This window comes from Adhaeribacter radiodurans, from assembly GCF_014075995.1.
Classification (GTDB): Bacteria; Bacteroidota; Bacteroidia; order Cytophagales; family Hymenobacteraceae; genus Adhaeribacter; species Adhaeribacter radiodurans.
Genome location: NZ_CP055153.1, coordinates 1,557,130 through 1,787,815, shown reverse-complemented (window position 1 = coordinate 1,787,815; position 230,686 = coordinate 1,557,130). Strand labels below are relative to the sequence as shown.

Here is a 230,686-nt window from a genome sequence, read left to right as displayed (position 1 = left end):
GACTTGTGGAACTGCCTTTGTGGGAAGAATATGCCGAACACCTTAAATCAGATATCGCAGATCTGAAAAACTTGGGTGGGCCGGAAGCTGGAGCTATTTCGGCGGGTAAATTTCTCGAATGTTTTACCTCATACCCCTGGATTCACCTGGATATTGCCGGTACCGCATTTCTTACTTCTCAGGATAATTACCGCGGTAAAAATGGTACGGGCTCGAGCGTGCGACTCATTTATCAGTTTTTAACAGAAATGATTAAGGACAATATTGATTAACCGGCAAAACGCTCAACTACATACTTTAAAGCCATTACATTCCTAAATCTGGTTTTCTAGATAAGTTATTTGAAATATCGAACCGCTTAGAACCTAAGACCTTCCATGCATAAACCAAAACTTAAAATAGGCATTACGCTAGGTGATTATAACGGCATTGGGCCAGAAGTAATTATTAAAACGCTCGCCGATGCCCGCATCTTAAATTTTTGTACTCCTATAATTTACGGTTCGGGAGCGTTAATCAATAAAACCCGTAAACTGCTGCAGGTCGAAAACTTTTCGTTTCAACAAATACGGCAAATAGGTGAATACGATCACAAGCGCGTAAATGTATTGAATTGCTGGGAAGAAGAACACGAATTAATTTTAGGAACGCCAACCCCTCAATCCGGGAAAGCTGCTTTGCAGTCTATTCAAGCGGCCAGTGCCGATTTAAAGGCCGGATTTATTGATGGTATTGTAACGGCTCCCATTGATAAAGATAACATTCAATCCGAAGAGTTTAAATTTCCGGGCCATACCGAATTTTTTACTTCTTATTTTGAAGCGCCGGAAAGCTTGATGTTTTTAGTAAGTGGTAATTTGCGGGTAGCTACTGCCACCGGGCACATTCCGGTAAAAGAAGTAGCTGCTAAACTCACTACCGAGCTGTTGCTGCAAAAACTAACTATTTTATTACAATCACTCCAAAAAGATTTTGGCATTCAAAAACCCCGGATTGCTATATTAGGCTTAAACCCGCATGCCGGCGAAAACGGATTATTGGGCACCGAAGAACAAGACATTATAATACCTGCTATTAAAACCTTAAAAGAAAGCGGCCATCTTTTATTTGGTCCTTTTCCGGCCGATGGTTTTTTCGGAACTCGCCATTACCAGCAAGTAGATGCTACTTTGGCTATGTACCACGATCAGGGCTTAATTCCTTTTAAAACTCTGGCTTTCGAAAATGGGGTGAATTTTACCGCCGGATTACCTGTTGTACGTACTTCTCCGGATCATGGCACTGCTTACAACATTGCGGGTGCGAACAAAGCTCAGGAAAGCTCTTTCCGCGAAGCACTTTTTCTGGCTATTGATATCATTAGAAAAAGAGCTACCGTATAAGCCTTAGCGGAATATTTTAATTTTTTTAATTAGAGATTAAATTACTAATTTTGCGCTTTGCAAAAAAATTGGCAGTCGTGAGAAAGATAAATGAGTTTGATATTCAAATTGCCACCCTTAGTAATAAGGTTCACGAGTACGATTTTGTTTTAGATAATAACTTTTTTGCGTTATTTGATCAAAATCTGGTGAATGGTGGTAATCTGCGGGCACATGTAATGTTAGACAAAACCGACCTTTTACTGCAATTTGAGTTTAAGATTACCGGAACGGTAAATGTAACCTGCGACCGCAGTTTAGATGAGTTTGATTATCCGGTAGAATTAGATGAATTGCTTTTGGTTCGGTATGGGGCTGTTGAAGCGGAATTAGACGATAATATTTTGCAGATACTACCGGGAACTCAGGCCATTAATATTGCGCAGCATTTGTTCGATTATATTGGTTTAGCTATCCCCATAAAAAAATTGCATCCCCGGTTCTACGAAGTAGACGAAGATCCAGACGCAGAAAACATCCTTATTTACTCCAGCGGCGGATTAAATCAGGATACAGATGACGAGGATGACGATGCAGCTGGTGACCCTCGTTGGGATGCCTTGAAAAAATTAAAATAATCTATAAGTAAAATAAATAAACAGTACAGTTTTTAGAAAATGGCACATCCTAAACGAAAGATTTCGAAAACCAGAAGAGATAAGAGAAGAACGCACTATAAATTAACTCCAAGTACACACATGGAATGTTCAAACTGTGGTTCACCGGTTCTATACCACCGCGTTTGTTCTGAATGTGGGTATTACAGAGGTAAGCAAGCTATTGAGAAAGAAGTAGCAGCCTAACCCTATGAGAATAGCCCTCGACGCAATGGGCGGTGACTTTGCTCCTGACTCTATTGTTCAAGGAGCAATTCTGGCTTCCCACGATTTACCGGAAGATGCCGAAATAGTATTGATAGGTCAGGAAGATGTAGTGCGGGAATGTTTACAAAAACACGGTGCTACCTCTTCCCGCATATCTATTGTACCTGCCAGTCAGGTTATTCAAATGGGCGAGCATCCTACTAAAGCACTTACCCAGAAACCAGATTCCAGTATTTCCAAAGGATATCAGTTGCTCAAACTGAAGCAGATTGATGCCTTTTGCAGTGCCGGAAACACGGGTGCTATGCTGGTGGGAGCTATGTTCAGCGTAAAAGCAGTAGAAGGCGTTTTTAGGCCGGCGAGTGCGGGATTCGTTCCTAAATTAGACGGTGGAACAGGCATTTTCTTGGATGTAGGGGCTAACGCGGAATGTAAACCTGAAGTTTTAGACCAATTTGGAAAATTAGGTTCCATTTATGCCCAGTATGTACTTGGTATTTCTAATCCTAAAGTTGGTTTAATGAACTTAGGCGAAGAAGAAGGCAAAGGTACAGTTACTTTGCAGGCCGCCCATCAACTACTCAAAAATAATCCTAGTCTGAATTTTATCGGCAACATTGAAGGCCGCGATTTATTCAACGATAAGGCTGATGTAATTATCTGTGATGGATTTATCGGAAACGTAATACTAAAACTATCCGAGTCCATATATGATATTTTACTGAGCAAAAACATTGTCGATCCGTATTTTGATAAATTCAATTACGAAGCAGTGGGAGGAAGCCCTATTTTAGGTATTAACGGAAATGCAATTATCGGACACGGTGTATCCAGTCCGACTGCTACCTGCAACATGTTGCATCTAGCCTACAAAATGGCTAAGTCGGGAATTACCGAACAGATTCAAAAAGAGTTCAGTACCTGATTTTTCCTTACGAACCAAGAAATCTGACTATGAGTAAAATATCTGCTGCTATTACTGGCGTAAGCGGCTACGTACCGGACTATGTTCTTACCAACCAGGAGTTGGAAACCATGGTGGAGACCAATGATGAATGGATTGTTACCCGTACCGGTATAAAGGAAAGAAGAATACTGAAAGAAGAAGGCCAAGGCACCTCGTATATTGTAAATTTTGCCGTTAGGGATTTGCTTCGAAAAACCAATACCCGTCCGGAAGAAGTTGAATTAATTATAGTTGCTACCACTACCCCCGATATGGTTTTCCCGGCAACGGCTAATTTAGTAGCAGCCGAAACCGGCTTGGTAAATGCCTTTGGGTACGATTTACAAGCAGCTTGCTCTGGTTTTTTATTTGCGCTTTCTACAGGTGCTAAATTCATTGAATCGGGCCGTTACAAAAAAATAATAATAGCCGGAGCCGATAAAATGTCTTCTATTATCAATTACGAAGACCGTACTACGTGTATTATTTTCGGCGATGGCGGTGGCGCCGTAATGCTGGAACCTAATTCAGAAGGTTTAGGAATAATAGATGAAGTGTTAAAATCGGATGGTACGGGCGCTCCTTACCTGCACATGAAGGCAGGAGGCAGCCGGCGACCAGCTACCCACGAAACAGTAGCCAATAAGGAACATTACGCCTACCAGGAAGGAACCACCGTTTTTAAATTTGCCGTAAAAGGCATGGCCGATGTAGCCGCCGAAGTAATGGACCGTAACCAATTAACTGGTGAAGACATTGCCTGGCTGGTTCCTCATCAGGCAAACAAGCGAATTATTGATGCTACTTCTGGCCGCATGAATATTGGTAGTGACAAAGTAATGATGAACATTGATCGTTATGGTAATACTACCAGTGGAACTTTGCCATTATGCTTATGGGATTATGAAAAACAACTCAAGAAAGGCGATAATATCATTTTGGCTGCTTTTGGGGGTGGTTTTACCTGGGGCGCTATTTACCTGAAGTGGGCCTACGATTCGAAATAATCATTTAAAAACGAATTAGAATAAATAAATTGAACGTAAATTAAAAGCCAAATTCAAGCTTTTTCAGAAAAGAAGATAGGCTTTTATTATTTAATATCTACTTAAAAATGGCAACTACTGCTGATTTCAAAAACGGTTTGTGCTTAGAATATAACGGTGATTTGTACATTATTACCGAATTCCAGCACGTAAAGCCAGGTAAAGGCCCAGCTTTTGTGCGGACTAAATTAAAAAATATAAAAACCGGTAAAGTTATCGATAACACCTTCAATGCTGGAGTTAAAGTTACTACGGCCCGAGTAGAACAACGTCCGCACCAGTTTTTGTACAAAGATGATATGGGATACACATTCATGGACACCAACACCTTTGAACAAGTAATTCTGGAGGAAAAAATGGTACCCTTTGCCGATTTGTTAAAAGATGGCCAGGAAGTAACTATTCTGTTTCATGCCGAAACGGAAACCCCGCTTACCTGTGAAATACCTCCTTTTGTGGAGTTAATGATTACTTATACGGAGCCGGGCATTAAAGGCGATACTGCTACTAATGCTTCTAAAGCCGCTATTGTGGAAACTGGCGCTACCATTCAGGTACCTCTCTTTATCAACCAGGATGAGTTGATTAAAGTAGATACCCGCACTTACACGTATGCAGAACGAGTAAAATAAATCTATGAAAGCCAAAGAACTTCAGGAACTGATTGACTTTATTGCAAAGTCAGGTTTAAATAAAGTAGATATTGAAACCGAAGAATTTAAGATTTCGGTAAAGCGTGAACCCGATTCTCCCAAAGTGCATTATTTGCCGGAACCAACCCGACCAGCGGTTTCAGCGGCACCCGCCACTCCATCTACACCAGCAAGTGTTCCAGCTAACCCGACACCTGTCAGTGCTCCTGCCGCGGCAACTACTAGTACCGAATCGAATTATTTAACGATAAAATCACCCATGATCGGAACATTTTATCGTTCTTCTAGTCCGGAATCCGACTTTTTTGTAAACGTAGGAGACGTTATTGCAAAAGGTGATGTGATTTGCATTATCGAAGCCATGAAGTTATTTAATGAGATTGAAGCGGAATTTGGCGGTAAGGTGGTAAAAGTATTGGTAGAAAATGCGTCACCAGTTGAATACGATCAACCTTTATTCCTGATAGATCCATCATAAACTAATTATGAATTAAATTTAGAAATTAGGAAAGATTTTGTCTTCGTAGTTTCTAATTTGGCAATTGCTTGAAAGGTACGTCCGATTATTTGTAACCCTATTATAGTGGATAATAAGAGGTAATTTAGTACCGTAAATAAGAACTTAAAAATTCAGCTTTTGCGTCAGTTTTAATTTCTAATTCATAATTTCTAATTCATAATTTAATAAAACTGTGTTTAAGAAAATTCTGGTTGCTAATCGCGGTGAAATTGCATTACGTATTATTCGTACCTGCAAAGAAATGGGCATTAAAACGGTAGCGGTTTATTCTACCGCCGATAAAGAAAGCCTGCACGTACGATTCGCGGACGAAGCCGTGTGTATTGGCCCGCCTTCCAGTACCTTATCGTATTTAAATATTCCTAATATTATCTCGGCTGCCGAAATTACCAATGCCGATGCTATTCACCCGGGTTACGGTTTTTTATCGGAGAATGCCGAATTTTCGCGCATCTGCCATGAAAATGGGATTAAGTTTATTGGCGCAACGCCAGCCATGATTAACGCCATGGGCGATAAATCTTCGGCCAAATCTACCATGAAAAAAGCGGGTGTTCCTACCATTCCGGGTTCCGAAGGATTGTTAAAATCGGTAGAAGAAGGTATAAAACTAGCCCATAAAATAAAATATCCGGTTATTATTAAAGCTACTGCCGGTGGTGGTGGGCGTGGTATGCGGATTATCAATAACGATGATGAATTTGAAAAAGCCTGGAACAGCGCGCGTACTGAAGCAAAAGCAGCTTTTGGCGACGATGGCATGTACCTGGAAAAGTTTGTAGAAGAGCCGCGTCATATTGAAATTCAATTAGTAGGCGATCAATTCGGAAAAGTATGCCACCTATCGGAGCGTGATTGTTCTATTCAGCGACGTCATCAGAAATTAATAGAAGAAACACCCTCTCCCTTTATTGATGAGAAGCTTCGGGAAGCAATGGGAAATGCCGCTATAGCAGGAGCATCTGCCATTAGTTACGAAGGCGTTGGCACCATTGAATTTCTGGTAGATAAGCACAAGAATTTTTACTTCATGGAAATGAACACCCGCATACAGGTGGAGCACCCCATTACCGAAGAAGTAATTAATTACGATTTAATCAAAGAGCAAATAAAAGTAGCTGCCGGAGTTCCTATTTCCGGAAAAAATTATTATCCGCAAATGCACGCCATTGAATGCCGCATTAACGCCGAAGATCCGATAAATGGTTTCAGACCGGCTCCGGGTAAAATTACCACTCTTCATATTCCGGGGGGGCATGGCGTGCGGGTAGATACGCATGTTTACGCTGGTTACACCATTCCGCCCAATTACGATTCGATGATTGCCAAGTTAATTGTTACGGCACAAACCCGTGAAGAGGCTATTGTAAAGATGAAGCGGGCGTTGAGTGAATTTGTAGTGGAAGGCGTAAAAACAACTATTCCTTTCCATTTAAAAATGATGGACGACGAAAACTTTAAAACAGGTAACTTTACCACTAAATACCTGGATACCTACGATTTTAGTAAACTAGCAGAATAATTACAGCTGATATACCTTTAAGCTTATAAAGTAAAAAGCCCGGTTTAAACCGGGCTTTTTACTTTATACATTGTTCGTCTTAAAATTTCTTTTCAAACCAGGCAAAATTAATTACTAAACGGCTTCTTCCTCCCCGGCCACAAGTTCTTCTAATTGATTATACCAATCTTCGCCGTATTTACGAATTAAAGGTTCTTTCAAAAATTGATAGACACGAACACCCAAATCCTGGCCAAAGCTGCAAGCGGCATTACAAATCTGCCATTTATCATAGTTTAATGCTTCAAAACCGTCGTATTTAGTAATTCGGATTGGGTATAAATGGCAGGAAATGGGCTTTCGCCAACTTATTTTCCCATCTAGGTAAGCTTGTTCAATCCCACACTTTAAAGTTAGATTATCGTCGTAAATGGCATAGGCACATTCGCGGTTACCTATAGTGGTGGTAGAAAAATCGTCTTCCCAATCTTTAATGTATAATCCTTGTTCAGCAATAGCTTTTTGTCCTTCCAGCGAAAGGTAAGGTTTAATAACTTCGTAATTTTCAGCTAAAATTTTTAGTTCTTCTTCTTCTAAAGGTGCGCCTAAATCTCCTTCTACGCAGCAGGCACCTTTACATTTCTCTAAATTACAGACAAAAAACTTGTCTTTTAAATCGTCGCTGATAACGGTATGCTCCAGAATAATCATTGTAAATGTATTTATCAAAAATACAAAGTTGCTACCTTTTTAGTTCGACTGCAATTTTTCGGCTAGCTTTTACCAATAACTTAACACACGTAAAGAAGATTGCTATTGTAAAGGATTTTTCTCTAATTGTTCAGCAATCAGCTTGTTTAATTAAGTTTATGGAAAGTAAAAACTTAGAATCGCTCCGGTACCCCATTGGTATTTACACGCCGAAACCAAACGTACCGATCGAAGAACTAAAAAAGTATATACAAGATATTACGCATTTACCCGCCCAATTGCGTAAAGCTGTTAAAGATTTAAGCGAGAAAGAATTAGACACTCCTTATCGGCCGGGAGGTTGGACAGTACGCCAAACCGTAAACCACATAGCAGATAGCCATATTAATAGCTATACGCGATTTAAGTTAGCTCTTACCGAAGATAAACCTGTTATTAAAACCTACGAAGAACACCTTTGGGCAGAACTAGAAGACGGTAAGTATGCACCTGTAAATATGTCTCTGCTCTTATTGGAAGCTTTGCATTTACGTTGGGTAATGCTACTGGAATCGCTTACCCCGGAGCAATGGCAGCGAGTATTTGTACACCCCACCTTAGGCGAAGTAAATTTAAGTAACGCTGTTGGCTTATATTCGTGGCACGGCCAACACCACGTAGCCCATATTACAGAATTAAGAAAACGAAATTTCGACCGTTAACTATTAAAAGGCAAAGGTCTAAAGCTAAAAAATTTACTTTTTACAGTTTTAAACGAGGTTCGGGGCTGGCGTATTGTGTGGTAAAGTCGCCTTGCAAATACTTGTAGTGCGCCGTTATCGCAATCATGGCAGCATTATCGGTACAGTACTCAAAAGCGGGGATGTAAACGTTCCACTTATAACGGGCGGCGCTTTCGATCATAGCCTTTCGCAAACCCGAATTTGCCGAAACGCCTCCCGCAATGGCTATCTCCCGGATTCCGGTATCTTTTGCGGCTTGTTTTAATTTTAAAAGTAAGGTTTGAATCAATGCTTTTTGAATGCTGGCACAAATATCCGCCAGATTTTCGGCAATAAAGTCTGGATATTGAGTTGTATTTTCCCGGAGGAAGTACAAAATAGAAGTTTTAATGCCGCTAAACGAAAAATCATAATCCGGCATATTAACAATGGGGAAAGTGAAGCGATCGGGGTTCCCAGTTGCCGCCGTGCGGTCCAGGAGCGGGCCTCCCGGATAAGGTAACCCAAGAAGTTTAGCCGATTTATCAAAAGCTTCGCCTACGGCATCGTCGGTGGTTTGGCCTAATACCTGCATGTCCAGGTAATCTTTTACCAATACAATTTGGGTGTGGCCACCACTTACCGTAAGGCACAGAAAAGGAAAAGAAGGTTTAGGATCATCGATAAAATGGGCCAGAATATGGGCCTGCATGTGATTTACCTCAATCAAAGGTAGATTTAAGCCTAAGGCAAATGATTTAGCAAATGAACAGCCAACCAGCAAGGCTCCCAATAAACCCGGACCACGGGTAAAGGCTACCGCATCTAAATCACTTTTTGTTATCTTTGCCGTAAGTAAAGCCTGCGACACAACAGGAATTATATTTTGTTGATGTGCCCGGGAAGCTAATTCCGGCACAACGCCGCCGTACTGTTTATGAACTTCCTGAGTGGCTACTATGTTGGCTACCACTTTACCGTGGCGGATAACAGCCGCTGAGGTATCGTCGCAGGAAGATTCAATTGCTAATATTGTAGGACCCAAAACCATTTGGAAAACGAAATAAATAATAAGTGGACTGGTGTATTTAAAACTACTCTCCGAATAGTTATCGGCCTGTTTTTATTCATTTTTTTACTTTTAGCTGGTTTAATTCTCGCCTTACGGCAACCTTCCATTCAAACCAGCGTGGTGCAAAAAGCCTCTACCTTTCTCTCGTCTAAAATAGGACACCAGGTAACCATTGGACGAGTGGATATTCGGTTTTTCAACAAAGTTATACTGGAAAAAGTAAAAGTTCTTGATCGGAAGAAAGAAGAATTATTTTATATCGGTGAAGCTGAGGCTAGTTTAAGCGGATTTTCTTTAAGTAACTACCGTAAATTAACCATTGAACAACTAAAGTTAGTTGATCCGCATGCCGCATTTATCCGATATAAAACGGCCGATTCGATGAATTTAAGCGTTTTTTTGGCTTCCATAAAAAAATTAATTAAATCTGATACTACCAAAACTGCCAAAGCTAAATTTGATTTTAAAATAAATTCCCTAGCTATTCAAAACGGCCATTTTCGCTACGAAAATCAAAAACGGGAGCCGGTTACTTTTGGTATGGATTACCAGCACCTGGATATTGATAGCATTAACGTAAAAATATCGGACATTGCTTTTTTAGGAGATACCATACAAACCCGCATCACCGACCTGCAAGCCCACGAGCATAAATCTAACGCTAATCTTAAAAATTTAGATGCACGCATGGTTTACGCGCCCACCTTTTGGGAATTTGCAGAATTAGATTTACGCCTAAATAACAGCAACCTGCGCCATTATGTCCGTTTTGATTATAAACGTTTCTGGAACTTTATTTCTTTTAACGATAGTGTTCAGGTAACCACAGCCCTCGATTCTTCGGCCATATTTTCAGATGATATTGCCATATTTGCGCCGCAATTAAAAGACTGGAACGAAAAAATTCTTATTTCCGGCGAAGCCAAAGGTTTTGTTAAACGTTTTAACGCTAAAAACATTGACCTTTATTACGGCGAAAAAACGCACATTGTCGGAAATTTAAGTGCCGATGGCTTGCCGCGTTATAAAGAAACCTTTGCGGATATAAAACTAAAACCTTCGGTAATACTAGCCCGGGATCTGAAAAAATTTATTCCAGCTAAAAATTATGCCTTGGTCGAGCGTTTGGGAACGGTAAAGTTAGAAGGCGATTTTTTAGGTTTTTATTCTGATTTTGTAGCGCATGGTTCTTTCGCTACAGCCTTAGGCAAGGTAGTGTCGGATATCAATCTTAAAATAAATAAAAATCCAGACTTATCTACCTACACGGGTTATCTTAAAACCGACAAGTTTGCTTTAGGCAAATTCATTGGAGATCCGCGAACCTTACAAGCTATCACAATGAATGGCAAAGTAAAAGGCACCGGTTTTAACCTGGCTTCTGCCCGTTTAAATTTAGATGCCACCATTCAATCGGTGGGGATATTAGGGTATAACTACCGGAACATTACTATTGATGCCACCTTAAGTCAGAAGTTAGTAGCCGGTAAACTTAAAATATACGATCCCAACGTCGAACTTTCGGCCGAAGGAACAATTAATTTAAGCCAGGCAAGTCCCACATTTGACTTAACTAGTAATATAAACCGGGCCAACCTGCAGGCTTTGAAGCTTCTAAACAAGAACTTTGTTCTACAAACCAATACTGATTTAAACTTTACCGGTTTAACCTTAGATGATTTACTGGGACAGGCTACTTTCCAAAACACAACCCTTACTTACGGTCAGGAAATTATTAATTTTGATTCGGTTGCCATTAAATCTGCCCGAACAAATGGCCAACGTTCTATCGATGTAAGCAGCAATATTCTGGATTTTTCGGCTACAGGCAATTTTGAGGTTTCCCGGTTTATAGCTGATTTTTCTACGTTTGTGCGGGAAGATATTTTAAGTTTTAAAAGCAACCAATCGGCTACTGAAACTTATTACCGTCAGAAAAAGACCTATACCGGTCCGGATTATGAATTAGGTTTAATCTTCCGTTTTAAGAAAGGCAACCCATTTCTAAAAGCATATGTACCAGAGCTATACCTGGCAGAGAACACTCTTTTTACAGGTAATTTCCGGCAAGGTCCCAACTCTATTTTTAACTTATACAGCCATCTAGATACCCTTATTTACGGTAAATACCGGTTTTACAATAACGATTTTGAGATTAATAATTCTAAGTTACAAACCAGTCCAACGGTATTAGCCGGCGTAGTTTTTTCTTCGCGGAACCAGCAGTTTGCGGCAGCGGCTCCCTCCGAGAACTTGTTTGTGGAAGGCATCTGGAACGACAGCACCATTAATTTTTCAACTAATATAGCGCAAACGGGTAGTAGCAATAAAGCTACCGTAACGGGTAATATTAGTTTTCCGCCGGATAAAGTTCAAATTGTTTTAGATCAATCCCAGATTAACATTTTGGGTAAACAATGGAACATCCGACCTAACAATAGCATTTTGATTGGCGGCGCCGGCAAAGAAATTGAAGTAAACGGCCTGGAATTGTTTTACGGGAACCAGAGTGTTAATGTAACCGGGCAGGCTTCGCGTCATCCGGAGAAAGAATTAGTAATGGAAGTAAAAAACTTTCAGCTCGAAAATTTGGTTCCGCTCCTAAATCAGCAAATCTATGGCGTTTTAAATGCCCGGGCATCGGCTTCCAACTTATTTAATAAATCCATTATCCTCAGTAAACTTACCGTCGACTCCTTGCGTCTGGATACTATTTATATCGGTGAAATTAGTGGTTTCACCGATTGGGACAAGAATGAAGATAAGATTAAAGTAGATTTAGGAGTTTTCAGAAGTAATATGCGGGTAGTATCTGTTACCGGCGATTACAATCCGCAATCTGAAGATAACCCGCTTAATCTTTTAGCGGTAATGGACGAAGCACCCATTAAACTGGTTGAGCCTTTATTAAAAACCTTATTTTCCGATTTATCGGGGATTATGGAAGGCAGGGTACAAATAAATGGCCGCCTGAACGGGCCGGTTCTCGTAGGTTCGGCGTTTGTGACCAACGGCCGTTTTCGGGTAAATTATTTAAATACCTATTATTCTTTTAGCGACCGAATTTACTTTACCGATAAAGACATTGCTTTCCGAAATATTAGAGTCCGGGATATGTTTAATAACTCGGCCACTATAGCTGGTATTATCCAACACCAGGGATTCCAGAACATGGAACTAAATTTAAAAGGCGATTTTCGGAAGTTTATGGTATTAAATACCACCCGGGCCGAAAACTCGCTTTACTACGGTACTGCAATTGCCACAGGTACGGCTAGCTTAACCGGAACTCCGTCCAATTTATTTATTACGGTAAATGCCCGCAGCGAAGGCGGTACCAAAATGTCGATTCCATTGGATGGCCAGCAAGAAGCCAAACGACAAAGTTATATTCAGTTTGTTAATCACAAGCAGAAGGATTCGGTAGCGACTGATTCTACGGTGGATGTTCCACGGGTAGATTTAGCTGGTATTAACCTTAATTTTAACTTAGGTATTACCGACGATGCAGAACTAGAAATAATTTTCGATGAAGAAACCGGTGATATTGTGCGTGGATCGGGTAATGGTCGTATTAATTTAAATATTGATACCCGCGGCGAATTTACCATGGATGGCCAAGTGGAGATTGTGAAGGGCTATTATAATTTTACCTTGTATAATATAATCCGGAAAGGCTTTAATATTAGACCAGGCGGCACCATTACCTGGAATGGCGACCCTTATGCCGGCATTATGGACCTTACCGCTACTTACACCCAACGAATTGTTTTACCTACCAGTATTACTCAGGAACAAAGTAACATCCGGTACCCGGTTACGGCAGTTATGGACTTAGAAGGCAAATTACTCGCGCCCGAAATTAAGTTGAACCTGGAATTTGAAGATACTCCCTCCACCTTAGAAACCCAGATAAACGCTTACCTGGCCGATATCCGCAACAATCAGGACGAATTAAACCGCCAAGTCTTTAATTTACTAATATTAAAACGTTTATCCGACCCAAGTAATACCGCTCAAGCTACCGTTGGTACTCAAGTAGATAATGCCCTGGGCTTAACCAGCAGCTTGAGTCAGGCTCTATCGAACCAACTTGGCAACTTAATCTCCCAACTAGATAGTAATTTAGAAATTGATATAGGGCTGGATGGCTTTTCTAACCAACAGATAAACGATTTACAACTTCGGTTGAGCTATTCCTTGTTTAAAGGCAGATTACGCCTAAGCCACGAAGGTGGATTACCAGGTAGTAATAATTACGCTAGCAATCCGAGTAACCCGAACTACACCCCAACTGGAGCCGAAGTGCCAGGATCGTGGCGGGCGGATGTTTATTTGCGGGCTGACGGAAAACTTCGTTTAAAATTAGAGTATAACATAACTCCGTACTCCTATTCTACTAGCCTGGGCCAGACTTCGGTGAGTAGTTTACGAGGCAGTATTTTACACACCGAGCGCTTTGATACCTTCTCGGAATTATTTGCCCGCCGTAAAATGCGCCGCCGCGATCGTAAAGCCACCGAAAAAATAATTATCGATTCCGACGAACGAGTAGGGCTTTAGCAGGTACCATTTACCATTTACCAATTACCATTTACCAATTACCTAGTACAATTTTTCAATCTTTATCTACTGATTAACAATGGTCTGATAGTAATAAAATTTTACTGAATCCTATTTATGATAAATGGAAAATGGTAAATGGCACCTGGTAAATGGTAAATGGTAAATGGTAAATGGTAAATGGTAAATGGTAAATGGAAACTGCTAAATGTTGAAATCTGAAGTATTTATTCTTAATTTTGCGGGGCAAAAGAATTATGGCAAAACACCCTAATAAACCTACCCGCAAAAAGAAGCTTGGCAGTTACCCGCACGCCATGGTTATTTTTACCATTACCCTGGCTCTTTTTGTAATTGGCTTATTCAGCACCTTGCTTATTCACGCGAGTAAATTATCTGATGTGGTTAAGCAAAGTATTGAAGTACAAGTTTATCTGGATTTTGATTTAACGCAAACGCAACTGACCCGCCTTAAAAACACCTTTTCGCAAAAAGAATACATTGCTTATTTAAACCAAATACCCCAAGTACGTTTCTTTTCGAAAGAAGAAGGTGCTAAAGAATTTATTCAAGAAAGCGGCGAAGATTTTATGGCTTTTTTGGGGGATAATCCCTTACGAGATGCTTATATCATCAACATCAATCCCGACTTTGCCGATTCAGAACACCTGAAAAAAATAAAAGCCGAACTAGAGGAAATAGATGGGGTATACGAAGTGCAATATGTAGCCAGCCTGATTGATTCTATAAATCAAAATCTTAAAAAAATCAGCATTATTCTGCTCAGCTTTGCGGGTATTCTGGTGTTGGTGGTAGTTATTTTAATTAATAATACCATAAAGCTGGCCATGTTTTCGCAACGATTCTTAATTAGGAGCATGCAATTGGTGGGAGCTACTGCCGGTTTTATTCAACGGCCGTTTATGAACCGGGCTGTATTACAAGGTTTTATCAGCGGTTTGCTCGCTTCGGGTATGTTGTTTGGTTTGTTAAGTTATGCCTATTACCAGATTAATGAGCTTTATTTACTGCGCGACGAAACCCAATTAATTATTCTGGCGGTTTTGCTGGTGATTCTGGGCATGGTAATTGGGTTTATCAGCTCCTTTCGGGCCGTTCGGAAATACATGCATTTATCCTTGGATGAACTTTATTAATTTTCAGATGCTAGATACCAGACCTTAATTTCTAGACCCAATTACTATTTTTTTAAATTAAACTAAAGTTTATTCTACTAAAATATAACCACAAAAATCTAATGTCTAATAGCTAATAGCTTGCGTCTAAATAGTATGGAAAATAAAAATGAGTTTGCCTTCGGCAGAAAGAATTACCTTTTATTGATTGTGGGTTTAGTAGTTTTAGCTATTGGATTTATTATCATGACCTTGGATACTGAACCTTACGGCGAAGGATTTTTGGGCATTACTTTAGGTCCCATCATTTTAGTAATCGGATTTATTATTGAGTTTTTTGCTATTATGGTGAAAGACCGTAAAAAAGCATAAATGAGTTTCTGGCACGCAATTATTCTGGCTATTGTAGAAGGCCTCACTGAGTTTTTACCCGTATCTTCTACCGGCCACATGATCATCGTTTCAAGTTTGATGGGCATTAATACTTCGGAGTTTACCAAAATGTTTACGGTAAATATTCAATTCGGGGCTATCTTATCAGTATTTGTTCTTTACCGCAAACGTTTTTTTCAATCCTTCGATTTTTATAAAAAACTGCTTATTGCATTTATTCCGGCAATAGTTATTGGTGCGTTGCTCAACGATGTAATTGATGCTATGCTGGAGAGTGTAGTTACAGTTGCTATTTCCCTGGTGTTAGGCGGTATAGTTTTACTATTCGTAGATAAATGGTTTAACAACGATCCGACGCACAGTACTCCTTCTACCAGGCAAGCTTTTGTAATTGGATTAGCGCAATGCCTTGCTATGATTCCGGGAGTTTCCCGGTCGGCGGCTTCTATAATTGGCGGTTTGGCGCAAGGCATTTCCCGGAAAGCAGCCGCCGAATTTTCCTTTTTTCTCGCTATTCCTACCATGTTGGCGGCAGCCAGTTATAAGTTTATCACTGATTTTTTACACCTGGATATTAAAGACGATATTCTTAAAATGAATACTACCAAAATTCAGGCAAGTCTGAACCAGTTATCGGCCCACGACTTACAGATTATCTTAGTAGGTAACCTGGTAGCTTTTGTGGTGGCAATGTTTGCCATTAAGTTTTTTATTAATTTTTTAACGAAATACGGGTTTAAGTTTTTTGGCATTTACCGCATTATTGTAGGCGTATTGCTGCTGGTATTTTTATTTTTTGGAATGGATTTGAGTGTATAGCATGCGGGAATATGATTTTGAAACAGGCGAAATTCTTTTATTAGACAAACCACTGCACTGGACTTCTTTTGATGTGGTGAAAAAAGTACGGAATCTGCTCCGGGTAAAAAAAATCGGTCACGCCGGTACTTTAGATCCTTTAGCTTCCGGCTTATTAATTTTATGCACCGGAAAATACACCAAAAAGATAGAAGAAATTCAAGCGCAGGAGAAAGAATATACCGGCCATTTTACTATTGGTAAAACCACCCCTTCTTTTGACTTAGAAACCGAAGTAGACCAGGTTTGCGATTACCAACAACTCACCGAACAAGATATAAGGGCAGCAGCAGCTACTTTTGTTGGGCAAATCAATCAGGTACCGCCTTTGTTCTCGGCCGTAAAAATTAATGGGGAACGGGCTTATACCCTGGCGCGCCGGGGCGAAGAAGCAGAAATTAAAGCCAAGCCCATTCACATCTACGCTTTTGAAATTACTAAATTAGAACTACCCCTGGTACATTTTCGGGTAGTTTGCTCTAAAGGCACGTACATTCGCAGCCTGGCCCGGGACTTTGGTCAGCAATTAGGGTGTGGCGCGCACTTATCCCAATTAATTCGTACCCGCATTGGAGAGTACAGTTTAGAACAAGCCCTCACGATAGCTGACATCCAGGCTATTCGCAAGTACCAACAAGAGCAACATGCAGGTAATTCGTAGCCTTTCGGAGTTTCCGGAATTAAGCCGGGCAGTAGTTACCAGTGGTACCTTCGATGGAGTGCATATAGGCCACCAAAAAATTTTACAGCGTTTAATTCAAATTGCCCAGCAAACCAACGGGCAAAGTGTGGTTATTACGTATTGGCCTCATCCGCGCCTGGTCTTACATCCCGAAACGCAAAATCTACATTTACTTTCCACCATTGAAGAGCGTATTGAGCAACTGGCCGTTTTTGGTATTGATTATTTGCTTATAATTCCGTTTACGCGGGAGTTTGCCAGCCTCGACTCTGAGCAGTTTATCACCGATATTTTAATAAAAACCATCCACACTAAAAAGCTGGTTATTGGCTACGATCACCGATTCGGTCGTAACCGTATGGGTAGTTTTGAATATTTGCGCCAGCATGCTCCCGAATTAGGTTTTGAAGTAGAAGAAATTCCTCGCCAGGATATTGATCATATGGCGGTAAGCTCTACTAAAATCCGGGTTGCCCTGGAGAATGGGGAAGTTAAGATTGCCAATACTTATTTGGGACGTTCTTATTCATTAAGGGGTACGGTAGTAAAAGGTAAGCAACTGGGTCGTACTTTAGGATATCCTACTGCCAACCTCGACGTTTCGGATCAGCATAAACTAATACCCAAACAGGGCATTTACACGGTAAAAGTTAAAATACAGCAACAAGTATGGGGCGGCATGCTGAGTATTGGTACCAACCCTACTGTAGGTGGCACGCAACAAACTATAGAAGTAAATATTTTTGACTTTGAAGGAGATTTATACGGTCAGGAAATTACTTTATTGTTCGTAGACCGCATACGGGATGAAGAAAACTATGCCAGTTTAGAAGAATTAATTTCACAATTGCACCGCGATAAAGAAACTGCCTTACACACCTTAAATCACGGCCTCTAACCTTTCCATAATCTTTTTAGAACTCTCTCCTATTTTACCAAGCTCAACTTAAAGTTAGTTTAACTTCTACCCTCAAGAATAAATCATTTAATCTGTAAATTTCTTATAAGCTGATTATTGCCTTGTTCTTAGGTCTAAAAAAGCAAACTCCTCGCCTTATAAACTTAGAAAAATATTGCTTTTTAATTTAGATATAAGAGTTAGCCCAAATAATGCTTTTTAGTGAAATTATGGGCAAAGCACCTTAATATTTAAGGGTGTTTTACCGATTTTACAAGGACAAGAACGCTCAACACCTATAAAGTTTAGTCACTTTCAAAAAACTTAAATAAATCCTAATCTATTTATCATCTTTTAAGGTTAGGTTTATTACAAATTTTACAAAAACAGTAATCTTACTTAATGCGTATTAAAAATTGTTTAATAAAACAGCTTTTAGTTTAGAACAACAATTTATTTTTTTAAACTTTAATCTAATTTTAATGTAGATTTAATTTTCTTTTAACTCGTTATTATTTTATTTGTGTTATTAAATAAATGGTTTTACTTAAATAGATAAATAAAATGAAGATAGATGGAAAGAGAGTAATAGCAATTGCCATAGTGGCATTTTTTAGTAGTATATCCTTTAGCTTTGCGCAACAGGTACCAGAACAGGATTTGAAAAAAAATGTAATTCCTATTTTAAACGGACTGGCTTACGTGCAGCAATTAGAGCCTAAAATGTATCAATACGACACCCGAAAATTTAATAAATTAAACCTACCTAGTGGTCAGCAATTTGGCTTTTTAGCCGATGAGGTACAAAAAGTATTGCCGGAGTTAGTAAGTTCCGAATCGCAGTCGTACATGGTGGGTAAAAACACCTATCGGAATTCGACCCTTAAAAATACGGATTTAGAAAGTATGATTCCGCTATTGGTGGCAGCCATTAAAGAACAACAAAAACAGATTGATGAATTAAAACGTCAATTAGAGGCAAGTGCTAAATAACTTTATTTAAATAACCTATAAATGGGTTATTAAGATTATCCTATAGAAAGCTTTTAGGCTGCGCTCAACTTAAAAAAGTTGAGCGTAACTTAAAAGCTTTTTTATTAAAAGAGACCAAGCACCCCGTTTGCTATTTTAAACGCTACTTAGATTATTTTTACGTATATGCTGCTAGGCGAAATTATTTTATTTATTAAAATAATTCCCTGTTTAATCCTCGCTTAAATCCCCCTAACTAATTAAAATTCTAGTTTTTCCTGCATATAGCCCCTCAAATTACCTTAAAGTAATTTTTGCTTGAACTGCTTTTCGAGCAACTAAACTGGGGTATTTTTTCGTAGGTACAAACCAGTGCTAGCCTCGTATTTTAATTTAAAACAACTATTAATTCTTCTTGCACCAGAAGTATTTAATAAAACATTCTTATGCTGATTGAAAAGAGAATTCCTTTTCAGTATTTATTTAATAAAATCAAGTAAGATGTTTTACGCTTGTTTTTCGTCTCCTTATTCTTCCAGATAGTTAAATATTTTTTTGCTGATTATCTTCCTTCCACACCCATCGCTCTTGCCTCTATTTGGGGTATGTCTATTTCCCTGATTCTGGCCTTTAAGTTAAATCACTCGTACGATCGGTGGTGGGAAGCCCGTAAAATTTGGGGCTCAATTGTAAACGATTCCCAAACTTTAGTTTTACAAGTAAAAGGTTTGGCGGATGAAAGTAGGTTTACCTAAGTAAAAAGCGTTTTAAAACAAATGGCCTTTCGTCAGATTGGTTGGTGTTATAGTTTGGGTAAGTCTTTACGGGGCCTTAATTCGCTAGCGGATGTAGATTAATTTATTTCTACGGATGAAAAAGCTTTTGTTCAATCGCAAACAAACAAACCTTTAGCTTTGTTAATGGGACACGTAAACGATATAAAATTGCTACAGCAAAATCAAGCTATTCATATCTACCAACAAGTTCAACTAGACCAAACCCTGGTACGACTCTGCGAATCAATGGGGCGAGCCGAAAGAATTAAGAATACGGTGTTTCCGGTTACTTACCGGATTTTAGTTCACCTTTTTATCTACCTATTTCTTATTACCTTATCGTTGGGTTTGGTGGAAACCATTGGGTTCTATGAAATGCCATATTTAATTGTGATTGCTTCTACTTTCTTTTTATTAGAACAAACGGCTACTTACCTGCAGGATCCTTTCGTTAACAGACCTACCGATACTCCTGTAACTGCTATTGCCCGGAATATAGAAATCAATATAAAACAACTATTACAGGAGCCTTCGGTTCCGGCACCCGCCGCTCCCGAAGAGTTTTACCTGATGTAAAATTTTGAAAACGCAAGGATTCTCAAACAAACCATGAAAACTCAAACCAAAGAATCGCAAAGCAACTTAACGCCCGATGAAGTCTTACGGATTTTAAAAGAAGGCAACTTGCGGTTTATAAACAACCTGAAAGCCAACCGCAATTTACTACAACAGGTAAACGAAACTTCGGAAGGTCAATTTCCTTTTGCGGCTATTTTAAGTTGCATCGATTCCCGAACTTCGGCCGAATTAATTTTTGACAATGGCCTAGGCGATATATTCAGCATCCGGATTGCCGGTAATATCCTAAACGAAGACATACTCGGGAGTATGGAATTTGCCTGCCGGGTGGCTGGTTCTAAACTGATATTAGTTTTAGGACATACCCGCTGCGGTGCTATTACGGGCGCATGTAACCATATTGAAATGGGCCATTTAACCACATTACTTAAAAAAATAGAGCCGGCCATTGAACTGGAAACACAAACTACCAGCAACAGAACCGGCGCAAATGAGGCCTTCGTACAAAATGTAACCAATAACAATATTTTTCTGACCATTAACCGCATCCGAAAAGAAAGCAGCATTTTGGCTGAACTCGAACAAGCTGGCCAGATAAAAATAGTAGGCGGATTATACGACGTAGAAACCGGTAAAGTAATTTTTTACGAATAATTTTCGCCTACTCCACTTTATTTTGTAATGCCAAACTGAGATTTCAATTAACAAAAAAATTTTATTTTCCTCCAGTGCTCAATTCTACTAAAACCGGGAAATGGTCCGACGGAAATTTACCGTGATAGGTATCTGTTAAAAGCCCCCATTTCTGCGCTTTAAAATCTTTGGTAGTGAAAACATGATCAATAATCTCATTACCATCAAGCTTTTTACCAAAAGCGTTAAACGAGGCATTAACGGCATACGGGTTTTTAACTTGTTTATAGGTATCGAAAAGTAAACCGGAGTTGGCTACTGCCTGGTACCATTCGCTGGTATGGTCGCCGTTAAAATCGCCGGTTAAAACTACGGGTTCCTGGCCGGCAATTTCTTTAATTTTACTGAGTATCAATTTACTGCTTTCTTTGCGGGCCTGTACGCCCTGGTGGTCGTAATGCACGTTAAAAAAGTAAAATTTCTTCTTGGTTTGCCCATCCTGTAAATAAACCCAGGAACATATACGATTGCAACAGGTAGCATCCCAACCCAGCGAAGGTTTATCCGGAGTTTGCGATAACCAGAAATCACCTTTCTTAAGCAATTTAAAGCGATCTTTCTTAAAGAAAATAGCCGAATGTTCTCCTTTCTCCTGCCCATCGTCGCGGCCTTTGCCGTAACGTTCGTACGACGGCAAAGCCTTACTAATATCATCTAATTGGTTTTTCAAACCTTCCTGGGTGCCAAAAATATCATAATCATGGAAACGTAATAAACTGGCTACGACTGGTGCCCGGTCTACCCATAAATTACCTACATCATTTGGATTATCGTACCGGATATTAAAAGTTCCTACAGTGAGTTGCTGCGCCCGGAGCAGTACCGGCAAACTACATAGCACAAACAGAATAAACAGAATACGGTGTTTCATCAGAGGTTTTCCTTTGGTAAAAAGTAAATTTTCTTAAATATATTATTTAAATTTTTACCTGTGGTTATCTCATTTTAAATCTATCCGCTTCAGAAGGTATGTTTAGACCGTAAAATTTAAAGAAAGCCTGAAAATGATAGAAAAAGTATATCCCAATCTTCTGGTCGAAGAATTACAAGGCGGTAACAAATAATTAGGTTGAAAATATAAGAAAGCAAAGAATACAGCCGCTAATTTAATAACAAGATGTTAGAGGCGGCTTAAAATAAAAGTAAACAGATAGTAGTTTAAGCTATTCTAGAAGAGCTTAAGAGTTACTAAATTAGTAAAATCAATCCGCCATAGTAAGTGGGCCGGGTTCAGTTACTAACTTAGAGGGCATACTAGCCACTTTTTCCCACCAGCGGGTAAAAGATTTTGTTTCTTTCAAAGGTACCGCTTCGCCAATCATAGGGTGAAGCAGGGGCATTTGCCGGCGTTGGGCTTCGGCGGTTACCCGAATAATAGGTTCATCCCAGGCGTGCAAGGCCAAAGAAAACTTGGCCCAATGAACCGGAAATAATTTGGTACTGCCCAAATCCTGCGCTGCTTGTACTACTTCTTCGGGCATCATGTGAATGTATTTCCAATACGCATTGTATTGTCCGCACTCCAGAATTGCCAGATCAAAAGGGCCATACGTGTCGCCAATTGTTTTAAAGTGCGTATCATAACCCGAATCGCCACCGATAAAGATTTTCATACTGGGCGTTTTTAGCACAAACGAAGTCCATAAAGATTGATTTCTTTTTAACCCTCTCCCCGAAAAATGCCGACCCGGTGTGGTATAGACCATAAATCCGTCTTCCAGTGGTACTTCTTCGTTCCAGTCTTTTTCTATAATGCGGTCGGGTGCATAGCCCCAGTACTCCAGGTGGGCCCCGGTGCCCAGTCCGGTAATTACTTTTATTACTTTTGGCTTCAACTTTAGCACTGTTTCATAATCCAGATGGTCCCAGTGATCGTGCGAAATTAGCAGATAATCGATATCCGGAATATCATCTACTGTGTACACGTCGCTACCCTTAAAACTAGGAGTGGTAAACTTAACCGGGGAGGCACTACCGCTAAAAATGGGATCTACCAGAATTCTTTTGCCGTCGAGCTGAATAAAATAAGAAGAATGCCCAAACCAAACAAGTACGTCTTGGTCTTGGGGTAAATTTAGTAAATCTGTTTTCTGGGAAGGCAAAACAGTTGCCGGCACATTGCGGCTGCTTTTATTAAAGAAGAATTCTTTCATTACCCGGTAATAAGAGGCTCCTTCGGCTAAATCAGGGGTGTAACTCAGGTTCTGAAACTTACCCTCTTTGAAATGAGGAGATTGTTTAATTCCTTCCAGGCGGGCGCCGGATGCGTGTTTACCGAATTTAGGATGTTGTAGAAAGAGCACGACACTTAACGTTAAGGTGGTTATACTAAGAAGTACAATCAAAATAATAGATTTAATAACTTTTTTCAAGATTATTCTTTCGTTGCATAACCACTTGAAGAAATAATTGTTTTCGCCGGAAAATTAAAGCGAGTATCCATAAGATTTTAAAAGCATATTATTGACTAAAGAATAACTTCTAAGAACTCTAGTCGGCAAAAGTTCACGGATCTTTATTGGTGAGACCTTACCTGGAACAATTCCTTAGCCCATTCTTAAATTTTCATTCCATTAAAGTTAATATGGGTAAAATACTGATAAATAGGTATTGCTTGTGTTCCAGCACTGGCTTATTTTTAGGTTCTTCCTATCTAACCAGCTTGGCGTATGAGTAATTCTAATCCCGATTCTGCCATTGAACAATCCTTAACCCAAATTAACTTAAAAGCTATTACCAAGGGCAGAACGTATTACGCCTCGCCTGCTGCCTGGGACGATGAAGTTCTTTATTTTCTTCTGGTAGACCGATTTTCGGATGCGAATGAATTTAATGGTTTTAACGATAAAAACGGCAATCCTATTCCACAGGGTACGAGAACAACCGATTTATTTGCTTTAACTGACAGTGGTAACATAGATAGAAATACCTGGTTTGATAATGGCAGAAATTGGTGCGGAGGAAACCTGGAAGGCCTGCGGGAAAAGCTCGGTTATCTTAAAAGATTAGGTATTACTGCTGTTTGGATTAGCCCCATTTTTAAACAAACCGAAGGCAGCAACAGCTATCATGGTTATGGTATTCAAAACTTTTTGGATGTAGAGGCTCATTTCGGTACCCGCAAAGAACTAAAAGACTTAATTACAGAAGCGCACCAACTAGGCATCCGGATAATACTGGACATAATTTTAAACCATGCCGGTAACATTTTTGCCTATAAAAACGGAAATCCCGAATATGAAAATGGGCAAGTTTACGAGGTAAACGGGTTTAAGCTGAATGAAAATGATCAGCAAGGTTCTTTACCGTTTAAAGAAATAGATCTAACGCTTCACCCACACGCCTGGCCGCATGGTGGCGTGTGGCCAAAAGAATTCCAAACTGCCGAAACCTGGACTCAAAAAGGGCAAATTAAGCAGAACCAATGGGATGCATATCCAGCTTATCTGGAAGGAGACTTTTATAGCCTGAAAAACATTAACCATGGTTATAGCGATAGCAACCTACCAGAGCAGGAAGTACTGCAGCATATTAAAAATTTTCGGCGCAACAAAACCCTGGAATACTTAGGAGAAGTATTTAAGTTCTGGATTGCTTATGCCGATGTGGATGGATACCGCATAGATACCGTAAAACACATGGACCCGGGAGCGGTACGATATTTTACCAATGTTATTCATGAGTTTGCGCAAAGTATTGGAAAAGAAAATTTTTACCTGATTGGTGAAATTACGGGCGGTAGGTCAAAAGCCATTAATTTAGTAGATGCGACCGGCCTTGATGCGGGTTTGGGCATTGATGATATTCAGGATAAGTTAGAGTTTTTGGCCAAGGGATGGCGGAATCCGGGAAATCCGGAGAATGACCAACAAACGGGCTATTTTGATTTGTTTAATAACAGTTTGGTAGATGGCAAAAATTCGCACCAATGGTACGCCAAAAGAATTATTACCATGTTCGACGACCATGACCAAGTAGGAACGAAACACAAGTTCCGCTACTGCGGCCAGGGAGGAGCAATTACTTCTAAAAGCTTGCCCCTGGCCTTGGCTTTAAATCTTACTACTTTAGGTATTCCCTGCCTCTATTACGGAACTGAACAAGCCTTTAATGGGGCAGATTTCCGGACGGGAGATGAAAAAGAAGATTATAGTGATACTTTCTTGCGAGAATGCATGTTTGGCGGACAATTTGGTTCTTTTCAAAGTGCGGGAAAACATTTCTTTAACGAAAGCCATGAGATTTACCGGTATATAAGTCAGATTTGTTTAATCAGAAAGCAACACATAGCACTTCGCCGGGGCCGGCAGTACTTACGCCAGGTTTCTTCTACCGGCCAGGCCAATGATTTTTATTATCCGACGATGATAGGCAACGAACTTAGATGGGTGGTTGCCTGGTCCCGGATTTTTGATAGCTCCGAATTGATTTGCGCCATTAACACAGATCTTACTACTTCCTTAACCATTTGGGTTACAGTTGATACGGATTTAACCCCGCCTGATACTCCAATAGAATGCTTATTTTCTACTGAAATAACTGATATCGGGAAAAATGTAACGGCAACAAATACTGATGAAAGAACTGTCATACTAATCACGATACCCGCCGCTGGTTTTGTAATTTATTCGAATAACAAATAAGCAAAAATTACTTATTTGGTGTATAAATGAAGCAGGTATAGAGATTAGTTATTCCCCATAGTATTTAGAGGTCCCCTATTAAAACCAAGGTTAAATCATAGGGGTACAAACCTAGCAGGTTTTAAAAACAGGAATGCAGCCGATAGAAATTTAAAACAGTTTTTCTACTTATTTCTGTCATCCTAAAAGAATCTAACCAATTGGGAGTGACTGCCGCAGAGTATGCAGATAATCGGAACAACTCCTTTTATCTGGTAGTTGGCAAGCATTAAACCTAAAGATGTACAATTATAGAATCAGACCAGGTTATGGAAGTAAAATGCTCCTAACCGAGTTCGTTAGGTGGGTGAGAAAGAAACCTTCTTGACTGACTTAAAAGAAGCTCTAAAGCAAATTGATTTAAAGTTTGGGGAGATGGAAGATTTATGGATGAATAACTAAGTTTTATTTCATCTGAATTCTTCAGAGGGAAATTTCTTACTGTCTAAAGATGTGTGGGGTTGTGCCTTTTTATTAGCAGACGAAAATCAGGAAGGAATTAAAAGAATTGACCTGCTTTTAAGCAAAACCGGAAATTACATAAGGGAGGAAGTTGACTTCTCTGAATATGAATTAGCAAAAAAATAACGACTTGCCAACACAAGCTAAAGCACACTTACGCGTGCCTTAGCCAAGTACGTTAAAAGCATAATAAAACTATTACCGCAATGTTATCCAAAATAAAAAAGCCTTTAATCATAATGATTAAAGGCTTTTGTGCAGAGAGAGAGGGATTCGAACCCCCGTAACTAATTACTCATTATCAATATCTTATCGTGGCATAAATTCTTTACTCACCGAATCACTCACCACTTCTAAATTACAAATAACTGCAAATGTTAGGACTCAAATTTACAGAATTATTTAAGTTTAACTACTTGTGGATAGAGTTATTAAAAAAGAATGAAGGAGTTTAAATTTGTAGTTTACAATATAAGGTTAAAGGAAGCTGATATTTTTAATAGTGGGTAAACTCTTAAAATAGTTTTACAACTATAAGATAAAGCTAAGAATAAAAGGAATTAAAATTAACGAAAAAGAAGCTTATTCGTCAAAAGAAAAAAGAATCATGGTCGAGGAAATTCGTTTTGTGTTACTTTTAAACTCTCTTTTATTCATAGCTTTATCTTATCTTTGTAAAGCTATTTTAGGAGTTTACCACTGCGCCCTCATGCTTCCTGTGATTACTTGACTCCTGCTCAGGCCCACCTCCGAGAAGGCCTACTGAATAAGCGCTGGCGAAAATACAAAAGAAAAAATCCTGTCAACCAGGAGTTGTTAATTGAGAAATTAAATAGAATTTTTACTGTTTAACCTGTAAAGCTATTTCAGGAATCTACCTAAAATAAGTATTGCGTTTTTTGTACCGAAGAGGGTTAATAGCTTTACTGCGGTTTTATCCATTGGGAAAATATAGTATATTCGTTTGCTCGCTTACCTTTAGCTATCAAGTACCATCAGGTAGGCACCTAGTAAATGCCTCTTGTAATGACAACAAAAATCAGATGGCAAAAAACAAACCCCTTATTCCCACTACCCTCGCGCCTTGGTTAACGGTCTCTCAATCAGTAAAGGCCATAGATTTTTATAAGCAGGCTTTTGGCGCTCAAGAATCGTATCGATTAGAACTCTCCGAGGAAGAACTAGTGGTCCGGCTTTCTATCCAGGGAGCGGAATTTTGGGTCAGTAGTGCGGCACCCCAAAAAGAAGAGGCGATAACTACGGTACTGGGAGGCGAAACTATTCGCTTGATCTTGACCGTTGCTGATCCAGATACCCTCTTTGACCAGGCCTTACAAGCGGGGGCTACTCCCATTTTTCCGGTAAGTGAAGAACATGGCTGGCGGTTAGGGCGAGTGGCCGATCCTTTTGGACTACATTGGGAAATCGGTTATCCTTTGCTGCCATAAAGAAATCAGACAATTGTCAATCTTAAAGAATAAGTAGGTCCACTTAAATGGGTTGATCTTTAGGATTATTTTACATAGGGAATTGGTAAACTCTTATTTAGCACCTTTACTTTACATAATCGCGACTATCGAACTATTTGGGAAAGGTGGAGCACTTCTCCTGGGAACCTATTCGTTCTAAGACGGGGTAGCCGACAGTGATTGTAAAAAGGGAAAGAAAGTTTCTTTAATTTAACCTACTTTTGAGAACCTGCCTGCCGCAGAAAAACACGAGAAAATATGGGCTTCTTTAATTTTTTTAGCCAGGATATAGCCATTGATTTAGGAACGGCCAATATCCTGATTATGCATCAAAATGCGCTCGTATTGGATGAACCGGCGATTATTGCTTTTAATTGTACCACCCAAGAAGTGCTGGCAGTAGGTCACAAAGCCATGCAGATGGAAGGTAAAACCCACGAAAATATTCGCACAGTCCGGCCTTTAATGGATGGGGTAATTGCTGATTTTAATGCCGCCGAACACCTGATCCGGGGTTTGATCAAGATGATCAATCTCCGCCAAGGTTGGTTTACCCCTTCCTTGCGTATGGTGGTCTGTATTCCGGCTGGGATTACGGAAGTAGAGAAAAGGGCCATCCGAGATTCGGCCCACACAGCGGGTGCCAAAGAAGTTTATTTAATTCAGGAACCCATGGCAGCGGCCTTAGGCATCGGCATTGACGTGGAAGAACCGGTGGGTAACATGATTATCGATATCGGGGGCGGTACGACTGAAATTGCGGTGGTGGCGATGAGCGGCATTGTTTGTGATCAATCCATTAAAGTGGCAGGGCAAACCTTCGATGCCGAAATCCTGCAGTATATGCGGCAACAGCATAACTTAATGATTGGCATTCGCACGGCCGAAAAGATAAAAATGGAAGTGGGCTCCGCTTTAATCGAATTAAATACACCGCCAGAAGATTATGCCGTCCTGGGCCGTGATTTAATGAGCGGCATTCCGAAAGAGATCAAAGTGAGTTACGTGGAGATTGCGCATTGCCTGGATAAAACGGTCGCTAAGATGGAAGAGGCGGTAATGAAAGCCTTGGAAATTACACCCCCCGAATTGGCGAGTGATATCTACCAAAACGGGATTTACCTGACGGGTGGGGGTGCCTTGTTACGAGGCTTAGATCAACGCATTGCCGCTATTACCAAACTGCCGGTGCACGTACCCGAAGATTCATTACGGGCGGTATCCCGTGGTACGGGCATTGCCTTACAAAATATCGGCCGCTTTACTTTTTTAATGCGGTAAACAAACACTTCTTAGGATAAGCACCTAACTTTTTAGAACCAATCACTCCAACCAGGCAAGATGGCTCATATTTCTCTGAGTGCATCGGAAAGACTTTTTCCCCACTTATATTCTCTTGGTTTACTTGCTGACCATTGTTATTAGAGAAATGTTCTCAGGTACTCATCTCTTAAATTAAAAGCCACTCTTAATTTAAGAGATGGGTTTATAAGGCAATTCTTCCACAAAAAATACCGGCTAGTACCAGGTCTATTTCCATCTTTTTTTCGGTCGTTTTTGAGATAAATTTCAGGATGTCCCCACCTATAAAATATTGACCATTTTATCTATATTAAAAAAAGCCAAGTGGTTAAAATTGCTTCTAACCGCTTAGCTTTTTTCGAATACAAAGCTCTTATTTAGTTAAGAGCAATTTCCATTGCTGATGCCGAGTAGGCGTTTGCAGTTGCAAAAAGTACAACCCTGCTGGTTTATTACCAGTCCGCCATTTTACCTGGTACGTTTGGTTGGCTTTTGCTTCCTCTTGAAACAAGGTAGTGACTTCCCGGCTTTGACTGTCATAAACTTTTACCGTTGCCGTTTGGGTTAGCGGTAAGGTAAAACTTACGGTTACTTGATCCTGGAAAGGATTAGGATAAGCTTGTACCTGTACTGGATAGAAGGAAGAAATCTGTTCTTCTGCTAAAATAGCTTCCCGGGCCGCTAAGATAGGCGTTGCTGCTGGCGCTACTTTCACCAGCCAGTAGTCGGTGCCGCCTTGACTCGGTTGGGTTCTATCGCCACTTACTCCGGAGTTGGAGCGACCACCCAAAAGCAAGCCGCCATCGTTGGTTTGAAAGATTGTTCTGAGTTCATCTTCGCCGCTGCCCCCATAGCGTTGGTCGGCTACTTTGTTGCCGTTGCCATCTACTTGCACTACCCAGTAATCACTCGCTCCTTGACTGGGCTGCGTTTTATCCCCACTTACACCTGAGTAAGAATAACCCGCCAAAAGGTAATTACCTTCGCCGGTGAAAGTACTGGCGCGTAGTTCATCGTCTTTACTGCCCCCAAAGCTGCTATCCCAAAGCTTTGTACCCTGCTCATCTAAATTTATTAACCAGTAATCTTTCCCGCCCTGGCTGGCTTGACTTTTATCGCCGGTATTGCCCGACTCACTTGTGCCCGCCAGGTAGAGATTCGCACCCTGGCTGCGCCCCACGGAGTAAGCTTCTTCCTGGCCGCTACCCCCGTAAGATTTCTCCCAAAGTAAATGGCCGTCTTTATCCGTTTTCACAGCCCAGTAATCACCTGCTCCGTAACTGGCCTGACTCTTATCGCCACTCTTGCCGGAGAGGGAAAAGCCGCCCAGGAATAGACCACCGTCCCGGGTTTCGGTAAAGCTGCCGAAAAGTTCATCTAAATTACCCCCGTAGCAGTGATCCCAGAGTTTAGTGTCATTCGCGCTTATCTTCACCAGCCAGTAGTCGGTGCCACCCCGGCTCGCCTGGCTCTTGCTGCCACTAGCCGGCGAGTCGCTGTAGCCACCTAGCACGTATTCGCCAGAATTAAGTTGGATGACCTTCTTGAGCTCATCGTAACCAGAGCCACCGAAAGTTTTATCCCACTGTTTATTGCCGCGAGCATTTATTTTCACGACCCAGTAATCCCGCTGGCCTTGATTGGCTTCGGTCTTATCCCCGCTCTTACCCGAATGGGAAGAACCGGCTAACAGATAACCTCCGTCCAGAGTTTGAATGACGCGGTTGAGGTAATCCTGATTGGAGCCACCATAACGTTTATCCCAAAGTTTTTTGCCGTTCTTATCGCTTTTGACAATCCAGTAGTCATTCTGGCCTTGGTTAACCAGGCTTTTGTCGCCGCTGTTATTGGAAACTGAAAAACCACCCGCGAGATAGCCACCATCCGAAGTTTTAATAACAGAAGTAAGTACATCGTGGTTTGCCCCGCCATAGCGCCTATTCCATTGCGCTGTATAAGATTTTCCTTCTTTTATTTTTATAATCCAATAATCAGTCGTTGGATCTCCATTTGTAGCGGGTTTACCTTTATTTTCTTCGGATTTATCGCCCTCTATGCTGGAATAAGAAGAACCTCCCAGAATATAGTTGCCATCACTGGTCTGTTGCACCGAAACGAAAAAGTCATCTCCAAATGTGCCAATAGTTTTATCCCACACTTTGCTGCCATCAGCTCTCAGCTTTACTAGCCAATAATCACTTCCTCCCAGGTTATCTTGCGTCTTATCCCCACTAATGCTGGAAATAGTTCTAACCCCCAGAATATACCCACCATCACTCGTTTGCTGCAGCGAATTTAAGGCCGGATTGAAGGATGGGTACCACTCTCCAAGCCCAAAGCCCTCAAATCCTTTTGTCCCTAAGGTTTTATCCCATTCTTTCGTACCATCCGCCTTCAGCTTCACGACCCAGTAATCACCCCTGTTATACCAAATGCTATTTTCAGAGTCTCGACTAGCTTCGGATTTATCGCCACTTTTGCCCGACTGAGAAATTCCTCCCAGAATATACCCTCCATCAGTAGTTTACTGCAAAGAAGTTAAATAATCTACACTATTTCCGCTAAAGGCTTTATTCCATTCTTTGCTGCCGTGGGCATTCAGTTTTACTATCCAGTAATCATCATTAGAACTCCCTCCTAAGAGATAACCACCATCGCCGGTTTGCTGGAGCGAGGAAACCCTATTACCACTGATAACTTTATCCCATTCTTTCGTGCCATCGGCTTGTAACTTCACTATCCAGGCACCAGGAGAAGCGTCAGATTTATCACCGCTTTTGCCAGATTCCGACCACCCCCTAGAATATAGCCGCCATCATTCGTTTGCTGCAACGCAATTAGTTCTTCCTTCCCGTCACTTCCAATTGTTTTGTCCCATTCTTTCGTACCATCGGCTTTTAGCTTTACTACCCAGTAATCAGCAAAGTAACATCCCAATTCGTTACAATCTCCTTTATTACCTTCCGTTTTATCCCCGCTCTTTGTCGAAGAAGAAGTGCCTCCCAGAATATAGCCGCCATCCCTAGTCTGTTGTACCGAGCTTAAGAAATCGCTTTCATTGCCCCCAATCGTTTTATCCCACAGCTTATTCACTATCGAGGCCGGCTCCACTAAAAAGGATTGAACAACCTCCGCTGGAAGATACGTAGCATTACCCGCCTGAATGGCTCTTACCGTAACTATACCTGTACCAGTAAGCGTAACAATATTGCCCTTTATTTTTGCTGGACCAGATACAATTGTAAAAGTGACCGGTAGGTCTGAAGTAGCCGTGGCGAAAAGAGAAAAGGGTTTGTCATTCAGGCTTTTATTGGAGAGAGGAGTAAATACAATTTTTTGGGGGAGAGCCGATCCACTATTATCCAGTCGCATTATCCAATAATCGGAGCCTCCCCGAGAAGTTTGGGAGGAATCACTTCTAGTGGTGGAGGCAGAAGAGCCCACCAGAACATAATTGCCATCTTTCGTCTGTTGAATAGAGGAGAAAAAGTCATTATAATCCCCCCCATAAGTTTTATCCCAAGTTATGTTACCTTCATTATTGAGCTTCATTACCCAGCCATCCGCAAATTCATCCCCAAGGTAAACCGAAGAAGGTCCACCCAAAATATAGCCGCCATCACTGGTCTGCTGGATAGTTATTATACTGGAAGAATTATTTCTTTTTAAAGTTGTATCCCAGTCGGTAGCACCATCCGCTTTTAGTTTTACCACCCATCCTAGGTTAGTAGGTACGTTAGAAATCTCTCTCTCTTTGTATCCTCCTAGAATAAACCCATTATCACTCGTTTGTTGAATCACAGATAACCATTCGTAGCCATCACCTGATATAGTTTTATCCCATTCTTTTGTTCCATCGGCTTTTAATTTTACAATAAAGGGTCCAATACGAAGTTCGCCAGAATGAGAGGCACCTAATAAGATATATCCCCCATCACGGGTTAATTGCATTTTCTCTAAATAATCGGAACTAACTTGCACCTCGGTTTTATCCCATTCTTTGCTGCCATCCGCCTTTAGCTTTACAATCCAGTAATCACTATAACATTGAGAAGCCTGCGTTTTATCACCACTTTTACCAGACCAGGAAGAACCCGCCAGAATATAGCCGTCATCACTTGTTTGATACACGGCGGTTAACCAGTCATAATTATTACCACCAATCGTTTTATCCCAATCTTTGCTGCCATCTGCTTTCAACTTTACTATCCAAAAATCCTCTTTGCCTTTACTATCCTCGGATTTATCGCCACCTTTTCCAGAAGCAGAAGTTCCTCCTAGAATATATACCCCATCTCTCGTCTGCTGAAGGGAAGATATGGAACCGCCGCTAATCGTATTATCCCATTCTTTGTTTCCGTCTGCGTTTAGCTTTACAATCCAACTTCCTGCAGCAGCTTCACTTTTATCTCCCAACTTTGCGGAATTAGAAGAGCCAATTACAATATACCCCTCATCGTTGGTTTGCTGCAGAGAAATTAATTTGTCATTTCTATCTCCCCCCAAAGTTTTATCCCATTCTTTCGTGCCATTTGCATTCAGTTTTACGATCCAGTAATCTGTCGTTCCTCTAGTCCCTCTATTTGCCTCGGTTTTATCCCCGCCACTGCCGGACGAAGAATTACCGCCTAAAATATAGCCCCCATCACTGGTTTGCTGAAAGGACCGTAATCCCTCCTCTCCCCTCCCCCCAATTGCTTTATCCCATAGATTTTTTTGGCCGAAGGTTATAGTCGTCAGGCCAAGGTGAAGTAACAAGATAAGGTAAAGGCCACGCCCTAAAAATATTATTTTCGCACGAAGTAGTATCTGGCAGAAAAGAGATAAAGTTGTTTGCATATGGGTAAGAGTAGTTTTATGTTCCGGAAACAGGAAAAGGAGCATTAAGAAAAAGAATTAGTAAACCTCTTCTTTTTGGTAAAGAAAGGTTACGGATACTTGCTCTTCTAAATATAAGTATTATTCTTAGAACAGATTAGCTATTTTAAATACAAGACTAGAGCAAAATAGCAGTGATAAGCTTAAAGCCAACTATTTATTCTAAAGCAGGAAAAACAACTACCGATAAGCTAAAAATAAACCTGCAAGAGACTTCGTAACTTATCAGAGAGAAAATATCGGATAACGGCAACTTTATCCGGCCTTGTTGAAAAATTTGGATTAGTTACTATGTTAAGAATGTTAAAAGTAATTTCTGTTGCTAGCGTTAAGTAAGGGTTTGCAATTGCAGCAAATACATACCCTTGGCATTACTATCCGATTAGCCTAGGAATAACTAGAAATCGCCCTGTCTTATAAGTCCAATTATATTAAGCAGATTGAGTTAATGCTCCTTCTAGTTTCATTTTAAAGGATACTTAGGGTATTCCTTAAAACACGTAGCTGGCAGAAACAGCTTCCGCTGGCTACGTGTTTCAATATTTACTTATTAAGGAGTACTTTCTGCGTATTTAGCTTAGTTGGGGTTTGCAGTTGCAGCAAATACATGCCAGCAGCTTTGTTGTCCGCCTGCCACTCTACCTGGTAGGTTTGCTTTGCTTTGGCTTCTCCTTGGTATAATGTTTTGATTTCCCGGCCTTGGCTGTCAAGGACTTTGACGATAGCTAATTGCGTTTGAGGTAAGCTAAAACGAACACTTAACTGGCCCTGGAATGGATTAGGATACGCCATCAAAGGAGTAAGCTCGGTCGGTTTAGTTACTTCTACAGTCAGGGTAGTCTCTCTGGCCGCTACGATGGAGGTAGTGGTAGGAGCTACTTTCACGAGCCAGTAATCCGTTCCGCCTTGGCTAGGTTGAGTACGGTCACCACTTACCCCGGAGTTGGATCTCCCCCCTAACAGTAAACCACCGTCTTTCGTCTGGGTTACCGTGCGCAGTTCGTCTTCTCCGCTGCCTCCAAACCGCTGATCTTGTACTTTCTGGCCGTTTTCATCTACCTCTACGACCCAATAATCTCCGGCTCCCTGGCTAGCCTGGCTCTTGTCCCCACTTACTTCCGAGTAAGACTGACCAGCCAGGATAAAATGCCCTTCGTCGGTGTAAGTGCTGGCGCGTAAAATATCATCTTTACTGCCTCCAAACCGTTTATCCCAAACTTTGTTTCCGGTAGCATCCAATTTTAATAACCAGTAATCCCGCATGCCTTGAACATCCTGGCTCTTATCACCATTGGCATTGGAGTTGCTCGTACCGGCTAAGTAGAAATTACCTCCGGAAATCTGCCGCACTGAGAAGACTTCATCCTGCGCATAACCGCCGAATGTTTTCTCCCAAATCAAGGTGCCCTCTTTATCCGTCTTAACGGCCCAATAATCCACGTCACCCCGGCTGGGTTGGGTTTTATCCCCGCTAATGTCCGAGAAAGAACTGCCGCCTAAGAAAAAGCCCCCATCACTCGTTTCAGTAAAGCTGCCTAGTACTTCTCCCTGCGAGCCGCCGTAGCGCTTATCCCAGAGTTGGGTGCCGGCAGAACTGATTTTAACTAACCAGAAATCATAGCCACCTTGGCTGTCTTGACTTTTATCTCCACTCGCCGGCTAAGTAGTTGTGCCTCCTAGCACGTACTCGCCCGAAGCGAGTTGAATTACCTTCTCCAATTCATCTTGCCCACTACCGCCCAAGGTTTTATCCCACTGCTTATTACCCGTGGCATCCACTTTCACCAGCCAGTAATCTCGGTCTCCCCGGCTCGCCTCCGACTTATCGCCGCTCTTTCCCGATAAAGAAGAACCCGCTAAAAGGTAGCCGCCGTCTTGGGTTTGGATTACCCGATTAAGGTAATCATCTTGGGTGCTCCCAAAGCGTTTTTCCCAGACTTTTTTCCCATTCTTATTACTCTTCACAATCCAGTAGTCGTTCTTGCCTTGGTTGCCCTGACTTTTATCCCCACTGACGCCCGAGTTGGTGTAGCCACCTGATAGATAACCTCCATCAGTTGTCTTGATTACAGAGGTAAAATTATCATTGCCTATGCCACCATAACGCATATCCCAATTTGAAGCAACGGGGTCTTCATCTACTTTTACGTTTACTACCCAATAATCCTGGATGTTCGAGTAACTATTATTTCTACTAAGTTCGCTTTTATTTCCCCCTATACCCGAATCAGAAGTACCTGCTAACACATAATTTCCTTCCGTATTATATAAAGCAATTGAAAGATAATCACCTTCAAAACCACCAATGGTTTTATCCCACTGCTTATTGCCATTCCCATCAATCTGCACAACCCAGTAGTCGTCTAAATAGTAACTGTCTGCCTCATTCTGCAAATTGTTTTCGCTCTTATCCTCCCCTTTATCGGAATCAGAAGTGCCTGCCAGTAAATAGTTTCCATTGGAAGTAGCCACTATTGATGTCAGTCTAGAGCTACCAAAATAGTTATCTTCGGCATCCTCACTGTAATAAGTATAAATGCCGCCATAGGTATTATCCCAAACTTTATTTCCCTTATTATCAATCTTCACCACCCAGTAGTCACTAAAGAAAGTAGCCTTTTCACCAGGTACACCATAACTTACACTCCATTCACTTTTTTCAGCACCTTTACCCGCATTGGAAGATCCGCCTAACAAAAAACTTCCATCCGGTGTAGCTACCAGAGCAGAAAGTTCAGAAGCCCCATAATATTCAATACATTCCTCCTCCTCATCAAAGCAGAAATCGTCGAAGTAGAAGTCTTTAGTACCGCCAAAGGTCTTGTCCCATACTTTACTCCCATTGACATCTATTTCTATGACCCAGTAATCTACAAATGCCCGCGCGGCTTGGCTTTTGTCTCCGCTTATTCCGGAAGCCGAAGATCCCCCGAGTAAATAACCACCACCTGTCGTATTAACTATAGCAGCCAAGTTATCAGCTTTATTGCCTCCGTAGGTTTTATCCCAAACTTTGCCACCAGCGGCATCTATCTTTAATACCCAATAATCCATATCTCCTTTACTTTCCTGGCTTTTATCTCCAGATTTGCCGGAAACGGAAGTGCCACCTAAAAGGTAACCGCCATCTTCGGTGGAGAAGATAGTTGTTAAATTATCGGCGTCGCTGCCCCCATATACTTTATCCCAGAGTTTATTACCATTTCCATCTATTTTAATCACCCAGTAATCCGTAGCACCCTTCAATACAGCGTCCTTGTCGCCGGACTTATCAGAATCAGAATGGCCACCTAATAAGTACCCCCCATCACTAGTAGCTATTAGAGTAGTAAGTTGGTCGTCGTGGTTGCCCCCAAAACTCTTATCCCACAGTTTTTTTCCTGCCTTGTCCGTTTTTACCACCCAATAGTCCAGCGAAAAATCACCAAATTCATTCGGTGTTCCTCTGTTACTTTCAGTTTTGTCCCCGCTGATACTTGATCGCGAAGAGCCACCTAGTAGATACCCGCCATCCGGCGTAGTAATCATCGCGGTAAGTTGGTCCGGATGATGACCACCAAAGGTCTTATCCCAAACAACGGTAGAAGGTACTATCACTTCAAAATTTTGCGTAGTATTCGCGGATAAGTAGGAGGCATTGCCCGCTACCGAAGCTTGAATTATAACCGTACCTGCGCCCGTTAGAGTGATTATTTTGTCTTTAACCGTAGCCGGCCCCGATATGACTTTAAAGGTAATGGGCAGACCGGAAGTAGCTTTGGCAATAAGCGCAAAAGGAGCATCGCCTAAGGTTTTATCCGGAATAGAATTAAAGGTAATAGTTTGCGATTTTTTTTCATCCAGTTTTACTACCCAGTAATCATCCCGATAGAAATTGCCATAATCTAAAGTAGCTCCCGTTTTATAGCCGCTAATTTCGGAATCAGAAGTGCCCCCTAAAATATACCCACCATCCCTGGTTTGCTGCACAACTTTTAAATTATCATCACTATCCCCGCCGTAGGTTTTATCCCAGGCTTTATATTGGGCGATCGTGAGGGTGGTGAAGCTCAGATGTAAGAAAAGGATTGCGGAAAGATGGAACCAACAGGAACGCAAAAGCTGGTTGCCACTCGCTTTTTTTAGATAAGGTAAAGGTGTTTTCATGTCCTATTTTGATTTAGTAATATTGTAAATAGCACTTTTGAAAGGCAATTATTGATCGATGGATTAAGATCTACTTACTACAAGGTACAACCTGATTCCTTTAAAGGAACCTGGTTGTACCTTGTAGATCTTTTTCTGTCTTTAAGGGTAAACACCTCTACCCCTCTAAGCTATACCAATTTTTGGGTATCTATCCAAGAAATTATCATATGCATAATGTGATAGCTTCACCTTTTAGGATAGAAAATAACAATTTTAAACCAAGTCGAAAATAAATCCTGATCCTGAAAAAGGCATGTATATGGCGTATTATACTCACTTTCGTTTTGATTATAAATTACCAGTTCCATCTCTTAATGCAGTAGGTTTATGATCTCTATATTCAGGATTGAGGCGTAGTTGTAATGATCAATAGCAGAAGAAATATATTGCTATTGATTTTTTTTACTATATAAGTACACTTACGTTCCATAGCGTAATTTAGCTATTGTTCGTAATCCGATTCTTTTAGTTTTCGGCGCTTCCAAATACTATATACTTCCGTTCCCTCCGGATCAATGCCCGATACTCCCAACTCGTAGACATCCAATACCTTCAGAAATTTCCACTTGTTAAAGTGGTAACTACTCGTTAAGATTTCCGCTTGGCTGTAGCGACCAAACTCTACCTGCGCTTTTTGGATCGCCTCACCCCTGTTTAAGGCTTTCACTAACACCATACGTTCCTCCGTTAGTCGTATACCTGTTGTCGTATCTAAATCATCAAATGTTGCCACGAACAAGCCCATGATGTTGTAATAAAGAGGCAACACACAAGCCTTGGGTTCAGGACCGGCCTCCGGTTGTATTTGGGGTAGTCCTTCCACCTGTTCCACATTCAGCCATTTAATTGTTTGATTGCTTTGCAGCCCAGCTATTTGTTGACCCGTTAACTGGCCAGTAATTCCACGGGGTTGATTTCGGCTTCCCACGATTTGATAATGGGTAGTGGGGTAAATGCTTTTTACTAATTTCAATTGCTTTCGGAAATAGTGACTAACTACTACCTTCCTTTCTTTAGGCGTTAGAGGCTTTAAACTCGCCAAATCCGGATAATAAGGAAAACTGATCCTAATATCCATTTTTCTATCCGCGTACTGATTAACTAAATCAGAGACAGTAATTCCGAAATCTTCTAATCCATTTATGTTCATGATGAGCTAGCGTTAAAAAAGGCTTTCGGAATGAAGTGGCTCCGAGAATCTATTTTTCAGAACCGACGAGCCAGAGCGGAACGAATATACACCAAATTAGTGATGCTGGAAGAGAAATAATTGTAAGAATCCCTGCTTTCTCTTTCTGAGCAACTCTCCCATTTAGACCTATTTAAGTGTTACAAGAAGGTTTGATTATATTTTTCCTATAACCAATAATATGATAAATAAGTAATTTACAGGTATAGGAAAAGATAAGCTGTAAATAGCTGCCTTTTCATTATTTAACATCCCGTTGCAGCATCTTACTAAGCAAGAAAGAGAAGTTGATGACAAAAGGGATGATAGAAAAATGCATAATTCCTATTTAACATGAACTGTGTTAAAAGTCAAGGTTTTTAGGTCGAAATTTTAGTATATCAGGCTGGTAAGGAATACCTGATTTAACAATGGCAAATGCCTGTTTCAAGAGCTTATTGCAGACGGCAATCAAAGCCAGTTTACCGTTTTTACCTTTCGCCACCAACCGCTCATAAAGGGCCTTGCACGCGGTATTCGATTTTTTAGCCGAGAAGCTGCACACATACAATTTGCTGCGGATTAAGTTACCGCCCATTTTGGTGATGCGCGTCTTCCCCCGGATGCTTGTACCCGAAGTGTACTCTCGAGGGGATAAGCCCGTTTTGGCAATCAGTTGACGATGATTATCTATTTTCTGAAAGCTGCCGGCAAATAAAAGCAACATGCCAGCCGTCTTTTTACCAATCCCGGGAATAGAAGAAAGTAATTGGATCTCCCTTTTAAAAGTATTCTCCAGAGTGGCTAGTAGCTTTTCCTGGATTTGCTTGACTTGCTTATCGAGCATTTTTAAAGTTTGCTTCAGGCTTTTCACGGCTAATTCGCTCACTACGGGTTGCCGCTCCAGAGCCGTCAGGGAGTTAATGACCATAGTCCTTTGCCGGATGAGCTGCTCGGTAACCTGTTCTAGTTGCCGGCATTCGACGATTACCGGCTCCTCGGGTTTCTAGGAAGCCACTTGGTTCTGTTCCCCGTAGCGCTTAATCCATTGAACATCCTTCTTGTCACTTTTACCTTTGCCTAAGTACATCTGGATGTAACGCTTAATGATAACGGGATTAACTACCGCTTGTTCATAAAGGAAATAAGCTAGGTGCAGGTAATATATACCTGTCGCTTCCATCACATACAGGCTCTCGGAGCTGCATTGTTTCACCAGCTTTTGAAAACCAGCTTTGTTATTACTGACTTCCAGGTGCTGCAGCTTATCCTCTAAGGAGAAGCATACCGCTAAGGTGTCTTTACTTACATCAATACCAATTACTTTTTGTTTGGCGGATAGAATCATAACTTGAAGTGTTAATCAAAGGGTAGACAAAAAAGAAAGAAGAGGAGATTATGGTAGCTTTCTCTATCCTGATGCAAGCTCTAAGGCTTAATGGAACTGTTCAAAGTAACCATAGGAAAAGGAAGGGGATTTTCATGTAAAACAGGCTCTTAGGACCTAATAAAAGTGACCATCTTGATCCTTCCTTTCTTCTCTTTTATCCCAATATAAGCATCAGAACAAACATAGGATAAAAGTGGTTATAGGATGACAAGACTTACAGTGAAACCCGAGTTCTCTAATTTTGGCATGTCTTAAAAATGTAAGGAGGCTAATCTAAACAACATTTCTGTCTAAAAACCGTCCTACTTAGGGGGAGGAGGGCTCATACTCTGGTGCTTTTGGTTATGATAAGAATAATTTTACTCTTTCTTCTCCTATTCGTCACCAAAATCTGTGCGGCACAAGAACCAGAGGAGAAACCCGAAGATAAACCTTATTTGAAATTAGGGGGTGCTGTTCGTTTTAACTATAATCTTTCTACCTGGAAAAAAGATCAGTTAGAACGGGCCGGGGACTTTGGCTATGATGTATTCCGCCTAAACGCTGAAGCCGAATTTAAAGGCATCAAACTAAATGCTGAGTTCCGATATTACTCCCAGGCCTTTGGTGGTGCCTTTCTGAAGCAGGGTTGGTTCCAACACGATTTCTCTGACCAATCCCAAATACAGGTTGGCCTGCACCAGGTGCCTTTTGGCATACAGCAGTACAATTCCAACAACTGGTTCTTTAACATGACCTATTATCTGGGTTTTGAGGATGACCACGACATGGGCGTGAAATATATTCATGACTCCAACCGATGGCAGTGGCAGGTGGCCTATTACAAAAGTGCCGAAGAGTTCGTGTTTGGCCCAGCGGAGCCTAGCCCCAACCGCTACTCTTATGACGTTACCGGGCGTAACAAAGAAAATAACCAATTCGATTTAAAACTGGTGCGACGATTAGGCGACAGCTTAGCTCATAAATTGGGCATTTCTATACAGGGTGGGCTACTCTATAACCTTGACACGAAACGCAACGGCACTCGTTATGCGGGTGCCGTACACTACGAACACCTGGCCAAGCATAGCCCCTGGAACATTAAGCTGCAAGCTATGCTCTACCGTATAAATCCTAAATATGCCACAGGGGCAGAGGTGGATTTGGTGGAGATGGGTGCTTATGGCTCGAATAATAATGTAGCCAATAGGGGAGAAATATACACGGCCGGTGTCTCTTACCATATCCCCATGGATACAAAGCTGCTGCAGGGCATAGATATCTACAATAACTATGGCTACTACAATAAACGCATAAGTGGTTATGAGAACGCCCACATGAACGTGCTAGGTGCCTTGTGGACGGCCGGGCCAATGTATATCTACACCGACGCCGCCTTTGGGTATAACCACCCTTGGCTAGGCCCTGAATGGATGAATGCCTTCGCGGCCGGTACCCCAGACGAAACGAAGTGGCATATGCGCTTTAATATTAATCTGGGATATTATTTCTGATTATTAAATACATCATGAATGATTAGACTAAGAAGTAACACACAAAAATCTTTAGGACTGGAGGTAAACGGTCCTGTATTTTGGTCCTCCATTTTTTTCCTGGTTGTAAGCATAAGCTTGGTGCTTGTGTTTCAGAAGAGTGCCGAGGCTTTCTTTAGCGAAGTGCAGGCAGCTATTACGACTAATATGGGTTGGCTTTTTATAATTAGCGTGAATCTCTTTGTGGCCTTTTGCCTGTTTGTGGCTTTTAGCCGATTTGGTTCAATAAGGCTAGGGGGCAAGACTGCTAAACCAGAGTTCACTACCTCGGCCTGGTTTGCTATGCTATTCAGCGCGGGCATGGGTATAGGCTTGCTTTTCTGGAGTATCGCGGAGCCCATTAACCACTTGCAGACTCCCCCACTCGGAGAGCCGGGCACTCCCGCTGCTGCCCGGCAAGCGATGAATTTCACTTTCCTGCATTGGGGGCTGCACGCCTGGGCTATTTATGCCTTGGTGGGGCTCGCGTTGGCTTACTTTACCTATAACCGGCAGCTACCACTAACGGTTCGCTCCGCCTTCTATCCTTTTTTAGGCGAGCGGATTCATGGCGTTGTAGGACACATCATTGATATTCTGGCGGTAATCGCGACGCTTTTTGGATTGGCTACCTCCCTTGGTTTTGGAGTACAGCAAATAGCGGCTGGCCTGAATCATGTTTTTCCTGCCATTTTAAATGATATTACAACCCAAATTGTACTTATTGTTATTATTACTGGTATTGCCACTGTCTCTGTAGTAACCGGGGTAGATAAGGGGGTTCGTATTCTGAGTGAATGGAATATTCGCATTGCCCTGTTTGTGCTGGTGGCGGTGGTGCTACTGGGGCCAACGGTTTTTATACTGGGTTCATACGTTCAAAACACCGGCTCGTATATCGGCAACTTTATGCAACTATCGTTCTGGAATGAAGCGTATTCAAACACAAACTGGCAGGGTACCTGGACGGTTTTCTACTGGGCTTGGTGGATATCCTGGGCGCCGTTTGTCGGTATATTTATTGCCAGAGTGTCTAAAGGTCGAACCATCAAGGAATTTGTATTGGGCGTGCTCATTGCCCCTTCACTCCTTTGTTTTTTATGGATGACCGCTTTCGGAAGTACGGCCCTACGCGAAACCCTGGCCGGCAACCCGGCTATTGCCGATGCGGTGGCAGTGGATATTTCTACTGCCCTGTTCATATTCTTTGAACAGCTGCCCTTCTCCACCTTTCTATCAGTAATAGGGGTTCTGCTGGTAACAGGCTTTTTTGTGACTTCCTCAGACTCCGGTTCGTTGGTAGTGGTAAGTCTTACTTCTGGTGGTAACCCCAATCCTTCGGTAGGTTTACGTGTTTTCTGGGCGCTAGCAGGTGGTGCGGTGGCCGCAGTACTCTTGCTTGGCGGAGGCCTACAAGCCTTGCAGACGGCTGTTATAGTTACGGGCTTACCTTTTGCTATTATACTTTTGCTGATGTGTTATAGCCTGTACCGTGGACTAAACGAGGAAGCCGAAGAAGAAGCAAAACTGGGCCAGACCCAAGAGCGCAAAGCTTATCAGCAACTAGTGGCCGAAATGCTGGCCAAGCGCGCCAAGAAACAAGATGCCGGCCTGCCCGAAGTCAGAAAAGATAATCCTGTACAACCAAACCCGGATACCCTATGATTACGATTGACGCCATGATGGTCTGCCTGGACCTGAGCGACATAGACGAGAAGCTGGTTGCTTTTTCCCGCTCCATCTGTGAGCGACTAAAGGTGCGGAAAATATACTTTGTGCACAACATTAAAGTATATGAGCTGAGCGATGATTTTAAAGAGTGGTTCGGAGACGTTGACCTTACCAGTGAGGTGGAAGGTAATATCCAGGATATTGTGGCGGAGCATTTTGGCACCATCACCGACCATGAAATACTCGTTAGTGAAGAGCCAAACACCGAAGTCATACTTGCCGACCTGGTAAAACGCTATCAGGTCAAGCTCACCATCCTCGGCAAGAAGATGAGCAACAAAAGTACCGGGGCTTTAGGTACAAAACTGTTGCGCGTATTGCCGTGCAGTATGCTGGTTCTCCCCGAAACGGCTCGTCTTAACATACAAAAAGTACTGGCACCGATAGATTTTTCTGATACCTCCGTGCACGCCCTCCGGTTAAGTAAGAATCTTTCTGACCAATTAGGATTGCAGCTGGAGATTATGCACGTTTACCGCCTCCCAAAACAGTTTTTTCCGTTAATCTCGGAGGATAAAGCTGTTAAAAAAGCAGAAGAAGTGGTAAAAGAAAAGTTTGCTGACCTGCAGAAAAGGCACCAGGAGATAGCCCGGGTTCCTTATACCTTGGTAAGAGCTGCCAATAAAAGTATAGCAGAACGCATTACCTTGCACCTGGAAAAAGGAGGCCACGACCTGCTGGTGCTGGGTCTGAAAGGCAATAACCCGCTGCCTTCGCTGAGCCTGGGCAGCGTGCCTACTGAGATGTACAACACCAATATCAACGTGCCGCTTTGGCTGGTGTATTCTGGAGATATTATTAAATAAATTAAAATGTGATTGTAACAAAAGAAGTGAACAGGGAAAGCAGCGAAGCATCATTTCTCCACTCCTGTTAACACCAGGTTGCTTATTCCTGTCACAACCATATCAACCCCTATCGCCCCCAGAAAAAAGCCATTGATGCGCAGGAGGAGTTCCATATTTTTATCAAAAGCGATTTGCAGCTTTTTAGAGTGCATGGCGTTGCGGATGCTTTTCATGCCCATGATGATGGCAAAGTTGATCAGCATGATAATAACCAGCGATAGTACGCCTTGCCACAATACCAGCTGCTCAGACATCAGTACCGTCAGCGAAATAGTACCTGCGCCCACCATAAAAGGCAAAGCGATTTCCGATGCCAAATCATGGAGGTCTCCTTTTATCTGGATAAATCCTTTTTTGCCCTGCACAATTAAGATATAGGCGAACGAAAAGAGTACAATGCCTCCGAATATGCGGAATGATTCGAAATTAATGCGGAACACTTCCTTAAAAACAAGGTCACCCAGCAGTAGAAATCCAAGAAAAATGCCAAAGGAAATGCTGCTGGCTTTTATAAATACTGATCGAAAATCATCATCAGACAAATCGCTCATAATAGGTCTCAAGTAAAGAAAGAGTGCAAAAGGGTTAAGCATAACCAAAAAACCAACGATAGCTGCAATCATAAAATTAGGTTGGATGTAGGAGTATTAATGTACGAATTTCCTAGCCAGCGGATATACAGAAAGCCCGTATAAGCTGTATGGAGTAGCCAACTGGTTTTTAGTACCAGCTGCGTAAATAGCCCAATAACTTATAAAGGCACCTTGGGATAATTGCCTATCTCCATTTCCTGGCCCTCCTTCGACTGAATCACCCGGCTTGGGCGATTACTTTTTGCTATTTGCTGCGCCCGTTCAATAGCAGTACTCTCTTCCTTTAAAGTTTCCATTACTATTTTGTTAGCATCAAGCACCTGCCATTGCCTCTTATCCTCACTCCAGGTAATTCTGTAAACAGTATCAGCTAGGTGCGGCTTGTTTCTTATCAGATCCAGGATGACTTTGCCATCGCTGTAAGAGCCATCCGGGTAAGGCATTGGCAGAACCGCAAAAAAGATATAATACATAGAGAAGTAGGTAAACTGGTAAGTTAACATACCCGCCTCTACGGTACCTGCTTGTACCAGGTACATTACTAGTACGGCTGTTAATGCATTGAAAAGAACTCCTCCTGAAAAGATGAAGATGTTAGCCAAGCGCTGATTGCGTATCAGACTATCGAAAGAGCAATGGCCATACCAAAAATAGTATTTCCGTACCTCCAGCAAGCCTAAGCGAAAAAGTACATCTCCCGAACCAACGGTTAACTTAATATTTTTACCTCCCATGAGCCAGGCAAAAAAAACATGGCCTACCTCGTGTAAAAAGGAAATTACGGGGAGCACCAGGAAAAAGGCCAGCACAAACTTCGGTATATCTTGCCATCCAAACATAATCTTATGGATTACGGTAATTAGGACTAGAATGGTGCTTATATGGCCTATGTTTGTGAAGAGACCCATGTGAAGGGCCACGAGGTTATCGTATCAAAAACGACGAGAAAATGAGAATGGAGGAATTACATAGTCATATCTTATATAAATAACTTATAGAAATATAACATGAGTTACCTCTAATGCAACATTGAAATAAGTTTTGGTTTACTTATAATTAATCTCAAAGTGCAAGTACCATTGTTTTGTTGGTGCTAAAAGGTAAATTCAGAACTTTAGGATGGCAATTTTTTTACTAAGACTTTATCAATCCTAGTACCATCTTTATCCATAATTTCCATTTCAAAACCATTGTAGGTGAACTTTTCTCCCGTATTCGGTAAGCGACTTAAATAATGAATGACAAATCCTGCTAATGTTAAGTATTCGGTATCGGATCGGGGAATAAGTTCATTACCCAATCCTTTGTTTAACTCCCAAATCGGGGTAGTTCCGTTTACTAAATAAGAAGTAGCATCGCGTTTAATAACATCCGGTTCATTGTTTTCATCTAAGTCTGGAATATCTCCTACAATGGCTTCCAGTATGTCATTTAAGGTAATAATGCCTTCGGCAGCCCCAAATTCATCTACTACAATCCCTAGGTACTGCTTTTGTTTTTTAAATAAAGCTAAAACATCCCAGGCATACATGGTTTCCGCAATGAATATGGATTTTTTTACTACTTCTAACAAGGATTTATGGTGGATGAGCAGATTCTCATAAAAGTCTTTAGTGGAAAGCGTGCCTATGATGTTATTGAATTCACCTTCACAAACTGGAAATTTGGAATGAACGCTATTTTTGATTTTTTCCTGAATATGTTCCAAAGGGTCATTTAAGAGTCATTTATATTAATCCATTCCGTTTCTAACCGATGGGTCATTAAACTTCTAGCTCTTTAACCAGAATAATGAAAAATATTTTGGTGCATTTCGGTCTCATTCCGGCATAATACTCCCTGCTTGCCGGCGGTTCTAATGATTTGGTGAACCTCATCCGGGGAAATTTTTCTTCGGGACTTTCTTTAATACTTAATAGCCGAATGATAGCATTCGTTGAGATGGAAAGGATCTTGACTAAAGGTAAAGTGAGAGTGGTAAATATTTGGATAATAGGCGCCACAAAAAGAGCAATATTTTCAGCATTCCCTAATGCCAGGGATTTAGGGATGAGTTCGCCAATGACAATGGAGAAATACGTAATGCTGCCTATCACTAAAATAATGGCCAAGGTATCCGCATAAGGAGCCAAAAAAGATACCTTGCTTAATACCTCTCGCATATCATCGGATAAGGCAGTTCCCCCATAAGCCCCTGAAATAATTCCAATTAAGGTAATACCCACCTGAACAGCAGAAAGAAAGTCTTCTGGTTCCTGGATAAGTTGTAGCAGTTTTTGGGCTTTTTTCCTACCTTCTTGAGCTTTTTGTTCAATCCGGTTTTTCGGACGGAGATGATAGATAATTCCGTAAGCGCGAAAAATCCGTTTAATAAAGTTAAAATTAAAATAATAATTATTTCCATGCTTTTGACCTCGTTTTGTCTCTTTAATTATTAGCCTTGCTGACTTTAATTAAGTTGACAAAATTTAAGTAGATAAATAGATGATCAGAAAAGTGCACAATGAGATTATTCCATTACTAATTGCAAAGAGAGCTTTGATGATATCACAGGTGAGTACTATTACTCTTGATTTTATAAGCGTAAAAGAAAATTGATTCAGTTGATCGGGTATGAAAAATTATTTAAAACAGCTAAGTCTGACATCTTATATTTGATACTAATGTCTTTTACTTTCGGGTAGCTTTTACTTGAAACAGCATGCTGCGGTTTTGATAAAGAACGGTATTCTGATCCTTTAATTTACTGCCCTGAATGGTCCCTTTCAGGATAAAGGGTATATCGCCATCCGGGATTTTTAACATACCTTCATAAATAAAGTTGGAGCCATTAATTTTGGCTTTCGTAATTTCAGTATCGCTGCCTAAACTGATTTCGTTCGAGGTGATGTGGCCCTTGTAGCCGGCGCTGCCTCCTCTCAGGATGGTTAATACTCCCGTAAGGGTTTCCCTCTGCTCATTCGTCATCACGTAATCCCAGGAACCACTCAAATCCGCGTGTTCAGTAGGTTTATTAGTGGTAGTGATCGAGTAGATAGAACTGCTACTGTCGTTTGCTGGCCAAATAGAAATGTAAAATGGGCTCATTAAAAAATAAAAGAGTACCACTAATGAACATTTAGAAACAATATAAGCCCGCATAGCCACAATAACCGCAAAACACTTCTTTCTTTAATCATGGTAGTAATTGCCCTCAGTTTAACATCCTAACAACTACTTTTCTTCCTAATGGCTGTAGTGATTCATTTGTTTCGCCAAAATACTGGATAAAAATCCGTTCTTTTTCAATACCCTGCAATTGAAAAAAATTAGCTACAGCTTCTACTCTTTTACGACTTAACAATAAGTTGTAGCTTGCAGATCCGGTTCGATCGGCATAGCCCGTGAGCTGTAGTTTTTGTTCTGGATTATTTTTCAGAAAAGCCGTGCAAGCCAGTAAGCTGTTGTAACTTTGTGATGGTATAGTGCTACTGTTTAAAGTAAAAAACACGTTTGTATTATAATTATTTTCTTCCCCCGGTTTTGGTTCTAGAGGTACGTTCGTAGTTGGTGGTGCAGAGCTTAATTGCTTTTGGAGTGACACGAATCGTTGCTGTAGACTGTCGTTTAAGTTAGCCTGGTCTTGCATGTACCGCATTACTTTTTTATCCAGAGAATCATAAAAAGTGTTTTGACGTTTTAGTTGCGCAGCTAAAGCAGTATCCTGGTTCATAACCGTATTTAAAGAATCAAAGGCAAAGCGTAACTCGCGGTTGTTTCGATTTGCTTCTTCTAAATTTTTTCGGTCCTTAACGAGTAAAACAACCGCATTGGTACCCACCGGATTAGTGGGGCGTCGGCTATTTTCATATACCGAATTTGTGGGTGGATATACCTGCCTGGTAGTAACATTAGGTTCTTCTTGCTGGTAGGGCAATGTGGTTCTTGCGGGTTTTTGTACAGGCGTGGGTTGATTTCGCCGAAGTACTGTTGCTCGCTTAGTTCTTAAATCATAATCTTCCAAAGCTTTTTCTCTGTTTCTAATGGCCCTTTCGTGAGCTGAATTTCTCTCCGATTTATCCTTTTCGGATATTTTATCAGCCAGTTTATTTTGAGAGTTAACATTAGCTTTTGATGTAACATAAAGAGTATCGGGATTCTGTTGAATAATCCGCTGCCGGTTTATAGAATCATTAGCAGTTAGTCGATTAGTATTGTCAGTTACTACTACAGTGTCCCGGATAATGACCATTCTCGGAGTTACGGTTTGTTTTTCCGGAGTTTCTAGGGAAGTAGAACGTTTAGCAAGTTTCTGTGAGATGGGGGCAACTTGCTCCGGGATAGTATCGGTAAATTGATTGGTGGTTGGTTGAATAGCACTTTTTGCTTGAACAGAATGCCTTAACGAAAGTGTATCTGCCACGTTAGCGTAAAAACGGGGAGCTTTAAAGGTAGATGGCTTAAAACCAAAATTATAGGCAAGCGAAATACCCGTATGTACAAAAGCATTATTATACTTATTTTGTTGAGCAGGTATTTCGTTTACGAACGACTTTACATTGTAAATAGCCTCGGCTTGTAAGTCGAGTTGCCACCTTTCTGCGAGTCGAATTTTAAATCCTAAGCCAAATGGTAGTACTTGCTGGTAGCTATTCTCATTTAAGAAAGGATTAGTTTGCTGATTAATGGTACTAATTCCGTATCCCGCAAAAAAGAACGGAGAAATTAAAGCTTCCGGGTTTAAGAGCCAACCATTATCGGTATAAAAGTAAAGTTTTACCGTACTCATTTGAGTTTTAGTTAAAAAGCTATTTCCCTGTGGTGCTAATCCTTTAATTTTTCCAAAAGAAGCACCCGCCGAAATACCCAATGTTTTACCTAAACTTCTCCCTATTTCCAGCCGATACCAGGAATTATCATCTGGTTCAATATAGGCAACCCCTTTCTTATTTGGGTTATAAAAATTTGCAAGTCCAGTATAGCCTTTCACCTGCCAGTAATACAAATTATGCTGGGCATTGGCTCCAAAGCAGATAAAGCTACTCATTAAAAGGAATAATAGTATCTTCATGATCAACGGTTTAAGTTAAGCCATAAATTGATTTCCATACTTAAACCAACAAAAGGCCGGATGTAAACCTTATCCAGATTCAGGTCGTTGGTAGCTGTACCCGTTACTTTATTTTGCAATACCGTAGCTCCTGCGTTAAACCGGATGAAGGGCAATATGCGGTAACCCAAGGCCAGGTAAACCGGACGATGAACTAAGGGTCCAGTTGCCACATTTCCATTCCCAAACTTCATGTTCTGTAAAAACACTCCTGTGGAAATACTGCTCTTAGCCCAGAATGTCGAAGAAAACGGCTCCTTGCCTAAGGGTATGGAAATACCCGCGTACGGTGCGGCATCGTAAGATAAATTATTGAAAGAGCCTGAATTATATACTCCTCCGTAACCCACGTTAATTGCTAAGGCGTTCTTTGTTTTCTGGGTGTTGTAATCACTTATTTTTTTACTATCGGTAATAGCGTACATCTGCACCCCGCCGTATTGCGAAACTTCCTGGTTTACCAATGTTTTTAGCGCCTCAATCTGATCTTGAGCGTAGCGTAGCCTTACCGATTTAATATTATCGTCTTCCTTAGTAAAAATATTAAACCGGGCTTTGCTTAATTTTAACTCTCCGATTTGTTTTAACTTTTGATACACTAAATCTGAAAATCCTGGGAAAGAATAATTAATCTGGTTCCGATGCAGCGATAGCCCTTGTTTCACAATGGCATTTAAATCACTTCGCATGGTTCTGGGATGCTCCAGCGCCGTAACACTGGCCCGGTCTACTTGGTACGACTGATCAATGTAAGCATTTAAGGCAGCATTAATCTGGCTAAGTACCTGTTGTTGCTGGTCTGTAGTAATTTTAGAATAATAATTCAGCAAAAGGGTATACTTTTCCCCACCTCGCAAAGGTTGATTTACTGGTATGGAGAAAATACCTACCGGGCTGGTGGGTCGTCTTTCCCAGGAGTTTTGGTAAAAAGGTGCTTTATCAGTATTAGTAGAATGAAAAATCTTTACTTCTACTATTTCCACATTGGGGGTAGTTTGGCCCGAAATTATGAATTTGCTTTCGGCCGGTAACGGCTGACCATCGTCAAAATAGGCGCGTTCATAATTAAAAGTCACAGTTTTGTAATGCGCCAAACCAGGTAGACTAACCATTAAAAAGGCAAATAGGAGATAGAATTTAAATTTCATATTCGTGCGAATAAAAAGAATAAAAAAGCCTTAATCCTCGATTAGGACCAAGGCTTATACAAAATTTAGGGCTTATGAAAATAGATGGCGGACGTTTACAACCCAAAACCAATGTAAATCTGTGCCACCGAGTTCTTAGAGTCATTAGTTAAGCTTCCGGCCAAACCACTGTTACCAATTTCGCGCATACCATAGTTATAACGAGCGCCTATAGTTAAGCCTCTTACATCAAAGCCAACACCACCCATTACTCCGTAGTCTAAACGGTTAAAATCATCGGTCTTTAACTCTTTAATGTCATTTGAATTTAAGTCCGAAGTTTTCAAGTCTTTCACGTTAGCGGACATTAAATAAGCTAAATAAGGCCCGGCGTGCACGTTTAAAGGACCAATGTTGATGGCTAAGGCAACCGGTACCTGGATATAGTTTAAATTAAACCGCACTTCTCCGGGTTCAATACCAAAAAGGTTTTCGAAGTCTGAGCCACCGTAAGTAATTTTAGAACCTACGTTGGAATAAAGAACTTCTGGTTGAATGGCTAAAAAGTTGGTAAGGGGCACTTTACCAAAAATACCAAAATGATACCCTACTTTCGCATTTTCGTCCTCGGCATTTGGTTGATCTACATAGAGCTGAGAAAAATTAAGTCCGCCTTTAATGCCAAACTTAGGTCCGGGATTATTATCCTGTGCTTGTACATGACTAGTAATTAGAAATAAGAAAATAGCAAGACCTATGCCTAATAATCTTTGAGAAAAATAATATTTTACCATGATTTTAAATTTTAAGTGTATTTAATTGATTCAGTATATTTATAATATATATAGAGCAAGTATTTAAATATTTATACATTTTAGTGTTAGTATCACTACTCAAAATACAAGAGCAATAATACAGCAGGTAAGCTGCGGCTTTGTTTAGCAGAATCTATTGCTGTGTTGCTAGGAACAAGGATTGTAAGCTCAAATCAAAGCATAATCAGAACCGCGGCCTTGGCCATTATCTTAACTAATGTATTGTTCAAGAAAAGCAGTAAGTACTCTCTTACTAATTAACTAGTATTAATTAGTAACAATTATTAAAAAGAGGATACCTGTGCTTTACACTAAAATTGGTTCCCAAGTGGTCTTAAAGAAGGCCTGTTTGCGCCTGTTTTGTCAGCTTATTTCGATACTAGACAGCTGAATGATGGACTTACTAAATACTTGACTTTCTCGTAATCCTTGATACTAAATAAATATTTACTAATTATTCTACATTTATATACGCACCGTGTAGTATAATTGTTTATTTATAGGACTTTTTTATAAATATAACTTTTATTTTAATTGTATTTTTCCTGTAAAGGATCAAAACTTTGGCTTCCCGAATCTGATCGGTTCTTTGGATTGAATCGGATTGCCAGGCAGGAACTGTTTTAGGTAAATAAATAAGAGTGGCTGGTAAATAACTGGCTTTTAGCCTATAAGCGAGGCCAATATACTAATTAAGAGTGGCTACAATTACGTTTTACTTTTTGCTATCTGACTTTTTTACTAGCTTATGGATAATTTTAACAATAAGCTTTTTCTGGAATTCGTGTAAGACCTTTGAAGCAAGAAAATAGTATTTACTAAAAGGTATTTACTAAAAGCAAGTACCTTACTTTCTTTAGCAGTGGTGTATAGGTTTTATTTGTTGTCCCTTTTCAACAAAATACCTCCTAATGTATTTTCTGGTTAGCTTTCCATTCCTTCTGTAACTGCTTGGCCGTTTTCCGGCTACCATCCGGGCTCCAGCCGGGTGGGCCCCACACGTACATTATTCTTTCGCGCCAGGTTTTTGCTTTTCTTACGTCTTTCCAGATATCGGTAAATTCATGAAAATTCAGGGTAATAGGGTTGTACCCCGTAGGAGGACGTAATACGCCGAATTGCGTCTCCAGTTGTTCATCCTTGTCTAAATACGTACCAAATAGCCTATCCCAAATAAGGAAAATACCCCCGTGGTTACGGTCCAGATACTCGATGTTGCGGGCATGGTGCACCTGGTGTACCCACGGATTGTTAAATATTTTACCGAACAAGCCTAATCTGGGTACCAAGGTGGTATGCAAAAAGAACTGGTATATCGAATTAAAAGACATGCACAGTGCAATCAATACCGGGTGAAAACCTAGCATTGGCATCCAGATCCAATAAACTGGCTTATAAAGGAAAATCGTCCAGCCGTTGCGAAAGGCCGTGCCTAAGTTGAATTTTTCCGAAGAATGATGCACCACGTGCGCCGCCCAGAATATTCGGATGGTATGACAGAAGCGGTGGTGCCAGTAAAAATTAAAATCATCGCCAATTACGCAAAGCACCCAAACCCACCAGGCCCAACCTAAATTGTCGTAGCCCAAGTATTCGATGCGAAGCGGTTCAAAAGTATTGTAGAACAAAAAAAAGATCCCAACTTGATAAGCCTTCGTTACAGTATTAAACACTGCGGCTCCTACGCCAACCCAGGTACTGGCGACTGAATCTTTGAAAGAATAAAGTTCGCGGTCTTCGCGGTAACTGATGTATGCCTCACCCAAAATAAGCAAAGCAAAGAGGGGCATAAAATAGGCAAAAGGATTAGGCATGTTATCGAAAAGAATCTCCATAGAAAACTAAGTGAAGGCCACGTAGTTTCTTTCATCATTTTATCTTTAAACAGCACCTAGAAAATAAAAATATTGAAGTAAAAACAATACTATAACCAAGACATGGAAAGTTTCTGTTTCCGGTTAAAAGATTTATGCCTTTTTGTATTAGGTTTTAATAAAAATGTGTTTAATAATTCTAGCTTTATTTTTCCAAGTTTTTTCTTTGATAGACAAAAAATAAGATTGCCAATGTTTAGAAACAAGTGGGGTTTTATTTTTTACATACGAAGCAAAATTAATTTTGATAAAAAAAATAGAATTTGAAGGTAATTTTCTCCGGACACTAAACGATTATGAATCATTAAGACAGGTCTTAAATTCTAAAAACAAGTAGAATAAATCTTAAATATCGTGATCCAATTTAGTATGTTCTTTTTTTACGGCATACTCGGCAGGTTGTATTCCATTGTCTTTTTCCCGAGAATAGACTAGGGTAAATTCTGCTCCGAGCAACAAAATAATAGAAGTATAATACACCCACACTACCAATAATACCATAGAACTGGCTGCCCCGTAAGTATCACTTAACGGATCGTATTGCAAATAAAGATTAATTCCATATTTCCCAATTACAAAAAGAACGGCCGTAACAATGGCCCCTATCCATACATTTGTCCAGCGTATTTTTACATCGGGTAAAACCTTAAAAATAGTGGCAAAGATAGCCGTACTGATTAAAAAGGAAACTAATAGATTACCTGCCATTACCAAAAAAATGGCAACACCCGAAAAAGCTTGCCGGATATAATCGTTCAAGAGTCCCAAAATAACTTCGATTGATAAGGATACCACCAGTAAGAATCCTAAACTAACTACCATGGCTAAGGAAAGAAGCCGGCTGATGATTAACTTTACCCAACTTTTACCGGGCTTGGCTTTTACCTCCCACATCGCGTTTAAGGCATTTTGCAACGCCACAAATACTGTAGTGGCAGCAAAGGCCATGGTACATACGCCCACTATGGTACCAAAGGTGTTGGAAGGCGATAGACTGGCATTTTCAATAATAGTTTGAATTTGCTCGGCACTATTCTGGCCCACAATGCCACTTATTTGGCTGACTACTTCCCCACGAACGGCTTCCTGACCAAAGGCAGCACCAGCTATCCGAATTATAATAATGAGTACCGCTGGTAAGGAAAAAATAGTATAAAATCCAATGATGGCAGCGGAATCCAGAGGGCTGTCCTGGGTAAATTTTATAAAAGTAAGCTTAATTAATTTCCAGGTTGGTTTAAATTGTATAACCATAATCGCTTACTGTAAACTAGAAAAGAGGGTTTCTTTAATTAAGATTTAAATTCCTGCCATCGAAACAAAAGTAAATCTGGTTAAGAAGAATATATATAATTACGGGCATTAATTGCTAGAAGTTAAAAGTTCTCTTTAATTAGGAATTTTCTTAATTCTGTTTGGTAATGTTCCGCATACCTAAACTATCAAATAATTCAGGCTAATTTTTGCACTAGTTTACTTAAGGTTAAACCCTGTATAATAATGGAAAACAGAACAACCATGTAGTTGATAGAAACAATCAGATTACGCTCCATCTCTGTTTCCAGCGAGAGAGCAAGCGCAATAGAAATACCTCCCCGCAAACCTCCCCAAGTCATTACTACTAAGGTATTCGCCGAGTATCTATCTTTAAACCGAAAAGCAAAAGAAGGTAAAGCCAGAGATACATACCGAACCAGAATTATAAGAGCGATTGAAATTAAGCCAACGTATATATAAGCGCGATGAATGGGAATCAGAACTAATTCTAACCCAATTAACTAACACAAACAAAATAGCATTCATAGTTTCGTCGATCATTTCCCAGAATTTATGAATGTAATCGTTGGTGGTTTTGGACATCGCTTCTAGGCTGCCTTTGTTCCCTATAAATAAACCAGCTACTACCATCGCTAAAGGGCCCTAAAAATGAAAAAGTGGAGCTAAAGCCGTGCCGCCCATCACCAGCGCTAAGGTTAATAGTACTTCTGTTTGATAGTGGTCAATGGATTTCAGCATCCGGAAAACCACGTAGCCGAGCAGTAAACCTAACAAAATGCCCCCACCCACCTCAGTTAACAATAATTCTAAAATTTCGATGGGTTCTATGTCACTGGCTCCTTGCCGGGCAAAATTAAAAAACGTTAAAAAGATAACTACTCCCACGCCATCGTTAAATAAAGATTCGCCGGTAATACTGGTTTCAACAGATTCGGCAATACCCGCTTTTTTCAGGATAGATAAAACAGCAATCGGATCAGTGGGTGAAATAAGAGCCCCGAATAGTAAACAGTAAATGTACGCAACAGGCTGATACAAATAAGGAAGCAACAAGTAAAGTAAAGAGCCTACCAAAAAAGTAGACAACAAAGTACCAACAGTAGCAAACACGATGATGGGGCGCCGGGCCTGGCGTAATTTCTCAATGTCGGTGTGAAGGGCGCCGTCAAAAAGTAAAAAACCCAACATAAAGTCTAACAAAAAATTAGAGAAATTAAGCTGGGTCAAACTTTTGCGAATAAAACTAACTCCTTCCGGAGCAATACTGCCGGCTAGTAATATCACCAGAGATAAGAGCAAGGCTAATATCATCAGGCCAATAGTACCTGGCAGTTTTAAAACTTTTATATTTAAAAAAGCCAGAACGGCAGATAAGGAAATAATAAGGGAAAACAACTCTAATAGATCCACAAAAATTTGCGTTTATACCTGACAATTACGGTGACGGTGATAATTTTAAAAATATTTACACGTTTACTTTCTCTAGAATAATTCCGCTCCAAAAAAGATGAAGCAAATTTTACAATTCTGAGGAAGCCTGTTCGGGAGATTTAATTAAAATTAGTTGGTTGTAAATTGTAAGTTAAGATGGCCGTACCGATGCGGCTATTAAATCCCATGATGGGGCTGGTCGTAATTAGTTGATTTTTTACCCGGTTAACTTGGGTAGTACTACCGGATAAGTAATTTTTATCTCCTACGGTGGCAAAATCTTTACCTTCCAGTTTTTTATTTGTGGCTGATATAATAATGCCTTTTTCATTCGTGATCACGATACTTTGGAAGTTCTTTTCTTTCACGAGCTCGTTGGCATATTGGTTTACCTGAGAAATATTCTTGTTCAACATTTCCGTCCGCACGGCCTACACGAAAGGCTTGGCCAAGAGAGTGAGATGTTCCTGGTGCGTGTTAATAATCATCTTGCTAGCCTGATCTTGTAACTGTTGTTTCTCAGTGGCGGCCTGTTTTTTAAAATTATTTAGTTGAACTGTTTTCCAAATCCAAATACCGGCCAGAAGAATTAAAAATACCACAGCCAGTATTAGTAAATTTCTTCGCTGAGTATGCGGCAATAAGGGGTTTTTAGTAGTATCTGTTTTTGCATTGCTTGTTTCCATAAGTATAATATTTTAGTTGTTTCTTTATATAGTACGATCATTAATAGTGTAAGCTTCCCGTTTTTAGAACTGGTTACAATTATAAATTCTAATTAAGGTGATACTACTTTACTAAGCTGCTTTTTTCTAGCATATTCAACGGGAGCCATTCCATTCAAAGCATCATGTGGTCTTTTATGGTTGTAATCCTCGAGCCAAGTCGCCGTAATTTCTCTTACTTCCTCCAGGTTTTCAAATAAGTAAGCATTAAGTACATTTCGGCGGAAGGTACCGTTAAACCGTTCTACAAAGGCGTTTTGCGTTGGCTTGCCGGGTTGAATATATTTAAATTCTATCCCTTGGACCTGACTCCATTCCTTCATTAAGCTAGCCACAAACTCTGGTCCGTTATCCATTCGGATCTGTTTTGGTTTTTCTCTTCGCTTTAATAGGTGATTCAGTACCCAAACTACCCGGTTGCTTTTCAAAGAAAAGTCCACTTCAATATGCAAGATTTCCCGGTTATAATCATCTAGCACATGGAAAGAGCGGAACTTTCGCCCGTTCAGCAAAGCATCACTCATAAAATCAATCGACCAAGTATAGTTCAATGTCTGCGGTACTTGCAGGGGCTGTTGGATGCGGGCGGGTAGACGCTTTTTCGCTTTACGACGCAGGTTTAAACCCAAAGCGGTGTAGATGCGATAAACCCGTTTATGATTCCAAAGATGGCCTTCTTTACGTAACCGTACATAGACCTTCCAAAAACCTTCTCGGGGATGCTGCTCGGCTTTCTGCCGTAAAGCTTCTTCCACCGGTTGGTCCTCTTTAACAGCTTGATAATAGTAAACCGACTTGCTTAAGCTCAATACCCGGCACGCCCTGCTGATGCCGGCTTGTGGTTGCTGGTAAACCTCTTCCACCAGCTGTCGCTTTTGGCAGGGCTTCAAAGCTTTTTTTCGATGATCTCCTTCGCTAATTTTAAGTCTAAGGCTAGTTCCGCATACATGGCTTTCAACCGCCGGTTCTCTTCTTCTAAATCCTTGAGCCGCTTCAGCTCGGTCGCATCCATACCGTTGTAACGTTGCCGCCATTTGTAAAAAGCCGCTTGACTCACTCCATGCTCTCGGCTAATCTCGGCCGCACTTTTACCATCCTCAAATTCCTTGAGAATTTTAGCAATTTGTTGGGGACTAAAGATCTTTCTTTTCATAAGTACTGTTCTAAGTTAAGTTTTTTCCTCTTCCTGAACAGTTCTATTTTTGGGGAAGCTTACACTTGCCCGGTATTCCCGTAAATCCTACGGCTTTGGGCCAGGCATTGACAAACAGGGGAATCGGATAAGCTTCTTTACCGGCCGCGGCCAGTTGCCCCACAAACTTGGTATACTGGTAGACGGAGAACAATTCTTCGGGTAAATAAGAAAAGACTTGGGGGTTTTTCTCCTCCACCACACTTTTCCCAAATACTTTCTCCCAACTGCCCGAAGCTTGGTAACCGTTCGCCTTCCAGGCAGTCTCCATCTCCGGCTGCAGTTTACCTTTATTGGCCGCCAAATAGCGCATTAAATCAGCCGGAACACCTTGTTGGTAAGCTTTAGTTGCCACTTCACTATAATCCCGCGGGTTATTAAAGATGCCTACTTCATTTTCCACTTGGGCCATAATCACGGTCTGGTGTTGCTCATCCACTTGCCGGATATGCTGCAGGAGAGTTTTGAAAGCCTTGGCATCGGCTTTTAAATTAGCTTCAGAGAAAACGGACAACAGGGGTAAGCGTTCGCCCTTGCTATTCTGGGCCCTGGGGTATTTAGCTGAATTGGTCTTTATCCAGGAAGGAACGTAAGTGGAATAGGTAGTCTTAAAAGCCCCAAACCAAAGAATACCCAAATGCAGGTTCTGTTTCCGGGCCCCGTAGATCAAGCTGTCCACTAAGGCAAAATCAAACTTGCCTTCCTCCGGCTCGATGAGTTCCCAATATACCGGGACCAATACTGTATTGAGGTATTTCTGCTTCATTTGGGCCCATACGGGTCGCATGTAAGCGGCTCCGGATACCGTGGAGTTATGCAGCTCTCCTCCCAAAACTAAAAAGGGCTTGTCCTTTACTACCAGTTGCATGGTACTTCCTTTTTTCTCCAAGTGAGGAGGTTTATAGGCTTGTGCAAAGACCAAATAACGAGTCAGGAGCAACAGGAGAAAAAGAGAAGAAAACCGCATGGTATGGATGATTAAGGCTTGTGGGAAATAAGAAGGCCGTCACCTTTTTAGCTGCTGAGAAAGATATTATTCTAGTCTCGTCCAATTTATCCAAAGTACAAATAAATTTAATCTTGTTAAAACTATCTGGTCATCAATTCATGTTGGGAAATTTCATCTTAGGAAACGACCTAAAAACGAGATGGAACATTGCTCCCAGTAGAACGACGTTTTAGAGGGAGGTACTTTCTCAAACTGCCATCTCCATAAATAAAAAGGCAAGTTGATTTTTGAGATGGATTCGCAGAGATAAATAATAGCCGGATTAAACCCGAGCCATCGGCCTATAAATTTGCCTTCTGCTCCCCTCACCCCCCAAATTTAGGGCTGAGTTGGGCGGTCAAAAAAACTTGCTCTTTTATCAATTAACGCTGAAAAGTTAATATCCAAGTCTTGATTGAGTTTTCTTTTCTTCTCATAGGATATATTAAGTTGTTGCACAAAAAAGTCTAATTCTTTCGATGCTTCTAGTAGACTTTTTGCCAGGTAGAGCCATTCACCTTCGGTTAATTTACCGCTTTTAATTAGCTGGGTAATTCCTAATATATTAGCAATAGGTCTGCGCATAATATGCGAAGTGTCAAATAACATTTGCTCAATGGAAGTTATGTAATCCACCAAGGAGGTTATATCTTGAGTAGCTCCATACCACATTGTTTTCCCATTAGTAGTATTTTCAGGAATAGCTCTAAGCCATCTCCATCTGATGGTATCATTTAAAACCACTCTGTAATAAACACTAAGAAAATCTTTTGTCTCATTCGCTTTCAAGAAAGCTTCCTTATATTTGATCTTATCTGGTTCGTATATTACTTCTAGTATTTTACTGGGATCATCTTCGAAATCCTTAAATTCAGCCGTGTAATTATAGGGGTCGTTTCCTTTGTTTAGGAAAAGAACTTTAATACCGCCATTGGATAGGATTTCAAACTGGTACGTGTTGGCTGGTACTTGGCTGGTAATTTTTTTTAATCGCGCAGCATCCGACTCGATTTGATCAAAAGCTTGCCACCGTTCGATAAAGATTCCTAACAACTGGGCGAGTACGAAAATTAATCTTTCTTCTTCATACAAGAATATAGAGCCGCCATAGGTAGGAATTTCTTGCAAATAGCAGACTTCTAAAAAGCCAAAATGAGTAGTAGCACTCATTATCTTTGCTTGCAGAAGCCATTCTGTTTTCTGGAAATTAGCAGTAGCAAATTCTTCCCCACTCGTTAGTACAATACGAACGGCGGTTACTTTGGGGTATTGCCAGCCCGCTTGAATAGCCGGTAAACAAAGTTTTAAATCGGTGTGAATATCGGAGTTTTGAAAGAATACTTCAATCACATTTAATATAGCAAGTTGTTCTTTTACTCGCTCTTTTAAATCATAAGATAACTTCTTACTTATTTCAATGGGATCGAAGGTCCAAATATAAAATGCATCATCTCCTGATCCAGTGGCGACGGCTTTAATGTCGGCGTAAATAGTCCTGCCTTCCTTACTTTTTACCCAATGCTTATGTTCGGTCTGGTAAACTTTTAGAAATTCCTCAAAGGAGAAACTAGTTTTGGGATGGAGATAATCTTTCAAGAAGGAATTATCAATAAAATCACAGAAATTTAACCCGGAAAATTCTAGTGCTTTGTTGTCTAATAAGGTAAGCGCTTGCTCGTTTATGAGTTTAATTTCTCCCTTACTGTCGGTCACAATTAAAGGCGTGGGAGCGAAATTAAAAAACTCTTTGTACAATAGCTCTGGTGTCATAGCCCGTCTCCTCTATTTCGCCGTAATTACCTAATGACTAAACGTAATGGTAGTAACGAATATACTTTATATTTTGACTTTTATAGATGAAGCGAAAGGAATATTATCTTTTACCTTACGGCTAAAACATTAGGAATAATCTTTATTAAGGACTTACTACAAAAGGAAATAAAAAATTTGTCATTATAACTAGCATCATGATAAATAGAAAGCTTTTATAACTTTTGTTCCTTTAGCTGCCCAAAAGTTAACTTTCAGAACCGACAACGAAACAACTATGAACCCCGAAATATTTCCTCGCCTCTCACCACATCCATCGAGTTAATTCTTTTCCTCTATTTTTGATTAGTATAGGGTGCGGGATACAAAATTCGCAGAGCATTAAAGACCGCTTGGTGCATAATAGTGGCGTGATCTTCCTGGGGTAAATAGTCGAAAAAGCAAGTAACACTTTTACTTTTAGAGCTCTTTATCTTTTCTGCTAGTAAATTGGCATCTACTTCCATTACTCGTGGAAGGTCCGTTGGGGTAAGCCCCTCTTTGCCAACGCCCAGGTAAACTTCTGTTTTTTGAGAAAAGCTATCCAGCAGAAGGGATGATGCCTGGTTTAATAAGGAGCCATTATCCCACCATAAACTAGGACTGATGATGATGTATTTATTAAAGAGGGTAGGTTTCTTGAATAAGATCTCCGTTGCTAGTAATCCTCCTAAAGATTGTCCGATAATCGTTTTGGCCGAATTTGCTTTATATTTTTTTTCAATAAAGGGTTGTAACTCTTTTTCTAAAAAAGAAATAAATTTATCGGAGTGCCCAGTAGTAGGGTATTTTTTTCTGTCCTTTTCAATGGTTGTTGAGAACGTGAAATCCCGGCGCCGGTCTACCGTCGCAATACCGACCACAATGGATTTGGGCACTCGGTGGATCCATTCAAAAGTAAGAAACTGAAAAAGTCCAACCACATGAATAAAGTCTTCGTCGGCGGAGCCGTCCAGTAAGTAGGTAACCGGATAAGTAAGAGTATCATTCTTGTTATAACCTTCCGGAAGGTAAATATTTAGTATCCTTTTTTCAGCTAACTCTCTTGATTGAATTTCATCTATGACCCCGAGCACAAACGGTTTGCTGTTGTCGGTTGGTGAGGTTTTCCTCTTTTGAGCATAAGCAATGGTGATGAAAAATAGCAGGATAAAACACGTGACTACTGTCCTCATGACGTTCTCTTTTGTATACTGAGTATGCTTAGTGGGTTGTTTTACATTTAGCTAAATGTAATAAGGAGATATACCCCCCCTAAACCTGTTATATAAACGTAATTGGATTGCGGAATATACTATTACTATACTATTTAGAGTAATCGAAATAGACGATTGGAAGAAGTAGCTAAGTTATGCTAAGGGTAAAGTACTAGAATAAATCTTCAAGAAAAGATTGGTTCCTATAATGTCTTTTATGTAAAATAAAGATCTTTTAATCAGTAGCTTTAGCTTTTTAATAATGATTTAGTACTACTTAAGGCGAGGGTCAAACTCATGCGCATTATCTTCTATAATTTTCAATCGGTTTGCCTCTGCATGCAAAGGGTTTATTAAGTAGTTCCATTCAAAAGGGGAATGAACAGATGGAACTCTCATTACCAAAAACTTATTTTCTTTGATCCATTGCTCGGTAAAAGTAACTAATTCTTTGGGATGCGGAAACGAATTCCAGTTACTAGGCAAATCGGAAATAGTGAGTTCTTTATGGCTAATATCATCTGGAATTTCAATTAGAACCAAATGATAGTTCTTGGGGATTGATTTCGTATTAGCAAGTACTTCTAACTTAGCTAAAGAAAAGCTCCCTGCCGTGTACAAAATGCGTGTTCCTTTTTCATGCCATCTTGCTGAGCCAAATAGTCCACCTGTTCCTGTAAGGTCTCGAACATACTCCTTTTTGGCTAAACGATAGACAATCATGAATTAAGAGTACATGCCATGTTCAATACTTACTAGTAAATCTAGCAACTGCTCTCTCCCAATAGATGAATCTAACCAATCAATTGGTCTTTCCTCCCCTAAAGCTGTGTTTTTGGTATACAACCATTCATTGAAGTCATTTTCATCTTCAAAGACCTCAATACCTTTAGCTATTACTTTAGAAACTTCATAAGCCGTCTCTGATTCTGCTTTTTTTAACTTACGATCTTCCTTGATATGCCGCTGCAGGGTGCTTTCAGATATTTCTAAGATACTGCTCATCATTTTATTAGTCAGATGTATCTTGTTCTGAATAGACTTTACAACGGCAATTGATACCGCACCTTCTCTAGAAGCTTTTATAAAGTCTAACCGGGTATGGATATCACGACCAATATTTTGGGCACCACCCATTATATTCATGATTGAATCTAGGGACATAATTTTTTATTCAAGTCAATTGACTGTGTTGTTACATTCAATTGAATGCAATATATTAATAAAACGTTTAATAAGCTAAAAAGTTTATTATAAACTAACTTCTCATTGTTCTGATCAAGAGTAATCTTAAAGCTATATATTAATTAACCTTTATAAATTTTACATTAGTTAAAGGCTGGTTCTTCCAAAGTAAATACTAGAGCTTCCAGCCAGCAAAAGCTAGCAGGAACCATCCAGAGAAGGGCAGAAATAGGTGGACAAAAAACCCTTCTATTTTTCTGATTAAAAAAGGTGGATTTGGGGCTATTTAGAGGCCTATAAAACCTGGGCAAAAAAGAGTAGTAAGGAATGTTCTTTATTTAGCGGAGCAGTTCATCAAATAGCAAGGTGACATAGTACAAGCCACCAATGGAAGGACCGGCTACCATCTGGTAATAGCTGTGGTTTAACAAGTTCGTGGCCCCTACTTTCACGAGCACTTTAGCCGAGGGGATTTTTACGTTTACCTGCGCATCCAGGGAGTGATAGGCCAGCACCGGGCCCGTACCTAAAGAAGATTGCCACAAAAAAGCCGCTTGCCAGTGCCAATTTACCTGGAACCCCACGTTTTTAGCTATAGTGGGATTACTTAAACTCAGATTCGTGATCCAGGTCGGCGTATTAAAGGCTTCTTCCAGGCCATCATTAAACGCCTTCCGGTGCAGTTTGGCGTAACTACCGTTACCCGCTAAAGAATAGTTGCGGTAAAAGTTATACTTTACTCCTAGCGAAGAACCGTAATTGTACACCGTACTAGTAGAATTGGTCCACAACCGGTAGCGCTCCTGCTTGCTGCGATCATACAAGTAAAAGGGCACCGAATCAGGGGGCACGCTTCTTTTGGTCACTTGGTTTACTTCCACTTGGGCCATGAAGTGGCGATACACGTTGAAGTAAAAATCCGCATCTATAGCTAAGCGATTATCTAGCGTCAGGCTTTTATAGCCGACTTCCCAGGAGTTGATGCGTTCGGGTTGAATATAATCGTAAGGGGACTTTTTTAATAGCCCGGCATTTTGCCTGATGGCCACTGGTAAGGCTACTCCCTGCTGATTCACTTGCTGGTTCACGGCCATTGTAAAAGCATCAATGGAAGTGCAGATATAGCTATCTTCGAAAATGCCGTTGGACATAACCGGTAAGCCGCCGACTCGTTTTACACCCCCGCTGTTAACGTTGGAAAAAGCTTCGAACAAAGAAGGAAACCGGTAACCGTTCTGGTAGGAAAGCCGGAAATAATGCCCTGGCAGCCCCTGGTAAACGGCCGCTATCCGGGGATTAAAGATCCCTTTGAAATATTCGTTCTGATCGTAGCGCAAAGCCGCCTGCAGGTGCAACCGATCCTGCAGCAGCTTTTTAGAAAGCTGCACAAATCCGCCCCCCTTGCGGTACAAAAGATTATGTCCCGCTTCTTTCGGATTGATAAAGTAATTGCCATCCGGAAATACCGAATACAAGCGGTAATCAGCCCCCACGAGTACGTCCATAAACTTGATCTGATTTCTTAGATCATACTGCCCTTCGGCGTGCAACAAGGTTGCTTTCGTGCGTAATGCAGCACCCACATCCCAGTTGTTAATACCAATAATCTGGTGCACCGCACTGTCATAGCGGGCCGTGCCGGGTTCTAAACGGCCCGCATCCGCTCCCGCCCGCGCTCGTTGGTGACTTTCGGCCACAGGGAACCCGGCAGATGTGCTTGCTAGGTAAGCAGCGCTGTAATCCTGAAACCACCGGCTGTCACTTTTGAAGCGCCGGTCTAGGTTCTCGGCTAAAGAACGGATGTTATACGAATCACCGGATAGCTCCCGCGTGAGATAAGCCTTTACCTGCAGCCGCTCCCCTTTCAGCTGCACCACGTGTTGACCCACGGTATAATCATCCAGGCGAAAGCGGTTGGTCCGTTGGTACACGTTGTCGGTCTTTCCCCACCGGTAACTATAAGCTACTTCCCAGTTGGGTGAAAAGCGGTAGTGCAGAGCGGCATCGGCTTTGAGGTTTTCCAGGGTATAATCGGTAATATCCTGCTCGTAGTACCCCGTGCGGGCGACCACGTAGTTTTTGCCGTTTAAAGTTAAGGTGCGCCGGTTCGGCCCTTCGTTGCCGTAGGAACTCACCGGATCCTGGGCCGGATTGTCAGTTTCCAGCAAGTTAACCGAGGCATTCCCCTTTGGATTCAAATCCATTGTTTGGAGGGCGATACAGTCGTAACCCCGCAGGTAGGAGACATTTACTTTAAAAGCCCAGCGGTTCTGAAAAGCTTTGGCGTAGCGGAAAGCCGATTCGGATAGCAGGTGCGCTTTGGTTTGACTGTCATTCACGTGATTGAGACCGGTGCGCTGGTAGACACTCACGCCCTGGTAGTCAAACGGACTTTTGGTAAAAAAGTTAACCAAGCCGTTTAACGAATTCATGCCGTACATAGCGGAGGCAGTACCCGGAGTAACTTCTATTTTTTCTAGATCTAACTCCGAAGGTCCGGCGGCATTGGCGATGGAAGCCCCGATCACCGGCGCTTGGTTGTCGACCCCGTCGACGAGCTGGAGAAAGCGCACATTGGTGGGATTGGTAAAGCCCCGCGTATTAGGCACCTTAAATCCCAGACTAGCGGTAGTCATCTGCACCCCTTTTACGCCTTCCAGCGCTTCGAAAAAAGTGGGTGCGGGCGTTTGGCGGAGTGCCCGGGCGTCCACTTGTTCAATGGTAATAGGTGATTCTAAGCTTTTTTCCACTACCCGAGAAGCGGTAATTACTACTTCCTGAGCTTGAATAGACAACGGGGTTAAGCCAAACTCTTGGAAAGTAAGAGTAGTGATTTCTTGCTTTAAATCATTGTAACCCACATAGCGAATCACCAGCTTAAAAGGGGGCTTTTGTTTGACCGGGAAGGAGAACCGGCCATTTGCATCAGCATGCGTGCCCGTTCGCGTACCCGCCAGAACAATTGTAGCGTAGGGTAGTGGTCGTTGTGTGGACTGATCGCGCACCTGGCCGGTCAGCACCGCAGAATCTTGTCCCCATAGACAAAAGCTATGGAGAAAAAAGAGAAATAAAAACCCGAGGGTACGCTTGCGCATGGGAAGAAGTGTTTGCCGATGACCGTTATATATCCCGAAACATAACGGTGAGCAAATTACAAGAAAGCGTTATAGTTTAAAATACATAACGCTTATTTTTTTGGAATCGTCTGAGAAAGATTTTGGGATTCCGTTTGCAGAAAAGCTTGGAATCGTTCTTGCAAGGCAGAATAGCGTAGAATGGCTTGTTGGCCCACTTCGGTCACGAGGGCACCCCCGCCTTTTTTGCCGCCAATCTGAGCCATCACTAAAGGGGTAGCCGCTTGCTGGTTCATGGAGGCGACTAAATCCCAGGCTTTCCGATATGACATCCCCATCGCTGTGGCAGCTTTCGAGATAGAACCGGATTCCTGAATTTTATGTAAAAGTTCAATTCGGCCAGGGCCGAGGAACCGGTCATCTTCACTTTCGATCCACAAGCGCCCGTTTACTCGGAAATTTAAACCGGGACTAAATAATTCTGTCATAGTGGCAAAGGTAAAAGAATTAATTACGAGGGGGTGCTGTACTCTAAATAGCGGTAACAGGTAGCCCGGGAAATTCCCAAAATTTTGGCGATCTCTTCAGGTTTATTACCCGCGGATAATAGTACTTTAGCGGAATTGGCTTTTTCTTGAGCGGCAGGCGATAAACCCGCGGGCCTCCCTCCTGCTCTACCGCGGGCTCTGGCTGCGACTAACCCAGCTTTAGTTCGTTCTTTGATGATCTCCCGTTCAATTTCCGCTAAAGAAGCAAAGATGTTAAAAGTAAAGCGACCGGTGGAAGTTGCCGTATTGATACCATCTTGTAAACTGTAAACTGACAAAGTCAATTCCCCTTTTCTGAAACTCGGCTACTAGGTCAATCAGGTCGCGTAAGGATCTACCCAAACGGTCCAGCTTCCAGACCACCACCGTATCACCAGAGCGAAGCTGCCCGAGCATTTTGGCTAGCTCCGGCCGTTTCTTGTTTTTACCCGATTTCTTTTCCTGGAAGACCAGCTCACAACCTTGCTTGGTAAGAGCATCTAACTGCAGTTCTAATTTTTGATCCTGGGTGCTCACCCGGGCGTAACCGATTTTCATATTTGTCTCACGAATACCATCTCAAATATACAAAATTACTTTTGATTGGTGAGATGCTCATTTAAGATGGTTTTTAGCTAAAAAAAACCTCTTTTCAGAGGCTTGACTTGTCCTGAAAAAAGTTGATCATTAAACAAGAGAAATCCAAGATAGATCATATTATATTCATAATTATTTAACTATATACGGAAACTAAATTACACGTGTTTTTGTATTTTTTAAACAGCGTTAAATAATAAAATTAAAAAAAATTATTTATAAATAAATTTTGCTACAAATTATAAATATAATTATTTAATGATGATTATGTTAAATTTTTAAATATTACATAATAATTTAAATATTAGCCAACATTGTTATTTATACATAATGTACCTTTACCGTCCTATTTACTTATTCAACAAATTAAATTATTCCTTACTCAAGCAAAGAACACTTAAATAATTATGAATCAAAAAATTTACAAAAAAACCATTTCTTGTCTGGCACTTTCTGCTTGTTTGACAATGTACAGCTGTCAAAAAGAAGAATTACAGCCTAGTACTGTAGCGGAAGCCTCTTCCATTTCGAATGCTACGCAAGCCAAAAACAAAATTGAAGGACAGTATATTGTCGTTCTTAAAAAGAGTAACTCAAAAGTAAATAGTATAGTTAATGCCTTAATAGCAAAGGGTATCCTAACTCCTATTAATTCATCTGATTTATTGGAAGGAGCTGTTAATGGTTTTGTGGCTAAATTAACACCTCAACAAGTAATTCGTTTGGAAAAACACCCGGATATAGCCTATATTGAACAAGATCAGTTTCTTACTTCTATGGCAGTAATGACCACAGACTCTGCTGCGGAAGAGACTTATATCGCTTTACCTGGAGAAACCGTTCCCCAGGGAGTAAGTATGTTGGGCTACGAAGATGGAACCGGTAAAACAGCTTGGGTGATTGATAGCGGCGTGGACTTAAATAACTCGGACTTGAATGTAGATGTAACTCGTAGTAAAAGCTTTCTTACTACCACCAGCGTGCAGGATGGTTTTGGCCATGGTACAGCTGTTGCTAGTATTATTGGGGCTAAAAATAACGGATCAGGGATTATTGGAGTAGCTGCGAATGCTTCGATTGTTGCCTTACGTGTATCAGACGATGCGGGCGCGGGAACCGTTTCCAATGCCATTAAGGCGGTTAATCAGGTGAACACTTATGGCAAAGCCGGGGATGTGGTAAACATCAGCTTAGCTTCTGGGGCTTCAGCTGCCTTTGATAGCGCCGTAAAATCGGTAGCGGCGAAAGGTATTTTCGTTGCTATTGCTGCGGGTAATAGCGGGGTGGATTGCAGCACTACTTCTCCCCAGCGCGTCAATGCTACGAATGTTTATACCGTTTCAGCAATGGATTACAATAAAAATTTCTGGGCTAGCTCTAACTTTGGAGCACCTGTTGACCGTTGTGCACCGGGAGTGAACATCATCGCTTTAAAAATAGGTAGTGGCACAAAACTGGTGACTGGTACTTCTTTTGCAGCTCCACACGTGGCTGGACTATTATTACTGAAGGGAAATGCCATGAGTAACCTTGGCTATGTAACCGGTGATAAAGACAGTACCCCTGATTTAATTCCGCACCTCTAAGATTGAAAAGTTGCATTAGCTTTTAAATACATAGAGCCACTATCAAGTGGCTCTATGTATTTAAAAGCTAATGCAACTTTTCAATCTTAAATGTTAAGAGGGATTACTGTTTTACAACTCGCTTGACTGTCTCGAATTGGGGACTACTAATTTTTAGTAGGTAGGTTCCCGTTGGAAGTTTCGCCAGATCAATACTAATAGTGGAGTCTGTTTCATTTTGGTGAACAGCTACTAATTTACCCTCTATAGTGAAGACTTCTACGATCTTTTTACCGTTATCTATTCTCGAAAAATCTAGCTTAACAACATCGGAGGTAGGATTAGGATAGATGTTTACTTCAACTGGTATCCGCACCGTCTTTGATTGTACCGCAATAATTTCACTGTATTCGTACTTTCCGTTAAAATCAACTTGCTTCAAACGATAGTAGTAAGTGGTAGCCAAGCTAACTTTGGCATCTAATAAGCTATAATCCGATTGTAGATTCGTTGTGCCTGCTCCGGCCACTTGGCTAATTGCTGTAAAGTTTATCCCATCTGTGCTTCTCTCTACTAAAAAGTGAGCATTGTTTTTCTCCGAAGCAGTAGACCAAGTTAGTAATACGCCTTCTGTCTGCATTTTACCTTCAAAACGCGTTAATGCAACTGGAAGTAGAATAATCAATCCATCCTGACGGAAAGCATACTCCCCGTTAGATGCAGTTTGTAAGGAAACACTGTGGCCACCGTTATCTATGTCAAATAAATCTACCAAACCATCCCGATCTGTGTCATGGTAATAACTACTACCCGGAGTTAAAAAGGCAGGATAATCCGGAGCCCAGGCTAGCCAATTAGGAAATCCGGACTCATCCACGTCCGAATTGACGTACCAGCCTTTGTTGTATTCTTCTTCAAAAACCCGGGCACGTTCAAATAAGTCATCAAAGGACTCGCCTTCCGCATCGTCATCAAAGGCTTCGACATAATCTCCCGAAAAATCATCATCACTATCGGTGTCCCGGTAATCAGGAAAACCATCGCCATCAATATCTATAGGAATAATAATTTCACCTCCCGTGGTACCATCATAACCATCACTAAGGCCATCAAAATCACCGTCCGTTCCTAAACCGTTCACATAAGCATTGGTGGCCTGGGATTCAAAATTATCCAAGATCCCATCATTGTCAGCATCAATATCAATATAATCACTTACCCCATCATTATCGGTATCGGGGTTAACCAAGGTAGAAACGCCGCTATCCGGGCTATCTTCAACCGCGTCCGGCAGCCCGTTTACGCCAACGCTTCCGATGAAGGTGGCTTTAGCCGCATCATAGATATTAGCTGGCGGCACGATACCCTCATTGGCCTCAATGGCATTTGGAATGCCATCTCCATCTTCATCTAGATCATACCCAGCAATCAAGCCATCTTCATCCATGTCAAAAGCATCGTTGATGCCATCATAGTTGCGATCCCGAAAACCACCGTAAAAGGGATGAACAAAATCAACATCTATATAATTAGGTATTCCGTCTCCATCGTCGTCACCTCTCGGATCAACCCCAAAGCTGCCTAAATCCGGAATTCCATCATTATTATCATCTACATCCACTGCATCCGGAATTCCATCTTGGTCCCAGTCGCCTAAAATAGTATATGTAATGGTATTCTCGGAAATTCCTCCCAAAGCATCCGTAGTTTCGATGGTAAGGTTGTAAGTACCCGGAATTAATAAGAACCGGTTATCTATCTCTAATTCTCCGTCGCTGTCTAAACGAACCCCGGCCGGTAAAGAACCATTAATAATTCTGGCATTTTCAATAGGTCCATCCGGATCCGTCACCTCCGCCAGATGTTCTCCCGTTTGATAGGCAAATAAATGCTTGCTAACGGCTAGTACCTGATAAGTAGCTTCTTGATCCGGGACAGTAATATGAATTACGGTACTATTGTTCCCATCCTTCGTATTGCCTCCGTTGGGATCAAACTCGTTAGCGGCATACTTATACCCTAAGCTATTTAGTATGCCGATGGCAGCGGGTTGCGCCAATAAAGTCAAATTCCTCGATTCATTTACTCCCAGGTTGCCAATGGTCCAAAGACCAGCCGCCGGATCAATAGTAGTGCCTGGGTCTGGCGTGCCACTACCAGGAACTAATTTTAAGCCGGGGGCTACTCCTGCTGCTATAACTACCCCGGTGGCTACATTCGGACCTAAATTCTTGGCAGTAATGGTCACTAGGTACTGACCGCCTACCGCATAAGGACCATCCACAATGGAACTGCTTACGGCAATATCGGCCGTAGCTACGCTTTGGATTGTCGCTGCCTGGCTATTATTATTAGGATTACTGTCGTATTGACCAACTAATGCAATGGAAGCGGTGGTGGTGTACGAAGCAGGAGAAGTTGGTTTTACCGTAAGTACCAAGGTTTGAGTGGTATTAGGCAATAGGTCAGTGCCAAGAGTCCAAATGCCGCTCCCTTCGTCGTAGGTTCCTACCGAAGGATCCGATCCCACTAAACTCAAACCTGTGGGTAACTTACCTAATATTTGCACTCCGGTAGCGGCATCGGTACCATTATTCTTCACGGATACAATAAGGGTAGTTATTTCTCCATTCGGTAGCGTTGTCCGGGCAGCGGTATTGGTAACTTGCAGTTCTGCTACTGGAACCACATTTACCAGAGCTACGGCGCGGTCATTCTCCGGCACTAAATCTGTTTGATCTTGGGAGAGTTTGGTACCGCCTAGATTCAGACGGCCAGTGGTATTAGGTTTACCTTTGACCACCAGGCTGATAGTCTCCCCAGCCGCTAATTCGCTCACCAGCCATTCGCCCGTTTGAGAATTATACCCTTTTCCGGGCTCCACGTAAGTAAAATCTATGGTACCGGTACGGGTATCTCTACCCACTAGGTTTGTAGCTTTGTCAGGTCCTTTGTTGGTTAACCGCATGGTAAAGGTAGCTTCCGTTAACCCTTTGTAGAAGATTCCATTCACATCACCGGTTACATCCACCGTTACCGCCACATCCGCCAATTTCTGAACCGTTAGAGAAGTAGAAGCCGAATTATTGTTAGGATTCGTATCTGACTCATTGGCCGAGACTTTTGCGGCAGCGAAGGTATAGTCTTTATTACCAATAGTGGTATTATCCACGTTCGGAGTAACTATGAGGGAGAGTTCCGCTACGCCGCTAGCAGAAAGGTTTCCTACCGTCCAGGTGGAACCATCATAGGAACCTATCTGAGGATCTGCCTGCTTTAATGTAAAACCAGCTGGTATTGGCACACTCACCTTTAGGTCAGTAGCCGCATCTTGGCCCGCGTTTTTTACCCGGGCCGTCAAAGTAATATCCTGACCGGTATAATAAGGCCCCGCTGACTTTAATACCGACACCTGGATATCCGCGGTAACTACTCCGTTGCCGGAAGTAATGGTGTTCGAGGCACTATTATTTCCGGTCACATCATCAAACTCGGTGTGCGTTTGGGTGGCAGTAGTTGTGATAACAGCGCTCTGATTAACCGTTGCTGTTAAAGTAAGTGTAGTTGAAGTGCCACTGGCTAAGGTGCCAATATTCCACGCCCCGGTACCGGAGGTATAGGTACCAGTAGTCGGAACCGCGTTGGTAAAGATTAAGCTAGTAGGCAATTTATCCGTTACTACCAGATTAGTAGCTGGGCTAGGTCCATTGTTTTTTACCGTCACCGTATAGGTAATTTGGTCTCCATTAGCATAAGTGGTTTTTATCGGAGAAGTAACCACATTGGTGACCGCTACTTCCGCGGTTGGTTTTACGGTTATAATACTAGTAGCCGCATTATTAAGACCATTGGAATCGTATTCAGAATGAGATTGGGAAAGAGTTAAGTTAATAGTTCCGGTAATGGTTGTTTTAGCCGTTAAAGTCAGAGTTTGGGTATTACCTGCAGGGATGGTGCCAATGTTCCAGGTTCCGGTGCCAGACCCCAAACCTACCGTTCCAACCGAAGCCGTATAACCAGTAAAGCTCAAGCCAGTGGGCAAAGCGCCACTTACGATTACATTCGTAGCATCATTTGGTCCATTGTTAATGGCCTGAATAGTATAAGTAATACTCCCGTTCTGATTAGGAGTGGCATTCGAAACCATATTCGTTACTGCCACATCCGACGCCGGCGCGATGGTGATGGTAGTAGCGGAGGTATTGTTGTTGGAGTTATCATCCAATTCATAACCCGTACGGCTGCCCAAATCGGCCGTAGTAGTGATGGAGCCTAAAGAAGATACTTTGGCTTTCAAGGTTAGAGTTTTTGTTTCATTTAGGGCTAAGGAGCCAACCGCCCAAGCACCCGTGGTAGCATTATAACCCGCTGGCGCTGTTCCTTCCAGAGTTAACCCGGTGGGTAGTTTATCCGTGACAATTACTCCTGTTGCAGTATTTGGTCCTAAGTTCTTAGCCGTGATCGTGTAAGTAACCAGATCTCCATTGCTATAGTTGGTTTTATCACTGGTATTTTTTACTTCTATATCTGCGGCGGACTGCACGGTAATCGAGGCGACAGCCTTGTCGTTAGCCGTAACATTGTCTGGTTCGGTGTGAGTTTGGGTGGCAGTCGTGGAAATAGTACCCAGTACCAAGGGCTTGGCCGTAATAGTTAAGGTTCTGGAAGCTCCGATTGCTAAGGAACCTATATTCCACACACCTGTATTAGCAGTATAATTAGCAGCATCGGAAGCACTGACAAACTCTAACTTACTAAGATCTAATTTATCCGTGACTTGTACATTGCTGGCCGCCACCGGGCCATTATTGGTAACTGTAAGGGTGTAGGTAACCGGTTTTCCGATAATGTACGGCGCGGGTTCCACGGTATTTGTTACGGCTATGTCGGCGCTACAATCATAAGTAAAAACAGCTGTTCGAGTAGAAGACTCCGTATAACCATACGTCCAGGTATTAACCGTTTTTAAGTCCCCGGCAGTAGAAGTGGCCGATCCCCACCGGTGCACACCTGCGGTAGAAACAATTCCATAAAGCTCGGTTTGCGGTGCTGGAAAAGCCGTAGTAGGTAAGTTAGAATCATCCCAAAAAAGTAAACTATTATAATTAGAACCCACCAAAGGACGGATATCCTGTGCCCGGAAACCATCGGCGTTAGCTTCAGCATCCCATACCGGAAAATGCAAGGAAGCACTGTTATTACGAAAGAAAAAGTTAAGGGAAGTATTTTTAGCCACTACCTGGCCTAAACCATTTAAGCCATTCCACTCTATGGTACGCATTCCTTTCGGCCCGGTAGATTCCACTAACACGTCAGCCGTTCCTGGCTGATACCCTTCCACTCCGTTGAGGTTAATCAATACGAGGAAGGTGCTACTTTCGCTGGTATTCAGCGTAAAAATAGCTTTTCCTCCATTGGTAGTGGTATTGCAGCCAAAAGAAAGGTTAACGGAAAAGGTAGGGGCCGTAGCACTAGGCCAGATAGTAGGGTCAGGATTGTTCACGAAATTAAATAATTCCGGGTAGTCCGTTTGACTGGTTTGACTTTTTCTTCTTTCGGTGATAGAAGTACCGGCCACGGTAATGGAGCCATATTGGTTGGTGACAAAGCGAAAGAAGTTCTGCGGGGAAAGACCGGCTAGTTCCACTTTCTTTACAAAGTACCTGTCAGGTTGATCCTCACTGGGAATGAGCGGGTACATGTTAAAATCTTTCGAGAATACGTTGTTAGTCCCCCCGGCAGAGAAAGACCATAACTTGCTCCGCATTCGACCGGGTTTTTCATTACCGGTAGCATCAATCACCGTAAAATCCCACAAATCGTAAACCGAAAATCGCCGTCCATCATCGGTCCAACTGCTTTCGCCTACTTGCGTGAATTCAACATAATAATCATAATCTACCGCCGTATTATTGTAAATACTTAGTGGCGTATAGCCATTGGTTACCGTTTTTCCATTTATGCTTCTATTAGGCCCATTTTCTGCTTCGGTGGCATTATCAATTACACCGTTCTGATTGGCTACTAATAACATATCTCTCGTGGAGCTAGTATTAGCGGTGAGGGTGTTGGCTTGTGAAAAGGCAGCATCATCAATGCCAGTCACGGAGTTGGTGCGACGTAAGGTGATGATGAGATTCGCCTGATTAGCGTTAGTCTGGTCATGAATAGCTCGGTGCACTCCGTAGAACAGTCTTTCCCCTGCTTTTACGCGAATGTACAGACGATGGTCTTTGGAGTAAGTAGCTCCATTACGACTAAAACCAGCGGGCTTGAGGAAACTAAGTGACGTAATAGCCACTCCAGTTGCACTGGGTAAATTGGCATCGTGGGCTAAGTAACCTGCTTTGTCATTAAGGGTGCTGGTTAAAGCTGCGGTAGATCTATTTGGTGTTAATTGTTTAGATCCTTCCCCGTATAAAATAAAAGGCAACAACAACAACAAAGTAAAAATTAGAGAGCGGAATTTTTGAACCATCGACTTCTATTTTGGATAAGTTGAGTCCACTAGTGGTCAAACTCGTAACTAAATTTTAATGATTTTAATTATCTACTAATTTTTATTACGTGTCTATGCTTCAAAAGTACAAATACATGCTACTAATTACAACTTTTACTTATCATCTATCCAATAACCTTAGTATGGCTTATTATCTGTTTAAAACCGATTTATGATATTATTATTGTTAAATAAGAATGATAGCATAAATAGATTTATATAAAAATAGTTATAAATATTATATGAATTGCAAAAATAATTTATACTTAATCTGATTAAGCAAAAGAATTAACAGGTTGTTAAATAATATAAATTGGCTAGTTAGTTTGCTTCTTTTCAAGAATTTTAAACATTAGACAGTAAGTAGTATTATTTGCAAATATCAAGTAAATTATTTTGGTCTTATAAGTACACTTATGATAAGTAGCCACTCTCTTATCCCAAGAAATTCGGTCCAGCAATCCGGATAACCTAACCTTTAATCCCTTTAGGGGCACAAGGAATATACAGCTTCTTAAAACTACTCCTTTTTCTCCTAAAATTTATCATTTTATTTAAATATTCGGCACTAAACATTGTTTTATTTAAATAAAATTTTGAACTTCATCTATCTTAATGAGTATGGTATATGAGTATTCTCCTTCCTTGGGATTGTAGGGTGACCAATGAATTAGAATATGAGTTTGTAACCATCACCTGGTCTTCGTGTACCGTCAGCTTAACACCTTCTTCTTCGCGTTTAGCTTCAATAATGCCCACTGGCTTCTTATCCACGAACAACACGTAATCCGCCGGACCCACATCCGTTTGGTATTCCCGGATGGCAATACCAATGCCGGCACTTAAATTTACTTTCTTTTTATCCTGTATAATCCAGCCACTGGCGGTCAGTAATTTATCAATCTCGTCACGGGCTTTCTGTTCTGGATTTTGATTCATTAATAATTCGGGAAGGAAACTTTGCTACAATTGAGTACTTTAGCTTTAAATATATAGAATTTGAGTTAATATAAAGTGAGTAAGTAAAATTAGCTTAAAAATACTTTGGAATATGACTAGGCAAAATGCGTGCTTAGCTTTTCATTAAAAAATCTATATCATCTAAGTCATTGTAATCTCGCTCAGATTCTGAAATTTTATAGAAATACTCTCTGGCTTTAATAGCAGCTTCCTTCCTTTCAGTTCTCCCTGATTTAACCATAGCTCTATCAATGTAAGCTTTCATTACGTTATATGGAGTATAATTCTCTTTATTTTTAATAACTGTAGATGCTGCTTTATTTAGATTCAATATTTCCTTATCGGCTAAACTATGTAATCCGAATATTTCTAGGAATGTTATTTTATTCGAATAATAGGTTGTATTTTCTGGAAGTAGTTTAATTGACTTATCAAAGTTCGTCAGTGATTGTCGTTGATTTTTGAGCATTCCATATCCAATTCCTAAAAGGTTATTGTATTCAGGATCATCTCCAAATAACTCTACTCCTTTTTCTGCATATTTAATTTGGTCCGCATAATTGTTTTGTCTAAACATTAACCAACTTAGTAGTTCGTAAGCTAAGGGCTGATGGTCGTCAATTTTGAGTACTAAGCTTAAATACCTAAGTGCTTCATCATAATGTTTATTTAAATAAGAATATTCAGCATCCTTTAAAAGGCTTTGTAACCTTTCTGCTTGATTATCTATGCTTATTGTGTTTTCGACTATATTCTCCTCAACTAATTTGAGTTCTTCCTCTATAAAATTCTTTTCCTGTAAAGGTGATGATTCTATTTGACGTTTATTGAGCTGAGAGAAATCTGTAACTAAAAGGCTACTCTTCTTTAGATCTTTAAAATTGCTTAAATAAGAATCCGTTAAATTTTTCTCCTTAATTATCACAATATTCTCTTGATTTACTTTTTCAGCAAGGTAAGTCCAGTTATAAGAACCGGTTATTATTGTTACATCATCTATAATACAATACTTATGATGGAGTTTATGAGAATTAGAAGAAAAGTAAATTCTCCCATTAGCATTAATAATTTTTATCCAGGGTAAAGAAGCTTCAGAATTATTAATATAGTCATCGCGTATAATGAGTTCTACCACTATACCCTTGTTTAAGCAATTTATAATTGCATTAAAAATGTGTTCGTTAGTAAACCAAGCAATTGCCGCTTTTATGCTTTTTTTAGCCTGATTCAGTTCACCTATTAGAATGTCTTGAATGTTTGAGAAATGAGAATAAATTATAGTTCAATGTAAATAGCTTTTACAATATATAACTATGTGTATTTAAAACAAAGGAGATAAATAGTATGAGGTGAGAATATATTATTTAGACCTTTTAGAGGAATTATAAGAAAGAGGAGTATATTTTACCTCTATTGTTACCCCCAAAATAAAAAAAGCCCCAATTCAACTTGATTTAGGGCTTTTGTGCAGAGAGAGAGGGATTCGAACCCCCGGACCTGTTACAGTCAACGGTTTTCAAGACCGCCGCAATCGACCACTCTGCCATCTCTCTTTAGTGGTACAAAAGTATAAGTTTGTACGAATATCACAAAAAAATTTATGTGTTTTGTTTTTACAAATGCTGTAACGTATTTATTCTGAAAGGGTTTATTTTATAAAAAAACATTTTAAACCAGAATACACCTTTAAAATTTGAGTTTATTCAGGGCTTTTTTCCTATAATTTCTGGTAATAACCGGCTTTAAGGTCACTTATTATATCCTGAATTTTAAATTAATCCTTTAATTTAAAGTTTTAAAAGATTTGGCCAACCGATTAAATGAATAGAATTGATTTAATAAAGCTTTTATGGTTAGTTCTTTTGCTTTTTCCGGGTGGTTTATTCGCGCAAGTTTTGCCCCAGGATAAAACAACCGGAAAATTCTATTACTCCGAAGAAGTTCTGGTGAAAGATGGTCCGCAAATGGATTTATACCACCGGGCTAAAACTTGGTTTAACCTGGCTGGTCAGAATAAAAAAACAATAAACCTAGACGACAGCAAAAATGGCATGTTGGCAGGAGATATTTTAACGGAACTTGCGGTGGTGGCCGACAATCAAAAGCAAAAGTTTAAACTAAAATATACGGTAAACCTGCAATTAAGCGATGATCGCTACTGGCTGAGTTTAAATAATTTTCAATTGCAAAAAATAGTTTCACTAAACCAAAACCGTTCAACAAAAGAGTTGATAGTAAACTCCCAACCTTTAGAAGTATGGCTAAACGGCAAAGAAAAAGTAAATTCTAAAGTGCAAATACCAGCTATTAAGCAAAAACTAGAAAAAGCCGTTTATAAAAGTATATTTACCCAGATGGAAGATTTAAACGCCCACATGCTTTAGCTGCTAAAATTCTGACTGCCCAGGTAAGAACTTAAATTAAACTTATAAAATTTAGTTTTTACCTCAGCACAACCAAGCACCAAAACCAATGCGGGTACAAATTAAACAGCAATAAAACCGTTTTAATTATGTTCATCATTTTCTTATTATTCGAGGTATGGCTGCAGGGATTAATTAACACTCCTCCTGCTCCTCGGTTTGAAGCCCAGGTATTAGATAAAAACATCAGCATTGGCTATGGTTTGGCCATTGGCGATGTAGACGGCGACCGAAAACCAGACATATTACTAGCCGACCAAAAGCAATTTGTTTGGTACCGCAACGGCGACTGGAAACGGTTTGTACTGGCCGAAAATTTAACCGAACGCGATAATGTATGCATTGCGGCCCGCGACCTGGACGGAGATGGCAAAGTAGAGATTGCCGTGGGAGCCCAATGGAACCCCGGCGAAACTTCTGACACTATCCAATCAGGAGCTGTTTTTTATCTAATTCGTCCGCAAGATCCTACGCAGCCTTGGGAATCCGTGCGTTTACCCCACGAACCAACCGTACACCGCATGCGCTGGGTAAAAAAGGCAAATGGCGCTTCGTACCTGGTGGTAGTACCGTTGCATGGCCGCGGCAATAAAAACGGAGAAGGACAGGGCGTAAAAATCCAAGCGTACCAGCTACCAGGTAATCCCCGCCAAACTTGGCCGCTTTTTACCCTCGATAATACCCTACACCTGACGCATAACCTGGACGTAGCCGAAACCAAAGCTAATTCCCGCCCTGACTTGTACGTTGCCAGCAAAGAAGGCGTGCGATTCCTTTCCGGCTTTAACCCGAAGCAAGCTACCAGCCAGACTCAAAAAATTACCGGCGTAGAACAAGCTACCGGAGAGGTACGCTTAGGTAAACACCGGGGTAATTCCAAATTTCTGGCTACCATTGAACCCATGCACGGCACTACTGTAGCCGTGTACTGGCTCGATAAAACGGCTACCCGACAGGTACTAGACGAAAATGTTAAAGAAGGTCACGCTTTAGCCGCCGCTGATTTTTTAGGATTAGGGTACGACCAGGTAGCTGCGGGTTGGCGTAATCCTAACGCAGAAAATAAAGTGGGGATTAAACTTTACGTACCGGGCAATCAAACGAACCAGCCCTGGCAGCATTACTGGATTGATGAAAATGATATGGCTACCGAAGACCTCCAGGTACACGATTTAAACGCCGATGGTAAACCAGATATAATTGCCGCTGGCCGAGCAACGAAAAACTTAAAAATTTACTGGAACAAATCGTAAGAATAGCAGGAAGGTTAAGCTTTTATTTTTTTCCAAACCACGTTTTTGCTGCCTTCAGATGGATGCTTACTTACTATACTATATTAATTTTTACTTTTTTTATTGAAAAACCAGATTATATACCAAATAGTAAAATGGACCATCTTTCGTTCAAACCCGGCAGGTTTAGTAAACCTGCCGGGTTTAAACCCCTATAGTTTAATCTTACTTTTAATAGGGAACCTCTAATTTCAATTGGGTATTAAACCCCGGAACGTCACACGAATGAAATTTTCTACCTATCTCCTATTCGGAATCTTTTTTGGGTTTGTCGCCTGTCAGACTAAAGAAAATAAAATACGCGAAAATAATAGGACAACTTATCCGGTGGGCAGCTTTGGTTACGATTTCCATTTTCTGCAACAACACGATAGCGTGCTAGTATTAAAAAATGAAACCGGCCAGGGGCAAGTAATTGTATCGGCCAAATACCAGGGCAAGGTTTTTACTTCAACGGCTAATGGTTTAAACGGCAAAAGCTTCGGCTGGATAAATTACAAAGCGTTTACGGCTCCGAAAGATGCGCACATGAATGCTTACGGCGGCGAGAACCGGCTTTGGTTGGGCCCGGAAGGAAATAAGTTTTCGCTGTACTTTAAGCCGGGCGTTCCTATGGAATTTGCCAATTGGGTTACTCCACCGGCCATTGATACCGAAAGCTGGTCAATTATTGCCCAGGATGCCCGTTCGGCTTCGCTACAGAAAGAAGCTTCTTTTTTAAATTATGCGGGTACCGAATTAAAAACCCGCTTAACCCGTACCATTCAAATTTTAAACAATCCGGATATTGAAATAGCATTGCAGGTAACATTACCGGATAACCTGCAAATGGTGGGTTTTACTACAAATAATAGCATTACCAATACGGGCTCGCAAGCCTGGACAAAAACCAGCGGCGCACCTTGTTTGTGGCTTTTAGACATGTTCAATCCTTCGCCCAACACCCACATTGTTATTCCTTACGAAACCAAAGGCACCGCAAAAATTGCTACCACGGATTATTTTGGCGAGATTCCCGCCAACCGAATTAAGTTTACTAACGGGGTTTTGTTATTTAAAGCCGATGGAAAAGCCCGGGGTAAACTAGGTTTAGGACCTGAACGAGCCAAACCTATTGCCGGAAGCTACGATTCCGAGAATAAAATTTTAACGATTATTCAATTTAACGTCGCTAAAAACGCTACTTACCTGAACCAGGCCTGGAATACCCAGCAAAATCCATTTAGCGGCGATGCCGTGAATGCTTACAACGACGGACCGCTCGCCGATGGCAGCCAAATGGGACCATTTTATGAACTGGAAAGTGTGTCGCCGGCCGCTTTTTTATCACCCGGCCAAACTTTAAACCACCAACACAGCGTTTTTCATTTTACCGGCGATACAACAGGCTTAAACCAGATAGCAGAAAAATTACTAGGTATTTCCTTAGAGCAAACCCAAGCCGCTTTTAAATGAGTTGGGTCAGGTCAGACTTTCAACAATAATATGTCTCCGGTTTTGTCATCATCCCCTACCCCTTCCTAAGAGAACATTTCAAACCTTTATTTTAATTTAACCGAATCTTACCAAACCGAAACAAAAAAAGTAATCTTACCTTGTTTGCGGTTCATTTAGTAATTTCACGCTAAAGTAAGTAACTCGCTTCTTTTCAAAACCGGAGGCTGGTTTAAAAAATTTTACTTAAAAAATTAATAATATGTCCTTTTATTCTTCGGAACCTTCTGATTTGCTGTTTGATGCCGCCCGGCGGGGTGATGTTACCTATATAAAAGAGATACTCGGGCAACAAACCGTAGAGGTAGATGTGCAAAATGGCCGGGGTTTTACTCCTTTAATTTTAGCTACCTACGAAGAACACCTGGAAGCTGCCAAATTATTTATAGCCGCCGGTGCCGATGTAAATAAGCAAGATTTTGCCGGTAACACTGCCTTAATGGGCGTTAGTTTTAAAGGTTACGCCGATATTGCCCGTTTACTAATTGAGCAGGGTGCCGACTTAAATATTCAGAATGGCAGCGGCGGAACAGCCTTAATGTTTGCTACCATGTTCGGGCGGAACCAACTCGTTAAAATATTAACCGAAGCGGGCGCTGATTTAACCATTCGCGATAGCCGTGGCCTTACTGCTTTAGATATGGCTATTGGTCAGGGCAATGAGGAGGCTATTCCTTATTTACAGAATTAAGCTTGAATTTAACTGCAGAACCTTACTGACTATTTTTCTGAAGTTCACTCCTATTCCATTAAGAGCGGTAAAGTAAATTTTACCGCTCTTTTTATAGCTGTATCTCCCCTAACTATTTACTTTATCCTTGATTTATAATTTCAAAAATTTTTAGTAAGATTTAACCCCTTTTGTACTTTTTTCGGCAATTGCATGGCTACCAGTTTATAAGATTATCTAAGGTAATGCTGCCAGTTGGCTGGTGATAATTGGTTTATATTAGAAACGTGTATCCAGTGGTACCGGGCCAAATGCGCATGTTTTTGAATACCAGGTTGAGCCAATAGCTCGTCAAATTCGTCTGGGGTAACCTTAAAGCAAGCAGTAGAAGGCACCAAGTCGGGAGAAGTTACTAAATACATTTTGCCGCCAATGTTAAAACACAAATGATCGCCCCATTTTATGTCTTCGGTGGTACCCGGCAGACTTAAAGCTATATTCCGCAGATCTACTACTTGCATGCTCTTTTTAATTAGGTATAGAAATTTGTTTTTAGCTGATTATTTTTTTAGCGATAAAGCCAAGCTCCTTTACTAAACAGAATTATAATCAAACTACCGGTTCTTAAACTATTTCTTGAACCTATTTTATGCTTTTATTAAAAGCTACTCCCTGAAAACACATGTATAAAGAGAATACAAAATTATAGTAGCTGAATAGTGTTCGATAATATTACATAACTGTACGAAATCGTACATTTTAAATGGTTACTATAATTTATAAATAATTAATAAACAATAACTTATGAAATAATTTCCAATTTGGTACAATAGTAGAAGATGGCTGTATCTGGATAACAGACTTTTTCCAAACTAAACTACTATGAAGAATTTGTACTACATTGTAATGATTACTTTTCTTTTGTGCCTTTCCCAGATCACCCGAGCCCAAACCAGCAGCCAGTTAACTGGTAGCGTGAAAGATGCGAAAGGAGTAGCAGTACCTTTTGCCAGCGTGGCCGTAGTGCAAACTTCTACTAGCAAGATTGTTACCGGCGTTACCACCGACGAACAAGGTGCTTTTGCTATTAAAACGCCTGCGGTGGGCACCTACCTGTTGCGCATTACTGCTATTGGATTTACTAATTTCGATTCCAGTCCTTTTGAAGTAAATAATGCCGAGTTCTCTAAAAATTTCGGGACGCTTACCGTACAGGAAGATACCAAACTCCTGAAAGAAGTTACGGTACAATCCATGCGGCCTAAAGTAGTAGCACAGGCCGATAAAATGGTAGTAAGCGTAGAAGGCACCGCCCTGGCCGCCGGCAGCACTGCTTACGAAGTATTGGCCAAATCGCCGGGAGTATTTATCGACCAGGACGGTAATATTCAGTTGAATGGTAAAGGTGGTATCCAGATAATGATTGATGGCAAACTCACTTATTTATCTGGCAAAGAACTGCAAACCATGTTACAGGGTATGTCGGCCGAAAACTTAAAAGACATTGAAATTATTACCAATCCTTCAGCTAAATACGATGCCGAGGGCAATGCCGGCATTTTAAATATTAACCTGAAAAAAAATAGCCTTACTGGCGTAAATGGCAGCGTGTACGTGGGTAATTTCTACAACGGCATGTCGGGTTACAGTACCGGCGGTACCCTTAACTATAAAAAAGGCAAATGGAGTACCTCCGCTAATTTTGATGCGGCGCGCCGGGTATTTTACCGCAATGCCACCTTTACCCGGGAATTTAATACTGATAGCAGCAGCAGTCGGCAGGTATCTACCGCCCGGCAGGAAGATGTGCGCCAAGTGCCTTCGCTGCGGTTAAGCACCGATTACGATATTACCGATAAGCATAGCGTAGGTGTAACGGCTAACTTGTACTACCAGGATTTTGGCAGCAACTTTAAAACACGTACGTTCACTTCAAACGGCAACCCTGAAACAGATTCGCTTATTACGGCCACTAATTTAATTAACGGAACATTTTCGAATTACACGTTTAATGGCCATTACATGGGTAAGCTCGATACGGCTGGCACTACTTTATCTGCCGATGTGGATTATGTTATGATAAACAATAACGGAGAGTCCCGTTTTTTCAACTTATATCAGCAATTAAAAACAGGTAATTCGCGCTTGGTTTTACCCGGCAGTGATAATCCTTCTGACTATAATATCTTTTCAGCTAAAACCGATTTTACTAAACCATTTTCAAAAGACACCAAAATGGAACTTGGTGCTAAAGTAAGCTCCGTGGTGTCGGACAACGATTTACGGTTCTTTTACAACGTAGACAATGTGCACATTCCGGATGTTTTAAAAAGCAATCATTTTATTTATAAAGAAAAGATATTTGCCGCCTACGCGAACTTTAATACTAAATTAAGTGAGAAATGGAGTTTGCAAAGTGGTTTGCGGGCCGAAAAAACCTTAGGTGAAGGTAATCTTTTAACCACCAATACTACTTTTAAGCGCGACTATCTGAATCTTTTTCCCAGCATTTTCCTGATGCACAACATCAGCAAAGATTACCAGATTTCTTATAACTACAGCCGCCGCATCAACCGCCCCCGCTACGAAAGCATGAACCCGTTTGTGTTTTATATCGACCCTTATACCTACGCGCAGGGCAATCCTAACTTACGTCCGGCGTATACTAATTCTTTTGAAATGACGCAAACGTTAAAGTCTAAATATATTTTTAAGATAGGATACTCCGTAACTACCGACTTTATTGCGGAAGTGCCGGAACAATACCCCGAGCAGAACCGGACGGTGTTTATGCAAACCAACGTAAAGCGCTACGAGAACGTGAACAGTAATTTGGTTTTACCCATTAAAATTTCAAAAAACTGGGATATGAACAATACGTTTAATGTGGCTTACCAGGATTACACCATCGAACAAAAAGAACGGTCGCTGCGGAACAAGCAATTATCTTATTATGGTCAATCTACCCAGAATATTCAATTACCCAAAAAAATACGCCTGGAGGTGAACGCCTTCTACCAAGGCCCTGGTGCGTATGCCTTGTACCGGATTTCGTCTCTTTGGGGAATTGATGTGGGTCTGAAACGCTCGTTCTTAAATGAAAAATTAGAATTCTCGGTTAACGTAAATGATATTTTTCGGGGTCAGCAAATTATTGGTAAGGCCAACTATAACGGCAACATTAATGAGTTCGACCAGTATTTTGGCTCTCGCAGCTTCCGCGTAAATCTGCGTTACCGGTTTAACAAAGGCGCTAAGTTTGAAGAGAAAAAACGCAACACCAACCTGGAAGAATTAAACCGGGCCGGTGGCGGAGGTGGTAACTAAATTTATTTATTCTGCTTTAAAAAAGAGATAATAGTATTAAAAAATTTGTAGTCAATTTTCTTCTAAGAATCCGGTTTTTAACCGGATTTTTTGTTTATACCTATTTTAAAAATGCAAGCTCAATATTAGGTTATGAAAGTTGTGTATGGAGTTATAAAAAACTCTTAATGTCTGATAAATAACTAATTTATAGATGAAATTTACTAAAATACTCTGTTACGCCAATCAGAGATGGGCTGTCTGGAAAATGCGGAGAGACCGCTCACGCGAACTCTCCGCATAACTAAACTGATTTTAATAAATTTTAACAATTGCCAATAAAAGTACCTTCCTAGATTTTTAAATAAACCAAAACAGCCTATATAAAGTATACGCGGGCTAAAAAGCACATGGCAAAGGCGCATAAAATTTGGGTGGGTTGTTCGGGTTGGCACTACAAACATTGGAAAGGTATATATTATCCGGCGGGTACGCCGCAGCCCGAATTTTTAAATTTTTACTTGCAGGATTTTAGTACCGTCGAAATTAATAATTCGTTTTACCGCCTGCCCACTCCCGAAACTTTTGCCAACTGGTACCAATCGGTACCCGAAGATTTTTTGTTTGCGGTAAAAGCAAGTCGGTTTATTACGCACATGAAAAAGCTAAAAGATCCACAACAATCTTTTAGTAAATTTATGGAGAATGTGGCCATATTACGCGAAAAATTAGGGCCTATCTTATTTCAGCTACCTCCAAATTGGCAATGCGACATTGTTCGTTTTGAAGGTTTTCTGCAAGCCTTACCGCCTTATTTCCGTTACACTTTCGAGTTTCGGGATCATTCCTGGTACAATGAGAACGTCTACGAATTATTGCAAATTTACCAAGCCACCTTTTGCATTTATGATTTAGAGTACCATGTATCTCCCATACTTGTTACTTCCAATTTTGTGTACATCCGGCTACACGGCCCCTTAAATAAGTACGATGGCAGTTACTCCGAAGAAACTTTACAAGAATGGGCGAAACGTTGTAAAACCTGGCAGCAGGAAGGTAAAGAGGTATTCGTGTACTTTGATAACGACATGCACGGCTACGCACCCTTTAACGCCCGTCGTTTACAAGAATTAGTGCAGGAATAAACCTAACTAATTTTAAGTAAATTGGATATCTTCGGGCCGGAGCATGGGTAAACTTTTAAACCGCAATAGTAATTGCGCTACCGTAACTACATCCTGCTCGCAATACCGGCTAATCCGGTTTAAATCTTTTTCTTCGTAAAATACCCGGCCTACTTCCGAACCGCTCATGTCGCTTTTAGGACTGGGAATGTTAAAAAGGGCAGCCAGCAAGTCTAAAGAAACAAAGCTGCGGCTATCCCCAAAACGCCAAAGATGCAAGGTATCCAGGTGCGAAATTTCCCAGGGTTTAAGGCCAGTACAATCTACTAATTTAGGCAGGCAAATATCGTTCACCAGCATACGGCGGCATAAATACGGAATATCAAACTCGCGGATATTATGACCGCACAAACAATGGCTTTTACCCGTAAATTTGGTATTTAATAAATCGCATAAGTCTTCGAGTAGCTCTTTTTCGTTGGCATTACAAAACGATTTCAGGCGCATGGTGAATTGGCCATCGGTGGTTTCGCGCAAAATCCCAATGGAAATACACACTATTTTGCCGAACTCCGCGTGAAGCCCCGCCCGTTCGTAAATATCAGCCGGATCGGGTTCTATTTTAGCCAATTGCCGCGATTTAATCGCCCATAGCTCCTGAAAACGTTCGTCGAGGTCGGCATAACTGGGTTGTCCGGGTACCGTTTCAATATCAATAAAAAGCAGGTCTTCCAGTTTAAGCTGTGCGAACATGAGATTTCAAGTTTCGAAAGGCCATGTTTCCAATTTATCTAAAATGGCTTTCTTATATCTAAGATGAAAAATACTTACTTAGGAAGCTAAATATCTTGCTAGTAAAATTTTCCACAGGTTGTTAATTAATACAATAAGTCATTAATTTTCAATATATTATATAAACACAAAAAGAAGTAACTGTAATAATTATGCTAAATTAAACTGTTTAGTTTTATTTTTAAAAAGCCTATACTTAAAATGTAACAATTTGTTCAGCTTAGTCCTAAAACTGACTTATAAAATCATACTTCATGAACAGAATAAAAGTATTTTTAGCTTCTTCTATTGAATTAAAAGAAGATCGTAAAGAATTTGAAATCTTTATTAATAGAAAAAACAATTCCTGGTCTAATAAAGGCATGTATCTTGAACTTATGATCTGGGAGGATTTCTTAGACTCGCTCTCTCAAACTCGTTTGCAGGACGAGTATAATAAAGCAATCAAAGTGTGTGATATTTTTGTAATGTTGTTTCATTCAAAAGTAGGTAAGTATACTCAAGAAGAATTTGAAATTGCATTGAGTGAATTTAGCAAAAAGGGGAAACCTATCATTTTTACTTACTTTAAAGATATTCCTACTACGGAAAATTCAAATGAGAATGATGCAATAAGCCTCCGTGTCTTTCAAGAAAGATTAAAGCAATTAGGTCATTTTCCGCCTACATATAAAAATAATGAAGGATTACGGGAGCACTTCAATAAGCAATTAGACAAACTTTCAGAAAATGGTTTTATAGAATTACAAACACAAGCCAGTAATAAAAAGGGTATTAAAGTTACTATCGCCAATAGTAAAAATGTAAATACTGGAAATATTAGTGCGGGCGGAAATATCTCTTTCGGTGACAATACAACTAATAATATATGATTATAAATAGTAGCCAAAATGTAAATACAGGTAGTATTGATGCAAATGGCAACGTAATAATTGGCAACGGAAACATCGTCATTAATCTAAAAGAAGCAACTGAGTATAAAGAACTACAAGAACAAATTGATAAGTTAAATTTACGCTATAATACTGTTTCTGACTATTTCAATAAATATAAAGATGAAAGCTTTGTATTGGAATTATCACAAATAAATGCAGAACGCCTTACTTTACAACAGAAATTAGATATCTTAAAAAATGAAATAATAAAATTAGCGGAAGAATTTAATAGAATACCTATTAACACGGAGCGTCTGCGTTTGGCAAAAGCCCATTTTGAAGCAGGAGAATTTAAGGAAGCTCGAGCTGTATTAAATGCAGAGAAGATGGCTACAGAATTAGAAGCCCTGCTAAAAGAGAAGGGAAATCTACAGCAAAAAATAGATGACAATAAACAGAAATTACGGGATAAAGCTTCCGAATACCTTATTTTAGCTCGTCTTACTTCTTTTGATTTCTCACTTCTGAACCGTTTTGAAAAAGCTATAGAATATTATAAAAAATCATTAGATGCTGCTCTATCCAACGATAATTTACTTTCCTATGGCAGGTTTTTACTAGAGCATAATCAGCTTGAAGCAGCACAATCATTATATACTAAGTTCTTAGAAGTATTTAGTGATGCAACAGTTATTGATCCACAAGATTTTGAGGGATTTAAGTCGAGCATAGCAGCATCGCTTATTGATCTAGCTAGGGTGCTTACAGCAAAAGGCGAACAGGAGACAGCCTTAAATGTTTGTGAAGAAGCCTTAAAGATATATAGTAACTTAGCCAATAATAATTCAAATAACTACCAATTAAGTATAGCAGTCTCGTTAACCAATTCGGCTAATATTTTAGCCGAATTAAACAAACTTGATAAAGCTTTACTTTTAGGTACTAAAGCTTATAATATTTATAAAGATTTAGCTAAACTCAATCTTCAGGATATTCAATCTGGTGTAGCATCATCAGCAAACAATCTAGCCATAATATTAGCTGAGAATGAAAGAATCGATGAAGCTGTAACACTCTGCAATGAAGCCTTAACAATAAGAAGAAAATTAGTATTAGATAAAAACAATTCCCAAAATGTACATTCATTTCAAGCAAATGTAGCTGAGTCATTAACTAATTTAGGTCGTGTACTCACAGCAAAGGACCGTCCTAATTCTTTCGAATTTAATGCTGCTGAGAAAGCATATATTGAAGCTTTAGAGATATACAGAAATTTAGCCACATTTAATCCAAATGCATACAAACTTGATGTAGTAACAGTAGCTGTAAATTTAAGTTTATTTTACTTGGGTACGGATCCCAATAGCAATAAGTCCTTGGTACTTGCTCGAGAAGCAGCAGAATGTGCTTTGCCTTTTACTAAATTCCATTTAAGTGCCCGTAAATCAATGTTCTATATAGAAATAGTTATTAATGAGTATGGATTAGATTTTAATTCCTTTTTACAAGATATTCAAAATAAAAAGAATAATTAAACAAATAAGTATTAGGATGTATTAGATATTAATGATAGAATAAAATTACTTACTGAAATTTCAATTTTTTAAAACTGTTACTATCATTTAAATTCAGCTACAAAAATTTATAATTAACCTGTATTTGGTAGCCACTGAACAGTATAAATTGGTAAAAGCAAAAAAGAAGGCTACAAGCCTTCTTTTTACAGCAACAATGGAAAAATGGATTAATTATTTAATTTTATTTACAAGAGAAGTTAATTTGTTTTAAGTATTTTAACAAAATTAGTTTAGACTATTATTTATAGTAAGTTATTGAGCATTAAAAATTTACTAAACTAACAACGAACAACCTACAACTACTTAATTTCTATTCCCTAAAACCTTCAGGTGAATGGCTACCTCCGGGTATATGTGGCGGTTTTTAAGTTCGGGATCGGCTGCGTAGTGCATGCCCCATTGGGTACGATCCAGTTTAAAGGTGGCTTCAACGCCAATTTGATTTTCCAGTAAATCGATTTTTGCGGGAAAAGTTAACGGGTTAGTTTTACCTAACATTGTAAAGTTACCAGTTACCTGAGCGTTGGCTCCGGATATGCCTCCTTCCGACATATTTTCTAATGGTTGTACCTCAGTTATTTCAAATTTTGCTTCAGGAAATAAAGCCAGGTTAAAAAAATCTTCACTTTTTAAATGCTTGAGTAAAACCGGTCTTAAAGCCTTTGGTAGATCAAAGTTTTTAATAGAAGAAATAGGAATCACAAAAGTGCCGCTTTTCACTTGGCCATCTACTACTTCCATGCCTTCGCAGCTCACATCAAACGAACCCTGGTGCGTAACTTTTGGGCTCGAGCCAGACCATTCTATTACAGATTTACTGGTATCGATGTCATAGTTATATTTAACCGTATCTTTAAAAATACTAGGTAAAAACAAGCTAAAGAAAGTAAGTAAACCTAAAAACAGGGTTTTCATGAGTGGTAAGTATTAACAGTAATAGTTGGAGTAAAAGCCTATCCGGTTAATCATCAAGGTTAGAAGTACACTTCTCAACAAGAACCGGATAGACTGGCAATTGTAAAAATTTGGATTAGATTAATTGGTAAACGTACAGAAAAGTTGGTATAAAAAAGTAAATACGAGGCCTATGTTTCTCAGGTATTTACTTGCATTCAGAGTTAAAGGGCATACGGGAAATTACGGGAGACTTTGCGCATCATGCGCTCAACCATGTCGTCGGTAGAAGAAGTAAAGTCATCGTCCATGGTCTTAAAAAAGCGCCACAGCAGCTCCCCATCCTGCCCGTTGTTGATGGTCATGGTCAGCGAACCCGAACCCGTCTTGCCGGCATAGCCGCCGAACACCACCGCCGTGGCCAAAGCCGCGCCATCCGAGCGCGTCTGCTCCATATCGAACTTACCGCTGATTACCGCATCTACGCCCAAGGCTTTGGCAATCTCATCTCTAGTAAACTCCTTTAACTTGCCGTACATGCCCGCTTTCTGGAGTAAGATGTTGGTTTTCTCCACGTCCTGGAAAGTAACCGAGTAGGATTTGGCTTTGCGCAACAGGTAAGTGTACATGCTGCTTTGAATGTTCTGGGCCAGGGTTGCTTCTTGCTCCTGGTGGGCTTCGGCACTAAAGTTCTTGGGTTGTTTGCGGTAGGTGATCTTGGCTTCAAAAGGCAGAATAGCTACGGTTTGGTGTTGCTTGATGGCAGTGGCTAACTGAGGACTAGCGAAGATTTGCTTGGAGCCTTCGCCCAGCAGCACCTGCGCCGAGCAGAACAAAGTAGTAGCTAAGAAGAAGCATAAGAAAGTACAAAAGGTTTTCATAGAGATGGTTTAAGAGAAGAGGGATGAATTGTTGAGGTAGATAGTTGAGTAAGGCAGAAAGAGGAAGCAGCAGGTACTTAAAAGAGAGCGGACTTAAGGCTCCGCTCTAGTAGGTTCAGAAAACCCAAAGGCTTAGTTGCTGGCTTTCGTGTTCGTATCTGCCTTGGTGCTGGTGGTAGCTTTAGTGCTGGAGTTGGTGTTTGAGTTCGAGCTAGAGTTAGAGTTCAAGTTGGTACTGGTTTTCTCCTGGGGTTTGTAAATAGCACCGGTGGCAAAATCGACGGCTAAGCTGGGCCAGAACAAGAGCACATCGGCTACAAGGGCACCGATCCGGATCTCGCGCTGGGGTTCACCGGCGGCAGGACGGGTTTTCTGGTAAGCGGTTACTTTGCCCCCGAACAAGGTAGCACAGCTCGACATGGAAACAGTAAGTAAAACAACAGCGGCTACTTGGGTAATCTTTTTCATTTTCATTTTAGGGTTAAGGATGGATGATTAATCGTTCTGTTTTTATAGTTAAGTATTTAGTTTCTCTTGAATGATGTACTGGAAGAACAAGACAAAGGTACTACCGCCCACTACCCGCAGGAAATAAGCTCCATTGCTCATTTTTATAGGTAGTACTGCTTAGTTTAGTACCATTATCTATATACATAACAACATATTTGGTAATTTTAGAATCATTTATTTTGATGATACAGGTTTATAATTTGAAGCCCATTTTATCCTTCAAAATTAATTAAGTAATTTTTCCCTGATCTGTTTACATTTTTACAAGTGGTATGCCATTTTAGAAAAACAGCTTTCCCGATGTTCTCTGCGGATTTGGCATTTTGTTTAAGGTCAAAAAGTGTCCGGTTTTGAGTACAATTGTCCGCTTTTAGAACAATTCTATAGAGATATGCTGGAAATTAAGATAACCAGGAGGTTGACCAATAGGTAAAACAATTACTTCTTAAACTGCCTGATAATTTTTGGTAAATTTTAGTTTAGCCTTCGGCTCGGGATGAGTAATAAGAACCATAACCGCCAATATGGACCAGGCAATTACGGAATAAACCCCTCCTATCATAAATCCGACAAAAGACTGATTCAAAAGTAATGCGGCAGGTACCGCTACTGGAAACCAACAACCTACCAACAACGGCACGTAGCGCTTCCAACCCGTTAAATGCTTAGCTACAAAAGCAGTAATACCAATTACCAGCATCATTAAATTACTAATTGGCCAGAAGGCATCTAAAAATACAAAGCGGTGAAACAAAATTGGTGGCAGTAGTATTTGGGCTAAGTTGTAAATATTGGCCAGCGTTAAAGTGCCGAGTACCACCCATAGTATACCTTTACCAAAAGGAGTAGTGCCGGTAGCTTCCAGCCGTTGCAAAGCTACAATGCTACACATCCAGCCCAGCATGTAAGTAAGCGCCCAGGCTCCGGTAAACCAGGTTTCGTTTAATTCCTTGTACAAGCCGTGTTCGATGTATATACCTATTACATAGAACGGGGCACCAATCAGGGCCAAAATTCCGAGAGTTTTGTTGCTCATAGTAGTATTTATTTTTCAGGTTTTGTTAATATCTTATACAAATAAACAGCAGGCAACAGGTTTAGTAAATACTAACCAAACTCACCCGTTTAATAACCCGGTTCACTCGTCGGAAAAAGTGATTGAGTGGTATGCTCTTCTATTTAAGCTAGCATTATTAGTTGTATCCATAATTTTTCCTTTACCCTAATTCCATTATCCGGAGAGATTTAATACCTTAATTTACTTAAAACAACCGTGTTGGCAGCAGAACCCTTCCGGATAAATGCGTACTTTCGTTCATCTGCGTTCCCTTAACAAAAAAGATAAAAAGAACATGACACCCATTGTTTACCCAGATGAACTAATCTTACTCGCGCAAAATCCCGAAGTAGTATTGGTAGATGCCCGTACTGGCCCGGGAGTGAAAGAAAAATACCAGAACCTGCATTTACAAAAAGCTAGGTTCGTAGACTTAGAACAAGACCTTTCGGAGAAAAAAGCCAATGCCGCCGAAGGAGGCCGTCATCCCCTACCTCAAGCTGAAAAATTCGCCGGAGTTTTAGGTCAGTTAGGAATTACGCCGGAAAGTCATGTAGTTGTTTACGATGATAAAAATGGCGCCAATGCCGCTGCCCGTTTCTGGTGGATGTTAAAAGCAATGGGACACGAAAAATTACAAGTGCTCAATGGCGGTATGGAAGCGGCTATTGCGGCAGGGTACCCAACTACTCATACCGCTGAAGAACTACCAACTACTCCAACCACTTATCCCGTACAAAACTGGCAATTACCCACGGTTAATCTAAGCGACGTAGAGAAAGTCACCCAGCGTACTGACTTTATAGTAATAGACGTGCGGGAAGCAGAGCGCTACCGGGGTGAAAAAGAACCTATTGATTTAGTTGCCGGTCATATTCCGGGAGCAGTTAATATTCCTTTCAGCACCAATTTAGACCAAAACGGTTTTTACTTACCCGCCGACGAACTAAAAACAAAATACTCCGAAGCCTTGGGAAATACAGATCCTAGCCAGGTAATTGTCCACTGCGGTTCTGGGGTAACGGCTTGTCATACCTTATTGGCTATGGCTTACGCAGGGCTGGAAATACCTTCACTTTACGTAGGTTCCTGGAGTGAGTGGTCGCGGAACAATAAACCTATTGCTACAGAGGTCTAAAGCTGTTTTATCAATTTTTTCAAACCTTTAATTCTTTGTTTGGTTTGGAATAGTAGCATTTGTTCTGTTTTGCCTGAGTTCTAAAAATATTACTATTACTTAAATAAAAGAATATAGCTCAAATAAAAAACTTCTATGATAAAAGGTATTATTTTTCGGGATAGAGATTATTTAGTAAATCTCTAGCTGAGTATGTTTTCAATTCGAAATGAGGCTAATTAAATTGTAAAAGTACAACAGCAATGAGTTACATTTTCAGCTGAACCGTAGTTGATAGCCTGCCGTATCTGAAGAAATATTTATTTTACTAAGTACTTTACTTACCATTAGCTATTGATTAATTATTTATTATTTAAATGTCCGACTCCACTGCCCAACCACCTGCGCCTTCCATCAATTTAGGAGAAATATTTCCGCCCGAAGAATTACTTTCTTCTTTGTTAGACGTATCGCTAACCGGAGTAATTTTTTTTAAGCCGGTATACAACGCAGATAACTCTGAGATTATTGACCTGGCGTATGTTATGCTGAATAAGGCAGCCCAGCGCATGCTCCAGTTACCCGCACGTCCGGGTCAAACTTTTCTCCAATTGTATCCCCATGCTACCAAAACTGGTATTTTTGTTTTTTACCGCGATACCTTTTTATCGGGTAAACCGGGGCGCTACGATGTAAATTATCAGCACGACAGACTCGACAACTATTTTCAACTAGCCGCCCAACGAAGCGGACAAGGATTAATAGTAAGTTTTTCAGATACTTCTGACCACGACCGTACTGCCGTGGAACAAGCCTTGCGCGAAAGTCAGGTTCGGGAACGGGAAGCACGGTCTGATGCCGATCTGCAACGGGAACAACTCAAGAATATCTTCATGCAGGCCCCAGCTATGGTTTGCATTTTTGAAGGCCCTAACCACGTGTTTAAACTGGTAAATCCGGCTTACCAGCAACTCGTAGGCAATCGGTCGCTGCTAGGCAAACCTATTGCCGAAGCCATGCCCGAATTAGCCGGGCAACCTATTTTTGGTTTATTAGATAAAGTATACCAAACCGGCGAAACGTTTCAAGCCAACGAAATGCTGGTTCAATTGGACCACGATAATTCGGGCGGTGATCTGGGTCAGAATTATTATAATTTTATTTACCAGGCTACCCGCAATTTAGAAGGTAACATTAGTGGCATTATGGTGTTTGCCTACGAAGTAACAGCGCAGGTGCGGGCCCGTCGCCAGGTTGAATACAGCCACCAGGAAGTACAGGAACTTAACGAAGAATTACAGGCGCTCAACGAAGAACTACAAACTACCAACGAAGAGTTAGTTGCCACCAACGAAGAGTATTACAATAATTACGCAGAGTTGTTAGATACCCAACAAGCCCTGCAGCAACTAAACGAAGAATTAGAGGCCCGAGTAATTGACCGCACCATTGCCTTACAAGCTGCCTTGTGGGAAACAGAGCAGCAACGGGAACATTTACGAGAGCAACAGAGCCGCCTCCACCAAATTTTAGGACAAGTACCGGCCAGCATTGCCACCTTAGAGGGCGCAGAGCACCGTTACACGTTTTTTAATGATTCTTTTCAGGCGTTATCTGGCAATCGCATTCAACTCGGACGCACTGTGGCGGAAGTTTTTCCGGAAGTGGTGGAACAAGGCTTTATTGATTTATTAAACCAGGTATATACCACCGGGCAACCTGTTATTGGTATAGAAACCCCCATTCAACTTTTTGACCCAGGTACGGGCAATAACGAACAACAGTACGCCGATTTTATTTATCAGCCTATAAGAAACGGGGCAGGCCAAATTCAAGGAATTCTAGCCTTTATTGTGGACGTTACAGATAAAGTGCATGCCCAACAACGCGCCGATTCTTTGCAAGCTGAAGTATTAGCTACCACCAAGCGGCAAGTGCAGGAACGGGAAGCATTTTACCAGGTTTTTGAACAAACACCAGCCAGCATTGTTTTGCTGCGCGGACCGGAACATCGTGTAGATTACCACAACCAAGCTTACCAGCAGCTCTTCCCGGGCCGCTCTATGCGCGGACGTACTATTGCCGAAATTCAGCCGGAAGCGGTAGATCAGGGCTTTGTGGCATTACTGGATAGAGTATATCAAACCGGGGAAACTTATTACGGAAATGAGTTGCTGCTTACTATTGAGGAAGTAAAGAACTCGGTTAAAAAAGATAGATATTTTAATTTTACATATCAGCCCTACCGGGAGAATAATCAAATTGCCGGTATTTCGGTCTTTGCTTACGATGTAACAGAGCAAGTTTTAGCCCGCCGGGAAGCCGACCAGCAACGTAAAATATTGCACCAGTTGTTTATGGAAGCCCCGGCCCCAATTGTTATTCTGGATGGGGCTGACTTAGTTTTCCAATTAGTAAACCCAGCTTACCAGCAAATATTTCCGGGCAGAGAGCTCTTGGGTAAAAGCTTGCTGGAGGCTCTCCCGGAGTTAAAGGAAACTCCTATTATTGACATTATAACTAAGGTTCATCAATCGGGAGAATCTTTCGTGGCTCAGGAAATGCCCTTAATGCTAGCCCGCCAACATGGAGGACCACTGGAGCAAATTTACACTACCTTTACGTATCAAGCCCGCCGCAACAGTCTAGGAGAAGTAGATGGAGTAATGGCTTTCGCCTACGAAGTAACCGATCAGGTAAAGGCACGCCAGTCAATTGAAGCCAATGCCCAACAACTACAACTTATAACCGATGCTTTACCGGTGCTCATCAGCTACCTCGACCGGGAGGAAAAATACCGATTTGTAAACCAAGCTTACGAGGCATGGTTCCAGCAAAAACCAGAAAATTTATTAAATCGTCCAATTTGGGAGGTAGTAGGCGAAAAGGCCTACCAAGGAGTGAAGTCATATATTGATCGGGCGCTGGCCGGTGAACGATTGAATTTTGAAGCCCGCATGCCTTACCGTGACAATTTTACTAAATACATTCGCACCAGTTATGTGCCGCATATTCGGGAAGGCGAAGTAGTTGGGTTTTACAGCATGGTTTCGGACATAACAGATCAGGTAGAAGCGCAACAGGCTATTAAAGAAAGTGAGCAGCAAGCCAAAAGCCTGGCCGAAGATTTAGCAACAGTAAACTCTGAACTCCGGCAAGCCAACCAGCAACTCACGCGTATTAACGTAGATTTAGATAACTTTATTTATACAGCTTCTCACGACTTAAAAGCCCCTATTCTGAACATTGAAGGGCTGGTAGAAGCATTGCTGGAACAGTTACCACCAACAAGTTTACAGGAAATTTCGGTGCAACGCACTTTAGCTTTAATTCTAGATTCGGTGCAACGTTTTAAACGCACCATTGATCATTTAACCGAAATCACAAAATTACAAAAAGAAAATAGTGAAGAAGCTTCGCCGGTGAACTTGGCTGCCTTATTAAATGAAGTGCAATTAGACCTGGCTCCAATTATGGAAGCGGCTCAGGCCCAAATAGTAATAGATATAAGCCTTTGCCCAACCATTCGTTTTTCTGAAAAAAACCTGCGTAGCATTGTTTACAATTTGGTTTCTAACGCTATCAAATACCACTCCCCCGACCGGCTACCCAAAGTGCGGGTATTTTGTACTTTAACAGATAATTACCAAATATTATCGGTGCAGGATAATGGTTTAGGGTTAGATTTAGCGCAACAACACAAACTTTTTGCTATGTTTAAGCGATTGCATAATCACGTAGAAGGTACTGGTATTGGTTTATACATGGTAAAAAAAATTATTGAAAATGCTGGCGGTAAAATACAAGTAGAAAGTAAATTGGGCGAAGGTTCTACCTTTCATGTTTATTTTGTACGTAGTCTTTAATTAATATAAGTAAATTAACGCCTTTATCCAGGTAGTAGCTGTTAGACTTTTGCGTAATTAACCTTTGATTATCATTAGGTATTTTACATTAATCCCGGCATCTAGTATAGTTCCTAAATTTTGGCCGGTTACTTAAATAAAAATAACAGTAATTGTTTTAAAACCTTTTCCGAATATGAATAAAATTGCCTGCACCTTACTGGTGGATGATGATGAAACTGCCAATTACCTAAACGAACTGCTTTTTACCAGGCTGTCGTTAACAGATAAATTACTGATCTCCCGAAATGGCGCAGAAGCTCTAAAAGTGATTTCAGAAAACTGTCCTGGTCAAAGTTGTCCAACCCTTATTTTATTAGATATTAACATGCCCATTATGGATGGGTTCGAGTTTTTGGCGGCTTACCAAGAACTAAATTTTGACCAGAAGCAATCTGTTGTAATTATTATGTTAACTACTTCTCTTAACCCACGCGACATGGATAAGGTAAAAAAAGCCAATATTGCGGGAATTATAAACAAACCTCTTACCAAAAAAGCTTTGCTCGAAATCGTAGATCAGCATTTTAGTTAATAAGCATTTGTAAAGGTATTTATCCTAAAATAAAGGTTTAGCCCAATTTTAAATCAACAAACATCTCTTTAATTTAAAATCTATTAGTTTAGATGTAGCACCTATTTAGAGTTTTAAAGTTTACTTATTTAAAGCACTTATTGGGTGTTTGCACCAGCAAGTATTTGAGTGAAGGCTATGATTGGTGGATAGCATATCATAAAGGGGCGAAATTTTCTGCTTTTATCTGTTATACGAAACAGCTTCTTAGGTAATCCACTTATAAAATATCGGAATAATTTTTTTTGTAAATTTTACTAGAAATAAGGGTGATATTTTACTAAAATCCGGATAAACCATAAAAAAGCGTATGCAGACGATATCCCACCCCGTAATGATTGCCGATTGGCAACAACAGCTAGTAGCTAACCGGGAAAAAACGCTTACTAAAATTTACGCCCGGGCTTACCCCATGGTACTGCATTATGTAAAACAACAAGGCGGCACCCCCGACGACGCACAGGATTTGCTGCAAGAGGCTATAATTCTTTTTTACGAAAAAATAATGCTGGAAGAACTTACTCTAACGGCCTTGGTAACTACTTATATAATGGGCGTTTGCAAAAACCTGTGGCGTCGTGAATTAGAAAAACGCCAGCGGCAGGAAGCGTTAGTAATAGAAAAAACGGACCTAGCAGATGATATACCCGCCGAAACAGGCTCATCTACGTTGGAATTAGTAAATTATGTGGAGCAACTTGGCCAAAAGTGCCGGGATATGTTACTGGCTTTTTATTACTTTGGTCAATCTATACCGGCCATAGCCAAACAGCATCAATATCGCACGGTACACAGTGCCAGCGTGCAAAAATTTAAATGTTTGGAACGCCTTCGAAAATCACTGGCAGCATTTACCATTCAGCACTTTAGGTAATCATCTATTTTGATTTTAACCTCCGAATAATAGCATCAATCATCAAAGCTCTAAACTTAAAACGTACAACCAACAACTTAGAAAAAATGCGGCCAGAACTGGAAGAGATAAAACGGCTCGAAGATTTCTTAAAGAATAGTCTTCCGGAAGAGCAAACCGTTGACTTAGAAATCCAGCTGCTATGGGACCAGGATTGGCAACGCAGTTTGGCACAACAAAAACTGGCGTATCAAGCTTTGCGGGTAGCCGGACGGGAGCAATTGCGCAAAGAGTTACAAACTATTCACCAACGCCTATTTTCTTAAAGTATTCTATTTATCTGGCAGCTATTCCTGGTAAAATTTACTAAATAATATAAGAATAAGCCGGCGCTTTGGCTTTCTCCTTTCTCTAATCTTCTAATAATTATAAGTAAATATTTATTCATTTTATTAACCTGGCCTTTTGGGCTGGAGCAGAATTTTTATGTCTTTTTTATTCACTTCTAACTAAAAAATAAGCTTATGTATCCGGCAGATTATAACAAAAAAGAATTCCGCCAGTTTGCTGTGCGGGGTATGTCTTTAAACGGCCTGGCCGTGGACCAGTACGTGCAAACCATGGAAAATATGACCCGTTCGGTTATTGAAGAAAGACCGGTAAATTTCCGGGAAGTAGATGTATTTTCGCGCTTAATGGCTGATCGCATTGTGTTTCTAGGTACGGCGGTAGATGATAATATTGCCAATATTATAGTTGCCCAAATGCTCTTCCTGGAATCGGTAGACGCTAAAAAAGATATTTTGCTCTACATTAATAGTCCGGGTGGGTCGGTATATGCGGGCTTAGGTATTTACGATACCATGCAGTACATCCGACCGGACGTAGCAACTATTTGTACCGGTTTGGCTGCTTCTATGGGTTCGGTTTTATTGTGTGGCGGGGCTAAAAATAAGCGCTCGGCGTTGCCACACGCGCGCATTATGATGCACCAGCCTTCCAGCGGGGCACAAGGCCCCGCTTCGGACATAGAAATTTCAGCCCGGCAAATATTAAAAATGAGGCAGGAACTCTACGAAATTATTGCTTCACACACTGGTAAATCGTACCAGGAAATCCACGATGCCTCCGACCGCGACTACTGGTTAAAAGCCGATGAAGCCAAGGAATATGGCCTGATTGACGAAGTATTAGTAAGAGAGAAGTATCAGCAAGAGTTAAACAAAAGGTTAGAGTAACCGTTTTTGCCTGACTTTTAATCTTGGTTAAAAGCCGGAAGGCTGGGCAAATTTTTATCTCTATCCTGGCCATAAATCATTTACCACAATGCACTTGTTCAAAACCACTTTTTACTAAAAACCTTATTATCTTAGCGGCTCAACTCCTTTTGTTTGAAAAAGCTTTTTTCTTTTTTGTTCGAGAACCTGCTGCAATTAATTTACTTTATTGCCTTCGAGAGTGCTTTGTATTTTGGCTTACAATATCTTTTGTTTGATCAGCCTTTTACCCAAGATACTAAAGACCCGACAATTGTACCCCGGTGGGTTTCGGTGGTGTATTTTATTTTAATTTACCTGGCCGTTATTATTGGAGCTATGCTGGTTTTAAACAACCTGGTTCCGCGGAAGCACAAGCACCAGATAACGCGCTGGTTTTGGTTAGCTTTAGCCTTAATTTTACCTTTACTGATAATATTACTTAATTCACAAACTATCCCTGCTGAATAGATTTATACCTTCCATTTTATGCTTTTCTATTCTACGGTAAAACTTTTTATTTTTAAGTAGGTACTAACAAGGCAAATATATAATTACCTAGTACCATGACAGACATCCAAGTAAAACATAATACCGAAGATCAGGAATTTACCGTTGATATTGACGGCCAGGGTGGGGAACTCGCGTATTCGTTGCCCCGTGAAAACGTGATTGACTTTGCGCATACCTACGTGGACGAGGATTTGCGCAATCAAGGAGTAGCCAACGAGTTAATTAAAACGGGATTGCAATACGCCCAAGAGAATAATTATAAAGTAATTGCCTCCTTCCCTGCTGTTTCAGCTTATATCCGCCGCCATGCCGAGTGGCAAAAATTACTACTCCAGTAACCAATTCAAAAACTCAGTTCAACAACATTTAAGGCTTAATGCTAAACGGGAAGAATAGAGTTGCTATTCTTCCCGTTTTTACTAAAATTATAGGATTAAAGTATTGAGTTTGTAGAAGAACCTTTTTTAATTAAGTCAACATTGATTGGTTAACTCGATAATTTCGAAATACCCCTTAAGAAAGTACCCTTACCTTATTTCAGGTCTCAAAACTTAAATCAGGCTACACTCATCACAATCCTTTAATTTAAAGCAGTCACTTTTTCTAAGAATATATCTAAAGCTACCGTACTTTTTGTAATACCAATTGCAAAGAATCTTGGCCCATGAAACCTGCGATAGAAATTGCCTTGCCCGAATCGAAACGGGTTACAATAGCTTGCAAGGTGTCAGTTTTACGGCGGGGCATGTAGTCACCGGTCGGATCACTTATAAAATTAAATACACTTTTAAAGGTTTTACGCTGAGGATCGTAGTCGTAATGTCCGAAGAGTCGGCGTTTGTGGCTATTAAACTGCAAAATACAAGCATTGCCATCGTCGAAATACACCCGGTTAAGGATAGAATCTTGCCCCATGGCTTTTAAAGAGGTGAGTTGTTTATTAATACGCAGGCTTTTCACGTCGTACACGCCATATAATTCCGATTCGCGGGCTGCCTGGCTTCTTAGATAAAACAAGTAGATATAGCCAAAGGCCAGCACCATTATGAGTAGGCGGACAGCATTTTTTATTTTATTACTTCCCAAAGAAATGGCGGGTAAGGATTCCTGAGCATTAAAGAAAAAAGTTACTAATCGCGGATACTCTGCTAAAAGTAAATACACCAACCCAAAAGCTAGAACAATAGACTGGTACAAAGGCCCAATTCCTAATTGGTAAAAATAATTGATGAATAAAATGTTAACCATAACCGGTAGCAGTATTATTGTTCCAAGCAAGCGGGTTCGTCGGAATAGCAGCAGGAAGGAACCAATAATTTGAGCACTTGCCACAATCATCCCAAACGTATGCGAGTAACCATAAAAATGCCACATCAACCACGAAGGTACTTGCTCACCAGTAGGAATATCGGCAATAGATAAAGGCACCGGCCTGAATTGTAAGCCAAAAACTTTCTTCCAGCCAAAACTTACTATATCAAAGGCTAAAGCATAACTTATAACTCCTTGCCAGAATGCTAGAATGTGCGGTGAGTGCTGTTGTTGTTTTTTCTCGCGGCGCTGCCAGAAAAAGACGTACCCTAAGGGCAAAATTAGTGGAACAAGGGTTACCAGATAAATAATTCTCTCAGCGGGTCGCAGGAGGTTTAAGGTTACCATCATTATTACCGCGGAAAGCGCAGCTCCGGCCACTAAAAGAGTACTAAGTTTAAGCGGAAGGGAGTAAGGGATTTTCATAGTGGGTAGATTTAGAAGTTTATTTTCTAAAGGATGTGCCCCGCTGGTAAAATCCATAAAATCAATTTAACTAAAGATTAGAAAGTTACCGTACATAGCACTATGAAAAATTTATCGCTTTACTTAATGGTGTTACTTTACGTAGGTGCCGGAATTGTTCATTTTTGGCGCCCCAAAATGTACCTGGCCATTATGCCACCTTGGCTGCCTTATCCGGAATTTTTAATTTTTGCCAGCGGCGTTTGTGAAGTAGTATTTGGTTTTTTATTAATTCCTGGCCAAACCCGGCCTTTAGCTGCCTGGCTATTAATTGCTTTATTAATTGCCGTATTTCCAGCTAATATTCAAATGGCTTTGCAGTATACGCAACTCCATCAGGCCGGGTGGTGGCTTACATGGCTGCGATTACCGCTGCAAGGCGTTTTAATCTGGTGGGCATATACATTTACTAAATAGCAATTAGCAAATACCATTTACCATTTACCATAAATCTTATAAATGAATAAATGCTATCTTAATGATGTATTAAAATATTTGAGTATAAATACCTTATAGTTTTAAATAAATTATTATAATTGGGTAAACAAAATCTCTATAAACGATATAAAAGTATTAACTTATTACCCTAATAAGTGAGATATAAAAACAGAGGATAGTTTGGCAAAAAAGTTTCTATACGCATAGATAGAAAATACTCTTTTTAAACAATACTATCATTTTTGTATTTAAACTTATTTCGCTCCTGCTCCTATTAATTAAATAGAAATAAACCTTGTATCTGGTAGCTCGATACGAGTGCTTTATTACCTAATTGCATTGCATTAATACTTTACTTATTACTTAACCAATTAACCAAAAATAAAGTTATGGAATCAATTTTAGGAAAGTATGCACCTTATTTTTACGCCTTATTACGGATTGTAGCGGGCTTATTGTTTGCAATGCACGGCAGCCAGAAGTTATTAGGAATACCCGGTGACCAGGCCGGAATGCCTTTAGCCTCTATGATGGGGGTAGCGGGAGTAATAGAATTGGTGGGTGGTTTGTTAATTGCTTTCGGATTATTCGCCAGTATCGCTGCCTTTATTGCGAGTGGCGAAATGGCCGCTGCCTATTTTATGGCGCATGCTCCCAAAGGTTCGTTACCCATCCTGAATCAAGGTGAGTTGGCCGTTTTATTTTGCTTTTTATTCCTCTACATTGCCGCGCACGGAGCCGGGGTTTGGAGCATAGATGCTTTAAGAAGACCAAAAACAGCTGTAACCTACTAAATTTACTATATTTATTAGAGTAACCAGTTTTTCCGTGACGTAAGTGAAACTGGTGTTGAAGTTATTTGCAAAGTAGCAGTTCGCTTTGGTTCTGCTACTTTGCAATACGCATGGCTAAAAACGTACGATATTAGTATGATAGAAGGTTCTTAAAATAATAAGTACGTTGTGGTCCGGCTGGTCAGGTGATGGTTTCAAAAGGGATTTATCATTTACATTTTGGTAACCAGTTACTTGAGCAAACTCCGGAGCCGATACGGTTCTAAAGCCCATTGACCATTCCGGAAAGTTACGCTGGTCCAGTTTTCCTTCGCTTAACTTAATAATACCTCTATGCCGGGGGTCATTAGCAATTTTAGCGTAAAGTTTTTTTATGGTTTGCTCCTCTCCCTCTATAACCTGCACAATACTGCCTTCGTGGTAAAGTAACATTCCCGTAACACCTAAATCACGATTATTAGCATTGCTCACCAACAGAATTTTTTTCAACTCTTCATCGCTCATTAACTGCGCCGCGGTACTTAAATAAACTGTATAATACATGCTTTAGATTCTGGCTTAAATAAATGTAATAGTAACAATGCGGATTAAACCGGATTTAGATAGATTAAGTTCTATACGGATGGCAATTAAGTAATATTTTACTATTTCTATGCTTTAAGAAACTACTTTTACCGGTATAAATTACGCTGTGTAGTAATAGATCTTCTATTTGATTAGTGTAATATTAAATTAATGCAAAATTCACTTATTAAAATGAGCTTAATTGAATTAGATTCCATTAAGTTCATTTTAGTATTCCGATAAAAAATAAATTAGTAAATGCCGAATAGTAGAATTGAATAAAAATTAGCTATTCTCGTTCAATAGCTTCTGATTAAATACTGAGCAGTTGAATCAACTCGTTTAAACTACTTTGCTGGTTATATGTACCCTCATTCAGAATAGATTAAGAAGGATTGTACCTGCATTTACGCATTTGCTTTTTCATGTTGCCTGGCTTTTTGCCGGGTAAACCACCAATACAAAGGTACGCCGGTTAGCATCAGAATCAAACCAATAGCTGCTTCGCGGGGGCGGTTAAAAAAAGTGTTGATTACCAGCAAGGCACAGAAAAGAATCATAAAGGCGGGCACTACCGGGTAACCCCATACTCGGTAAGGACGATGCGCATCCGGCATTTTTTTGCGTAAAATAAATACGCCCAAAGTAGTTGCTCCGTAGTAAATAAAAACGGCAAAAATAATCATATCTGTTAACTGATCGAAGGAGCCGGAAAGAACCAGCAAACAAGCCCAGACGCCTTGGTACCACAAAGAATTGGCCGGCGTATTTACGTCATTTAAACTAGCTACTGGTTTAAAAAACAAGCCTTCACGGGCCATCGCAAAATAGGTACGGCAACTGGTTAAAATAGTAGCATTGGTACAACCCAGTGTAGTTACCAGAATTAAAATGGAAATAAATACAGCTCCTTTACTACCCCAGAAACTTCGCACGGCCTCTACGGCGGCAATCTGGTTGCCCGCCCCGTGCACTTGCTCTAGCTCCGGAATAGATAAAACCGACAAATAAGTAGCATTTACCAAGAAATACAGGGCAATAATAATTAAAACGCCAATGGCAATGCCGCGGGGAATATTCCGGTTAGCTTCTTTTATTTCGCCGCCTACGTAGCCAATAGAAGCCCAGCCTTGGTAAGCCCAAAATGCCGATAACATGGCCGTAAAAATGCTGCTAATGGTAATAGCCTCGCCGGTAGTAGTACTCATCTGAAAAGGTTGGGCTAGTTGAGCGGTATTGCTGCTTATTCCAAAAAGTATAATGGTAAAAATGCCCGTAAAAACCAAAATTAATATACCCGTACTCACGTTAGCTCCGGTTTTAATACCCCGGGTATTAAGCCAGGTAAGCAATAATATAAGCACAATGGCTAAACACTTTACATTGAAATCGGCGAAGGGGTAAAAAACACCACCTAAATTAAAATCTGCTAAACCCGGCAATAAGGGCGGTAAAGCCACTAAACTACTCAGCGATTGGGCAAAAACATAAGCCAACGACGAAATAGAAGCCGTTTGGATAACAGTGAACAAAGACCAACCAAAAATAAAAGCAAAAAACCGGTTGTATATTTTTTTGTAGTAAGAATACTCGCCTCCGGTATCGGCCAGTAATCCGGCTACTTCCGCGTTACTTAGGGCTCCGAATAAAGTAATAATACCCCCTAATAGCCAACAAACAAGTATCCAACCCGACGAATGTAGTTCCGCAGCCATAGGTGCTACTTTTTTGTAAACTCCGGACCCGATTATATTGCCAATTACGACTACAATTACTAATTGCAGGCCCAACGACCGCTGAAGTTGTTTGGTGGTACTCATAAGAATTTAGAAGTATACTTCGGAAATATAACCTATTTCACAAGATTTAAATACTACTAGTGCAATAAACCAGCTAATTTTAGAGGGATATTGCTAAAATACCATATAAAAATCAGGCCCAGGCCTTACGTAAAAAGCGCAGCCAGTTGCCATGCATCACGTTTTGAATATCTTCTGCCGTATAACCGCGCTGGGCTAATAAATCAGGAATTTTCTGTAAATCGGCAATAGTCTCTAAATCATACGGACTTTGCTCTTTACCAAAAGCACCGTCAAGATCCGAACCAATACCAATGTGCCGGGCATTACCCGCTAATTGGCATATATGATCTAAGTGGTCGATTACTGTTTCAATAGAACAATTCATTCCTTGGGGAGTAGATTCGCCTCGTTTCCAGTTAGGTACTAGCATCCAGGCATCAAAAGCTCCCCCAATTACTGCTCTCCGGTTTATTAATTCTTTTAATTGTTCATCGCTGAATTGCCGGTTATGGTTAACGAGGCTCCGGCAATTATTATGACTGGCCCATACCGGACCATGGAAAATATCTAAAGCATCCCAAAAAGCATCGTCGCACAAGTGGGTAGCATCTAAAATTATGTTGAGCCGTTCCATTTCGCGGATTAGCTCTTTGCCCTGAGAATTTAAATGACCAGTAGCATCGGTGCCGTTGGCATAACGACCCGGACCGTAGTGTGCTGGTCCAACAGCCCGTAATCCATTTTGCCAGGCTCTTTCCAGGTGCCCAATGGTAACCAACGAATCTGCTCCTTCTAAGCTTAAAATATACCCTATAGGTAAATTTTCTGGTTTCGCGGCCGGATTCAACCATTGCTGCAGGTGATTTTCCAGAGTAGCTTTATCGGTTATGGCTCTCAACTCTCCCACTTCTTCCAGGCTGCTGTACCAGGCGAGTTGCCCCTGCGTTTGCGCCCAGGCCTGTTCCGGTGAGTGCCAGCCTGGTAGAGGATTATCCGGGGCTACGTAACGGCCAATTTGGGTAGCTACTACTAATCCCACGTTTCCCTGCCGAAGTTCAGGAAAAGCAACGGTACCTTTTCCCCGGTCTGGAAAATCGGTTTTATGTTTTTCGCGCGCTCTGATGTTTAGTACTGGTTGGCGTAAATCCCGGTTCCATTCCAGGGCGTTCATGGCAAGGTCGAGGTGGGCATCAATAGTGAACATGTATTTTAATGTTTTATCTTTTAGTATTGCTTATTGTTGAAGCCTTTTCAAGTTTCCAGGTGATGGTGCTGATGCAGTTCAAGGGTCTAAGTTTGCCTCCTGGCCGGCGGGCCTCGTTTGGCTCTTTCGGGCTGGTCTAAGCTTCCTTTCCTCCTAACGTCGGAATTCTGCTCCGCAGAACCAGAACCTTAGAAGGCTCTCCATAGCCAAACTGGTGTCAGTTGCGCTTAGCTACTGATTTTGTATGGCCCACTATACTTGTTCAAGTACTTGGGAATGCGGTTCCGTTAGTCCTTTGCCTTGTTTCTTTATGAAAGTCACGGAAGTAAATCGTAAATTCGCGCCATTATGTGACTTAGGTAAACGTATAACTTAAAACGTAAAACCTACAACCTAATAAATTCAGACCGAAATAAACCGGTTTCGCGAAACTACGGCCCAACTGGTTTGAATAGTATTTTCTTCGGCTACATAGGCTTTATCGTAAAGGGCACAAGTCGGACAAATGTGTACGGGTATTCCGTAAACTACATCGCCTACCAGGTAAGAGCTTTCTGGCTTTACTTTTACCACCAGGTGTTCTTCGCTTTGGGAAATAGGCTGCGCATCGGGGGCATTTAAGAATATAACCCGGGGTAATGGATTCTCGGCCGCTATGGCTTTATGCCCTAAATCGAGGCAGAGCGTTTGCGCATCTATTTTAGAAATAACCCGGGTAACTACCACGGCGGCAAATTGAAATGGTTGCTCCGTTAAAACAGAACTATAGCCATAATCCCAGAAAACAAAAGTACCAGGACTACACTCGACTCCGGGCCGCTGGGCATGGATAGGAAAAGTAGGCGAACCACCTGCAACCATTATGGGCGCCGGATAACCAGCCGCCGCAATTTCATCTGCTAAGGCCGAAACCGGAGCAAAAGCAGCATCACAGGTAGTTTTTCGTAGGTTTAGGTCCGGATCGCGCAAGTGACCGTCGTATGCATGTAAACCAACGGGCTTTATTCCCTTTAACTCGTAACATGCCCGGTATAAAGCCATTGCTTCCGGGCCGGGCACAATTCCTGTACGGTTCATGCCCACATTTAAATCTAAAAAAATGGGTAAGGTTAAATTTTCTTCGGCAAAAGTAGCAGCAATACTTTGGGCAATGGGTAAGTTATCAACAATGCAGGAAAAAGCTGTATTAGGGTATTTTTGGACTAATTGCAACAAGCGTTCTATTTTAGGTCCGACGGGTTGGTAAGCCAGTAATACGTCCGGTGCGCCCGCTTGCCCCAGCATTTCGGCTTCGGCTATGGTAGCGCATTTAAATTTTGTAATACCGGCTTCCAATAAAAGCTCACTTACCTCGGCCATTTTATGGGTTTTTACGTGCGGCCGCAACCATTCAACTCCCGACACCATAGAAGTTAGCAACTGAATGTTTTGTTTTACTCGCTCCGGAAATACAATTAGTGCGGGGGTATCTATTGCATCTATGTTGGAGATACTGTACCAGGGAAGAACCTCTGTTTCACGCATAACTATTAGGGTATTGTTATCTGTTTTGGTTGGTAGCCTTAGAAAATAAATGGGCTGATTTTAATATCTTTCTTTAAACAAAGAAAAATCTTCCTTCTTTTTAATTTAAACCTATCGTGAACAGTTATTCTATAACTAGATAAGCTCAAATAAAGCTTCAATTTCTACCGGAATGTTATCGGGCAAAGAACCCATACCCACTGCACTTCTCACACCAATACCATTTTCTTCGCCCCAAACCTGGGCAAACAACTCGCTGCAACCATTAATAATAAAGGGGTGCTTTTCAAAGTTAGATACGCAATTAACCATTCCGAGTACTTTTATTACTCTTTTTACCCGGTTTAAGCTGCCTAAATTAGCTTTTAGAGTGGCTAAAATAGCTAAACCTACTTGCCGGGCTGCTAATTTGCCTTCTTCGGGTGTCATGTCCTGACCAATACGACCGATAATAAGGGAGCCATCAGATTGTACCGTGCCATGGCCGGACACGTAACAATATTTGCCATCTAACAATAAGGGTTTGTATACCCCCAAAGGTTTCGGAGCAGGTGGTAACTCTAAACCTAATTTTTCAAAGTGTGCTTCTGGTGTCATAGCCGAAAGGTTGTTTTTGCAAATATATAAGTTGGGAGCGTTTGTCGGCTTTTTTCAGAAAAGTAATGTAGGGTAAAAATAAAACCAGGTACTCCGAAAAGATGCCTCTCAGAATACCTGGTTATAAAATAACACTTCAGAATTTTAAAAATATTGGCTTTTACACGGTGGTTTCAAACTTAACCGGTTCCGGAGTCTGACGCATTTCTGCAATTAATTGGTAAGAACGCACCCGGGCCGGGTGGTCGTAAATATGCGAGGAAATAATCAGTTCGTCGGCTTGCGTGCTATCCATAAAAGCTTGCAGATTTTCTTTTACCTGCTGCGGATTACCAATGAAAGTATAACGGAGCATTTGCTGTACCGAGTATTCTTCTGCCTCGTTCCAAAAGTCTTCCAGGTTTTCTACCGGTGGCTGTAAGGGCTGCGATTTACCCCGGATTACATTTAAAAAAGAAGCAAATAAACTGGTAGCTAAGCGATGGGCTACGTTTTCCGTGTCGGCTACTATGGCGTTAGCGGCCACCATTACGTAAGGCTCTTTTAACGACTCGGAAGGCCGGAAACTTTCGCGGTAAACTTTTAAAGCAGCTTGCAAATAAGTGGGTGCAAAATGACTGGCAAAGGCATAAGGCAATCCTAAAATACCGGCAAGTTGTGCCCCAAATGTACTCGACCCTAAAATCCAGACGGGTATGTTCAAGCCCTCGCCCGGAATGGCCCGTACCGGCGAAGTAGAATTTTCGGATGAGAAATAAGTTATTATTTCTTCTACGTTTTCCGGGAAATCATTAACCGAACCTTGCAGACTCCTGCGTAGGGCCATAGCCGTTAATTGGTCGGAACCAGGAGCCCGGCCAAGCCCTAAATCAATCCGTTCGGGGTAAAGCGAAGCCAACGTTCCAAATTGCTCTGCCACCACTAAAGGTGCGTGATTAGGTAACATAATTCCACCGGAACCTACCCGGATTGTGGACGTACCGCCGGCAATGTACCCGATTAAAACAGCAGTGGCCGAACTGGCAATTCCTACCATGTTATGGTGTTCGGCCATCCAATAACGTTTATAGCCCAGGCGCTCTACTTGCTGCGCTAAATCCAGGCTGGTTCGGAAAGAATCAGCGGGTGTTTTTCCGGCTAAAATGGGCACTAAGTCCAAAACAGAAAGGGGTATATCCGATAGCTTTTTAGGCTGAGTGGTATTCATAATATTTTTATTAAATGATAAAACAAATTCCGTATAGGAGTACTTAAACGTTTAATTACAGACAGGGTATATCCCTAATCACACACAACTTAGGTAAAACAGATTAGGGAGCAGTAAAGTTTAGCTTAGGCGGGTATAGCAAAGGTGCCCACGCAGAAAAGCTGATTTTTGGGTGATGTACGAAAGAGGTAAACGGAGCTTTTAATTTATTACCAGATAAAGAGTTCCGGCGATTAAAGCAGCAAACAAGGTATTTAGTAAATTAACAGCATCGTTCGAGAGATAGCCTTTATTTTCCAGCGCTGCCCCTAAAACAGAATCAAAAAAATTACCTAAAATTCCAGCAATTATAATAATTACTATGGCCCAACTCCAGCCAAAGCCAAGCCCGAACAAAAACCCTATTAACGCACTGCCCATCATTCCAAAGCTGGTACCTTCCAGGCTAATTACCCCGTTTAAACCGCGTACTCCTTTCTGCCAGGTAAGAATATGATAAAACCGGCGTCCGTACACGTTACCTAATTCCGAGGAGAGCGTATCGGAAGTGGCCGAAGCAAAACCAGCTGCCAGCATAACCCGGAACAAATCGGCTTTTGCCGGAAAGAAAAACGCTAATAGGCCCAGAATAGCTGCTACTCCCGCATTAGCAAAGGCTTGGCCCGCCGTGCGGCGGCCTTTGTTTATTTCGGCCAAGCCTAAATTTTGTTTGTAGGGCTGTTTCCAGGAAGTGGCTGCCGTTCCTAAAATAAAAAACAAGCCAAGCATAAAAATACCGGTATAACCCGCCCCCAGGTAAATGGCCATTCCCAGTAAGCCACCGGTAATTGCCCCAAAAATTGTTAATTTACCAGCTATTACGCTCATTAACATACCTAGCCCGAGCAAGCTAAGTACAGCCCAGAAGTGAATGGTCATCCGATTACTAATTTATAAAAGTTCCTTCAAGAATCTATTTGCTTTACTTCCAGCAGTACACTAATCATTATTTACTTACCTAGGCTGGTAAAAGTACAACTTACCAATTTAAGTGCCGTTAGAAGAAACTCGCTTTCTTTTGGAATTTTTTAACTGGGTTATACCTAAGATTAAGGTATAACCTCGCTTAATTTAAACGTAGCTTATGTGGATTCTCTTTTCTTTGCTGGCAGCTTTTACTTCTGCTATAGTAGTTACTTTATCTAAAGCAGCTATTAAAAATGTAGATTCTAATTTAGTTTTTGCCATACAAGCAATTATTATTTTATTGGTGTCGTGGGGAGTGGTAACCTGGCAAGGCAATATTTCGGACGTAGGCCAAATTGAGCGACGCACCTGGGTATTTTTAGGTTTAGCTGGTCTCTTAACTTGCATTTCCTCATTATTGGCTTTTTATGCCCTCAAGATGGGCGATGCTTCGCGCGTTTCGCCTTTGGAAAGATTATCGTTGGTGTTCGCCATTGTATTTGCTGTTATCTTTTTAAAAGAAAAAGTAGATTGGCCCGTCATTTTAGGAGCAGGACTAATGGCAATTGGGGCTATTATTATTGCTGTTTCCGGCTATTCTTCTAAATGATATATATTTTCCGGTAACGAAAAGAGACATAAGTATAAAGCTAGTAGATTTTAGACGCTTGTATAAGTAAGTAGCAACTATTCAATTTAATATTACAACAATTTCGGCATCCAATTTAGTAAACCAATTTTGTCCGCTTACTTACTATGTTTCTAGGAAATTACTAGTTGCTCTCCTAAACTATTGTTTGTTCCATTTGCCGCTATTTTAATCCTTAAAGTAAAATCACTGCCTTTATTATCAAGAATTTGTTCCAAGCAGCCCTTGCTCTCAGTTTCGAATCAATAATTAAAAGCTGTTTAATTTCATACCTGGGAGTAATTCTTACCTTAACTGATTCATTATAATTAATTTTCTGAATGGCCGTTCTTATTATAAAGCAGATTGGCTAAATATTTCTGACTCACTTATTTCGGTTAAAAATGGAAATGCCAGATTTATTTAGTAAATTATTTTTTATTTAATAAAATAGCCATGCAATTCCTATATAAAATTCATCAAAAAGCAAAACCGGCGCTGTTGTTAATGGTAGTGGTGGCGATTATTCTGGGCAGTAGTTTTTTAGAGAAAAGATTAATGAAAGATATAAATACGTCGGTTTCTTCCATTTATAACGATCGATTAATTCCGGCAGCCGAACTTTTTCATATTAACGATTTAATGTATAATAAACGGCTGATTCTGGAGAAATACCTTGTTCAGCCTTCGTTAGCCAATAAAAAAGCTGCTCAAAAAGAACTGGCTTCGTACACCAATCAGATTAACTCTTTAATTAAGAAGTTTGAAACCACTTATTTAGTGGATGAAGAAAGTAAAACTTTCCAGAATTTTAAAGAAAAATTAAACCGGTACAATGCTTTAGAAATACAACTCTTAGTGAATGCTGCGCAAACAGGAATTCCCCAATTTGCTGAAAATGAAATTGCCGGAATATTTACGCAAATCCACAAAGAATTAGTAATGCTCAGCGATATTCAGGTAAAAGTAGGCGAAGAACTGGTTCAGGATTCGGAAGCGACTACGGGTAGTGCTCGTATTTTAAGCAACCTGCAAATAGCTATTGTACTTATCATTACCTTAATGGTACAACAAGCCTTAATAATGGATTCTAATCCGCTTATCCCAAAGAATTTAAAAAATTTCCGGTTAAATTAGTCTGGATAAGACTTGATAAAAAAGCAGGAGAAGAAAACACTCCTGCTTTTTTTATCAGCATGTATATAACTTACCACCAAATAGTTACCACTTAAATTTTCTTTATTCTTTAGCAGCCCTACAAGTTTATTTTTCATCCAGAACTTTTCTACTTAAATACAGCATGAATACTTTTTAAATTTTAACCTGGCTGGTTAAGTGGTGGGAGTACCATAGGTAGCGGTTTCTACTTTTGGTTTTTTGCCCGGGCGAAGAGTTACTTTAAAAATATAATCGTATTTAGAATCAGCAATGGTTGTTACCGGTGGAAGTGCCCCTAAAGTTTCGATTATATCCAGGAGGGTATTGCTATGGCCGGCTACTAAAATTGTTTTACCAGCATATTTTTGTTTAATCAATTGCTGCAAGGCCTTATAGCCGTGCGCCTGGTAGGTACTTATTTCTCGACCAGCTGCTGTTGGTTCTAAGGTAAGCCGCGTTCGCTTGTAGGGTGTGGCTAAAAAAACATCTATCGGGGTATTTTGCAGGTAACGTTGCAGGGCTTTGGCCCGTGCATAACCATTGGGCGTTAAATCAGGGTCTTTCTCGTCAGGGTTGGCGGTGTCCTTTTCGGCGTGGCGAACCAGGTACACTACCGTAACTTTAGATTTATTTCCTTGAGCCACTTCATTGGTTTCTGCCGCCGAAAAGAAATAAAAAGTAAGCAAGCTTGCTAATATAGCCGCGGTTATTAAAATTATTTTTTTCATAGGTATAAATTTTACGTCTAAAATTTATCTGCTTCAACAACCACCTCAATTAAATAAACGCACTGGATTATAGAACTATCTCCTTAACCAATTAACTCCGGATTCAGTAAAAGAAACAAGTTATAGAAGAATTTACTATTTTCTATTGTAAACCTTAAGCATTAACAAAATTATGGCTAAAAAGTCGTTTCAAGAATTAATTAATGCACCCGGCATGCCGGTTTTAGTAGATTTTTACGCCGATTGGTGCGGCCCTTGTAAAACAATGGCTCCTATTATTGAACAAGTAGCGAAAACTCAAGCCGGTAAATTAAAAATAATTAAAATTAACGTTGATCATAACCAGGCCGTGTCGCAGCAATATGGCATTCAGGGCATTCCCACGTTAATCTTATTTCACCAGGGCCGTATTCTGTGGCGCCAATCAGGCGTTGTGCCGGCACACCAACTTAACCAGATTATTGGGCAGCAGGTTGCCAAGGTAGCGTAAGGTATTTAAAAGTGTAGATACAGCTATTGCTTACCCTAAATTACTTTAATCAAATGATATAACATATAATTGAATACTTTGATTTAAAAGCCTGCCGACCCAGTTTAATGATAGTCAATCCTGAACCTTGCAAAACTACTTTAAAGTAAAAAGCTGGAGCCTTATAAACAATATCTTATTATATTTTCTGATTACTTGCCCTGAAGTAAAAAGTAAATCCAGGCAATTAAGTTAATCAAGTCAGATCTTACTACCTGGAAAACATGGATTTTAGCAAAGCAGGTAAATGCCCGCTAACTTTCAATTAATATTAAATTTTATCAGAAAGCTACTATAGAGTTTGCTTGCTGGTAAGCGTTTTCTTTGGATCCTTTCCAAGTCTCCATTTTGTGGTGCTTACTTGTTTGACAAGCCTAAGTTTGCCTCGTGGCCGGCGGGCCTCGTTTGGCTCTTTCGGGCAGTTTAGCGAACTTTGGCTCGTTGCACTGCGCCATGCTGCTTTGCAGCACCAGAACGCTAAAAGGCCCTCAACAGCCAAACTGGTATCTTCGTACTTAGCTACTGCTTTTCTTCCACATCTTGTATAATTAACTTGTTTATTTAAGGAGAAGAGTAATAGTTTTAATGGGCGGCTACAAATGACAATAATTAAACATCCGGGTTCTGCTTTCCCTCTTAGCAGATTCTAATAAATTGGCTTAATACCATCTTATATTTCTAAAAAAGTAAAAACCTAAGCTAAGCGCAAAGACACCAGTTTGGCTGTGGAGCACCTGCTAGGATTCCTGTGCCGGAGGCATTCCGCAGACGGAGACGAGGAAAGGAAGGCTAGCGAGGGCGAGAGAGCCAAACGAGGCCCGCTGGCTATGAGGCAAAACTTGAAATATCAAACAAGTTAGCACCGCCGCCTAGAGACGGGAACCGGCTCCAAAGAACAACATCAAAGTCCGCTATAGAACTACTTCTTACTATTTTGATTAACTCCTTAAAGTAAAGCTGTAAGATCTTTTCTTATCCTATTCTTTTTTGCTATGCTAATTCTTCTAATTCTGTTATCTTCATTCCGAAGTTAAATTTAGTAATATGCCCGTGCGATTCATTTTGGTTCCAATTTTGGTAAGCCTCTTTCTTTCAATTTCCTTTATAATTCCCGGCCAGGCGCAGGAAAAAGGCACTACAATTCCGTTGTGGCCTAAAGGAGCACCTGGTTTCGAAAGTCGCCGGAATGAGCCGGAGCAAGCCAAAGATTGGTGGGTAAAAAATATACATAATCCTTCTGTTACTGTTTTTTTACCGCCCAAAGAAAAAGCAACCGGAGCTGCCGTAGTGATTTGCCCGGGCGGAGGACATCGCGAATTGGTATACAACGCCGAGGGAGTAGAACCAGCTACTTTTCTGAATAATTTGGGAGTAGCCGCCATTGTGTTAAAATATCGTTTAGGCCGCGAAGAAAATTCACCTTATAGCGTCGACAAACATCCCCGGCAAGATGCCGAACGCGCCTTACGGCTGGTTCGGAGTCACGCTAAAGAATGGGGTATTGACCCCAATCGGGTAGGAATGATGGGGTTTTCGGCCGGCGGCGAAGTAGCCAACATGGTAGCTTATGGCCCCGGTACCGGCGACGCGAAAGCCACAGACCCGATTGACCGCCTGAACAGCAAACCAAATTTTTTAGTATTAATTTATCCGGGGCCGGGTTTTATCCCCGCTACTATCGCCAGCGATGCCCCGCCCGCCTTTTTATTAACTGCTAATAACGATCCTTGCTGCTCTGGTTCTACCATCGAAATTTTACAGAAGTACCGGGCGGCAAAAGTACCAGTGGAGGCTCACATTTTAGCCCAAGGCAGTCATGGTTTTAATATGGGCCAACGCTCTAAATTAAATTCGGTAGCTACTTGGCCCCAACGGCTCGCCGATTGGCTCTCTGACACCAATTTACTAGTTCCCGCCGGAAGCCCGCAAGCTAAAAAGCCGGAATAGATTTTAAGAAGATAAAATCTTGGCAATTATCCCGCTTGTCCTAAAAAGTAAAGTATAATTAATAATACAATCAGAAAAACCGTCCATTTAACAACCGTAACTAACTTGGGTTGAGGACCATTAGAAATAACTTTAAGACCTAAGGGAATAAAGGCTACGCAAAGTCCCGTGGTTGCTACAACAGAAGTTGCCGAACTACCTTTTAAAACCCCAATCATTAATAAAGCCATTAACCCAAGAGCAAGGGAGGGAACAATTCGTAAAACTCCAGAAATATACGCACCAATTGCCAGCACTACCCAACCGAAAAGAATAAAAGGAGAAAGCGCGGAAACAATATGGTATGCGCCGTAAGAACTGGCAACGGTCTTGGTAGCTAGTTCTAAATTATTGATGGGAACTAATTGAAAAGCTAAATGATCAATGCCTGCGTGAAAGGTTCGCGCAAAAAGCCCCAGCGAAACCATAATGCCCCCGCTAATTGCCCAATTAGGTTTTCGAAGGCCAATTAACTGAATCAGGGTGAATACGGCTAAGCTCAGTAAGATATTACCCGCCAGAAAAAAACTATACGCCGCAAAAATTAATGTAGGGTACTCTTGGTACGCGGCAAGTTGCTGCGGAAAAAAGAAATGATACGGAAGCCGGAGCAATACTCCCGTAAGCAATAACAGAGGACTAATGATTAAACTGATTCCGCCCACCCAACGGCCAGGAAACCAAAACTTGCTTTCATTATATATTCTGATTTCGGTTAGGCCTGAAGGAGATTCCATCAATATTGGTTGTTTATGTTTATGGCACTCAACTAAATTTCAATAAAGGTACCACAATTAAAAATGCTGCCTTATTTGCCATAAGTGCCATTTAACCTAAAAAGAAATGAAAAAGAATATTCAATATCGAACAACAACTGCCTGATTCCGGACACTAGTTTTTAATAAGACCAAGGAATAACTTGGTGATTTTTAACTTATAAATATTAAAAGTAAATGTTAAAATTTACATTATAAGATTTACCTCTTAGCCTTTTTCAGAATTACTAAAAGCTGCAATTGTAGGACTATTTTAAGTTTATACATTTGCTTTATTTTAACAATTCTGGCTATTGGTTTACTACTTTTTCACTACACAACAACATTAAAATAAAAGCATTCAATCTGCCTAGTTTACGCAAAACACTTAAATCCTCACCAAAAATTTGCTTTTAAATAGATATATCAAACTTAAACTTTCCCTATAAAACCTGTCAATTCTGAAAAAATTAATTAACTTATATATAACCTTTTCTACAGCCTTTTAATATTAATTTAGGGCAGTTTTAAAGACTTGCACCTATATAAATAAGATTTAAATGAGTTATTGGCTGCAGTACAGACAATTTACGGAAGAAAATTTACTAGGCAAGAATAAGCCAGAGATAGAAGATTTGGCTTATTGGCGCGATAAAGTGTTTACGAATGCTTTTGTCTATTTTTTACCTGTAAGTTTGGTAGCCTTAATTCCGGGTGTATGGGTGTCTTTAAAAGAAGGTTTAATATTTTTAGCTTTTGTTGATATTGTAACCGTTCTTTCTTTTGTTCTGATTGCCTTTCACCCGAATCTAAGTTTAGCTATCCGGAAGATTTTAGCCATGGCGATGCTTTATATGCTAGCTGTGATATTGCTTCTATTTTTAGGTTCTTTCGGGCCGGGATTATTGTATTTGTTAACCATTACTATTTTTACGGCCCTTATTTTTCCGGTGTCCGTCGCCTACAAAAGTATTCTCCTTAATCTAATTATCTGCGTTATTTTTGCCCTTATTATTCATTTTAAGCTGCTAAACTCTACTTTAACGCAGCTATATAATACAGAATCCTGGATAGCAGTTTCTTCCAATCTTATTTGTTTAAATGTAGTTTGTGTGGCGCTGTTAGACATGCTGGTTAAAGGTTTACAGAAAACGATAACCCAGGAAGCGTACCTGCAGATGCAATTAAAGGAAGAAAGCATTAAATTGGAGCACCTGGTTGAAACCTTAAAGCACAAGAACCATGAATTAGAACAATTTGCCTTTATCACTTCCCACGACCTCCAAGAACCTTTGCGTACCATTACCACCGTAGTTGCTAATTTGGAACAACAAAATAAAGGTGAAATGGACGAAATGACCTCCATTTACCTCGGCTTTTTATCGCAGTCTGCCGTAAGGATGCGCGCATTAATTACCGGTCTGCTGGAGTACTCTCACCTGGGTAAAAATAAATTATTGGAGAAAGTTGATTGTAATACTATTCTACAAGAATGTTTAACTGATTTAAGCACGTACATTCAGGAAAATCAGGCTACTATTACAAGTAGTTCACTTCCTGAACTGCAGGCCTATGGATTAGAACTTAAATTATTGTTTCAGAACCTCATTAGTAATGCAATAAAATTTCGGCAGAAAAATATTTCTCCGCAGATTAGAATAACTGCCGAACAAGATAACAATTATTGGGTATTTTCGGTTGCTGATAACGGTATTGGCATTGATGCCCGATTCCGGGAGAAAATTTTTGTTATATTTCATCGATTACACCCCCGAACGGCTTACGAAGGTACCGGTATTGGTCTTGCTCATTGCCGGAAAATTGTAGAATTACACAGAGGTAAAATTTGGGTGGAACCTAACCCGGAAGGGGGCAGTATTTTTCGTTTTAAGTTACCTATTTACTAAATACAATAACCATGAGTAGAAAGTTAAACGTTTTGTTAATTGACGATGATGCGACTACTAATTTTTTACATAAACGTACGCTGGACAGAACCCAGTTAACCCGAAATATACAGATAGCCGAAACAGTTCAAGAAGCATTAAACCTTTTAAAAAGTCCGGGCAGAGCAGAACAGGAAAAACCCGAACTTATTTTTTTGGATTTGAACTTACCCGGCCTGACGGGCTGGGATTTTATTGATGAGTACAAAAAGATAGAGTCTGGAAGTAATCCGCCCATTATTATCATTTTGTCGGCATCTGTAAATTACGACGATGAAAAAAAGGCGAATGGAATTGCCGAAGTAGCTGAATTCCGGAGCAAGCCTTTAACGATAGAAATGCTTAATGAAATTATGGACAACTACTTTTCTGCCTGATTCTAGAAAAAGGCAAATAGTATTTGTAACAAAATAATGCGCTTTAAAAAGTATATTACCAATTGGTTGAAGGTTGTTGTTAACCCAAACCAATCAGAATAATAACGAGAAAACCGTTTGTTTGTCTGGTTGGCTGCTTACCCGCAAAGTGCCCCGGTGCAAACGTATAATTTGGCGCGATAAGCTCAAACCAATACCCGAGCCTTCTTTTTTAGTGGTGTAAAAGGGAATAAATATTTTATCAATAATTTCTTCCGGAATGCCGGGTCCGTTATCTTTTACATCAATCCGCACCCGGTTATTTTCCAGGGGATCGTAATAGGCATAAACTTCTACTTTCGGGTTCTCGCAACCAGCACAGGCCTCCATCGCATTTTTTATCAGGTTTATGAGTACCTGGCTAATTAATTCGGCATCAGCAGAAATCTCCATTTCTTCTTTAGGAATATACAAAGCAAATTTTACTTTATGGTACCCCATTTCGGTGCGTAGCAAGGCATCCAGTTGCTCAAATAAGTTTTTTAATTTTACTGGCTTCAGATTTGGTTTTGGTACCCGGGCTAGCTTGCGGTAATCGTGCACAAAATGCAGCAAGCCTTCGCTTCGTTTTTCAATGGTAAGCAAACCCGTTTGCACATCAGTCATTACCTCTTCGTCTACGGTAATGTGCCCCCCGGCCGTTTGCGTAATTAAGTCCTGAGCTACTAAATCGTGGATGCTCGAGGCCAAAGAAACGACCGGCGTAATTGAATTCATAATCTCGTGCGATAACACCCGGATAAGCTTTTGCCAGGCTTCCAGCTCTTGTTCTTCCATTTCGGAGCGAATGTTTTGCAATGAAATTATTTTTAACTGTTCGCCTTGTAATTGCAATTGGGTAGCCCGTAAAGCCAGCAACACCGACCCTTCTTCGCGGTTAAGAGTTACTAATTTACTATCGCCGGTTTCCAAGCTATAAAGAGTAGCCAATAACTCCAGGCTGGTACGTTCCAAAGCCTGAATGTTTTTTAAATACGGTAACCAAAGTAATTCTTTGGCTGCCTTATTTAGTAATTTTACTTCGCCCTCGGCATCAAAAACTAATATTCCAATGTTCATGTGCTCTACAATAGTTTGCAGATACAAATGGTTGGCTTCTTTCTCCGCTTTAATCCGCTGAAAAGCCATAATTACTTCGTTAAACTCGTGGTACAACGATTGAAAGGTGCTGTTTTTACCTTCCGGGGCAAAACGCTGGGTAAAATCAGAATACCGGATGGCCGAGAAAAAACGAGTGAGTTCGCGATTGGTTTGCTCTACGTATTCGAGTAAAAAATAAACCTGAGCCGTAATAAGCAGCAAAAGGCAAAACCCGGAAACATACCAGTGCGGGTAGATTAAAACAAAAGCCAAAAGGCTAATGGTAAAAACCAGTTTTAGTATTTTGAGCAGCAGGCGGACGCGGAAATTATTATAAACCATGCTTCTCGATTCGGCGGTAAAGGGCGGTACGGGTAATGCCTAGCTCGCGGGCAGCGTGCGTGATGTTGCCGGCGTATTTAGCCAGCATTTTTTGCACCATTAATTTTTCGAGCGCATCCAAAGTTAAATCAGCATCTAAGCTAGCTTCGTTTTTAGAAGAATTAGCGGCAAAGCCAAAATCAGAAATCCGTAAAGTTCTTTCGTCGCTCATAATTACAGCGCGTTCAATGGCGTGGTCGAGTTCGCGGATGTTACCCGGCCAGTGGTATTCGGCTAATTTCTTTAATGTTTCCGGTTCTAGTTCCAGAGTAGGTTTCTGGTATTTACGGCGGTAAATATTAAGGAAATGTTCGGCTAGTAATTTTATATCTTCTTTCCGTTCGCGCAAAGGCGGCAATTGAATTTCTACGGTGTTTATCCGGTAAAGCAAATCTTGCCGAAACCGTCCTTGTCCTACCATTTCGTGCAGCGGCATGTTAGTAGCGCTTACCAACCGGATATTAATCGGAATGGATTTATTGGTACCTAGCCGGATTATCTGGCGGCTTTGCAGCGCGGTTAATAATTTTGCCTGTAACGGTAAAGTAAGGTTACCAATTTCGTCGAGAAAAAGCGTTCCTCCGGAGGCGGTTTCAAAGCGCCCGGCCCGCTCTTCTTTGGCATCGGTAAAAGCGCCTTTGGCATGCCCGAATAATTCACTTTCAAACAAAGTTTCGCTTACTGCACCTAAATCAACGTTAATAAACGCCTCGGCACTACGCGGCGATTTACGGTGTAAAGCGCGGGCGGCTAATTCTTTACCCGTTCCATTTTCCCCTAAAATTAAAACGTTAGCATCGGTAGGCCCAACTTTTTCAATGGTCTGGTAAACCTTTTGCATAGCCGGCGACATCCCTATAAATTCGCCGTAGTTTTTTTCAATGGTTTGCGTAATGTGCTGCTGACGCGCCATTAAATGCCGCACCTGGATTTTTGATTTACTCAATTGCGTAGCCGAGAGCAAAGTAGCCAGAAGCTTTTCGTTTTGCCAGGGTTTTAAAACAAAATCGGTAGCACCTTCTTTTAAGGCTTTTACCGCAATTTCTACGTCGCCGTAAGCGGTAATTAAAATAACCACGGCATTGGGGTCGCGCTCTAAAATTTCCTTCAGCCAATCAAACCCCTCTCTACTGGAAGTTGCGCCAATGGAGTAATTCATATCGAGCATGATCACGTCGAAATGCTCGTTTTGCATCAGGTACGGAATACGATTAGGATTAGACTCCGTGCGGACGTACGTAAAATGCTGTTTTAAAAAAATCCGGCCCGCCGTTAGGATATCTTCTTGATCATCTACAATTAAAATTTTCGCGTCGGTTTTAGCCATATGCAGGCGCGTCTGGAAATGAATTAAATTATTTGAATTATACTATTGAAGTTCCTGATTTACTTTTAATGAAGAAAACCTTAGAACTTACAGGTTCTTTATCCGGCAAAATTAATTTTGTTTTGCCATTTAAAAATGGGTAAGGTCAGTACTTTTAATTAAACCCGGCTTTTAGCCCGGAGCAGGCGAATGCACAACTAAAATGCCATGCTTGGTACCTAATAACCATATTACTAGTTATCAAGTTATTACCATTCTCTTTCCAGCCAAATTTAGTAAAATAATAATGTAAGTGTTCGATTTCAGGCAATATATGTTCGGTTTCGTACACTAAACTTCTTGTACTACTCTCCTAATCATAGCAAATACTTATCTATCAGCTATTTACTAAACATGGCATTCTTATTGGGTTGCCTGCAACCAAGATAAAAACAAGTAAATTATTAAAATAAGGAAAGAATAAGCCTTAGTGAAACGGATTGCTAATGTTTTTAATAAATTGTGCTAGCGAATTAATTACTTTTTAGCAATGGCAAATACCTTAGATTGAGTACATGATTAAAACTGTTAATCTGCAGAAGAAATACACCACCGATGAAGTTGAAACAACAGCTTTGCACCGGGTTAACCTGGAAATTAAGGATGGAGAATTTGTAGCTATAATGGGACCTTCGGGGTGCGGAAAATCTACCCTCCTGAATATTTTAGGCTTGTTAGATAATCCCACGTACGGCGAGCTTTATTTTCAGGGGCAGAATGTAGCCAATTACAGCGAAAAACAACGGGCCGATTTACGAAAAACGAATATTGGTTTTGTATTCCAAAGCTTTAACTTAATTGAGGAATTAACGGTGTTCGAAAATATTGAACTACCGCTTATTTACCAGAAGCTTTCCTCAGCAGAAATTAGAAACCGGGTAACAACCACCATGGAAAAACTCCAGATAGCGCATCGGCACCATCATTTTCCGCAGCAATTATCTGGCGGTCAGCAACAGCGGGTAGCTATTGCCCGGGCTATTATTTGTTCGCCGCCGCTTATTTTAGCCGATGAACCTACGGGTAATTTAGATTCGGCTACGAGCCAGGAAGTAATGAACTTGCTCGCTGAGTTAAATGAAGCTGGAACTACCATTATTATGGTAACCCACTCGCCTACCGATGCCGAATATAGCCGCCGGATTATTCGGTTGTTCGATGGTAAAGTAAGAACAGAGAATACCCAAAAACCTGCCTATGCTAAAGAACTACTTTAAGATAGCCTGGCGTAATTTATTACGCAATAAAGCTTATTCGGCCATAAACATAGCGGGTTTAGCTACGGGCATTTCGGCTTGTATTCTCATTTTTTTCTATGTGAAAGATGAGCTTACCTACGAGCAACATTTTGATAAATACGATCGCATTTTCCGGGTAGTAACGGATATTAACTTGCAAGGCCAGCAAGATAAATTTGCCCGTTCGCCGGCACCTTTGGCGGCAGCCATGCAAAAAGATTACCCCGAAATACAAAAAGTAGCCCGGTTATTACCCATTGGTAAACAAACCGTTTGGCTTGAAGATAAGGCCTACAACGAAGAAGACCTTTTTTTTGCCGACAGTACGTTCTTTGACATATTTTCTTACGAATTTTTGGTCGGTAATCCGCAAACAGCGCTGCAAAACGCGCAAACAGTGGTGGTTTCCGATAGGCTAGCCGAAAAATACTTTGGTGCTATAGAAGATGCGGTAGGCCAGGTTCTACAATTTAGTAATAATGCTTACGTAGTTACCGGCGTTTTTAAAGACGACCAACATTCGCATATTAAAGCTAATTTATTTTTATCGGAGCGCACTTTAAAATACCACGCGGCAGATTCGGCTAATTACAGTTGGTTTGCCATGAATTGGTTTACTTATATTCTGCTTTCTGAACCGGATCAGGCAAGTTCTTTTCAGCAAAAACTCGATCGTTTGTATAATCAGGAAGTAGCGCCCTGGTCCGAAAAATATAATGTGAGTGCCCGGTTAAAGTTTTCTCTTCAACCTATTTCAGTAATTCATTTAACCTCCGATCGCACCTATGATATTTCGCCGGCCGGTAATAAATCGTACGTGTACATTTTTGGGTTAGTAGCCGTTTTTATTTTACTAATTGCCTGTATTAACTACATGAACCTGGCTACGGCCCGTTCGTCGAAGCGGGCCCGGGAGGTAGGATTACGCAAAGTAGTAGGTGCCCATCGATCGCAATTGGTATGGCAGTTTGTGGGGGAATCAATTTTAATTACCTTAATGGCCATACTACTGGCAGTAGCTTCGGTAGAAATAATGCTGCCTTACTTTAATGCCTTAACCGGTAAAAATTTTACTCACGCATCTTTTACCGATGCTTCTTTTATTGGCACGCTGGCTTTAATTGTGTTATTTGTTGGAATAATTGCCGGTAGCTACCCCGCTTTCTTTTTATCTAAATTTAAACCGGCCGAAGTTTTAAAATCGGATAAAAATCCGCGCAGCAACTCTTTTTTCCGCAAAGGATTGGTAGTGGTGCAGTTTACTATTTCTTTGATTTTAATCAGCGGCACGCTCATTGTGTACCGGCAAATGCAATTTCTAAAAAATTCTGGACTAGGTTTTCACAAAGAACAACTACTGGTAATTGAAGTGCCACTCGGCGATTCAACATTAACCAATCGCTTACCCGAAGTAAAAGCAAAATTATTAAAACAGCCTCAGGTCGAGAAAGTATCTACGAGCATCCAAATTCCGGGCGAGCGCACTTCGCGGGTGTTGGTGCAAACCAAAGAAAAGGACCGGATAGTGGAAAAAACCATGGCCGCTATGTTCGTGGATTATGACTTTTTAGATTTAATGGGGATTAAGCTGGTAAAAGGGCGTAATTTTTCAAAAAATCATTCTTCCGATCAAAAAGCAGCTTATTTAATTAACGAAGCAGCCGCCCGAGAGTTAGGTTGGAAAAACCCGCTTGGCAAAAAGCTGGTGATGGGCGATTATGACTCTAGCATGGTAGTAGGCATAGTGAAAGATTTTCATTACACCTCTTTGCATCATAAAATTGAACCTTTGATTATAGCTTTAGCCCCTACTCCACCGGCCTATTTATTAGTTCGCTTAAAACCAGAGCATTTGCCGCGAACTATCCGGAATGTAGAAGCCATTTGGAAGACCTTTGACCCTAAGCACCCCATGGAGTATTACTTTCTGGACGACAACTTTGCCAAGCAATACCGTTCCGAAGAAAAAATGCTGACCGTTTTTGGCTATTTCGCTGGATTAACCATTTTAATTGCCTGCCTGGGTTTATTTGGCCTGACGTCCTTCACCGCCGAGCAACGCACCAAAGAAATTGGTATTCGCAAGGTTTTAGGCAGTTCCGTTACCGATATTATTATTCTGTTATCCAAAGATTTTGCTTTACTCGTTTTAATCGCCATTATATTGGCTTGCCCGGTTGCCTGGTACGGTATGCATTATTGGCTTCAGGATTTTGCCTACCAATTACCGATACAATGGTGGGTATTTGTAGTTGCCGGAGTGGCAGCTTTAGTAATTGCAATGCTTACGGTTAGTTTTCAGGCCGCAAAAGCGGCTTGGTTAAACCCGGTAAAAGCCTTGCGCTCGGAATAAATTACGTGATTTGATTACCCGGAATGTTTGCAGCTAACCGGGTTAAACATAAAGATTGTTTGTTTTTGTTAAGAAACCCCACCGATTTGCACAAGCCTTCTGGGCTTGTGTAATCACCGGGAAAATGTAGATACCCTCCAAGTTGAGGGCTTTTTTTTGCCCGAAAATAAAGGATTTCTTAACTTCTTTACGGATGCTTTAAACTTTTCAGACATAAAATAACTAAATTTTGTTACTAAATAGGATTTTTGATTTACTTTTTAAGTAACAAAACCTGCTTTCTATATTATTAATATGGTTTTTAAAATTTTTAGTACCTAAAATACCATGTTACCTTTTAACCTCTATTTTCCTTTTTTTCGAGCCATTGTCGTAGTAAGTTTATAACGTCAAAATAAATAATACCGGAACATTCTAAGATAATGTTGGAAGTAATAGAAAAATCTTTAGTTGGCCTTTACCACAAACATAAAGGAAATCATACCGAGATGGTAGATATTTCTCAGTTTGTGAAGTCGCTAGGTTTATCTACTCCAAATTTGCCGACTGAGGTAAAACCTAATAATGGTAACACTCGGGCAACTTCTTTACCTATCCGGAAAAACAGCGAATTGACTGCTACTCGTCCGCAGGTAACTGTTTCGGCCGAAATGATAGGTTTAAGCTTAAAGGTATTAGCATTTTTGAAAATTTCAAAAAACGAGTATTTCGATTTGGAAACCATTCCTGTTTTACAAGCAAGAGATTGGCAACAATTAGGAGACTTAGTTTATTATTTACTAAATAAAAAGTTGGTAGTTATAAAAGGGATAGACGCAAAAGTTTATGCCCAAATTACACCGTTTGGCTTGCAGTATTTGCATGCCTGCGAAGCAACCGCCTGTTAGGTAATACTTTCCGGAGTATGCCACAGGAGTTACAGTGATTGGATGTGCATGAATTTCTTTTGGACCCAATGAATAAAAATGAGCATGCCATTCTCAAAAGTTCGCTTTTTATTACTGGCGTTTATGCTTTTACTAAATGCGAACGGATTAGAAAACAGTTTTAATCCGGAGGTTCAAAACCAGCCTCTTTTACAAAAGCTGAATAAAACAGTACCCAATTTAGTTAGTGATAGCTCGTTGGCTCCGCATCCGGAAAAAGAAGTAAAAGTAATAACCTTGGCTAAAACGTTAGCCTTGGCCAATAAAAAACGAAAGATTAGCTCTTATTGAGCTGTTTATTAAAGAATAACAAATTTGCTTGCCGGTTTTAGGCGGTAAATTTCTAAAGAGTTTTAGTAAGTATACTTTATTAGTTGGTTGGTGTTTATCGTAAGGTCGTGTTTTGCACGACCTTACTTTTTCAAGCAAATTTCAGGTAAGTAATATAATGACCCAGAGGTATAACAGAACCTCAAAAACACAAGTAGGAACAGCTTAAAACAAGAAAGCACCGCTAATAACGGTGCTTTTTTATTTATCGTGGTGGCTATCTTAAAATTTTGTTCTTTGATAACCTGAGTATTAAAACAGAAATTATTGATTATTCAATTGCTTAATAAAATCATCAAGTATTTCCTTGCTGTAACCAATGCGGCGGGCATAGTCGAGGCACAAGTTGTATTCTCTGTCTTCAATTTTGCCATCTTGTACCACCATCATTACCAAAGTTTGTAGTTCCATGGTTCTCTGTAAACCATCTTCCGGAATAATAAAACTGAGTAAAGACAGGTTATCGGCAATCGGTCGGGTATCTTCTTCCGATAAGTTTAATCTTCGGCCAATAGTTACCAGAAAATCACTTTCCTGCTTATCTAAATGCCGGTCGGCCACAGCCACTAACACTAGATTCTGAAAAAAGGCAAGCTTTTTTTGTTTTGTATTTAATAATTCGTCGAACGAAGTGCTGGATGCCATATTATGTAAAAATAGATTAGTTTAAGTTTTATTTACCTTAATTGAGTCGATAATGTTTTACAAAATCAAATTGCTTTTACGGTTAGTAAATTAAAATAAATCTGCCGCTTTTCTATAAGTTCAACCAGAGATAAGTAAACAAACAGAATTAACTTAACCTATATAATAGGGATATATTTACTGTAATGAGTTAAAAATTAATAAATTACTCACTAAAAAACCTTGTTTCTACTATCTTGAAACTTGTGTTTCTTTCCTTAAATTTTATCTTTTAACCGCTTAAACCAACTATCTGGTTTTTTCACTTCTTCTTTCTCTTTTTTCCGAAACCAGCCGCCCGATCTATCGTCTTTCTTTTTCCGCCGCTCACGATCGCGACGATCATCTTGGTTCCGGTTAATAATCCCAAAAAGCTTTTTTCTTTCTTTTTTCTCTTTTACTAAAATATACCGGATAGACAAAGCGCCATTTATCGTTCCCCATTCTTCGTGGTTTACATGAAAAGCTGGTTTTAAATCCAAGGAAAGCACAATGGGAACAATAGGTAATTTTAACTCTGCTCCTCCCAGTAAATCGCCGCCGTAAAACCCACCGTGGTCCTTTAAATGGCCTACGTGGGCACCAGCTCCGAGGTAAACATTAAATCCCTGACCTAAAACAGGAAAATGCTGTTCTATTAAACCGGTGGCGCTTACCTCCCGGCCACTCACTAATCCAATGGCTTCCAGGGTAGTTTGTTTATAAATTTTCTGCTGACCAGTAATACCAAAATCGTTACGGCCAATTCGAGCGCCTATGGTTGTGCGGTACTTTTGAGCCTGCGCTGATAAACTAAAAAAAGCAACTAAAGTGAATAGGGCAAAGCAACTTTTATACATATATTTCATAATTATAGCCTTTTCAAATAGACAAAATCCCGGCCAAGTCTGATTCATAACTATTCAAAACCAGCTGTCTACTGTACTTTTTAAACAAAGGCTTTACACCAATTTTAAGAAAGATTCCTGACAAAAGTGTATCTTTATACTTTGCCATAAACTTAAATCTTTAATCGGGCCTTTATTTTTATTATTCGAAATCAGGCTTAAAATAACCAGAACTTAAATTAACTCCGGAGGAATTACCTAGTACGTTTGACCTTTGAAAAAGTAAACTCATTATCGTATCACCTAGTATTTTATTAATGAAGAAATTTTGCTTAGCCATTGCATTTACTTTTTTTACCTTAACCTCGCTTTTAGCTGCTCCTTCTCCTTACCGCTTCACGTTGGATTTGCAAAACGTACAAAACGATAAAGTAAAAGTAACTCTACAAACCCCCAGTATTACTACCTCAGAAGTAGTGTATAACATTCCTAAAATGGTACCCGGTACGTATTCCGTTGATAATTTTGGGCGTTATGTATCCGAGTTTAAAGCTTACACTAAAAATGGGCAACTACTGAAAGTTGAAAAACTAGATGATAATCGCTGGAAAATCAAAAATGCTACTGCTCTAAATAAGCTAACGTATTGGATTGACGATACTTTTCAGGATACAGCAGCCACGCATTCTATTTTTGAACCTACGGGTACCAACATCGAGGCCAACCAAAACTTTTTGATTAACACCCACGGTTTTATGGGTTATTTTGATAACCTGAAGCGGTTATCGTACGAGTTTACCGTGCTTAAACCCCAAAATTTTTACGGTTCAACCGCTTTAAAAACAACTAAAACAAGCTCCGATTCGGATACGTTTGTGGTACCCACTTACATGGAATTAGTGGACTCGCCGCTCATGTACACCGTACCAGATACTACTGTTTTAAATATAGGCGGAGCAGAAGTTTTAGTATCTGTTTATTCGCCGAGTAAAAAAGTAAAAGCTAATTTTATAGGTGCTACCATTCGCTCGACCCTGGAAGCTCAAAAAAATTACTTAGGAGGTACATTACCGGTACCCCGCTATGCTTTTCTAATTTATCTTTCGGATAAGCCTAACAAAACCGGGGCATACGGCGCGCTGGAACATTCGTATTCTTCGGTGTACTACATGCCGGAGGCTGATCCGGAGCGGATTGCCCAGCAAATTGTGAGCATAGCGGCCCATGAGTTTTTTCATATTGTAACGCCGCTTAACATTCATGCCGAACAAATCCACGATTTTGATTACAACAATCCGCAAATGTCGGAGCATTTGTGGTTGTACGAAGGGGTAACCGAATACGCCGCTACCCACGTGCAAGTAAATCAGAAGATTCTTACGCCCGAGGTTTATTTAAATAAATTACGCGCTTACATTATTGGAGCCAACCAGTATAACGACACCTTGCCATTTACAGTTATGAGCCAGGGCGCTTTAGATAAATATGCCAGCCAGTACGGAAACGTGTACCAAAAAGGTGCTTTAATTGGTTTAGCTCTGGATATTAAGTTGCGCGAATTGTCAGGTGGAAATTATGGTATGCGCCGGCTTATGCAGGATTTAGCCTTAACCTACGGTAAAAACAAAGCTTTTAAGGATGAAGAACTTTTCGACAAAATTACATCTCTTACTTATCCGGAAATACGGGATTTTTTCCGGAAGTATGTAGAAGGTAGCCAGCCTTTGCCTTACACTGATATTTTTAAAACGGTGGGCGTTGTTTACCAGCCAGTGAGTACCGAAGAGAAAATATCGTTGGGCCGCTTAGAATTAGGTTACGATGGTACCGCTCAGAAACTAACCGTAGAAAACATTTCTGAAACCACTGCTTTTAGTAAAAAAAGTAAATTACAAATCGGTGATCAATTAATAACCTTAAATAACAAAGCACTTACGCCCGAAACTGTTTCGGAAATTTTTAAAACGGAAGTTTACTCCAAGGCACCCGGCGAGGAAATTACATTATTAGTTGGTCGGGCAAATAAACGCGGAAAAATAAAACCTAAAAAGTTAAAAGGGCACCTCCTTAAAATTACCGAAGAAAAGCAAAACGTTTTACAAATTGATCCGGCAGCTAACCCCCAGCAAAAGATACTTCGCGATACTTGGCTATATAGTAATTAAACAAACAATGGTTTCAAATTCATAGTCTAAATTAAGTGTATTCTCCCGAAAGCCTTATTTTAGATTTTCTCATATATTTTACTTAGGTCTCTAAACATCTGACTCTTGAAAGCGTTATGTTTAAACAGGATACTTTTTGTGGATTTTCTGCCCCACATTGAGCTAAATTAGATCCGCACCCATGCGTTTAACCATTTACTTATCTCTGATTTTTACTTTATTTCTTGGTTGTAGCGTATCAATTGTTGCTCAAAATCAATATACTATTAGTGGTACTCTACGGGCCGCTGATACTGGTGAAATTTTAATTGGGGCTTCTGCTTTTATTACCGGCACTACTATTGGGGCAACTACTAATACCCATGGCTTTTATTCCTTTCGGGTAACTCCCGGTACGTATACGGTACAATTCTCGTACGTAGGCTACGAAACCATTACCCGGCAGATTACCCTTTCCCGCAACCTTCGGTTAAACATGAGCCTTCCTCTGGCCGGTAACCAATTGAAGGAAGTGGTAATTGAGGGTGGTAGTTTGCGGGAAAAATTTGCGGGAGCCCAAATGAGCATCGAACAATTAACGGCTCGTGAGGCTAAATTGCTACCTGCTCTTTTTGGCGAAGTAGATATTTTAAAAACCTTACAGTTAAAGCCGGGAGTACAATCGGGAGGCGAAGGCACCTCTGGTTTATACGTTCGCGGTGGTGGTCCCGATCAAAACCTGTTTCTACTCGATGATGCTACTGTTTACAATGCCTCGCATTTGTTTGGCTTTTTTAGCGTGTTTAATTCAGATGCCGTTAGGAGTGTAGATTTGTACAAAGGTGGTTTTCCGGCCCAATTTGGGGGCCGATTATCGTCGGTGGTAGACGTAAAGCTACGCGAGGGAGACACCAAAAAATTTGGGGCTACTGGTGGAATTGGTCTTATTGCCTCGCGCCTGACCTTAGAGGGCCCAATAAAAAAAGGTAAATCCTCGTTTATTGTATCCGGACGCCGTACCTACGCCGATGTGTTTACCCGTATGGCTAACCGCGCCAACAAAGATAAGGAAGACTATAACCCTATTCCGGATTATTACTTTTACGATTTAAATGCTAAAGCTAACTTTAACCTTGGTCCTAAAGATAATTTGTACCTCAGCGGTTACTTAGGTAACGATATTTTTGGCTTTCGGAACAGTGGTTTTAAATTTGATTTTGGCTGGGGCAACAAAGTAGCTTCTCTCCGCTGGAATCACGCTTTTAATTCAAATTTATTTGTCAATACTACACTCAGTACTTCCAGTTACAAATATACCATCACCAATAAGCTCGATATTTTCAGCTTTAATCTGCGCTCCGACATACAGGATTATACCCTTAAAACTGATTTGGATTACTTACCCGGCAATGCGCATAAACTAAAATTGGGGGCACATTATACCTATCATAAATTTCTGGTAGGCCGGTTCCAAGCCGGGGCCGAAGATAATAGTTTTAGTTTAGGTGCTGGGTCGCGTTACCGCGGCGGCGAATACGGAATTTATGTTGCCGATGATTGGCAGCCCACTCCTGCCTGGTCTTTCCAATATGGCGTACGGCTATCTGGTTTCTTAAACCAAGGTACCAGCTTTGCCGCTTTAGAGCCCCGGGCGGCGGTGCGGTATAGCCTTACCGAAAACACGGCTCTAAAAGCCAGTTTCACCAGCATGCGGCAGTACATTCATTTAGTAAGTAACTCCGGTGCTTCCTTGCCTACCGATATCTGGTATCCTTCTAATAGCACCGTTAAACCGCAACGCTCTACCCAAGTAGCTTTAGGATGGAGTCATTTATTTAAAGGCGGTGAATATTTGTTTACGCACGAGTTATACTATAAGTGGATGAAAAACCAGATCGATTTTAAAGATGGCGCCCAGCTTTTTGTTAACGATAATTTAGATAAAGAATTTTTGTTTGGCCGCGGCGATAGTTACGGCAGTGAATTTTATCTGGAGAAAAAAACAGGACGCACCACGGGCTGGCTTGGCTATACTTTATCTTGGTCGAACCGGAAATTTGCTGAAATAAACAATGGTAAGCGCTTTCCTACCCGGGCCGATCGTCGGCATGATATTACTGCGGTCATAATGCACCAATTAGCGAAACGCTGGCAAATTACTGGTACTTGGGTGTATGGCACAGGTAGCGCGTATTCTCTTCCGGTTGGCAGGTTTGGGTTACAAGGTCCACCTGGCGAAGATATTTCCGTGGTACCGGTTTACCTGGGTCGTAATCAATTTCGGCTAGCGGCCTATCACCGGATGGATTTAGGCTTAGTTTACAAATTACGTCCGCGTCGGGGCGAATCTGATTTAACGTTTAGTGTTTACAATGCCTATAACCGCCGAAATCCTTACTTTGTGTATTTCGACGAAATAAAAATTGCAGAAACAGATATTCCCCAGGCCTATAAAGCCAAACAAGTTTCTTTATTCCCGGTAATTCCGTCGGTTACTTATAACTTTAAATTTTAGTGTTTATGCGGATGCTCGGCAGAGAGTGTTTATTACTTTTTTGGGTTTTGCTAGGTCTACTAACAAGCTGTGACTTGGAAAAAGATATAGACATAAATTTACCTACCTACCAAAGCCAGATGGTGGTAGAATGCTATTTGGAACCAGGCCAACCCGCAAGACTCTCGTTAGTTGAAAGCAGTTCTTACTTAGCTAAACCTGACCTTGTTATTATTCAAGATGCGGAAGTTATAATTGCGCGCAACGGTGTGCCCCAAACGTTAACCTATGGAGTAGGCATGGACGAAGTTACCCGGAAATTTTACACCCATACCACCAATGAAGCTATTCAAGCTAATCCAGGCGATGTTTTTACTCTATCGATTACCGATCCTAAAGGTCGAAAGTTAGTAGGCATTACCACTATTTTACCACCAGTGAAAATTGATACGGTAGAATTTAATTTTAATGATAAAGAGCAAGCCTTAGTGCTAACACGATTTAAGGACGATAGTACCACCGAGGATTATTATCAATATTCTGTTCATAGAGATAGTTTATTCCACAAGGCCGAAATAGATTATACTTCTTCCGATGAATTAAACAACGGCCAACCTTTTGTGTTTGGTACTGGTTACGATTTTGATCCGGGCGATTCGTTAATTGTTACTTTACACCATTTTGATAAAGCTTTCTTCGACTTTCATGAATCGGTAGAAGATGCTAAAAATGCTAACGGTAACCCTTTCGCCCAACCGGGTAGTGTAAAATCTACCGTTCAAGGCGGGTTGGGAGTATTTACCAATTTGGCCTACGACCGGAGAAAGCTAGTAGTGCCGCCAAAGAAATAACAAAATCTATATAAATAAGAAAGGCTTTTGGTAAACCCAAAAGCCTTTCTTATTCGACTAAAATTTATGCTTATACTAAGGTGGCCGTATTTAGCATCGAAATGTCGCGGGCTTCTAATTTAGTAGAACCCGTCAGGAAAATATCAACATTACGAGCCGCTTCCCGGCCTTCTGAAATAGCCCATACTACTAAGGATTGTCCCCGACGCATATCGCCTGCGGTAAAAACTTTTGGTACGGAGGTCTGGAAATTATCGGCTGCTTTCACGTTACCACGCTCGTCGAGTTCTACTCCAAGCTCCTGAATCATGCCGTTATGTTGCGGATGCACAAAACCAATTGCTAATAAAGCTAATTCACAAGGAATAACCCGTTCGGTGCCAGGCACTTCCTGAAATTTAGGTTTCTCGCCGGGCGCTGAAGTTACCCAATCCATTTGCGCAATTTTCAGACTTACTAAATTACCGTTCTCGTCACCGACAAACTCTTTAGTAGTTAAAGCCCAATTACGGTCACAACCTTCTTCGTGCGAAGTGGACGTACGTAACTGCATAGGCCAATTCGGCCACGGGGTAGAAGTATCGCGTTCTTGCGGCGGTTTGGCTAATACTTCTATTTGCGTGATAGACTTAGCCCGGTGCCGGTTAGAAGTACCCACGCAGTCCGAGCCGGTATCGCCTCCGCCAATTACCACCACGTTTTTACCCGTTGCCCAGATTTCTTCTTCCGGAGCAATTCCTTTTCCGTTGATTCGTCCGTTTTGCTGGGTTAAGAAATCCATGGCAAAGTGTACCCCTTTCAGGTGGCGGCCAGGAATAGGCAAATCACGCGGAATGGTAGAACCACCGGTTAGGATAATAGCATCAAAAGAGCGCATCACGTCGGGTACTTTAATATTTTCCCCCACGTTGGAGTTTGTTCTAAAAACTACTCCTTCGTCTTCCATTACTTTCAAACGACGGTCTACTACCCATTTTTCTAATTTAAAATCGGGAATACCGTAGCGCAATAAACCACCTATTTTATCGGCCCGTTCGAAAACTGTTACGGAATGACCCGCCCGGTTTAGTTGCTCTGCCGCTGCCAAACCAGCCGGCCCAGAACCAATAACGGCAACTTTTTTACCAGTGCGTACAGGCGGTTCTTTGGCTCGTACATAGCCTCTTTCAAAGGCAACTTCGGCAATATTTTTTTCAATTTCCTCAATGGCTACCGGAGGTTTATTAATACCTAGTACGCAAGCGGCTTCGCAGGGAGCCGGGCAAATACGACCGGTAAATTCCGGGAAATTATTCGTAGAAAATAAAATCTCGGCGGCTAATTCCCAATTCTGCTCGTACACGGCATCGTTAAAATCGGGAATAATATTACCCAACGGACAACCACTATGGCAAAAAGGTACGCCACAATCCATGCAACGCGCGGCTTGCGTTTGTACTTTATCTTCGCCAAAGGGCTCGTACAATTCGTTATAATCGTTTACCCGTAGTTTAGGGTCTCTTTTTTTCGGCAGCTCTCTGCCGTATTCCATAAATCCAGTTGGCTTACCCATTTACTGCTACCTCCATATTTCCTACTTCTACTTCCTGTACTAACTTGCGATTTTGCAGTACCAGTTTGTAGTCGGTTGGCATAACTTTTACAAATTGTTTTACAGTATTTTCCCAGTTACCCAGCAAAGCGGCGGCAACATCGCTACCAGTAAATTGCTGATGGTTAGAAATTAAACGGTGTAATTCATTTAAATCCTCTTCTTCCAAAGGATCAAAGTCTACCATTTCCATGTTACAACGGCCGGCAAATTGTTGGTTCGGATCAAACACGTACGCCACACCACCGCTCATACCAGCGGCAAAGTTACGACCCGTTTCTCCTAATATTACAGCCACCCCGCCCGTCATGTATTCGCAACCGTGATCGCCTACGCCTTCTACAACGGCTTTTACCCCGGAATTACGCACGCAGAAACGCTCACCTGCCTGCCCCCGAATGTACGCTTCGCCGGCAGTAGCACCGTAAAAGGCTACGTTACCCGCAATAATATTTTCGTTGGCTTTAAAACGGGCAGTTTTAGGCGGATATAAAATTAACTGACCACCGGATAAACCTTTGCCGAAGTAATCGTTAGCCTCACCTTCCAATTCAAACCGGATACCAGGTGCTCCAAAAGCACCAAAGCTTTGACCAGCCGAACCATTAAATTTAAAGTGAATCGTATCTGCCGGTAAACCTATCCCTTTATATTTCTTCGAAATTTCGTGCGACAGCATGGTTCCGGTAGCCCGGTCGGTATTGGTAATTCTAAACTCACCTTTAACATTAATCGCATTTTCCAGAGCAGGTTTAGCCGCTTCAATCAGGTCAACATCCAACACTACATCTAGCATGTGTTCTTGTTCTTCCTGCTTATAAATACCTACTTCCGGTCCAACTTGCTCTTTATACAACACGCGGCTCAGGTCAATGGATTTATGCTTCCAGTTAGTAATGTTATCGCGCATTTCCAGCACATCCACCTGACCTATCATCTCATTCACAGTCCGGAAACCTAATTCAGCCATAATCTCGCGTAACTCTTGCGCCAGGAAGTGGAATAAGTTTACAACGTGCTCCGGTTTACCGGTAAATAAAGCGCGTAATTCTTTATTCTGAGTGGCTACACCTACCGGGCACGTATTTAAATGACACTTACGCATCATAATACAACCTTCTGTTATTAAAGCGGCAGTAGCTACGCCCCATTCTTCAGCACCCAGTAAAGCTGCAATTGCCAAATCACGACCCGTTTTCATCTGGCCATCGGCTTGCAATACAATCCGGCTACGCAGTTTATTACGCACTAAAGTTTGATGCGCTTCGGCTACACCTAATTCCCAAGGTAAACCAGCGTGCTTGATAGATGAAATCGGCGAAGCACCGGTACCGCCATCAAAACCAGAAATTAATACCACATCGGAGAAAGCTTTAGCTACCCCAGCAGCAACCGTTCCAACGCCTGCTTCTGAAACCAGCTTCACGTTAATGCGGGCTTTCGGATTCGAATTTTTTAAATCGAAAATCAGCTGAGCTAAATCTTCGATGGAGTAAATATCGTGGTGCGGCGGTGGCGATATTAAACCTACGCCCGGCGTTGAATGCCGAACCCGCCCAATCCAATCATCTACTTTATGTCCGGGTAATTGGCCACCTTCGCCGGGTTTAGCTCCCTGCGCCATTTTAATCTGTAATTCTTCGGCGTTAGTCAAATAATAACTGGTTACACCAAAACGACCAGACGCAACTTGCTTAATTGCCGAACGTTCCCAATCGCCATTAGGCTTACGTTCAAAGCGAATTTCGTCTTCGCCCCCTTCGCCGCAATTGCTCTTACCCCCAATACGGTTCATAGCAATAGCTAAAGTAGTATGAGCTTCGTGCGAGATAGAACCAAAGGACATTGCACCGGTGGCAAAGCGCTTGAATATACTTTCAGCCGATTCTACTTCGCTAATCGGAATAGATTTACCGGTATTTTTAAATTTAACTAAACTCCGCAAAGTAGCAGCTTTCACACCTTGCTCGTTTATCAGATTAGAGTATTTTTTAAATACCTGATAATCGTTGTTTTTAGTAGCGTGCTGCAGTAAATGGATTGTTTGCGGATTAAATAAGTGGAACTCACCACGGCGTTTCCACTGGTAAATACCGCCCACTTCCAATTTTGGATTTGGGATAAATTTCTCCGGATAAGCCAAGCGGTGTTTTACCAGCGCTTCTTTAGCAATTCCTTCCAGACTTAAACCTCCAATGCGGGATACAGTACGAGGAAAATATTTATCAATAACTTCCTGACTAATACCTAAAGCTTCAAATATTTGGGCACCTTGGTACGACTGCAGCGTAGATATACCCATTTTAGAGAAAACCTTCAGCAACCCATCACTAATAGCTTTGATGTAGTTGTAGAACATTTTATCCTGGGTCAAATCTGATTTAATTAAACCATTCGCCCGCATTTGAATAATAGTTTCAAAAGCTAAATACGGGTTCACCGCCGAAGCACCGTAGCTAATAAGGGTGGCGAAATGATGTACCTCCCAGGCATCACCAGCTTCTACTACAATACCAACCTTACCGCGTAAACCTTTGCGCATTAAATGGTGATGCACAGCTGAAGTAGCCAATAAAGTTGGAATCGGGGCATGGCTACTATCCAGGCTACGATCCGATAACAGAATAATGGAAAAACCATCTTCTACGGCATCGGCCGCGTACTGGCAAATCCGTTTCAAAGCTCGTTCCAGCGAATCTGCCTGACCGTCGGCTTTAAAATAAGTATAAATCGTTTTGGTCTGGAAGTACGATTGATCCAGAAAACGAAGTTTTTCTAGTTCGTTATTCGTTAATACGGGCGTATGCAATTCTACCTGACGGCAATGCAAAGGGCTCTCGTCCAACAAGTTTAATCCACCACCCACGTACGATACCAACGACATTACCATTCGTTCCCGGATGGGGTCGATTGGGGGGTTAGTTACCTGGGCAAATAACTGCTTAAAATAACTGGATAAATGCTGGCTTTGATCAGATAAAATTGCCAAAGGAGCATCAGTACCCATAGAGCCGAGCGGTTCTTTGCCCGTTTCGGCCATTTCGCCAATAATGGTTTGCAAATCTTCGGAAGTATACCCAAAAGCCTGCTGGCGTTTTAATAAGGCTTGCTGGCCAGGCTGGTGAAAAGCACCCAGCGGCTCCGGCAAATCCTTAATTTTCATTTTATTTTTCAGCCATTCTTTGTACGGCTGGCGGGTGCAGATATCGCGTTTTAGTTCTTCGTCGGAAATAATACGACCTTGTTCCAAGTCGGCGATGAACATTTTACCGGGCTGCAACCGACCTTTTTTAACTACTTTCGCCGGGTCTACTTCCAGTACACCCGCTTCCGAAGCCATGATTATTTTATCGTCGTTGGTTACTAAATAACGCGACGGACGCAAACCATTACGGTCTAAAGTAGCACCTACAATTTTACCATCGGTGAAAGAAATAGAAGCCGGACCATCCCATGGTTCCATTAAGGCGGCATGGTATTCATAGAAAGCACGTTTGTCCTCGTCCATGTCTTTGTTGCCATCCCAGGCTTCCGGAATAAGCATCATCATTACATGCGGCAGCGAACGGCCAGACAGCACTAATAATTCTACTACGTTATCTAAATTAGCCGAGTCGGACTGCGTTGGATCGCAAATAGGCAGTATCATATCCAGTTCTTCGCGGGTAAAATATTTCGACGAAAGAACTGCCTCATTCGCTCCCATCCAATTAATATTACCTTTTACGGTATTAATCTCACCGTTATGCGCAATATAACGGAATGGTTGAGCCAACCGGAAAGCCGGGAACGTATTGGTAGAGAAACGGGAATGCACTACTGCCAGAGCAGTACATACGTTTTTATGATGCAAATCCGGGAAATACGACCGCACCTGCGAAGTAGTAAACTGGCCTTTGTAGGCAATCGTTTTATAAGATAAACATGCTATATGGAACGCATTATTTACATCGGGCATTTGCACCGATTCGCGAACCAAACGCGTGGTGTAATTGCGCAGAATAAATAATTTGCGTTCGAAGTCTTCGGGCGTAGTTACGTGATCCGGGCGTTTAATAAAAACGTGCTCCATTTCCGGCTCTACCGCTAAAGCACTCGGGCCAATCTCCCCATTGTAAGTAGGTACCTGGCGGTAACCAAGCAACTGCATACCCAACCGCTCAATATTGCGATTAATAATGGCCCGGCATTCTTCGCGCAAGCGTTCATCTTTCGGGAAAAATACCAAACCCACGCCGTACTGGCCAAAAGGCGGCAACTTTATTCCCAACTTTACACATTCATCTACGAAAAACTCATGCGGAATCTGAATTAAAATACCGGCGCCATCGCCCGTATTTTTTTCGCAACCGCAAGCGCCACGGTGCTCCATGCGGGCTAGCATGTGCAGGGCCTCTTCCACAATATCGTGCGATTTTCTTCCTTTTAAATGAGCCACAAAGCCGATACCGCACGAGTCATGCTCGAACTCGGGATCGTACAAACCGGTGTGATTTTGATCAGACATGAAATACCAAATTTAAATATCTTGCAGTAACTAATCTGTTTCTAGTATAAAATCTTTCGTTAATCCTTGGTTCCCTTATAGTTACTAATAAGGCGAATTTTTTGGCTATATAGAATAGGCCTAATATCTGAGTGAAGTTACCTGAACAGTACATTTACGTTATTGGAACCTTAAACTAACAATAAATATACTGAAAGAAAAATTTTAAAATAATTTACTTTGAATAAAAAGGCTAAAAAGTCGAATATTTTTCAGAAATTTTCTAAACAATTTGCAAAATCAGTTAGCAAATTTACTAAAAATTAGATAAATCATTTTTTAAAGGTACGCTTTTTGAATTTTTTTAAAATTTTCAACGGTCTTGTACTTTCCCGAAGAAACTGTAGCATAATTTTCCTTTTAGTGATTGTAATTTAATTAAAGTGACGTTTATTCTATATTATTTAATACAATATAACTTAATTGGCAGTTCAATTGTAAGCCTTAATAAGGAATAAATTATAAACAAAAAAGCGGAAGAGCTCCGCTTTTTTGTTTACACCAGGTTAATTAACCCATTACATCTCTTTTTCTACGGGTGGTCCCTGCATTTTTATTAATTCTTTTATCAGGAAAGTCATACTAGGTTCTGCTTGTGCAGCAGCTTCCAAAATATCTAATAAAATTACTTTTTTAATTCGTCCGGGCACACACATATCCGTAATTACCGAAACAGCAAAACACGGCAATTCCATGTGGCGGGCAGCAATTATTTCCGGTACCGTGGACATTCCTACTGCATCGGCTCCAATTAAACTTAAATAACGATATTCGGCTTTGGTCTCGAGCATGGGACCGGGAACGCTCACGTACACTCCGGTTTTTACGGGCAATCCGTTAACTATTGCAATTTGCCTGGCTTGTTGAATCATAGCGGCATCATACACTTCACTCATGTCCGGAAAACGGGGCCCTAAGGCATCTTTGTTCGTCCCGATAAGTGGATTGGTGGGTTGCAGATTGATATGATCGGTTATTACCATTAAATCGCTGGTATTAAAATCCGGGTTGAGGCCACCGGCAGCATTGGAAACAAACAACTTTTGAATTCCCAACATTTTCATTACCCGAATCGGAAATACCACTTGCTCCATACTATAGCCTTCGTAGTAATGGAAACGCCCTTGCATAACTACTACTGCACGGTCGGCAAGTTGGCCAAAAATTAATTTACCCGAATGACTCTCAACGGTCGAGACCGGGAAATGCGGAATTTCGTCGTACGGAATGCTGTATTGAATATCAATATCGTTAACTAAGGCTCCCAATCCGGTACCTAAAATTATTCCGTAAACCGGCGCAAAACTATTGGTTTGCTGAATCAAGTAATCGGTAGCGTCCTGGAGTTGCTGCATAGTTTGATTTAATGGTGGAAAGTTTGGAAAGTTTTTAAGTTAATAAGTTGCAGGTTTTAGATTGAAAATTTACAGGTTGCCGATTACAAGTTAGAGGTTGATTGTTCCAACTTTATTGTTGCTGATAGTACAGGAACAATAAATTATTTTATTGGCGCCTATTGCACTTTTAGCTCAAAAGGTAAACGGGCCTGAATGCCTTGCAGGCGCGAAACTTTTTGGAGTTGTTCAAAATATGGGTACATTTCGCCGAGTTCGGCGCGTAAGCTGCGGATTTTTACTTCTTTGTTCACGTCGCCCATCCATTCCTCCAGGAAAGACCTTTGGGCAGGCAAATTTTTCACGCGGTAATTAGTACCTAATTTAGCTCGGGTAGCAGCAATTTTTACGGCATCTTCCAAACCGCCCAATACGTCTACCAAGCCTCGTTCCTTTGCTTCTACTCCCGACCAAACCCGGCCGGAAGCAATTTTCTGCAATTCGGCCAGCGTCATGTCGCGGCCTTTGGCGGCTTTGGTGGTAAAGTCGGTGTAAATCTTTTCTACTTCGCGCTGCACAATTCGTTTTTCAAAATCAGTCATCCGGCGCGTAACGGTGGGCAAATCGGAGAACTTACCGGTTTTAACGCGGTCCAGGGTAATGCCCAACTTATCGTTTAAGAAACCCTGAAAATTTGGAATAATACCAAAAACCCCAATGCTACCCGTGATGGTATTTGGGTGCGCCACAATGGTATCGCACGCCATGGCAATGTAATACCCACCAGAAGCCGCGTAGTCGGACATGGAAGCAATAACCGGTTTTTCTTTGCGCGCCAGCATTACTTCGCGCCAGATAACATCCGAAGCCATTGCGCTACCACCCGGGGAATTCACGCGTAAAACAATGGCCTTAATGGCTTTATCTTTTCGGGCTTTTCTAATTTCATTGGCAAACTTGGTTCCGCCAATAGATTCGTCGTCACCTTCGCCGTTTACAATATCGCCGGAAGCGTAAATTACGGCAATGCGGTTTTTAGAGTATTCTGAATCGGAAGTTCCGGCTACTTTGCGGTATTTCTTTAAAGTTACTAATGTCATTTTTGCATTTTCGCTTAAGCCTGACCGCTTTTTGATGTAATCCAAAGCTTCGTCGTAATAACCTACGTTGGTAACTAACCCGTATTTAAGTGCATCTTCCGGGCTATGCACCAACATGGAATCGGAAATAAGTTTTAAATCGGCAACAGTCTTATTCCGCGATTTGGCTACGTTTTGTAAATAATAATCATTCAGGGAATTTAAAAAGGAAGTTACCTGCAAGCGATTGGGCTCGCTCATTTTATCTAGGAACAAGGGCTCTACAGCACTTTTAAATTCCCCTACTTTAAAAATATTTACGTCGATGTTCAGCTTTTCGAGCATGCCTTTAAAGAACATGGTTTCGGCGCTTAAACCGTTTAATTCAAAGGCACCCTGCGGATTGATGTACATTTTATCTGCCACTGAAATTAAGTAGTAAGCTTTTTCGGAGCAGATATCATTATAAGCTACAATAAACTTTTTCGACTGTTTAAAATCAATCAGCTCTTTCCGGATTTCTTCGAGCGTTGCCATGCCGGCATCAACCATTTCCACGTTCAGGAAAATGCCTTTAATTTTATCGTCCTTTTTTGCTTTCCGGATAGAAGCTTTTATTTCGTCGAGGCCATACCCACTTGACCCTACTCCAAACGGAATTCCTAATTCATCAAAAGGATCTTTAGGCTGGCGTTCGTTAATGGGTTGGTCCAGCTTTAATTCTAAAACAGAATTTTTATTAATAACAACCTCTTCGGAAGAGGCGGTAGAAGCAACAATACCAATTAATATTAAAAATGATAGGAGGAAGAATAAAAATAAGCCAACAATTGTGGCGAGTGTAAATTTAAAAAACTGTGCCATATACCTTACATTTAAAAACCGGTATTTCTACCGATAGCAATACCGGTTCAAGCTACTAATAGTTTAAGTAAAAAGATAATATTACCCGTAAATAATAGCTGTTCTAACTGGTTTAAAGGATTTTAAACTTTTAATAGTTGTATTTATCGCCCCACATATTATGCAGGATTTTGCGGGTTTCGTTTTCGCGGGGATTATTGCCGGGTTCGTAAAACACCTTACCTTTTATTTCTTCGGGTAAAAACTCTTGTGGCACAAAGTTATGGGCATAATCGTGCGCATATTTGTAACTTTCGCCGTACCCAATATCTTTCATGAGTTTGGTGGGTGCGTTACGCAAATGCAGTGGCACCGGTAAAGCCCCGTTCTTCCGGACGTGTTCCTGCGCCGCCCAAATAGCCAGATAGGTGGAATTACTTTTAGGGGAAGTAGCCAGAAAAACAGCCGTTTGCGACAGAATTATACTGCTCTCGGGATAACCAATAACATTTACCGACTGAAAGCAAGCGTTCGCCATTAACAAGGCATTGGGGTTCGCGTTGCCAATATCTTCGGAGGCCAGAATAAGCATGCTCCGGGCTATAAACTTGGGATCTTCGCCTCCTTCAATCATGCGGGCCAGCCAGTACAACGCCGCGTTAGGATCGGAGCCACGCATGGATTTAATAAATGCCGAAATAATATCGTAATGGTTCTCGCCGGATTTATCGTACAGCACAATGTTTTGCTGCGCAATTTCTTTTACTTTTTCGTCGGTAATAACTACCTCGTTGCCGGGTGAGGCTTCTACTACAATATCCAGCAAATTGAGCAACTTACGGGCATCGCCACCCGAAATGGTTAACAAGGCATCGTACTGCTCTACTTTTATATTCTTTTTTTGCAGGTACTCGTCGTCGCGAATGGCTTTATTTACTAAATCGATCAACTCGTCCTTACCCAAGGATTTTAAAATATATACCTGCGCCCGGGATAGTAAAGCAGAAATAACTTCGAACGAAGGATTTTCGGTGGTAGCACCTATTAAAGTAATTATACCTTTTTCAACGGCGCCCAATAAGGCATCTTGCTGCGATTTATTAAACCGATGAATTTCGTCGATAAACAAAACCGTACCCGGACGCTTTTTTGCCTGATCAATTACCTCCCGAATATCTTTCACGCCTGAATTAATGGCGCTTAAAGCAACAAAAGGCTGTTTTAATTGGGTAGCAATAATATTAGCCAGAGTGGTTTTGCCTACGCCGGGCGGCCCCCACAAGATCATGGACGGAATCATCCCCGACTCCAGGTAGCGCCGCAAAACTCCGTTCGGGCCTACCAAATGCTGCTGACCGGCAAACTGATCCAGCGAATGCGGACGCATTCGTTCGGCTAATGGTATTTTAGTGTTATTTATCATTTTTTAGAAAATGCATTTTAATGGTTACGTTTTACATCCGGCAAGTAACGGAACACAAGCTACCTAAATTTAAAAACAAACGTGTTCTTACTTTTAAATAAAGGTGTCCTTTTTTGCGTTTTTGTATAATCAATTTGGTGAAGAAAATAGAACTTTCACTCACCTCCATTTTTAATTTTTTACAAGGTAAGAACGGATTTCGTGAATTATTTCATCAGCACCGCTAAATCTCTCCCGGTTAAAAGTAAGGCACAAATTAAATCGGAAAAGCTAATATTTTATATACCTTCGTTATATTACCTTTTAATACCCAAAGCTCTAACAACCTCCTATTTTATTCTGAAATGAACATTAAAAACTTATTTATTGCTGGTTTGTTTTTGTCTGTTTTTTTAATCTCTACTTATATTATTGCCTGCCGTCCAGACTCCACTACTAAAAAACCTAACCCGGAAAAAATAGCGGCCCAACCTATTACAGGAGCTGATCAAACCGAAAAGTATATTCCGTATTTGCGGGGTAAACGCGTTGGCCTGGTAGCCAATCCTACGTCTGTAATTGGTAAGCAAGCTTCGGCGGATAGTTTACTGGCCTTGGGCGTTAAAATTCAGAAAGTTTTTGGACCGGAACATGGCTTCCGGGGTAATGCCAGCAACGGAGCCAAAGTACAGGACGAAGTAGATGCGAAAACCGGACTTAAAATTATTTCCTTATACGGTAAAACGGCCAAACCTACTAAAGAACACCTGGCCGATGTGGATGTAATGGTATTCGATATTCAGGATGTGGGGTGCCGCTTCTACACCATTATTAACACCCTGGAACACGTAATGGAGGCTTGTGCCGAAAACAACAAAGAATTAGTAATTCTGGACCGACCTAACCCCAACGGGTACTTTGTGGATGGCCCTATTTTGGAAGATTCGCTTCGCTCGGGCGTTGGCCGGCACCGGACACCCATTACCCACGGTTTGACCATGGGTGAGTTTGCGCAATACTTAAACGGTGAAGGCTATTTAGCTAATAAAGTAAAATGCAAACTTAAAATTATAAAAGTAGCTAATTACACCCACGATACGCCCTACGAATTACCGGTTAAACCGTCGCCTAACTTAAACACTGCGCAATCTATACTGCTCTATCCTACTTTATGTTTGTTTGAGGGTACTATTATTAGTCAGGGACGGGGCACGCAAATGCCTTTTACTGTATTGGGTGCCCCGGCTCTAAAAGGCAAGTATCCGTTCTCATTTCGGCCGGTTAGTATTCCGGGAATGTCCGAAACGCCCCTGCATCATAATACCGATTGCTATGGCCTGGATTTAAGAAATTACGACACCAATCAGCTCCGGAAAACGAAACAGGTTAATTTAAAATGGCTGATGGAATTATATAAAGCCTACCCCGACAAGGAAAAGTTTTTTGATTATACCCAAAGCAAGCAAATGGGTAATTTTGATAAACTAGCCGGTACTTCCAAACTGCGTAAACAAATAATAGCGGGTTTGTCGGAAGCGGAAATCCGGAAGAGTTGGGAGCCAGGTTTAAGCCAGTATAAGCAACTCCGCAAAAAATATTTACTATATCCTTAATTTAGTTATTTCCCGTTCGTCCTACGATCATTACTAACCTATATGAAAAACTTTAATTCATTGTGCTTTTTCATGTTCTTATCGGGCGCTTGGTTATTGAGTGCTTGTCAGAAAAAAGAAAAAGAGAAGACCCAAACGCCGGACTTAATCAGCAGCTACCTCGATACTACCGTAGCCCCTGGCAACGACTTTTTTCAGTATGCTAACGGCACCTGGCTTAAAAAACACCCTATTCCGGCATCGGAAAGTAACTGGAGTATCGGCAAAGAAGTACAAAACGAAATTTACGCCCGCTTACGAAGAATCAGTGAAACGGCCTCTTTCAGCGAAGGAAACCCAGGCAGTAACGAACAGAAAATTGGTGATTTTTACCATTCCGGCCTGGATACGGTAACCATTGAAAACCAAGGAATAACACCTTTAAAACCGGAGCTGGATCGTATTGCTGCTTTAAAATCAAACGCCGAAATACCTACTGTTGTAGCCCGTCTTCAAACAATAGGAGTAAATGCTCTTATTGGTCCTTTTGTGGAACAAGACGCCAAAAATAGCGAGCAAATGGCGCTTTACCTTTATCAATCGGGCTTGGGATTACCTAACCGTGATTATTATTTTAATAAAGACAACCGCACGCAAAATATCCGGCGGGAATACGGCAAGCATTTAACTAAAATGTTTACCCTTTTAGGCCAAAACGAAGGCACGGCTAAAAAAAACAGCGAGCGCGTCCTGCGCCTGGAAACAGCTCTCGCCAAAGCTTCCCGCAAACTGGAAGATCTACGCGATCCGTACGCCAATTATCATAAAATGGCGGTAACGGAGGTAAATAAACTCACCCCGGGTATTGACTGGCAAAACTGGTTGAGCCAAATGCAAGTTCAAAAACTGGATAGTATAATTGTAGGGCAGCCCGAGTTTTACCGTACGGTAGGTCAATTATTGAAAACTACGCCTCTCCCCGATTGGCAAGCTTATTTACAATGGCAACTGGTACACGCTTTCGCCGAACAATTACCGAAAGCCTTTGACGATGAACATTTCCGGTTTTACGGTAACGTAATGCAAGGGCGTAAACTACAGCGGGCGCGTTGGAAACGAGTGCTCGACGAAGAAGAAAACGCCATGGGTGAAGTATTAGGCAAATTGTTCGTAGCCGATTATTTTTCGCCGGCCACTAAAAAGCGTTACGAAACCATGGTGGATAACGTAGTGGCCGCTTTCCGCGAACACATTCAACAACTAGATTGGATGACCCCGCCCACGAAAGAAAAAGCCTTGGCTAAGCTAAATAAAATTACTAAAAAGGTGGGCTACCCAAATAAATGGAAAGATTTCTCGGATTTAAAAATAGATCGGTCTTCGTACGTGCAAAACGTTATGCGGGCCAACGAATGGTGGTATCGTTACCATTTAAATAAACTGGGCAAACCTGTAGACCGGAATGAGTGGAGCATGACCCCGCAAACCTACAATGCTTACTATAATCCCAGCAACAACGAAATTGTATTACCCGCCGCCATATTTGCCATTCCGGGTATACGCGACGAAGATTCCGATGATGCCATTATTTACGGTTATGCCGGCGCTTCTACTATTGGCCACGAACTTACCCATGGCTTCGACGATCAAGGCAGCCAGTTTGACGCGCAAGGGAATTTAAAAAACTGGTGGGCACCTAAAGACCAAACCTTATTCAAGAAAAAAGTAAATGAAATAGTAAAGCAATTTAACGATTACGTAGTTCTTGACAGTTTGCACGTGAACGGCAAAGCTACGGCCGGCGAAAACATTGCCGATTTAGGCGGAATAGTAATTGCGCTGGATGCTTTTAAGAAAACGGAACAATACAAAAAAGACGAAAAAATTGGCGGCCTCACTCCTATTCAACGTTACTTTTTAGGGTATGCTTTGGGCTGGCAAGGTCACCAGCGCGACGAACGCCTCGCGCAGCAAATTCTGACCGACGTACATTCGCCGGCCAAACTCCGGGTAAATGGGCCTATGTCAGATGTACCCGAATTTTACCAGGCCTTTAACGTAAAACCCGGCCAAAAACTTTATCGTCCTGATTCGCTGCGAGTGAAAATCTGGTAGACTAGTCAATAGTCCATGGTCAATAGTTGATGGCAATTAGTTTCGAGAATTACGGATGTATTTTGAAATTCTTTTAATAGTATGTGCTGCTATATTTATAGGCACCGGAATTAATAGTCTCATTGAAGCCCGGGAAAGAGCAAAATTTGGATTTCATACTAATGCGGTAGTAGTTAAACTGGTAGGGGAATGGTCGCGCAGCAATAGTAAAATTACTTACCTCTATTATCCTATTATTAAGTTTAAAGATAATGCCGGCTCAGATGTACAGGGGAAACTCGAAATAGGTACTTTCCCCCCATTTTACTACGCAGGTCAAAAGGTTAATATTATTTATTTTGAAAACCAGATTTTTCCTTCCACCCGCTTTTCCAATGTTGTTGGGTGGCTAATTATTTTATTGGGGCTTGGAATTTTATCATACGGAATAACGCAACTTTATTAATATTTTCAAAACATCTTACAATTAACATGTCTATTTCTTCTGAAACACTTCAGCTTGCCCAACGCATTTGGGATTACCACCATGTGAACCACGAATTACAGCCCGCCGATTGTATTATGGTACTGGGCAGCCACGATTTGCGGGTAGCCGAAAGAGGGGCCGAATTATGGCTGCAAGATTATGCCCCCTGGTTGTTATTTGCCGGCGGTTTAGGACGTTTAACCTTAGGTTTATGGCAGGAAACCGAAGCCGAAAAATTTGCCCAGGTGGCCAGGCAAATGGGCGTACCAGCAGAAAAAATTCTGACAGAAAGTCGCTCTACGAACACCGGTGAAAATGTGGCCTTATCTTACCAATTACTGCAACAGCAGCAAATAAAAGTAAACCGTTTTATTTTAGTGCAGAAGCCTTACATGGAGCGTCGAACGCTGGCAACTTTTGAGAAACAATGGCCTGGACCTAAAACCGAAATTCTGGTTACTTCCCCGCAAATAGATTTTAATAATTATCCCAATCAGGATGTTTCCATGGAAGAAGTAATTTCCATTATGCTGGGCGATTTACAGCGCATCCAAATTTATCCCGAAAAAGGATTTCAAACATACCAGGCAATCCCTTCAGAAGTTTGGGAAGCCTACGAAAAATTAGTTGCCCAAGGCTTTACCAGTCACCTTATTTCTGAATAATAATAGTAGTAGGTTTTAGATGGATAAAATTCAGCAGTAAAACTTGGTTTTAGTAACTAACTTAACTTACTGATTAAAAGAAATATTATCTAAATCTTTTTGGGATTTACTTAAAGTAGAACAATCCTTTACCTGCCTGCTACGTTTTGGGAGTAAGGTAATTTTAACAGATTTGCCTTGAATTTTATAAAGTTTGGAAATGCTTAGGCAGTTGCCTAAATTTCTATTTGAATTGGAAAACGACACGCATGAAAAACCATCTGTTATTGCTGGTGTTTATTTTAATAATGGGAAGCTACCGGGTACTTGGGCAAGACACTGCAAATACCCCGGTTGGAACCTGGACCAACGAAGATAAAGAAGCTAAGTTTGAAATATATAAATGTGGCAGTAAGCTCTGTGGTAAAATAGTCTGGTTAAAAGAACCTATACGCGATGGTAAACCCAAGTTAGATAAGTCGAACCCGGATAGAAATTTACAGAATCGGCCCATTTTAGGCTTGGTTTTTATGCAAAATTTTTCTTTTGAGGGGGATAACAAATGGGATGATGGTACTATTTACGATCCTAAAAGTGGCAAAACGTATTCGTGCTACATGAAAGTTTTAGGCAAAGATAAAATGGAAGTAAAAGGATATATTGGCATTTCTTTAATTGGCCGTACTCAAAATTGGACGCGGGTAAATTAATGTTGCCTAATCTATAAACAAAAAAGGTGAACCTGTTAGTGGGCTCACCTTTTTTGTTTATAGTCAAATAAGATTTTTAACGATTATAAATTTTCTGATTAATATTTAAAAAACCTCTTCAATCTGGTATTGTTTATCCCGGAAAGTAAATGTTTCGCCGGTTGTTTTATCCGCCATGGCTTTAAAAATGGGCGACATAGTAGAAATAGCGAAGTATTTTTCTCCGTTAACCTGTACTTCGCCTACACTCGCCGAAACAAAATACTTTTGCAAGTTGGTGTGCACCACCGAACCGAGAGTAATTATTTTATTTTCTTTAGTAGCTACAATCCGTTTTAGAATGGCTAAAACTGTAATAGCTTCATCCATTTGCTTGGCAAACATATCCCGCTGAATTTGGCAAGCTTCCCGGAACGATTCAAACTTATCTTCAATACCCGCACCCTGGTGCTCATTAGCGCTTTCCTGCGCTTCGTCCATGGCACTTTTAGCAGTTTGAATCTGCACATTCTGGATTCGTAGACATTCGCTAAGTAAACGCTGTTTTATTTCTAAATTTTTAGTCGTTACTATCATATTTAAAATTAATTGCTCTTATTCCAAATAAATCTTAAGACCGCAAAAGAGAGATATAGTACTTGTATTAAAGATAAACGTTTCGTATTTCAAAAAAAAGTAAACGGTTGTCCCAGGTCAATTTATTATAACCAGATTTATTATGCCGGTAAGATGCAATATCTGCTTCATTTACTTCTTTATCCGTTCACTCAAAAACAATCCAATAAAAAGCAGGTTTAAATTCTATCTTTCATTAAACTTTTAACCTGCGTTATATCGTTTCTGCTGCGGCTATTTTTAATTATTGTTAAGTAAGTGTTAAACTATTTAAACTCGGAAATGTTATTTATATTACAAAAACAAAATGTTCCGTTTTAATTTGCTTAAATCTTTGTTACAGAATTTTAAATATCTCTTTACCAAAAATAAAAGTTCACAACCAACTTGTAAACGGCACTCTGGTTTTACAGGCACCGATCAGGAAGAATATGCCCATTGGCTGCAACAAAAAACGTATTTAAACTGGACTCCCGCCTTATTTAAATCTTACCATTTTGACAAGGCCGGTATCCGGCCCACTTATAAACTAGAACGTATTGAGCAATTAGGTAAACAAGGAGTTCTTTTTTTCTTTGACGATCGGATTGGTGAAGAAAATTTTAAATTTCTGACTGAGTTTTTAAAAGATCAGGTTATCCAGTTGGGTTATAGGCTGCATTCTGCTGATATTAGAACAAACCCCAAGGCTGAATTTATTGAGACCATATACAAATATTACTTTACCCCGCCACCAGCTTGTTTGGCTAACAGTATTCTGTGCAACCAACTGTACGGCAATATCAGCATTGATTTAATTCACTTAAACGCGCAGCCTTCTTTTATCCGGATAGTAGCCAATTCCTACTTAAGTTGTGCTTTCTCCAAACCGCTTCCCTTCGACGATTTATTAGATAATTTACTGGTGCGGCCTACCGAAATTTCATAGCCATTGCCGTATCTTTTACCAGTATCATTTACTTCCAGCCTCTCTTTCTACTTACTCTTTTACCTGTAGCATTGTAATCTAAATTTTAGTAGCTTAAGCCTGTATTAGCTTAGGTGTTTACATGAAATTACGGTTACTCTTTTTGTTATTTATAGGTTGTTTTACCTTAACCGCTCGGGCTACTCATATTGTGGGCGGCGAGTTTGAGTTAGAGCATCTCTCCTCCTCTAATTACCGGCTTACCTTAAATATGTATTTTGATAATTTAAATGGTAATCCGGGAGCTTTGGACCCGGACCTGGTGGCCAGTATTTTTGACAAGCAAACCAATGAACTCATGCAACAGGTGTACCTACCTTTAACTTCATCGGTACCGGTTGCCTATACTTCCATTGCTTGCACCAACTCCTCCTTGAGTACCCAAAAGCTGGTTTATACCAGTACGGTGCAGCTAAGCCCCTTTATGTATACCAGTCCGCAGGGGTATTATGTGGTTTGGGAAAGATGCTGCCGAAATAACGTAATATCCAATATAGTATCCCCCCAAAATGCCGGGCAGGCTTTTTATTTAGAGTTTCCGGCTGTAGTTAAAAACAATAAGCCCTTTGTAAATTCCTCGCCCAAGCTTTTTCCACCGCTCAGCGATTATGCCTGCATTAACGAATTATTTTATTACGATTTTTCTGGCAGCGATACCGACGGCGATTCTCTGGTCTATGAAATGATTACCCCACTTAATGGCTACAGTACTCCGTTCGATCCCTTACCCGAATTTCCTTCCAGTGGTCCCTACCCTACTATAAGCTGGGCGGCCGGTTTAGGAATTAATAATCAAATTCCGGGAAATCCAGGTATGTCTATTGATCGATTTACCGGTCGTTTAGTAGTTCAACCCAGCCGTTTAGGTTTATTTGTTTTTGGGGTACGCTGCATTGAATACCGAGATAATATTAGAATTGGCGAAACCCGCCGCGATTTTCAGCTATTGGTTTTAAACTGCCCCACTAATGCTAAACCACAAATTACAGCTCAGGTACAGGGACAAAAAGTATCTTACCGGGAAGGAGACACCTTGCGCCTGACTCCGGATGGAAATCACTGCCTTGATATTTTTATAATGGACCCTGACCCCGACGAACCGCTCACTATTTCTTACCGGCCCGTTAATTTTACGATGACGGATAAAATTCTAAGTGTAACACAAGGCGTGGTAAACCAGGGAGGGCAAAGGGATTCGTTAAAAGCAACGCTATGTTTTCCGGGCTGTTTAGATTCTAAAGGGAAAACGTATTTGTTAGATGTAATGGTAAAAGACAATGGCTGCAGTTTACCTAAAGCCGATACCGTTCACCTGACGATTATAGCAGAACCGGTACCCAACGAACCACCAACTATTCGTACAACCGCTCCGGATACGGTTCTAACTGCTAAAATGGGAGATGTTATTACTTTTGATGCGATAGGCACCGACCCCGACGAAGAAGAAGTTACGGTAAAACTGGAACCGCGCAATTTTAAGTTAGGTAGCCAGAAAATTACTTTTTCTACTGCTTCCGGGCCAGGGGCCGTTACTGTACCTTTCCGGTGGGAAATAGATTGTTCCGCTACCGGGCAAAACAGCTACTTACTCGATTTTGTGGCAACCTCTATGGTGTGTGGTCAACCGGTTTCTAAAATAACTACCGTTGAAGTACGCATCGATAACCCTAATGCTCCTCCGCAACTAAAAACTTTACTCGAAGGTCAAACCATTACTATTCCGTTTGGCGGTTCGGTTAACGATTCTATTTTTGGCTTAGATCCGGATGTAAACCCAATTATACTGAGCGCGGCCGGGGAAGATTTTAATTTAGCAGATTACGGGATGCAATTTACACCTGCTTCTGGTAACGGTTCTGCCCGTACGGCTTTTTCCTGGACACCGGATTGCCGCTCCCTGGATAGAGAATCGTATAAGGTAAATTTTTCGGTGCAGGAGCAAGCCTGTCAGCCGCATGCCATTTTAGTAAAAAGTGTAATCTTTCTGGTGCAACCGCCCAATACCACTAGCTTTATCCCGGCTAATGTTTTTACCCCGAATAACGATGGCCTGAACGATTACTTCCAGATGCCCAATTTACCACCGAATTATTGCGAAAGTATTTTTGCCAGTATTACAATTTTTAACCGGTGGGGCAATCAAGTTTACAACAGTACAAACCGTGAATTTAAGTGGGACGGCCACAATGCTACCGATGGGGTTTATTATTACCTGATTAAGTTTTCGGATAAGGAATACAAAGGCCATGTAACTCTCGTTCATTAAAGTTTACCGCACCTTTAGATTGTACTTATATTTATAAATCGCTAATAATTAAGCCTTATTTAGAACAATCTGATTAATTAAAGAATAGAAAGAGCAGATAGATACAAACCCACAAAATATCCATAAAATGCCAGTAAGTACACAGCAAAGTTAATTGCTGCCGGCGGTAAGGATTGCGAATAAATACTAACGAGCGAATAGGATTAAGGGAAGCGTGCAGCGTTTTAAGCAACATAAACGACAAATACCCAAAACCACCCAGTAAATGGAGGCTGTGCAAAGCTGAAATTAAGTAAACATACGTACCCGAACCACTCCGAAACGGAATACCGTGCATGTCCATATCGCGCCAGCCGGCTATTTGCGACCAGACAAAAGCCATTCCGAGCAATAAAGTTGCCCAAAGTACAGCCTTCAGTTTGAACAAATCATCTTTCAGGTAAAAGTAAATAGAACGGCTTATGGTAAAACTACTGCAAATCAGCAGGATGGTACTAATACTAAAAAATTTCGAGAAATGCCGGTTAATGGGGCCTTCTTCCAGTATACGGGTCCGGATATAAGCTACCATTAAAATCAGAAACATTACCGAGATTCCTACTATAACCAAATAAAGCATCATCAGAAACGGATGCACCTTTTCTATGCGGGCAAAAGTAGAATTACTGGATGTACCAATCGTATTTTTTTTATCGGGTTCCATAAGCGCCTCGTTTCTACCGGTAAGGTAAGTAATAAGAAAAGGGCATATATAATTCTCTTACTTAATTAATACTGGCTAATTTTTAAATCTGCTAACTTTTAAAATGGCCAAAGTTTTATCTGACTAATTCTTTAATTTACTATAACAATTGCTTTCTTTAGAGCAGTTTATGGTGTAACCTAAAGCCTTACTTACTTTAACGTAGGTATAACAAAAAACCGCCTGTAATGGCTCCGGTTTTTCAATCATTTTTGGAGTAATTTCAATAATAAATTTACTAGAAGCTGCTTAAAATAAAAATTAGGCTTTCGCTTTTACTAGTTAATTCTACCTTCTCTAAACATTAGTATGCACCACATAAAGAGTTAGATCAGATTAGTTGATTGCACTAGTAATACATCTTTCTTTATTTACTATTTTGTTAAATTTAGTAAATTCGTATAACCCAACAGAACGAGTTTTAGCGGTAGCTACAGAATCGGTTTATGTTACTGTTAACTATAGCAAAATCTATTACAACATTTGTTTTTCAATTAATTGTACTCTCATGAAATTACTATTTATTCTATTAATGACCAGCTTTTGTATTTGGCAAAGCCATTCAAACGCATATGCCCAAACTACAGCTCCTGCTCATAGTAAGAAACAACCTGCTACTCATTTTGGCCGGGCGGTATCCGCTGGTAAAAGCATGGCGGCAAGTGAACTGCCCCAGTTTATAGCCGGTAAGGATTCGGTACAGGTAAAAGTATCGGGCGTGGTGCAACAAGTATGTCAGGTAAAAGGCTGTTGGATGGATGTAAAACTTACGGATAATACCCGCATGAAAGTCCGTTTCCGGAATTATGGGTTCTTTGTGCCCAAAAATCTGAATGGTAAAAAGGTAGTTTTAGAAGGAACGGCTCACCAGGAAGTAATTTCCGTAGCGGATCAGCAACATTATTTAAAAGATGCGGGCAAATCGGCAGCGGAAATACAAGCCATTGGGCAGCCCAAAAAAGAAATCACCTTTGTCGCCGATGGCGTACAATTATTGTAACTGTAAATCTATTTAGAATTCTAAAATTTACTAATTAAAAGCGCTTTTTGAATATTTTCACCGGCAAGTACTCTGGGGAAGGATTATAATTGTTGGTGTCTTCACCCTAGTCGTCCGGCTAAGGAATTAAAAGGCGGATCCTGGTTGTTTTTGGGGCGTGGAACAAGCAGCGCACAGGAGCAGCATTGTGTCCGAGGAGGAAATTTTAGCTCGATTAAGCCTTCTCTTTGACCAACCAGCCTTGAAGCAACTAGCCCGGCAGAGTCGTTTTATTGAGCCGAGCAGCTCGCGGCTGAGTGGCTGGATGTTTTTGCCGTTGCTCCTGTTAATGGTATCCAGCGGCAAGGAGTTTAGCTTAAGCCAGATGTGGGAACAACTGTTTGACAGGTATGGCGTAGTGAGGAGTAAACAATCGCTGGATGAGCGGTTTAATACCTTTGCTGATAGGTTCTTGCCCTCTTGCTTTGAACAAGTTTTTGAGCAAACATTACGCTGTAAAACAAACCTTCCGCCGCCTGCTATTTGGGAGCGCGTACTGCTCACGGCTGCTACCAGTTTCCAATTACCCTCGCACTGGCCGCTTTTTACCAAGGCAGTGGCGGCGACAATGGGTCGGCTAGCATTAAGATTCACCAGCAGTATGAACTTATCAACGGCTCCATACGGCAATTAACCGTGCGGGACGGCAAAGAGAGTGATCTGAAGTTACTGCAGGAATTTGACTCTAGGCAGGTAGAGCGGGAATTAAACCTACTGGGTATGGGATACTCTAAGCTGAAGCACAGGCAGGCTTTAAATGAGGCCAGTGGTTATTTTATCGGCCGCTATAAAATAGGGAAGAGCGTGCTGGAGCTGGATAAAACAGGCAAGATGAGCATATTTCGGTTTGAATGTTATCTCTATAGCCGGCTATTAGTGCTTCTACTTTCTACGCAGGTAGAAACCAGGCTTAGGAGGGTTGCGGAGAAAGATTTTGAGCTAAGCGAGTGGAAAGCAAGGAGCTATTTAAAAAATGAATAATCCATTTCTGCCCAGCACTTCGAAATGGGCTGGAGCAACTAAAAACCTGGTTGGAGAACATCTTTAAATGATTATTGTAAATTGCCAGAAAAGAACACAAAAGAATGGAGAACGGAACACGTAAACCTTCGCCAAAAGATATCCTTCTCCCTTAGCCTGAAGGCTATGGTGTAGACACCACCAATGGCGGGATATCCGATATTGGAGACAAAATTAATCTGTTTAGTAAAAACATATTCGATTTAACGCCTTATTATAAGTAACAGGACGAAATCAATTTAATATCCTTAGTGTTGAAATGGATGAAATAATAGAATGATCATTTGCTACTTACTTATACAAAAGTCTAACATCCAATATCCTGATACTTGTGTTTTTTTTAATTAGCCTTTCGGATGAATAACTTTTAAGGATAAAGGATTGATGCTTACTTTAAACTCAGTTGCTTCGCCTACGTATTCTCCATCTGCGTGAAATTTAAAAGGTTGTTCGCTGGTTACGGCAATATGCGTGGAAGTAAAGTACTCCGCTGAACTACCTGCGGCGATGCGTTTTGTAAGCATTCCTAAACTTAAATGAATAGCCTTCCGAAAGTCTAAATCCCGGATCAGGCATACATCTACCAAACCATCTCTGATATCGGCTTTGGGGGCAATGTGCGCATTATTGCCGTACTGCGTGGCATTGGCAAAAGCTACTACAAAAACCTGGGTAGTAAGCAACTGTTTATTAAAATCCAGAACTGCTTCCTGAGGCTTAAATTTAGTAAATTCCTGCAATACCAGCCGGATATAGGTTTGCAAGCCCCGCTTGGTACTACTGGCAAATACGGAACTTATATAAGCATCGAACCCTATACCGGCCGTACAAAAAAACGGATGATCGTTAATAGTACAAGTATCAATAGCAGAGGAATAGTATTCGTTTATAATCCGGATTGCGTGGCGAAGATTCAGGGGAATATCCAGGTGGCGCGCCAATCCATTACCGGAGCCTTTTGGTAGAATTGCTAAAATAGCATCTGAATCTAGTAAACCCGTGGCTACCTCGTTAACAGTGCCATCTCCCCCAATGGCTCCTACTATTTTATAACCATCTTTAGCGGCCTGTCGGGCCAATTCTGTGGCGTGGCCTGCATACTCGGTAAAAACTAATTTTGAGGTAAATTTAGACGCATCCAGGTAACGGCTTAGTAATTCGGGTACATTAACCTGACTGGTACGCCCGGATTTAGGATTAAGAATAAAAAGAATATTTGTTTTTGCCGCCATAAAACAAATTATCAGCGGGCTCACTTGCCGCCTTAAATTGAATAAAGAACAAAAATACGCTTATTTCAGGTAAGTAAATGGCCACAAGTATTAAGTTAGTAGAAACAAGCCTTATTTTTACATAGCTCTTTTATTATAAGTTACTAAAAATGATTTCATTCTTTTAAATTCTAAAATCTTTTTTAGCTTCCTACTTACAAAATAATGCATTTTATAATAACGGTTTTAGGATTGCGCGTTTGGCCAATGGAAGGTTAACACCGGAATAGAGGCATGGTTTACCACACTTTCGGCCACACTTTTATGAAACAAATGAGCAAAGCCGGTACGTCCATGCGTAGGCATTAAAATTAAATCCGGAGTTACGGTGCTTACTACCTCCAGAATGCCATCGCTGGCAGAAGAATTAGGTTGAATAAACAAATTTACAGCTGTTAATTGATGGGCATTTACAAAAGCCAGCATTCTATCTTTTAATTCCTGCTCGCTAATGGAATCATTCTTAGTCCGGACGTATAATAAATTTAATTGGGCACCAAAGAATTGCTGAAAAAAAGTAAGATAAGGAACAATGGTAGCAGTTTCAGGAGCAAAATCCGAAGGAAATAAAATTTGTTTTACCTCGAAGTTGACAGCAGCCGGCTGCTTAATAGTAAGTACCGGGCAAGGACAGTGGCGGACTACATCCTCCGCATCCGAGCCAATCAATAATTCTTCCAGCCCATCTGCTCCCGCAGAACCAATTACTACCAAATCTACTTGCTCCTCGGTAACTACATTCACAATTTTATTTACTGCCAGGTCCGCTACCACTTCCGCCTCCACAATTACCCCTTGAACATTACCCGCTTCCACTAATCGGTTCATTTGTTGTTTTGATTGCTCAAGCAGTTCCGGCAGCATAAAATCATAACTCTGGTAAGCCCCAACCGGATTCATTTCGATACCCGCGTAAGAAGTACCGTAGCCAGATGTTAAAGGTAATTCAATGATGTGCAGCAACTTAATCATTGCTCCGCTTTTTCGGGCTAATTGCAATGCTACCTGAAAAGCTTGTTGCGATAAGTCTGAAAAATCTATTGGTACTACTATTTTCCGGATAGCAAGTGGTAAAGAATTCATAGTTTTTAGGTTTTAAGGAGGTACGGGTATTAGATAGAAGAGTTTAGCTTAAGAATTTTCCATTTAATTAATTTACAATCACCTGTTTACTTTTACCAGCCAATCTCGCATTCTTCGCCGTGGTTGCTGGAGCCACCCCAAAAACCATTGTATTTCCAGGCGAAGTAAATGGCAATTATAAGTCTACTTGTACAATCGTCGAAGCTTAAGTCGTAACCAAATTTTTTGTTCCTGGCGCACGTTTTCCAGGGTACGATCCTATAAAAGTATCTGACCCGGCTTTGATTGCCGGTCTTTGCTATATTTAAATCAGAATGCTAAGTATAAAAATCTAATCTTAGTTAGGTAATTAACTCCTGAAATAATAGTCTTATCTGGTTTTAATTTAAAGTTAACCTTCTTTAACCTGAATAACGATTAAATTTATTACTCTCCTTTTAACTTATAATTTGTAAGCAAATAGGTTTTACTTAAGATTCTATTTTAAACAAACTGCTTTAAAATTTATATCATCTTCTTCTAAAAGCCCCTATTATTTATATTCAACCCTTGAAAAACTATCAATCATAATAACTAAATAGTACAATTTAAATTATTTTAATCAAAAATTCAACAAAAGCATTTTAAATTAATCCTAGTTTATAATCAATTTAAAATTTAGAATATTTTTTACTAAAAACAGCTTAATTAGCTCAATAAGACGCTTAATTTGTTGAACTATTATTGCAATAAATTAAATACTATTATCAAATATTTAATTTATTGCATCAACTCTACCAACTCGCCAAATAATTTAATAAAAAAAGTACTACTTTTACCGTATACTTATCAGCATTTTAGCTAGTTCAACTGGCATGTGTAACTAAACCTATTCTTTTATTTACTAAACCCAAAAGCTATGTTTCAGAAATCGCTTTATTTTTGGAGCATTTTTCTTATAATTTCTACATTTTGTTATCCGGCTTTTGCTCAAAATTTAAATAAGCACGAATGGGTAGCCGGTAAAGTAGTACTTACTACCGGAGAAACTTTGTCCGGGGCGTTAAGCTATTTCTACAACAAAGAAATTATTCAGGTAAAAGGCGCCGATGGTTTTACCCGGGCTTTTTCGCCGGTAAACGTTTCTTATTTTCAAGGTTTTAACGAGAAAAAACAAGTACTGCAAATTTTTAAGCCTTTTAAATGGTCGCCAAATCCGGATGTGCCAGGCTTTAAAACCCCCGCATTTTTTGAAGTAGTAACCGAAGGCAAATATACTTTGGTGAAGCGAACAGCTTTTGTTATCCGGAATTTAGATCCGGTACCCATGTATGCTTCGCTGGGCCGGTATTACGAACCTTACTCTACTAACGAAACGTTGCATTCGGGTAAAAACTACCAGATTACCCGGCTGCATTCCTATTATGTACTTACGCCCGAAAACGAGATAATTAACTTGCGTAACCCTAAAAAAGATTTAGAAAATTTATACCAGGATAAAGCTAGTTCCATGAAGGCATATATCCGGGACAAAAAATTATCTTATAAAAATCCGGTTGCTTTAACGCACGTGGTGCAGTATTTTAACCATTTGTAATTTAGTAAATTAATAAATTTTTAATTCATTAACCCATCATCGTACAGGGTAGTAGGATTTACCGTCTTACTACCCTGTTTTTTTTCCTCGTGTAACATCCGGCAAACTTCGTTTAAAAAGTTAAGTTACATCTACAAAGTCAACGTGTGTTTTAGATAGCTTTATACCTTATAAAATAAATTCTTCATTAAGTAATTTCAACCTATTCTTCTTCAAGCAGGGTCATGCTTCCGGTATATTCATGGTAATTTTTCCATTAATTCTTGAAATAAAAAAAGAAAAAAAGATTGGATTCTGACTTTCTCTGCTATCAAATTAATCTTAAAGAAGTTAGGATAAAACCTTTAAACCACTTCATTTTACCATATTTCTTTTATTTTCCAGTACAGGTGCTTTGTTATTGGAGCTAAAATAATTGCATTTATTTAATAAATATCCAGACAAAAAAGATATAACTTAAAAATAAATTTATCTAAAAAGTATTGCATTACTTCTCATTATCAATAACTTAAGGACTTAAACTATCCTATCACTTAACCCCTTCTTTTCGTTATGAAATTAAAATTAACTACCCTGCTTTTTAGCCTTGCACTATTGGTAGTAACGGGCTGTCGTGAATTTTATGAGTACCTTGATTCGGTGGAACCCAATCCTTTAAAAGTTAAGGAGTATGCTACCAAGCTGAATAACCCTATTGGTTTAGCCCTTGACGCCGAACAACAATTATGGGTTACAGAAATTGGCACCGGCAAAGGTGATGGAAAAGTATCCGTATTTAAGTCCGATGGTAAAAAATACGTTGTTATTAATGGTTTTCCTTCCTTTTTTGGCCCTGGAGGTCCTGAGGAGATTGTTGGCTTAAACCACCTGTTAGTAAAAGATGGTAAAGTTTATATTTTGCATACCAATGGCATATTATACATAGCAGATATAAGTTCTTATAAAATTGGAAGTACTCCTTTAAAAGCCCAATCGCTTCAAAAGCAAAATATTGGCAAATTTGTTTTAAATTATCCGTTTAAAGTGAAGCCCGATGAATCAAACCCCTATAATTTAACGGTAGGTCCGGAAGACAACCTTTACATTACCGATGCCGGAGCCAATGCTGTTATTCGCCGGACACCTGCCGGAAAATTAGATGTATTTGTCACCTTCGACGATATTAAAAATCCGACTAAATTAGGCCCGCCAACTATAGACCCCGTACCTACCAGTATTGCTTTCAACAAACAACATTTTTATGTTACTACTTTAACTGGTTTTCCATTCCCAACCGGAAAAGCCCGGATTTATTCTGTAGACCTATCTGGTAAGGTTTCAATATACCAAGAAGGGTTTACTGCTATAACCGATATGACGTTTGATCCGACTTATAACCCCGTAGTAGTAGAACACGGTCAATTGGGCGAACAAGGATTTACCCCTAATACAGGTAGAATAGTTGTTGCCGCCGATAATGGACAAGCTAAATTTGGACCAGCATTAAACCAGCCAACTGCTATTGTAAGAAGTGGCCCCTTAACTTATTACGTAAATAGTTTACCAGACGGTAAAATATTTAAAGTAACCAATGAATAGGTTGCCCGAGTAACTTAAAATCCATTTTCTAGTAAGTTATATTCAACCGATTTTGCAGAATGAATTTACTTGACTTAGAAATGGTTTTAGTAATTTTAAATTTTAATTTCGATAATATTTAATAAAATCTATGCGGCTTGGAGTCTTCGGTGAAGGATTTTAAGCCGCATAGATTTTATTAATAGCAGCAGCATTATTTAATTAATAACAGAAGATTTACTTTTAGTAATCTCACGGTCAACCCGGGTAAAATTTAAACAGGCAATTTAGGCTTGGCTATATAACATACCTGTAACTATTCATTTGAAGCTTTATATTTATTCTTCATAACAAATTGGACCAGCCAACCTAAAATTACGGTACTCAGAATTATAATAATTGTTACTAACCCCGAATTTACAGCATTATAAAAGCTACCCAGATAGGCATAAATCACTGAAACAACTAAATGGCCCAAGGCCGAGTATAGTAAAAAGGTTTTAAAGGGGATAGCCGTGGTACCCGCCACAAAAGAGATAGCTTCGGAAAGAATGGGTAATGCTTTAGAAATAGTGATTGCTAAATTCCCAAATTTTTGAAACAAATTATTACTAAATGCTTTATCCTGGCTAGAGAAAAACTTATCGAAGTAGGCATTAGCACTCCGGCCCAGGTAAAACCCAAATACCGAAGATAAAAGGCTCGAACACCAGGACACCAACGTACCGAAGAAGGGGCCTAAAATTTTACCGTTCAAAATCATCAGCAAGCTGGATGGCACAGGTAAAATCGTATCTAAGGCCATAAAACTGAAACTAAGCAAAATGTAGGTAGCAATAGATTGTTCGGAATGCAAATTGGCAGCCATCCAATGTTCCAGGTCTTCGAACATAAGAAAGGTGGCAATAATAAGCACGCAGCAAAAGAAAAATATAAAGAAGAGCCGTTTCATAACCTAACTTACCAGCGCATTATAATACGTTCACCCCAAATCCTTAACTTTTAATAATAAATTAACTCGAGAAAAATTACCTTGCACTGGTATAACTTGGTTTTTTCCGCGCTGGCTAATAACGTATAGGTTTCAGCGGCGTAATTTCAACTACCTCCCAGAATTACCGAAGCACTGCCTGCTTACTGGCTTTCCTTATTTTTAATTCTTTTTTCAAAGCTTGCGCGACCATATTGGTAATTACTTCGTAGCCTTTATCTGAAGGGTGCAGTCCATCGTAAGTATTGTCAACAGATTCGGGTGGATAAGGATATACGTCGGTTTCGGGATTAAATGGAACATTGATAAAATCCGGATAAGAATAATTTTTGTATTGCCCGTTTGCCGGATCTTTCAGCCGTTTAAATTTTACCAAAGTTTCCAAGGTTATACCGCTTTGATTGTATAAATCTACTACGGATAGTTTTTCTAGTTTCCCGATGGCGTTTATGGCCGCGGCAAAAGCCGCCAGCGATTGTCCGTTTTTATCTTTATAAGAGCCATAGGCATTGTTTTTCATATTGTTGATGTACACAAAATCAACCCGCTGCATGGGCGTAATCAAGATAATTGGGGCTTTCTTATTTAATTCGCGAAGCTTGTTTATAATAATCCGGTAAGAACCATAAAAAGTGTTAGTGCCCGTGTTGTTCTGATAATCGGCCAGTGTGCCGATTGGTTTACCCTGCCACCAATCGTTAGTGCCTAAAAAAACGGAATATACATCGGCCTTTGCCAATCCTAGTTTCTCTATTTCCTCTGCAATGCGTACGGCTGTCCAGCCATTATAGCCTTTATTTACATACTCTAATTCCGGTAGCTTTTCGGTTACTCCGGTAAGATAACCTTTGGTAATGCGATTACCGGTTTCATCGGGATGATCGTTCAAGTACGTAATAGAATCGCCAATAGCTACCCAGGTAAGTGTTTTAGTAGTATTAAAGGAGCTGAAGAAGAAAAGCGGAAAAATTAAAAGAAAAAATTTTTTCATGTGCTTGAAGCCAGATCTATCCGGATAAAAGTAAGCGATAACCCTTAGAATTACAATGTGTACCTACCAGAACTAGGATTCTATTTCTACCACCAAAAGCAATGTTTTAGCCCTGCCTAATTAATTGATTTACTAATTTATTAATAACATTTTGAAGCAGTAGGGGTTTAGAAATAGACCCTTAACTAAAAACAAAAACGATGGATAGTATCAACCAACAGCAACCCGAAAAAAACCACCAGGATTTAGAAGGCCAATCGGCTGGCCAAAAAATAAAGGAATTAGCCGAAAAAGCAGATACTTGCTTTTTCTGTACCAAAATAACTACGGGTTTACCGCTTAAAGTACGGCCTATGTCGGTGCGGAAAGTAGAAGAGAACGGCAACTTTTATTTTTTAAGCGCATCCGATAGCCATAAAAATGCCGATATTAAAGCGGATTCCAACGTGCATCTTCTGTTTCAGGGATCGACGCATAGCGATTATTTAAGTGTTTTCGGAACGGCCACCATTAGCCAGGATAAAGCTAAAATAAAAGAACTGTGGAATCCTATCTTAAAAACCTGGTTTACCGAAGGCCAGGACGACCCCAGAATTACGGTTATAAAAATACAAGCTCACGAAGGCTATTATTGGGATAACAAACACGGCAACACAGTAGCTTTTGCTAAAATTCTTGTGGGAGCAGTTATTGGCGAAACCCTCGATGATTCAATAGAAGGGAAACTGACAATATAAGCATTTTTAGTTATCAGAAGTAACACTTCCTTTTAAAGGTCTGTGTTTGTACAGACCTTTTTGTTTAAAACTTTTGCTTCAGTTGGATATTGTAAAAATAGCTTATAGCTGCAATACTGATTTACATTTCTTTAACGAGGAAACTTAAGAAACAAACTCGCGGGTTGTAACGGTGGTTGCAACTGGTACGGGCTTTACCGGTAAAGTAATTTGAATAACAGTACCTTGGGGCACAGCCGATTTAATTTGCAGTTTCCCCGCCAAAATACTAAGCCTTTCCTGCATGCCGCGTAAACCGAATCCGGACTTGGGAACCGAGTTGGTAGCGTTAGTCGGGTTAATTCCTTTGCCGTTATCTTCTACGCTAAGATGTACCAGGCCGTCTTCCCGCACAATGTTCACGCGGGCACTGGTGGCCGCGGAATGTTTTACAATGTTATTTAAACATTCTTGAATAATGCGGTACACATTAATTTCTTGTTCTTTTGGAAATAGATTATCAATGGAGTCGGCATTTACCCGAATATCAATGCCGCTACCTTCCGACACTTCATCTACTAAACCGTTGATGGATTGCGTTAAGCCGAGCATATCTAACTGGAAAGGCCGCAAGCCGTAGGATATTCCCCGTATTTCGCTAATAGTATGAGCTACCGTTTCGGTTAAATCATCAGCGTGCCGGGCAACTTTTTCCGGATCGTCCAAGCGTTTTTTGAGCAAAAGAATACGGTTTTTAATAAGAATCAAGCTCTGTCCAACACTATCGTGTAGTTCGGCGGCAATTCGCTTGCGCTCATTTTCCTGCGACTGAATTAACTCCTGGGAGAAAGCAATTGCCTGTTGCATGGCTTGCGCCTGGACTTGTTCTTTTTCCAGCTTGTAAAAATTAAATTTACTGGCTAAAGCATACGATAAAACCACCGCTTCAATAAAAGAACCTAGTTGCAGGCTGCTTTCGGTAAAGGCCGTTTCGGGTAGTATATTGTTATCTTTGCAGATATAAATTAGAATACCCACGCCCAAAGCGGCTAAGCCTAAAGTATAATAAAGAGCCGGTTTAAAACCGCGCCGGTAAATAAGAATACCAGCCGTATACACGTATAAGTAAACAGGAATAAAGGAAAGCAACATCCAGGCAAAGCTCCAGACGTACAACCGCAACACGTTTAGCAACATTATAATACCCACCGACAAAATAATAATCCAACGCAGGCGGTAAAGCTTAGGCAAATATTGTTTTACCTGTAAAATAGCGTTGGTAAACCACAACGAAAACAAGATGGCCAGGCCAGCAAAAACCCGGATATTCACCATCCAGGCGAGTGGTTCGGGTAAAAATTCTAAAAAGTACCCCCGGATGCAAGCGGTATCAGCGGCAATACAAAAAATAAAAAATATGTAATACAAATATGCTTTGTCGCGCAAGGAGAAATATACGAACAGGTTATATACCATTAAGGCGAACAACAAGCCGAAGTAAATGCCGTTGAGCACATCTATGGTATGGTTCTTCTCGTAAAGTGCCGTCATGGTGGCAATTTGCAGGGGAAAACGCAGAATATTCCGGCTGCGGAAGCGGGCGTAATAGGTTTGTTCGGTTCCAGTAGGCAGGTTGAGCGGCAAAATTAATCGGTTTGTTTTCACCAATCGGGTTTCGTACGATTGCCCGGCTCCGGACTTTATTATTTCAAAGCCCCCGTTAGCGGTTATACGGTATAAATCTACTTCCTGCAAAAAAGAACTGCCTACTTCCAGGTACCATTTATTTTCCTGACTTGCATTACGGACCCGAAAAACAGCCCAAACAGCCGATGAAGAAGGGCCATAAACGGGTGCTTCTTGTTGACTTTTAGTAAATTTAGTTGGCTGTTGCCGTACCTGGTCAAAGGTTAATTTGCCGCTTGGGTCTTCCAATAAATAAACCTGGCTACCAATATCGTAACTAAAAGGTTGTTCTTGTAAAATTATTAGCGGTTCCGTTGCGGCTTGGGCAGAAATATGGCCAATGAACTGTACTAAAATCAACAGGAACATCGACAGAATAAAAGTAAATCGCATAAGAGAAAGCTAATAAAAATACGGGTAAGGATATGAGTAAGCAGCTAGTATTAAACAATTAAGGTAATTTTTTACACGATCACCAAAATCATTATTATAATTTAGAAAGTAAATATATTCTATTTTTCGACGTATTAAAAAGCAAAAATCATCTATTAAACTTCTGCTACTTTTCACGGTCTTGTCTAGCCAAATTTATAATTATTAAGTGTAAATTTACATATTTAATTTACTAAATAACTTTCCTTCAATTAGCCCATTTTGAATGCATTCAATAACCAAATTTTAATTTAATCAATAGTTAAATAGTTGGAATTTAAAACTTTACACATTACATTAAACTATATCTGGCAGCCCACAACCTCTAAAATCTGTATAATTATTTCTTATATAAGCAATACTACCTAGATAAAATGAGTAATAGCGCCTATTCTCCTGGGTAGTTGCAGCTACTACCTTTGTTCTATCAAATAAGGCAAATAAAACAGTAATAAATCAAAACAAATTAGTAAAAATTTAAACCAAATTAAACCTTTAATCACTTAACCCATCCAAAACCACTTAACACCTTATGAAAAAGTTTACCTTAATTCTGTTCTGTTTAGTAGCAATTTTTACCATTTCTCAAGCGCAAGCCCAAACGCCTGTTAAAAACAAATATTTAAACGTTGGTATTGGTTTAGCTGCCTACACCGCCGGTGGCGTTCCGATTGGCGCCTCTTTAGAGGTCGATTACAAAAATAACATTTCGATAGGTGGCTTTTTCGATTACGCCCGTTACGGTTACCGATATTCGGGTTACAAGTGGAACTATAACTTCCTTTATTTTGGGGCCCGGGGTTCTTACCATTTGGGCGAGTTGCTGAAAGACCTGGATATAGATGATAGCAAATTTGATCCGTATGCGGGTATTTCCCTGGGAATCAGAACTTCGTGGTACAACGACAACACTGATTACGACAATTTTAAAAGCCCTTACAATGGTGGTATTTTCTTAGGTGTACACGTTGGTAGCCGCTACATGTTCTCCGAAAAATTAGGCGGTTTTGCTGAAGTAGGTTACGGAGTTTCGGCTTTGCGCCTGGGGGTTACGGCTAAATTCTAAGCAGTTTACCAATTAGCATTTACCATTTACCAAAGTATTCATCCATCCAATTGCTCCATTAGTCAAAATAAAACTATTCCATTCTAACCTTAAACAATTAATTTAAATCCACTTTTAAAACCTATGAAAACCTTATTTAATTTTAAGCTAATTGCCATTTTGCTTTCCTTTGGTTTCTTTGCTACATCTTGTACCGACGACGATGAACCGGATAACCCGAAGAAAGACGGAAATACCGAGTACAACAATCAAAAATTCACGATTAAAAATGGTTATTACGCTATTGGTAACGGCATTCAGTTATACGGCAATGCGCCCACCCATCATTTAGATTTCTTGTTCTTAACAGATGGAACGCCTAAATTCTCGAACGATGGGGAAATTACAGAAATGCAGGACGGTAAAATTGCCATTTTAGGTGCCATTCTCTCGCCGGATGGAGCCAGCTTTAAACCCGGTACTTTTGAGTACACCAATATGGCGGCCGATGTTAACTTAACCGAAGCCCAGGTAGAAGCCAAATACAAAAATAAATCGTTCTTCTACGAGTCTATCGTGCGGATGGACACCGACGGTGATAAAAACTGGGAAGAAGAAGCTGATGTTAAAATTACTGGTGGTACTATTAAAGTTAGCGGCGCTTTACCAGCCATTTCCACCGAGTACAACTTAACCTTAGAAAACGGTAAAACCATTAAAGGCAGCTTCGGCGGTGTTTTCCAGAAACTAATCATTGATATGGAAGACGGAGAATAAAACAAAGCCTCTCCCCCATTAAACCTTAATATATTAACAGTAAATTACCAGAAACACCCTTTGGCTTTTAAGATAGCTAATGGGTGTTTTTATTAGCTGATTATTCTGAATTAAAGCAGACAGTTAATATCAAATTTTATCAAAAAGCTATTTAGATTTTGCTTGCTAGTAAGCGACCTGCACCAGACTCCAAAGAACAACATCAAAGTACTCTATGGCAATTATTTCTTAATCTTGGGTATAAGTCGTTCTATTCAACCCTCGCGTATTTACAAATTCTAATTTCGATTGTAAAAGATTGAAAATATTTGTGTTCTTATTACACTAAATTTTATTACTTTTAATAGAATCATAATTTTTATTACTAATTAGGGTAGTTCTTTACCAGTAGTCCGAAACAAAAACTACACGAAAGAATTAGGAATAAACTCATCTATCCTAATTAAACTTTTTTAGCTCTGGTTTTAGGCTAATGACTTATGTAGGTAGCGCACCGTCAAGATAAAATAGGTTAAGTTAAAAATGGAACGGAACGTACACATTTTCCAGCCAAATACTAGCCCCGAAAATATCTTAATCCGGCAAATCTGGTGCATCTGGGATATGCAATTAATTAACCGCACCGAAACCATACTGCCCAAGGGAACAGCCGAAATTATTTTTAATTTTTCGGATGATATTGGTTATTTCCGGTTACACGAGGAAGATACTGTTAGCTTACCGAAATATTTTATTAATGGCGTTAATTTTACCCCTTATCATTTATCCATCCGGAGCAAACAGCATTTTCTGGGAATCCAATTTAATGTTTTTGCTTTAAAATATATCTTCAACATTCCAACTCTAGAATTCAACGATCAGGTATTGGAAGGTTCTTTAATTTGCAAATCGCTGGATATTTTAGCGGAGCAACTAAGTGCGGCTTCTTCATTTCAGCAACAAGTAGAAGTAATTTTACTTTGGCTTAGAAATAAAGTAAAATCAAGTTCTTTACTGGGAGCAAATAACCGCATTATTCAATTACATGCCGACCCGGATATAATTAATCTTTCGGTGCTGGATCTTAGCGAAAAATACAATGTTACTCCCCGCCACCTAAGCCGGTTGTGCAACGACTATTTAGGAATGTGTACCGAAGAAATTATATTGTACAAGAAATATTTGGCCGCTTTGTATCAAATGCATCAGCCGCATCCTTCCCTCACCGAAATCACTTATAATTGCAACTTTTACGACCAAGCCCATTTTACCCGAACGTTTAAGTTATTTACCGGTTTAACTCCCCGCCAATACAAAAAAACAATGGGAGAACTACCCGGACATATTTTTAATTTTTCCTAACTGAAACACTCACGCTTATTAACTAAAAATAAATACAACTGTATTTAAACGGGTAAATAAAACCAATACAATATTCCTCCTTCTACCTACAATATTAGATTGCTATAGCTTAAAAACAAGGTAACTGCTTTTTGCTGATTCCTTAATATATCCTTCTCTTAATCATTATTTAATTTAAATTTACTCTTCAAGGAATAATGTCCGTTTGATACAATTTTTGGGCTTGGTGCCGGTAGTATTTTTACTAAAAATTAACTGTAACCAACTAAAAAATAGTATTCCTTATGAATGTTAAAGACATTGTTTATTCATTTGCCTGCCTTTCTTTTGCGGTTGTAATAGGGGCCGCAGTTTATGAACACCGGGCGGTGGTTCCGCAGTGGAGTGTTGCTCTGCCCGCTTCGCTAAGTATGTTTCATGGAAAATACGGCCTGGATGCCGGAGCCTTTTGGAAGGTTATTCATCCTGTTACGTTGCTGCTGTTTATTCTAGCTCTGTCTTTATCCTGGAAAACAACGAGAAGAAAAAACATCCTCGTAACTTTAATCGGTTACGTTAGCATCTTAGCTATTACGGCTATTTACTTTGTGCCGGAATTAATGGCCTTAACGGGTACTCCCTTTTCCGAAACCATGGATCCTTCCTTAACGCAACGGGCTCAATTATGGGAGCTTTTAAGTCAAATAAGATTGGCTATCCTGGTAGTGTTATCTATCATCCTGTTTTTAGGACTTACTAAAGCTGCCGATAAGGTGAGTACTCCTAAAACAAATCAGAAAGCTAAAGCTGTGCAACCTCAACAGGTAGGTGTTTAAAACCCGGCATTTAAATAGAAGAAGCAACTATACTTATAAAATCAGGCATACCTGTTTAAGGCTACTAATCAAGTTAAAAGAAGAAACGAAAAACCAATCCTATGAAAATTTCTTATCCCCACACCATTGAAAATTTTGCCGGTGAAAAACTGATATTTCACGGCGTTGAAAAAGATCCGGACAGCGATAAAGTTATTGTCGAAAACTTTGTAACACCAGGACACGGTCCGTTGATGCACACCCATTACCTGCAGGATGAACAATTAACCGTTGTAAAAGGCAAAATGGGTTACCAAATTCTGGGGCAGGAGGAGCAATATGCCGGCGAAGGTGAAACAATTTTGTTCAAACGGGGAGTGCCACATCGTTTCTGGAACGCAGGGCAAGAAATTTTGAATTGCCGGGGTTTTGTAAAGCCGGCGAATACCATTGTATTTTATCTTTCGGCCATATATGCGGCACAAAACAAATCGCATAGCCTAAAGCCCGAAAAGTTTGACGGCGCTTACCTTTTAACGCGGTACGCTCAGGAATACGACATTCACGAAATGCCTCCGTTCGTCAGAAAAACTATAATCCCGATAACGTATCGCATTGGGCAACTTTTGGGCAAATACAAGCACTTTAAAGATGCTCCTGAACCTGTAAAAGCATAAATAAAACACTTTTGCTAATTTGATAACGCAGGTTCAATAAAACTAAAAAGCCGCTCTATTAAGAAGCGGCCTTTCGAATACTTAAACAATATTAAAATTAACTCAGAAGAAAAAAGCTTAACAAACGCCGTTAGCATCGCAGCTCGGACCTTCGCTGGTAATTGGTTGAAGTTCGGGTGCTATTTGCTCGAACACCTGCAAGAACGTTTCAGCGGGTTGGGCGCCGCTTATCAGGTATTGATCGTTAATAATAAAAGCGGGTACTCCGGAAATCCCTACTTGTTGCGCCCACTTTTCCATACTTTTTACTTCGTTTTTACCTTCTTCTGAGGCAAAAAAGTTTTCTAATCTTTCGGCGGGTATACCTTGTTCCTGCCCAATTTGGCTTAGAACCGCAGGATCGTTCATGTTTTTACCATGCGTAAAATTTGCCTCAAACAAAGCTTTTGCTACAGCAACTTGTACCCCGTATTGACCAGCCAGCCAAATTAACCGGTGACCGTTAAAGGTATTATGTACCTTATCTGCTTTGTAAAAATCAAATACAACTCCTTCGGCTTTTCCAGCTTCAGTTAATTGTTCGCTGGATGCATTCAGGCGCGGTAAAGCTTCGGAACCGTAATGCCGGATAAAGTATTCTTGTTTGTCTTCCCCTTCCGGCGTGGCATTAGGGTTAAGCTCGAAAGGTTTAAACGTAACTTCAGCCGCAAATTTATCACTAGTTTGAGTTAAGGCGTTTTGTAAACGGGCTTCGCCCAGATAACACCAAGGGCAGTTTATATCTGATACAATGTCTATTTTAAGTTTTGATTTAGTCATTTTTATTTTTGGTATAGAATTACCTGATTTAGTTTAAAATTTAAAATGAATGTTTTCGGGCGATTACCCGCGTTGGCCCTTCTTAGAATGCTTAATTACCCTGAAACGGGCACCATGCCGAAGGATATTCCCGATATAAAATTTTTAAATACAGTTGGTTGCAAGGTATACGTATACTGGCGGCCGGCTTTTTCCGCCCTAATTAGTCCGGCTTCCTGTAAAATTTTTAAATGGTGGCTCACTGAAGGCTGGGCTAAGTTCAAACAATCCTGAATGGAAGAACAAGGTCCGGTTCCCCCCTGGCTGGCTAATAATTCCAGTATTTTCAGGCGGTTAATATCGCTTAATGCTTTCGCCGTTTTTTCGAGATTCTTTAAGTTTTCCATGATATATACATTGATACATTTAAATACATCAATAAGTTCCGGATAAGAAAATAGGTTGCTGTTTTTAATGGAAAGCTGGCACTTCAATTTTTATTAACCTGAAAAGTCCTAACTTTTTCTGAAAAACAGAAAGACAACCATACAAAATGCAGTTGCAGTCTACTATCTTCCGGCTAATACAAACCTGAAACGGCTATCCTAAAGCATGAAACAAAACCAACCGGATAGAGGAGTTAGAACCATAGAAGAATTTCTGGCCAATAAATCAACTCATACCAGAGATTTATTTTACTATTTTGTGCAGCATTACCAATTACTCTGCCCCGTAGATATTCGCCCAGCCAAAACCATGATTGGCATTGCTACTCACCGTAAGCGTATTGCTTATATTACCCAGTTAGGCAAAAATTTTATTCACGTGTATTTTCCATTTCCGCAGCCTTATCCGGATAATTTATGTTTTCAGAAAATTGCCCAAGTACCCGGCGACGATAAACAATTTAACCACCACTTGCGCCTGTACGATAAAGAAGATTTGAACGAAGAAGTCCGGGAGTTTATGTCTTTGGCTTACCAACTAGGATGTTAAGCTTTAAGTAATCAAAGGTTTACTAATTGAATTATTAGATTTTACCTATTAAAGCTTAAGTTTAATGCGCTCTACAATTAGTTTCAGTACTACCTGCTTTCCGTTTTAAATGGAATAGCTTATTGCAATTTCACCTGGTATTTTATAACGGGCATGCAACCCCTTGATTAATAATAAGGTCTAGTAGTCAAAATCTTTTTAAATAGGCTTTACACTCCGGGGTTTAGTTAACTATTAACGACCTATTCCGACTATGAAATTTCACCTCGTTTCTATTATTTTCCTTCTATGGAGAACCATTAGCTTTGGGCAAACGGCCTGGCAACCCACTACCCCATTTCCGAAAACCGATGGTATGGCTACCAACTCTTTTGCCGTTTCGCCTAAAACTGGGGCCATATTTGTGAGTGTAGAGGAAGAAGGCTTACAGCGCAGTACCGACCAGGGCCGCAGTTGGGCCAAGATCTTAAGTGAGCCCGTTTATACCGTTAAAGTGCGCGCCGATGGCAGTATTTTCGCCGGCGGAATTGGCCAAGTGCACATCTCTTCCGACGAAGGTCAGACCTGGATTACGAAAAGCTTTGCCAGCATTTATCCGGTAGCAGCAATGGTGTTTAACCAGCAAGGGCACATTTTTATTGGTACCTCTAACATGCCCGAAAGCGGCACCAACGGCCAATCCGGCGACGGCATTTTTACTTCCACGGATAATGGCCAAAGCTGGCATTCTTTAAATAGCGGCTTTGGTAGTTCCTTAAATGTAGCCTACCTCGTTATTGATTCTCAGGACCAATTATACGCAGGAATTAACGAAAACGAAGCCGGCCAGGCAGGCGGATTATTTACTAAAAGCCTTAACGAAACCACCTGGACCAGAATTGCCGTTAGTATAGCCGAACTGCAAGACATACGGGTTAGCTACGTGCACATGCTTGGCACTGACCGGCACCAGCATTTGTATGCCACCGTAGAGGGTTCTTACGGTAGTATTGGGGTACTACGAACAATTAAATCAATAGACAGTGGCGCTACCTGGCAAATTTTGGCCTTACGTGAATCGCCCAATGGACCTTACTATGATACTATTTACCTGCAAAGTTTCTTTTTAAGTAAAAACGGACTTTTATGGACCAGTATTCCCACACGTCAGGGAATTTTGTATACCGATGATAATGGTACTAACTGGGTACCACACACCACCGGTATAAACGCCACCTACAATATTGTAGACTTTGCCGAAACTTCTCAGGGCGTAATGCTGGCTTTAAAACGCTTTGATACCAACCTGGTTTATACCATGAATTATCCGCTGAACATTGAAGATCCGGTTTCCGAAAACAAACCTAATTTACAATGTTATCCGAACCCGTTTACCGAAAACTTAACCGTAAAATACAGTTTAGCTAAACCAGCTTCCGTTCAGGTAAGGATTTTTGATTTGGTAGGCAAGGAAGTTTTTTCACAGGTAAAAACAGGGGCTGCGGGCACGCACACTTTGCCCTGGCAACCATCTCAAAATGCAGCGGGCTTGTATGTAGTACACGTTCAAACGGGTGCCCAAAACCAAATACAAAAAGTAATTTATTTGAAATAATCCAAGGCCCTTCTTATGCTAAATTGTCGCGCCGTAAAAATTTAATCTTCAAAAAAATTTAGGTCGATTTTGGATGAGAATGTTATAAATATTAAACTTAATAATCCGGTTAGTTCTGGAAAAAACCTTATGTTTCTACCTTACCTTCTCTGAAAATAAAACTTTGTAAATAGCAAATGAACGAAGATAAATCAGTTCCTTTACTCATTCAGGTAATATCTTCGGTTAGTTTGCTGGCACCAGGTACAATAGCTGATTTACAAAATATCATCCAATTTAAGATTGTAAAAAGTAATACCGAGTTGTTAAAATTCGGGCAAATAGCGCGGGGCATGTATTTTATCAATCAGGGTTTGGCGCGCGTGTATTACCAGCACAAAGATTTAGACGTAACCGATTATTTTGCCATTGATGGTCAATTTATAGGAGCCGTGCCCAGCGTTTTTACGTTACAACCTTCCCGTAAAGCTATTCAGATAGTTGAAGATTCGGAAGTAAGTTATTTTTGGATCAAAGATTTTGAAGAGTGTTGTGCCCAACACCACGATTTAGAAAGAGCCGCCCGCAAATTAGCTTATTTCGCTTTGGTAGAAGAACAAGATCGCATTGAAAAACTTCGTTTTTATTCCGCCGCCGAACGTTACCTGGAATTAGAGAAAAAATACCCGGGAATCAGTAACCGCTGCCCTTTAAAATACATTGCTTCTTATTTAGGTATTTCGCAGGTAAGTTTAAGTCGCATCCGGGCGGGAGTGCAATAATTTAACATATGTAAAAAGGCTATTCATATTTCTTGACCACCTTTGTAAAAAAAAGTAAATAGAAATGAAAGTAGCCATTATTGGGGCCGGAATTGCCGGTCTTACCACGGCCATTGCCTTACAACAGGCCGGTATTTCCTGCATTATCTACGAAGCAGCTCCGGCAATTAAACCGCTCGGGGCCGGTTTAACCTTAGCCGCAAATGCCATGAAAGCTCTGGCTAAATTAGGTTTAGTAGAAGAAATTTTATCTAAAGGACAGTTACTAAAAGCTTTTGATATTCTGGATGAAAAAGGAAAGATCATCACCCAAACTAATAACGCCGTATTTCGGTCAGAGTACGGTGCCGATAACTTTGCCATTCACCGGGCCGATTTACACCAGGTTTTGCTTTCCCGAATATCACCGGACACTGTACACCTGAATAAACAAATTTTAAGCTTCGAACAACAACAATCAAAGGTAACCTTACATTTTAGCGATGGTAGTACCGCAGAAGCGGATTATCTTTTGGCCTGCGATGGTATTCATTCGGTGGTAAGAAAAAAAGTATTGCCGGAAGCTACTCCCCGTTACGCGGGTTACACTTGCTGGCGAGCCGTAGTAAATATGCCCCATTCATCTCAAACCGATGCCCTGGAAACCTGGGGTCCAGCAGGCCGATTTGGGATAGTACCCGTTTCGAAAGGTAGAATTTATTATTTTGCCTGTATTTCTGTTTCTCAGCCCAACTCTAATTTAAAAAACTTTACAATTTCGGATCTTATACCTTGTTTTAAAAAATACCACAACCCCATACCGGAAATTTTGAATCAAACCCGTAATGAGCAACTAATCTGGAACGACATTTACGATTTAAAACCGCTGCGTCGCTTTGCTTTCGGCAATATTTTACTTTTAGGCGATGCTGCTCATGCTACTACTCCTAACCTTGGCCAGGGGGCTTGCCAAGCCATTGAAGACGCAGTAATACTGGCTAATTTATGGAAGCAAAACACCCGGGTAGAAGATACTTTCGCACAGTTCGAGAAAAAGCGCCTGGCTCGAACAAATTTTGTTACTACTCAATCTCGTCGGGTAGGGGAAATAGCGCAAATTCAAAATCCCTTATTAGCCAGCCTGCGCAATTCAGTGTTACGCGTGCTGCCCGCCAGCTTTCAGGAGAGGAATGTTAAAAAATTGCTGGATGTACAATTCTGATTAAGTTGTAGGTAATAAGTATTAAGTTAAAAAGTTGAAAAGTTGCAGAAAATAATACCCGCTGGCGCGAGCGTCCCGCTCATTTCTACTATTTGTTAGGCCTCTGGCCGGACGAACCGATATACTTTCTACAAAAAAGATTAAGCTACCATAAGTCAAAAAATTCCGAATAATTTAGGCTTGGACTTAGCTAGGAAATGGAAAACCACAATGCAGAAGCTGTTAGGGAAAAATCATTCAGGCAAATTTTATTTTTTACTTTTTCTTCTTCCAGACAATTCCTTTTAATAAGTCTATTAAAAAACTTAAAGCCAAATCCTTTCAGTAAATAAGTATTTACCTTTTTCACCACTTTCTCTTCAGAAATAATTTAATTAAGACCTTTAATAACAAAAATTTATTTTTATTATTATGTTAAAATAACATTTTAAAGTTTTTCCCTTCTAACCTTTATTTCTATACTCTATGCATTATGTAAACAAATTAGTTTGTGCAGGGCTGCTGGCAGTTTCTTTTCTGTCGGTGGGCGTAGCGCAAACAAAAACCAAAGCTTCGGGTAGTTCGGCTTTGCACCAGGTTAAAACGGCTAATGGTTTGCTCGAAGGAACGGCAGAGAAAAGCGGCATTCAATCATTTAAAGGGGTACCTTTTGCGGCGCCACCTGTAGGCGAATTCCGTTGGCGGGAACCCCAGCCCGTTAAAAATTGGTCAGGTGTGCGGCCAGCCAAGCAGTTTGGCCCCCGGGCCATGCAATTGGCTTTATTTGGCGACATGAATTTCCGGTCGAATGGCATGAACGAAGATTGTTTGTACCTGAACGTTTGGACGCCGGCTAAAACCGGTAAAGAAAAACTACCGGTGCTGGTTTATTATTACGGAGGTGGTTTTGTGGCCGGAGATGGCTCGGAACCTCGTTACGATGGTGAAAGCATGGCGCAGCAAGGAATTGTAGCGGTTACGGTAAATTATAGACTGGGCGTATTCGGCTTTATGTCGCACCCGGAATTAACTAAAGAATCGCCGAACAAAGCGTCCGGCAATTACGGGCTCCTGGACCAAAGTGCTGCTTTGAAATGGGTAAAACAAAATATTGCAGCTTTCGGCGGCGATCCAACTAAAGTTACCATCGCCGGCGAATCGGCGGGCTCCTATTCCGTAAGCGCTCAAATGGCTTCTCCTTTATCTAAAAACTTAATTGCCGGTGCTATTGGCGAAAGTGGTTCCTTGTTGTCGTTGCAACCAACGGCTACTTTAGCCAAGGGCGAAGAAGCCGGGGTAAGTTTTGCTACCAATGTGGGGGCTAATTCTTTAGCAGCTTTACGGGCTTTACCCGCCGAGCAAATTTTAGAAGCAACGGGCAAACCAGGTACTCCCCGCTTTCCGGTTGTAGTAGATGGTTACTTTTTCCCGAAATCACCCAAAGAAATTTTTACTGCCGGTGAACAAGCCAAAGTACCTTTATTAGCCGGTTGGAATTCGGAAGAATCTGGTTACAAGGGAATATTAGGTCAAGAAGCACCTACTCCAGAAAACTACAAAAAAGCTATTGAAAAACTGTACAACGAACAAGCCGCCGAAGTATTAAAAGCCTACCCGGCCACTACCGAGGAAGAAGTACTGGATGCGGCTACCAACTTGGCCAGTGACCGGTTTATCGGGTTTGGCACCTGGAAATGGATTGATGTACATAGCCAAACCAGTGGCAAACCCGTATATCGTTATTTATATTCCCGTCCACGGCCAGAAATGACACCGGAAATGGGCAATGCCGTTGCTGGTTTAGCAGGTGGTGTAATTAAAAACCCAGATGCCGCTCAGAAAGCACCGCCAGCCCGCGGCGCGGTTCACTCCGCCGAAATTGAATACGCGATGGGTAATTTAGCCACCAATAAAGTGTATGCCTGGAAACCGGAAGACTACAAAGTTTCGAAGATCATGCAAAGCTATTTCGCTAATTTTATTAAAAAGGGCAACCCTAACGGTGCTGGCTTACCTAACTGGCCCGCTTTAAAAGCCGGTAGCCCGGCCCAGGTGATGCACATCGATGTAAATACCCGCGTAGAGCCAGACCAAAGCCGGGAACGTTATTTATTACTTGAAAAAATATCCATTAAGTAATTTAGTTATGCGTTGTTCGGCCCCAAGCCTTTGCAATTTAGATTATTATTAAATAAGTAAATAGACACAAGTATCAAGATAGTAGATGTTAGACTTTTGTAGAAATAACTTTTTGACTATAAAGTACTTTTCACTACAATCCTGATAGCATGTATATAAAAGTAATTCTATCCAGTTACTTATATTAGAAATCTAACAACGAATAACGAGCAACGAACCAGTAAACAAGAAGGGAGAAGATGGTTTAACATCTTCTCCCTTCTTGTTTACTGGTTTTTACTTAATATTTCGCGCAGCTTCATAAAGGTATTATAAGGCCCGGTAACTACGGAAGCATTCACAAGCCAGGAAGGAATGGAGCCGCCCGGATTAATACTAAAAGTATAGGTGATTTTTAGTTTGTTATCGGGCAATGGAAAAATATCCCACGTTGCTTCGGAATACGGAATCCGGATAAAATTTTTGTTTATAGGTACGTAATCCGGGAGACTTTTTACCTCAATGTGCAAATTACCCTTCACAATCGGATAAATAATAGTTTCGACTACTAAATCCCGATCAGTTACCGGCCAGGGCATATCTGTCTCGGTAAGGTAGATAAAATTATTTTCGGTTTTCTTCTTTATTAAAGTAGCTTTAGACGTGGCATATACCCAGTCCGGATGATGCGGCACATCTCTTAGTACTTGCACTAATTGGCTGGTGGTACCCGGCAGTTCACATTCTACTTTAATTTGTTTAAACGAGGCATCCGACAACTTCCGGGAGTAAATAGCAATGCCATTTTCGTTTCGGCGCAATTCCCATTTTTCCTGATCCGGGTAACTTATCAAGCTAAAAACCCAAACAGAAATAAGTACTAAAAACGTCATAAAATGGAATTGCTTTTTGTTTTATAAATTAATCAAGGTAAAAATCTACTAAAAAATAATCGTACTTGCAATAAATAGCCAAAAACAAGATGCATTATCTGTCGGAGAGGTTGCCACATTCCTTATTTTTAAAGGAAATTTTATATTTTAATTTATTTGTACTTAATTACGGCACTCTGTATTATTAAAAACAAGACGGAATATTTACCGTATGAGGCAGGCATGAGTAATAGCTCTTCTTTACCCCGATCCGTTGAGGTAATTCGTTATGTTACCCCTTTACGCGAAGGCGGCTCCTTGCCGGCCATTGTGGAAGCCGATGACGATTTTTTGTATGTGCTTAAATTTAGAGGGGCCGGCCAAGGCGTAAAAGCCTTAATTGCCGAACTGGTAGCTGGCGAAATTGCCCGAACCCTTGGCTTGCGGGTACCCGAAATTGTATTTGCACAACTAAATGAGGCTTTTGGCCGCTCCGAGCCGGATGAGGAAATTCAGGATTTGTTACGTGCCAGCGAAGGCTTAAATTTAGGATTGCATTACCTGACCGGTGCTATTACCTTTGACCCGCTGGTAAATAAAGTAGATGCCAAATTAGCTTCCCAAATAGTTTGGTTAGATTGTTTAGTTACCAACGTAGACCGTACCACCCGGAACACCAATATGCTCATCTGGCACAAAGAGTTATGGCTCATTGACCATGGGGCAGCGCTTTACTTTCACCACTCCGGGCAAAATTGGGAAGAACAAAGCCAGCGGCCTTTTGCTCCTATTAAAAACCACGTACTATTACGCCAGGCTACCGAGCTTACTACCGTAGATGCGGAATTTAAAGCTATCTTGAGCCCTGACCGCATTCAGGAGATTGTATCGTTTATTCCCGACGAATGGCTCGCGAATGAGTCCTTCATGGAAACGGCCGAAGAAAATCGCCAGGTTTACGCCCAATTTTTAAATACCCGGATTGCCCATTCAGAATTTTTTGTGGAAGAAGCCCAACATGCCAGAAAAGCACTTATTTGAGTACGCCATTATCCGGGTGGTTCCCCGCGTAGAACGCGAAGAGTTTTTGAACGTTGGCGTTATTCTTTATTGTCCGGCACAAGGATTCTTGCAAACTGTATTTGAGCTAAACGAAGACCGGCTAAGGGCTTTTTCTGCCCAAATTGATTTAAACGAATTGCATGAACGTTTAAATGCCTTCGAGCGGATTTGTGCCGGTAAGGCGCAGGGCGGTGTTATTGGGCATTTACCTATTGCCGGTCGTTTTCGATGGCTCACTGCCGCTCGTAGCACCGTGGTACAAACCTCAAAAGTTCACCCAGGCTTATGCGTCAACGCCCAGGAAACCCTGCTCAAATTACATAATCAATTGGTATTGTAATGCAAGTTTATGGCTTCACCAGAATGGTTCCGCCTCGAAACAGGATAAATTCTATTCATAACCTTGAATAAGCATTCCGAGGAAGTTATGTACGCTACCAATTTTCGACAACCAGGATATTCAGTAAATTGACTTAGTAGTACATTTCAGATTAATTACCAATCTTATAAGGCCTTCTATTTTTACTTTTTAAAGAAAGCTCTTAAACGTAAGCTTACTAAAATAACTCACCAACCTTCTTATTCTTTAATTCATTAGGTTGTTCCTTTTTATCAATAATCAGCTACCTATTTCTGGCATCATTTACAATAATTTAAAATGTGAAGCAGAAAGTTTGTAGCGGGAAATTTAACAAAATTTAATTTTTAAGGTAAAATTTTTGTTTACCCATTAAGTGTCCAATGCCTGAATAGCAATCCGGCACTTCCATAATAAATTATTCTACTAATGGAAAGTCTGAGTACTAAATTATATAAAAACGAATTTGTGAAAACTTTTCCGGGCGATGACAGCGGAAACCTAAAGCCTCGCCAAACCCCTGGAATGTTGTACAGTAAAGCGGAGCCAACTGCTGTTCGCGAGCCAAAACTGCTCGCCTGGTCCAATGATTTAGCCCAGGAACTCGGAATTCAAAAACCTACCGACGAAGATGTAAATATCCTGGGAGGGAACCGGGTAACCGAAACCATGTATCCCTATGCGGCTTGTTACGCTGGTCACCAATTTGGCAATTGGGCGGGCCAATTAGGCGATGGTCGAGCCATTACCCTCGGCGAATGGCAAACTACCTCCGGTAAAACCTGGGAACTACAGCTAAAAGGAGCCGGACTTACTCCATACTCCCGCCGGGCTGATGGGCGAGCCGTTTTGCGTTCCTCGGTGCGGGAATACTTAATGAGCGAAGCCATGCATTACCTGGGCGTGCCTACTACCCGGGCCTTAAGTCTGGTCTCTACCGGCGATAAAGTTCTCCGCGACATGTTTTACAACGGCAATCCGCAGTATGAGCAAGGAGCCATAGTTATGCGGGTAGCGCCCAGCTTTTTACGTTTTGGTAATTTCGAAATATTGGCAGCCCGTCAGGAAATAGAGAACCTGCGCCTACTAGTTGATTGGACCATAGCCAAGTTTTACCCGCACATTACCGGCGAGGACAAAGTGATTAACTGGTATAAAGAAATAGTGGACCGAACTGCCAGCTTAATGGTAGAGTGGCAGCGAGTAGGCTTTGTGCACGGCGTTATGAATACGGATAATATGTCTATCCTGGGCTTAACAATTGATTATGGTCCGTTTTCATTTGTAGATAGCTACGATTTACGGTTTACGCCCAATACCACCGATTTACCGGGCCGGCGCTACGCCTTTGGTAAGCAGCCTTCTATCGGTTACTGGAACCTGGGCTGCCTGGCTAGTGCACTCGCTCCTCTTTTTCCGGACACAGACCAATTAGTAGCCGCCCTGGAAACGTATGAACCCATATACTATCAAAAATACTTTGCCATGATGGGTAATAAACTAGGGCTGGGCGAAGTAAAACCTGAAGACAAAGAACTAATTACCGAATGGGAAGAAACTATGGCCCGCATTAAGCCAGACATGACCATTTTTTACCAATTACTTATTGATTTACCATTAAATACAAAGGAAGAGGCCGAAGTAGTAGCCTATTTTGCAAATAGTTTTTATACAGAACCGGATGCAGAAAAAAGCGAAATGCTAATAAACCTAATTAAAAAATACACTGAACGTTTACAGGTAAATTCTATTAGTCGGAAAGAGTCCGCGACTCGCATGCGCGCCCATAACCCGCGGTTTATTTTACGTAATTACTTACTGCATCAAGCCATTGAAGAACTAGAACAAGGCCAGGATCAGCTATTTAAAAAGTTACAAGCCGCCCTGAAAGAACCGTATTCTAATAAATTTGATGAGTTTCTAGTTAAAAGACCAGAATGGGCCAGCCAGAAAGCGGGTTGCTCTATGTTATCCTGCAGTTCGTAATAATGTAATTGTGTCTAGCGGTAAGTGGAACCTTCTGTTGATTAAGCAGAAGGCTCTCCCTTTTACAACAGATTAGAATAAACCAAAGCAGCTTTTGAAACAGGAACCACATTTCAGATTTATTATTTTAATTGTTATTAAAGGCGGAGTCCTAATCCAAAGTTTATAACTAAATAGTTAAAGGATTTTTCACCAGCTGAAAAATTGACAGTTTGTAATTGGCCGGATGCATCAACTTCTTCAAAGCTATAAGTACCCATATCAATTTTACCCACCTTTTGGTATTGGACATTAAAATCAGCGAATAGTAAACCTTCTTTTGGAAAGCGAATACCAGATTCAACTGCGAATCCCAGTTTATTAAAATTCTTTTTTAATGGTACCAGGGTATCAAATGGCCGATCACCGATTACATTAATGGCATACCAGGCAGGTCCTATCGCCAATCTCATTGTTCGATGATTCAGATGAATTCCCCCTAAAAAGTTAATTGCTTTGATTTTATAGTTTAGATTTAAATCTCCGTTTTGGCTGGAAATTCCGGACAATTTACCGGAGTAAGTAGAAAATAGTAAATTGACTAATCCTAATTTATTCCAATTTCTTTCTACCCCCACCTGAATAACAATAGTTCGTTTAGCCATAGGGATAGACGCTCCTGTACCGAACAAACCTCCACTATGGGGTAGATACCCTTGAGATTTCATTCTTTCCTCCAAATGGCTAGGTAAGCCACTCACAAAAGGTCCTCCGTGAAGGGTTATACCCCAATAGCTGGAAGAAGAATTAGTTTGCGCTTGCAGGATGCAGGGAAAAATGATAAGGAATAATGCGATTAGAATTTTCATTTTTCTTTTTTATTAAAGTATTAATCACCTACAAACCAGCCTATCGGGCATATCATCCAGCCTACTTCCTAATCATCTTCCTCCTAAGATAATCTGGAAGGAAAAATTACTATATGCTTATAACCTGAAGCTAAAAAGCTTAAAAGGGCTATTTTGCCGAAGGAAGGTAAATCTGAAAACCAGCATTAAAGTTTATTCCTGTCAGGTTCGAAGTATTTAAAATAGCATCGTTATTACCTGATTCATCATAGGTTACCAGTAGCTCCAGCCCTACCTGTTCGGTAACGAAACGGGTAACTCCTATTCCTATGCCGTAAGTAAAAGTATTTGCATAATCGTTGAAATCGCCAGTATCACTATTATAATTATAGCGCTGGTACCCGAAGCGGCCTTCCACAAAAAATTGGGTGGGCATAGAACCAAAATACCCACGCACAAATGGACTTAAACCGAAACTACTGGTGGTAGAGCCTGAATAAGAATATAATGATAAGGGTAGGATTGCTCCAAAAGCTAAATTATTAGCGGCAAATACGCCAAAACGTGGGGAAAGCATTAACAAAGTACCTTTATTCTTGGTCCCGAGATGCAGGTTTCCTGTACCACCAACCAGCCAATTTCCCTTATAGGTCTGGGACATAGTTAAAAACGAAAACCCGAAAATGAAATAAACGAAGAAGAATAGCTTTTTCATGAAAACATACATGTAAGAAAGGATATATCTAAAGCTATACAGAAATTTACTTTTTTTCTAAAATGCGACTCATTAAATCATATTTTTCTGTGAGTGATTTTTGGGAGAAATCGTAATGCGTGTATCGGTTAGAAGAGGCTCCAATAATAATTCCACCTACAATTCCGGTAACTGCTCCTAAAGCTGCACCAGCACCGGCCGATGCACCGGGCCCTAAATCAAAAGTAAAATAAGAATTGGGCTCGGGCTCCTGGTAAGAACCAAAGCCAAGCAAAGCCCCAGTCGATGCGCCAATCAGCACGCCCAAACCTAAACCTCTGGCTATGGGCCTTTGGCGTTTAGCAACTTGCAGCTCTTTTATTATTTCCAGCGATACTTCCTCGGGTCCATTCTTGCCGTAAATGTATAAGGTATTTCCTTTTAAACTATCCAGAGATTTTGTGGAGAAAGCTTTTTTATTTAACAATACTACTTTAAACTTTCTGGCTTTAAGAGATGAGTAGATGGTAGCTGTATTAGTAGGTAGGGCATCTTGGGCCAGAACTATTGGTGAAAACCAACTCAGTAACACCATCATAAAAATGATTTTTTGTAACATAAACTCCAGATATTAAAGATACCAGGTTTAGTAAATTAGTTTATCTTTTTACCAGCCTTATTGCTATTCTGAAACCATCTCCTCCAGTACCAGAGAGCAGGTAAATGCCAGGTTCCAATCCAACTGCAGATAAATCCAGGAAGAAAGTTGAACTGGCTATTTTAGATTAAGCCTGGAAATGCGTTCTTCCTAAAGCATCCTGCAAAGTAACTGTAAGTTGGCCTTGCTGCTCGGGTAAAAGTTAAATGGAAAGCATATCAGAATAAGGATTAATGTATACTTTAAAGGTAAAGTTTGGTGTTTTATTTCTTGGTATTTTACTTGATTTACGCGCTATTGCCGTTGATTGATTAATCGGTTGCACAATACCAAAGTTAATTTTGGTGTTCGTTCCCCCATCGGCATCTAGTTTGATCTATTACCACTCCTTCCAAATGCAAAAGCCCTAGCCATTAAATAGTTTCCCTCGGGTAAATTCGGTAAGCGTTTTAGTTTTGGATTAAAAAGCTAGTTTATTCCTATTTTAAACTTTGAAAACTTAATATTAGAAAATAAAGGTTAGTCCTCTTGATTTTTGAAAACTAAATACCAGAAATAATTTATCGCCAACCAGGATTAGTTACGTCCCTAGGATCAAAGAAATTTTCCTGATCTGTGATTTTCCCTTCGGCATTTACCTGAAAACGGTCCATAACGCGTAACTCAACTGGTGGATTGAGCAAAATTTGACAATGAAACTCGACACAAACAGCAGACAAATCTTGATTCACAAAAGAATCTAACATTTTAACTTCTCCCAGCAAATCGGGTAATGGAGCCCACCAAATATTCCGTAGGTTTTCTTTTCCGGTAATTGGGTTAGCAGTACCCCCCGGACAGAGTGGTGCTCGTAAGCAAACTGCGTTGGCATAAGGAATAGCATCAAAATTTTTATTTCCCAAGCCTTCGAGCACATATTGGCGGGCTAATGCATGCAGCTGCCCTACTCTTTCAGATTCAATAATTGGTTTTGTAAGTTCTTGCGCTTCCATAAAATATCAAGTGTTTAGTGTCTAAAATTCTTATATTAAATGTAAAGGCAACCACCAGAAAGCTATTGTAAGAATGCGACATTTTACAATTTTTATTGCTGATGCAAAAAGAATCTACTAAGGAATTTTTATTTAAAAATATTAGCTATTTATCTGTATTGTGTTTCGCGTAAACAGACGGGCTTCGGCGAATAAATTTAGTAAAATCTGTAATAAAATGGGCTTGGTTATAATAACCAGTTAGGTGAATGAAGTCATGCCACTCTCCTACTTTCCTGTTACTGTTAGCCAGAGTGGCACACACAAAACCTGCCCTCCTGATTTGGGCATTATATTTCGGACTTACTCTTATTTTTAGAACAAAATTTGGTTCAAATTACCTTCAGCAAAGAAATGCCTCAGCACTTAAATTACTTACCTAAATAATACTTGGTTATTCCCGATTTTGTCGGCTGCATAGTCCTTCCGATCACAGGTGCTATTTTGGTTAGAAGGCTTAGTAAATGAAAACACTTCGATTAACTGAATACGCAATCTGTTAAAAGCAGCTTCTTCCATTTAATCTGTAAGGTTTTAGCACAATTACTAAAAAAGTAAGTACAATCATTCATAATTATTTAACTTACCTGTATGCACCTTGCAGTTCTTTGAATGTAATCATAAATAATTAAAAATGAGCTTTTTGCATTGAATTTTATTTAGTTTATTAAGCTATTTATTAATCTAAATATGTTAAACCTGGAGAAAGTAGTATTTATCTTAATCCTCTATTGTTTTGATTTATTATTTTTTATATTCAAAAGTAAATTTCCTGATGGTACTTTACCTGCTTGGCCAAATTAAATTATACAATACAATTTTTTAAATATAAGATTCAAAACAGATTTCCTGCTTATACTTTATTCATTAGCCTTAGAATGAAAAAATTTTACTTTGTTTTCTTTTTTGTAGTTTTATTTGTAGCAAACTGTTTTGCAACAATAGAGACTGATTCGACGAGGCAGCCAAAAACTAAAAAACTAAGTCTTACCCCTTTTCCAGCCTTGTTCTCTACTCCAGAAACGGGCATTGGCTACGGCGGTTTGGTGGTACCGGTCTATAATTTCGGTTCCGATAGCCTTACCCGCAGTTCTAACGGCCAATTGCTCGCTTACTATACACAGAAAAAACAAGCTTCGGTTCAGCTTACTTATACTATTTACACCAACCATGAGCGCTACAATATTACGGGAGCAGCCAATTATTACGATTGGCCCATTCTTTATTACGGCATCGGCAATTCTAATACTCTAAAGGATTCTTCGCTGGTAACGTATAAACTCTTCTTGTTTCAGAACCGGGTACTTAAAAAATTAAGAAATTACCTATTTGTAGGTGGGCAATACCAGCTTACCCGCATTAATAACATTGGTTTCAAGAACCCCGCCAGCAAAATTCAGGAGCGGGATTTCGCCGAACTAGACGGGAGCATTACCTCAGGCCTTGGGCCAGCCCTTTTATTCGACAGTCGCGATAATCCTTTAAATACCACTCAAGGTTGGTACGCCGAAGCGGGCACTTTTATAAACCACAAAAGTATTGGTAGCGAATTTAATTTCACCCGTTTTATTCTAGATATCCGACGTTTTATGCGGCTTTCTGATAAACGGGTATTAGCTATTCAGGGAGTAGGGAAATTTAGTACCGGCCAAGTTCCTTTCCGCGAAATGGCTTTACTGGGCGGGGGCCGAACCATGCGGGGCTTTTACGAAGGACGTTTCCGCGATCGCCAATTACTCGCTTTGCAAAGCGAATACCGGCAGCAGGTATTTTCGCGGGTGGGCTATGTGGTGTTTGGGGGAATTGGCCAGGTGGGCAATAACGGGGGCGATTTTAGTTTTGGTGGCCTAAAACAAGGTGTTGGTGCCGGGCTCCGGTTAATGCTAAACCGGAAACAACGCCTCAATATCCGGATCGACTATGCTATAGGCAGCGATAAAGCCAGAGGATTGTATTTTGACATTGGCGAAGCGTTTTAATTTTAGTTTACTTAATTCAAAAATGCAAAACCAAAAGCTATCCTCACCCCAGAATCAAATATATCCCACTACCCAAAATTTGTTATGAAATTACTTTTGCGTTTTCATTTTATTGAAAATAGGTGTATCCATTAAGAGTTTATGATTGAGCAGAGCACTATTAGAATAGAAGTAAGACCTAATTTGTAGCCCCATAAATACCACTTTCCCGTAGGGTATTACTACCTGAAAAGTATTCTAGATAATAGAAACTCAAATTAATCTTACTAATTTTTAAAGGCTCACCCTTATATTTCAGTAGCATTAAAGCAAGTTCACAATAATTTTTTCCAGCTCTTTCTTATTACTTTTCCAAAAACTATCTTACCCATAAATTACATTTTATGAACAGAAGAGTTTTTATTAAAAATACCTCACTTGCTGGTTTTATTTTACCTACAATTCTGGCTAGTTCCTGTCAATCAAGTTCTACCCAAAATAAATCAGCTACAAAATCTACTAATTCCGAAGCCGATGACTTTGAGTTAAATGAAGTAACGATTGCCGGTTTACAGCAGAAAATGCAGGATGGTACCTACACGTCGCGCTCAATCACGCAACTATACCTGGACAGGATTAAAGCTATTGACCAGGCCGGGCCACATCTTAGATCTGTAATTGAAGTAAACCCCGACGCTTTAGCTGTAGCTGATGCTTTAGACCAGGAACGAAAAAACGGAAAAATCAGAGGGCCATTGCACGGCATTCCAGTTTTGATAAAAGATAATATTGATACTGGTGATAAAATGGCTACTTCTGCAGGTTCCATTGCTTTAGCCGAAAATCACGCGGCAAAAGATGCTTTCGTGGCTGCTCGTTTGCGCGAGGCTGGCGCCGTAATACTGGGTAAAACCAATTTAAGTGAATGGGCAAATTTCCGGTCTACGCGTTCGGCGAGTGGCTGGAGCAGCCGGGGTGGGCAAACCAAAAACCCATACGTGCTGGATCGTAGCCCCTGTGGTTCGAGTTCTGGATCAGGAGTTGCGGTAGCGGCTAATTTATGCGCCGTGGCGGTAGGTACCGAAACGGATGGTTCTATTGTGTGTCCGGCTGCCATTAATAGTGCTGTGGGTATTAAACCTACTGTTGGGCTGGTAAGCCGTTCGGGCATTATTCCTATCTCTAAAACGCAAGACACGGCGGGTCCTATTGCCCGGACAGTACGCGATGCGGCTATTTTACTAGGTGTACTAACCGGAACTGACTCCGCCGATGCAGTCACCCAAGAAAGTACGGGCAAAGCCTTGAAGGATTACACGCCCTACCTGGATGCGAACGGATTACAAGGCAAGCGCATTGGGATAGAAAAATCTTATTTAACGGGCCACGAAGATGTAACTGCCTTACTAAAAAAAGCCATAGAAGTACTTAAAAGTAAAGGTGCTACTATAGTAGAGGTGGAAATACTAAGCAAAATGCGGGAGTTGGGCAATGATGAATACAAAGTACTGCAGTACGAGTTTAAAGATGGCTTAAATAAGTATTTGGCTCAAACAAAAGGACCGGTGAAATCATTAAAAGATTTAATTGCTTTTAACAAGCAGAACGAAGCGAAAGCCATGCCTTACTTTAAACAAGAAACGCTGGAAAGCTCTGAAGCTTTAGGAGATTTAACAAGTAAAGATTACAAAGAGACCGTCACTAAAAATTTGACTACTGCCCGCCATGTAATTCAATCTGTAATGGAGAAAAATAATCTGCAGGCTATTTCCGGGCCTACTTATGGTCCGTCGTGGTGCATTGATTTAGTAAACGGCGATTATAACACAGGATATAGCTTGTCTTCGCCAGCGGCAATTTCGGGATTTCCGCACGTTACTGTGCCCATGGGCTTTGTAGACGGCCTACCTATTGGCTTGTCTTTTTTTGGTTCAGCTTATACCGAACCCGAACTAATAAAACTAGCTTTTGCTTACGAACAAGCTTCTAAAGCCCGGGTAATTCCTACTTTTAAGAAATCTACGAATCCGGTTTAAAGATTATTAAAAATTTATTTCTTTGATTCTTATATAATTAACTAATTTCTGGATTTTTTGGTGGTACAAAACGTAAAAATTTACCGGAGAAGTTTTGAATAATTAAACCGTTATTCTACATTTGCACCACCAAAAAGAACGGCCCGTTCGTCTAGGGGTTAGGACACCAGATTTTCATTCTGGTAACAGGGGTTCGATTCCCCTACGGGCTACCAAAAAGCCTCTCTGCCTAAACAGAGAGGCTTTTTTATTTTGGTTCGACACTTGAAATTACCCTATCTTGTTAGGTAAAAAATTTACTATTTTTATTTCTCCCCCGCTTGCAAGAATTGACTTTTTGAAAGAAAGTAATTTTTCCTTTAGTACTCAAGCGCTTTTCTATAAAGTATAAACCTGAAAACCAGGTATTAAGGTTAAAATTGGCAAATATCATAAAGCTAGCTATTTTACAAGAAATGCATCCATGGCTTGGCTAGGCTTGCCATCGTCTCCCCAAGCGCTTAGGGGATACTTGCTCCAACTTCTGGCACCTTGTGGTTCCCAGTAAATTACGCCCAACCCTTTTCCCTCCAGAACCGCTTTTACTTTTTGTTGAACGGCTACTAACATGTCGTACGTATTTTGGGGTTTGGTATCTTCTCCACCAACTTCTACCACCATTACTTCTTTGCCGTACCTGGCCACCATATCATTCATATTATTTCCCAGATCATCAATGGAAAAAGTATAATCCGGATTTCCCGGCAGCCAGTAAGTATAATAAGACAACCCGATTACATCGAATTTAGCACCGTGAACCTTCGCATTATCGAACCAATTCCTGAAGCGCTTGTTATTATTTCCCTGATCTAAATGGAGTATAACTTTGGAACTAGGGCTTACAGCTTTAATTGCATCGTACCCTTTATTAATAAGTTGGGCCAACTGAGGCCAATTCGATACGCTTCCTTCCGGATAGATCATACCGCCCGACGTTTCGTTACCAACCTGTACCCATTCCGGCTTTATCCCAGCTTTCTTCAGGGCACTCATTACCTCATACGTATAATTATAAACATCTTGCAGCAAATGCGGAAAATCGTGGCCCTCCCAAGCTGCAGGCTTAATTTGGTGTCCGGGATCTGCCCAAGTGTCGCTATAATGAAAATTAATCATTACCCGCATGCCCCATTTTTGAGCTCTTACTGCCATTGCTACCATTTCCTCTTTGCGGTTATGGCCATTAATCTTGTCTGCGGAGGGGTTCACCCAGGTTCTCAGACGAATAGTATTGATCCCATGATCTGTTAAGATTTTGAAACAATCCTGTTCTACACCCTTATCATCATAGAACTTAAATCCTGTTGCTTCCATTTGTTGTAACCAGCCAATATCAGCTCCTTTGACAAACTTATTTTCTTTATTAGATAGTATAGGGCTGCATCCGGCTAACAGAACTAATAAGAAAAGACTCCAGAAAAGTAAGATTTTATGTTTTTTCATTTATTACCCGATTAAACGAATTAAAAAGTACGAGCAAATAGCTATTCAGAATACTATAGTAGTTTATTTTTCTTTTTTCTATTTACTAAATACAAGCAAAAAAAAGGCATTTACCCTACGCAACACAATTGGTTATAAAAATTACTAATTTATTTATTTTAACTTTTTTAGATTTTGGTATTTGTGCAAAGTAATGTTAAAAAATACCTGTTACTACAGCATTTGAGGAAGTTGTGCATAGCCAAGGCACTAATCAAAAGAACCACAAAAAGGCTGATTACCATCTGGGAGGCATAAAATAGAAAGGGTATTAGTATAAAACACTCAGTTTAAGATGAATGAAAATAAAAAAATATCGTATAAAATTTTGAAACTAAACTGGTATTCAACTATCTAAAGTAAAGAACCATGAACGAGAACGAATTAATGAAAGATAATCTTACCGGTCAGAACCAGGAAGGGAGCAATGCTAACTGGCCCGTTAAAATTTTAACCGCCACTTCTATTATAGGAGATGATGTAGATAATACTCAAGGCGAAAATTTAGGCAAGATCAAAGATCTCATGCTGGATGTTCACCAGGGTACTATTAGTTACGTGATAATGGAAGTAGGAGGCTTTTTAGGAATTAACGAAAAATTGTTTGCCATTCCTTTTAAAGCTTTAAAACTCGACCCGGCCGATCAAAAATTTATTTTAAATACGAACAAAGAACAATTAGAGCAGGCACCTGGTTTTGACAAGGATCACTGGCCGGGCACTAACAGTCACGAATACTATGAAGGAGCGGGTACCTATTGGGGTAATTTTATGGGTCCAAGTACTGGAACTGCTTTAACCTAATACGCTATTAGGAACTCATCATAATCCATTAAAATTTAAACAAAAAGCCTCTCTGCATTAACAAAGAGGCTTTTTGTTTAAATTTAATTTTCAGTTTTTATTCCACTTCTTTCATCGTAGACAAGAAACTTACCACATCACGTATTTCCCGTTTGGTTAAAAGATACCGCATTTCGGGCATACTGGACGGAGAATTAACCCGCTTGGCAATTTGATCTTTTTGAATAGTAGCATCTGGCTGATCACCAACTTTTACTGCAACCGTGTTATTGGTTTCGCCTTGCAGAATTCCGCTTACGGTTTTTCCATTTTTTAGCGTTAAGGTTACCGTACCAAAACCAGGAGCTAAACGGGCGCTTGGATTAATCACTGCTTCCAGCAATTGTTCGCGCGAAAGACGGCTGGCTACCCCATTTAACCTTGGTCCGGCATCGCCGCCTAAATCACTATAAGAATGGCAACGGATACACTGAGCCGTTTGGTGGCGGAAGAAAATTCTTTGCCCCTGATTTGGGTCTCCGCCAATTAAGCTACCTTTAAAAGAAGCTGCTAAAGCATCCGGCGATAGTTTAGATGTTACCGCTTTATGCCGGGCAATTAATGCTTGGGAGCGGGTACTATCAATCGCTTCTTCTAATTCTAACTGAATTTCGGGAGCTAAAATTCCGGCAGCCATTTTGTTTAATAGCTGATCGAATACTTTTTGGGAATTTTTAACCGGTAATTTACCCAAGGTTAATAAAGCTGCTTGCTTTTCTTCGATGGTGCGGGTGTTAATCACATCTGAAAGCATAGATACCATTTGTTCACTTGGCATATTGGTTTTACCTAACAAATCAAGAGCCGCTACCCGAACGGTTTTTTCCTGGTCGGCCAGTGCTTGTTCAATAGCTTTACTTATTTGTTTATCCTGTAAATCGGCTAGGGCACGTAAAGCTTCTACCCGGATGCTGGCTTCTTTATCTTCCTTCAAACGAGCAAATAAAGCCGCCGAACCTTGGTCCATTTTCATTTTACTAATAGCTTTTACTGCACTCATCCGGATAGATTTATCAGGATTGTTTAACATTTTAATGTAAAAGTCACCAGCTTTTGATTTTACCGTTGCCAGATCTCTTTTCACTTCACCCCGATACCGGCCATCTACCCGATCCAGAACCGAAGGCTTGGCCCAGGTGCTAAGTGCATCCATCGCTTCCGCCCGCATAGCAACCGGGTTGCCCTCTTTCTGAGCGTAGCTAATTAAATTTTGCATGGCTTCCGGAGTGCCTACCCGTAAATTGGCATTGATAGCCCGACGGATAAGCGCTTCGTTAGTAAAGCGAGTTGTAGCCAATACATTTCCCAGCGCCGGTAAAGCGTCTTTAATAGAAAGATCATCATTAATGGCCCGGGCGGCTTCCGTTACCACAAATTCATCCTGATCTTTCAGGAAATTCGCAATACCAGGATGGCTCATCCGGCGCAAAGCTACTACTGCCGCAATGCGAACTCCTCGGGATGAATGATTGGCCAAGGCTACTACCGGATCAGCTTTGCCAATGCGGGCCAAAGCCAGACTACCCGCGTGACGGATATATGCATCTTGGTCATTATTCGCAATTAGTAAATCAATTAAAGGCTGTACGGCAGATTGGTAAGCAATACGTCCTAAAGCCTCAGCGGCAAAGAAACGCGCCCGACTATTGTTATCTTTTAAAACCGGAATAAGAGCTTTACCGGCTTCAGCGTAACGTACATCTCCTAACCACTTAGCGGCCTGTGCCCGAATTTCCGGATCTTTATCTTTTAACAGAGGCAGTAATAAACGGCCATATTGTTTGTTTTGGCGGGCTAACTGGCTGATACCCCAAATACCGTGTACCCGGGCCAGCTGGTTATTTGTTTGTTTAATATATTTTTGTAAGATTTTACTGCCTTTTTCACCACGTTTTACTAATTCAAACTGGGCTTTTTGCCGAACCCGCATGTCTGGGTTTTTCAGCAATTCGCCTAAATCATTTTCGTTACGTGGGCTAAAATCTTCACCTAATAATTTTTTAGTTAATTGCCGCTCCGCAGAAGAAGCTCCGTTTTTATCATCCAGTTTCCAGATACGGCCGTAGTTTTTCGTATCCCATCCGTTAATCCAATCGGCTACGTACAACGCACCGTCCGGACCAAATTCAATACCGGTTGCTAAAATATTACCGAGTATTTTTTTCTCTTCGCCCAGTTCAAACGTAGCGCCTTTCGGTTTTAATTTAAAAGCATGAATACCAGAGCGGGCCGGGTTACCCACAAATTCGGCAATAAAAAAGTTATTTTTATATTCAGGGCTTAGAGCCGTGCCCGGATTATAACGCATACCCGATGGACCACTTACGTAATTCGCAATGGTAGGTGTAATGTAAGCAGCCTGTCCTTCGAACCTGGGCTTGTACATCTGCTCATCCATCCATACTTTATAAGTATTATTATCGGGATCGCGGTATTTACCGTATTGCCAGTTGCTACGCCAGCCCGTATCCGAACCGTTTACAATATACACCAGGCGTTCTTTTTCGCCGGGATGATCCCCATCATTATCCTCACTAATTAGGTTACCATATTCATCGAAAACAAATTCGTGGGTATTTCTAACACCATGAGCAAACACCTCAAAATCGCTGCCATCCGGGTTGGCGCGCACTACTACCCCACTATTCGGGTGTTCCCATTTTTGCCCGTCCGGTCCTTTACCGTTAAAACCTATATCCCCGATTTGCCAGTAAATTTTACCATCAGGTCCCATTTCAATGCCCGATAACCCGTGGCCACTGAAACCAACGTGCACCCCGTAACCATGCGAAATAGATGTTTTCTCGTCGGCAATGCCATCGCCGTTTTTATCTTTTAAGCGCCATAAATCGGGAGCTACCGCTAAATACACATCATCGCCATAAGCCATAACGCCGCCGGCAACATCCGTAATTTCCTCGTGAAAATCGTCTACAACCAATTTTGATAGGTCGGCCACTCCGTCGTTATTTGTATCTTCTAAACGGTAAACCTGTTCTTTTTCAACGGTTAAATCGCGCCAATCGTGGGATCCATCGTTGTTTACATCCTTTAACCAGGTATTTTTCTGGCTATTTTCCGGCGATAATACCTTCCGTAAAAAAGCACGCCTATCTTCTACGGTTTGTAACTTAGTAGATTCAATTTCCCAATCCTGGTGTGCCCGGATATCAAATTCTGAGTTTTTTTGCCGATTGGTGCGGGTGTAATACAAACGTCCCTTGTCATCTAGGTCAATAGCAATTGGGTCCGCCACAAGTGAGTCTACGCCCCATAATTTAAGCGTTAGGCCAGGCGCCAATTCCGGCGTAACTACCGCCTCAATGGATTTAGCTAAGGCTGCTGCCTCGTTGGGGTCCATTTTTTTGATTCGACCGTTATTAGGGTCATCTTTAAAGCCTGCCAGGAACAAGGCCGGCGCTAAGGCCGAAACCCAGAAAAGTTTCTTTTTTTTAGAGAAAGGTGTGAAATTGTTTTTCATGAATTTTTAAAAATGAAAACTAAGTTAGCTGTTAACGGAAAAGCATTTTTTTAATAAAGCTTCTATAAAAAGCCTGAGCTTGACACTTTCCGCTTAAGCATCCTGAAAGTACTCAGCCAGATTAAATAAACCAAGAATTTAGTGAACAGATGTTTGAAGAAATGAACCATAAGTATTCTAGTAGTAAACGAAAGACCAACAAAGCTTCTATCGCGTGGGTACTCGCTCGTGATTTCTAATATCCGGCTTCTGGTCTCTAGAACTTTAATCTGATCATTATTTAGTAAAGGAAAACTGTTCGCCCGGGCAGAGGTCTACTACATGCTTAGCCATGAGCGAAGACGCTCGCGGCAGAGAAGGGGGAACTTAATTAATAATAGTAAATCGGGATCATTAAAGTATTTTTTAAAAAATCCGGTAAATCTTTTCCAAACCCGATATATTTAAAGACTTTTCACAACTATAACCAAAGTCCACTGGTATGCGCGCTTTTATTTTTTGCTTCTCTTTCTTATTAAGTTTAGGTTTTGGTTTTAACAGCATAGCTCAGAAAATACCGCAATTGGGCATTGTAGAATCTATAGAACGGGATAGTCTGGTGTATGCTTCCGGTTTTAATTTAATTGGCGAAACAGTGGGCAAAATGCTGGCTCCTACCTTAACCGAAGAACAATTTCAAGAAAATTTAAAAACAATTAAGAAAGCAAAAACCAAATTGTATTTATGTAATGTGCTTTTTCCGGGGAGTTTAAAAATAGCCGGACCAGAAGTGGACGAGCAGAAAGTTTTAAATTACGTAGATCAGGTTTTTGCCCGGGCAAAAATAGCGAATGTACCGGTTATTGTTTTGGGAAGTGGGGGCTCAAGAAGGTTACCTGATGGTTATGATAACGAAACTGCCAAAGCGGATTTTATAAAATTGTGCAAAGAAATGGCGCTGCTTGCAAAAAAGTATAATCTTTTAATTGCCATTGAAAGCCTGAACAGTACGGAAACTAATTTTCTGAATACAGTGCAAGAAGCGGCCGAAATAGTTAGTAAAGTAAATCACCCGAACTTTAAACTGAATGCGGACATTTACCACATGCTGAAAGAAAATGAACCGCCGCAACATATCATAGATGCCGGTAAACTCATTGCCCACGTGGAAATTGCCGAAAAAGAAAAAAGAACTCTGCCCGGGGTAGTGGGCGAAGATTTCCGGCCTTATTTTCGGGCTCTAAAACAAATTAAATACAAAGGCCCGATTGTGATAGAAGCCAAGGGAAACAATCCTAGCCAAGAAATACCCGTGGCGCATCAATATTTAACAAAGCAACTAAGAGAAGTTTACAGCGAAAAAAAGTGAAAATTATTTTAGAGTAGTAAAACCACCTCTCAACAACTATAAAACTTTTAAGTAGCTCGTTCTTTCTTCAAACTTTCTTCGTACAACCTTTATAACCAAAATAAAAATATGGATATTATTCATGATCCGGACGATTTTCGGTTTTACGCGGAAATAGCCAGTGAAGAAGCGGAACTTACCTATAGCTATCCCGAGGAAACAGTAATGGACATAGATTATACCTTTGTTCCAGAGCCGGCGCGAAATAAAGGTATAGCCGACCAACTTGTGAAAGCAGCGCTGGACTTTGCCCAGGAGAACAATTTACAGGTTATTCCATCCTGCCCAGTAGTGGAGGCTTACGTAAAACGCCATCCTGAATACCAGGATATTGTTATTTGATGGTTACTAAATAGTAGAATAGCTGTGAACTTTACGAAGATAAAAATCTAAAAAAGTAATAAACTTTAATTGTATCTGTTCTCAATAACCAACTTGCGTTAACTCGATGAAGTAAAACTCTTGTTGCCTTCTTTGCTATTTCAAACTCAATAAATGAAGGCGATATTTTAAAACCTTTAGTAGTTCTGTGGATTAATATAGGCAGGTTAAAACTTATATTTCAAAGTACCCAGATCCACAACTAAACAAATTTTAACCATTAATTTAATAAAATTACTTTAAGGGCAAAATGGTTAGTGCCGAATCATTAATTACATACATATTAGCATCTCCTAGTATTACTTGCTTAATGGTAGTAGTATTCTGAGAGGTAGGTAAATCAACCGTTCGTTCTTGTAAAGTATATAAATGAAAAAAATGGACCTGGTTGTTGGCTAAATAGTAAAGTTCATCTCCCCGAAACCCCACATAATTAAGGCCAGAAAAAGGTAATCTTTTCTGATAGGTTCCTAAATTATCGAACACGTAAATTCCGGAAAGCTTATCGAGTAAAAATACTTTATTCTGATATTCACGCAAAAAACGAAAATCATACTGTTGCTTAGGAAGGATTAAATCTAAAGGAATGGTGCGGGTAGCTTCCGGAAATTGCAGATCAATTTTGTGTAAGCTAAAATTGCTTTCGTTAAAAGCCCAAATTTTATTATCGGAGGCCAGAGAAGCAGCTTTAATTATGCCATCTACCTGATCCCCTAAACGAACGGTACTAAAAGGAGCCAGAAAACGGTCGAGAAAAGTTATGCTCTGTTGATCGTCGTAGAAAAGAAAAATTTTGGCTGTATTCCAGGCTTCAAGAGAAGCAATATGCCCTAAAACTGGTGGCGAAAAAGTAGAGATAAATTTGCCGGAAGCGTCGTATTTATGAAGATTATTTTTTTGGTCAGTTAGATAAATATTATCCTGGCGGTCTATGGAAACTACCCCCGAAAAAGAAACTTTGTCAATTATAGGATTGCGTTGATTAACAATGATTTGAGCCTTAGAGCTACCCACCAAAGCTAGCCATAAGCCTAAACTAATTAACCCCTTATAAACTCTTAAGTTTTTCTTCCTTTTCAAAGTACTTTAAGATGAGTTGATGACCGTCAAACTCGGCATAAGAATAAAAATTTACCCATTCACCTAAATTTACGTATCGGGCCTGGTTGTTTATCGCTAAATCCAACGGAAGATGCCGGTGCCCAAAAACGTAAAAGTCGTGGTGCGTATGTTGTTCCATTTCCCGACAATAAGTAATTAACCACTCCTTTTCGCCTTTAAACACTTCGTCTTTTACGGTATTGCTAATACGACTACGTCGTGACCATTGTGCTGCCAGGCCAATACCCAAATTTGGATGAACCCGGGCAAATAACCACTGGCAAGCTTTATTAGCAAAAATGCGTTTAAGTACTTTATACGTAAAATCTTTTGGGCCTAATCCATCGCCATGGCCGATATAAAAAGTTTTATCTCCAAATTGCGTAGATATAGGCTTACGGATGATAGGTATATTTAACTCTTTCGTAAAATAATCAAACATCCACATATCGTGGTTACCCGTAAAAAAGTAAACGGCTATCCCGCTATCTGTAAGTTCTGCAAGTTTGCCTTGCAATCGAATAAAACCTCGGGGAATGGCATGTTTATATTCAAACCAGAAATCAAAGATATCACCTACTAGAATAATAAGTTCCGCATCGGTTTTTATTTGATCGAGCCAACGGACAATTTTTTTCTCGCGGGCTAAACTGCTGGCAGCATCTGGTACGCCTAAGTGAAAATCAGAGGCAAAGTATATTTTTTTTCCGGAAGGTAATTGCTTAATGGGCGATATCATCAATCAGGAAAAGAACCAGTTCGCGCGGGCCATGCGCACCCATTACTAGTGTTTTTTCGATATCGGCAGTTCTACTGGGGCCACTAACCAACGAAATCATAGAAGGTATTTTGCTGCCGTATTTTTGTTTAAATAATTGCAGTCCGTCTTTAATATCGGGCACCAATTGAGTCATTTTAGCAACTACTAAATGTTTTTCGGGGTAAATACTTAAACGACGACCACTTTCGTTAGCGCCACTCACAAAAATACTCCCGGTTCGAGCAATTAAGGACTCGCAAGTAGTTAATCCAGCCTCTCCTTGTTTTACAAAATTAGTTTCATCTTCGAGATAATGAATGCCGGCTGCATATAACTTGGTTTGCCATTCCTGTTCCCAAACGTATAAATGCTGAATATCTTTTTCTTGCTTGTAGGCAAACAATTGATCATAGAAATCTTCTTCTGACTCGCAATAAATAAAGGTACCGCTGTTTTTTAGAAAGTTCGTAGCAAAAGTAACCGATAAATCATCTTCAACCGGCAGATACAAATCAGCACTAAAATCAGGAGTAGGAGGTACAACGGGCGCTGACTTCGCCAGCGCCTCGCGTACTTTCCGTAAAACAATATCTCTGGATCGAGCTTCGTACATGCCAACTACCGAAATAAAATAAAAGGTTTATTAAGAATCAAAAGAATACGTCTGTCCTGGCGAAGCACCTTCGCGTTCTGGTTCCTCCTGCTTTTTCGCTTCGGAGCCATTCTCGGAAGTAGCCGTATTATTATTTTCAGAAGACTGACCGTTTTGGCTACCATTATCGTGTAAATGGGCAGCAACCTGCTGCTCTACCTCACTTAAAGTTTGGCTACGATCCGTACCCGACATGTGCGCCTGTAAAGTAGTTAAACCAGCAAAAGGCCGTTTACCTACTAACCGCTCTAAATCAGTTTGGAAAAGTATTTCTTTTGCTAATAGCTCCTGCGCAACCACTTCCAACTCATTCATTTTGCTGGTAAGTAATTCTTTGGTGCGGTTATAGGCATCTGTAATAATACGCCGAACCTCATCATCGATGGTTTGAGCAGTAGCATCGGAATAGGGTTTGTTGAACGAGTAATCTGATTGTTTGGAATCGTAAAACGATACGTTACCAATTTTTTCATTCATACCGTACATGGTCACAATGCTGTAAGCCATTTTAGTAATACGCTCCAAATCGCTCAGGGCACCTGTTGAAATTTTACCAAAAACTAACTCTTCTGCGGCCCGGCCTCCTAAGGCCATGCACATTTCGTCGATTAACTGTTCGGTAGTATACAAAAACTGTTCTTTAGGTAAATATTGCGCATAACCCAAAGCGGCAATACCACGAGGTACAATACTAACTTTTACTAATGGATCGCAGTGTTCCAGGAACCAACCGGCAATCGCGTGGCCCGCTTCGTGATAAGCAACAATCTTTTTCTCTTCCGGCGAAATGATTTTGTTTTTCTTTTCTAAACCACCAATTACCCGGTCAATGGCATCGTTAAAGTCTTGTAATTCTACTTTTTTCTTATCGCGGCGAGCTGCAATTAAGGCAGCTTCGTTACACACGTTAGCAATTTCGGCACCAGCAAAACCAGGAGTTTGAGCAGCTAATTTCTTTGGATCTACGTCTTCAGATAAAGCTAAAGGTGTTAAATGCACCCGGAAAATTTCGGTACGACCAATGATATCGGGTTTATCAATACTAATCTGACGGTCGAAACGACCTGGACGTAATAAAGCTGAGTCTAAGGTATCGGGGCGGTTGGTAGCGGCTAAAATAATAACGCCGGAATCAGTACCAAAACCATCCATTTCTACCAGTAAGGAGTTCAAAGTGTTTTCCCGTTCATCATTTCCACCGGGTACTTGTCCCCGGCTCCGCGAGCGACCAATTGCATCAATCTCATCAATAAATATAATACAAGGAGCTTTTGCTTTTGCTTGCTTAAACAAATCCCGTACCCGGGCAGCACCTACCCCCACGAACATTTCCACAAAGTCAGAACCAGAAAGGGAGAAGAAGGGAACATCTGCTTCGCCGGCAACTGCCTTGGCTAACAAAGTTTTACCAGTACCCGGAGGGCCAACCAACAAAGCACCTTTCGGAATTTTACCACCCAAAACAGTAAATTTGGCCGGATTCTTTAAGAACTCTACAATTTCCTGAATTTCTTCTTTGGCTTCTTCCAGACCAGCCACGTCTTTAAAGGTAACTTTAACCTTGTTTTCGGCATCGAATAAAGCGGCCCGCGATTTACCAATATTAAAAATTTGTCCTCCACCGGCACCATTAGTTACCCGACGCATTAAGAACCAGAAACCAAATAATAAAATTATAATAAAGCCCCAGTTCACGAACATATCGGTAAAACCGGTACGGTTTTCAATTTCAAAACCAATACGCTCTTCTTTCGGAATATTTTCCTGAATTTTATCAAAATCTTCTTTAAATACTTCCGGGGAAATAATAGGCAAGTGATACTGCGGACCTTGTTCCAAAGCAAAAGCCCCGCGACCAGTCAGTTCTTGTCTATATTTGTCGTTTTGTAATGCTTCTTCTTTTAACGATACTTCCACCAAGCGTCCGTTAACCATTATTAAGCTTTTCACATCACGACTCAACATCATTTCTTCGAAGCGTTGCTGGTTAATAGCAATAGTTGAATTACTGCGGTTGAAATAAGCAATACCAAATATCAAAAACACTAAAGCAGCCAAAACCCACATCTGCATAGTAGGGCGCGGTGGGTTATTGGGTATGTTTATTTTCTTTTTCTTATTAGAATTCTTTTCAGCCATGAATTTTAAAATTACAAGTAAATAAAGAACATTTGTTTACGGCAAATGTTCTGATTGTGATTAAACAACTTTTACAGCTTCCGTTTCCACATAACGGATTGGAGCATCGCCCCAGAGTTCTTCCAGCGCATAAAATTCGCGTTTTTCTTTCAGAAAAATATGAACTACTACATCCACGTAATCTAAAAGAATCCACTCTTTATTGATTCTGCCTTCACTCTGCCAAGGATTTTGCTGAAGAGCTTTAAAAACTTCTTCTTCAACCGAACGGGCAACAGCATCTAATTGGGTGTCGGAATTAGCCGAACTAATTACAAAATAATCAGAAACGGCGTTTTTCATTGATTTAAGGTCAATCACAACTATGTCAGAAGCTTTCTTTTCTTGCATGCCTTTAATTATAACTTCTGTCAATATGTCTGACTCTTCCTTAATTCTCTTTTTTATCATTTTATATTTTTACTTTTGAGCTATCAATTATACAAAAATATTTTGCCTACCTACCTACCTAAAACCTTATTTATTGGTAAACAACTAATTTATCTACCAAGTTGCGCCTCCACTAACACGGTAGCTTACGAAATGCTTCTCAAAAATGAAGCCATTGAAGGTTGTGTCGTAATTACCGACTATCAAACAGCCGGCCAAGGACAACGCGGAAACACCTGGGAAGCCGAGCCGGACAAAAATATCACTTTATCCCTAATTTTAAAGCCCAATTTTTTAACTACCCAGCAACAATTTTATTTAACCATGAGCGTGTCGCTTGCTATTCTGGATATGTTGCACAATGTGGCCCCTAATATTATCCAAGTTAAATGGCCAAACGATATTGTTGCGGGAAATAAAAAATTAGCAGGTGTATTAATTCAAAACAGTATTAGCGGCGTTAATTTACAACATTCGGTAGTAGGAATTGGTTTAAACGTAAATCAGAAAATATTCAATTCCCCGCAAGCTACCTCCTTAGCTAACCTCTGCCACAGAGAATTTAATTTAGTTTTACTAATTGAAAAATTATTAGAGCAAATTGAGAAAGGGTATTTAGAATTAAAGCGCAATCAGTTAGAAAAAATAAAGTTTGCGTATTTACAAGTGCTTTATCGTTACCAATCCTTGCATAATTTTAAGATTGACGAACAAATAGTGGAAGGACAAATAGTAGGAATTGACCCGGTAGGACGCTTAGCAGTGCAAATAAATAAAGATTTACGTTATTTTAATTTCAAGGAAATAGCTTTTTTGTAAATGCTAGTTTAATGTAAAATATTCATAAACTTAGGCATTTATTAAGAATAGATTTAAGAAACTGCCTATATATTAAAAAATTAAACATTTCTAATACTTTATTTGTATTGTACCTATTTAAATGATTGATTAAATTCGTAATTACTTATAAAATAATTATTTACATTAAACTTAATATTGCTATCTTTGAGGTAAATTAGCCTAATTAAGGTTATGAATGCAAGTGCTTATTCAGGCATAATCCTTGTATTAAGTAAAATAGTTCTTTAAAAAAGTTACATTCGGTAATTCTGTCCGAAGTAGCGGTAAAAACATTTGTATTTTTTTCCATAAACTGTACATTTGTTTTTTCAGATTTAAAGCAGATACGAAAAGTTAAATATATGATATGAATACTTTTACTAAAATAGGGGTCTTTTTCTTATTGGTAGGGTCCTGCCTGGCAGGGCATGCTAATAAAAGATTGACCATTACAGATGTACCTAAGAACGGTTATACTCCAGCAATTATTTCAGCCTGGCACACCGACAAAGTGGAGCCAACAATAGCAGCTGTTTATAATTCTTGGCCTTCTTTTAGTTTCGCCAATTTTTCCTCTGACTTACTAAAACCTTTTGCTAGTAAAAAATTTGTACATTATACTGCTACTACAGGCAACAGCCATATGTTAGGCGTAGGACCGGTGCAAAATGGTATTGGTACTGATGGAGGCAAAACTAGGTTACTTCCTACTTTAAGTGCCTATCCAAACCCATCAAAGGGTCGTGTTACCATTTCGTTAACTCAAACTTCTGGTGATATTTACAAAATAAAAATATCTAATACCATTGGTAAGGTTATTCAGACTATTACTTTAGGAGAAAACGCAAATGCAGCCGATATCTCTATTGATTTATCGGATCGGCCCGCAGGCATTTATTTCTATAGTTTGCTAGTAAATGACAAAATGGTAGAAACCAAACGCTTGATTTTGCAACAATAAATTTTACTTAAAATAGTTTAATAAGATAGCCGGCCCAATAGCCGGCTATTTTTTTGAAATTTATATTCACACCACTCTTTATAAAACTTAATTTATTACTTTCGGGGATTCTTTCAAATAAGCTTTATGATTCAGTTTAATAGAATTAACAACATTGTTGGTTGGATGGTTTTTGTAATGGCTACGCTTGTTTATGGCTTAACTATTGAACCTACTGCCAGTTTTTGGGATGCCGGAGAGTTTATTGCCTGTGCCTACAAATTATTAGTTCCGCATCCTCCAGGCGCACCATTTTTCTTATTAATTGGCCGTATTTTCTCTTTATTCGCTGGCGATGATGTGCTAAAAGTTGCTCCTCTTATTAACTTCTTATCTGGTTTAATGAGCAGCGGTACTGTATTATTCTTATTCTGGACCATTACCATACTTGCCCGGAAGCTAATCGTGAAATCAGAAGATGGTCAACCTTCAGCTGGTCAAAGTCTCTTAATTTTAGGTAGTGGGGTAGTTGGAGCTTTAGCTTTTACTTTTTCAGATTCATTCTGGTTTTCGGCAGTTGAGGCTGAAGTTTATGCCATGTCATCGTTCTTTACAGCATTTGTTTTTTGGGCTATGCTGAAGTGGGAAAGTAAGACGGATCGGGCTGCAGCTGATAAATGGCTTATTTTGATAGCTTACATGATTGGTTTATCTATTGGGGTGCATTTGCTCAATTTGCTGGCTGTTCCTGCTCTTGCCTTTATTTATTATTACAGAACTAATTTAGGCAAAATTTCTACCAAAGGTGTGGTATTTACTTTTGTAACCAGTGCTTTAATTATAGGAATAATTTTGTGGGGAATTATTCCAGGTCTACCATCGTTGGCCGGCCGGTTCGAAGTATTTTTTATCAATAATATTGGTTTACCTTTCGGCAGCGGAATTATTATATTCTTAGTATTATTTCTGGCGGCTATTATATACGGCTTGTTATACTCGCATAAACGCGGAAATCAAGTTTTGAATACGGCATTGCTTTGCTTTATCTTTATTTTAATTGGCTACTCTTCTTACCTGATCATTCCGATTCGTTCTACTTACGATCCTACCATTGATGAAAACGATCCGGAGAATATTGTAAGCTTTGTATCGTATTTAAAGCGTGAGCAATACGGCGATCGTCCGCTATTGTACGGTCCCCAATTTAGTGGCGAAGTTATCGACCAGAAAGAAGGTGAACCGCGTTACGTTAAAGGTAAAGACAAATACGAAATAGTAGATTACAAAATAGAACCTGTTTATGACCCTAAGGATATGGCTTTGCTACCCCGGATTTATAGTCCACAGCCGCAACATATTCAGGAATATAAAAAATGGGTAGATATTCAGGAAGGTCAGAAGCCTACGATGGGGCAAAACTTGTCTTTTCTGTTTAATTACCAATTGGGGCACATGTATTGGCGCTACTTTTTGTGGAATTTTGTGGGACGCGACGGGGATGTGCAACAATCGGGTGTTCTGTGGCCCGTTGAACGCACGGATAACCTGCCGCCACGGGTAGCGGATAGCAAAGCGCGTAATAACTTTTACATGCTACCATTGATCCTAGGATTAATAGGATTGTTTTTTCAGGCGCGAAAAGATGAAAAAAACGCCTTTATTGTTGGCTTAATATTTTTCTTTACAGGTATTGCTATAGCGCTTTACTTAAACCAACCACCCATTGAGCCCCGCGAACGCGATTACACCTTTGCGGGTTCGTTCTACGCTTTCTGTATTTGGATTGGATTAGGGGTAATTGGACTAGCCGCTCTGCTCGAAAAAGTTATTCGTAACTATACTACCCGGGCTTTAGTGACCTCTGTACTCTGCCTGATTGTACCTATTATTATGGCGGTTCAGGGCTGGGACGACCACGACCGATCTGATAAATACAATACCGTTGACTCGGCTAAAAACTTATTGAGTTCCTGCGCACCTAATGCTATTTTGTTTACGAATGGCGATAACGATACTTTCCCGCTTTGGTACGCGCAGGAAGTAGAAGGATTTCGGACGGATGTTCGGGTAGCCGTATTGAGTTATTTAAATACCGATTGGTACCTGGATCAGATGAAGCGCCGCTCGTATAAGTCCGCTCCCTTACCTATATCCCTCGAAAACGAAAATTATCGTCAGGGTACCAATGATTATCTGCCTTTCATGGAAAAACCGCAGGTAAAAGCCGGTATGGATTTAAAACAGTTTATTTCTCTAGTAAAACAAAACCATCCGATTTTGCAGGTAGCGGCTCAAACAGGTAAGCCTTTTATGTCTTTCCCGACGAAGAACTTTTTCCTGAATGTTAATAAAGAAGCCGTAATAAAAAGCGGTATTGTACCGAAAGAGCGGGAAAATCAGATTGTTGATCAAATGGCATGGAACATAGGTAAATCGGCTTTAGAAAAGAAGCACCTAGCCATTTTAGATATTTTGGCTACTAACGACTGGAAACGTCCGGTGTATTTCTCCACTACGGTGTCCAGTTCCGATTTCATGAATTTGCAACCCTACTTTCAGTTAGAAGGCTTGGCGTATCGGATTTTACCGGTTAAAAACCAAGATGCCGAGGCAGAAGGTTACGTAGCCAAAGATCTGATGTACGACAATATGATGAAGAAATTCCAATGGCGTAATTTAGATAATCCACGTATTTTCTACGACGAAAGCTTCATTAGTCAGTTACCGCCTAATACCCGCGACAAATTTTACCGCTTAGCTGCCGCTTATTTAGCGAGCAATAACACAGCTAAAGCAAAAGAAGTAATGGATTATTGCTTTAAAGTAATGCCGGATAAATCCATTCCTTACGATTATTACACGCCGCAGTTTATTGAACCTTTAAACAAAGTAGGCGAAAAACAAAAGGCACTGGAAATTATGGATAAGCTAGAACAACGTACCGCCAAGGCCCTGGCTTATTATTCGGAACAAGGCAGCCTGTTTGACCGGGAGATGCAAACAAACTTTATAACTTTACAACAACTCATTTTTGCCGCCCGGGCATTAGGTTTAAATGATCGCGCCAGTAAAATGGAACAAACGTTTATGCGGTATTATGGTGGCAATCAATAAAAATTCACTTTATTTAATAAGTTAATATAACAGAAAAGCCGGTGAGTAGACCGGCTTTTCTGTTTCCGCGTAAAATAAATTGCTGCTAGATTTGTTTACTTATTATAATACCTGGATAACAGATGAAAAGGTACTTGAGCTAATAGTTTCGGATGAATTTGCGTTTTTCAATTTTAAAGAAAACTGTAAAAGCAATTACCTTTGTCCAGATGTTTAAGTTTATTCTAAATTACTTTTAACCAGAAAATAGTAAAAAATAATGTCGGTATATCGTCTATTTCACTTCCGGCAAAAATTTAGAAAATTGAAATTCAATTCAATAATGCTATGCATTTTAAGCTGGTTCTGTTTGGGAATTAGTGCCTGTTCGCCAGAGCTAGCAACGCGGCAATCTGGATTAAATTATCAGTTCGGACCTGATACTGGTTTAAACTATGATTTACAAACCGAAGGGGATAGCGTTCACATTTTCTTAAAAATAACCGATAAAGTTACTATTGGCAATTTACAAAAACCAGGTAGAGCACTTCCGTACTTCCTTAGCAGGGATTATAGCCGCACCACTATTTATTTGCGCGATTCAGTTCAAGCAGTTAACAAAAAAATAACGGAATTACCCGATAAATCAGCAATAGTAACTTTTGCTATACCAATTAGTAAAGTAAATTTTCCTTCAGTGCTTATTATACGTGTACCCCAATTATCAGCCATACAGGAAGAACAGTTTTTAGATATTCCCCTCACCAATGCCTTTGTAAGGAAAACTTTTACTCTTAAGGATTCTACGGGTCAGCTACCTTTGTTTCATCCGTTTGTTAACAATAGGCACCCTTTTTACATCGCATCTACTAATCCGGATACGGCAGTAACGGTTCGGCAATTTCCATTATCTTTTACGCCAGCCATTCCGCCTATGTCGCGCAAAATGGCGGCACCCTCCCCTACTCTTAAAGTACAAAGCAAACAAACTTTTACTACCAACCAACCCATTACACTCCCTGAATCTGGAATTTATTTACTAGAAAATGGGGGCAATCAACGGTCCTTATTGGTAGAAGAAGGGAGTTTTCCGGCTTTAACCTCCGCAGCAGAATTAATTGAACCTTTAATTTACCTAACCAGCTCCGTTGAACGTAAAAATTTATACGATTCGGACCAGCCGAAACTAGCAGTAGATGCTTTTTGGCTGAGTATTGCCCGGCAAGATAAAAATTTAGGCAAAAGTTTAATTAAGGAGTATTACGGGCGGGTAGAAAAAGCAAATAATTATTTTTCAGCGCATAAAGCCGGTTGGCTCACCGACCGGGGAATGATTTACCTGGTATTTGGTTCACCTGATTTTCTTACCCGTACCTGGGACCGGGAAGAATGGATTTATCAGCGTAATTTTGGTCAGAGTGGAGAAGTAAAATTTATTTTCATTAAAAAACCAAATACCTTTACTCAAAACTATTACGAACTGGTACGCGATGCGGCCTATGAATTTATCTGGTATAATCAAGTAGATCAATGGAGAAAAGGAAATATCGGGATTCCGACTCCCGACCCCGGACTTTCCGGAAGGAGAAATCGGAGAAGATAGAAATGATTTTTGGCCTTCGGCCGATTCTGGAAGCATTAAACGCGGGTAAAGATATCGAACGTATTTACTTGCAAAAAGGCCAGCGCAATAGCATAACGACTGATATTACCGAATTGGCGCAGCAAGCTAATGTACCGGTGGCTACTGTGCCAATAGAAAAACTAGATACGTTAACCCGCAAGAATCATCAGGGAGCCGTGGCTTTTTTGTCGGCAATTACTTACATGCCGCTCGACAATATTGTAGCGGGTATCTACGAACGAGGGAAAACGCCCTTGCTTTTGATTTTAGATCGAATAACTGATGTGCGCAATTTTGGTTCTATTGCCCGAAATGCCGAGTGTATGGGTGTGGACGCTATTATTATTCCAAGTCGGGGGGCAGCCCAAATCAATGGCGATGCTTTAAAAACCTCGGCGGGCGCCTTAAATATAATTCCGGTTTGTCGGGAGTTTAATCTAAAAGACACTTTAAATTATTTGCAGGAATCTGGTATGCAAATAGTAGCATGCACCGAAAAAGCTGAACATAGCCTCACAGAAAAAATTGATTTAACCGGACCAACCGCTATTTTAATGGGCAGCGAAGAAGATGGTATTTCACCGGAATATCTGAAAAAAGCCGATGTACGTTTAAAAATTCCAATGGCCGGTCAGATTGGTTCTTTAAATGTTTCGGTTGCAAGTGGGATAGTTTTATTCGAAGTTTTGCGGCAAAGATTAGCAGCGAAGAAATCTTAAAAACAACATTTTAGTTGTTTTTAAGATTTAAAATTTACAGTAAAAAGGTTAATAAAGTTTACTCCTTGCAGTCTAAAACTTTATTAAAATTATTACCCATAAAAAATAAAAAGGGTTAGTTACAAATAGTAACTAACCCTTTTTCTAAACTCCTAAATCAGAAATTAATACCCGAACAATTCTTTTAATGATAGTTGTTTTACTTTCCCGTATTTACTTAATTCTTTAAAATTAAGCCGGTCTTTAGAACCTATAACCAAAATCATTTGATTCTGACCTTTAATAAACTGCTGCTGAAATTTCTTCATATCATCAAAAGTCATAGCGTTTATATTTTGGTAAACATCCTGGCGGATGTCGTAGTCAATACCCAAGCGCTTCGCGCGTTCATAATCAAATAAAATACTGGATTTAGTAATTCGCTCCGTGGCAATGCTATTCCGGATACTTTCTTTGGCATTAGCAAAATTAGCTTCTGCTTGCGGCATATCATTTAGTAAAGTTTGCATGCCTTCCATTGCCTCTGGTAACTTATCCGATTGGGTTCCAATATACGACAAGATGTAATTTGCGCGGTCTTTTCGGCTGGCATTAGCATACCTGGAACTGGCTGAATAAGCCAAGGCTTTTGATTCTCGTAATTCCTGAAATACAATGGAACCCATGTTGCCACCAAAATACTCGTTGTATAAGGTTATAGTAGGCACTTGTTTCGCATCGAAGTTAAAAGATTTGGTCAGGAAAATTAACTCGGCTTGCACCATGTTGTAATCGGTCCAATATACCTGGCGTTCTGCAATGTCACGCTCCTGAAATACTTTTAAAGGTGGCACCGGCTTCAGGGTTGCCGGAACAATATGGTTGGTATTGAGGATTGTAGTTAAGTTCTCGGCTAGTCGTGGACCGTAATACAGCACGTGATGCTCGTAAGTAGGTATAGTTTTTATTAAATCAACTAATTCCTGCGGCTTAACTTTTTTGAGCTGATTTTCGGGTATTATGTTCGTGAACGGGTTTTTAGGGCCATATTTCGCGTAATTAACCATAGCTACACTGTGAATAGTACTTTTATTCCGCTTCGCATCAGCCCGTTCTTTTAAAATTCCGGCAATTAAATCGGTTAAAGCTTGTTGGTCGGATTTCGGATTTTGTAATACACTTTCGAACAAGGTTAATCCTTTTTCAAAATTTGCGTCTAGCCCCGATAAACTCACGTACACTTGTTCTTGTGAAGTAAACACATCAAAAGAGCAGCCTAACTTGTAAAATTCTTTTTGTAATTCCTCCGCACTAAATTTATCATTCCCTAAATATTTAAGGTAATTAACTGCTAATCCTAACTTTAAATTATTATTAGTGCCGGTTTCCAGAATATAATACAGGTTAAACAAGCCATTCTCCTTATTTCGGGTGTAATAAAGAGGTATATTCTGCTTTAATTTTACCTCGCTAATGTCCTTTTTATAATCTACAAAAACGGGTTGCAGTTCCGTTGTTTTGCCGGCCATTACCTGTTTATAAAAGTCAGATTGAGCATCGCGGTTTACGGAAACGGGAGTAATAGTAGGTTTTTCTACTTTCTGCATGTTTGGATCTTTGCCGATACGTTTATAAACCACCACGTAATTATTACCGTAGAATTTATTAGCCACCTGCATTACTTCCTGCTTAGTAATTCCGGCAAAATCTTTATCGCGCTGGATGTAATCTTTCCAATCCTGGCGTGCCACAAAGGCGCTCACAAAAGCATCCGCCCGAGCCTCATTACTTTCGTATGATTTCATTAAGGCCATTTTATTATTATTTATAATAGCCGGAATTAACCAATCTTCGAACTTACCTTGCTTTACCAAATTAACCTGACTTAAAAGCAAATCTTTTACCTGCTCTAAAGTCTGCCCTTGACGCGGAGTACCCGACAGCAAATTCGCCGAATAATCGTTCATGGTATAATCGAACGAAGAGGCTTCTAATACAACTTGTTTTTGATTTAAATTTAAATCGATAAGTCCGGCTTGGCCATTAGCGAGTATCTGGCTAATCATTTCCAGCACCAAAGCTTCGCGGGTAGTAACACCCGGAAAACGAAAACCCAGCATCATACTTTCGGCATTGGGCCCTAACACCTCTTTTACTACTGGTTTGGCAATGGGAGCTTCAGCGGGTGACGTGTAGGTGGGCAGTGGCTTTGATTTTAGTTTACCAAAGTATTTATCAATAATCCGGATAGTTTGATCGGGATCTAAGTCGCCGCTCATGGCAATGGCCATATTATTGGGCACATAATACGCATCAAAATACTTTTTTATCTCGGTAATAGAAGGATTTTTCAGGTGTTCGATGGTGCCAATAGTAGTTTGCGTGCCATATTGGTGCGTCGGGAATAATCCTTCGAGCATAGCAGTAAATACCTTGCGGCCATCGCTATCCAGCGTACGGTTTTTTTCTTCGTAAACCGCTTCCAGTTCGGTATGAAACAAGCGCGGCACCATTTCCCCGAAACGTTCGGCTTCTACCATCGCCCATTTTTCCAGTTGGTTTGCTGGAATATCTCCGGTATAAACTGTTTGCTCTACCGAGGTGTAAGCATTAGAGCCGCTACCGCCAATTGAAGCTAGAATTTTATCGTATTCGTTGGCAATAGCGTACTTAGCGGCCACTCCAGAAACACTATCAATCTGATGGTAAATTTTCTTCCGCTCAACGGCATCTTTTTTACTGCGATACAATTCGTAGAGCTGTTCAATTTTATCGAGTTCTGGTTTTTCTTTGGCATAATCTAAAGAACCTAATCTAGAGGTTCCCTTAAACACCATGTGTTCTAAATAGTGAGCTAAACCCGTAGCCGTAGCCGGATCGTTTTTACTACCGGCCCGCACGGCAATGTACGTTTGAATACGTGGGGCATCTTTGTAGTCGGTTAAATACACCGTTAACCCATTATCCAGCTTATAAATTCTTGCTTTTAAAGAATCGCCGGGGGCAGTGGTATAGGTATAAGTTTTTTCTTTTGGTTGGGCAGTCGGGTCAGTAGTGGCAGTTGGAGGAGTACTTGTTTGCCGGCTAGTAGTTTTACACTGGGGCAGCAACAACACGGCGACTAAAAGCCAGGGATAAAATATTTTCTTCATTATAGGAAATAAATGCGTGAACTGAATGTAATCTCTGATGATTAAATATAGGATTTTTATTTGTAGTTAAATAACGAGGTGATCTGATGAATTATTAGTTTAAGCTATTGTTTACCCCTCCACCTGCAACAAGCTAAAAACACGGAAGAAGAAGCCATCTAAGCTACGTTGTATCTTTATCACCAATTCTCTCAAAAAATTTTGATTTGCGTCAGAACCTGGAATTATAGTTTGGCCAGTAAAGAATTTGAAATGCCGGATCTGAATTCAGATAAAAAAGTAAATTTTTACTGTAAAGTAAAGCCTGAGAGGAATGAAATTTACTATTTCGGGTAATCTCTACTCCCTTATTTTGAGCTTACCCGGAGAACTGAAAATTTAAAAAGAAGTATCTAAGCCCAATCGTTTTTTTATCTCAGGTAAGATGGGATACCGTTCAGCGAGGTAGTTGTATTTATCTATGGAGGTATACAGCTTTACTCCTTCTACCTGCGTTTTTACTTCGATTTTTACATTAAGGCGATTATTGCGCAACCGGTTTCGCAATGCTGCTAAAAATTCGGCGCGGATAGAATTAAATTGTTCAATTTGCACGTGGTTTTCTACCTCTAACCTTATTTCATTAGTAGAGGTTAGTTGCACCGGCCGATTCAGAATCATGTATTCCGCCATTTTCCCTTCGGCTTTTTTCTGTTCGGTGAGCTGTTTCCATACCATTTCAAACTCAAATTGATTAACTGGCTGAATAGAGCCTTGGTTAAGACTTTCTGGTTCTGCTTCTAAAACTGCCGCCTCTTGGTTAACAACTGGACTTTGTACCTGGGCCTTAATGTCTTTTAAACTAGGTAACTTTACTATTTTTTTGGCAGGTGGCAAGGGAGCAGCCGGCCGGATAAATTGTTGTTCGGTGTATTGATCTTCGGGTACATTAGGCGCGGGCAGCGGCACAGTTGGCACCGGAGGTAATTTATTTATTGCCGTGGGTGAAGTAACCGACATTGGTTCTGCCACAACGCTTCCATTACTATCATTAATTGGCATAGCCACTGGAACAACACTTGCCCCATTAGCAGTTGAGGTAATTGAGGTAGTCGATGCTTTCTGACCGTTTGTATCTGGCATAGAAGTTACACCCGGTGCTTCAGAAAGCGTATTTACTTTAACATCCGATTCTAAGCTAGTTTTTTTTTTGACGTCGCCGTTGGAGGAGAAGTCTTTCGCAAAGGTAACTGCCGAGGGCAAGTGTACCAGTTTCATGAGGCAAAGCTCGACGTGCAAGCGCTGATTTTTACTATTTTTAAAGTTCTGGTCGCAAGCCGCCACAATATTTAACCCGGACAATAACAACGACAACGAAGCTTTCTGCGCTTGTTGCGCATATTTGGTTTTAATATTATCCGATACTTCCAGCAATTGCACCGTTACCGGATCTCTACACACGAGTAAACTCCGGAAGTGTTCCCCAATCCCTAAAACGAAATTATGGGCATCGAACCCGTTTTTTAAAATCTCATCGAATAAAAGTAAAGTACCCGATAAATTATTGGCCAGAAAATAATCCGTTAACTTAAAATAATAATCATAATCCAGAATGTGCAAGTTATCTACGGTTGCTTTGTAGGTAATCTTGTTTCCGGAAAACGTCACCATCTGGTCAAAAATGGAAAGAGCGTCGCGCAAGGCTCCATCTGCTTTCTGAGCAATTAAATGTAAAGCATCGTCTTCCGCGGTAATTTCTTCTTTCGCCGCAATATTGTTTAAGTGCTTAACCATATCCTCAATCCGGATTCGGTTAAAATCGAAAATCTGGCAACGCGACAAGATAGTTGGAATAATTTTGTGCCGTTCGGTGGTAGCTAAAATAAAAATAGCGTAAGAAGGCGGCTCTTCCAGGGTTTTCAGGAACGCGTTAAAAGCCGAGTTCGAGAGCATATGCACCTCATCGATGATATATATTTTGTATTTACCAGTTTGCGGGGCATAACGAACTTGTTCTACTAAATTCCGGATATCTTCTACGGAGTTGTTAGAAGCAGCATCGAGTTCGTGAACGTTAAACGAAGCGTTGTTATTAAAACTCCGGCACGACTCACATACATTACAAGCCTCGGTAGTAGGTGTAATATTCTGGCAATTGATGGTTTTCGCTAAAATACGCGCGCAAGTAGTTTTACCCACTCCCCTGGGGCCACAAAATAAAAATGCCTGGGCCAGGTGATTACTATTAATCGCATTTTTAAGCGTAGTGGTAATGTGGTGCTGCCCCACCACGCTATCGAAAGTAGCTGGCCGGTATTTACGTGCCGATACAACAAAGTTTTCCATCCTTAAACAAAGATAAGAAAACCGGTGTAAGCTTGAAAGCTAAAAGTTTAACCTTGCACTAACCTGCTATAGATCAATATATTAAATTAAAACAGCAATTTTATTAAAAATTTAAGCCTCAGATTTGTTTTCTTCACCTAACCCGAAATAAATTGTTTCGGCTACTTTTACTTAACAATATACTGGCTATAAGACACTATTAAAGGTGTTCCGGAATAAAAAAATGGGCGTTTTCCTGGGCAAATTCTTTAAATGTTCGGCCTCGTTGTCCGGTAATTTTTTCTACCGTATCCGTAACAGTAGCTGCGTAACCCGATTTTGAGATATTGTTAAGTTCCATCATCGCATCAATCATCCAATCCGGAGCATGCATGCTGCTCATGGCCTGTCGGGCGGCTTGGTCGGGCACATCTACGTAGGTAATGGTGCGGCCGGTAACTTCAGATAAAATAGCCGCAACTTCCTGCACCGAAATAGCTTCCGGACCGGTTAACTCTAGTACCTGGTTTTTAAAATCATTTTGCGTTAAAACTACTTTCGCTACTGCAGCAATATTATGGGCATCAATGTAGCTCACTTTGCCCTCCCCGAGTGGTTGATAAATTTTATTTTCTTGTAAAATACTAGCCCCTGCGTAATTAATAAAGTTTTGCATAAACGAAGTTGGCCGCAAGATTACGTACGGGATACCAGAGTTTTCCAAATGTTTTTCTATTTCGTGGTGCCAGCGGCCTAACTGGATACCTGGTTCGGCGTCCGCTCCAATAGCCGATAATCGTACTATTTGCTTTACTCCTACTTGTTTTGCTTCATCAATAAAATTTTTGGCTATTTCTACTTGATTATGCGTTAAAGGTGTAATCAGGAAAACGCGGGTAACACCGGTCAAAGCTACTTTTAAAGATTCAGAACGGGAAAAATCAATTTCTACCAGGTCTACATTCGGGAATACCTTCAACCGGTCGCCTTTTATAATGGAGTGCACACCTGCTCGCACTTTTACATCTTCCGTAGATAAAGCTTTAATGGCTTCGCTGCCCACCGTGCCGGTAGCACCGGTAACTAAAATAGTTTCGTGCATAGTTTGTATTTACAGTATTAAACTCCAGAACGGGTATAAGACTATCGGGTTTAAAATAATTTATTAAAAATTGATAATCTAAAGAGTAAACCGTTATTAGTTAATTTGTTCTACTGAAAGGGTACAAATATTTAATATAAATGTTTCTGGTACCAAAACAGGGTATTAGACAATTTGAGTGATAGTTTAATGATAGTTTATGGATTTGCCTCTAGGTACGACTGCAAGATTATGGCTGCGCTTACTTTATCTATGGTAGCTTTGTTTTGGCGGTCTTTTTTCTTCAGTCCACCCGCAATCATAGCCTGAAATGCCATTCGGGAGGTAAAGCGCTCGTCTAAGGTATGTACCGGAATAGCAGGTATTTCTTTTTGCAGTTTACGCACAAAACCAATTACGGCGCTGGTTACATCGGTAGGGGTATTATCTAGTTTTTTGGGCATACCTACTACAAAGGCTTCTACCTCTTGCTCTTGCGTGTATTTTTTCAAAAAATCGTAAATATCTTTTGCATGAACCGTTTCGAGAGGTGTTGCAATTAATTTTAAGGGATCGGTTACAGCCAATCCAACCCGTTTGTTTCCGTAATCAATAGCTACAATTCTGGCCACGCTAAGTAAAGTTTTAAATTTTAAGTAAAAATAATTATTTGGTCGCAGTAAGTATTACGTTACATACGCCTTATTCGGTAAAGTACCAGGGTTCAACTCAGAGTTTCAGGAAAAAAAGTAAATTTTTCAGGTGCATGGCTTCACTTTTTATTTACTGGCCCGTTTACATATAATTAAATTATTTTTAATATTCTAGAAGCAAATTTACCTTGGTTTAGCTTAACTTAATGCAAGTAAAATTACGTAGACAACTGCAGCAACGTAATATTCCGGAACTATTGATTAGTAAGCAGTTGACTACAATTTTCAATAATATCTAGGCGCAAATAAAAATTAGCTGTACTAATGGGATAATCCATTTAAAGAAGCAACTTTATTTTAAGGGTATTTGTCTAAAAAGTAGTTAAATAGCCTTTATTCTAATATATTAGATTGCTAATGCCCGCAAGCATTATGGAAAGCTGCTTGCACCAAAAAAGTTTAATGAACATGAGCGAAAAATTTAAAAATTCTACTTTCCAGGTAAGGTTACCTTTGTTTTTAGGTTTGGCACTGGCAACCGGTATATTAATTGGAGCAAATGGTTTCCAGCCTTCTGGTAATAACCCGCAGGGTACGGCTAAAAGTTATTTAAAATTCCGGGACATTCTTTCTTATATCGATCGGGATTACGTGGATACGGTTAACGTAGAAGAGCTTTCTGATTTTGCCATTAATCAGATGCTCGAAAAATTAGACCCGCACACCGCTTACATTCCGGCCAGTGAAATGGATGTTGCCCGCTCTTATTTAGAAGGCGACTTCGACGGTATTGGGGTAGAATTTAATATTTTTAAAGATACTGTTCAAATTGTGGCTCCGCTTAGTGGGGGCCCATCCGAAGCAGTAGGTTTGCAAGCCGGTGATAAAATTATTAAGGTAGATGGCAAAAATATTGCCGGTGCCGGTATTACCACGCAAGGAGTTTTTGAAAAATTACGTGGCAGCAAAGGCACTAAAGTAAACCTTACCATTTTACGACGGAACGAGAAAAAACCAATGGATTTTACCGTAACCCGGAATAAAATACCAACTGTTTCGGTAGAAACTGGCTACATGGTTGACAATCACACGGGTTATATAAAAGTTACCCGCTTTTCGGCTAATACTTACGACGAGTTTAAATCGACTCTTGTTAAGTTAAAAAAGAAAGGTATGGACCGGCTCATTCTGGATTTGCGGGGCAATCCGGGTGGTTACATGGATCGGGCTACTCGTATGGCCGACGAATTTATCTCAGGAAATAAAAAAATTGTATATACCGATGGTAAAGGTACCAAATACGACAATGAAACATTTGCCCACGTACGCGGTGAGTTTGAAGACGGCCCTGTAATTGTGCTGATAGATGAAGGCAGCGCCTCGGCCTCTGAAATTGTTTCGGGAGCTTTACAGGATAATGACCGGGCTTTAATTGTGGGTCGGCGCTCGTTCGGGAAAGGTTTGGTTCAAATGCCTATTCCTTTAAACGACGGCTCTGAATTGCGGTTAACCATTTCCCGTTATTATACTCCTAGTGGTCGTTCTATTCAAAAACCTTATACCGAAGGGATGGAAGATTACGAAATGGATATTTTGAATCGTTTTCAGCATGGCGAGTTTTTTCACCCGGATAGCATTAAGTTTAATGATTCCTTAAAATACAAAACCCTTCATGGTCGGGTGGTTTACGGCGGCGGTGGTATTATGCCAGATGTATTTGTAGCCCGCGATACCTTGGAAGTTACTAATTATTTAAACGAGCTTTACAGTAAAAACTTAGTGCGTGAGTTTGCCCTTACGTATTATCAGGATCACAAAGCAGATCTGCAAAAAATGCCTTTCGATAAATTTAAATCTACTTTTGAGGTAAGTGATAAGATGCTCGATAATATTAACAAAGAAGCAAAAGATTTAAAAATTAAGTACAACGATCAGGAATTTAAGCGATCCAAAAACCTACTTAAAAACAATATAAAAGCTTATATTGCCCGTAGTGTTTATGGCCCGGAAGGTTTGTATCCTATCTTCCACGAAACTGATCCTGATTTTCAGCAGGCACTTAAATTGTTCGATCAAGCCAATAAGTTAAATAAAGGCTATGTACAATTAGGAATTAATAAATTTAGAGTGGAGAACTAGGATAACCATTGAATTTACTATTTTAAGTAGAGCGGCTGATTTATTTGTTTTAAGTCAGCCGCTCTCTTTTTTAAATAAGTTAGTTTAAATGAAGAAGTTTAAGAAAATAACATTAAGGATGAGAATTGGGAAGAATTAAAAAGAAGCTTAAAAGCAGGAGATAAAGTGGATGAAATTGTGGTAAATAAAGCGCCATTCTGGGATTTTATTGATATGGATTTGGCTTTCCTGCATTATTAAAAATAATTCAGATGATTGACTTAACTCCTTATAATTATAAAGAAGGAGGAAACTACAACCCGATTGGCTCTACCGTAAAAGCCTACGGTAGCGCACTTAGATTCGATAAATAAACAGATTTGGTTAAAGCAAAAACATTGGCTATTAGAGAAATGAGGAAAAGCTGGAGACATTCCTGATTTAGTAAAAAAGTAATTTACGTTCCCCTTTTTTGAATCTAAAACAGCTTCAGGAATGCTACAATAAAGGGTACTACTAATACCAAACTATCAAAACGGTCGAGAATCCCCCCGTGGCCAGGAATGAGGGTGCCAGAGTCTTTTACCTGCAAGCTTCGCTTTAAAAGCGATTCGATTAAATCACCGAGTACGCCAAAAACAGAAACAATTAAAGCAATACCTATCCATTGCGGTAAAATTAAATCCTGGAAGTAAAAGGAAATTAAATAGCCTACCAGTACGGCAGTTACAGTGCCACCGAACCACCCCTCCCAGGTTTTACCCGGCGAAATACGCGGAAATAATTTATGCTTTCCAAACGTTTTACCGGCAAAATAGGCGCCTGAATCAGAAGCCCAGAGCAACAACATAGTACCCATAATTACCTGCCAACTGTAGTAGCCCTTTAAAAAACCTAATATTGGCAGCATACTAAACGAGCCGCCTACGTACAGCATACCAACTAAGGTAAGCGCAATGTTTACAAAGGGTTGTTCTTTTTTGCGAAAGAGTTCGGCGATAAAAACGAAAAATAAAATGGGTGGTAGTGCGTACAATACGGTTAATTGTACTGCTTTTAGTTGCAATAAAAAAGTTAAGACAAATAAAGCGCTACCTAATATAATACCGGCATTGTAATTAGGCGCAAAGCCCCTTAAAGTAAGTAATTGGTAAAACTCCCGAATACCTAACATAGTTAAGGCCAGAAACAATGCCGCAAAAGTCCACTGCCCAAAGTAAATAGCGCCGATAAACAGGGCTCCACCGCCCAAACCTACCAACACTCGTTGCTGAAAATTATTTAATTTCTTTTTATCGGTCGGGTCAGCGGGCATTTTCATTAATCCAATTTTCCGGTTGCAAGATAAAAAGTTAACGGCAACTACAACCTAGCCGACGTTTTTTTCTAAAGGCGTAACCCTAATTTATTTAGAATGGTATCTGAACAAATTCACTAAAATGGTTGAATTATTAATAATCAAACAAAGTGGTTATCACAGAAACTCAAGCTTACTTTTTAATTTTCAGCCTTTAATTCTGCCAAATGGCCTGCATCCTAAATATAAATTTAACTTTTAAGCCGAAGGCAGTTCTGACGATTGCTTTAAGGGTAAATTTTTGTAGCTCCGATACAAGTATAATAACGTAACCACACTTATAATTAATGAAAACAAAATGCTACCCAAAGGCATAGAATCGGTAGACTCAATCTGAAAATTTAAAAGCTTACGTTGCTGCAGGTAAAGAACCAACACCGTAAAGCCGTTATTCATAAAATGCCCCGCGATGGGTACCCAAATATTACCCGACCAGGCATATAAATAACCCAAGATAGCTCCCAGCAACATGCGCGGAATAAAACCATAAAACTGCATGTGAATGGCACCGAAAATAAATGCAGCTACCCACACAGCCACATGCGTATTATTGAACACCCGCAACAAACTACGCTGCAGCAAGCCTCTAAAAACAATCTCCTCTCCTATTGCCGGAATTAAACCAAAAACAACCATTCCAAACACAAACTGCCCAGCGTTATCAAATACAGTTAATTGAATGGTAAGAACTTTTAAGGTTTCTTCTTTAGCTTTGGCCCAAGCTTCAAATGCTTTTAAGGCTTCCGGAAAATGCACATTGGCATTCCAGTTAATTACCCAGGAATTAGCCGGCATAATAAACAAAATCAGCAAAGCACTTAGCACTAACAAGCTCCCTGGTACGTATTTTTGAGGAGATAAATAAGAACCAGGCTGGCGGTTACTGGCATACAAATAGGCTAATGGACCTAAAGTAAAAGCAAATAAATGAGTAACACCCTGAAATAAATTTATTGCCATTTTACCGTTTGGTTGCGCATTGGGGTTTTGAGTAAGTAAAGTTATATCAGTTAAACTAACTTTAAATAAAAGCTTCATTAGTATTACGGCCACAAAATTACCAATAAAAAAGCCACCGGCAATAAAGAGCAACAATACCAACATAGCCGTAAAGGGGTGCAGGTCTTTCGAAATGAAACCTTTCATAGCGGGATTTCGGTTTAGAAAAAGTAAATTTACGCGAATTTTTAAAAAATCTAGTCTTTGATACAGATAGGAAACATTTCTCTGCCGGATTTTCCGCTTTTGCTTGCGCCCATGGAAGACGTGAGCGATCCGCCTTTCCGGGCCGTATGTAAAGCGAATGGTGCCGACCTGATGTACACCGAATTTATATCGTCGGAAGGTTTGATTCGGGCAGCAGCCAAGAGCCGGCAAAAACTGGATGTATTTGATTACGAACGCCCCATTGGTATTCAGATATTCGGCAGCGATATCGAATCTATGCGGGAGTCGGCGGTAATTTCGGCAGCGGCCGGCCCGGATTTAATTGATATTAATTACGGCTGTCCGGTTAAAAATGTAGCTTGTAAAGGTGCCGGAGCGGCTTTACTGCGCGATGTGCCCAAAATGGTGCAAATGACCGAAGCTATTGTAAAAGCCACTACCTTACCGGTAACAGTAAAAACCCGCCTAGGCTGGGACGAATCTACTAAAAATGTGACCGAAGTAGCTGAACGGTTACAGGATATTGGCATTCAGGCTTTATCTATACACGGCCGTACCCGAGTACAGATGTACAAAGGTGAAGCTGATTGGCGGTTGATTGCCGAAGTAAAAAATAACCCGCGCATTAAAATTCCAATTTTTGGTAACGGAGACATCGATACTCCTCAAAAAGCCCTCGAATATAAGAACCGCTACGGGGTGGATGGCGTAATGATTGGCCGCTCTGCTATTGGTTACCCCTGGATTTTCCGGGAAATAAAACACTACGTACAAACCGGCGAAATGCTGGCCCCACCCACGCTGGAAGAACGGATTGCTAATTGTAAACTGCATTTTACCCGCTCTTTAGAATGGAAAGGCGAACGCCAGGGCATTTTTGAAATGCGCCGGCATTACGCTAATTATTTTAAGGGTTTGCCCAACTTTAAGCCCTTCCGGATGCGGCTGGTACAAACGGAGTCACCGGATGATGTTTATGATATTTTAGCGGAAGTAGCTGAATCAGAATTATTATTAGTTGTCGAATAATTTAATTTACTGTGCCGGTAACTGTAGCTAAAGTAGATAATTAATCCTAACGCTAACCACATTAAAAAACGGCTCCAGTTAGTAATACCTAATTCGGTCATCAAGTATAAATTGGTAAGCAGCCCTAATACAGGTATCAGAGATAAGTTTTTAGTAAAAGCATAGTAGGTCATCACCAGGCATACTATAAAAAAGCCGTACAAAGGTAACCGGTGTTTCACAACATCCCAGCCAGCGTTTGTGCCATCACTCGAACTGAAGAAGTGTTTCACTCCCACCGGATTAAAATACAATGCCAGCAAAATACCTGTAATTATTAATAATGGAAGTATAAATTTAGAGTTATAATAAGGTACTCTAAATCCTTTGGTGCCTGGTGGCCGAGCCTGGTCATGGTCGATGAGTAAAATACCACCGCAAACCAAAACAAAGGCGAACAAGGTGCCGATACTCGTTAAATCGGTAACCTCGGTTAAGTTCATAAACAAGGCCGGTATACCTACCACCATGCCCGAAACAATAGTAGCAAAGTAAGGCGTTTTGTATTTCGGGTGAATTTTTGAAAAGAAACGAGGTAGTAAACCATCGCGGCTCATTGTCATCCAAATACGGGGCTGGCCAATCTGAAAGACCAGCAATACACTCGTCATGGCGATTACCGCACTAAAAGCCACAATACCCGATAATACATTTAAATTTAATCGTTCAAAAACGTAAGCCAAGGGGTCGCCAATGCCTAATTCGGTATAAGGAACCATACCTGTTAAAACCAGGGTAATGGTAACGTACAAAAAAGTACAAATAATAAGCGCGTAAATCATGGCTTTAGGTAAATCGCGCTGCGGATTTGTACATTCTTCGGCCGTAGTAGAAATAGCATCGAAACCGATATAGGCGAAAAAGACAGCAGATACACCTTTTAAAACTCCACTAATTCCATTCGGGGCAAAAGGGCTCCAATTAGCCGGCTGCACGTAAAAAGCGCCTACCACAATTACCATTAAAATTACTAATAGCTTAAGGAGCACCAACAAATTAGCAGTTCGCTTTGATTCTTTAATTCCCACATAAACCAGGTAGGTAATTAATATAGTAATGAGCAAAGCCGGAATATCGGCAACAACCCTGATAGGACCAAAGCTGGGCGCCATTTGCCAAGCACGATACGCATCTTGCAGTGCGGGGCTGGCATCGGCCAGGGTTTTACCTTGCGTTAATAGTTCTGTAACGGCTGAGTGGCCCCGGGAAGCCGATAAATAATCCATAGTTAGGTACAAAGGAATATTTAAATTAAAACCACTTAAAAAAGAAGTAAGATAATCCGACCACGATATAGCTACCGCAATATTGCCAATGCAGTATTCCATGAGTAAATCCCAACCTATAATCCAGGCAATTAATTCGCCGAAAGAAGTATAAGCATAGGTATAAGCACTACCTGAAACGGGCACAGTAGAAGCAAATTGGGCATAGCACATAGCAGAAAAAGCACACGCAACTGCCGTAAAAACAAATAAAAGCGAAACGGCCGGACCACCTGCTGCGCTGGCATTTCCTATGGTGCTAAAAATTCCGGCGCCAATTACAGCCGCAATTCCCAGTGAAGTTAAATCCCTTAAAGTTAGATTGCGCACCAACCCACCGGTTGTATGCAAGGCTTCGCTACGATCAAATTCGGCAACAATGGAGGCTATATCTTTTTTCCGAAAAAGATTTCTAATGTTCATAAAAGGTAAGTAAAACCGGAAAATACAAAATTTTTACAAAGCAAAAACAAAACACTTATCTTGCCTGGTTACCGAAAGGTAGATGTTTCACTTTTAATTTTACTAATTTTTTATGAATTCGGAGGCTATTTTTAAAAAGCTGCGCTTATCGCCAAACCAGAAAATTCTGATTCTGAATGCTCCAGATGAATTTGCAGAATTACTAACTGAAATACACCACGATCAACAATTTTCTCCGGAAGATAAAGGAACTTACGATTTTGTAGCCGTTTTTAGTTCATCGCAATCCGAAATGGAACATCTTACGCAATCAGTAGCTCATGCAGGTAAATACGATTGTTTATTTTGGGCGTGCTATCCCAAAGGAACCGGAAAAATCAAAAGCGATTTAAAACGGAACACTATCTGGAATATTATACAACAAATTGATTTACGTTGTGTCACCCAAGTTGCCCTCGACGAAACCTGGTCTGGATTACGCGCTCGGCCTCATGCGGCAGTAGGTAAATAGCCCTTTTACCCTTAATCTGAATATAAAAGAATTAATACTTAATTTTTAGAAGAAATACTTAAAATTAAGATATTCAAAAAACTTAATCAAAATAGTTTTATTTTATCTAATCGAATCTTAAATTAATACTCCTTTTAAAACAAAGTTTATTAAAATGATACTTTTCTGATGCTTTGAGTTAACGACTTACTTAATATTAAAGGCCTGACCGCCACTCCTTACTATTTCTATTCCGAATAAACCTTATTGTGTTGTTAAATTTTCCGTCTAGCCATATGAGAAATGCTTTAAATGAGGTGGCACTCGCTCAGGTAAGTACAATTATAGTTATTGATTCGCAAGGCTTTATCTTAGAAGCAAATGAGAATTTTTGTCAAATTAGCCAGTATACCGCGTCTGAATTAATTGGTCAGCCAATCTGTACTATTCAAACAGAACCTCAATCTGAACTGTTTTTAACTGACTTGGCCTCCATTTCTGGCGTTAGTTGCCGCCGTGACATTAAAATAAAAGCTAAAAACAATAGTTACGTATGGCTCGACACTACTATTGTTCCTCTGCCGGATGCCAACAGCCAAGTAACAAGCTTTCTTTATAACTGTTTCGACATTACCTCTAAAAAAGAAGCAGAAGCCAAATTAATCCGGCAAGTTCAAAAATATAATTTCATGGTAGAGCATAACCCGGATGGCTACGTTAATGTAAATGCTGGCTGGCAAATTACTGATTGCAACAAAGTAATGGAAGGAATTATCGGCCTGACCCGGGAGCAGAGTATAGGTCGTGATTTTATTCAGATTTTTGTATCCGGTACGGATGGCGCAGATAAATGCCCTAATTTAGAAAGAGCTTTATATGAGCAAGAGCCAACCAGTTTTGAGGTATTTTGTCCGGCTCGTAAAATTTGGTTTGAAATAAATGTTTACCCAGATGGTATAGGTTTGGCTTTAACCTTCCGTGATATTACTCAGCTAAAAATAAACATCCAGAAAATTAAGCGTTCGGAACAGCAACTCCGGGCAATTTTACAAAGCACGGTTTCTGCTTTTTTCTTTCTTGGCTTAGATATGCGCATTATTAGCTTTAATGAGGAGGCCAGGCAAAGCATAAAACGCATGTACAATAAAGAACTTCACGAAGGAGATGATATCCGGCTGTATAGCTTTGAAAAAGATACCCGGGCAATAACCGAAAGTTTTCAGAATGCTTTATTAGGAAGACCAGTAGAAATTGAGCGTAAAACTCAGATAGCTGGCAAGACGGAATGGTATTGGATGACGTATTTCCCCGTTTTTGATGAAGATCAACGGATAATTGGCGTAGTTCTGAATGCCGCTAACATCAACAACCTTAAATTATTTGAAACGGAAACTTTGCAGACTAATGAACGGTTCCGGTTAGCCGCCAAAGCTACGAAAGATGCTATTTACGATTGGAACATAGAGCAAAATACGTTTAAAAGGTACGAAGCTTTTTATGAGATGTTCGGGTACCAGCCCCAGGAAGTAGAAAGCTCTTTAAGTTGGTGGGCGCAGCAAATTCATCCGGACGATAGGGTGTCGGTGGTAAACAGTTTAAATCAGGCTATTTTAGATAAACAAAAGCATTGGCAAGCCGAATACCGTTTTAAGTGCTGCAACAACAGTTATAAATTTGTGTACGACCGGGGCTACATTGTTTACACAGAAACCGATACCCCTACCCGAATGATTGGAGCCTTGCAAGACATACAGCAAGTAAAAGAAATTGAACTTAAAATAACCCAACAAAACGAACAACTCCGCGAAATTGCTTTTTCGCAATCGCACGAAGTAAGACGGCCAGTGGCTAATATTTTAGGTTTATTGCAATGCTTAAATAAAGATGAATTTAAATCGGAAAATCAGCAAGTTTTACTTTATATGGAGCAAACAACCAAAGAACTAGACCAGCTGATTCGCAAAATAGTAGATAAAGCTTACCATACTTAGTAAATCCATTACCGGTTTAACATTACCCGGAACATAGTGCCTTTGCCCAACTCCGACCATTTTACGTATAAGCGGCCTTGGTGGTAATTTTCAATAATCCGTTTCGCTAAGGCCAATCCAAGCCCCCAGCCACGTTTTTTAGTGGTGTATCCCGGCAAAAAAACATCGTTCAGTTTACTTTTAGGGATGCCCTTGCCGGTATCTTTAATATCAATTGCTACATTATTTTTGTTTTTACCAGCAAACGATAAACGTACATCAATACTGCCTTTGCCTTCCATGGCATCAATGGCGTTCTTACAAATATTTTCAATTACCCATTCAAACAATGGTATATTTACCTTGGCCGGAGTATCCGACGGAAAATCGGCTTTTACGCTAAAGGCTACTTTTTTGGATACTCTATTTTGGAGGTAGCTAATGGCATTTTCGGTAACCCGCAAAATGTTCTCGTCTCTTAATGTCGGTACAGAGCCTATATTACTAAATCGTTCCGTTATAATTTCGAGCCGGCGCACGTCTTTACCCAGCTCTTCTACAATAGGTTCATTCTGAAAATTGGGGCTGGCTTTTAAATATTCGTACCAAGCCATAAGGGAGGAAAGTGGCGTACCCAATTGGTGCGCTGTTTCTTTAGCTAAACCCACCCAAACCCGGTTTTGCTCGGCTTTACGGGAATAACTAAAAGCAAAATAAGCCATCAGGGAAAAGCAAGCAATTACAGTTAACTGCACGTATGGATAATAACGCAACTGCGAAAGCAAAGCCGAATCTTTGTAAAAAATGTAATTTTTACTCGGACCATAATCAACCAGAATAGGACTATGCTGCTCCTTCATTATGGCCAGTTCACGTTCTAATATTTGCCGCTTTTTTTTTTCAGAGATGTTTTTAGGCAGTGGAATATTCTTAGAATCTTGTACGTTTTCGTCGCCGTCGGTTAATATTACCGGAATTGTTTTATTTGCATCAATAATTTCTTCCTGAATGAAAACCTTATTGTCATCAC

At 40.5% G+C, this 230,686-nt stretch carries 190 protein-coding genes, 2 tRNA genes and 2 pseudogenes (2 of these 194 running past the window's edge); 99 read left to right on the top strand and 95 right to left on the bottom strand.

What is annotated here, in order from left to right; all coding sequences use genetic code 11:
* The 9 genes from HUW48_RS07515 to accC form a co-directional block, all read left to right on the top strand.
* Positions 1–272 carry the end of a leucyl aminopeptidase family protein gene (locus tag HUW48_RS07515; RefSeq protein WP_182415088.1) on the top strand. Its footprint begins 1,174 nt before the window's first position, so the window shows 272 of its 1,446 coding nt (coding positions 1,175–1,446); its start codon lies off the left edge, out of view; it ends in the stop codon at positions 270–272.
* Between the two features lie 105 nt (positions 273–377).
* Complete coding sequence (gene pdxA, locus HUW48_RS07510) at positions 378–1,382, top strand: 4-hydroxythreonine-4-phosphate dehydrogenase PdxA (RefSeq protein ID WP_182415087.1); 1,005 nt, start codon at positions 378–380, stop codon at positions 1,380–1,382.
* A gap of 77 nt (positions 1,383–1,459) precedes the next feature.
* Positions 1,460–1,999: a YceD family protein gene (locus tag HUW48_RS07505; RefSeq protein ID WP_182415086.1), complete on the top strand. Its 540-nt coding sequence runs from the start codon at positions 1,460–1,462 to the stop codon at positions 1,997–1,999.
* Between the two features lie 39 nt (positions 2,000–2,038).
* Complete coding sequence (gene rpmF, locus HUW48_RS07500) at positions 2,039–2,224, top strand: 50S ribosomal protein L32 (RefSeq protein WP_106928678.1); 186 nt, start codon at positions 2,039–2,041, stop codon at positions 2,222–2,224.
* A gap of 4 nt (positions 2,225–2,228) precedes the next feature.
* Positions 2,229–3,170 carry a phosphate acyltransferase PlsX gene (gene plsX / locus HUW48_RS07495; RefSeq protein WP_182415085.1) on the top strand — a complete coding sequence of 314 codons (942 nt, stop codon included), beginning with the start codon at positions 2,229–2,231 and terminating at the stop codon, positions 3,168–3,170.
* A 29-nt stretch (positions 3,171–3,199) separates the two neighbouring features.
* On the top strand, positions 3,200–4,198 hold the full coding sequence (locus HUW48_RS07490) for a beta-ketoacyl-ACP synthase III (protein WP_182415084.1): 999 nt from the start codon (positions 3,200–3,202) through the stop codon (positions 4,196–4,198).
* Positions 4,199–4,305: 107 nt separating this feature from the next.
* Entirely contained in the window at positions 4,306–4,869 is a 564-nt protein-coding gene (gene efp / locus HUW48_RS07485; protein WP_182415083.1) for an elongation factor P, read from the top strand.
* Between the two features lie 4 nt (positions 4,870–4,873).
* Positions 4,874–5,368: an acetyl-CoA carboxylase biotin carboxyl carrier protein gene (accB, locus tag HUW48_RS07480; RefSeq protein WP_182415082.1), complete on the top strand. Its 495-nt coding sequence runs from the start codon at positions 4,874–4,876 to the stop codon at positions 5,366–5,368.
* A gap of 214 nt (positions 5,369–5,582) precedes the next feature.
* Positions 5,583–6,932: an acetyl-CoA carboxylase biotin carboxylase subunit gene (accC, locus tag HUW48_RS07475; protein ID WP_182415081.1), complete on the top strand. Its 1,350-nt coding sequence runs from the start codon at positions 5,583–5,585 to the stop codon at positions 6,930–6,932.
* A gap of 114 nt (positions 6,933–7,046) precedes the next feature.
* On the opposite strand, the gene HUW48_RS07470 is transcribed toward accC, so the two are convergent.
* Entirely contained in the window at positions 7,047–7,622 is a 576-nt protein-coding gene (locus tag HUW48_RS07470; RefSeq protein ID WP_182415080.1) for a DUF3109 family protein, read from the bottom strand.
* Positions 7,623–7,780: 158 nt separating this feature from the next.
* On the opposite strand from HUW48_RS07470, the gene HUW48_RS07465 reads away from it, so the two are divergent.
* Positions 7,781–8,323 (top strand): YfiT family bacillithiol transferase, encoded by a 543-nt coding sequence (locus HUW48_RS07465; RefSeq protein WP_182415079.1) that lies wholly within the window; start codon positions 7,781–7,783, stop codon positions 8,321–8,323.
* A gap of 40 nt (positions 8,324–8,363) precedes the next feature.
* On the opposite strand, the gene tsaD is transcribed toward HUW48_RS07465, so the two are convergent.
* Complete coding sequence (gene tsaD, locus HUW48_RS07460; RefSeq protein ID WP_182415078.1) at positions 8,364–9,374, bottom strand: tRNA (adenosine(37)-N6)-threonylcarbamoyltransferase complex transferase subunit TsaD; 1,011 nt, start codon at positions 9,372–9,374, stop codon at positions 8,364–8,366.
* Here tsaD and HUW48_RS07455 point away from each other — a divergent pair, their 5' ends adjacent.
* From HUW48_RS07455 to HUW48_RS07415, 9 genes and pseudogenes are all read left to right on the top strand, one after another.
* Positions 9,375–13,958, top strand: a complete 4,584-nt coding sequence (locus HUW48_RS07455; protein ID WP_182415077.1) for a translocation/assembly module TamB domain-containing protein — start codon at positions 9,375–9,377, stop codon at positions 13,956–13,958.
* Between the two features lie 257 nt (positions 13,959–14,215).
* Complete coding sequence (locus tag HUW48_RS07450; RefSeq protein ID WP_182415076.1) at positions 14,216–15,115, top strand: cell division protein FtsX; 900 nt, start codon at positions 14,216–14,218, stop codon at positions 15,113–15,115.
* A 135-nt stretch (positions 15,116–15,250) separates the two neighbouring features.
* Positions 15,251–15,466, top strand: a complete 216-nt coding sequence (locus HUW48_RS07445; protein ID WP_182415075.1) for a DUF3098 domain-containing protein — start codon at positions 15,251–15,253, stop codon at positions 15,464–15,466.
* The gene (locus HUW48_RS07440) at positions 15,467–16,306 is read left to right on the top strand and encodes an undecaprenyl-diphosphate phosphatase (RefSeq protein WP_182415074.1); all 840 of its coding nucleotides are present in this window, start codon (positions 15,467–15,469) and stop codon (positions 16,304–16,306) included.
* A gap of 1 nt (position 16,307) precedes the next feature.
* The gene (gene truB / locus HUW48_RS07435; RefSeq protein WP_182415073.1) at positions 16,308–17,006 is read left to right on the top strand and encodes a tRNA pseudouridine(55) synthase TruB; all 699 of its coding nucleotides are present in this window, start codon (positions 16,308–16,310) and stop codon (positions 17,004–17,006) included.
* The gene (locus HUW48_RS07430; RefSeq protein ID WP_182415072.1) at positions 16,990–17,925 is read left to right on the top strand and encodes a bifunctional riboflavin kinase/FAD synthetase; all 936 of its coding nucleotides are present in this window, start codon (positions 16,990–16,992) and stop codon (positions 17,923–17,925) included. Before truB ends, HUW48_RS07430 begins: the two co-directional genes overlap by 17 nt.
* A 564-nt stretch (positions 17,926–18,489) precedes the next feature.
* On the top strand, positions 18,490–18,918 hold the full coding sequence (locus tag HUW48_RS07425) for a tail fiber domain-containing protein (protein WP_182415071.1): 429 nt from the start codon (positions 18,490–18,492) through the stop codon (positions 18,916–18,918).
* Between the two features lie 491 nt (positions 18,919–19,409).
* Positions 19,410–20,249: pseudogene (locus tag HUW48_RS26975) on the top strand (bestrophin family protein).
* Positions 20,250–20,282: 33 nt separating this feature from the next.
* Positions 20,283–20,906: a carbonic anhydrase family protein gene (locus HUW48_RS07415; RefSeq protein WP_182415070.1), complete on the top strand. Its 624-nt coding sequence runs from the start codon at positions 20,283–20,285 to the stop codon at positions 20,904–20,906.
* Positions 20,907–20,967: 61 nt separating this feature from the next.
* Here the strand turns inward: HUW48_RS07415 and HUW48_RS07410 are convergent, their stop codons facing one another.
* Complete coding sequence (locus HUW48_RS07410; RefSeq protein WP_182415069.1) at positions 20,968–21,816, bottom strand: endonuclease/exonuclease/phosphatase family protein; 849 nt, start codon at positions 21,814–21,816, stop codon at positions 20,968–20,970.
* A gap of 331 nt (positions 21,817–22,147) precedes the next feature.
* Positions 22,148–23,248, bottom strand: a complete 1,101-nt coding sequence (locus HUW48_RS07405) for an MBL fold metallo-hydrolase (protein ID WP_246343771.1) — start codon at positions 23,246–23,248, stop codon at positions 22,148–22,150.
* 366 nt (positions 23,249–23,614) lie between these two features.
* Here HUW48_RS07405 and HUW48_RS07400 point away from each other — a divergent pair, with 366 nt between their 5' ends.
* The 3 genes from HUW48_RS07400 to HUW48_RS07390 all read left to right on the top strand — a co-directional run bounded on the left by HUW48_RS07400 (position 23,615) and on the right by HUW48_RS07390 (position 28,839).
* Positions 23,615–25,588 (top strand): alpha-amylase family glycosyl hydrolase, encoded by a 1,974-nt coding sequence (locus HUW48_RS07400; protein ID WP_182415068.1) that lies wholly within the window; start codon positions 23,615–23,617, stop codon positions 25,586–25,588.
* A 1,544-nt stretch (positions 25,589–27,132) separates the two neighbouring features.
* Positions 27,133–27,537, top strand: a complete 405-nt coding sequence (locus HUW48_RS07395; protein ID WP_182415067.1) for a VOC family protein — start codon at positions 27,133–27,135, stop codon at positions 27,535–27,537.
* Between the two features lie 279 nt (positions 27,538–27,816).
* Entirely contained in the window at positions 27,817–28,839 is a 1,023-nt protein-coding gene (locus tag HUW48_RS07390) for a rod shape-determining protein (RefSeq protein ID WP_182415066.1), read from the top strand.
* Between the two features lie 394 nt (positions 28,840–29,233).
* Here HUW48_RS07390 and HUW48_RS07385 read toward each other — a convergent pair whose 3' ends face one another.
* The 8 genes from HUW48_RS07385 to HUW48_RS07350 form a co-directional block, all read right to left on the bottom strand.
* Positions 29,234–31,264 (bottom strand): T9SS type A sorting domain-containing protein, encoded by a 2,031-nt coding sequence (locus HUW48_RS07385; protein ID WP_182415065.1) that lies wholly within the window; start codon positions 31,262–31,264, stop codon positions 29,234–29,236.
* A gap of 120 nt (positions 31,265–31,384) precedes the next feature.
* Entirely contained in the window at positions 31,385–31,597 is a 213-nt protein-coding gene (locus HUW48_RS07380; protein WP_182415064.1) for a hypothetical protein, read from the bottom strand.
* Positions 31,597–33,618, bottom strand: coding sequence for a hypothetical protein (locus tag HUW48_RS07375; RefSeq protein WP_182415063.1), 2,022 nt, complete (start codon positions 33,616–33,618; stop codon positions 31,597–31,599). The genes HUW48_RS07380 and HUW48_RS07375 overlap by 1 nt, the downstream gene beginning before the upstream one ends.
* Positions 33,619–34,281: 663 nt before the next feature.
* Positions 34,282–35,178 carry a T9SS type A sorting domain-containing protein gene (locus HUW48_RS07370; protein WP_182415062.1) on the bottom strand — a complete coding sequence of 299 codons (897 nt, stop codon included), beginning with the start codon at positions 35,176–35,178 and terminating at the stop codon, positions 34,282–34,284.
* Between the two features lie 219 nt (positions 35,179–35,397).
* Positions 35,398–37,884, bottom strand: coding sequence for a hypothetical protein (locus tag HUW48_RS07365; RefSeq protein WP_182415061.1), 2,487 nt, complete (start codon positions 37,882–37,884; stop codon positions 35,398–35,400).
* Positions 37,885–38,368: 484 nt separating this feature from the next.
* The gene (locus tag HUW48_RS07360; RefSeq protein WP_182415060.1) at positions 38,369–39,076 is read right to left on the bottom strand and encodes a DUF4288 domain-containing protein; all 708 of its coding nucleotides are present in this window, start codon (positions 39,074–39,076) and stop codon (positions 38,369–38,371) included.
* Positions 39,077–39,458: 382 nt separating this feature from the next.
* Positions 39,459–40,025, bottom strand: a complete 567-nt coding sequence (locus tag HUW48_RS07355; protein WP_182415059.1) for a transposase — start codon at positions 40,023–40,025, stop codon at positions 39,459–39,461.
* A 75-nt stretch (positions 40,026–40,100) separates the two neighbouring features.
* Positions 40,101–40,442, bottom strand: a complete 342-nt coding sequence (locus HUW48_RS07350) for an IS110 family transposase (RefSeq protein ID WP_182415058.1) — start codon at positions 40,440–40,442, stop codon at positions 40,101–40,103.
* Between the two features lie 386 nt (positions 40,443–40,828).
* Between HUW48_RS07350 and HUW48_RS07345 the strand changes: the two genes are divergently transcribed.
* Genes HUW48_RS07345 through HUW48_RS07335 form a run of 3 tightly spaced genes read left to right on the top strand, consistent with a single transcriptional unit; the run spans position 40,829 to position 44,532 of the window.
* Positions 40,829–41,977, top strand: coding sequence for a hypothetical protein (locus tag HUW48_RS07345; protein ID WP_182415057.1), 1,149 nt, complete (start codon positions 40,829–40,831; stop codon positions 41,975–41,977).
* 18 nt (positions 41,978–41,995) lie between these two features.
* Positions 41,996–43,660: a BCCT family transporter gene (locus HUW48_RS07340; protein ID WP_182415056.1), complete on the top strand. Its 1,665-nt coding sequence runs from the start codon at positions 41,996–41,998 to the stop codon at positions 43,658–43,660.
* Positions 43,657–44,532 carry a universal stress protein gene (locus HUW48_RS07335; protein ID WP_182415055.1) on the top strand — a complete coding sequence of 292 codons (876 nt, stop codon included), beginning with the start codon at positions 43,657–43,659 and terminating at the stop codon, positions 44,530–44,532. The genes HUW48_RS07340 and HUW48_RS07335 overlap by 4 nt, the downstream gene beginning before the upstream one ends.
* A 50-nt stretch (positions 44,533–44,582) precedes the next feature.
* Here the strand turns inward: HUW48_RS07335 and HUW48_RS07330 are convergent, their stop codons facing one another.
* The 25 genes and pseudogenes from HUW48_RS07330 to HUW48_RS27680 form a co-directional block, all read right to left on the bottom strand.
* Positions 44,583–45,197, bottom strand: a complete 615-nt coding sequence (locus HUW48_RS07330; RefSeq protein WP_182415054.1) for a MarC family protein — start codon at positions 45,195–45,197, stop codon at positions 44,583–44,585.
* A gap of 128 nt (positions 45,198–45,325) precedes the next feature.
* Positions 45,326–46,006, bottom strand: coding sequence for a site-2 protease family protein (locus HUW48_RS07325; RefSeq protein ID WP_182415053.1), 681 nt, complete (start codon positions 46,004–46,006; stop codon positions 45,326–45,328).
* 275 nt (positions 46,007–46,281) lie between these two features.
* Positions 46,282–46,875 carry a transporter associated domain-containing protein gene (locus HUW48_RS07320; protein ID WP_182415052.1) on the bottom strand — a complete coding sequence of 198 codons (594 nt, stop codon included), beginning with the start codon at positions 46,873–46,875 and terminating at the stop codon, positions 46,282–46,284.
* A 55-nt stretch (positions 46,876–46,930) separates the two neighbouring features.
* Positions 46,931–47,571: pseudogene (locus HUW48_RS07315) on the bottom strand (CNNM domain-containing protein).
* Positions 47,572–47,837: 266 nt separating this feature from the next.
* Positions 47,838–48,254, bottom strand: coding sequence for a hypothetical protein (locus tag HUW48_RS07305; RefSeq protein ID WP_182415049.1), 417 nt, complete (start codon positions 48,252–48,254; stop codon positions 47,838–47,840).
* A gap of 106 nt (positions 48,255–48,360) precedes the next feature.
* Positions 48,361–50,217: an OmpA family protein gene (locus HUW48_RS07300; RefSeq protein ID WP_182415048.1), complete on the bottom strand. Its 1,857-nt coding sequence runs from the start codon at positions 50,215–50,217 to the stop codon at positions 48,361–48,363.
* A 2-nt stretch (positions 50,218–50,219) separates the two neighbouring features.
* Complete coding sequence (locus tag HUW48_RS07295; RefSeq protein WP_182415047.1) at positions 50,220–51,404, bottom strand: hypothetical protein; 1,185 nt, start codon at positions 51,402–51,404, stop codon at positions 50,220–50,222.
* 95 nt (positions 51,405–51,499) lie between these two features.
* A complete protein-coding gene (locus tag HUW48_RS07290; protein ID WP_182415046.1) occupies positions 51,500–52,177 on the bottom strand; it encodes a porin family protein in 678 nt (225 codons plus the stop codon).
* Positions 52,178–53,106: 929 nt separating this feature from the next.
* Complete coding sequence (locus HUW48_RS07285) at positions 53,107–54,033, bottom strand: sterol desaturase family protein (RefSeq protein WP_182415045.1); 927 nt, start codon at positions 54,031–54,033, stop codon at positions 53,107–53,109.
* A 384-nt stretch (positions 54,034–54,417) separates the two neighbouring features.
* Positions 54,418–55,326: a YihY/virulence factor BrkB family protein gene (locus HUW48_RS07280; protein ID WP_182415044.1), complete on the bottom strand. Its 909-nt coding sequence runs from the start codon at positions 55,324–55,326 to the stop codon at positions 54,418–54,420.
* A gap of 197 nt (positions 55,327–55,523) precedes the next feature.
* Positions 55,524–55,790 carry a cation:proton antiporter domain-containing protein gene (locus HUW48_RS27465; protein WP_317173803.1) on the bottom strand — a complete coding sequence of 89 codons (267 nt, stop codon included), beginning with the start codon at positions 55,788–55,790 and terminating at the stop codon, positions 55,524–55,526.
* On the bottom strand, positions 55,720–55,932 hold the full coding sequence (locus HUW48_RS27460) for a hypothetical protein (protein WP_317173776.1): 213 nt from the start codon (positions 55,930–55,932) through the stop codon (positions 55,720–55,722). Before HUW48_RS27460 ends, HUW48_RS27465 begins: the two co-directional genes overlap by 71 nt.
* 60 nt (positions 55,933–55,992) lie before the next feature.
* A complete protein-coding gene (locus tag HUW48_RS27455) occupies positions 55,993–56,760 on the bottom strand; it encodes a cation:proton antiporter domain-containing protein (RefSeq protein WP_317173775.1) in 768 nt (255 codons plus the stop codon).
* A 140-nt stretch (positions 56,761–56,900) separates the two neighbouring features.
* The gene (locus HUW48_RS07270; RefSeq protein ID WP_182415043.1) at positions 56,901–57,197 is read right to left on the bottom strand and encodes a hypothetical protein; all 297 of its coding nucleotides are present in this window, start codon (positions 57,195–57,197) and stop codon (positions 56,901–56,903) included.
* Between the two features lie 15 nt (positions 57,198–57,212).
* On the bottom strand, positions 57,213–57,467 hold the full coding sequence (locus HUW48_RS07265; RefSeq protein ID WP_182415042.1) for a hypothetical protein: 255 nt from the start codon (positions 57,465–57,467) through the stop codon (positions 57,213–57,215).
* Positions 57,468–57,559: 92 nt separating this feature from the next.
* A protein-coding gene (locus HUW48_RS07260; protein ID WP_394368414.1) for an IS3 family transposase occupies positions 57,560–58,659 on the bottom strand; the annotation gives its coding sequence in 2 pieces (ribosomal slippage) (positions 57,560–58,398 and positions 58,398–58,659; 1,101 coding nt in all).
* A gap of 43 nt (positions 58,660–58,702) precedes the next feature.
* Positions 58,703–59,665 carry a beta-galactosidase gene (locus tag HUW48_RS07255; RefSeq protein WP_182415041.1) on the bottom strand — a complete coding sequence of 321 codons (963 nt, stop codon included), beginning with the start codon at positions 59,663–59,665 and terminating at the stop codon, positions 58,703–58,705.
* 360 nt (positions 59,666–60,025) lie between these two features.
* Entirely contained in the window at positions 60,026–61,456 is a 1,431-nt protein-coding gene (locus tag HUW48_RS07250; RefSeq protein WP_182415040.1) for a hypothetical protein, read from the bottom strand.
* A 335-nt stretch (positions 61,457–61,791) separates the two neighbouring features.
* A complete protein-coding gene (locus HUW48_RS07245) occupies positions 61,792–62,670 on the bottom strand; it encodes an alpha/beta hydrolase (protein WP_182415039.1) in 879 nt (292 codons plus the stop codon).
* 294 nt (positions 62,671–62,964) lie between these two features.
* Complete coding sequence (locus tag HUW48_RS07240) at positions 62,965–63,414, bottom strand: RES family NAD+ phosphorylase (RefSeq protein ID WP_182415038.1); 450 nt, start codon at positions 63,412–63,414, stop codon at positions 62,965–62,967.
* Between the two features lie 3 nt (positions 63,415–63,417).
* Positions 63,418–63,855 carry a type II RES/Xre toxin-antitoxin system antitoxin gene (gene parS / locus HUW48_RS07235; RefSeq protein ID WP_246343769.1) on the bottom strand — a complete coding sequence of 146 codons (438 nt, stop codon included), beginning with the start codon at positions 63,853–63,855 and terminating at the stop codon, positions 63,418–63,420.
* Between the two features lie 359 nt (positions 63,856–64,214).
* Complete coding sequence (locus HUW48_RS07230; protein ID WP_182415037.1) at positions 64,215–66,971, bottom strand: TonB-dependent receptor; 2,757 nt, start codon at positions 66,969–66,971, stop codon at positions 64,215–64,217.
* A gap of 92 nt (positions 66,972–67,063) precedes the next feature.
* Positions 67,064–67,438: a winged helix-turn-helix domain-containing protein gene (locus HUW48_RS07225; protein ID WP_182415036.1), complete on the bottom strand. Its 375-nt coding sequence runs from the start codon at positions 67,436–67,438 to the stop codon at positions 67,064–67,066.
* Between the two features lie 23 nt (positions 67,439–67,461).
* Positions 67,462–67,776 (bottom strand): recombinase family protein, encoded by a 315-nt coding sequence (locus tag HUW48_RS27685; protein WP_317173773.1) that lies wholly within the window; start codon positions 67,774–67,776, stop codon positions 67,462–67,464.
* A complete protein-coding gene (locus tag HUW48_RS27680; RefSeq protein ID WP_317173772.1) occupies positions 67,712–68,035 on the bottom strand; it encodes a recombinase family protein in 324 nt (107 codons plus the stop codon). Before HUW48_RS27680 ends, HUW48_RS27685 begins: the two co-directional genes overlap by 65 nt.
* A 446-nt stretch (positions 68,036–68,481) precedes the next feature.
* On the opposite strand from HUW48_RS27680, the gene HUW48_RS07215 reads away from it, so the two are divergent.
* The gene (locus HUW48_RS07215; RefSeq protein ID WP_182415035.1) at positions 68,482–69,660 is read left to right on the top strand and encodes a S8 family serine peptidase; all 1,179 of its coding nucleotides are present in this window, start codon (positions 68,482–68,484) and stop codon (positions 69,658–69,660) included.
* 103 nt (positions 69,661–69,763) lie between these two features.
* Here the strand turns inward: HUW48_RS07215 and HUW48_RS07210 are convergent, their stop codons facing one another.
* From HUW48_RS07210 to HUW48_RS07195, 4 genes are all read right to left on the bottom strand, one after another.
* Positions 69,764–76,117, bottom strand: a complete 6,354-nt coding sequence (locus HUW48_RS07210) for a T9SS type A sorting domain-containing protein (protein ID WP_182415034.1) — start codon at positions 76,115–76,117, stop codon at positions 69,764–69,766.
* 633 nt (positions 76,118–76,750) lie between these two features.
* Positions 76,751–77,077, bottom strand: a complete 327-nt coding sequence (locus HUW48_RS07205) for a hypothetical protein (RefSeq protein WP_246343767.1) — start codon at positions 77,075–77,077, stop codon at positions 76,751–76,753.
* A gap of 133 nt (positions 77,078–77,210) precedes the next feature.
* The gene (locus HUW48_RS07200; protein ID WP_262891523.1) at positions 77,211–78,353 is read right to left on the bottom strand and encodes a phospholipase D-like domain-containing protein; all 1,143 of its coding nucleotides are present in this window, start codon (positions 78,351–78,353) and stop codon (positions 77,211–77,213) included.
* Positions 78,354–78,566: 213 nt separating this feature from the next.
* A tRNA-Ser gene (locus HUW48_RS07195) sits at positions 78,567–78,651 on the bottom strand.
* Positions 78,652–78,918: 267 nt separating this feature from the next.
* Between HUW48_RS07195 and HUW48_RS07190 the strand changes: the two genes are divergently transcribed.
* The 4 genes from HUW48_RS07190 to HUW48_RS07175 all read left to right on the top strand — a co-directional run bounded on the left by HUW48_RS07190 (position 78,919) and on the right by HUW48_RS07175 (position 82,998).
* Complete coding sequence (locus HUW48_RS07190) at positions 78,919–79,482, top strand: DUF4468 domain-containing protein (protein ID WP_182415033.1); 564 nt, start codon at positions 78,919–78,921, stop codon at positions 79,480–79,482.
* A 128-nt stretch (positions 79,483–79,610) separates the two neighbouring features.
* Positions 79,611–80,774: an FG-GAP and VCBS repeat-containing protein gene (locus HUW48_RS07185; protein WP_182415032.1), complete on the top strand. Its 1,164-nt coding sequence runs from the start codon at positions 79,611–79,613 to the stop codon at positions 80,772–80,774.
* Between the two features lie 264 nt (positions 80,775–81,038).
* Complete coding sequence (locus tag HUW48_RS07180) at positions 81,039–82,268, top strand: DUF6786 family protein (protein WP_246343765.1); 1,230 nt, start codon at positions 81,039–81,041, stop codon at positions 82,266–82,268.
* A gap of 241 nt (positions 82,269–82,509) precedes the next feature.
* Complete coding sequence (locus HUW48_RS07175; RefSeq protein ID WP_182415031.1) at positions 82,510–82,998, top strand: ankyrin repeat domain-containing protein; 489 nt, start codon at positions 82,510–82,512, stop codon at positions 82,996–82,998.
* 212 nt (positions 82,999–83,210) lie between these two features.
* Here HUW48_RS07175 and HUW48_RS07170 read toward each other — a convergent pair whose 3' ends face one another.
* Complete coding sequence (locus HUW48_RS07170) at positions 83,211–83,498, bottom strand: MmcQ/YjbR family DNA-binding protein (RefSeq protein WP_182415030.1); 288 nt, start codon at positions 83,496–83,498, stop codon at positions 83,211–83,213.
* Between the two features lie 361 nt (positions 83,499–83,859).
* Between HUW48_RS07170 and HUW48_RS07165 the strand changes: the two genes are divergently transcribed.
* Positions 83,860–86,304: a TonB-dependent receptor domain-containing protein gene (locus HUW48_RS07165; protein WP_182415029.1), complete on the top strand. Its 2,445-nt coding sequence runs from the start codon at positions 83,860–83,862 to the stop codon at positions 86,302–86,304.
* Between the two features lie 389 nt (positions 86,305–86,693).
* Positions 86,694–87,428 (top strand): DUF72 domain-containing protein, encoded by a 735-nt coding sequence (locus tag HUW48_RS07160; RefSeq protein ID WP_182415028.1) that lies wholly within the window; start codon positions 86,694–86,696, stop codon positions 87,426–87,428.
* Between the two features lie 12 nt (positions 87,429–87,440).
* On the opposite strand, the gene HUW48_RS07155 is transcribed toward HUW48_RS07160, so the two are convergent.
* Entirely contained in the window at positions 87,441–88,160 is a 720-nt protein-coding gene (locus HUW48_RS07155; protein ID WP_182415027.1) for a ribonuclease H-like domain-containing protein, read from the bottom strand.
* A gap of 293 nt (positions 88,161–88,453) precedes the next feature.
* Between HUW48_RS07155 and HUW48_RS07150 the strand changes: the two genes are divergently transcribed.
* Positions 88,454–89,071, top strand: a complete 618-nt coding sequence (locus HUW48_RS07150) for a toll/interleukin-1 receptor domain-containing protein (protein ID WP_182415026.1) — start codon at positions 88,454–88,456, stop codon at positions 89,069–89,071.
* Positions 89,068–90,609, top strand: a complete 1,542-nt coding sequence (locus HUW48_RS07145) for a tetratricopeptide repeat protein (protein WP_182415025.1) — start codon at positions 89,068–89,070, stop codon at positions 90,607–90,609. Before HUW48_RS07150 ends, HUW48_RS07145 begins: the two co-directional genes overlap by 4 nt.
* Before the next feature lie 345 nt (positions 90,610–90,954).
* On the opposite strand, the gene HUW48_RS07140 is transcribed toward HUW48_RS07145, so the two are convergent.
* From HUW48_RS07140 to HUW48_RS07125, 4 genes are all read right to left on the bottom strand, one after another.
* Entirely contained in the window at positions 90,955–91,566 is a 612-nt protein-coding gene (locus HUW48_RS07140; protein WP_182415024.1) for a YceI family protein, read from the bottom strand.
* Between the two features lie 203 nt (positions 91,567–91,769).
* Positions 91,770–92,426, bottom strand: a complete 657-nt coding sequence (locus tag HUW48_RS07135) for a hypothetical protein (protein ID WP_182415023.1) — start codon at positions 92,424–92,426, stop codon at positions 91,770–91,772.
* A gap of 132 nt (positions 92,427–92,558) precedes the next feature.
* Positions 92,559–92,894 (bottom strand): hypothetical protein, encoded by a 336-nt coding sequence (locus HUW48_RS07130; RefSeq protein WP_182415022.1) that lies wholly within the window; start codon positions 92,892–92,894, stop codon positions 92,559–92,561.
* Between the two features lie 487 nt (positions 92,895–93,381).
* Positions 93,382–93,972, bottom strand: coding sequence for a hypothetical protein (locus tag HUW48_RS07125; protein WP_182415021.1), 591 nt, complete (start codon positions 93,970–93,972; stop codon positions 93,382–93,384).
* A 265-nt stretch (positions 93,973–94,237) separates the two neighbouring features.
* Between HUW48_RS07125 and HUW48_RS07120 the strand changes: the two genes are divergently transcribed.
* From HUW48_RS07120 to HUW48_RS07085, 8 genes are all read left to right on the top strand, one after another.
* Positions 94,238–95,131, top strand: a complete 894-nt coding sequence (locus HUW48_RS07120; RefSeq protein ID WP_246343761.1) for a sulfurtransferase — start codon at positions 94,238–94,240, stop codon at positions 95,129–95,131.
* A 356-nt stretch (positions 95,132–95,487) separates the two neighbouring features.
* The gene (locus HUW48_RS07115) at positions 95,488–98,976 is read left to right on the top strand and encodes a PAS domain-containing protein (RefSeq protein WP_182415020.1); all 3,489 of its coding nucleotides are present in this window, start codon (positions 95,488–95,490) and stop codon (positions 98,974–98,976) included.
* 175 nt (positions 98,977–99,151) lie between these two features.
* Entirely contained in the window at positions 99,152–99,550 is a 399-nt protein-coding gene (locus HUW48_RS07110; protein WP_182415019.1) for a response regulator, read from the top strand.
* 349 nt (positions 99,551–99,899) lie between these two features.
* Positions 99,900–100,463: an RNA polymerase sigma factor gene (locus HUW48_RS07105; protein WP_246343759.1), complete on the top strand. Its 564-nt coding sequence runs from the start codon at positions 99,900–99,902 to the stop codon at positions 100,461–100,463.
* Between the two features lie 86 nt (positions 100,464–100,549).
* Positions 100,550–100,768: a hypothetical protein gene (locus tag HUW48_RS07100; protein WP_182415018.1), complete on the top strand. Its 219-nt coding sequence runs from the start codon at positions 100,550–100,552 to the stop codon at positions 100,766–100,768.
* 198 nt (positions 100,769–100,966) lie between these two features.
* Complete coding sequence (locus HUW48_RS07095; protein WP_182415017.1) at positions 100,967–101,680, top strand: ClpP family protease; 714 nt, start codon at positions 100,967–100,969, stop codon at positions 101,678–101,680.
* A gap of 153 nt (positions 101,681–101,833) precedes the next feature.
* Entirely contained in the window at positions 101,834–102,169 is a 336-nt protein-coding gene (locus HUW48_RS07090) for a hypothetical protein (protein ID WP_182415016.1), read from the top strand.
* Between the two features lie 95 nt (positions 102,170–102,264).
* Positions 102,265–102,549, top strand: a complete 285-nt coding sequence (locus tag HUW48_RS07085; RefSeq protein ID WP_182415015.1) for a GNAT family N-acetyltransferase — start codon at positions 102,265–102,267, stop codon at positions 102,547–102,549.
* Between the two features lie 283 nt (positions 102,550–102,832).
* Here the strand turns inward: HUW48_RS07085 and HUW48_RS07080 are convergent, their stop codons facing one another.
* The gene (locus HUW48_RS07080) at positions 102,833–103,948 is read right to left on the bottom strand and encodes a hypothetical protein (protein WP_182415014.1); all 1,116 of its coding nucleotides are present in this window, start codon (positions 103,946–103,948) and stop codon (positions 102,833–102,835) included.
* Positions 103,949–104,050: 102 nt separating this feature from the next.
* Between HUW48_RS07080 and HUW48_RS07075 the strand changes: the two genes are divergently transcribed.
* Together HUW48_RS07075 and HUW48_RS07070 are read left to right on the top strand one after the other, a co-directional pair.
* Entirely contained in the window at positions 104,051–104,404 is a 354-nt protein-coding gene (locus tag HUW48_RS07075) for a DoxX family protein (protein ID WP_182415013.1), read from the top strand.
* 410 nt (positions 104,405–104,814) lie between these two features.
* Positions 104,815–105,219 (top strand): DoxX family protein, encoded by a 405-nt coding sequence (locus tag HUW48_RS07070; RefSeq protein ID WP_182415012.1) that lies wholly within the window; start codon positions 104,815–104,817, stop codon positions 105,217–105,219.
* Between the two features lie 114 nt (positions 105,220–105,333).
* Here HUW48_RS07070 and HUW48_RS07065 read toward each other — a convergent pair whose 3' ends face one another.
* The 7 genes from HUW48_RS07065 to HUW48_RS07035 form a co-directional block, all read right to left on the bottom strand.
* Positions 105,334–105,762: a BLUF domain-containing protein gene (locus HUW48_RS07065; RefSeq protein ID WP_182415011.1), complete on the bottom strand. Its 429-nt coding sequence runs from the start codon at positions 105,760–105,762 to the stop codon at positions 105,334–105,336.
* Positions 105,763–106,190: 428 nt separating this feature from the next.
* Positions 106,191–107,603, bottom strand: a complete 1,413-nt coding sequence (locus HUW48_RS07060) for an APC family permease (protein ID WP_182415010.1) — start codon at positions 107,601–107,603, stop codon at positions 106,191–106,193.
* 112 nt (positions 107,604–107,715) lie between these two features.
* Positions 107,716–108,789, bottom strand: a complete 1,074-nt coding sequence (locus HUW48_RS07055) for a dipeptidase (protein ID WP_182415009.1) — start codon at positions 108,787–108,789, stop codon at positions 107,716–107,718.
* Positions 108,790–109,191: 402 nt separating this feature from the next.
* Positions 109,192–110,313 (bottom strand): D-TA family PLP-dependent enzyme, encoded by a 1,122-nt coding sequence (locus HUW48_RS07050; RefSeq protein ID WP_182415008.1) that lies wholly within the window; start codon positions 110,311–110,313, stop codon positions 109,192–109,194.
* Positions 110,314–110,448: 135 nt separating this feature from the next.
* Positions 110,449–110,910, bottom strand: a complete 462-nt coding sequence (locus HUW48_RS07045) for a RidA family protein (protein ID WP_182415007.1) — start codon at positions 110,908–110,910, stop codon at positions 110,449–110,451.
* Positions 110,911–111,070: 160 nt separating this feature from the next.
* The gene (locus HUW48_RS07040) at positions 111,071–112,117 is read right to left on the bottom strand and encodes an LLM class flavin-dependent oxidoreductase (RefSeq protein ID WP_182415006.1); all 1,047 of its coding nucleotides are present in this window, start codon (positions 112,115–112,117) and stop codon (positions 111,071–111,073) included.
* Positions 112,118–112,318: 201 nt separating this feature from the next.
* On the bottom strand, positions 112,319–113,035 hold the full coding sequence (locus HUW48_RS07035; RefSeq protein ID WP_182415005.1) for a DUF92 domain-containing protein: 717 nt from the start codon (positions 113,033–113,035) through the stop codon (positions 112,319–112,321).
* A gap of 205 nt (positions 113,036–113,240) precedes the next feature.
* On the opposite strand from HUW48_RS07035, the gene HUW48_RS07030 reads away from it, so the two are divergent.
* Positions 113,241–113,672: an EamA family transporter gene (locus HUW48_RS07030; protein WP_182415004.1), complete on the top strand. Its 432-nt coding sequence runs from the start codon at positions 113,241–113,243 to the stop codon at positions 113,670–113,672.
* A 474-nt stretch (positions 113,673–114,146) separates the two neighbouring features.
* Positions 114,147–114,827 (top strand): MCP four helix bundle domain-containing protein, encoded by a 681-nt coding sequence (locus HUW48_RS07025; protein ID WP_182415003.1) that lies wholly within the window; start codon positions 114,147–114,149, stop codon positions 114,825–114,827.
* Between the two features lie 194 nt (positions 114,828–115,021).
* On the opposite strand, the gene HUW48_RS07020 is transcribed toward HUW48_RS07025, so the two are convergent.
* Positions 115,022–115,576, bottom strand: a complete 555-nt coding sequence (locus HUW48_RS07020; protein WP_182415002.1) for a histidine phosphatase family protein — start codon at positions 115,574–115,576, stop codon at positions 115,022–115,024.
* Between the two features lie 172 nt (positions 115,577–115,748).
* Here HUW48_RS07020 and trxA point away from each other — a divergent pair, with 172 nt between their 5' ends.
* The 3 genes from trxA (at position 115,749) to HUW48_RS07010 (ending at position 118,052) form a co-directional block, all read left to right on the top strand.
* Positions 115,749–116,066 carry a thioredoxin gene (trxA, locus tag HUW48_RS07015; RefSeq protein ID WP_182415001.1) on the top strand — a complete coding sequence of 106 codons (318 nt, stop codon included), beginning with the start codon at positions 115,749–115,751 and terminating at the stop codon, positions 116,064–116,066.
* 426 nt (positions 116,067–116,492) lie between these two features.
* Positions 116,493–116,624, top strand: a complete 132-nt coding sequence (locus HUW48_RS27220; RefSeq protein WP_262891496.1) for a hypothetical protein — start codon at positions 116,493–116,495, stop codon at positions 116,622–116,624.
* Positions 116,625–117,149: 525 nt separating this feature from the next.
* Positions 117,150–118,052, top strand: coding sequence for an alpha/beta hydrolase (locus tag HUW48_RS07010; RefSeq protein WP_182415000.1), 903 nt, complete (start codon positions 117,150–117,152; stop codon positions 118,050–118,052).
* 26 nt (positions 118,053–118,078) lie between these two features.
* Here HUW48_RS07010 and HUW48_RS07005 read toward each other — a convergent pair whose 3' ends face one another.
* Complete coding sequence (locus HUW48_RS07005; protein ID WP_220463997.1) at positions 118,079–118,828, bottom strand: hypothetical protein; 750 nt, start codon at positions 118,826–118,828, stop codon at positions 118,079–118,081.
* 578 nt (positions 118,829–119,406) lie between these two features.
* On the opposite strand from HUW48_RS07005, the gene HUW48_RS07000 reads away from it, so the two are divergent.
* Together HUW48_RS07000 and HUW48_RS06995 are read left to right on the top strand one after the other, a co-directional pair.
* Complete coding sequence (locus HUW48_RS07000) at positions 119,407–120,753, top strand: sensor histidine kinase (RefSeq protein ID WP_182414999.1); 1,347 nt, start codon at positions 119,407–119,409, stop codon at positions 120,751–120,753.
* A gap of 11 nt (positions 120,754–120,764) precedes the next feature.
* Positions 120,765–121,169 (top strand): response regulator, encoded by a 405-nt coding sequence (locus tag HUW48_RS06995; protein WP_182414998.1) that lies wholly within the window; start codon positions 120,765–120,767, stop codon positions 121,167–121,169.
* Between the two features lie 93 nt (positions 121,170–121,262).
* Here the strand turns inward: HUW48_RS06995 and HUW48_RS06990 are convergent, their stop codons facing one another.
* The gene (locus HUW48_RS06990; protein WP_246343757.1) at positions 121,263–122,630 is read right to left on the bottom strand and encodes a sensor histidine kinase; all 1,368 of its coding nucleotides are present in this window, start codon (positions 122,628–122,630) and stop codon (positions 121,263–121,265) included.
* On the bottom strand, positions 122,620–123,996 hold the full coding sequence (locus tag HUW48_RS06985) for a sigma-54-dependent transcriptional regulator (RefSeq protein ID WP_182414997.1): 1,377 nt from the start codon (positions 123,994–123,996) through the stop codon (positions 122,620–122,622). The genes HUW48_RS06990 and HUW48_RS06985 overlap by 11 nt, the downstream gene beginning before the upstream one ends.
* A 554-nt stretch (positions 123,997–124,550) precedes the next feature.
* Here HUW48_RS06985 and HUW48_RS06980 point away from each other — a divergent pair.
* The 4 genes from HUW48_RS06980 (at position 124,551) to HUW48_RS06965 (ending at position 128,843) form a co-directional block, all read left to right on the top strand.
* Positions 124,551–125,252 (top strand): ABC transporter ATP-binding protein, encoded by a 702-nt coding sequence (locus tag HUW48_RS06980; RefSeq protein ID WP_182414996.1) that lies wholly within the window; start codon positions 124,551–124,553, stop codon positions 125,250–125,252.
* The gene (locus HUW48_RS06975; protein WP_182414995.1) at positions 125,233–127,626 is read left to right on the top strand and encodes an ABC transporter permease; all 2,394 of its coding nucleotides are present in this window, start codon (positions 125,233–125,235) and stop codon (positions 127,624–127,626) included. The genes HUW48_RS06980 and HUW48_RS06975 overlap by 20 nt, the downstream gene beginning before the upstream one ends.
* Positions 127,627–128,048: 422 nt before the next feature.
* Complete coding sequence (locus HUW48_RS06970; RefSeq protein WP_182414994.1) at positions 128,049–128,513, top strand: hypothetical protein; 465 nt, start codon at positions 128,049–128,051, stop codon at positions 128,511–128,513.
* Between the two features lie 84 nt (positions 128,514–128,597).
* On the top strand, positions 128,598–128,843 hold the full coding sequence (locus HUW48_RS06965) for a hypothetical protein (RefSeq protein WP_182414993.1): 246 nt from the start codon (positions 128,598–128,600) through the stop codon (positions 128,841–128,843).
* 303 nt (positions 128,844–129,146) lie between these two features.
* Here the strand turns inward: HUW48_RS06965 and HUW48_RS06960 are convergent, their stop codons facing one another.
* Positions 129,147–129,527: a hypothetical protein gene (locus HUW48_RS06960; RefSeq protein ID WP_182414992.1), complete on the bottom strand. Its 381-nt coding sequence runs from the start codon at positions 129,525–129,527 to the stop codon at positions 129,147–129,149.
* Positions 129,528–129,784: 257 nt separating this feature from the next.
* Positions 129,785–130,414: a hypothetical protein gene (locus tag HUW48_RS06955; RefSeq protein WP_182414991.1), complete on the bottom strand. Its 630-nt coding sequence runs from the start codon at positions 130,412–130,414 to the stop codon at positions 129,785–129,787.
* A gap of 296 nt (positions 130,415–130,710) precedes the next feature.
* Here HUW48_RS06955 and HUW48_RS06950 point away from each other — a divergent pair, with 296 nt between their 5' ends.
* The 3 genes from HUW48_RS06950 (at position 130,711) to HUW48_RS06940 (ending at position 135,882) form a co-directional block, all read left to right on the top strand.
* A complete protein-coding gene (locus tag HUW48_RS06950) occupies positions 130,711–132,558 on the top strand; it encodes a M61 family metallopeptidase (RefSeq protein ID WP_182414990.1) in 1,848 nt (615 codons plus the stop codon).
* A 181-nt stretch (positions 132,559–132,739) separates the two neighbouring features.
* Complete coding sequence (locus HUW48_RS06945) at positions 132,740–135,052, top strand: TonB-dependent receptor (protein ID WP_182414989.1); 2,313 nt, start codon at positions 132,740–132,742, stop codon at positions 135,050–135,052.
* Between the two features lie 74 nt (positions 135,053–135,126).
* The gene (locus HUW48_RS06940) at positions 135,127–135,882 is read left to right on the top strand and encodes a DUF4249 domain-containing protein (protein WP_182414988.1); all 756 of its coding nucleotides are present in this window, start codon (positions 135,127–135,129) and stop codon (positions 135,880–135,882) included.
* 70 nt (positions 135,883–135,952) lie between these two features.
* Here the strand turns inward: HUW48_RS06940 and HUW48_RS06935 are convergent, their stop codons facing one another.
* The 5 genes from HUW48_RS06935 to HUW48_RS06915 all read right to left on the bottom strand — a co-directional run bounded on the left by HUW48_RS06935 (position 135,953) and on the right by HUW48_RS06915 (position 146,698).
* Positions 135,953–137,434 carry a glutamate synthase subunit beta gene (locus HUW48_RS06935; RefSeq protein WP_182414987.1) on the bottom strand — a complete coding sequence of 494 codons (1,482 nt, stop codon included), beginning with the start codon at positions 137,432–137,434 and terminating at the stop codon, positions 135,953–135,955.
* A complete protein-coding gene (gltB, locus tag HUW48_RS06930) occupies positions 137,427–141,980 on the bottom strand; it encodes a glutamate synthase large subunit (protein ID WP_182414986.1) in 4,554 nt (1,517 codons plus the stop codon). Before gltB ends, HUW48_RS06935 begins: the two co-directional genes overlap by 8 nt.
* A gap of 557 nt (positions 141,981–142,537) precedes the next feature.
* On the bottom strand, positions 142,538–143,374 hold the full coding sequence (locus HUW48_RS06925) for a purine-nucleoside phosphorylase (RefSeq protein ID WP_182414985.1): 837 nt from the start codon (positions 143,372–143,374) through the stop codon (positions 142,538–142,540).
* Positions 143,375–143,532: 158 nt separating this feature from the next.
* Positions 143,533–145,296: a signal peptide peptidase SppA gene (gene sppA / locus HUW48_RS06920; RefSeq protein ID WP_182414984.1), complete on the bottom strand. Its 1,764-nt coding sequence runs from the start codon at positions 145,294–145,296 to the stop codon at positions 143,533–143,535.
* 130 nt (positions 145,297–145,426) lie between these two features.
* On the bottom strand, positions 145,427–146,698 hold the full coding sequence (locus tag HUW48_RS06915; RefSeq protein ID WP_182414983.1) for a replication-associated recombination protein A: 1,272 nt from the start codon (positions 146,696–146,698) through the stop codon (positions 145,427–145,429).
* Between the two features lie 344 nt (positions 146,699–147,042).
* On the opposite strand from HUW48_RS06915, the gene HUW48_RS06910 reads away from it, so the two are divergent.
* The 5 genes from HUW48_RS06910 (at position 147,043) to HUW48_RS06890 (ending at position 152,204) form a co-directional block, all read left to right on the top strand.
* A complete protein-coding gene (locus tag HUW48_RS06910; protein WP_182414982.1) occupies positions 147,043–148,290 on the top strand; it encodes an exo-beta-N-acetylmuramidase NamZ family protein in 1,248 nt (415 codons plus the stop codon).
* Positions 148,291–148,332: 42 nt separating this feature from the next.
* Complete coding sequence (locus tag HUW48_RS06905) at positions 148,333–150,384, top strand: M13 family metallopeptidase (RefSeq protein WP_182414981.1); 2,052 nt, start codon at positions 148,333–148,335, stop codon at positions 150,382–150,384.
* A gap of 55 nt (positions 150,385–150,439) precedes the next feature.
* On the top strand, positions 150,440–150,829 hold the full coding sequence (locus HUW48_RS06900; protein ID WP_182414980.1) for a hypothetical protein: 390 nt from the start codon (positions 150,440–150,442) through the stop codon (positions 150,827–150,829).
* A 26-nt stretch (positions 150,830–150,855) separates the two neighbouring features.
* Positions 150,856–151,515 carry a YdcF family protein gene (locus HUW48_RS06895; protein ID WP_182414979.1) on the top strand — a complete coding sequence of 220 codons (660 nt, stop codon included), beginning with the start codon at positions 150,856–150,858 and terminating at the stop codon, positions 151,513–151,515.
* Positions 151,516–151,763: 248 nt separating this feature from the next.
* Positions 151,764–152,204 carry a DUF2147 domain-containing protein gene (locus tag HUW48_RS06890; RefSeq protein WP_182414978.1) on the top strand — a complete coding sequence of 147 codons (441 nt, stop codon included), beginning with the start codon at positions 151,764–151,766 and terminating at the stop codon, positions 152,202–152,204.
* Positions 152,205–152,309: 105 nt separating this feature from the next.
* Here HUW48_RS06890 and HUW48_RS06885 read toward each other — a convergent pair whose 3' ends face one another.
* Positions 152,310–152,780 carry a hypothetical protein gene (locus HUW48_RS06885; protein WP_182414977.1) on the bottom strand — a complete coding sequence of 157 codons (471 nt, stop codon included), beginning with the start codon at positions 152,778–152,780 and terminating at the stop codon, positions 152,310–152,312.
* 346 nt (positions 152,781–153,126) lie between these two features.
* Between HUW48_RS06885 and HUW48_RS06880 the strand changes: the two genes are divergently transcribed.
* Together HUW48_RS06880 and HUW48_RS06875 are read left to right on the top strand one after the other, a co-directional pair.
* Positions 153,127–153,747 (top strand): hypothetical protein, encoded by a 621-nt coding sequence (locus tag HUW48_RS06880; protein ID WP_182414976.1) that lies wholly within the window; start codon positions 153,127–153,129, stop codon positions 153,745–153,747.
* A 121-nt stretch (positions 153,748–153,868) separates the two neighbouring features.
* Positions 153,869–156,052 (top strand): gliding motility-associated C-terminal domain-containing protein, encoded by a 2,184-nt coding sequence (locus HUW48_RS06875; protein ID WP_182414975.1) that lies wholly within the window; start codon positions 153,869–153,871, stop codon positions 156,050–156,052.
* 73 nt (positions 156,053–156,125) lie between these two features.
* Here HUW48_RS06875 and HUW48_RS06870 read toward each other — a convergent pair whose 3' ends face one another.
* Positions 156,126–156,755, bottom strand: a complete 630-nt coding sequence (locus HUW48_RS06870) for a cytochrome c oxidase subunit 3 (protein ID WP_182414974.1) — start codon at positions 156,753–156,755, stop codon at positions 156,126–156,128.
* 547 nt (positions 156,756–157,302) lie between these two features.
* Between HUW48_RS06870 and HUW48_RS06865 the strand changes: the two genes are divergently transcribed.
* The 3 genes from HUW48_RS06865 to HUW48_RS06855 all read left to right on the top strand — a co-directional run bounded on the left by HUW48_RS06865 (position 157,303) and on the right by HUW48_RS06855 (position 158,814).
* Positions 157,303–157,794 carry a DUF4920 domain-containing protein gene (locus HUW48_RS06865; protein WP_246343756.1) on the top strand — a complete coding sequence of 164 codons (492 nt, stop codon included), beginning with the start codon at positions 157,303–157,305 and terminating at the stop codon, positions 157,792–157,794.
* 187 nt (positions 157,795–157,981) lie between these two features.
* Positions 157,982–158,467 (top strand): hypothetical protein, encoded by a 486-nt coding sequence (locus tag HUW48_RS06860; RefSeq protein ID WP_182414973.1) that lies wholly within the window; start codon positions 157,982–157,984, stop codon positions 158,465–158,467.
* A 2-nt stretch (positions 158,468–158,469) separates the two neighbouring features.
* Complete coding sequence (locus HUW48_RS06855; protein ID WP_182414972.1) at positions 158,470–158,814, top strand: hypothetical protein; 345 nt, start codon at positions 158,470–158,472, stop codon at positions 158,812–158,814.
* Between the two features lie 383 nt (positions 158,815–159,197).
* On the opposite strand, the gene HUW48_RS06850 is transcribed toward HUW48_RS06855, so the two are convergent.
* Both HUW48_RS06850 and HUW48_RS06845 read right to left on the bottom strand, forming a co-directional pair.
* Positions 159,198–160,085, bottom strand: coding sequence for a diacylglycerol/lipid kinase family protein (locus HUW48_RS06850; protein WP_182414971.1), 888 nt, complete (start codon positions 160,083–160,085; stop codon positions 159,198–159,200).
* Positions 160,086–160,310: 225 nt separating this feature from the next.
* Entirely contained in the window at positions 160,311–161,207 is an 897-nt protein-coding gene (locus HUW48_RS06845) for a universal stress protein (protein WP_182414970.1), read from the bottom strand.
* 898 nt (positions 161,208–162,105) lie between these two features.
* Between HUW48_RS06845 and HUW48_RS06840 the strand changes: the two genes are divergently transcribed.
* Positions 162,106–162,783 (top strand): hypothetical protein, encoded by a 678-nt coding sequence (locus HUW48_RS06840; RefSeq protein ID WP_182414969.1) that lies wholly within the window; start codon positions 162,106–162,108, stop codon positions 162,781–162,783.
* A 552-nt stretch (positions 162,784–163,335) separates the two neighbouring features.
* Positions 163,336–164,361 carry a ScyD/ScyE family protein gene (locus HUW48_RS06835; RefSeq protein ID WP_182414968.1) on the top strand — a complete coding sequence of 342 codons (1,026 nt, stop codon included), beginning with the start codon at positions 163,336–163,338 and terminating at the stop codon, positions 164,359–164,361.
* Positions 164,362–164,656: 295 nt separating this feature from the next.
* Here HUW48_RS06835 and HUW48_RS06830 read toward each other — a convergent pair whose 3' ends face one another.
* Both HUW48_RS06830 and HUW48_RS06825 read right to left on the bottom strand, forming a co-directional pair.
* Entirely contained in the window at positions 164,657–165,292 is a 636-nt protein-coding gene (locus HUW48_RS06830) for a TVP38/TMEM64 family protein (protein ID WP_182414967.1), read from the bottom strand.
* A gap of 163 nt (positions 165,293–165,455) precedes the next feature.
* On the bottom strand, positions 165,456–166,322 hold the full coding sequence (locus HUW48_RS06825) for an SGNH/GDSL hydrolase family protein (RefSeq protein WP_182414966.1): 867 nt from the start codon (positions 166,320–166,322) through the stop codon (positions 165,456–165,458).
* A gap of 200 nt (positions 166,323–166,522) precedes the next feature.
* On the opposite strand from HUW48_RS06825, the gene HUW48_RS06820 reads away from it, so the two are divergent.
* Positions 166,523–167,059 (top strand): pyridoxamine 5'-phosphate oxidase family protein, encoded by a 537-nt coding sequence (locus tag HUW48_RS06820; protein WP_182414965.1) that lies wholly within the window; start codon positions 166,523–166,525, stop codon positions 167,057–167,059.
* A 144-nt stretch (positions 167,060–167,203) separates the two neighbouring features.
* Here the strand turns inward: HUW48_RS06820 and HUW48_RS06815 are convergent, their stop codons facing one another.
* On the bottom strand, positions 167,204–169,117 hold the full coding sequence (locus HUW48_RS06815; RefSeq protein WP_182414964.1) for a sensor histidine kinase: 1,914 nt from the start codon (positions 169,115–169,117) through the stop codon (positions 167,204–167,206).
* 571 nt (positions 169,118–169,688) lie between these two features.
* On the opposite strand from HUW48_RS06815, the gene HUW48_RS06810 reads away from it, so the two are divergent.
* From HUW48_RS06810 to HUW48_RS06790, 5 genes are all read left to right on the top strand, one after another.
* Positions 169,689–170,222: an outer membrane beta-barrel protein gene (locus tag HUW48_RS06810; RefSeq protein WP_182414963.1), complete on the top strand. Its 534-nt coding sequence runs from the start codon at positions 169,689–169,691 to the stop codon at positions 170,220–170,222.
* Between the two features lie 123 nt (positions 170,223–170,345).
* Complete coding sequence (locus HUW48_RS06805) at positions 170,346–170,978, top strand: hypothetical protein (protein ID WP_182414962.1); 633 nt, start codon at positions 170,346–170,348, stop codon at positions 170,976–170,978.
* A gap of 522 nt (positions 170,979–171,500) precedes the next feature.
* The gene (locus HUW48_RS06800; RefSeq protein ID WP_182414961.1) at positions 171,501–172,319 is read left to right on the top strand and encodes a helix-turn-helix domain-containing protein; all 819 of its coding nucleotides are present in this window, start codon (positions 171,501–171,503) and stop codon (positions 172,317–172,319) included.
* A 284-nt stretch (positions 172,320–172,603) separates the two neighbouring features.
* Positions 172,604–173,134 (top strand): hypothetical protein, encoded by a 531-nt coding sequence (locus HUW48_RS06795; protein ID WP_182414960.1) that lies wholly within the window; start codon positions 172,604–172,606, stop codon positions 173,132–173,134.
* A 101-nt stretch (positions 173,135–173,235) separates the two neighbouring features.
* Positions 173,236–173,790 carry a cupin domain-containing protein gene (locus HUW48_RS06790; protein WP_182414959.1) on the top strand — a complete coding sequence of 185 codons (555 nt, stop codon included), beginning with the start codon at positions 173,236–173,238 and terminating at the stop codon, positions 173,788–173,790.
* Positions 173,791–173,907: 117 nt separating this feature from the next.
* Here the strand turns inward: HUW48_RS06790 and HUW48_RS06785 are convergent, their stop codons facing one another.
* Both HUW48_RS06785 and HUW48_RS06780 read right to left on the bottom strand, forming a co-directional pair.
* The gene (locus HUW48_RS06785) at positions 173,908–174,609 is read right to left on the bottom strand and encodes a DsbA family oxidoreductase (protein ID WP_182414958.1); all 702 of its coding nucleotides are present in this window, start codon (positions 174,607–174,609) and stop codon (positions 173,908–173,910) included.
* Between the two features lie 95 nt (positions 174,610–174,704).
* Positions 174,705–174,995, bottom strand: coding sequence for an ArsR/SmtB family transcription factor (locus HUW48_RS06780; RefSeq protein WP_246343755.1), 291 nt, complete (start codon positions 174,993–174,995; stop codon positions 174,705–174,707).
* Between the two features lie 205 nt (positions 174,996–175,200).
* Here HUW48_RS06780 and HUW48_RS06775 point away from each other — a divergent pair, with 205 nt between their 5' ends.
* The 5 genes from HUW48_RS06775 to HUW48_RS06755 all read left to right on the top strand — a co-directional run bounded on the left by HUW48_RS06775 (position 175,201) and on the right by HUW48_RS06755 (position 181,258).
* Positions 175,201–175,584, top strand: coding sequence for a DUF5655 domain-containing protein (locus HUW48_RS06775; protein ID WP_182414957.1), 384 nt, complete (start codon positions 175,201–175,203; stop codon positions 175,582–175,584).
* A 253-nt stretch (positions 175,585–175,837) separates the two neighbouring features.
* Entirely contained in the window at positions 175,838–177,178 is a 1,341-nt protein-coding gene (locus HUW48_RS06770; protein WP_182414956.1) for a T9SS type A sorting domain-containing protein, read from the top strand.
* A 176-nt stretch (positions 177,179–177,354) separates the two neighbouring features.
* Positions 177,355–177,939: a Crp/Fnr family transcriptional regulator gene (locus HUW48_RS06765; RefSeq protein ID WP_182414955.1), complete on the top strand. Its 585-nt coding sequence runs from the start codon at positions 177,355–177,357 to the stop codon at positions 177,937–177,939.
* A gap of 64 nt (positions 177,940–178,003) precedes the next feature.
* A complete protein-coding gene (locus HUW48_RS06760; RefSeq protein ID WP_182414954.1) occupies positions 178,004–179,140 on the top strand; it encodes an FAD-dependent monooxygenase in 1,137 nt (378 codons plus the stop codon).
* Positions 179,141–179,605: 465 nt separating this feature from the next.
* On the top strand, positions 179,606–181,258 hold the full coding sequence (locus tag HUW48_RS06755; protein WP_182414953.1) for a carboxylesterase/lipase family protein: 1,653 nt from the start codon (positions 179,606–179,608) through the stop codon (positions 181,256–181,258).
* Between the two features lie 266 nt (positions 181,259–181,524).
* On the opposite strand, the gene HUW48_RS06750 is transcribed toward HUW48_RS06755, so the two are convergent.
* Positions 181,525–182,130, bottom strand: a complete 606-nt coding sequence (locus HUW48_RS06750) for an START domain-containing protein (protein ID WP_182414952.1) — start codon at positions 182,128–182,130, stop codon at positions 181,525–181,527.
* 222 nt (positions 182,131–182,352) lie between these two features.
* On the opposite strand from HUW48_RS06750, the gene HUW48_RS06745 reads away from it, so the two are divergent.
* The 3 genes from HUW48_RS06745 to HUW48_RS06735 all read left to right on the top strand — a co-directional run bounded on the left by HUW48_RS06745 (position 182,353) and on the right by HUW48_RS06735 (position 185,515).
* Positions 182,353–183,150: a HipA family kinase gene (locus HUW48_RS06745; RefSeq protein WP_182414951.1), complete on the top strand. Its 798-nt coding sequence runs from the start codon at positions 182,353–182,355 to the stop codon at positions 183,148–183,150.
* Complete coding sequence (locus HUW48_RS06740; protein ID WP_182414950.1) at positions 183,128–183,511, top strand: DUF3037 domain-containing protein; 384 nt, start codon at positions 183,128–183,130, stop codon at positions 183,509–183,511. Before HUW48_RS06745 ends, HUW48_RS06740 begins: the two co-directional genes overlap by 23 nt.
* A 447-nt stretch (positions 183,512–183,958) precedes the next feature.
* The gene (locus HUW48_RS06735; protein ID WP_182414949.1) at positions 183,959–185,515 is read left to right on the top strand and encodes a protein adenylyltransferase SelO; all 1,557 of its coding nucleotides are present in this window, start codon (positions 183,959–183,961) and stop codon (positions 185,513–185,515) included.
* 137 nt (positions 185,516–185,652) lie between these two features.
* On the opposite strand, the gene HUW48_RS06730 is transcribed toward HUW48_RS06735, so the two are convergent.
* The 4 genes from HUW48_RS06730 to HUW48_RS06715 form a co-directional block, all read right to left on the bottom strand.
* Positions 185,653–186,363, bottom strand: coding sequence for a hypothetical protein (locus HUW48_RS06730; protein WP_182414948.1), 711 nt, complete (start codon positions 186,361–186,363; stop codon positions 185,653–185,655).
* 148 nt (positions 186,364–186,511) lie between these two features.
* On the bottom strand, positions 186,512–187,003 hold the full coding sequence (locus tag HUW48_RS06725) for a hypothetical protein (protein ID WP_182414947.1): 492 nt from the start codon (positions 187,001–187,003) through the stop codon (positions 186,512–186,514).
* A gap of 100 nt (positions 187,004–187,103) precedes the next feature.
* A complete protein-coding gene (locus HUW48_RS06720) occupies positions 187,104–187,634 on the bottom strand; it encodes a hypothetical protein (protein WP_182414946.1) in 531 nt (176 codons plus the stop codon).
* A 620-nt stretch (positions 187,635–188,254) separates the two neighbouring features.
* Positions 188,255–188,686, bottom strand: a complete 432-nt coding sequence (locus HUW48_RS06715; protein WP_182414945.1) for a nuclear transport factor 2 family protein — start codon at positions 188,684–188,686, stop codon at positions 188,255–188,257.
* Between the two features lie 917 nt (positions 188,687–189,603).
* Between HUW48_RS06715 and HUW48_RS06710 the strand changes: the two genes are divergently transcribed.
* The 3 genes from HUW48_RS06710 (at position 189,604) to HUW48_RS06700 (ending at position 192,934) form a co-directional block, all read left to right on the top strand.
* The gene (locus HUW48_RS06710; protein ID WP_182414944.1) at positions 189,604–190,704 is read left to right on the top strand and encodes a BamA/TamA family outer membrane protein; all 1,101 of its coding nucleotides are present in this window, start codon (positions 189,604–189,606) and stop codon (positions 190,702–190,704) included.
* Positions 190,705–191,087: 383 nt separating this feature from the next.
* Positions 191,088–192,719, top strand: a complete 1,632-nt coding sequence (locus tag HUW48_RS06705; protein WP_182414943.1) for an amidase — start codon at positions 191,088–191,090, stop codon at positions 192,717–192,719.
* 140 nt (positions 192,720–192,859) lie between these two features.
* Positions 192,860–192,934 (top strand) — tRNA-Glu (locus HUW48_RS06700).
* Between the two features lie 226 nt (positions 192,935–193,160).
* On the opposite strand, the gene HUW48_RS06695 is transcribed toward HUW48_RS06700, so the two are convergent.
* Positions 193,161–194,201: a glycoside hydrolase family 53 protein gene (locus tag HUW48_RS06695; RefSeq protein ID WP_182414942.1), complete on the bottom strand. Its 1,041-nt coding sequence runs from the start codon at positions 194,199–194,201 to the stop codon at positions 193,161–193,163.
* A gap of 408 nt (positions 194,202–194,609) precedes the next feature.
* On the opposite strand from HUW48_RS06695, the gene HUW48_RS06690 reads away from it, so the two are divergent.
* Positions 194,610–195,044, top strand: coding sequence for a PRC-barrel domain-containing protein (locus tag HUW48_RS06690; protein ID WP_246343744.1), 435 nt, complete (start codon positions 194,610–194,612; stop codon positions 195,042–195,044).
* A gap of 97 nt (positions 195,045–195,141) precedes the next feature.
* Here the strand turns inward: HUW48_RS06690 and HUW48_RS06685 are convergent, their stop codons facing one another.
* A complete protein-coding gene (locus tag HUW48_RS06685; protein ID WP_182414941.1) occupies positions 195,142–198,564 on the bottom strand; it encodes a HEAT repeat domain-containing protein in 3,423 nt (1,140 codons plus the stop codon).
* A gap of 481 nt (positions 198,565–199,045) precedes the next feature.
* Here HUW48_RS06685 and HUW48_RS06680 point away from each other — a divergent pair, with 481 nt between their 5' ends.
* Positions 199,046–199,912, top strand: a complete 867-nt coding sequence (locus HUW48_RS06680) for a sugar phosphate isomerase/epimerase family protein (protein WP_182414940.1) — start codon at positions 199,046–199,048, stop codon at positions 199,910–199,912.
* A 108-nt stretch (positions 199,913–200,020) separates the two neighbouring features.
* Positions 200,021–200,293: a GNAT family N-acetyltransferase gene (locus HUW48_RS06675; protein WP_182414939.1), complete on the top strand. Its 273-nt coding sequence runs from the start codon at positions 200,021–200,023 to the stop codon at positions 200,291–200,293.
* A 273-nt stretch (positions 200,294–200,566) separates the two neighbouring features.
* Here HUW48_RS06675 and HUW48_RS06670 read toward each other — a convergent pair whose 3' ends face one another.
* From HUW48_RS06670 to rsfS, 5 genes are read right to left on the bottom strand one after another with little or no spacing between them, the layout of a single operon-like run.
* Positions 200,567–201,412 carry a hypothetical protein gene (locus HUW48_RS06670; protein ID WP_182414938.1) on the bottom strand — a complete coding sequence of 282 codons (846 nt, stop codon included), beginning with the start codon at positions 201,410–201,412 and terminating at the stop codon, positions 200,567–200,569.
* Entirely contained in the window at positions 201,381–202,172 is a 792-nt protein-coding gene (locus HUW48_RS06665) for a UDP-2,3-diacylglucosamine diphosphatase (protein ID WP_182414937.1), read from the bottom strand. The genes HUW48_RS06670 and HUW48_RS06665 overlap by 32 nt, the downstream gene beginning before the upstream one ends.
* The gene (locus HUW48_RS06660) at positions 202,156–202,806 is read right to left on the bottom strand and encodes a LutC/YkgG family protein (RefSeq protein ID WP_182414936.1); all 651 of its coding nucleotides are present in this window, start codon (positions 202,804–202,806) and stop codon (positions 202,156–202,158) included. Before HUW48_RS06660 ends, HUW48_RS06665 begins: the two co-directional genes overlap by 17 nt.
* A gap of 30 nt (positions 202,807–202,836) precedes the next feature.
* Positions 202,837–204,984, bottom strand: a complete 2,148-nt coding sequence (gene ftsH, locus HUW48_RS06655; protein WP_182414935.1) for an ATP-dependent zinc metalloprotease FtsH — start codon at positions 204,982–204,984, stop codon at positions 202,837–202,839.
* A gap of 60 nt (positions 204,985–205,044) precedes the next feature.
* Positions 205,045–205,434: a ribosome silencing factor gene (gene rsfS / locus HUW48_RS06650; protein ID WP_182414934.1), complete on the bottom strand. Its 390-nt coding sequence runs from the start codon at positions 205,432–205,434 to the stop codon at positions 205,045–205,047.
* Between the two features lie 15 nt (positions 205,435–205,449).
* Here rsfS and HUW48_RS06645 point away from each other — a divergent pair, with 15 nt between their 5' ends.
* The 5 genes from HUW48_RS06645 (at position 205,450) to rlmB (ending at position 212,629) form a co-directional block, all read left to right on the top strand.
* Complete coding sequence (locus HUW48_RS06645) at positions 205,450–206,232, top strand: biotin--[acetyl-CoA-carboxylase] ligase (protein ID WP_246343742.1); 783 nt, start codon at positions 205,450–205,452, stop codon at positions 206,230–206,232.
* Positions 206,233–206,620: 388 nt separating this feature from the next.
* Positions 206,621–207,214, top strand: coding sequence for a T9SS type A sorting domain-containing protein (locus HUW48_RS06640; RefSeq protein WP_182414933.1), 594 nt, complete (start codon positions 206,621–206,623; stop codon positions 207,212–207,214).
* Between the two features lie 126 nt (positions 207,215–207,340).
* Complete coding sequence (locus HUW48_RS06635; protein ID WP_182414932.1) at positions 207,341–210,307, top strand: glycosyltransferase family 117 protein; 2,967 nt, start codon at positions 207,341–207,343, stop codon at positions 210,305–210,307.
* A gap of 322 nt (positions 210,308–210,629) precedes the next feature.
* Positions 210,630–211,889, top strand: coding sequence for a GWxTD domain-containing protein (locus HUW48_RS06630; protein WP_182414931.1), 1,260 nt, complete (start codon positions 210,630–210,632; stop codon positions 211,887–211,889).
* Positions 211,817–212,629, top strand: a complete 813-nt coding sequence (rlmB, locus tag HUW48_RS06625) for a 23S rRNA (guanosine(2251)-2'-O)-methyltransferase RlmB (protein ID WP_182414930.1) — start codon at positions 211,817–211,819, stop codon at positions 212,627–212,629. The genes HUW48_RS06630 and rlmB overlap by 73 nt, the downstream gene beginning before the upstream one ends.
* Positions 212,630–212,793: 164 nt before the next feature.
* On the opposite strand, the gene HUW48_RS06620 is transcribed toward rlmB, so the two are convergent.
* From HUW48_RS06620 to ruvX, 4 genes are all read right to left on the bottom strand, one after another.
* Positions 212,794–215,760 (bottom strand): M16 family metallopeptidase, encoded by a 2,967-nt coding sequence (locus HUW48_RS06620; RefSeq protein ID WP_182414929.1) that lies wholly within the window; start codon positions 215,758–215,760, stop codon positions 212,794–212,796.
* A 378-nt stretch (positions 215,761–216,138) separates the two neighbouring features.
* Positions 216,139–218,085: a DNA polymerase III subunit gamma/tau gene (locus tag HUW48_RS06615; protein WP_182414928.1), complete on the bottom strand. Its 1,947-nt coding sequence runs from the start codon at positions 218,083–218,085 to the stop codon at positions 216,139–216,141.
* 199 nt (positions 218,086–218,284) lie between these two features.
* Positions 218,285–219,166, bottom strand: coding sequence for an SDR family oxidoreductase (locus HUW48_RS06610; RefSeq protein ID WP_182414927.1), 882 nt, complete (start codon positions 219,164–219,166; stop codon positions 218,285–218,287).
* A 197-nt stretch (positions 219,167–219,363) separates the two neighbouring features.
* The gene (gene ruvX, locus HUW48_RS06605) at positions 219,364–219,777 is read right to left on the bottom strand and encodes a Holliday junction resolvase RuvX (protein WP_182414926.1); all 414 of its coding nucleotides are present in this window, start codon (positions 219,775–219,777) and stop codon (positions 219,364–219,366) included.
* Between the two features lie 438 nt (positions 219,778–220,215).
* Between ruvX and HUW48_RS06600 the strand changes: the two genes are divergently transcribed.
* Positions 220,216–221,937 carry a S41 family peptidase gene (locus tag HUW48_RS06600; protein ID WP_246343722.1) on the top strand — a complete coding sequence of 574 codons (1,722 nt, stop codon included), beginning with the start codon at positions 220,216–220,218 and terminating at the stop codon, positions 221,935–221,937.
* 457 nt (positions 221,938–222,394) lie between these two features.
* Here HUW48_RS06600 and HUW48_RS06595 read toward each other — a convergent pair whose 3' ends face one another.
* The gene (locus HUW48_RS06595; protein WP_246343720.1) at positions 222,395–223,237 is read right to left on the bottom strand and encodes a phosphatidate cytidylyltransferase; all 843 of its coding nucleotides are present in this window, start codon (positions 223,235–223,237) and stop codon (positions 222,395–222,397) included.
* A 234-nt stretch (positions 223,238–223,471) separates the two neighbouring features.
* Positions 223,472–224,419, bottom strand: coding sequence for a CPBP family intramembrane glutamic endopeptidase (locus HUW48_RS06590; RefSeq protein WP_182414925.1), 948 nt, complete (start codon positions 224,417–224,419; stop codon positions 223,472–223,474).
* Between the two features lie 57 nt (positions 224,420–224,476).
* Between HUW48_RS06590 and dusB the strand changes: the two genes are divergently transcribed.
* Positions 224,477–225,469: a tRNA dihydrouridine synthase DusB gene (dusB, locus tag HUW48_RS06585; RefSeq protein ID WP_182414924.1), complete on the top strand. Its 993-nt coding sequence runs from the start codon at positions 224,477–224,479 to the stop codon at positions 225,467–225,469.
* Here the strand turns inward: dusB and HUW48_RS06580 are convergent.
* Positions 225,415–227,196 carry an amino acid permease gene (locus HUW48_RS06580; protein WP_182414923.1) on the bottom strand — a complete coding sequence of 594 codons (1,782 nt, stop codon included), beginning with the start codon at positions 227,194–227,196 and terminating at the stop codon, positions 225,415–225,417. The genes dusB and HUW48_RS06580 overlap by 55 nt on opposite strands.
* A gap of 112 nt (positions 227,197–227,308) precedes the next feature.
* Between HUW48_RS06580 and HUW48_RS06575 the strand changes: the two genes are divergently transcribed.
* Positions 227,309–227,707, top strand: coding sequence for a hypothetical protein (locus HUW48_RS06575; RefSeq protein ID WP_182414922.1), 399 nt, complete (start codon positions 227,309–227,311; stop codon positions 227,705–227,707).
* A gap of 275 nt (positions 227,708–227,982) precedes the next feature.
* On the top strand, positions 227,983–229,677 hold the full coding sequence (locus HUW48_RS06570) for a PAS domain-containing protein (RefSeq protein ID WP_182414921.1): 1,695 nt from the start codon (positions 227,983–227,985) through the stop codon (positions 229,675–229,677).
* Positions 229,678–229,685: 8 nt separating this feature from the next.
* Here HUW48_RS06570 and HUW48_RS06565 read toward each other — a convergent pair whose 3' ends face one another.
* Positions 229,686–230,686, bottom strand: partial view of a sensor histidine kinase gene (locus HUW48_RS06565; RefSeq protein ID WP_182414920.1) — the 3' portion only. The gene runs 178 nt beyond the window's last position; 1,001 of the gene's 1,179 nt are visible here — the last part of the coding sequence; its start codon lies beyond the right edge, outside the window; its stop codon occupies positions 229,686–229,688.

Bases quoted from the DNA above. Each gene is read 5' to 3' on its own strand.
- pdxA (WP_182415087.1), top strand. From the start codon at position 378: ATGCATAAACCAAAACTTAAAATAGGCATTACGCTAGGTGATTATAAC.
- rpmF (WP_106928678.1), top strand. From the start codon at position 2,039: ATGGCACATCCTAAACGAAAGATTTCGAAAACCAGAAGAGATAAGAGA.
- plsX (WP_182415085.1), top strand. From the start codon at position 2,229: ATGAGAATAGCCCTCGACGCAATGGGCGGTGACTTTGCTCCTGACTCT.
- HUW48_RS07490 (WP_182415084.1), top strand. From the start codon at position 3,200: ATGAGTAAAATATCTGCTGCTATTACTGGCGTAAGCGGCTACGTACCG.
- efp (WP_182415083.1), top strand. From the start codon at position 4,306: ATGGCAACTACTGCTGATTTCAAAAACGGTTTGTGCTTAGAATATAAC.
- accB (WP_182415082.1), top strand. From the start codon at position 4,874: ATGAAAGCCAAAGAACTTCAGGAACTGATTGACTTTATTGCAAAGTCA.
- HUW48_RS07470 (WP_182415080.1), bottom strand. From the start codon at position 7,622: ATGATTATTCTGGAGCATACCGTTATCAGCGACGATTTAAAAGACAAG.
- HUW48_RS07465 (WP_182415079.1), top strand. From the start codon at position 7,781: ATGGAAAGTAAAAACTTAGAATCGCTCCGGTACCCCATTGGTATTTAC.
- tsaD (WP_182415078.1), bottom strand. From the start codon at position 9,374: ATGGTTTTGGGTCCTACAATATTAGCAATTGAATCTTCCTGCGACGAT.
- HUW48_RS07450 (WP_182415076.1), top strand. From the start codon at position 14,216: ATGGCAAAACACCCTAATAAACCTACCCGCAAAAAGAAGCTTGGCAGT.
- HUW48_RS07445 (WP_182415075.1), top strand. From the start codon at position 15,251: ATGGAAAATAAAAATGAGTTTGCCTTCGGCAGAAAGAATTACCTTTTA.
- HUW48_RS07440 (WP_182415074.1), top strand. From the start codon at position 15,467: ATGAGTTTCTGGCACGCAATTATTCTGGCTATTGTAGAAGGCCTCACT.
- truB (WP_182415073.1), top strand. From the start codon at position 16,308: ATGCGGGAATATGATTTTGAAACAGGCGAAATTCTTTTATTAGACAAA.
- HUW48_RS07430 (WP_182415072.1), top strand. From the start codon at position 16,990: ATGCAGGTAATTCGTAGCCTTTCGGAGTTTCCGGAATTAAGCCGGGCA.
- HUW48_RS07425 (WP_182415071.1), top strand. From the start codon at position 18,490: ATGAAGATAGATGGAAAGAGAGTAATAGCAATTGCCATAGTGGCATTT.
- HUW48_RS07415 (WP_182415070.1), top strand. From the start codon at position 20,283: ATGAAAACTCAAACCAAAGAATCGCAAAGCAACTTAACGCCCGATGAA.
- HUW48_RS07410 (WP_182415069.1), bottom strand. From the start codon at position 21,816: ATGAAACACCGTATTCTGTTTATTCTGTTTGTGCTATGTAGTTTGCCG.
- HUW48_RS07400 (WP_182415068.1), top strand. From the start codon at position 23,615: ATGAGTAATTCTAATCCCGATTCTGCCATTGAACAATCCTTAACCCAA.
- HUW48_RS07395 (WP_182415067.1), top strand. From the start codon at position 27,133: ATGGCAAAAAACAAACCCCTTATTCCCACTACCCTCGCGCCTTGGTTA.
- HUW48_RS07390 (WP_182415066.1), top strand. From the start codon at position 27,817: ATGGGCTTCTTTAATTTTTTTAGCCAGGATATAGCCATTGATTTAGGA.
- HUW48_RS07365 (WP_182415061.1), bottom strand. From the start codon at position 37,884: ATGAAAACACCTTTACCTTATCTAAAAAAAGCGAGTGGCAACCAGCTT.
- HUW48_RS07360 (WP_182415060.1), bottom strand. From the start codon at position 39,076: ATGAACATAAATGGATTAGAAGATTTCGGAATTACTGTCTCTGATTTA.
- HUW48_RS07355 (WP_182415059.1), bottom strand. From the start codon at position 40,025: ATGGTCATTAACTCCCTGACGGCTCTGGAGCGGCAACCCGTAGTGAGC.
- HUW48_RS07350 (WP_182415058.1), bottom strand. From the start codon at position 40,442: ATGATTCTATCCGCCAAACAAAAAGTAATTGGTATTGATGTAAGTAAA.
- HUW48_RS07345 (WP_182415057.1), top strand. From the start codon at position 40,829: ATGATAAGAATAATTTTACTCTTTCTTCTCCTATTCGTCACCAAAATC.
- HUW48_RS07340 (WP_182415056.1), top strand. From the start codon at position 41,996: ATGATTAGACTAAGAAGTAACACACAAAAATCTTTAGGACTGGAGGTA.
- HUW48_RS07335 (WP_182415055.1), top strand. From the start codon at position 43,657: ATGATTACGATTGACGCCATGATGGTCTGCCTGGACCTGAGCGACATA.
- HUW48_RS07330 (WP_182415054.1), bottom strand. From the start codon at position 45,197: ATGATTGCAGCTATCGTTGGTTTTTTGGTTATGCTTAACCCTTTTGCA.
- HUW48_RS07325 (WP_182415053.1), bottom strand. From the start codon at position 46,006: ATGTTTGGATGGCAAGATATACCGAAGTTTGTGCTGGCCTTTTTCCTG.
- HUW48_RS07305 (WP_182415049.1), bottom strand. From the start codon at position 48,254: ATGAGCCCATTTTACATTTCTATTTGGCCAGCAAACGACAGTAGCAGT.
- HUW48_RS07300 (WP_182415048.1), bottom strand. From the start codon at position 50,217: ATGAAGATACTATTATTCCTTTTAATGAGTAGCTTTATCTGCTTTGGA.
- HUW48_RS07295 (WP_182415047.1), bottom strand. From the start codon at position 51,404: ATGAAATTTAAATTCTATCTCCTATTTGCCTTTTTAATGGTTAGTCTA.
- HUW48_RS07290 (WP_182415046.1), bottom strand. From the start codon at position 52,177: ATGGTAAAATATTATTTTTCTCAAAGATTATTAGGCATAGGTCTTGCT.
- HUW48_RS07285 (WP_182415045.1), bottom strand. From the start codon at position 54,033: ATGGAGATTCTTTTCGATAACATGCCTAATCCTTTTGCCTATTTTATG.
- HUW48_RS07280 (WP_182415044.1), bottom strand. From the start codon at position 55,326: ATGGTTATACAATTTAAACCAACCTGGAAATTAATTAAGCTTACTTTT.
- HUW48_RS27460 (WP_317173776.1), bottom strand. From the start codon at position 55,932: ATGTCCAAAACCACCAACGATTACATTCATAAATTCTGGGAAATGATC.
- HUW48_RS07270 (WP_182415043.1), bottom strand. From the start codon at position 57,197: ATGTTGAACAAGAATATTTCTCAGGTAAACCAATATGCCAACGAGCTC.
- HUW48_RS07265 (WP_182415042.1), bottom strand. From the start codon at position 57,467: ATGGAAACAAGCAATGCAAAAACAGATACTACTAAAAACCCCTTATTG.
- HUW48_RS07255 (WP_182415041.1), bottom strand. From the start codon at position 59,665: ATGCGGTTTTCTTCTCTTTTTCTCCTGTTGCTCCTGACTCGTTATTTG.
- HUW48_RS07250 (WP_182415040.1), bottom strand. From the start codon at position 61,456: ATGACACCAGAGCTATTGTACAAAGAGTTTTTTAATTTCGCTCCCACG.
- HUW48_RS07245 (WP_182415039.1), bottom strand. From the start codon at position 62,670: ATGAGGACAGTAGTCACGTGTTTTATCCTGCTATTTTTCATCACCATT.
- HUW48_RS07240 (WP_182415038.1), bottom strand. From the start codon at position 63,414: ATGATTGTCTATCGTTTAGCCAAAAAGGAGTATGTTCGAGACCTTACA.
- parS (WP_246343769.1), bottom strand. From the start codon at position 63,855: ATGTCCCTAGATTCAATCATGAATATAATGGGTGGTGCCCAAAATATT.
- HUW48_RS07230 (WP_182415037.1), bottom strand. From the start codon at position 66,971: ATGCGCAAGCGTACCCTCGGGTTTTTATTTCTCTTTTTTCTCCATAGC.
- HUW48_RS07225 (WP_182415036.1), bottom strand. From the start codon at position 67,438: ATGACAGAATTATTTAGTCCCGGTTTAAATTTCCGAGTAAACGGGCGC.
- HUW48_RS27680 (WP_317173772.1), bottom strand. From the start codon at position 68,035: ATGAAAATCGGTTACGCCCGGGTGAGCACCCAGGATCAAAAATTAGAA.
- HUW48_RS07215 (WP_182415035.1), top strand. From the start codon at position 68,482: ATGAATCAAAAAATTTACAAAAAAACCATTTCTTGTCTGGCACTTTCT.
- HUW48_RS07210 (WP_182415034.1), bottom strand. From the start codon at position 76,117: ATGGTTCAAAAATTCCGCTCTCTAATTTTTACTTTGTTGTTGTTGTTG.
- HUW48_RS07205 (WP_246343767.1), bottom strand. From the start codon at position 77,077: ATGAATCAAAATCCAGAACAGAAAGCCCGTGACGAGATTGATAAATTA.
- HUW48_RS07190 (WP_182415033.1), top strand. From the start codon at position 78,919: ATGAATAGAATTGATTTAATAAAGCTTTTATGGTTAGTTCTTTTGCTT.
- HUW48_RS07185 (WP_182415032.1), top strand. From the start codon at position 79,611: ATGTTCATCATTTTCTTATTATTCGAGGTATGGCTGCAGGGATTAATT.
- HUW48_RS07180 (WP_246343765.1), top strand. From the start codon at position 81,039: ATGAAATTTTCTACCTATCTCCTATTCGGAATCTTTTTTGGGTTTGTC.
- HUW48_RS07175 (WP_182415031.1), top strand. From the start codon at position 82,510: ATGTCCTTTTATTCTTCGGAACCTTCTGATTTGCTGTTTGATGCCGCC.
- HUW48_RS07170 (WP_182415030.1), bottom strand. From the start codon at position 83,498: ATGCAAGTAGTAGATCTGCGGAATATAGCTTTAAGTCTGCCGGGTACC.
- HUW48_RS07165 (WP_182415029.1), top strand. From the start codon at position 83,860: ATGAAGAATTTGTACTACATTGTAATGATTACTTTTCTTTTGTGCCTT.
- HUW48_RS07160 (WP_182415028.1), top strand. From the start codon at position 86,694: ATGGCAAAGGCGCATAAAATTTGGGTGGGTTGTTCGGGTTGGCACTAC.
- HUW48_RS07155 (WP_182415027.1), bottom strand. From the start codon at position 88,160: ATGTTCGCACAGCTTAAACTGGAAGACCTGCTTTTTATTGATATTGAA.
- HUW48_RS07150 (WP_182415026.1), top strand. From the start codon at position 88,454: ATGAACAGAATAAAAGTATTTTTAGCTTCTTCTATTGAATTAAAAGAA.
- HUW48_RS07145 (WP_182415025.1), top strand. From the start codon at position 89,068: ATGATTATAAATAGTAGCCAAAATGTAAATACAGGTAGTATTGATGCA.
- HUW48_RS07140 (WP_182415024.1), bottom strand. From the start codon at position 91,566: ATGAAAACCCTGTTTTTAGGTTTACTTACTTTCTTTAGCTTGTTTTTA.
- HUW48_RS07135 (WP_182415023.1), bottom strand. From the start codon at position 92,426: ATGAAAACCTTTTGTACTTTCTTATGCTTCTTCTTAGCTACTACTTTG.
- HUW48_RS07130 (WP_182415022.1), bottom strand. From the start codon at position 92,894: ATGAAAAAGATTACCCAAGTAGCCGCTGTTGTTTTACTTACTGTTTCC.
- HUW48_RS07125 (WP_182415021.1), bottom strand. From the start codon at position 93,972: ATGAGCAACAAAACTCTCGGAATTTTGGCCCTGATTGGTGCCCCGTTC.
- HUW48_RS07120 (WP_246343761.1), top strand. From the start codon at position 94,238: ATGCGTACTTTCGTTCATCTGCGTTCCCTTAACAAAAAAGATAAAAAG.
- HUW48_RS07115 (WP_182415020.1), top strand. From the start codon at position 95,488: ATGTCCGACTCCACTGCCCAACCACCTGCGCCTTCCATCAATTTAGGA.
- HUW48_RS07110 (WP_182415019.1), top strand. From the start codon at position 99,152: ATGAATAAAATTGCCTGCACCTTACTGGTGGATGATGATGAAACTGCC.
- HUW48_RS07105 (WP_246343759.1), top strand. From the start codon at position 99,900: ATGCAGACGATATCCCACCCCGTAATGATTGCCGATTGGCAACAACAG.
- HUW48_RS07100 (WP_182415018.1), top strand. From the start codon at position 100,550: ATGCGGCCAGAACTGGAAGAGATAAAACGGCTCGAAGATTTCTTAAAG.
- HUW48_RS07095 (WP_182415017.1), top strand. From the start codon at position 100,967: ATGTATCCGGCAGATTATAACAAAAAAGAATTCCGCCAGTTTGCTGTG.
- HUW48_RS07085 (WP_182415015.1), top strand. From the start codon at position 102,265: ATGACAGACATCCAAGTAAAACATAATACCGAAGATCAGGAATTTACC.
- HUW48_RS07080 (WP_182415014.1), bottom strand. From the start codon at position 103,948: ATGAAAATCCCTTACTCCCTTCCGCTTAAACTTAGTACTCTTTTAGTG.
- HUW48_RS07075 (WP_182415013.1), top strand. From the start codon at position 104,051: ATGAAAAATTTATCGCTTTACTTAATGGTGTTACTTTACGTAGGTGCC.
- HUW48_RS07070 (WP_182415012.1), top strand. From the start codon at position 104,815: ATGGAATCAATTTTAGGAAAGTATGCACCTTATTTTTACGCCTTATTA.
- HUW48_RS07065 (WP_182415011.1), bottom strand. From the start codon at position 105,762: ATGTATTATACAGTTTATTTAAGTACCGCGGCGCAGTTAATGAGCGAT.
- HUW48_RS07060 (WP_182415010.1), bottom strand. From the start codon at position 107,603: ATGAGTACCACCAAACAACTTCAGCGGTCGTTGGGCCTGCAATTAGTA.
- HUW48_RS07055 (WP_182415009.1), bottom strand. From the start codon at position 108,789: ATGTTCACTATTGATGCCCACCTCGACCTTGCCATGAACGCCCTGGAA.
- HUW48_RS07050 (WP_182415008.1), bottom strand. From the start codon at position 110,313: ATGCGTGAAACAGAGGTTCTTCCCTGGTACAGTATCTCCAACATAGAT.
- HUW48_RS07045 (WP_182415007.1), bottom strand. From the start codon at position 110,910: ATGACACCAGAAGCACACTTTGAAAAATTAGGTTTAGAGTTACCACCT.
- HUW48_RS07040 (WP_182415006.1), bottom strand. From the start codon at position 112,117: ATGAATACCACTCAGCCTAAAAAGCTATCGGATATACCCCTTTCTGTT.
- HUW48_RS07035 (WP_182415005.1), bottom strand. From the start codon at position 113,035: ATGACCATTCACTTCTGGGCTGTACTTAGCTTGCTCGGGCTAGGTATG.
- HUW48_RS07030 (WP_182415004.1), top strand. From the start codon at position 113,241: ATGTGGATTCTCTTTTCTTTGCTGGCAGCTTTTACTTCTGCTATAGTA.
- HUW48_RS07025 (WP_182415003.1), top strand. From the start codon at position 114,147: ATGCAATTCCTATATAAAATTCATCAAAAAGCAAAACCGGCGCTGTTG.
- HUW48_RS07020 (WP_182415002.1), bottom strand. From the start codon at position 115,576: ATGAAAAAAATAATTTTAATAACCGCGGCTATATTAGCAAGCTTGCTT.
- trxA (WP_182415001.1), top strand. From the start codon at position 115,749: ATGGCTAAAAAGTCGTTTCAAGAATTAATTAATGCACCCGGCATGCCG.
- HUW48_RS07010 (WP_182415000.1), top strand. From the start codon at position 117,150: ATGCCCGTGCGATTCATTTTGGTTCCAATTTTGGTAAGCCTCTTTCTT.
- HUW48_RS07005 (WP_220463997.1), bottom strand. From the start codon at position 118,828: ATGGAATCTCCTTCAGGCCTAACCGAAATCAGAATATATAATGAAAGC.
- HUW48_RS07000 (WP_182414999.1), top strand. From the start codon at position 119,407: ATGAGTTATTGGCTGCAGTACAGACAATTTACGGAAGAAAATTTACTA.
- HUW48_RS06995 (WP_182414998.1), top strand. From the start codon at position 120,765: ATGAGTAGAAAGTTAAACGTTTTGTTAATTGACGATGATGCGACTACT.
- HUW48_RS06990 (WP_246343757.1), bottom strand. From the start codon at position 122,630: ATGGTTTATAATAATTTCCGCGTCCGCCTGCTGCTCAAAATACTAAAA.
- HUW48_RS06985 (WP_182414997.1), bottom strand. From the start codon at position 123,996: ATGGCTAAAACCGACGCGAAAATTTTAATTGTAGATGATCAAGAAGAT.
- HUW48_RS06980 (WP_182414996.1), top strand. From the start codon at position 124,551: ATGATTAAAACTGTTAATCTGCAGAAGAAATACACCACCGATGAAGTT.
- HUW48_RS06975 (WP_182414995.1), top strand. From the start codon at position 125,233: ATGCTAAAGAACTACTTTAAGATAGCCTGGCGTAATTTATTACGCAAT.
- HUW48_RS06970 (WP_182414994.1), top strand. From the start codon at position 128,049: ATGTTGGAAGTAATAGAAAAATCTTTAGTTGGCCTTTACCACAAACAT.
- HUW48_RS06965 (WP_182414993.1), top strand. From the start codon at position 128,598: ATGCCATTCTCAAAAGTTCGCTTTTTATTACTGGCGTTTATGCTTTTA.
- HUW48_RS06960 (WP_182414992.1), bottom strand. From the start codon at position 129,527: ATGGCATCCAGCACTTCGTTCGACGAATTATTAAATACAAAACAAAAA.
- HUW48_RS06955 (WP_182414991.1), bottom strand. From the start codon at position 130,414: ATGAAATATATGTATAAAAGTTGCTTTGCCCTATTCACTTTAGTTGCT.
- HUW48_RS06950 (WP_182414990.1), top strand. From the start codon at position 130,711: ATGAAGAAATTTTGCTTAGCCATTGCATTTACTTTTTTTACCTTAACC.
- HUW48_RS06945 (WP_182414989.1), top strand. From the start codon at position 132,740: ATGCGTTTAACCATTTACTTATCTCTGATTTTTACTTTATTTCTTGGT.
- HUW48_RS06935 (WP_182414987.1), bottom strand. From the start codon at position 137,434: ATGGGTAAGCCAACTGGATTTATGGAATACGGCAGAGAGCTGCCGAAA.
- gltB (WP_182414986.1), bottom strand. From the start codon at position 141,980: ATGTCTGATCAAAATCACACCGGTTTGTACGATCCCGAGTTCGAGCAT.
- HUW48_RS06925 (WP_182414985.1), bottom strand. From the start codon at position 143,374: ATGCAGCAACTCCAGGACGCTACCGATTACTTGATTCAGCAAACCAAT.
- sppA (WP_182414984.1), bottom strand. From the start codon at position 145,296: ATGGCACAGTTTTTTAAATTTACACTCGCCACAATTGTTGGCTTATTT.
- HUW48_RS06915 (WP_182414983.1), bottom strand. From the start codon at position 146,698: ATGATAAATAACACTAAAATACCATTAGCCGAACGAATGCGTCCGCAT.
- HUW48_RS06910 (WP_182414982.1), top strand. From the start codon at position 147,043: ATGAACATTAAAAACTTATTTATTGCTGGTTTGTTTTTGTCTGTTTTT.
- HUW48_RS06905 (WP_182414981.1), top strand. From the start codon at position 148,333: ATGAAAAACTTTAATTCATTGTGCTTTTTCATGTTCTTATCGGGCGCT.
- HUW48_RS06900 (WP_182414980.1), top strand. From the start codon at position 150,440: ATGTATTTTGAAATTCTTTTAATAGTATGTGCTGCTATATTTATAGGC.
- HUW48_RS06895 (WP_182414979.1), top strand. From the start codon at position 150,856: ATGTCTATTTCTTCTGAAACACTTCAGCTTGCCCAACGCATTTGGGAT.
- HUW48_RS06890 (WP_182414978.1), top strand. From the start codon at position 151,764: ATGAAAAACCATCTGTTATTGCTGGTGTTTATTTTAATAATGGGAAGC.
- HUW48_RS06885 (WP_182414977.1), bottom strand. From the start codon at position 152,780: ATGATAGTAACGACTAAAAATTTAGAAATAAAACAGCGTTTACTTAGC.
- HUW48_RS06880 (WP_182414976.1), top strand. From the start codon at position 153,127: ATGTTCCGTTTTAATTTGCTTAAATCTTTGTTACAGAATTTTAAATAT.
- HUW48_RS06875 (WP_182414975.1), top strand. From the start codon at position 153,869: ATGAAATTACGGTTACTCTTTTTGTTATTTATAGGTTGTTTTACCTTA.
- HUW48_RS06870 (WP_182414974.1), bottom strand. From the start codon at position 156,755: ATGGAACCCGATAAAAAAAATACGATTGGTACATCCAGTAATTCTACT.
- HUW48_RS06865 (WP_246343756.1), top strand. From the start codon at position 157,303: ATGAAATTACTATTTATTCTATTAATGACCAGCTTTTGTATTTGGCAA.
- HUW48_RS06850 (WP_182414971.1), bottom strand. From the start codon at position 160,085: ATGGCGGCAAAAACAAATATTCTTTTTATTCTTAATCCTAAATCCGGG.
- HUW48_RS06845 (WP_182414970.1), bottom strand. From the start codon at position 161,207: ATGAATTCTTTACCACTTGCTATCCGGAAAATAGTAGTACCAATAGAT.
- HUW48_RS06840 (WP_182414969.1), top strand. From the start codon at position 162,106: ATGTTTCAGAAATCGCTTTATTTTTGGAGCATTTTTCTTATAATTTCT.
- HUW48_RS06835 (WP_182414968.1), top strand. From the start codon at position 163,336: ATGAAATTAAAATTAACTACCCTGCTTTTTAGCCTTGCACTATTGGTA.
- HUW48_RS06830 (WP_182414967.1), bottom strand. From the start codon at position 165,292: ATGAAACGGCTCTTCTTTATATTTTTCTTTTGCTGCGTGCTTATTATT.
- HUW48_RS06825 (WP_182414966.1), bottom strand. From the start codon at position 166,322: ATGAAAAAATTTTTTCTTTTAATTTTTCCGCTTTTCTTCTTCAGCTCC.
- HUW48_RS06820 (WP_182414965.1), top strand. From the start codon at position 166,523: ATGGATAGTATCAACCAACAGCAACCCGAAAAAAACCACCAGGATTTA.
- HUW48_RS06815 (WP_182414964.1), bottom strand. From the start codon at position 169,117: ATGCGATTTACTTTTATTCTGTCGATGTTCCTGTTGATTTTAGTACAG.
- HUW48_RS06810 (WP_182414963.1), top strand. From the start codon at position 169,689: ATGAAAAAGTTTACCTTAATTCTGTTCTGTTTAGTAGCAATTTTTACC.
- HUW48_RS06805 (WP_182414962.1), top strand. From the start codon at position 170,346: ATGAAAACCTTATTTAATTTTAAGCTAATTGCCATTTTGCTTTCCTTT.
- HUW48_RS06800 (WP_182414961.1), top strand. From the start codon at position 171,501: ATGGAACGGAACGTACACATTTTCCAGCCAAATACTAGCCCCGAAAAT.
- HUW48_RS06795 (WP_182414960.1), top strand. From the start codon at position 172,604: ATGAATGTTAAAGACATTGTTTATTCATTTGCCTGCCTTTCTTTTGCG.
- HUW48_RS06790 (WP_182414959.1), top strand. From the start codon at position 173,236: ATGAAAATTTCTTATCCCCACACCATTGAAAATTTTGCCGGTGAAAAA.
- HUW48_RS06785 (WP_182414958.1), bottom strand. From the start codon at position 174,609: ATGACTAAATCAAAACTTAAAATAGACATTGTATCAGATATAAACTGC.
- HUW48_RS06780 (WP_246343755.1), bottom strand. From the start codon at position 174,995: ATGGAAAACTTAAAGAATCTCGAAAAAACGGCGAAAGCATTAAGCGAT.
- HUW48_RS06775 (WP_182414957.1), top strand. From the start codon at position 175,201: ATGAAACAAAACCAACCGGATAGAGGAGTTAGAACCATAGAAGAATTT.
- HUW48_RS06770 (WP_182414956.1), top strand. From the start codon at position 175,838: ATGAAATTTCACCTCGTTTCTATTATTTTCCTTCTATGGAGAACCATT.
- HUW48_RS06765 (WP_182414955.1), top strand. From the start codon at position 177,355: ATGAACGAAGATAAATCAGTTCCTTTACTCATTCAGGTAATATCTTCG.
- HUW48_RS06760 (WP_182414954.1), top strand. From the start codon at position 178,004: ATGAAAGTAGCCATTATTGGGGCCGGAATTGCCGGTCTTACCACGGCC.
- HUW48_RS06755 (WP_182414953.1), top strand. From the start codon at position 179,606: ATGCATTATGTAAACAAATTAGTTTGTGCAGGGCTGCTGGCAGTTTCT.
- HUW48_RS06750 (WP_182414952.1), bottom strand. From the start codon at position 182,130: ATGACGTTTTTAGTACTTATTTCTGTTTGGGTTTTTAGCTTGATAAGT.
- HUW48_RS06745 (WP_182414951.1), top strand. From the start codon at position 182,353: ATGAGTAATAGCTCTTCTTTACCCCGATCCGTTGAGGTAATTCGTTAT.
- HUW48_RS06740 (WP_182414950.1), top strand. From the start codon at position 183,128: ATGCCAGAAAAGCACTTATTTGAGTACGCCATTATCCGGGTGGTTCCC.
- HUW48_RS06735 (WP_182414949.1), top strand. From the start codon at position 183,959: ATGGAAAGTCTGAGTACTAAATTATATAAAAACGAATTTGTGAAAACT.
- HUW48_RS06730 (WP_182414948.1), bottom strand. From the start codon at position 186,363: ATGAAAATTCTAATCGCATTATTCCTTATCATTTTTCCCTGCATCCTG.
- HUW48_RS06725 (WP_182414947.1), bottom strand. From the start codon at position 187,003: ATGTCCCAGACCTATAAGGGAAATTGGCTGGTTGGTGGTACAGGAAAC.
- HUW48_RS06720 (WP_182414946.1), bottom strand. From the start codon at position 187,634: ATGATGGTGTTACTGAGTTGGTTTTCACCAATAGTTCTGGCCCAAGAT.
- HUW48_RS06715 (WP_182414945.1), bottom strand. From the start codon at position 188,686: ATGGAAGCGCAAGAACTTACAAAACCAATTATTGAATCTGAAAGAGTA.
- HUW48_RS06710 (WP_182414944.1), top strand. From the start codon at position 189,604: ATGAAAAAATTTTACTTTGTTTTCTTTTTTGTAGTTTTATTTGTAGCA.
- HUW48_RS06705 (WP_182414943.1), top strand. From the start codon at position 191,088: ATGAACAGAAGAGTTTTTATTAAAAATACCTCACTTGCTGGTTTTATT.
- HUW48_RS06695 (WP_182414942.1), bottom strand. From the start codon at position 194,201: ATGAAAAAACATAAAATCTTACTTTTCTGGAGTCTTTTCTTATTAGTT.
- HUW48_RS06690 (WP_246343744.1), top strand. From the start codon at position 194,610: ATGAACGAGAACGAATTAATGAAAGATAATCTTACCGGTCAGAACCAG.
- HUW48_RS06685 (WP_182414941.1), bottom strand. From the start codon at position 198,564: ATGAAAAACAATTTCACACCTTTCTCTAAAAAAAAGAAACTTTTCTGG.
- HUW48_RS06680 (WP_182414940.1), top strand. From the start codon at position 199,046: ATGCGCGCTTTTATTTTTTGCTTCTCTTTCTTATTAAGTTTAGGTTTT.
- HUW48_RS06675 (WP_182414939.1), top strand. From the start codon at position 200,021: ATGGATATTATTCATGATCCGGACGATTTTCGGTTTTACGCGGAAATA.
- HUW48_RS06665 (WP_182414937.1), bottom strand. From the start codon at position 202,172: ATGATATCGCCCATTAAGCAATTACCTTCCGGAAAAAAAATATACTTT.
- HUW48_RS06660 (WP_182414936.1), bottom strand. From the start codon at position 202,806: ATGTACGAAGCTCGATCCAGAGATATTGTTTTACGGAAAGTACGCGAG.
- ftsH (WP_182414935.1), bottom strand. From the start codon at position 204,984: ATGGCTGAAAAGAATTCTAATAAGAAAAAGAAAATAAACATACCCAAT.
- rsfS (WP_182414934.1), bottom strand. From the start codon at position 205,434: ATGATAAAAAAGAGAATTAAGGAAGAGTCAGACATATTGACAGAAGTT.
- HUW48_RS06640 (WP_182414933.1), top strand. From the start codon at position 206,621: ATGAATACTTTTACTAAAATAGGGGTCTTTTTCTTATTGGTAGGGTCC.
- HUW48_RS06635 (WP_182414932.1), top strand. From the start codon at position 207,341: ATGATTCAGTTTAATAGAATTAACAACATTGTTGGTTGGATGGTTTTT.
- HUW48_RS06630 (WP_182414931.1), top strand. From the start codon at position 210,630: ATGCTATGCATTTTAAGCTGGTTCTGTTTGGGAATTAGTGCCTGTTCG.
- rlmB (WP_182414930.1), top strand. From the start codon at position 211,817: ATGGAGAAAAGGAAATATCGGGATTCCGACTCCCGACCCCGGACTTTC.
- HUW48_RS06620 (WP_182414929.1), bottom strand. From the start codon at position 215,760: ATGAAGAAAATATTTTATCCCTGGCTTTTAGTCGCCGTGTTGTTGCTG.
- HUW48_RS06615 (WP_182414928.1), bottom strand. From the start codon at position 218,085: ATGGAAAACTTTGTTGTATCGGCACGTAAATACCGGCCAGCTACTTTC.
- HUW48_RS06610 (WP_182414927.1), bottom strand. From the start codon at position 219,166: ATGCACGAAACTATTTTAGTTACCGGTGCTACCGGCACGGTGGGCAGC.
- HUW48_RS06600 (WP_246343722.1), top strand. From the start codon at position 220,216: ATGCCCGCAAGCATTATGGAAAGCTGCTTGCACCAAAAAAGTTTAATG.
- HUW48_RS06595 (WP_246343720.1), bottom strand. From the start codon at position 223,237: ATGAAAATGCCCGCTGACCCGACCGATAAAAAGAAATTAAATAATTTT.
- HUW48_RS06590 (WP_182414925.1), bottom strand. From the start codon at position 224,419: ATGAAAGGTTTCATTTCGAAAGACCTGCACCCCTTTACGGCTATGTTG.
- HUW48_RS06580 (WP_182414923.1), bottom strand. From the start codon at position 227,196: ATGAACATTAGAAATCTTTTTCGGAAAAAAGATATAGCCTCCATTGTT.
- HUW48_RS06575 (WP_182414922.1), top strand. From the start codon at position 227,309: ATGAATTCGGAGGCTATTTTTAAAAAGCTGCGCTTATCGCCAAACCAG.
- HUW48_RS06570 (WP_182414921.1), top strand. From the start codon at position 227,983: ATGAGAAATGCTTTAAATGAGGTGGCACTCGCTCAGGTAAGTACAATT.